Source organism: Pseudomonas trutticola BRTCR10 (assembly GCF_056155105.1).
Genome location: NZ_CM149552.1, coordinates 592,687 through 823,372 on the forward strand (window position 1 = coordinate 592,687; position 230,686 = coordinate 823,372).

Here is a 230,686-nt window from a genome sequence, read left to right on the forward strand (position 1 = left end):
GACCGGCAACGGCGTGTCGCTGAACACCTCGCTCAACCGTCGTGGAGAACCGATGATCTGCTCGCCGACTGACGCGCTGAACATGTTTTTCGGCTCCGATCTGGAATACTTGATCATGGAAGATATTCTGGTCGTAAAAGAGGGTGTGAAAGGATACGGACTTGACTGAAACACTGATCAGCGTCGTGATTCCCGCTTACAACTATGCGCGGACCCTGCCTCGTGCAGTGGAGTCGGTATTGGCGCAGCTGGATGATGCGACGACGGATCTGTTAGTCATCGACGATGGGTCGACGGACGAAACGCCTGAAGTAGTAGAGAAACTTCTGCTCAAGCATGGCGGGCGTTTTCGTGCGTTGCGCAAAAGCAATGGCGGGCTGTCTTCAGTGCGAAATCGGGGGCTTGAAGAGACGACCGGGCAATACCTGGTTTTCCTTGATTCCGATGACGAAATGGCCCCCGGCGCTTTGGCTGCGCTGTCGCAACACATTGCCTGCAACCCTCAAAGCCTGATGGTCATCGGTGCCCACTGGTCAGTGTTCGCAGACGGCAGGCGCAGCTTGCAGGCAGCCAAACCGTTGCCTTCGACTCCCCGTCAGCGTTTGCAGGGTTACCTGCTGGACAAGACCGTATCGATTTCCAATGGTGCGTGCGCGATGCATCGCGCTGTATTCGCTCCGGGTAATTACCCGGAGCATCTGCGCAACGTCGAGGACCTGCCAGTGTTTGCCCAGGTGCTGGCGCGTTTCCCTTGCACCGTTCTCGATCAGCCTATGGCATTGATCTACAAGCATGCCGACAGCATGCGTCATGATCTGCGCCAAAGTCTTGCTGCTGGCACGGAGCAGGTGGTCAGCGAAGTGTTTTCAAGTCGGCGCATGCCGGCAGAAATGCAGGATTTACGTCAGGCATTTCTGGCACAGCGCTGCCTGTCGCTGTTTCGCGATTGCTATTCACATGGTGAATACGCGTTGGCCAAGGGCTTCTATTTTCAGGCGTTGCGTGCCGACTGGCGCACGGTTTCGCGCTGGTCCTACACTCGCAAGGCTTTGCGGTTGTTGTTTCGGTAAGCGGTTCGCGAACACATGTGCGTACCACGTAACGAGTGTCATTGAGGTGGCTGGGTGAAAGGTACGGGCGTTAAAGTGGCAACTCGGGTCTCCAGAATCATCGATGAATACCCGGTATGGCTGGCGTTTCTGGGCAGTGTGCTGCTGTCGCTGATTGCGGTCATGGGCACCGCGACAGTCGGGCGAGATGCCGCGCTGTACATCGATATTGCGCAACAAGTTACCGAGCACGGTCCCAATGTGGCTTGGGCAACTTTCGACTGGCCGTGGTTTTCCTTTCTGCTCGCCGGCACGCATCTGATCCTGCATTTACCATTGGAACTGAGCGCCTATCTCTGGTGTGGCCTCTTCTTCGCCGGCACCAGTGCATTGATGGTGGACTGCGTACGTCAGCGTTCTGCGCACGTCACCCGCTGGGCTTGTCTGGTGGTGCTGGCAATGCCAGCGGTCAATGCCTTTCGAAATGACATCATCCGTGAATGCGGTTTCTGGTTTTTCTGCGCGCTGGCGCTGTGGTTTGCATTGCGCTGGCAAACCCGTGGCGGCTGGCTACGCGCGGCGTTCATTCATCTGGCGATTATCGGAGCAGCCTTTTTCCGCCTGGAGGCGTTGCTGCTGTTGCCGGCGTTGGCGCTGTGGCAGTTGCCAAACCTCTGGTCGTCCACACGACGCCTGCAATTCTTTCAGTTTTCGCTATTACCGATTCTGGGCCTGTTGGGTATATGTGTGTCGGGCGCGCTCCTGTCGGCCCGCCTGATGCTTTATCTGGACATGATTGCGCCGCACAGTGTCTTGTCTTCGTTTCAGATGCTGTGTGATCAGTTTGCCAACTCGCTCATTAACAAGTACTCCCAGGACGAAGCCGGCCGAATCATTTTCTTTGGCATCCTGGCGACCATGACTATCAGTTTCGTCAAGTTGATGGGACCTTTCGCCGTTCCGTTCATCCTGCGCCGCAACTGGGGAGTGCTAGGCACCTACTGGCGTGACTACCGCCCCTTCGCCTGGACGGCGCTGTTGTACCTGGTGGTGCTGGTGCTGTTTTTCATCAAGCAACAGTTCATGAACACTCGCTACCTGAGCTTTCTCAATCTGTTGTTTGTGCCGGTGCTGGCACTGGGACTGGCCGCTTTTGTTCGCGAGTTCCCGCGTTGGGGCAAGTGGCTGGTTATCGTGGGGTTGCTGGTGATGCTGTCGAACGTCATCTCCACCGGGGCCGGCAAAACCCACTATGTCGAGGCCGGGCGCTGGATGTCCTCCCATGTCGAGCCGGATGCGTCGACATACTTCGCAGATGGGCGGATCAGCTACTACGCCGGTCGCGGCTACGTGTTGCCCGTTCTGACCCAGGAAGAGGCGATGTCCACCGCCCATGCCGGCGACTATCGCTATTTTGTGATTGAGGCGAAGGGGGACGAGCCCTGGCTGAAGGAATGGCTGGAGGCGCACAAGTTGCGCATCCTCGAGCATTTCGCCAACCGCAAAGGTGCAACGCTGCTGGTCATCGGCCGCTAAGGCTCAACCCAGCAGCGGACGCAGGCGCGAGATCAGTGGCGCTTGCCGGTTGCTTGGCAGGGCCTGGCGGTAGCCTTCGATGAAGGTGTCGCCAGCGTCTTCGCCCAGCAACCATTGGCGGTCTTCTTTATACCGCAGCAAATGGGCGAAGTTGCGCAGGCGTTTGCTGTCGCTGAGTGCGCGTCTCTGGCAGCGCAGGTCGGCGATGTCGATCAGGCCCAGTTGGTGATCGGGTGTGAGTACGACATTGCCGAAGTGCAGCGAGCGAAAATACACGCCTTTTTCATGCAATTGAGCGAAATATCCGCCCAATTGGAACCTCAACGCATCATTCCCTTCACTGCTGCCTTGCAACTGGCGCACCGTATCGCCCGCCAGCGGGCTGTAATAAACGCCATCGCGCTCGATACTCGGAATGCGATACACCGCAATGACGGTCGGACAGAGAATGCCGCGCTGCTCCAGTGCCCGGGTGTTGTCGGCAAAGCGCTGCGCATAGGGATAGAACAGTGCCGAACTGAGCAGCCGCTTGCGACGGAACAGCTTGAGCATGCGTCCATCGGCCAATCTGAGCACCTTGTCGCCGGAACCGTCGGCTTCCAATACGTGTGCACCTTCGCGCAGTGCCTCGTAAGTGCTGTGGTCAATCGATTGCATGTCTGGCTCCCCATCATTAGCGGGGTATCTTAACCGACTTGGTCAAAGGCTGGCTTGCAGTCATGTTTATCGGGGGAAAAACGCGTGTGATATCATCCCCGCCTCACTGAATTGTGCGGATCACCATGAGCAGTCCTGAACCGAAAGCCCAGTCAACGCTGGCGATCTACTTCCGCCTTTTGGCTTACGTGCGGCCTTACGCCGGTCTCTTCCTTCTCAGCATCGTCGGGTTTCTGATCTTCGCATCGACTCAGCCGATGCTCGCTTACATCCTCAAGTACTTTGTCGATGGCCTGGCCAATCCTGAGGCCAGCCTGTTTCCGGGCAACCCGTACCTGGGCAAATTGCAATTGCTCGAAACCGTGCCGCTGATGATCGTGTTCATTGCGCTGTTGCAGGGCGTGGGCTCGTATCTAGGCAACTTCTTCCTGGCTCGGGTTTCCCTGGGCCTGGTGCATGACCTGCGGGTGGTGCTGTTCAACAAGTTGCTGGAGCTGCCCAACCGGTTCTTTGACAAGAACAACTCCGGGCATCTGATTTCCCGAATCACCTTCAACGTGACGATGGTCACCGGCGCTGCGACGGACGCGATCAAAGTGGTCATCCGTGAAGGCATGACCGTGATTTTCCTGTTCTGCACCCTGTTGTGGATGAACTGGAAACTCACGCTGGTGATGGTGGCCATCCTGCCGGTCATCGGCATCATGGTGAACAGCACCAGCAAGAAATTCCGCAAGCAAAGCAAAAAGATCCAGGTGTCGATGGGCAACGTCACGCACGTCGCCTCCGAGACGATCCATGGTTACCGCGTGGTGCGCAGTTTCGGCGGCGAAGTCTATGAAAAGGACCGCTTTCGCGATGCCAGCCAGAGCAACACCGACAAGCAGCTGACGATGACCAAGACCGGCGCGGTCTACACGCCGATGCTGCAACTGGTGACGTACAGCGCCATGGCCGTGGTCATGTTCCTTGTGCTGTACCTTCGCGGTGATGCATCGCCGGGCGATCTGGTGGCCTACATCACCATGGCCGGTCTGTTGCCGAAGCCTATTCGCCAACTCTCCGAAGTCAGCTCGACCATTCAGAAAGGTGTGGCCGGTGCCGAGAGTATCTTCGAGCAGCTCGATGAGCCGGCCGAAGTGGATCAGGGTACGGTCGAGCGCGATCGCCTTGAAGGCCGACTGGAAGTGCGCAATCTCAGCTTCCAGTACCCGGACACCGACAAACAGGTACTCAACGACATCAGCTTCGTCGTGGAGCCTGGGCAAATGGTCGCTCTGGTCGGCCGTTCCGGCAGCGGCAAGTCCACTCTGGCCGGGTTGATTCCGCGCTTTTATCAGCATGAACACGGGCAGATTCTGCTCGATGGCGTGGAAGTGCAGGATTTCACCCTGCGCAGCCTGCGTCGCCAGATTGCGCTGGTGACCCAGGCGGTGACGTTGTTCAACGATACGGTGACCAACAACATCGCTTACGGCGATCTGGCCGGCGCGCCTTTCGAGGAAGTCAAACGCGCGGCCTCCGAGGCCTATGCCGATGAGTTCATCGTCAAGATGCCGCAGGGCTATGAAACCATGGTCGGTGAGAACGGAGTGCTGCTGTCCGGTGGCCAGCGTCAGCGCATTGCCATCGCCCGCGCCCTGCTCAAGGATGCACCGCTGCTGATTCTCGACGAGGCCACTTCTGCACTGGATACCGAGTCGGAGCGGCATATTCAGGCAGCGCTGGATCATGTGGTGCAGAACCGCACGACTCTGGTGATCGCGCACCGCTTGAGCACCATCGAGAAGGCCGATCTGATTCTGGTCATGGACGAAGGCCGGATTGTCGAGCGTGGCACCCACGCACAACTGCTGGAGCAGAACGGCTATTACTCGCGCCTGCATGCCAAAGAGTTCGAAGAGGGTGACGAGCCGCAGCCGGCCCACGTGACCAACGTATGCTGAGGGTGTTTCGCAGCTTTCGTGAACGTGGCTGGAGCGAAATTGACCGGGATGCCTACGCTCAAGCCTGGCTGCGTTTCGGTGGCAGCTTTGCGACGCATCCCGAGGTGGTCGAGCGACTGTCGACATTCGTCGGGATCGAACTGCGCTACCTGGGCTGGATCGTTGGCGGTGAGGTGGTTGCCGCCATTCCCTGCTGGGGGCGGCATGTGGCCTTGTCCAAGGAAGTCCTCAAGCGTGAAGGCAAGCGTGGCTTGCTCGACATGGGCAATGCGGAAATCATCCTGCCGATCGCGCCGGATGTCGTCGTGCCGGTCCGCCAGCGCATGGCGTATGTCTCCCAGATCAATGCCGAGCAGATCAGCACCCTGAAAACCCAACCGGAGGGCCTGGCCCTGGCCCGGTTGCCGGAAGAGTATTCGAAGAAGTTTCGCTACAACCAGCGTCGCGAACAGCGTCTGCTGGAAGAGGCGGGTGGCTCGCTGGTGCCGATGTCGGAGTTTTCTCCGGCAGAGCAAGCGCAGGCATATGGCGATCTGTTCGAGCGTCGCTGGGGCTTCGAAGTGCCTGGCAAGGCCGGGCTCGTCGAAGTCTTCACCTTGTTGCGCGAATTCATGACCGGTTCGGTGGCCATGCTTGAATCGGCGCCGGTGGCGATTCAGGTTCTGTACCGTGTCGAGGCGCCGCAATGGGTGTCGCTGGAGTACATCAACGGTGGCGTCGACCCGCAGAGTCGCGAATTCAGCCCCGGCAGCGTACTGAGCTTCGTCAACACCCAGCAGGCCTGGGCTGATGCGCAAGCACTGGGCAAGCCGCTGCGTTATTCATTCGGTCGTGCCGACCGTGAGTACAAGGATCGCTGGTGCCACACGGTGCCGGTCTACAAGGTCTGAACCCATGAGTGCTCGCAAGCAACAGCTTCTCAAGGCCCATCGACGCAGCAAGCGTCTGTTCCTCGTCGCCTTTCTGGTGGCGCTGTTGCTGGTCGGTGTATTGATCGCCTGGTGGCTGGTGCCGCTGTTGCTGGTGCTTGCCTGGGTTGCCCACGAAGCGTGGTTTGCCGATCATTTGTTTTACCGCCCCGGCGACGATTATCAATACCGGTTTCCCGCGAATACTGCGCGTCAGGCCGTTAGCCTGGATGGCGGTGTGGTGCGCCTGAGCGAGCCATTGGCCCCGGGTGAAACGCTGATTCTCGAGCTTGAAGTGAAGGCCGGTTGGCTGGGGCGCTGGCTCGATCCGTATGTTCAGGTCGGCAATGATCGCCAGGATTTTGAACGTGGGGTCAAAGGGCGGCGTTTTCTCAACCTTTCAGGACAAGCGACGGCGCTGGGCCAGGGTTCGCTGTCGCTGCGCGGCCACCATTGCACGCCGGGTGCCACGGGCGCGCTGTGGGTCATGGCCAACCCTGACTACGCTCGCCAGCGCGTCATGGTCATCGCGCCGCATGCCGATGATGCCGAGCTTGCGGCATTCGGCCTTTACAGTCGCAGCGAAGACGTCAGCATCGTCACCCTTACCCAAGGCGAGATCGAGGCTGAAGACTTCCAGCGACTGGGCCTTGATCAAGCCGCTGCCGCACGCTTGAAAGGCCGCTTGCGCAGCTGGGACAGTCTGGTGATTCCGCTGTGGGGCGGTGTGCCCGCAGAACGTTGCGTACAACTGGGTTACTACTGTCTGCAATTGCCTGCAATGGCCGCCGAGCCAGGCAAGGCGTTTGGCTCTCGCGAGTCGCAGGAAAACGATGTGCGCAGCGTGCGCCGACACAACCCGCTGATCTTGCCCGGTGACCTTGACGGGCAACCGACCTGGCAGAATCTGGTCGGCGACCTGGTGGCCCTGCTGGAGCACTATCGTCCGCAAGTGCTGGTGACACCGCATCCCGAACTGGACCCGCACAGTGACCACGTCGCCGCCACTCAGGCGCTGCTTGAGGCCGTTGGCCGCAGCAACTGGAAGCCGACGACCCTGCTGATGTACGCCAATCATCTGCATGACAACGACCGTTGGCCGATGGGGCCGGCAGGTGCCGGTATCGCACTGCCGCCGGCCATCGAGGCATTGCCAGCCGATCGCTTGTGGAGCCCGCTGCTGTCAGCCGACGTGCAACTGGACAAGGCCATGGCACTGGCCATGGAGCATGATTTGCAGGGTGGGCAAGTGTTCAAGCGGCAATTGCGTCGCTGGATCCAGCACGGACTGGCGGGGCGCCGCTGGCCTGTCACGGGCAGTAACGAATTTTTCCGCAAGGCGGTCCGGCGCCACGAATTGTTCTGGGTGCGCGACCTTTCAGATTGAGGCGGACGGCGCTTTACCCTGTGTTAATATCGCGCCCCTGTTCATTTTGTATGTGGGTTGCTCCATGAAGTTGTCCATGCCGCGTTTCGATCAAGCCCCGGTCTTGGTAGTCGGCGATGTCATGCTCGACCGCTACTGGCATGGCGGAACCTCACGGATTTCCCCTGAGGCACCGGTGCCGGTCGTTAAGGTCGAGCAAATCGAAGACCGTCCGGGCGGCGCCGCGAACGTTGCCTTGAACATTGCCGCGCTGGGTGCGCCGGCGTCCCTGGTCGGTGTGACCGGTGATGACGAAGCCGCCGACAGCCTGAGCAACAGTCTCAAAGGCGCGGGCGTTCGGGCCCTGTTCCAGCGCATCGCGCACCAGCCAACCATCGTCAAGCTGCGGGTCATGAGCCGGCACCAGCAACTGCTGCGTATCGACTTTGAAGAACCGTTTGCCACTGACGCCCTGGCCCTCGGCTCGCAGGTCGACGACCTGCTCGAAGGCATCAAGGTCCTGGTGTTGTCCGACTACGGCAAAGGCGCGCTGAAAAACCATCAGGCGCTGATCCAGGCGGCCCGGGCAAAAAACATTCCGGTGCTGGCCGATCCGAAAGGCAAGGATTTCTCGATCTACCGTGGCGCCAGCCTGATCACCCCGAACCTCAGTGAGTTCGAAGCCATCGTCGGCGGTTGCGCCGATGAACACGAACTGGTGAGCAAGGGCGCAACCCTGATGCACGATCTCGAACTCGGTGCGCTGCTGGTCACTCGAGGCGAACACGGTATGACCCTGCTGCGTCCGGATCATCCGGCACTGCACCTGCCGGCCCGTGCCCGTGAAGTGTTCGATGTCACCGGCGCCGGTGACACGGTGATTTCGACCCTGGCCGCTGCCATTGCCGCCGGCGAAGAGCTTCCGCACGCTGTGGCACTGGCCAATCTGGCCGCCGGCATCGTCGTCGGCAAGCTCGGTACCGCTGCCATCAGCGCCCCGGAACTGCGTCGCGCCATTCAGCGCGAAGAAGGCTCCGAGCGCGGTGTGCTGGGCCTCGAGCAGTTGCTGCTGGCGGTGGCCGATGCCCGCGCGCACAACGAGAAGATCGTCTTCACCAATGGCTGTTTCGACATCCTGCATGCCGGCCACGTGACTTATCTGGAGCAGGCGCGAGCCCAGGGCGATCGTCTGATCGTCGCGGTCAACGACGATGCGTCCGTCAGCCGACTGAAAGGGCCGGGGCGCCCGATCAACAGTGTTGACCGGCGTATGGCGGTTCTGGCCGGGCTCGGGGCTGTGGACTGGGTCATCAGCTTCCCTGAAGGCACACCGGAAAACCTGCTGCGTGAGGTCAAGCCGGACGTGTTGGTCAAGGGCGGCGATTACGGGATCGACCAAGTGGTGGGTGCCGATATCGTGTCGGCTTATGGCGGCACCGTGAAAGTGCTGGGACTGGTGGAAAACAGCTCGACAACAGCGATTGTCGAAAAAATCCGCAGTCGTTGAGCAGATGAATCTTTACCGTTGTGTACTGCGTGTGAACGGATTTTGCCTTGGGGATCTAACCGTTTCCGTTGATGTTGGCAGGTTTGAATCCGATGCGCTTGCCTGCCTATGTCGCGTGGTCAATTAACTTATGAAAGTCATGCTCCTGGTGATGGACGAGCAGCGGGTCATTCTTGACCGGCTCTACGACATCGTGCAGCAGAACTGTGATGAATGTGTCATCTACCGTCTGAGCAAACAGCAACAGATGAACCTCGGGCCGTTTCTGGCCTCGGTCGATTACCAGATGTTCGACCGCGTGGTGATCTTCTCCCGGGTCAAGCGCCTGGCCCCGCAACTGCGGGTGCTCAAGTGCATTCCCGGGCTGATCTTTCTCGAACACGACGCCTACCAGAACTACATGCCTGCCAGTAAGTATCGGGGCGTGTATTCGCGGCTCTACAGCCGTCTGCCGAGCTGCCGCGCACTGGTATCCGGCGCGGTGGTCGCGCGCAAAATGCTCGCTGAAGGCATTGATACAGTGTTCGTCTCCAAGGGTTACGACGAGCAGATGCTGCGCAACATCGGCACTGAGCGGGACATTCCCGTCGGTTTTCTCGGCAGCCTGAAAAGCACCGAATATGCCGAACGCAAAGCACTGCTCGAATCGCTGTCGAAGCGAACCGGGATGCTGGTGACGCGCACGAAGTCGGGCTCGGAGTATCTCGAAACGCTCAATCGCATCAGGATCTTTGTCAGCGCCGATATCGGCATGAACGAGTTCATGATCAAGAATTTCGAAGCCATGGCCTGCGGTTGTGTGCTGCTGGCCTGGAGCCAGGGCGAAGAAGACCAGTTGCTCGGTTTCGAAGACATGCACAACACCGTGTTCTACCGCAGCGAAGACGAAGCGGTGGAAAAGATCAAACTGTTGCAAGGCAACCCTGAGCTGGCGGATCGCATCGCCAGCAATGGTCAGGCCTTTGCACAGAGCCGTTATTCCTTCGCGCGGGTTGGCCAGTCCCTCGCGGCTGAAATCCAGCGCGAGATGCGCCCATGGCAGCCGCCGTCGGCATTTACGCGGTTCTGGGTGAAGCTGCGTCACGGGATGAAGGTGCCGGTCTGAATGATGGACGAACACATGGCGCTGGATGCGCTGCCCGGTGGTGACCAGTCGGTGTTGGGCGCTTTGCCCGAGGCGTTGCGCGAGTGCCTGAGTCGCGCAGCGCGGGTCATCCTGATTGCCAACAACCCGGCCATCACGGCAGCGGACGTTCAGACGCTGAACATAGGCGTCGATGACGTCGTCGTCAGCTTCAATACCTGCATCAAGGCAGCGCTGCTCAACGCGCAAAGCGCCAATGTCTTTGTGCACGGCTATAACGCCCCGGACCATTACTTTTTCGGCCTGCCTTACGGGCCGGACGTACAGCGACTGATCAATCAGGCGAGTGAACGGTGTTTCACCCTGTTGGTCGGTTGCGCGGCACCGATGTGCCCGTTACCGCGGGTGGCGATGTACTGGGATCGCATCCCGTTGCCGCCACTGTGGAACTATCCGGTCGACCGGCCGGGAGGCAAGCGTTACGTTGGCCCCACAACCGGTTTCAACACGCTGGTGTTGCTCGACTGGTTGCGCGGTCAACCCGGTTACACCTATCAACTGATGACTCTGGGTTTTTCCAACGAAGCCGGCAAGCTGTGGGGTGGTCACGCCTGGGATTACGAGCGCGACTGGCTGCAGAAGTCGGACGTCATCGTAGTGCCCCTGCAACCCCGTCGCTGGTGGCAAAAGCTGTTCCGCCAGAAATAAGCGATAGCCTGTCGCCGGCCGGCCCGAACTACTTTCAAAAGGTGCTGTTGAGTGTTGAAAATTGCCGTGGCCTTTTTCGGGATTCCGAGAAACTCGCCGATTTGCTACCCCTCCATCGAGCAGAACGTCCTGGCACAGTTGCCTGCGGGCAGCGACGTAAAGTGTTTTTATCACCTGTACAAAATCGATGAAGTGCAGAACTCGCGCTCCGGCGAAAAAGGCGAGCTGGCGGCAGACAACTATCAGCCGTTCGAATCGATGACCGGGACGCTGACTTCAACCGAAGGCGTGCTGGAGCGCTGGGATTTCGAGCAGGTCAAGGCACAAGGCGACACGTGGGCCGATGACTTCGCGTCGCTGCGCAACCTGATCTATCAGCTCAACTCGCTGCACACCGTGACCACGATGATCGAGGCCTTCGATCCGGATTACGTGGTGTTCGTGCGACCGGACAACTTCTTCCACAACCCGCTGCCTGCTTATGTGTTCAATCATCCAGAAGCCCGACGGCACAACGCCTACATTCCGGACTGGCAGTGGTGGGGCGGGTTGAATGACCGCTTTGCCATTTGTGGGCGCGACACTTACGTCGCCTACGGCAAGCGGATCGAGCGCATCTTCGAATTCTGCAAGGCGACGGGGCGAAAGCTGCACTCCGAGCGTTTGCTCAAGTACGCATTGCAGCGGGTCGATGCCAAGGTTTGCACATTGAAAACCCAAGCATCACGGGTACGCATTACCGGCGCATTTGCCGAAGAGTCGTTCTCGCCCAAGCGTGGCATGGGCAAGCGCGAAAACCGCTACTTCCATTTCTTCGCGACCTTGCGCACATGGATCGATAGCAAGCGCTAACCGGCTATTTGCTCGCGCGTTTCTTGCCGATGCCAACCAGACGCAGCGCCTTCAGACTCAGTTGCTTGAGGCCTGTGCGAGGGGGCTTTGCGGGTTGCAGGCCTTGCTGCACGACCCAGTCCTTCCAGCGAATTCGTTCATCGCGTACGACCCAGCCCTCTTGAGTTGCGAAGCTCTCTGCGAGGTAAAGTCCGCGGGTGCCGGCCGGCAGGAGTTTGTCGCGCTTGAGGGTATAGAGTTCGGCCAGTGGTGCACCGTCCTTGAGCGGCATCAGATAGAGGTCGGGGCGCTTGCGGTCGAGCCGTGCCACCAGTTGATCACCTTCCAGGCGCTCATCGACATGGAACAGGCTCAGGGATTTGGCTTCCTTGGGCACGTCCAGACGCAAGTCATAGATCAATTGCAGCGACGCGGTCGGCAAATGCACATAGGCGCGCGGCCGTTCCAGCAATTGCAGGTTGGCGCAACGAATCGGGCGCGCCGAGCCGGACAACGGCGTCAGCCGAAACGGCAAGGCCTCGCGGTAATGCAGCGCGGAGGAGTAGGGCGCCGGCAGCCACGTGTCGTTGAAACGTCCGCCGAGCCAGCCTTCCGGGGTTTCCAGCAAACACTCTTCGGCAATTTCCTGGATGGCCGTGTGCAGCGGAATATTCAGTTCGTGGGCCGGTACGTAACCGGAAATCAGTTTCAGCACCACGTCGCCGCGATCCTGCCGGCGCTGGCGTACCAGCACCCAATAATCGCGATTCTGCCAATGCAGGGTCAGGCGCACCGAGACCCCGAGATTCGCCAGCTCCAGCGAAAAGCGCTCGGCATCCGCCACGCTCACCGGTTTGCGTCGCTGCAAGGTCTGCGCGAAGTTCAGCGGCATGCCGACGCTCTGATAGGTCAGGCCTTCGGGGGTGGCTTCGACGAACAGCGGCAGGGTCTTGAAGTTGCTCGGGTTCTTCCTGATGAGCGTGCGCGGCATATCGGCTCCTGCTTAAGGCCGCGGGGCGGCGTCAGTGACCACGAAGGACCTGGGCAACGGTCGCAACGTTATGGGCGAGGTGCAGCGGATTGATCGTCCCGACAATAGCACTGGCTACGCCGGGCTGGGCAAACAGCAATTCGAAGCTGGCACGCACCGGGTCCACACCTGGGCTCAGGCAAACGTGACCGCTGGCCAGGGCCTTTTTCACCAGAATGGCTTTGCCATGGGCAGCAGCATAGTCAATGACTGCCTTCTCGCTCTGTTCGTTCAGATTGTAGGTGACCATCGCGCAGTCGCCCTGCTCCAGTGCCTTCAGGCCACCTTCGACGGTTTTGCCGGAGAAACCGAAGCCGCGAATCTTGCCCTCTGCCTTGAGCGCCGCGAGTGTGGCGTACACCTCTTCGTGCTCGAGGATCGCCATGTCATTGCCGTCGGAGTGCACCAGCACCAGATCGATAAAATCGGTTTCAAGACGTTGCAGGCTGCGCTCCACCGACAGGCGCGTGTGGGCCGCGCTGAAGTCGTGACGTGACTCACCGTTGGCAAACTCTTCGCCGACCTTGCTGACAATCACCCAGTCCTGTCGCTGGCCCCGCAGTAGCGGGCCGAGGCGTTCTTCGCTGCGGCCATAAGCCGGCGCGGTGTCGATCAGGTTGATGCCCAGACCCTGCGCTTGCCGCAGCAGCATGCGCGCCGCCTCATCGTCGGGGATCTGAAAACCGTTGGGGTATTTCACCCCTTGATCACGGCCGAGTTTGACCGTGCCCAGGCCCAGTGGCGAAACCGTCAGGCCGGTGCTGCCCAGCGGGCGATGCAAGTCATGCAGGGTAGCGATACTCATGGCAGCAGTTGCTCCCAGGCTGGCACGCCCAGCGGTGGTTTTGCCAGGGGCGGCAAAGGTTCGGTGGCTTGCGGCTGGATGCCGTCGCGCTGCAGAGAGGCGATCACCCGATCAGCAAAATCCGGAGCCAGCGCCAGTTTGGTCGGCCAGCCGACCAGCAAGCGTCCCTCTTCAGCGAGGAAGGCATTGTCCGGGCGCGTCAGGCCGGTTTGCAGCGGCTCGGCACGGTCGACGCGCAAGGTCGCCCATTGCGTGGTGCTGAGGTCGATCCACGGCAGCAACTGCGCGATTTCTTTCTGCGCGGTGGCGATCTGTTCGGCGGGCTCGCGGTTTACACCTTCGCTCTCGGCGATGTCGCCGCCCATGTACCAAACCCATTGGCCATCCGCCGCCGGGTGCGTGGTCACGGTGATACGCGGCTTGGTGCCGCCGCCCAGGCAGTGTGCGTACAGCGGTTTCAGGCCCGGGCCTTTGGCGATGATCATGTGCAGTGGCCGGCGTTGCATGGCCGGATGGCTCAGGCCCAGAGCGGTGAGCAGATCAGCGGTGCCGGCGCCGGCGCTGAGGACGATGCGCTGCGCACGGATCTCGCGACCGTCGACTTTCAAGCCGACCAGCACACCCGCTTCCAGCAACGGCTCGATGGTTTGCCCGGCCAGCAAGCCGTCGCCGGCCAGATCGGCCAGGCGTTGAATCAGGCTCGGCACATCGACCACCAGTTCGGCGAGGCGATAGACCTTGCCCTTGAAACGTTTGTCCTGCAGTGCCGGCGGCAATTGATCGCCCTTGACCTGATCGACACGGCCACGCACGGCTTTGCTGGCGAAGAAACTGGTGAGGTTGCCGGCCAGAGTGCCCGGCGACCACAGGTAATGCGCTTCGGAGAGAAGGCGCACGCCGGACAGGTCCAGTTCACCGTCGCCGGCCAGCGCTTCACGCCAGCGGCGTGGCATGTCGGCAATGGCTTCCGAGGCGCCGGTCAGCGCACCGTGCAGCGCGTATTTGGCGCCACCGTGGATGATGCCCTGGGATTTCACACTCTGCCCGCCGCCGAGGCTGGCGCTTTCCACCAGCACGGTCGAAAAACCCTGACGGCGCAGGCGCGCGTTCAGCCAGAGGCCGGCGACACCAGCGCCGACAATCAGAACGTCGGTGGAAATAACGGATGGCATGCAGCGACCTCGGGGCTTAGAGAAGCTGCAAGTTTCAAGCTTCAAGCTTCAAGCTGCAACCCGGAGCTGGAAAATCAGCTCTGCTTGCAGCTCGGAGCTTGATGCTTGTCGCTGCTTTAATGGCCGGCGGTTTTCGAGAACAACTGGATGACGACGACACCCAGGACAATCAGCGCCATCCCGAGCATCGCCGGGATATCCAGTTTCTGCCCATAGATAAACAGCGCCGCCACGCTGACCATGACGATGCCCATGCCGGCCCATACCGCGTAGGCCACGCCCACCGGCACGGTACGCACCACCAGCGTCAGCATCCAGAAGGCGATGCCGTAGCCGACGATCACTAGAATCAGCGGCAGCGGCGTACTGATGCCCTTGACCGCTTTCATCGAAACGGTGGCTATCACTTCGGCGCAAATGGCAATGGCCAGATAGACGTAGGCGTTCATGTGTAAACCCTCATAGGAAACGTTGCTTGCTGAGGCGGCATTCTAGAGATTCACCAGATGCGGTAAAGTCATTACCTATCTGTTTACAAGATGGGTTGGTGACGCAACATGCACTGGAATCTCGATCAGCTACGCGTATTTATCGATGTCGCCGAACAGCGCTCGTTCTCCGCCGTGGCGCGCAAGCAACGCAAGGCGCAGTCAGCGATCAGCAGCGCCATCGCCCTGCTCGAAGATGATCTGGGCGTCAGTCTCTTCGAGCGTAGCAGCGGTCGCCAGCCGTGCCTCACCGAAGCGGGAGAGGCGTTGCTGGAAGAGGCCCGCGAAGTCTTGCGTCAATGCGAACGCCTCAACGGCCGTGCCATGGCGATGATGCGCGGGCAGGAAGCGCAGTTGCGCGTGGCGCAGGATGAGGCGATGCCCTATCAGGCGCTGGTGGAAAGTTTCGGTGCGCTGGCCGAGCAATTTCCCAGCCTGGAAGTGCAACTGACCAGCGCCGCCCAAGGCGAGGTCGCACGCAAACTGGTGGAGCGCCGCGCCGATCTCGGGCTGTTGTTCTATCACGACGAAATCCCCGAAGCGCTGGAGCGGCGGGTGCTTGGCAGTGTGGAAATGGTCACGGTCTGCGGCATCAATCATCCGTTGGCGACGCAATCCTGGGTCACTTGCCAGCAACTGGCGCAACACCGGCAGTTGTTGATGTCGACGCAAACCAGTGTCTATCCCGGCAACGAACCGGCCAGCCCGCAGGTATGGCGTGCCGACAGTTTTTACGTGATGGCCGAATGGCTGGTGCGTGACCTTGGCTGGGCCTGGTTGCCGCGCCATGTGGTGCAGTACTCGGCGTATCAGGGATTGATGGTCGAACTCGACAGCGAATGGACCCCGCCGGCGCTCGTGGTCGAGTTGGTCTGGCGACGCGACGAGCCACTTGGTCCGGCCGCGTGCTGGCTGGCTGAACGTTTTGCCGTGCACTTGCAGGCGATCGACGGCAAAAGTCGATAAACTCCGCCGCCATGAATAGAACTCTCTACACCGCGCTGTTTTACCTGGGGCTGCCATTGGTGGCGATTCGGCTGTGGCTGCGCTCGCGCAAGGCACCGGCGTATGCCGAGCGGATTGGCGAGCGTTTCTCCTACGGGATGCCGACGCTGCAACCCGGCGGCATCTGGGTACACGCGGTGTCGGTGGGCGAAAGTATCGCCGCCGCGCCGATGATCCGCGCCTTGCTGCAACGTTATCCGACCCTTGCGATCACCGTGACCTGCATGACCCCGACGGGTTCGGAGCGCATTCATGCACTGTTCGCCGATGAGCCGCGCATCCAGCATTGCTATCTGCCGTATGACTTGCCGTGCGCGGCGGCGCGGTTTCTCGATCGTGCTCAACCGAAACTCGCGGTGATCATGGAAACCGAATTGTGGCCCAACCACATTCACCAATGCGCCAAACGCGGGATTCCCGTGGCGCTGGCCAACGGACGCCTGTCCGAGCGCTCGGCTCGCGGTTATGCGCGCTTCAGCAAACTGACCGCGCCGATGCTCGCCGAGATGAGCTTTTTCGCCGTGCAGACCGAGGCCGAAGCTCAGCGCTTCCGTAATCTGGGCGCGCGACCCGAGACAGTCGAGGTCACCGGCTCGATCAAATTTGATCTGACCATCGACCCGCAGCTGCTGCAACGAGCCGCTGAGTTGCGTGGCCAATGGCAGGCGCTGGAACGTCCGGTGTGGATCGCCGCCAGCACTCACGAAGGCGAGGATGAAGTGGTGCTGGACGCCCATCGTCGCTTGCTCGCCAACTATCCGAATGCGCTGCTGATTCTGGTGCCGCGTCATCCGGAGCGTTTCAACTCGGTGTTCGAACTGTGCCAGCGCGAAGGCTTTGCCACGGTGCGTCGCTCCAGCGGCGCCAATGTCGATGCGCACACTTCAGTGCTGCTCGGCGACACCATGGGCGAGTTGCTGTTTCTCTATGCACTGGCGGACAGCGCGTTTGTCGGCGGCAGCTTGGTGGCGAATGGTGGGCACAACCTGCTGGAGCCCGCCGCGCTGGCGAAACCGGTGTTGAGTGGCCCGCACCTGTTCAACTTCCTCGATATCGCCGCGCAATTGCGTGAGGCTGGCGCGTTGGCCGAGGTGGATGATGCCGAAGGGCTGGCGGTGGAAGTGCAGCGCCTGTTCGAACTGCCGCGTGATGCGCAGCGCATGGCCGAAGCCGGGCTTGCGGTGATGCGCCGCAACCAGGGTGCGTTGCAGCGTTTGCTGGATGGCTTGGGCAGGTTGATCAAATAGCTCGTTCACCAAACCATTGTGGTGAGGGGATTTATCCCCGACCGGCTGCGGAGCAGTCGTAGAGCCGGTAATCGGGGTCTTCCTGAATCAATACGGTGAATGGGTTCAGGGCTGCTGCGCAGCCCATCGGGGATAAATCCCCTCGCCACAGTCCGCCGCTATTACAGGAAAAGGCAGCAATCTTTTGCTTTTAAGGCCGGGCCTTGAGCTGTGCTTCCGCTGCCTTGGCCAGATCCGGTGGCAGGAAGTCCTTGTCCGGGTTGTAGTCGGCCTTCAGATACCGCGTCAGATCCTGCAAGTCCCCCGGGTTCAACGTCCCCGCCGCCTGCTTCAAGCGCAGGTTGTCGAGGATGTAGTCGTAGCGGGTGTTGTTGTAGTTGCGCACCGAGGTGTACAGCTGACGCTGGGCATCGAGCACGTCGACGATGTTGCGCGTACCGACCTGATAACCGATTTCCGTGGCTTCCACTGCGCTCTGGTTGGAGATGATCGACTGACGGCGTGCCTGCACCTGCTCAACGTCGGTGTTGACCGCGCGATGCAGATTGCGGGTGTTTTCGACGATCTGCCGACGCAGGGATTCGCGCTGCTGTTCGCTCTGATTCAGTTGTTCATACGACTGGCGCACTTGCGAACTGGTCAACCCGCCACTGTAGATCGGGATGTTCAGTTGCAGGCCCAGCGTGCTCTGTTCGACGTTGCCTCGGTATGGCGTGCCAAAAGCATTCGGGTTGGCGAAACCGAGGGCGTCGTTGTCGCCTTTTTCGTATTTGGCCACGGCGTCGAGGGTCGGCAGGTGGCCGGCCTTACGCTGCTTCAGGGTCTGTTCGGCCGAGCTGACGGCGAAGTTGCTGGCGAGCAGATTGAGGTTCTGTTTCGCCGCCGTATCGACCCACGCCTTGGCGTCGTTCGGCGCCGGCGGCAGGATCGGCAGCGTGTGGACGATGCCCTGAATCGAGTTGTACTGACGGTTGGTCAGGGTGATCAGTGCTTCGAACGCATCATCGACCTGACGCTGGGCGACGATCCGGTTGGCCCGCGCGGTGTCGTAACTGGCTTGCGATTGCAGCACGTCGGTCTTGTCCGACAGGCCGACATCGAAGCGCTCGTTGGACTGATCGAGCTGGCGCTTGAACGCCGCTTCTTCGGCCTTGGTCGAGGCCAGATTGTCCTGACTGCGCAGCACGTTGAAATAGCTTTCGGCCGATTGCAGGATCAGGTTCTGTTCGGTGGCCGACAGTTGCAGCGCGGCCTGTTCGTTGACGTCCTTGGCCGCTTGGTACTGGAACCAGCGATCGGCGCGGAACAGCGGTTGGGCGAGTGTCGCCTGATAGGAATGCGCGCTGCGGTTGGCAATGGCCGAAGGCTGGTCGATCGAGGTGCGTACGTCGGCGACTTCAGCGCCGCCGGACAGATTCGGCAGCAATCCGGCGCGGGCCTGCGGCACTACTTCCTTCTGTGCGCCGTACTGGGCGCGGGCAGCGGCCAGATCGGCGTTGTTGTCGACCGCTTCCTGATAGACGCTGACCAGATCGGTTTTGCTCGACAAGGGCGCTTCTGCTGCCCAGGCCATTGCGTTGGACGCACAAGACACGGCAAGAGCCAGTGAAAGTTTGCGCAGCATGAGGCGATCCCTAGCAAGAAATATTACGAAAATAATGTGAGCGCCAAGGCTACGGCGCGGCCCCGGTAGCGTCAAGGCGCGCATGGCACAGCGAGTGTAGTTGCGCAATCGTGCGGCAACAATCCTGCAAGTCCCGCCAATTGCGCCATTCATCATGGTGTTTGCTGCGGTGTTGGCGTTCTTTGCCGGTTGTGTCTAGACTGGCCGGGTTCTTGTCGGGGTGCCTTGCTATGAGGCTGAGATCGAATAATTTCGGATCCCGTTGAACCTGATCAGGTTAGCGCCTGCGTAGGGAACAAGATTTCTCGTCACCCGGCGAGTCCTCTTGTGCTTCGTCCGGGAAATTGTTCGACAATCGAACGCTCGACGACGATGCACAGCACCGGTCCTGGTGCGTCCGTGCCTTTCAGGTTCTGCTCCGACAATCCACTGCCTGGATGCTGTCTGGAGAGCCCGTGATGACTACAAAATCTAAAAACGCGATCAACCTGAGTGACTCGGCCAAGGTCGACGAGCAATCGGTCAAGCCGTTCACCCGTTCGCAAAAAATCTACGTTCAGGGCTCCCGTCCCGACATCCGAGTGCCAATGCGCGAAATCACCCTCGATGTGACCCCGACCGACTTCGGTGGCGAAATCAACGCGCCAGTCACCGTCTACGACACCTCCGGCCCGTACACCGATCCGAACGTGGTGATCGATGTGCGTAAAGGTCTCGGCGATGTGCGTTCGGCATGGATCGACGACCGTGGCGACACCGAGCGTCTGCCAGGTCTGAGCTCGAACTTCGGCCAGGAACGCCTCGCCGACCCAGAGCTGACCAAACTGCGCTTCGCCCACGTCAACAACCCGCGCCGCGCCAAGGCCGGGGCCAACGTCAGCCAGATGCACTACGCACGTAAAGGCATCATCACCGCCGAGATGGAATACGTCGCCATCCGCGAAAACATGAAGCTGCAAGAAGCCCGCGCCGCAGGTCTGTTGCAGCAGCAACACGCCGGCCACAGCTTCGGTGCCAGCATCCCGAAAGAAATCACCGCCGAATTCGTCCGCGAAGAAATCGCCCGTGGCCGTGCAATCATTCCGGCCAACATCAACCACGTCGAACTGGAACCGATGATCATCGGCCGTAACTTCCTGGTGAAGATCAACGGCAACATCGGTAACAGCGCCCTGGGTTCGTCCATCGAAGAAGAAGTGGCGAAACTGACCTGGGGCATTCGCTGGGGTTCGGATACCGTGATGGACTTGTCCACCGGCAAACACATCCACGAAACCCGCGAGTGGATCATCCGCAACTCGCCAGTGCCGATCGGCACCGTACCGATCTATCAGGCGCTGGAAAAGGTCAACGGCGTGGCTGAAGACCTGACCTGGGAGCTGTTCCGCGACACGCTGATCGAACAGGCGGAGCAGGGCGTCGACTACTTCACCATTCACGCCGGCGTACTGCTGCGCTACGTGCCGCTGACCGCCAAACGCGTGACCGGCATCGTGTCCCGTGGCGGTTCGATCATGGCCAAGTGGTGCCTGGCGCATCACAAAGAAAACTTCCTCTACACCCACTTCGACGAAATCTGCGAAATCATGAAGGCCTACGACGTCAGCTTCTCGCTGGGCGATGGCTTGCGTCCGGGCTCGATTGCCGACGCCAACGATGAAGCGCAATTCGGCGAACTGGAAACCCTCGGCGAGCTGACCAAGATCGCCTGGAAACACGACGTGCAGTGCATGATCGAAGGCCCGGGCCACGTGCCGATGCAGTTGATCAAAGAGAACATGGACAAGCAGCTGGAGTGCTGCGACGAGGCGCCGTTCTACACCCTCGGCCCGCTGACCACGGACATCGCGCCGGGCTACGACCACATCACCTCGGGTATCGGTGCGGCGATGATCGGCTGGTTCGGTTGCGCGATGCTCTGCTACGTGACGCCGAAAGAGCACTTGGGCCTGCCGAACAAGGATGACGTGAAGACCGGGATCATCACCTACAAGATCGCCGCGCACGCCGCCGACCTTGCGAAGGGCCACCCGGGCGCGCAGATTCGCGACAACGCCTTGAGCAAGGCGCGGTTCGAATTCCGTTGGGAAGACCAGTTCAACCTCGGTCTGGACCCGGACACCGCCCGTTCGTATCACGATGAAACACTGCCGAAGGACTCGGCGAAGGTCGCGCACTTCTGTTCGATGTGCGGGCCGAAATTCTGCTCGATGAAGATCACCCAGGAAGTCCGCGAATACGCGGCCAACCAGCGGATCGACGCGGTCGACGTGGACGTCGCCCAGGGCCTGGCGGAACAGGCCGAGCGGTTCAAGAAGGAAGGCAGTCAGCTGTACAAGAAGGTTTGATCTGACCTGAGTCCGGCGGCGCTCGCGCCGCCGTCATCGCGGGCAAGCCCGCTCCCACAGTGTTTTGCGTTGCCCACAAGATTTGTGTTCAGCGAGGATTCTGTGGGAGCGGGCTTGCCCGCGATGGCGATCAAAAAAACAACAAATGTCCCTCTGAGATAACACCCTTGAGCATTCAACCCAGCACTTATTCCCCAGAGCTCGCCGTGCCCGCCGACAAGCGTGTATTCGGCGGTCGCGATCTGTTTTCCCTGTGGTTTTCCCTCGGCATCGGCTTGATGGTCTTGCAGACCGGTGCGCTACTGGCGCCAGGTCTGGGACTGTCCGGTTCGTTGTTCGCGATTTTCCTCGGCACGCTGGTCGGCGTTTTGCTGTTGGCCGCCGTCGGCGTGATTGGCAGCGACACCGGCCTTTCGTCGATGGCCGCGCTGAAACTCAGCCTCGGCCGCAAAGGCGCGAGCCTGCCGGCGCTGCTCAATCTGCTGCAACTGATCGGTTGGGGCTCCTTCGAAATCATCGTTATGCGCGACGCCGCCAGCCTGCTGGGCACCCGCGCTTTCGGCGAGCACTCGCTGTGGGCTTACCCGCTGCTGTGGACCTTGTTTTTCGGCACGCTGGCGACCTTGCTTGCAGTCAGCGGGCCGCTGACATTCGTCCGGCAGATCCTGCGCAGGTGGGGGATCTGGCTGCTGCTCGGCGCGTGCATCTGGCTGACCTGGAACCTGTTCGCCAAGGCTGATCTGGCAGCGTTGTGGGCGCAGGCCGGTGACGGTTCACTGCCGTTCGCCGTGGGCTTCGACATTGCTATCGCGATGCCGTTGTCGTGGCTGCCGCTGATCGCCGATTACTCGCGTTTCGGCAAGCGCGCGAAAAACGTTTTCGGTGGCACTGCGATTGGCTTCTTTATCGGCAATTTCTGGCTGATGAGCCTCGGCGTTGCCTACACCTTGGCGTTCGCACCGAGCGGTGAAGTCAACGCGCTGCTGTTGGCCCTGGCTGGCGCCGGGCTGGGCATTCCGCTGTTGTTGATTCTGCTCGATGAGTCGGAAAACGCCTTCGCCGACATTCACTCGGCGGCGGTGTCCAGCGGGATTCTGTTGCGCTTGAAAGTCGAGCATCTGGCCTTGGCCATCGGCGTGATCTGCACGCTGATCGCCTTGCTGGCGCCATTGGCGCAGTACCAGAATTTTCTGCTGCTGATCGGTTCGGTGTTTGCGCCGCTGTTTGGCGTGGTGCTGGTGGATCACTTCATTCTGCGCAAGCGCAGTGCTCAGGTCGCGTCAGCCGCATTGCGCTGGCCAGCGCTGTTGGCGTGGTTGGGTGGCGTGAGCACCTACCACTTGCTGGCGAATCTGTATCCGGATGTCGGCGCAACCCTGCCGGCGCTGGTGCTGGCAGGGCTGTTGCAGTTCGTGCTGGGCCGGGCCTTCAGTTACGGCCGGGAAACAGCTCGGGCTTGAGGATGCCGTTCAGACGCGGATAAGGAATCTTCAGTTCGACGTGGCCCAGCGCGTAAGGCGCGATGGTGGTCACGTCGTACTTGAGGATCACGCCGCCATAGGTCAGCGCCACGTTCTGGGTTTTCACGAACGGCCAGTTCTTGACGAACTCCGCTTCCTGATCGAGCTTGGTGCTGATCAACCAGCTGTTGTGCGCTACTTGCGCAGCCTTCCAGAACGCGTCTTCCTGACCCGGCAGCAGCATGTCCGACAGGTTCAGCACCTTGTGCTGCTGGCGCGAATAGTTGATGAAACCGCGCCCTGGGGTGCCATGTGCGCCGCCGGTGTCGAGGTAGCTCGACAACTCGATGATCACCAAGCCGTCATGCTGCTCACGTACTTTCGCTTGCAGGTAGCTGCTGTTGCGCGGGCCGGCATTGGCCAGGAACTGCTCGCGATAGGCCGCCAGGGTCGGCGCCACCGGCGCGTTTTTCTCGGTGCGGGTCATTTGCAGCAGACGTTTTTCGATGATCCCGTCGAGTGCCGGTTCTGCCGGGAAACGCAGAGTGTCGATATTCACCAGTGGGCAGTCAGGGTTGGAGCAGCCGGGTTTCAGCTGTTCCGACGCATCGCGGGTGGTCTCCAGCGGTGTGCGGTAATTGGGCTGGAACAGGCTGGCGCAGGCACCCAGAGTCAGGGCGATGGCGGCCACGGAGGCAATTTTGAAAAGCGACATGGGCGTCCTTTCGAAAGCAGGGGAAGGCAAAAAGATATCCGCTTCGACTCTCGCAGAAGCAGTCAGTTCGCCACTAAGCTAATTAGAGTGGGTTTCGCCTCCACCGTCCATCCCGCTGACGGTAAAGGGGCTGCATCAAACGGTGCGGGCGCGTTAGGATGGCGCGAAGTCGAGGTTGCCGGTGACACGTTGCAGTAACAAAAAGGCACCTCGTAATGGATTCGCAGTAAAGAGGATGCTTCATGACTGATTTTGCCAACGCCATTCCGACCACCGTCGATGTGGTAAAGCGCGAGCGCTGCTACGAGGGCTTCTACAAGCTCGACCGTTTGCACCTGCGCCATGAGTTGTTTGCTGGCGGCATGAGTCGGGAGATCAATCGCGAAGTGTTCGTGCGTCATGATGCCGTGTGCATGCTGCCCTACGATCCGCAGCGCGACGAAGTGGTGCTGATCGAGCAGTTTCGTGTGGGTGCCATGGGCAAGACTGACAACCCATGGCTGGTCGAGCTGGTCGCCGGTCTGATCGACAAGGAAGAAGTGCCGGAAGAAGTTGCTCACCGCGAAGCGCAGGAGGAAGCTGGGCTGGACATCAAGGCCCTGTGGCCGATGACCAAATATTTCCCGTCGCCGGGCGGCAGCAACGAGTTCGTGCATTTGTATCTGGGGCGTTGCAGCACCGACGGCGTTGGCGGCCTGCATGGGCTGGAGGAAGAGGCAGAAGATATCCGCGTCACGGTCTGGGCCTTCGAAGATGCCTTGCAGGCCGTACGCGACGGACGCATTGCCAACGCGGCGAGCATCATCGCCTTGCAATGGCTGGCGCTGAACCGCGCCGAAGTGAGGGGGTTATGGTCGTAAACAAGCTGCGCGATCGTTATCGGGTTGACCTCGCTGGGCTGCAAGCCGCCTGCGAGGCCAACTACGCGCGCCTGATGCGACTGGTGCCGGACATGCGCAACGAGCCCGAAGCGCGGCGCATTGCCGTGACTCAGGGTGAGCAAATGCTCGGCGTGCTGGCCCTCGAAGTCCTGCAGACCTGTCCGTACACCACCACCTTGCAAGTGCGCCAGGAACACAGCCTGCCGTGGCTGCCGGTGCCGCAACTGGAAGTTCAGGTCTATCACGACGCACGCATGGCCGAAGTGGTCAGCGCCGAACATGCACGACGCTTTCGCGGCATCTATCCTTACCCGAACGCCGCGATGCATCAGCCCGATGAAAAAGCTCAGCTCAATCTGTTCCTGGGGGAATGGCTGAGTCATTGCCTGGCGTTGGGGCACGAGTACGAAGTCGTACGCTAGTTGTGAACTGCGTCCGGTTCGGCGGTTTCCCCTTTCACTCGTCCCCCAGCATAATTGCGCCATTCAACCGAATCCGTGCCTTTGCCCTGGGAGAACGCCTTGCCGAGCGTATCCACGTTGACCACCGCCGCCCCGGCGTTGCTGGTGCAGTTGTCCGACAGCCATCTGTTCGCTGAAGCGGACGGCACGCTGTTGGGCATGAACACCCGCGAGAGCCTGCAAAAGGTCATTGAGCTGGTGCTGGGGCAGCAGCCCCAGATCGATTTGATTCTGGCTACTGGCGATATTTCCCAGGACGGCACGCTGGAGTCGTATCAGCAGTTTCGTGAAATGAGCGCGCAGATCGATGCTCCGGCGCGCTGGATTCCCGGCAATCACGACGAACCGCAAATCATGGCGGTGGCGGCGGTGCAGAGCGCGCTGCTGGAGTCGGTGGTCGATATCGGCAACTGGCGGGTGACTCTTCTGGATTCGGCTGTCCCCGGCTCGGTGCCAGGGTATTTGCAGGACGATCAACTGCAACTGCTGGCCCGCTCGTTGAGCGAAGCGCCGGAGCGTCATCATCTGGTGTGCTTCCACCATCATCCGGTGTCGATCGATTGCGCGTGGATGGAACCGATCGGCTTGCGCAATCCTGAGGCGTTTTTCGAGGTGCTGGATCGTTTTCCACAGGCGAGGGCGGTGTTGTGGGGGCATGTGCATCAGGAAATTGATCGCGAGCGCAATGGCGTGCGCCTGATGGCCTCGCCGTCGACCTGCATTCAGTTCGAACCGGGCAGTGAAGACTTCAAGGTCGGTGAGCAGGCGCCGGGTTATCGCTGGTTGCGGCTGCTGCCGGATGGTCGCCTCGAAACGGGAGTTGAGCGCGTCACCGATTTCGAATTCACCATCGATTACGGCTCCAACGGCTACTGAATACCGAGTCGCGGCCTTCGCGGGCAGGCTCGCTCCCACATTGGAACGCGAACACCCGTGGGAGCGAGCCTGCTCGCGAAGGCGTCCTTACAAACACCCACGAATTCCCTGACTCCCTGTAAACTCCGCTATCTTTCGCCGACACCCAGGGAGCTCAAATGTCCGGTTCGATTCTCTATATCCACGGCTTCAACAGCGCACCGGCCTCGAAAAAGGCCTGTCAACTGGTCGAGGTGATGAAACGACTGGGTTTGAGCGATCAACTGCGTGTCCCGGCCCTGCATCACCATCCGCGTGAAGCCATCGGTCAGTTGGAGCAAGCGATTGCCGAACTGGGCAGCCCGTTGCTGGTGGGAAGCTCACTCGGCGGCTACTATGCGACTCACCTGGCCGAGCGCCATGGCCTGAAAGCCTTGTTGGTCAACCCGGCCGTCAGTCCGCACCGGATGTTCGACGGCTATCTGGGCACGCAGAAAAACCTGTATACCGATGAAACCTGGGAATTGACCCATGACCATGTGACGGCGCTGGCCGAACTGGAAGTGCCGGCACCCCAGGATGCACAGCGTTATCAGGTCTGGTTGCAGACCGGCGATGAAACACTGGACTATCGCCTCGCCCAGCAGTATTACCGGGCCTGTGCCTTGCGCATTCAGGCCGGCGGCGACCATGGTTACCAGGGATTTACCGGGCAGTTGCCGGCGTTGTTGAGTTTTGCCGGCATTGGCGCCGATTTGTATCAGGCAATCGATTTCACCGCACTGTGAAGTCTTGCCCCTATTTCATGAATGACTGACGACGAGACCCTATGGCCACTCCCAGCGCTAGCTCTTATAACGCCGACGCCATCGAAGTCCTCTCGGGCCTCGACCCGGTGCGCAAACGCCCCGGCATGTACACCGACACCAGTCGGCCGAACCACCTTGCCCAGGAAGTCATCGACAACAGCGTCGACGAAGCCCTGGCCGGCCACGCCAAATCGGTACAGGTCATCCTGCACGCCGACCACTCGCTGGAAGTCAGCGACGACGGCCGTGGCATGCCGGTCGACATCCACCCGGAAGAGGGCGTGTCGGGCGTCGAGCTGATCCTTACCAAGCTGCATGCGGGCGGCAAGTTCTCCAACAAGAATTACCAGTTCTCCGGCGGTCTGCACGGCGTGGGTATTTCTGTGGTCAACGCCTTGTCGACCGAAGTCCGGGTGCGCGTCAAGCGTGACGGCAACGAATACCAGATGACCTTCAACGACGGTTTCAAAGCCTCCGAGCTGGAAATCGTCGGTACGGTCGGCAAGCGCAACACCGGCACCAGCGTGTACTTTGCGCCGGATCCGAAATACTTCGATTCACCAAAATTCTCCATCAGCCGCCTCAAGCACGTACTCAAGGCCAAGGCCGTTCTGTGCCCGGGATTGTTGGTCAGCTTCGAAGACAAAGGCACCGGTGAGAAAGTCGAATGGCATTACGAAGACGGCCTGCGCTCGTATCTGGTCGACGCCGTCAGCGAATTCGAGCGCCTGCCGAACGAACCGTTCTGCGGTGCCTTCGCCGGTAACAAGGAAGCGGTCGACTGGGCGCTGCTGTGGCTGCCGGAAGGTGGCGATGCGGTGCAGGAAAGCTACGTCAACCTGATCCCGACGGCGCAGGGCGGTACCCACGTCAACGGTTTGCGTCAGGGCTTGCTCGACGCGATGCGCGAATTCTGCGAATTCCGCAGCCTGCTGCCGCGCGGCGTGAAGCTGGCGCCGGAAGACGTCTGGGAGCGCATCGCTTTCGTCCTGTCGATGAAAATGCAGGAGCCGCAATTCTCCGGCCAGACCAAAGAGCGTCTGTCGTCCCGTGAAGCGGCGGCGTTCGTTTCCGGTGTCGTGAAAGATGCGTTCAGCCTGTGGCTCAACGCCAACCCGGAAACCGGTCTGGCGCTGGCCGAACTGGCGATCAACAATGCCGGTCGCCGCCTCAAGGCGAGCAAGAAAGTCGAGCGTAAACGCGTCACTCAGGGCCCTGCACTCCCGGGCAAGCTGGCTGACTGCGCCGGGCAGGACCCGATGCGTTCCGAACTGTTCCTGGTCGAAGGTGATTCCGCCGGCGGTTCCGCCAAACAAGCGCGGGACAAGGAATTCCAGGCGATCCTGCCGTTGCGCGGCAAGATCCTCAACACTTGGGAAGTCGACGGCAGCGAAGTGCTCGCCAGTCAGGAAGTGCACAACATCGCCGTGGCCATCGGTGTCGATCCGGGCGCCGCAGACATGAGCCAGTTGCGCTACGGCAAGATCTGCATCCTCGCCGACGCCGACTCCGACGGTCTGCACATCGCGACCTTGCTGTGCGCGTTGTTCGTCCAGCATTTCCGCCCGCTGGTGGATGCCGGTCACGTTTACGTCGCGATGCCGCCTCTGTACCGCATCGACCTCGGCAAAGAAATTTACTACGCCCTCGACGAAGCTGAGCGCGACGGCATTCTTGACCGTCTGGTAGCCGAGAAGAAGCGCGGCAAACCGCAGGTCACCCGATTCAAGGGTCTGGGTGAGATGAACCCGCCGCAGTTGCGCGAAACCACCATGGACCCGAACACTCGGCGTCTGGTGCAATTGACGCTGGGCGAAGACTTTGCCGAAACCTCGGAAATGATGGACATGCTGCTGGCGAAGAAACGCGCCGGTGACCGCAAGACCTGGCTCGAATCCAAGGGCAACCTCGCCGAGGTGCTGGCCTGATGCGATTTGGCTGGGCCCTGGCAGGTGCGTTACTGCTGAGTGCGATGACCGTTTCGGCCGAGCCGTTACAGGAATTGCGCCTGCTCTCCGAGCACCCGGTCGACGGTATGCGCGGTGGCAACCTGTCGGGGCTGGCCTTGTGCGGCAATGAGTTGTGGACGGTGTCCGACCGCGATGATGAGCAGATCTACCGGCTTAAAACCGCAGATCAAGTCTGGCTGGCGGAAACCGTGCACATCGATGTGCCAAAGGTGCCTGACAGCGGCTTGCCCTGGGGTTTGAGTTCGCGCACCTGGGCGGCCTCGTTCGTTCGTGGCGGCGATCTTGATTTCGAAGGCATCACCTGCGACAACGCCGGCAATCGCTACATTGTCAGCGAGGCCCACGCAGCGGTACTGCAAGTGCCGCCCCAAGGCCCGGCGTCGTGGCTGAAGATTTCGCCGATGCTGGTGAAAGAGGCTCGGGCCAGCGGCATGTTGCTGCACTTCAACGCACTATTCGAAGGTCTGGCAATCAACCCGGCGGGCGATCAGTTGTGGCTGGCCGCCGAGCGTGAGCGCCGTGGTCTGCTGAAGATCAAGCGGCAGCAAACGGTCTGGGATTGCGAGGGCGCCTGCGTGCTGCTCAGCGAAGGCGGGGTCGAGATGCAGCCGCCGCAGTTTCCCAAGGCCCGTGCCGTCACCCGCGACTTCGCTGATCTGTCGCTGTTCAACGGCAAGCTGTTTACCCTCGAGCGCAATGCGTTCCAGATTTGTCGTCGCGATGCGGTAACCGCCAAGGTCGAGCTGTGCTGGTCGTATGCCGAAGATGCCTTGCAGCCACAGCGCCAGTACTCACAGGCCTACGGTCTGGCGGAAGCGCTGGTGGTGGATGCCCAGGGCGCGTGGATCGGCATCGACAACAACGACGGTGCCCGCAACGACGGCGAAAAACGCCCGATCGTCTGGCGCTTTGCCGCGCCTGACGGCGGTTGGAGCGCCAAGCCGTGAGCCAGCAACCGCCGGGCAAACGCGCCGGTCGGGTGCTGATGATTCTGGCGTGGTGTGCTGCACTTTTTCTGGCCACACGGTTTTTCGGCCAGTGGGAACAACGCCAGCAGAATCCGAACGTCGTCGTGAGTTCGGAGCAGGGCGAAGGCTTTATTGAAGTGAAGCTGGCGAGCAATGCCCAAGGGCATTTTGTCGCCAGCGGCCAGATCAACGGTGAGCCGGTGGAGTTCATGCTCGACACCGGCGCGACCGATGTGGCGATCCCGGCGGATCTGGCCAAGCGTTTGAAGCTGGAAGAAGGTTTCGGTGTGACCCTGAGCACGGCCAATGGCCTGAGCCAGGGCTATCGGACAAAAATTGCCCGCCTGCAACTGGGCGACATCGTGCTGCGGGATGTTCGCGCACTGGTGGCGCCGGGGCTGCATGGCGATCAGGTGCTGCTCGGTATGAGCGCCCTGAACAAACTTGAATTTACTCAGCGCGGTGGCACCATGCTGCTGCGCCAGACAACGAACCGATGAGGCCTGCATGAGCAACCCCCTTGATCTCAGCCTGGACGGTGTAGAACGCCGATCGTTGGCCGACTTCACCGAAAGTGCCTACCTCAACTACTCCATGTACGTGATCATGGACCGTGCTCTGCCGCATATCGGCGACGGCCTGAAACCGGTACAGCGGCGTATCGTCTACGCCATGAGCGAACTGGGGCTGGACGCCGATTCCAAGCACAAGAAATCGGCGCGTACCGTCGGTGACGTGCTCGGCAAGTTCCACCCGCACGGCGATTCGGCGTGCTACGAAGCGATGGTGCTGATGGCCCAGCCGTTCAGCTATCGCTACACGCTGGTCGATGGCCAGGGTAACTGGGGTGCGCCGGACGATCCGAAGTCCTTCGCCGCCATGCGTTACACCGAAGCGCGCCTGTCGCGTTATTCCGAAGTGCTGCTCAGCGAACTGGGTCAGGGCACGGCCGACTGGGGCCCGAACTTCGACGGCACCCTGCAGGAGCCGCTGGTTCTGCCGGCGCGCTTGCCGAACATTCTGCTCAACGGCACCACCGGCATCGCCGTGGGCATGGCCACCGACGTGCCGCCGCACAACCTGCGCGAAGTCGCCACCGCTTGCGTACGCTTGCTCGATGAGCCGAAAGCCACGGTCGAACAGCTCTGCGAACACATTCAGGGCCCGGATTATCCGACCGAAGCGGAAATCATCACCCCGCGCGCCGACCTGTTGAAAATGTATGAAACCGGCAAGGGCTCGGTGCGTATGCGCGCCGTTTACCACGTCGAGGACGGCGACATCATCGTCACCGCGCTGCCGCATCAGGTCTCCGGTGCCAAGGTGCTGGAGCAGATCGCCGCACTGATGCAGGCGAAACCGTCGAAAGCGCCGCAGATCGCCGACCTGCGCGACGAATCCGACCACGAAAACCCGTGCCGTATCGTGATCATTCCGGTCAACAGCCGCGTCGACCACGAAGCGCTGATGCAGCACCTGTTCGCCAGCACCGAGCTGGAGTCGACCTACCGGGTCAACGTCAACATCATCGGTCTGGACGGCAAGCCGCAGCTGAAAAACCTGCGGGCGTTGCTGGTCGAATGGCTGGAATTCCGCGTACTGACCGTGCGTCGCCGCCTGCAATTCCGCCTCGACAAGGTCGAGCGTCGCCTGCACCTGTTGGACGGTTTGTTGATCGCCTACCTCAACCTGGATGAAGTGATCCATATCATCCGCACCGAGGAGCACCCGAAAGCCAAGCTGATCGAGCGTTTCGCCCTCAGCGAGATCCAGGCCGACTACATCCTCGACACCCGTCTGCGTCAGTTGGCACGACTGGAAGAGATGAAGCTGCGTGACGAGCAGGACGAACTGCTCAAGGAACAAGCCAAGCTGCAAGCGCTGCTGGGCAGCGAAGCCAAGCTGAAGAAGCTGGTGCGTACCGAACTGATCAAAGACGCCGAAACCTATGGCGATGACCGTCGCTCGCCAATCGTCGAGCGCGCCGAAGCCAAGGCGCTGACCGAACACGATCTGCTGCCGAACGAAAAAGTCACCGTCGTATTGTCCGAGAAAGGCTGGATTCGCTCAGCCAAGGGCCACGATATCGACGCCACTGGTCTGTCGTACAAGGCCGGCGACGGCTTCAAGACCTCGGCGGCGGGGCGCTCCAACCAGTTTGCCGTGTTCATCGACTCCACCGGTCGCAGCTATTCGGTCGCCGCGCACACCTTGCCGTCGGCGCGGGGCCAGGGCGAGCCGCTGACCGGCCGTCTGACGCCGCCACCGGGTGCGACCTTCGAATGCGTGCTGATGCCGGAGGATGATGCGTTGTACGTGATCGCCTCCGACGCCGGTTACGGTTTCGTGGTCAAAGGCGAAGATCTGCAAGCCAAGAACAAGGCCGGTAAAGCCCTGTTGAGTCTGCCGAACAATGCCAAAGTGATCGCACCGCGTCCGGTGGCTGATCGTGAGCAGAACTGGCTGGCCTCGGTCACGACCGAAGGTCGCCTGCTGATCTTCAAAATCAGCGATCTGCCACAATTAGGGAAGGGCAAGGGCAACAAGATCATCGGTATTTCCGGTGAGCGTGTGGCCAGTCGCGAAGAATATGTCACGGACATCGCCGTGCTTCCGGAAGGCGCAACACTGGTGCTGCAGGCCGGAAAACGGACCCTGTCGCTGAAGGCCGACGACCTCGAACACTATAAAGGTGAGCGTGGACGTCGCGGGAATAAACTCCCTCGTGGCTTCCAGCGGGTCGATGCGCTGCTCGTCGAAAACCTCAATTAGGCGTCCTAGAGCGCCGTATCTACGATTTAACGCGTAGATCGGCGCTTTGGCGCTGGAGTCGGAACGCATATTCACGGATGATATGGCCTTTCCAAGCGCCGGCGTGGCCGAGCGTTCTTCATATTTATTGAGTATTTTCACTGTGGTCAGCCTTGTGGCGGCCACCTGGACGGGATGATGACTGCTCTGCGCCCCCTTATTTTCCTGCTCGCCGGCGTTTTGGGCCTGGCGGGTTGCAGCGTTCACCAGCCGGTGTCGCTGTATCAACTGGACAGCGGAAGTCCGGTTCAGCCTGCGCAAAGCGCAGGCATGGCTGTTTTGTTGGGCCCGGTGGTCGTAGCCGATTACCTGCAACGTGAGACATTGCTGCAACGTCAGCCGGACGGCAGTCTGCAAGCGGCGACCGATGGTCGTTGGGCGGGCAGCCTTTCGTCGGATATCGATCAGTTGTTGATGCGTCAGGTGGCGGGTCATCTGGATAGCCAGCGTGTGGTACTGGCGCCAGCGACAACCGGGTTTACTCCGGATGTGCAGGTCTTGCTGACCATCACACGTCTGGACTCCGGTCAGAAACAACCGGCGATTCTCGATGCGCAATGGCGCCTGATCGACCGTCGCGGCAAGGTGCGCGATAACCGCATCGTCCATCTGCAGGAGCTGCACGCCGGAAGCACGGCTTCGCAGGTTCAGGCGCAAGGGATCCTGTTGCAGCGTCTGGCTGAGCAACTGTCAGTGGCGCTCAAGCCACTGGCCAATCAGCCACCTGTGGCCGAGGCTCCGCGTAAAGCGGCACCGAAACCGGCAGCGCCGGCGGCAGAAGCCGAGAAGCAGCCGAAGATTCCGATGGCATCACCGATTCGTACGGATATGGAAGTGTTCCGCTTCTGACGCTGGATCGAGTCAGAACAGAGCCCGCCTTGTGCGGGCTTTGTTGTGTCTGGTGGCTGGAGATCTTTGTGTTCAGTGCTGGCCTCATCGCGGGCAAGCCCGCTCCCACAGGTTATCGGGCGTTGCACGGGGCTTGTGAACACCGCTACTCCTGTGGGAGCGGGCTTGCCCGCGAAGGGGCCAGTGAAGGCAACAAAAAAGCCCGCAGACAATCACTCGTCTGCGGGCTTCGATGTTTCAGGCTTGAGGCTTAAGCCCGGCGCTCATGCATCCGCGCCAGTTGCCGCTCAAGCATCGATGGATAAGGCTCCATCAACCGCTCTACGCAGCAAGCGCCCTCAGGGCTGGCAATCGGGCGGATCCGCGCACGCTGGCGAATCAGTGTGTCATCACTGATCTTGCGCTCGACCAGCAGCAGATTGCGGCTGTGTTGCGACAGGGCCAGTGCATCCTGGGCCGAATCGGTGAGCAGCAGATCAATCTGACTAAGACCGAACAGCTCATCACCCAGGGTCAGGCCCAGCTGCAATTGCAGGGTAATACCGCTGTCCGCCACTTCAATCTGCAACTGATGGCCCAGCGCCCGCAACAACTCGCCGCAGCAGATGGCGTTGGTCAGGTAATCGTCACCGCAATCTTCGGTGTGGAACAGCATCAGCGTGCTGCCGTCGTTCAGGGTTTCGATTTCACCCTGATACAGCGAAGCGGCTTGATCGAGGCAGTCGCGATAGCGTTCCTGCAATTCGTCCAGTCGCGCTTTAGGCAAACGGCGCAGCTGCTCTTGCGAACCCAGTTGCACCGCCAGCACGGCCGTGTGTTGCGGCACGCTTGGCGTCGCTTTGCGAATCACCGGGTGCGCGGTTTGAGCAAGCGATTCGTCACGCAGATCGGCGAACGCGTCATCGTCCTCATCGTCTTCGACGGTGCTGACCACATGGCGAGGCGCGGGTTTTTGCGCAGCCAGCGGGCGAGTCTCGTCGAAGCTCGGATCACGCAGGTTGCGCACTTCGAACTCAGGCTCGTCGTCCTCGTCTACGAACTCGGGTTCCGGTTCAGGCGCAGGTTCCGGCGCGTAGTTGGCGTGCAACTGACGAGCCAGATCGCCGATTTCATCCTGACGGTCGATGCCCGGCGTGTGCTCGTCGATTCGGCGCAGCCAGACGCGCAACTGCAGCAACGGCGTCGACAGGTAACGGCCCATACGCAGGCTCAAGGCTAGCGACAGCGCCAACAGAATCGCACTCAAAATGCCCATGCTTTGCAGGCTGATGGTCATCGGCTGCTGGAATTGATCCATGTCGAGGCTGATGCGCAGTTGCCCGGCCGTCACGTCCTGGAAAGTGATCTTGCTCTCGTACATGCCTTCGGCTTCGCCCAAAAGGCTGTGCTTGGGGCGCTGACCGGATTCGGCGAGGATGCGGTTGTCCACGCTATAGATCGCCGCGTGGGCCACCAGTTTGTTCTTGGTCAGGTTATTGAGCAGCACGTTGAGGCTGAGGATGTCGTTGGACACCAACAGCTCCGTGGCGGAAGTGGCGGTCTGCGTGGTCAGGCTTTCGCCCAGCGCATCGGCCTGCTCGTGCATGGCCTGCTTGAATTGCAAACCCATCACGCCGGCATAGATCACCAGGGCCAGAGCGACCAGGATCACGTTATGGCTGGCAATGCGCAATGCAATCGGTACACGGCGATGGCGCAGTGCACGGAAGATCAGCAGGAAGAAGTTATCGGTTTTAACTGGCGTGGGCCGGTTCACTGAGCTCGGCTCTTTTGTCCGTGAAGTTGACGCGCAGTATAGCGACAGGCCCTAGACCGGCAAAGCGCTCGCGGTGCCCGATGGTCACTGAAAGTGAGTAGAATGCGGTTTTTTTCCAGTTGCGGGGGTGCGCGTTGCGCGAAATCGTCCTGATTAACATCACGGGAGTCGACCGTCCGGGTCTGACGGCGGCCATTACCGGTGTTCTGGCACAGGGTGGCGTGAACATTCTCGACATCGGTCAGGCGGTGATCCACGACATGCTGTCGTTCGGCATCCTGGTGGAAATTCCCGATTCCGAGCAGGGTAAATCCGTGCTCAAGGACATCCTGTTCAAGGGCTACGAGCTCGATCAGCAGGTGCGTTTCACCCCGGTGTCTGAAGAGGATTACCAGCAATGGGTGGGCAATCAGGGCAAAAAGCGCCACATCGTTACCCTGCTGACCCGCAAAGTGACCGCCGGCCAACTGCAGGCTGTCAGCTCGATCACTGCCAAATATGGCTTGAACATCGATCACATCGACCGTCTGTCGGGTCGCATGCCATTGGACACCCCGGCCGACAAGGGCAAGGGCTGCATCGAGTTCTCCGTGCGTGGTGAAGCGGCGGATCCGCAGGCGCTGCGCGCTGAATTCCTCAGCGTCGCTCAAGAGCTGAACGTCGATATCGCCTTCCAGGAAGATTCGCTGTTCCGTCGCAACCGTCGTCTGGCGGTGTTCGACATGGACTCGACGCTCATCGAAGCAGAAGTCATCGATGAACTGGCCAAGGCCGCCGGCGTCGGCGAGCAGGTTTCGGCGATCACCGAGCGGGCGATGGCCGGCGAGCTGGATTTTCGTGCCAGTTTCAAGGAGCGTCTGGCATTGCTCAAAGGCCTCGACGTCAGCGTGCTGGACTCGATCGGCGCGTCGCTGCGGCTGACCGAGGGTGCTGAAACCCTGTTCGCCGAACTCAAGCGTCTGGGCTACAAGACTGCAATCCTGTCCGGCGGCTTCACCTATTTCGCCAAACAGTTGCAAGCCAAACTCGGCATCGACTATGTGTTCGCCAACGAACTGGAAGTGGTCGACGGCAAGTGCACTGGCGTGGCGATCGAGCCGATTGTCGACGCGCAGCGCAAGGCAGACCTGCTGAAGGAGCTGGCGCACAAGGAAGGTTTGCGTCTGGAGCAGACCATCGCGGTCGGCGACGGCGCGAATGACCTGCCGATGCTGGCGATTGCCGGATTGGGTGTGGCGTTCCGTGCCAAGCCGCTGGTCAAGCAGTCGGCGAAGCAGGCGATCTCGACGTTGGGTCTTGATGGCGTGTTGTATCTGCTGGGTTTCCGCGATCGCGACGGGCAGCTCTAAGATCTCTGCTGTCTGAGCGGGCCTCATCGCGGGCAAGCCACGCTCCCACAGGTGTTGGGTTACTCACAAAATTGTGATCACCTCAAAACCTGTGGGAGCGTGGCTTGCCCGCGATTGCCGCGCCGCCAATCCCAAGCTGTGCGTTTACAGTGATTTCCACAACGAATCAAAATCCTCCTCGCTCCCGCCATTCTGCGCGGCCTCCAGCGAGCGATAAGCAAACTGATTGAAACTGTGCGTACTCGCCACCCGTCGATCCAGCCCGGCGCGGTGCTCCTCGCCGTGGGTGTTGATCAGCACTTTATTGCCTTCCTGAAACGGCAGTCGTGGTGCCAGCAAGGTTGCCGGTAAATCGATTGCGCTGATTTCCGGCAGCAGTAATCCGCGTAAATAGTGACTGTGGTCGTCTCGCGAACGCACCTGTTGCAAGCCGCACGGTTGTGCATGGGGCGCCACCAGCTCGATGCCCATTTGCGTCCCGCTACCACGCACTTGCCTGATCCAGCGAATCACCGCGATGCTCCAGCCCAGACTCGCACTGTCCTGAATCCCGAGCATTTCACCTGCCTGCAATTCGGCGGGCACCTCTTTCGGCCAGCCAAGGCAATAACCCCCGGGGCTGTGATTGATCACAGGCAACGCATAGGTCGGATAGTGCGGCGTGTTGTCGGTGCTGTTTTCGTCCTCGACCAGATGGTCGTACTGAATTTCCTCATAAGGCAGGAACTCATCAGCCTGGCTTTGCGGAGCGGCATCGAAGGCCTGACTCCAGCTGTCTTTCTCTCCCTTGGCCACGGCGCTGCTGAAGTTGGCCGCACGGGCCCCGGGATGCTTGAGCAATTCGCTGAACGTGCGTTCGCCGCCGAGGTAGAAGTGCAGGGCGCTCATGCCCACGCACACGGTCAAAGTGCCCTGACCCATGGTGCGTTGAAAGCTGCGCTCGGCGGTCTGGCCCCAGGTTGCGTGCAAGTGTTGCAGGGTATCGAAGCTGAGGCCTGTCGGGATCGGTAGTGGCGTCGAGGTGTCCTGACGCAGCAGATGCGCTTCGATGGCATTCACCAACGGCTGCGGATCGAAACCGAGCAGCCCGGGCTTTTGCTCACTACGAAACATCGAGCGGTAGCGCGGGCCGACGTCGATGTCGGCACTGATCGCAAACAAGCCATCGTCCGGACTGCCGGGGCGCAGCTTGAGCAAGGCGCTCCACGGCTCCAACACTTCCGCGAGCCGGGCGATCTGGTTTTGGCGCAGTTGGTTGCAACGGGCGCTGCCCAATAACAGGGTGGCGATGTAAGTCTGTTCGAGGCTCAGCTCCGTGGTCAGGCTGGCGAGGTCGTCATGCACGCGGCGCTGATGCAACTGCAATTCACAGGCGAGGCGATACAGCTGATGCAGCTCGAACCACAGGTGTTCCGGCGGCGAACTGTACAACTGCGTGGCGCGCACCAGTTGACCCTTGAGTGCATGCGCCGCCCGTTGCAGGGCCAGGCTGATCAGCGCCGCGCGATCCTTGCTGTACTTGGGCGCGATGCGCAAAAGGATCTGTTTGTAGCCGATGGACAGCTGACTTTGCAGCGTCTGACACAGGTTGCTGATCTTGCGCGAGCGCTCATCAAGCATGATTGCCTGATGCAGGAAGTGCCGCTCCAGGTGCTGGCAGACGAAATACACCTCGGGGCGCAGCAGCTCCAGCAGTTGCAGGCGATTGTCGCTGGGGGTCAGCAATTGATTGAGCTCGCCCAGTCCTTGATACAACTGGCGGGCGGTTTCGCCGATATTGGCCTTGGGCAGGCCGGCGATCCAGCGCTTGAGGTCGCGCGGTGTGGCGTCGCAAAACGACAGGCGCGATTGCGTCGGAGTGGGTGCGCTTAGCAGCGGTGGGGAAATGGTCTGGCTCATGCCAAAAACCATAGCAGCAAATGCTGCAACCTGTGGGAGCCGAAGCGGCTCCCACAGCAAGGCATCAGGCTTTTGGCAGTGCCAGGCCTTGGCCCATTTGTACTGGCGAACCAGCAGCCAACTCCTCGGCCCACTTCACTTGATCCGGGCCGAACAACACGATCGCGGTCGAGCCCAGCTTGAAGCGGCCCAGCTCAGCACCTTTTTCCAGATGGATCGGCGCACGGGCGGCTTCGTCGTAGCGGAAGGTTTTCAGTTCACGCTTCGGCGGGGTGACCAGACCGGCCCACACGGTTTCGATCGAAGCAACGATCATCGCGCCCACCAGCACAACAGCCATCGGGCCGCGCTCGGTGTCGAAGATGCACGCTACGCGCTCATTGCGGGCGAACAGTTCCGGCACGTTTTCGGCGGTGGTCTGGTTGACCGAGAAGATCCGGCCCGGGATGTAGACCATTTCGCGCAGGGTGCCGGCCAGCGGCATGTGCACGCGGTGGTAGTCCTTCGGCGACAGGTAAATAGTCGCGAAGTCGCCACCCATGAACGGCGCCGCATTGGCCGCGTCACCGCCGAGCAGTTCCAGCACGCTGAAGCTGTGGCCCTTGGCCTGGAACACGCGACCGTGTTCGATCGGGCCGAGTTGGCTGACCGCACCGTCGGCCGGGCTGAGAATCGCGCCCGGGGTCTGGTCCAGTGGGCGCGCGCCGTCTTTCAGGGCACGGGTGAAGAAGGCGTTGAAGTGCTCGTAAGCGGTCAGGTCTTCAACCAGCGCTTGCGACATGTCCACCTGATAACGCTTGGCGAACCATTGAGTGAAGGCATTCTTGAACCAGCGCACGCGGCACTCGGCGACGCAGCCGGCCAGGCGCGACAGCAGGTGATGAGGCAGCAGGTACTGACTGAGGATAAACAGACGCTCTTTCATTAGTTGTCCTTAAAAACCTTAAATCTCGACAGGCGTGTCAGGGTGGTTGCCCCATTCGCCCCAGGAACCGGCGTAGCCCTTGACCCGCGGATAACCGAGGGACTTGGCCACCAGATAAGTGAAGCCCGACCGGTGATGGGTCTGGCAGTGGGTAATGATTTCTTTGTCCTTGGTGATCCCGAGGTCTTCGAGGATCTGCGGCATGTCCGTGCGAATGCGCAGGTGACGTGCCTTGTCCATGCCCGCCGTCCATTCGAAGTTGACCGCGCCGGGAATGTGCCCGGCCTTGGCTGCGAGCACTTTCTCACCGGAGTATTCCAGCGGCCCGCGTGCATCCCAGATCGCCAGATCGGCGGCGCCGAGACGGCTTTGCAGGTATTCGCGGGTGGCGGTCGGCTCTTCGTGCAGCGTCAACGGCACCGGGCCGCCGACAGTCGGCGGGACCTGGATCGACATCGGCGAACCTTCCGCCAGCCACGCCGGCAGACCGCCATCGACATAGTGGTACTTGTCGTGACCGATCACGTCGAGCAGCCAGATGAAGCGCCCGGCCCAGCCGCCGCCTTCGTCGTCATAGACCACGTAGACCGCGTCTTTGCGATGGCCCAGTTCACCGAACAACGCTTCCAGATCGGCTTTCGCCGGCAGCAGCCCCGGCGCCGGCGGCTGGCCGAGCTGGGTGCGTTTCGGGTCGACAAACCGTGCACCGGGCAGGTGACCTTCGGCATAGCGGGCGGGGCTGGTCAGGTCCACCAGAATCAGTTCGCTGGACTCGAGCCGAGGGAGCAGGTCGCTCGGTTCGATAACGAGCGGCAAGCCAGAGAAGTCAGACATGTGAGGTCTCCAGAGCACAAAGGGGAGGATTGTAGCGCAGCCTCATCGGCCACGGCTGCTAAAGCTGTGCAAGGCCTTTTCGATGCACTGCGCGGTTTTGCCGAAGGCTTGTACGCTGATGTCGGCGAACGGCCCGCCGCCCTGATCGGCAACGACGATCATGATCACCCGGCCATTATTGAGCAATGAGCGCAGGAACAGGTGCTCGCCACGGAACAGCGTGCGCAGGCCTGCCGGCAATAACGCGGAGAATTGTGCGTTGTTCTCGGGATTGATCCGCACCTGCGCCTGTTGGGTCAGCAGTCGTTGCAGGACTTTGCTTTGGCTGACGACAAAATTCAGCGCCCCGGCTTCCTTCGGCAGACCGAACGTCTGATGCACACGCAGATTCGATTGCGTGCGATCGGCCATCAGGATCATCACCCGGCGCATGCCGCTGGCAACCAAGGCATCGCGGGCGGCGACGGTCAGGCTCATGGAATTGGTAAAGCGGCTCGGCTCGGCGAGCAGTTCGGCGCACTGTTTACGCCACTGGGTCAGATCTTCGGCATTCGGCGCTGGCGCGGGCAACATGCCGGCAGGCAAACGATGGGTGCCCCACGGCCACAACAGCGAAACCGCCGGGTGCCACAAATCGGGCATTGCGTGCTGACGCGCACTGTTGGCGGCTTGCTGGTGCAGCTGTTGCTGCACCTCGTCCATTGAAATCTGCAGATAAAGGCTGGTCAGGTACTGCCAGCGCTCGCTGTGCGGACTGTCCCAGGCCTGCTGTGCCGACAGCGCCAGACCGTTGGCCAACAGAACGGTGTTGGCCGGCTGATTGAGCCAGCGACGCAAGGTCGGGTCATCGTCGAGGCGGTTTTGCTGGCGCAGCGGATGTTCGCTGTCGCGGGCGATGCGCAACACTTTGACCAGTTCGCGCTGTTCGCTGAGCAGCAATTTGTAGCCCTGCTGCACCCAGATCGGCAGATGCCAGACTTGCACCAGCGCTTCAGCGATTTTCAGCAGACGCACACCGAACAATTGCTTCTCGACAGTCCGCGCCGATTCGCCCTTGTGGATAACCCGCAGCTCCCACTCTTCAAGTAGCTGTGGATAGGTCAGCGCCAATGGCCACAGCGGCGACAGAAACAGCAAACTACCCCAATGAATGTCCTGCCACAGCCGCGCGAGGCGACTGGCGAAAAACCCGTTCGCTTGCTGCGAAGCGTGCTGGCTGATCATTTGCAGTTGGCGCAGGGCCTTGGGGATCTGCATCTGCGGTTCGGCCGGCAGGCGCGCGAGCAACTCTTCAGTGCGGGCGAGGCCGAGACGATTGATCGCAACTTCCAGATTTTCCGCCGGCGTGCCCATGTTGCCGTGGGTGTGACGATTCGCCTCACGGATGATGCTCAAGGCCAGCGCCGGGCTGTCCTGCATCAGGTCGGCGATGTCGCGTATCGAGCTGCGATTATCACGGATCGCCCGGCAGACTTTGTCGTGAGCCTCTTGCGGCACGGGCAGACGGACGCTGTCGAGCAGCTTGACCCAGCCGTCGACGGTGGTCGGTTTTGCGTGTGGGACGTTCGTTTCATTAGCCATGTCTGGACGAGATCTTCACTGACTGTAGACGCGCCCGGCATGGGCTAAATTGGCTTTTCGCCTGAACTGGCTATAGTCTGGCGCAGTTTTGCCGATAAGTAGAAGAAGAGATTTTTTAACTTCCGAATATGACCTTGAACCCGACTTAAATAAGTACTTTCTACCTATGGCTAAAATTATCGGCATCATCGTCGTATTCGCGAGCGTGCTCGGCGGATACGTGCTCTCCCACGGCAAGATTGCCGCCCTGATCCAGCCTTTCGAGGTGATGATCATCGGTGGTGCGGCACTGGGTGCATTCCTCCAGGCCAACCCCGGTTACATGACGATGCACGTGCTCAAGAAATCCCTGAGCATGTTCAGTTCGCGCTTCAGCCACACTTTCTATCTGGAAGTGCTCGGCCTGATCTACGAGATCCTCAACAAGAGCCGCCGCGAAGGCATGATGGCCATCGAAGGCGACATCGAAGATGCCGCTGCGAGCCCGATCTTCGCCAAGTACCCGGCGGTACTGAAAGACGAACGCATGACCGCGTTCATCTGCGATTACCTGCGCATCATGTCCTCCGGCAACATGGCTCCGCACGAGCTGGAAGGCCTGTTCGACATGGAGCTGTATAGCCTGAAGGAAGACCTCGAGCACCCATCCCACGCGGTGAACGGCATTGCCGACGCCATGCCGGGTTTCGGTATCGTCGCGGCGGTACTGGGTATCGTGGTGACCATGGCCTCGCTGGGTGAAGGCGATCAGAAGTCCATTGGTCTGCACGTGGGTGCGGCACTCGTGGGTACCTTCTTCGGTATTCTCGCGGCCTACGGTTTCTTCGGTCCGTTGGCGCACTCGTTGGCTCACGATGCCAAGGAAGAACTGAACGTCTACGAGGCCATCAAGGCTTCGCTGGTGGCTTCGGCTTCCGGCATGCCGCCGTCGCTGGCGGTCGAGTTCGGTCGCAAGGTTCTGTACCCGGCGCACCGTCCAAGCTTCGCCGAGCTGGAACAAGCGGTTCGCGGTCGCTAAGTCATGGAAAATAATCAGCCGATTATCATCAAGCGCGTCAAGCGCATAGCCGGCGGGCATCACGGCGGGGCGTGGAAAATCGCCTTCGCCGACTTCGCCACGGCGATGATGGCGTTCTTCCTGGTGTTGTGGCTGCTGTCCACCGCTACGCCTGAGCAGAAGATCGCCATCGCCGGCTATTTCAAAGACCCGGTCGGCTTCTCCGAAAGCGGCACGCCGTACATCATCGATCTGGGCGGTACGCCGACGCTGGCGCCGGAAAACACCCTCAACCCCGAGGTTAAATCCCAGCCGCAACCGGACAAGGTCACGGTCGACACCGAACAGGTTGAAGGCATGGCCGAGCAGGTTGAGAAAGAACGTCTGGAACTGCTCCTGCAAGAACTGCAGAACAAGGTCGACGAGAATCCGCAGCTGCAGAAATTCAAGGACCAGATCCTTTTCGAGATCACGCCGAACGGCTTGCGCATCCAGATCATGGACGCCGAGAACCGGCCGATGTTCGACTCGGGTTCTGCACGCCTGAAACCGTACTTCGAAGACATTCTGCTGGCCATGGCCGACACCATCAAAGCGGTGCCGAACAAGATCAGCATCAGCGGCCACACCGACGCCAAGCCGTACACCGGCACCGGCGATTTCGGTAACTGGGAACTGTCGGCCAACCGCGCCAACGCCGCCCGCCGTGCGCTGGTTGCGGGTAGCTATCCGGATGCGCAAGTGGCGCGGGTGGTCGGTTACGCCTCGTCGGCATTGTTCGACAAGGAAAACCCGTTCAACCCGGTCAACCGCCGCATCGACATCGTGGTGCTGACCAAAAAGGCCCAAGCCGCGATCGAAGGTTCGCAAGGTGCCGATCCGGCGAAACCGGCCGATGAGAGTCAGAACGGCGCCGCTCCGGCAACGCCGGTCGACCCGAACGCGCTACCGGCGGATCAGCAACCGGTACCGGCACACGAGTTGCGCGAACGGCTCAACCTGTTCGACGACGCCGCGCCGAAACCGGCCGAACCGGGCAGTGCGGCCCCCGCGCCGAAGCAGTAATCCATAAAAAGCCACGGTGACCGTGGCTTTTTTGTGCCTGCCTGCGTCGCATTGACCAGTCGCAGTTTTCGCAATCACGGAAGATCAGTTATGGAAAGACTCAAAGCCTATTTTCAGCGGCACGGCAACGCTCCCTTCAAATTCGGCGAGGGTCGGGTCAGTGGCTACATCTCGGCCACGCTCGGGCTGCTGAGCCTGCTGGCGGTATTCTGCTTCCTGTTTCCCGAATGGCTGACCACGGCCGAACTGCGCAAGGTCTACGACGAGCAATTCGCCCGTACCACGCTGTTGCTCGGGCTGGTGCTGTCGTTCAGCCTCGGCACCCTGAACATCCTGCTCAACAAGCGTAAACGCCTGGGCATCACCGGACTGGTCGCGTCAGGCCTGGCGGTGTTTCTCGGCGGCACCAATGTGCAGGTCAGCGAGATCGGGCAGACCCCTTACTCGCTCGGTCTGGACTGGTTTGTGCTGGCGCTGCTGATCTCGGCGCTCGTGTTTATTCCGCTGGAAAAGCTTTACTCAAAAGACCCCGAGCAGAACATCCTGCGCCCGCACTGGCGTACCGACCTGACCTACTTTTTCGTCAGCCACATGCTGGTGCAGTTCATCCTGATTTTCATCACCGCCTCGTCGAGCTACATCGCCGGTTGGGCGGTGTCGCCGGGCTTGCAGGCCAGCGTGCAAAGTCTGCCGCTGGTGGTGCAGTTCCTGCTCGCGATACTGGTGGCGGATCTTGGCCAGTACTGGCTGCATCGGCTCTACCATGTGGTGCCGTTTCTGTGGCGCCTCCACGCCGTGCATCACTCCAGCACGCACATGGACTGGCTTGCTGGCTCGCGTGTGCACTTCATCGAAATCCTTCTGACCCGCACCGGCGTGCTGGTGCCGCTGATGCTGCTGGGCTTCGCGCCGCAGGCGTTGAATGCCTACGTGATTCTGGTTGGCGTTCAAGCCGTACTGGCCCACGCCAACGTACGGATCAACGGCGGCTGGCTGAATTACCTGATCGTCCTGCCGCGTTACCACCATTGGCACCACGCCCGGCACAAGGACTACATCTACAAGAACTACGCGATCCATACACCGCTGGTGGACATGCTCTTCGGCACCTTCAAGCTGCCGCCGAAGGAATGGCCAGTGCGTTATGGCGTGTTTGGCAAAGAATTGCCGGGCGGGATTGTGCGTCAGCATCTGTATGCGTTTCGGAAGCCTGAGCCGAAGTAGGGCAGGTGGAGTTGGAGGAGCCGCGTTGATCGCGGCTTTTTCTTGGGGCTTTTGAATGGCTGCTTTTCGCGCGGGACCGTTCTTTTTCGCTGGCCTCAAGGCAGTTGGAAAGCACGGGTAGAGTGCTGGTTGTCATGTGTTGCTAAATGGATTTGAAGAAAGGGAGTGTCAGGCGTGAGTGTCGTAATTCCGGCGAATTTTATCGAGACGATTTATGTTTATCCCGACGAGGAGTACATCAAACCGTTCGGTAAGGCCTGGCTGCTTATGGAGTCCAGTACAAGGTGGATGTACGCCGTTCTTTTAGCGGCTTTTTTACTTGCGAATGTGTTCGGAAGGCGTGCATTTTCCGATCCCGGTGTTTATCTGGTGCTCGCCGGGGCTGCGATTATTTTATTCGTGACAGTGATCATCAAATCTGTGGAACGATCGGAGGCCAAGGCTCAGGCCGATGCAGTCCATCCTGACGACGACAATGTGCACGTGAGCTTTGATGCATCGAGTGTCACCATCGAAAAACAGTTGGGCGCAGAGCTCTATTGCAGCGTGATACCCCGCTCGGACATCAAGAAAATTTCCGGCTATGTTCAGAATGGCTGGTTCAGCGTGCGGGATCGCGGCGTTGTCATCGAGAGGAATGACGGCGCGCAATTTCGTTTTGTTTTTTCGCTGAAGAAGCCTCAGTGGAATGATTTTCTGCTTGGGTTTGAAGAGTCGCTGAAGCGGTTTGATTACTCGCTGGGGCCGCTGAGAAAATTTCAGGTGTGACCAGCAGATGTCTCAAGGCTTGATGCGAGGTCCTTGGCCAGATAAAACAATCGTCAGAACTTGAACATAAAAAAACCGCGAATCTCGCGGTTTTTTTACGCTTGAAGCTTGCTGGTCAGTAACCGTTTTCCGGCAGACTGGCGATGATCGAGCGATAGCTGTTCATCCGTTGCTGCTGCACGCGGCCATCTTCCAGAGCCTTGAGCAACGCACAACCCGGTTCACGGTCATGCTTGCAGTCGCGGAAGCGGCAGGTGCCGAGCAGGTCGTTGAACTCGATGAAGCCGGCTTCGACGTCGGCGCGGCTGACGTGGCCGAGGCCGAATTCACGGATGCCCGGGGAGTCGATCAACTCACCGCCGCCGGGGAAGTGGAACAGGCGTGCGGTGGTCGTGGTATGCGTGCCTTGGCCCGACAACTCGGACAACGGCCCGACGCGGGTTTCCACCTCAGGCAACAAGCTGTTGACCAGCGACGACTTGCCGACACCGGACTGACCGACGAACACGCTGATGCGCCCGTCGAGCTGCTGTTGCAGTTGTTCCATGCCGTTGCCGTGGTGCGCCGAGACTTCCAGCACCGGATAACCCAGCGTGCGGTAAACGGCCAGCAGGGCGTTGAGCGCCGGGGCGTTCTGCTCGTCGATCAGGTCGAATTTGTTCAGCAGCAGCAACGGGCGGATGCCGGCGTGTTCGGCGGCTACGAGGTAGCGGTCGATCAGGTTGGCATGCGGCTCGGGCAGTGGGGCGAAAACGATGACGATCATGTCGACGTTGGCCGCGACCGGCTTGAGCTGGCCTCGGCTGTCCGGGCGGCACAGCTCGGTGCTGCGCGGCAGTTGCGCGACGATAACGCCGATGCCCTGGTTGCCGGCACGCCAGACCACCTGGTCACCGGTTACCAGTGCGGGCAGGTTGGCACGCAAGTGGCAACGGAACACTTGGCCGGCGAGTTCGCCGTCCTTGGCCTCGACCTCGACCTGCACACCGAAGTGGGCAATCACCAGGCCGTGCTGTTCCGGGCCGAGGTCGCCGCCCTCCAGGGCTTCGACAGCCGAGGACTCGCGTTTGGCGGCGCGGGCAGCGCGCTCGCCCTGAATCTTTTCGATGCGCCAGTTTTGACGACGATTGAGTTGGCGTTTGGCCATGGGTGTTCCGTCTGAAGAATGCAGCGATTAGGTAAAACGGCCGCGAGTTTAGCACGCCCGGGCACCGGCCTAGGCTAAACTGCGCAGCATTGCCTAGGAGCCGAAATATGCAAAACCCGCAGAATCTGATCTGGATCGACCTGGAAATGACCGGTCTGGATCCGGATAACGACGTCATCATCGAAATGGCCACTATCGTCACCGACAGTGACCTCAATACCTTGGCCGAAGGCCCGGTGATCGCCATCCACCACAGCGATGAAGTCCTCGCGCGCATGGACGAGTGGAATACCCGCACCCACGGCAACTCTGGCCTCACTCAGCGCGTGCGTGACAGCCGCATCAGCATGGCCGAAGCCGAAGCGCAAACCATTGCCTTCCTGGAGAAGTGGGTGCCGAAGGGCAAGTCGCCGATCTGCGGCAATAGCATCTGCCAGGATCGCCGCTTCCTTTATACCCACATGAAAGCGCTGGAAAGCTACTTCCACTACCGCAACCTCGACGTCTCCACGCTCAAGGAACTGGCCGCCCGCTGGGCACCGGATGTGCGCGACAGCTTCAAGAAGGGCAGCACGCACCTGGCACTGGACGACATTCGTGAATCCATCGCCGAACTGCAGCACTACCGCAAGCACTTCATCAAGTTCTGATTGAGCGGTGTCTGCACTGACGTCTTCGCGAGCAAGCCCGCTCCCACAATTTGGAATGCGTTCCCCCTGTGGGAGCGGGCTTGCTCGCGAAGAGGGCGACAGAGTCCTCGGAAGATTCAAGTCAGAAATGCATCCCGGAGCGCGCCCCCTTCTGGTGCGGCGCTGAAATGGCTAGACTGCGCGCCTTCCTGCCTGGATCGCCATCATGCTGCTAATGCTCTACCTCGTTGCCATTACCGCCGAAGCCATGACCGGTGCCCTGTCCGCAGGCCGACGCGGCATGGACTGGTTTGGCGTGGTGCTGATCGCCTGTGTCACGGCGTTGGGCGGCGGGTCAGTGCGCGATGTGCTGCTCGGGCATTACCCGCTGACGTGGGTCAAGCATCCGGAGTACCTGGTGCTGACCACCGTCGCCGCGATGATTACTGTGTTTACCGCCCGCTGGATGCGTCATTTGCGTTCGCTGTTTCTGGTGCTGGATGCCGTCGGTCTGGTGGCGTTTACCCTGATCGGCTGCATGACGGCTCTGGAAATGGGCCACGGCATGCTGGTGGCTTCGGTCAGCGGTGTAATTACCGGGGTCTTCGGCGGCATCCTGCGCGATATATTCTGCAACGACATCCCGCTGATCTTCCGCCGTGAGCTCTACGCCAGCGTGTCGTTCGCGGCGGCGTGGTGCTACATGCTGTGCCTGTATCTCAATGTGCCGAGTGAACAGGCGATTTTGATCACACTGTTCGGCGGCTTTCTATTGCGTCTGCTGGCGATCCGGTTTCATTGGGAGATGCCCAAGTTCGTCTATAACGACGCGCCTTGACGCTCGGCATGTTGTTTCAGCGCCCACTCGACATGCTCGCGCACCAGCTCTGACGGATAGTCACGGCGTGCCTTCAAGGCTTCCAGCACCGGAATGCTCGACGGCGCATTACCGAGTCCCACTGCCAGATTGCGCAGCCAGCGCTCGTAACCGGCGCGGCGCAGCGGCGAGCCTTCGGTGCTGCTGAGAAACTTGTCTTCATCCCACATGAACAGTTCGGCCAGTTCGGCATTGTCGAGATTGTGCCGTGGCTTGAAATCGCTTTCCCCGGAAGGCTTGGCAAAGCGGTTCCACGGGCAGACGATCTGACAGTCATCACAGCCGAATACGCGGTTGCCGATCAACGGGCGCAGGTCTTCGGGGATGGCGTTTTTCAGTTCGATGGTCAGGTAGGAAATGCAACGCCGCGCGTCCAGCACGTACGGACCGACAAAGGCGTTGGTCGGGCAGATATCGAGGCACGCGGTGCAGCGGCCGCAATGTTCGCTGCTGTGCGGCTCATCCACCGGCAGCGGCAGATCGACGAACAGTTCGCTTAAAAAGAAATAACTGCCGGCCTTGCGGTTCAACACCAGGGTGTTCTTGCCGATCCAGCCCAGCCCAGCCTGTTCGGCGATGGCTTTTTCCAGCACCGGGGCGCTGTCGACAAACGCGCGAAAACCGAACGGTCCGATCTCGGATTGAATCTTGTCGGCCAATTGTTGAACACGTTTACGGATCAATTTGTGGTAATCGCGGCCCAAGGCATAACGCGACACGTAGGCTTTGTCCGGTTGCGCCAGGCGTTTGGCCATTTCGGTATCGCCCGGCAGGTAGTCCATGCGCAGCGAAACCACGCGTAAAGTGCCCGGAACCAGTTCGTCGGGATGCGAGCGTTTGCTGCCGTGGGCGCCCATGTAGTCCATTTCGCCGTGGTAGCCGGCCGCGAGCCAGCGCTCCAGATGCTGCTCATGTTCGGCCAGATCGAGGCCGCTGATGCCGACTTGCTGAAAGCCCAGCTCGCGGCCCCAATCCTTGATCGATTGGGCGAGGGCGGGCAGGTCTGTGGTGATGGCGGACATGAGGCGAGAGAAACCGGAGCTGAGGTGCGTATAATTCTGCCAGACATCGGAGCCCGAAGACGCATGCCGCACACGAAAGATGAATTACCCGACGCGCTGTACCGCGCCGCACAGGTGCGCGAACTCGATGCGCGGCTGATCGCTGCCGGTACGCCGGGCTTCGAATTGATGCAGCGCGCCGCCCATGCGACATGGCGAGCGCTGGTTCGGCAATGGCCTTCTGCGACTGAACTGAGCGTGTTGGCCGGGCATGGCAACAACGCAGGTGACGGTTATCTGGTCGCTGCGCTGGCGCGGCGGGCAGGCTGTACGGTTCGGGTGCTGGCGGTCGGTGACCCGCAGCGCTTGCAGGGTGATGCCGCATTGGCCCATGCCGAGGCGTTGGCTGAAGGCGTCACCGTGCAGGACTGGACTGCGCAAAGCGAGTTGCGCGGTGTCATCGTCGATGCCTTGCTCGGCACCGGCCTTGGCGGTGACGTGCGCGAGCCTTATGCCAGTGCGATCAAAGCGATCAATGCCAGCGGCTTGCCGGTGATCGCGGTGGATATTCCTTCCGGGCTCTGCGCCGATACCGGACATGTACTCGGTGACGCAGTCCGCGCCGACCTCACTGTCACCTTCATTGGTTTGAAAATCGGCCTGTTTACCGGTGACGCAGCGGATCACATCGGCGGGCTAGTGTTTAACGATTTGCAGGCCTCGGCCGAAACCTGTCGTGACATTCCTGTCAGCGCCGTACGCCTTAACGCGGCTAATCTTCCGCGATTGGCTGCACGTGCACCGGCAGCGCACAAAGGCCGATTCGGCCACGTGCTGCTGATCGGCGGCGATCACGGTTTCGGCGGGGCGATTCTGCTCAGCACCGAAAGCGCCCTGCGCAGCGGCGCCGGCATGGTTTCGCTGGCCACTCGCCCGGAACACGTGCCGGCAGCCTTGAGCCGCGTGCCGGAAGCCATGGCGCTTGGCGCTTCATCGGCCAACCAGTTAATGGGCTTGCTGGACAAGGTTTCAGTCTTGGTTATAGGGCCAGGTCTGGGGCAAGCGAGTTGGGGGCGGGCGCTGTTATCGGCTGCGGCCAACGCGCCGTTGCCGCAAGTGTGGGACGCTGATGCGTTGAATTTGCTGGCGACCGGCTTCGTCAGCCTGCCCAAGGATTGCGTGATCACTCCGCATCCGGGCGAGGCTGCACGTTTGCTGGGGATCAGTACCGCACAAGTGCAGGCCGATCGTCCTGCGGCGGCATTGGCGTTGAGCAAGAAATATACAGCGGTGGTGGTGTTGAAGGGGGCCGGCAGTCTGATTGCGCATCCCGATGGACGTCTGGCGCTGTGTCATCAGGGCCATCCGGCCATGGCCACCGCCGGTCTCGGCGATGTGCTGGCGGGTTTGGTCGGCGCACTGCTGGCGCAAGGCATGTACGGTTTCGATGCCGCCTGCCTGGCGGTTTGGCTGCACGCCAATGCCGGTATGCAACAAGGGAAATTCGGCCGTGGGCTGGCGGCCAGTGATCTGATTCCAGCCATTCGTCAGTTGTTGGAGGAGCATGCACCGTGTCTGAAGTAACCCTGTACCTGGCCGATGAACAGGCCATGAGCGACTTTGGCGCACGGATCGCCCGCGTGACCCAGGGCCATGGCCTGATTTTTCTGGAAGGCAATCTGGGGATGGGCAAGACCACGCTGTCCCGGGGCATCATCCGTGGGTTGGGGCATGTCGGTGCGGTAAAAAGTCCGACCTTCACGTTGGTCGAGCCCTACGAGATCGGCGACATCCGCGCCTTCCACTTCGACCTGTATCGCCTGGTCGATCCGGAGGAACTGGAGTTTCTCGGCATCCGTGACTATTTCGAAGACGACGCCCTGTGCCTGATCGAGTGGCCCGATAAAGGTGCAGGCTTTTTGCCAAAGCCTGACCTGACCATTACCATTAGCCCGCAAGACAGCGGGCGTTCGCTGAAAATTTTGTCCCAGGGGTCGCGCGGCGAGGCCTGGTGTGCCGCTTTGGCATTGGAATCCAATTAAATGATGGGGTTAGGTATGCGCTTTCGCGCGTTGGTGGCTGCCGCTGGACTGATATTGATGGCAGTAACCGTCAACGCTGTGGCCGATACGAAGGTCAACAGCGTGCGCCTGTGGCGCGCACCGGACAACACGCGGCTGGTCTTCGACCTCAGCGGCCCGGTGCAGCACAGCGTCTTCACCCTGACTGCACCGGATCGGCTGGTGATCGACATCAACGGCGCCACCTTGGGCGCACCGTTGAATGTGCAGACCGCGAACACGCCGATTACCGCGATGCGCTCTGCCCAGCGCACGCCGACTGACCTGCGGGTAGTCATCGACCTGAAGAAAGCCGTCACCCCGAAAAGCTTCTCGCTGGCGCCTAACGCGCAGTATGGCAACCGTCTGGTGGTCGATCTGTTCGACAACGCGGCCGATGCGGCACCAGCGCCTGTGCCTGCTCCAACGCCGTCAGTGGCGACCATGCCTGCGGTACCAGTCACACCTTCCGAACCGGCAATCAAGTTGCCGCCGGCCCCGCCTGGCAAACGCGACATTATTGTGGTGATCGACGCCGGGCACGGTGGTGAAGACCCGGGTGCGTCCGGCTCACGCGGCCAGCGTGAGAAAGACGTGGTGTTGCAGATCGCGCGCGAATTGCAGCGTCAGGTCAACGGCATGAAAGGTTTCCGCGCCGAACTGACGCGTACTGGCGACTATTTCATCCCGTTGCGCGGCCGTACCGAGATCGCCCGCAAGAAGGGCGCCGACCTGTTCGTCTCGATTCACGCCGACGCCGCGCCGTCTGCGGCTGCCTTCGGTGCTTCGGTATTTGCCCTGTCTGATCGCGGCGCCACGTCGGAGACCGCCCGTTGGCTGGCCGACAGCGAAAACCGCTCCGACTTGATCGGCGGCGCCGGCAACGTCAGCCTCGACGACAAGGATCGTATGCTCGCCGGCGTATTGCTCGACCTGTCGATGACCGCCTCGCTGACCTCCAGTCTCAACGTCGGTCAGAAAGTCCTGACCAACATCGGTCGTGTGACACCGCTGCACAAGCAGCGCGTGGAACAGGCCGGGTTCATGGTGTTGAAGTCGCCGGACATCCCGTCGATCCTCGTCGAAACCGGGTTTATCTCCAACGCCAACGAAGCCAACAAGCTCTCGGCATCGAGCCACCAGCAGGCGCTGGCACGTTCGATCAGCAGTGGCGTGCGCCAGTTCTTCCAGCAGAACCCGCCACCGGGCACCTACATTGCCTGGCTGCGTGATTCCGGCAAGATCGCCCAAGGCCCGCGTGATCATCGTGTCGGCCCGGGTGAGACCCTGGCGATGATTGGTGTGCGCTATCAGGTGTCGCCGGCGACGCTGCGCAGCGCGAATAACCTGAAAAGCGATGAGCTGAAAGTCGGTCAGCACCTGACCATTCCTGGCACCGAACTGGCGTCCAAAGAATGAATCAGGTGTTAAACGCAGCCCGCATCGAACTGCTCAGCCCACGGCTGGCGAACCAGATCGCCGCCGGTGAAGTAGTTGAACGCCCGGCATCGGTGATCAAGGAACTGCTGGAAAACAGCCTCGATTCTGGTGCCAAGCGCATTGATGTCGATGTCGAGCAGGGTGGCGTCAAGCTACTGCGCGTTCGCGATGACGGCAGCGGCATTTCGGCTGATGACCTGCCGCTGGCATTGGCCCGTCACGCCACCAGCAAGATCCGCAATCTGGAAGATCTGGAACAGGTGATGAGCCTGGGCTTTCGTGGTGAGGCATTGGCGTCGATCAGTTCCGTGGCGCGTCTGACCCTGACTTCGCGCACTCGCGACGCCGATCAGGCCTGGCAGGTCGAAACCGAAGGTCGCGACATGGCACCCCGTGTTCAGCCGGCGGCGCATCCGGTCGGCACTTCGGTGGAAGTCCGCGACCTGTTCTTCAACACCCCGGCGCGGCGTAAATTCCTCAAGACCGAAAAAACCGAATTCGATCACCTGCAAGAAGTGATCAAACGTCTGGCGCTGGCGCGTTTCGACGTGGCTTTTCACCTGCGTCATAACGGCAAGACCATCCTCAGCCTGCACGAGGCCCACGATGATGCGGCCCGCGCGCGGCGTGTGGCGGCGATCTGCGGTTCGGGTTTCCTTGAGCAGGCGCTGCCGATCGAGATCGAACGCAACGGTCTGCACCTGTGGGGCTGGGTCGGTTTGCCGACCTTCAACCGTAGCCAGGCGGATTTGCAGTATTTCTTTGTCAACGGCCGTGCGGTGCGCGACAAACTGGTCGCCCACGCGGTGCGTCAGGCTTACCGCGACGTGCTGTTCAACGGTCGACATCCGACGTTTGCGTTGTTTTTCGAGGTCGATCCGGCGGCGGTAGACGTCAACGTGCACCCGACCAAGCACGAAGTACGTTTTCGTGACGGGCGCATGGTGCACGACTTCCTCTACGGCACGCTGCACCGGGCATTGGGTGATGTGCGTCCGGAAGACCAGCTCGCCGGTTCCGTGACCACCGCCATCGTCCGTCCGACCGGCCTTGATGCCGGCGAATTCGGACCGCAAGGCGAAATGCGTCTGGCGGCCAATGCGTTGCTGGAGCAGCCGCAGGCGCAACCGGCATTCAACACCTCGTCAGGTGGCAGCGCTGGTGGCGCTTATCAGTATCAATACACGCCGCGTCCGCAATCCGCCGTGCCACCGGCCGCCGAGGCCCAAGCGGCGTATCGCGAGTTTTTCGCACCGCTGCCCGAGGCCAATGCCAACGCATTGCCGGCCGGTCAGGAAGACATCCCGCCGCTTGGTTACGCACTGGCGCAGCTCAAGGGCATCTACATTCTGTCGGAGAACGCCCAGGGTCTGGTGCTGGTGGACATGCACGCCGCTCACGAGCGGATCATGTACGAACGCCTGAAGATCGCCATGGCCAGCGAAGGCCTGAGCGGCCAGCCGTTGCTGGTGCCGGAATCGTTGGCGGTCAGTCAGCGCGAGGCTGATTGCGCCGAAGAACACGCGGCGTGGTTCCAGCGTCTGGGCTTCGAACTGCAGCGTCTGGGCCCGGAAACACTGGCGATCCGCCAAATTCCCGCACTGCTCAAGCAGGCCGAGGCCAACCGCCTGGTCGGTGACGTGCTGTCGGATTTGATGGAGTACGGCACCAGCGACCGGATTCAGGCACACCTGAACGAACTGCTCGGCACCATGGCCTGCCACGGCGCAATCCGCGCCAACCGGCGCCTGGCCCTGCCGGAAATGAACGGCCTGCTGCGTGACATGGAAAACACCGAGCGCAGCGGTCAATGCAACCATGGCCGACCGACCTGGACCCAATTGGGCCTGGACGATCTGGACAAACTGTTCCTGCGCGGTCGTTGATGAGCCAGCTTCCTCCAGCGATTTTCCTGATGGGCCCGACCGCTGCGGGCAAGACCGATTTGGCCATCGAGCTGACCAAGGTACTGCCGTGCGAGCTGATCAGCGTCGATTCGGCGCTGGTCTATCGCGGCATGGACATCGGCACGGCCAAGCCTTCCAAAGAGCTGCTGGCCGAATATCCGCACCGTTTGATCGATATTCTTGATCCGGCCGAGGCGTACTCGGCGGCGGATTTTCGTCGCGATGCCCTGCAAGCGATGGCCGAAATCACCGCACGCGGAAAAATTCCGCTGCTGGTGGGCGGCACGATGCTCTATTACAAGGCACTGGTCGACGGTTTGGCAGATATGCCAGCGGCCGATGCGGCCATCCGTGCGCAGATCGAAGAAGAGGCTGCACGCCTTGGCTGGCAAGCTCTGCATGATCAATTGGCGATCATCGATCCAGTGTCGGCGGCGCGGATTCACCCCAACGATCCGCAGCGCTTGAGTCGTGCGCTGGAAGTTTATCGGGTCAGCGGTCAGAGCATGACCGCGCTGCGCCAGCAACAATCTGCGCAAAGTACTGAAGCAGCCGCTTCGGGACTGCAACAATTGCCCTATACTGTCGCGAACTTGGCCATTGCCCCGGCAAATCGCCAGGTATTGCACGAGCGCATTAAACAAAGATTCACAAATATGTTGGAACAGGGGTTCATCGACGAGGTCGTAGCCCTGCGTAAAAGAAGTGACCTGCATTCGGGGTTGCCGTCTATACGTGCAGTAGGGTACCGCCAAGTCTGGGATTACCTGGATGGCAAGCTGACGTTGTCCGAAATGCAGGAGCGCGGAGTCATTGCCACGCGCCAATTGGCCAAACGCCAGTTCACCTGGCTGCGCAGCTGGGAAGATTTACACTGGCTGGACAGTCTTGATTGCGACAATCTGCCACGCGCCTTGAAATACCTTGGGACCATCTCCATATTGAGCTGAGTCCTTGCAATTGCCGTCTATCCTTGGGGGTGTGACGGCCAAAGCCATCTGAATTACCTATTTTTTATTATTGAATCCTTAAAGGAGTGCGGCACATGTCAAAAGGGCATTCGCTACAAGACCCTTACTTGAATACTTTACGTAAAGAGAAAGTTGGGGTTTCCATCTACTTGGTCAACGGTATCAAGCTGCAAGGTACGATCGAGTCGTTCGACCAGTTCGTGATCCTGCTGAAAAACACCGTCAGCCAAATGGTTTACAAACACGCTATCTCGACAGTAGTGCCGGTTCGTCCAATTCGTCTGCCTAGCGCAACCGAAAACGAACAGGGCGACGCTGATCCAGCTCCGGGTAACGCCTGATAGGAGTCTCCTTTGTTCTTTGAGCGCCACGGTGGTGGTGAGCGAGTCATACTCGTTCACTTGGATGGACAGGACCCTGAGGCGCGCGAAGATCCGCAGGAGTTTCAGGAATTGGCTAATTCGGCGGGCGCCGAGACCGTTGCGTTTTTTAACGTGCCGCGTCATCGGCCAACCGCCAAATTCCTGATTGGTAGCGGCAAGGTCGAGGAATTGCGCGACCTGGTACATGCCGAAGAAGCCGATCTGGTGATCTTCAATCACACCCTCACGCCCAGTCAGGAACGTAACCTCGAACGTGTATTCGAGTGTCGCGTGATCGACCGCACCGGTCTGATTCTCGATATTTTCGCCCAACGCGCGCGTACCCATGAAGGCAAGCTCCAGGTCGAACTGGCCCAGCTTGACCACATGAGCACCCGGCTGGTTCGTGGCTGGACCCACCTTGAGCGTCAGGGTGGTGGTATCGGCATGCGTGGTCCGGGTGAAACCCAGCTGGAAACCGACCGCCGTCTGCTGCGGGTTCGCCTGCGGCAGATCAAAGGGCGGCTGGAAAAAGTGCGCAGTCAGCGCGAACAGTCGCGTCGCGGCCGTTCCCGTGCGGATATTCCTACTGTTTCCCTGGTGGGCTATACCAACGCCGGCAAATCCACACTCTTCAATAACGTGACGAAATCCGACGTGTACGCGGCCGACCAATTGTTCGCCACGCTGGATCCGACCCTGCGCCGTCTGGAACTGGACGACCTGGGGCCGATTGTCCTGGCCGACACGGTGGGGTTCATTCGCCACCTGCCGCACAAGCTGGTCGAGGCATTTCGGTCTACGCTCGAAGAGTCGAGCAACTCCGACCTCTTGTTGCACGTGATCGATGCGGCCGAACCGGATCGGATGTTGCAGATCGAGCAGGTGATGGTGGTGCTGGGCGAGATTGGGGCCCAGGACTTGCCGATACTTGAGGTATACAACAAACTCGATTTGCTTGAAGGCGTTGAGCCACAAATCCAGCGCGACGAAAACGGCAGGCCGCAACGGGTCTGGTTGTCGGCGCGTGATGGCAGTGGTCTGGAATTGCTTGAGCAAGCCATTGCCGAGTTGTTGGGCAGTGACCTGTTTGTCGGTACCTTACGGTTGCCTCAGCGTTTTGCGCGTCTGCGCGCACAGTTCTTCGAATTGGGCGCGGTGCAGAAAGAAGAATACGACGAAGAAGGTGTCAGCTTGCTGGCCGTTCGATTGCCGCGCTCGGAGCTCAATCGACTGGTCAGTCGTGAAGGCGTTGTGCCGACGGAGTTCATCGAACAACACACTTTGCAATAAAAGCCTGAAAAAGCGGTTGTGCCGCAACGGCAGGCATTCTGTAGCATTGGTCGGCGCGCCGTGGGTGCGTCTTTGCTTTATCAGATGGAGAGCGCTATGGCTTGGAATGAGCCGGGTGGCAACTCGAACAATCAGGATCCTTGGGGTGGCAAGCGCCGCAATAACGGCGACCGCAAGGGGCCACCGGATCTCGACGAGGCCTTCCGAAAGCTGCAGGAAAGCCTGAACGGGTTGTTCGGTGGTGGTAAGAAACGCGGTGGTGATGACGGCGGCGGTTCGGGCAGGAGTGGTGGCGGCTTCGGCGGTCTGCTCGGCATCGGCCTTGTTGTGCTGGCGGCTGTCTGGCTGTACAGCGCGGTCTACGTGGTGGACGAGCAGGAGCAAGCCGTGGTGCTGCGCTTCGGCAAGTACTACGAAACCGTCGGCCCCGGCCTGAACATCTACTTCCCGCCGATCGATAAAAAGTACATGGAAAACGTCACGCGTGAGCGTGCCTATACCAAACAGGGCCAGATGCTGACCGAAGACGAGAACATCGTCGAAGTCCCGCTGACCGTGCAGTACAAGATCAGCAACCTGCAGGACTTCGTGCTGAACGTCGATCAGCCGGAAATCAGCCTCCAGCATGCGACCGACAGCGCCCTGCGCCACGTGGTGGGTTCGACCGCCATGGATCAGGTGCTGACCGAAGGTCGTGAGTTGATGGCCAGCGAAATCAAGGAGCGTCTGCAACGTTTCCTCGATACCTATCGCACCGGTATCACCGTCACCCAGGTCAACGTACAGAGCGCAGCAGCACCGCGTGAAGTGCAGGAAGCCTTCGATGACGTGATCCGCGCCCGTGAAGACGAACAGCGTTCGCGCAACCAGGCTGAAACCTATGCCAACGGCGTTGTGCCGGAAGCCCGTGGTCAGGCCCAGCGTATCCTCGAGGATGCCAATGGTTACCGCGACGAAACGGTCTCGCGTGCCAAGGGTGAGGCCGATCGCTTCACCAAACTGGTCGCCGAGTATCGCAAGGCGCCTGAAGTCACCCGCCAGCGTCTGTACCTGGACACCATGCAGGAAGTCTTCAGCAACACCAGCAAGGTACTCGTGACCGGCAACAAGAACGGCCAGAGCAACCTGCTTTACCTGCCATTGGACAAAATGATCCAGAACAGTTCGGGCAGCAATGCAGCGGTCACTGGTTCTGCCGCCGCCAGCAATAACACGGACGTCACGCCGCATGTCACTGACGTGCCGCAGTCGCGTACAAGGGAGACCCGCTGATGAGCAATAAATCGCTGATCGCCCTGATCGTTGGCGTTGTCGTGGTACTGGTGGGCTGGAACTGCTTCTACATCGTCGCTCAGACCGAGCGTGCGGTGCTGCTGCAATTCGGTCGTGTGGTGCAGGCGGATGTTCAGCCGGGCCTGCATGTGAAAGTGCCTTACGTTAACCAGGTGCGTAAATTCGACGCACGTCTGATGACGCTGGATGCACCGACACAGCGCTTCCTGACCCTGGAAAAGAAAGCCGTCATGGTTGATGCCTACGCCAAGTGGCGGGTGAAAGATGCCGAGCGCTTCTACACCGCAACTTCCGGCCTCAAGCAAATTGCTGACGAGCGTCTGTCCCGTCGTCTGGAATCCGGCCTGCGTGACCAGTTCGGCAAGCGCACCCTGCACGAAGTCGTGTCGGGTGAGCGTGATGCGCTGATGGCTGATATCACCGCTTCGCTGAACAAGATGGCGGAAAAAGAGCTGGGTATCGAAGTCGTCGATGTCCGGGTCAAGGCCATCGATCTGCCGAAAGAAGTAAACCGCAGCGTGTTCGAACGTATGAGCACCGAGCGTGAGCGTGAAGCTCGCGAACACCGCGCCAAGGGTAACGAGCTGGCTGAAGGCATCCGTGCCGACGCTGATCGTCAACGCCGCGTACTGCTGGCTGAAGCCTATCGTGAGTCCGAAGAGATTCGCGGTGACGGTGATGCCCAGGCCGCTGCGATCTACTCCAAGGCCTACGGTCAGGATCAAGAGTTCTACGGTTTCTACCGTAGTCTGCGCGCCTACCGTGAAAGCTTCGCGAACAAATCCGACGTCCTGGTCCTCGACCCAAGCAGCGACTTCTTCCGTTATCTGGAAAAGTCCAAGCCTTGACACGCCGTTGACCTGAATCATTCCGCCCGGCGGCTAAAACCTCGGGCGGGGTGATCCTTTGGGAAAACGTGTGTATGATGCGGCAGCCGGGAAATTCCCGGCTTTTTTGCGTCTGCACGTTTGATTGCTGTTTTTGCTGCAGAACATCGGGTTGAATGACTCGACAGTTTTTCGAGGAAAGTGATGGGCGAAGCCGGTATCAGGCCTTTCGCTGCGTCGTTCATGCGCGTGCGTTTTGAACGGACCGATCATTTTCTGCTTCACTCAAGGCTCGCCCTCGTGCTGGCCGCCCGGATCAAAGGGGAATGGCGTAATGGCAACGGTAGACCGCTGGCTGCTGCCAGATGGCATCGAAGAAGTACTGCCACCAGAAGCGGCGCGCATTGAAGTTGCGCGTCGTCAGGTGTTGGATCTGTTCCAGAGCTGGGGTTACGAGTTTGTCGTGACTCCCCATATCGAGTACCTGGAATCCCTGCTGACCGGCGCGGGCCAGGACCTGGATCTGCGTACCTTCAAGGTCATCGACCCGCAGTCGGGCCGGCAGATGGGTTTCCGCGCTGACATCACGCCGCAAGTGGCGCGCATCGATGCGCACACCCTGCGTCGTGAAGGCCCGAGCCGTCTGTGCTACGCCGGCAGCGTGCTGCATGCCCAACCGCGTGCACTGTCGTCCTCGCGCAGCCCGATCCAGTTGGGCGCCGAGTTGTACGGCGATGCCAGCCCGAGCAGCGACGTTGAAGTCATCAGTCTGATGTTGGCCATGCTGCAACTGGCCGATGTGCCGGATGTGCACATGGACCTTGGTCATGTCGGCATTTACCGTGGTCTGGCGCGCGCCGCCGGCCTGTCCGGTGAAGTCGAGCAGCAGTTGTTCGATGCATTGCAACGCAAGGCCATCGACGAGGTCATTACCTTGACCGAAGGCTTGCCGGCCGATCTGTCCGGCATGCTGCGAGCGCTGGTTGATCTGTGTGGCGGTCGTGAAGTGCTGGCTGCAGCCCGCGAGCGTCTGGCCAATGCACCGGCGCCGGTGCTCGCGGCACTGGAAGATTTGCTGGCAATCGCCGAGCGTCTGTCGGCGCGCTTCCCGGAGTTGCCGCTGTACTTTGATCTGGGCGAGCTGCGCGGTTACCACTACCACACCGGTGTGGTGTTCGCGGTGTTCGTGCCGGGCGTTGGCCAGTCCATCGCTCAGGGCGGTCGCTACGACGACATCGGCGCCGATTTCGGTCGCGCCCGTCCGGCGACTGGCTTTTCTACCGATTTGAAAACCCTGGTGACCCTGGGGCGTGCTGACATCGAGTTACCGTCTGGCGGTATCTGGATGCCTGACAGTACGGATGCGGCACTCTGGCAGCAGGTTTGCCAGTTGCGCAGTGAGGGTCAGCGTGTCGTTCAGGCTTTGCCTGGACAACCTTTGGCCGCCGCCCGTGATGCGGACTGCGACCGGCAATTGATTCAGCAGAACGGGCTTTGGCAAGTATCGCCACTGGCTTCTTGAGTTTTCCTGCCGGCCATCGCCGGCACCAAGTTTGCGCGAATGAGGACAAGTGTTATGGGTAAGAATGTCGTAGTCCTGGGCACCCAATGGGGTGATGAGGGCAAAGGCAAGATCGTTGATCTGCTGACCGAACATGCTGCCGCCGTAGTGCGCTACCAAGGTGGCCACAACGCTGGCCACACGCTGGTGATCGACGGCGAAAAAACCGTCCTGCACCTGATCCCGTCGGGCGTGCTGCGCGAAGGCGTGCAGTGCCTGATCGGCAACGGCGTGGTGGTTGCACCTGACGCCCTGCTGCGCGAGATCACCAAGCTGGAAGAGAAAGGTGTACCGGTGCGCGAGCGTCTGCGTATCAGCCCGTCCTGCCCGCTGATCCTGTCCTTCCACGTGGCGCTGGACCAGGCCCGTGAAAAGGCCCGTGGCGAGCTGAAGATCGGTACTACCGGTCGCGGCATCGGCCCGGCATACGAAGACAAGGTTGCACGTCGTGGCCTGCGTGTTGGCGATCTGCTGAACATGCCGCGCTTCGAAGACAAGCTGCGTGAACTGGTGGATTACCACAACTTCATGCTGGTCGGTTACTACAAAGAGCCGGCCATCGAGTTCGAGAAAACCCTGGCCGAGTGCAAGGAATACGCTGAGCTGCTCAAGCCGCTGATGCTGGACGTGACGGCCGAGCTGCACGACCTGCGTCGCGCCGGCAAAGACATCATGTTCGAAGGCGCCCAAGGTTCGTTGCTCGACATCGACCACGGTACCTACCCGTACGTGACCAGCTCCAACACCACCGCTGGTGGCGTGGCGACCGGTTCGGGCGTTGGCCCGATGTTCCTCGACTACATCCTGGGCATCACCAAGGCTTACACCACTCGCGTCGGTTCGGGTCCATTCCCGACTGAGCTGTTTGACGAAGTCGGTGCGCACCTGGCCAAACAAGGTCACGAGTTCGGCGCTACCACCGGCCGTGCCCGTCGTTGCGGCTGGTTTGACGCCGTTATCCTGCGTCGCGCTATCGATGTGAACAGCATCTCGGGCATCTGCCTGACCAAGCTGGACGTACTCGACGGCCTGGAAACCATCAACATCTGCACCGGCTACAAAGATGCACAAGGCAACGCCGTTGCGCCGACCGACGCTGACAGCTACGTAGGCCTGCAGCCTGTGTACGAAGAAGTACCGGGCTGGACCGAATCGACCGTGGGCGCCAAAACCCTGGAAGAGCTGCCGGCCAACGCCCGTGCCTACATCAAACGCGTTGAAGAGTTGATCGGCGCGCCGATCGACATTATTTCGACGGGCCCGGACCGCAACGAAACCATCGTTCTGCGTCATCCGTTCGCTTGATAAGTCGTTGATGTAAAAACACAAAGGCCCCTTGATCGGGGCCTTTGTCGTTTATGCCTGTTGGACGGCATGACCTTTGCTGTGAATCTCCCTACAAGAGTGCCATCAAATTAATGGCGTCAGAAGTAGAGGTATTCACAGTGTCGGCCGTTCTCTCACTGTTACAAAGCCGTTTGTTGCGGCCCGTGTTCGTTACCCTTGGTATCGCCCTTTTGGTGCAGGTGTTGGTGGCAGTCGCCCTGACACGGAGCACCGTCACGGCGCTGGAAGCTGATCTGGCCGTGCGCCTCGGTGCTGACAGCCAGAAGCTTTCCGGCGAACTGGAGCAGGCCGGGCGTGAAGTCACGTCGAGCCTCGATAACCTGTCCACCAGCACCCGTCAGCGTCTGACGGCTGGTTTGTCCTCGCGTCTGAAGGACGAACAGGCGCAACTGCGTACGACACTCGAAAAGGATCTGAAGGATTCGGCCAATGACATGGCCCAATTACTCGCCTCGGTCGCACCTCGCGCCATGTGGGACAGCGACGTACCGACCTTGTCCGAATTTGCCCGGCGTGCCCAGCGCAATCCCAATGTGCTGTTCGTAGTCTATGACGACGCCACGGGGCAACACCTGACCCGTTATCTCAATCGCGAAAACCCGATCAACAAGGCCTTGCTCGAAAAGGGCCAGGGCGAGCGTGCGCTGGATAAAGTGCTGGACGCGGCGAAGAACGATCCGTCGGTTTACTACCTCGAAGCGTCGATCAACCCGAACGGCGTAGAAATTGGCAAGGTGCTGATGGGGGTTTCCACCGCTTCGGTCGAGACCGATCTGGCGGCGCTCGACAAGCGCTTTTCGGCGCTGATTGCCAGCAGCGATCAGTTGGTCGGCGACAGCCTCAAGGGCGCCGCCGCTGACAGTGCCGCAGCAATGCAGGCGCGTCTGCAGTCGGCGCAGTCCACTGCCGCCGAAATGAAAGCCAACACGGCGAGTACCGTTCAGGACGCTGCCGCAACCCTGCGCTGGCGGATCGGTTTGGGCCTGGCACTGGTCGGCTGTGGCGTGCTGTTGCTGCTGGCGGTGGTACTCGGGCATCGGGTGGTCAATCGTCTGAAGATGCTCAACGCGGCAATGGACGATCTGGCGGCGGGTGAGGGCGATCTGACCAAGCGTGTGCAGATCAACAGCAAGGACGAGATCGGCGACATGGCCTCGGCGGTCAATCGCTTTGTGGATAAGTTGCAGCCGATCGTGCGCGAGGCGGGCGATGTCGCCCAGCGTACCGGCGTGGAAATCGGCGCGATGACCCTGCGCAATGCCGGCGCCGATGCGGCGGCGGGGATGCAGCGTGATGAAGTGGCGGAAAGCTTGCGTGCGTTGTCGCAAATGGCCGACGAAGCGCAATCGGAGAGCCACGCGATGCAGGCGGCGTTGAAGCAGGTTGTGGATATTCGCCAGGCCATTGACGAAAACACCCGCACGTCGGCCAAAGTTGGCAGTTTGATCGAGGCGTTGGCGGGGCAAGTCGATACCGGGGCTAAGGTCATTGAGCGGCTGGCGCAGCAGAGTGAGCAGATTGAAGTGGTGTTGACGGTGATTCACGGGATCGCCGAACAAACGAATTTGTTGGCATTGAACGCAGCCATTGAAGCGGCGCGGGCGGGCGAGACCGGACGTGGTTTCGCCGTGGTCGCGGACGAGGTTCGGGCGTTGGCGAGCAAGACGCAAAGTTCGACTGGCGATATTCAGGCGCACATCGTCGCGTTGCAGCAGGGCGCGCGTGAGGCAGTGGAGGCTATCGGTCAGGCCGGACGTCAGGCCAGCGAAGGTTTGCTGGTGCTACGCGACAGTGCGCGGCTGCAGCAGTCGGTACAGGCTTCGGTCGAGCAGGTGCATGCGGCGATTGGCTTGGCAACACAGGCCGCTGCGCATCAGGCGCAGGGGGCGCAGGCAGTGCGTGGGCGGGTCGAGACGATCCATGCTCAGGCCGAGAAAGCGGCTCAGGCGGTGGTGGAAACCACGGCCAGTGGCAAGGTGCTGGATGGTCTGGCGGCGCAGCTCAAGGCGAGTCTGGGGCAGTTCAGGGCTTGAGGTTGTCTGGGCGGCCCTCTTCGCGAGCAGGCTCGCTCCCGCACTAGATCGCATTCCTCTGATGGGACTCGGTCAAAATGTGGGAGCGAGCCTGCTCGCGAAAGCGCTGTCAGCGGCTCAGATACATCCGGGTCGTCAGTAAATAAACCGGTAGCCCGGATACCAAAATCAACAACGCCGCATAAGGCGCCGCTGCTGCGAATTCGACATTCGCGGTATGCGCCCAGACCTCGGTCGCCAGGGTGTTGAGCCCGGTCGGACTCAGCAGCAAAGTCGCGGTCAGTTCCTTCATCGCATCCAGAAACACCAGCGCAAACGCCGCGCCCAAGGCCGGGAAGATGATCGGCAGCGTCACCCGGCAAAATGCCGTGAATGATGAAGCGCCCAGCGTACGCGCCGCTTCTTCCAGCTGCGGTGCAGCCTTGTTCAGCGCGGTACGAATCGGCGCTTGAGCCAGTGGCAGAAACAGCAGCGCATAAGCGATCAGCAGCAGCCCGGATGTCTGATACAGCGCCGGCACGTAGTGCAGGGCGAAATAAACCAGCGTCAGCGCAATCACCAGGCCCGGCAGTGCATGCAGCAGATACGGCAGGCGCTCGGCCCAGATCGCCAGTTGGCCTTTGTATCGCACCACCAGCAATCCGACCGGCACCGCCAGTACCAGGCACAACGCCGCGCCACCCAGCGAGAGTGCCAGCGACGACAGCAGTGCTTCGGTAATCGCCGCGACCGGGAAGGCTGCCGAAGATCCCACCGCAAGCCAGTACGCCAGCATCCCCAGCGGAATCCCGCTGCCGACAATCGCCAGCATCAGGCAATACAACTGACCGACAGCGGCCCACCGTCCCAGTCGAACCTGCTCGGCCTGGCGCGCCGCACCTTGCCCGGTGCGCACATGCCGGCCTTTGCCGCGTACGCGCAATTCGAGCCATAGCAGCACCAGACATAGCGCCAGCAACACCGCAGACAGCATCGCCGCGTTGGCGTTACTGAATTCCAGTTCGAACTGCTGATAGATCGCGGTAGTGAAAGTTTGCAGGCCGATGATCGACAGTGCGCCGAACTCCACCAGCATGTGCAGGGCAATCAGCAGCGAGCCGGCCAGCAACGACGGCCAGAGCAGCGGCAGGGTGACGCGGAAAAACACGCCCCAGCGGTTTTGGCCCAGCGTGCGGGCGGATTCTTCAAGGGAGGGATCAAGATTGCGCAGGGTCGCTGCAACCGGCAAAAAGATCAGCGGATATTTCGACAGGCTCATCACCAGAATCGCTCCGCCGAGTCCTTCGAACTGCGCGCTCAAGGAGACCCAGGTGAAGCTGCTGACGAACGCCGGCACCGCGAACGGCAGACACAGGATCACACCCCACAGGCGTCGCCCGGGCAAATTACTGCGCTCCAGCAACCACGCCAGCGACAGGCCGATCACACCGCAGGTCAGCGTCACGCCCACCATCAGTGCCAAGGTGTTGCGCAGCAGGCCGAACACATATGGGCGCCACAGCAAGTGCAGCGCCTCGGCCCAGCCCGCCTGCCAGGCTTTCAGGCCAACGTAGGCCAGCGGCAACAGGCTCAGCACCACCAGTAACAGTACCGGCAGCACCAGCCAGATCGACGGGCGCTTGCGCCGTGGCACGTAACCCCCGCGCGCGGCGGGGGCGGATAACGATGCGGTCATCAGTTCAAGCCAACTTCACGTTCCAGATCCAGCGCTTCTTCAGCATTGCCCAGATCGGCAGGAGTGACGTTCGGCGCTTCCAGTTCGCTGAACGGCTTGAGGCCGCGATCAGATTCCATACCTTTGTGCAGCGGATATTCGGCGGTGGTCTGGGTGATCACGCGCTGGCCTTCTTCGCTGGCCATGTAGGCAAGAAATTGCTGGGCTTCTTTTGGATGTTTGCTGGATTTCAGCACGGCTGCGCTGGATACGGTGATCAAGCCGCCGACGTCACCGCCGGTGAAGTAATGCAGCTTCGAATCAAGTTTGCCTTTCTCACGCTGCAGGGCGAACCAGTAGTAGTTGTTCACCAGAACGGTGGCGACTTCGCCGTTTTCCACGGCTTTGAGCGCAACCATGTTGTTGCTGTAGGTCTTGCCGAATGCGCGCAGGCCGGTCAGCCATTCTTCGGCGGCATCACGACCGTGCAGCTTGATGATCGCCACGGCCTGTTCCTGGAACGCGCCGCTGGTGGGTACGAAGCCGACTTTGCCCTGCCACTTCGGATCGGAGAATTCCATTACCGATTTCGGCAGGTCTTTTTCATCGACCAGTTTCGGGTTGTAAGCGACCACTCGAACCCGCGCGGTGACGCCGATCCAAGTGCCATTGCCGGCAACATATGTCTTTGGCAGAACCGCCAGAGTGGCGTCATCGGTCTTGGCCAGCAGGCCGAGTTCGCCGAGATTGTTCAGTGGTGGCGATTCTTCGGTGTAGATCACGTCGGCAGGAGAGCGGTCGCCTTCTTCGATGACCTGGCTGGCGAGTTGATTGCTGCTGCCTTTGCGCACATTGACGTGAATGCCGGTCTTGGCTTCGAAGGCTTTGGCGATCGCGTCGCCGACTTCCTTGTGCTGGCCGTTGTAGAGAGTCAGGGAAACCGCATCGGCAGCCTGGGTGAGGGGAGTGGCGAGCGCCAGGCCGAGGAGGGTGAAGGTCAGGCTTCGGCGCAGGGTATTTCGAAACGTCATTCGCAGGGTTCCTCACTGTCGCATTGCAAAAACTTGCAACAATGATAAACGATATTGTTTCTCAAGTGCGCCTTGCGATGGAAGGGCGAGTTTGCTAGATGGCTGGAAAAACCATTGTGGCGAGGGAGCTTGCTCCCGCTCGGCTGCGAAGCAGTCGTTAGATTTGTGAGTGAGGATTAATTGAATGAAAGCGAGGGTCGCTTCGCACCCCAGCGGGAGCAAGCTCCCTCGTCACAGGGGATTGTGGTGGGTTTTTCTGAGAGCCAGAAACGCAAAAACCCGCTTTCGCGGGTTTTTGGGAAACTCAACGTCGTAACCTTGAGTTTGAATTGGTGCCCAGAAGAAGACTCGAACTTCCACGACCGTAAGGTCACCAGCACCTGAAGCTGGCGTGTCTACCAATTTCACCATCTGGGCAATCATCGCTAGCGTTGCCGCTGTTGATGTGGCGCACTATACGGAGCGCTTTTTGATCTGTAAACCCCTGATTTAATTTTAATAAATCGGTTTTAACAAAAGCGTTCCTTAGAATGCAAAAAACCCGCTTTCGCGGGTTTTTGTGTGAGTCTTGAAACTGATCTAGTCTCAAACTCGAAATTGGTGCCCAGAAGAAGACTCGAACTTCCACGACCGTAAGGTCACCAGCACCTGAAGCTGGCGTGTCTACCAATTTCACCATCTGGGCAGTATCGGCAGCGCTTGTGCGTCGTCGATGGCGCGCACTATACGGAGCGCCTTTTTAACTGTAAACCCCTGCTGTGATATTTTTTGATTTTTTTTACCAGCGGTGTTCAAAACGCCTGCAAAGCGTCGATACAGGCCTTTAGATGGGCCTTATAGAGTCGGAAATTTCCCGTTTGATGGCGCCTATGCCAAACTAACCCGCATATAGACAAGGTGAAAACTCTCTAATGGCCGATTGGCAGTCCCTCGATCCCGAGGCCGCTCGTGAAGCGGAAAAATATGAAAACCCTATTCCTAGCCGCGAACTGATCCTGGCGCATCTCGCCGATCGGGGTTCGCCTGCTGCCCGCGAGCAACTGGTCGAAGAGTTTGGTCTGACCACAGAAGACCAGATCGAAGCCCTGCGCCGCCGCCTGCGCGCCATGGAGCGCGACGCTCAACTGATCTACACCCGCCGTGGCACTTACGCGCCGGTAGACAAGCTCGACCTGATCCTCGGCCGCATCAGTGGTCACCGGGACGGTTTCGGTTTCCTGGTGCCGGACGACGGCAGCGATGACCTGTTCATGAGCCCGGCGCAAATGCGTCTGGTGTTCGATGGTGACCGTGCGTTGGCGCGTGTTTCCGGTCTTGACCGTCGCGGTCGCCGCGAAGGCGTGATCGTAGAGGTGGTGTCGCGTGCTCACGAAACCATCGTCGGTCGCTACTTTGAAGAAGGCGGCATCGGCTTCGTCGTCGCCGACAACCCGAAAATCCAGCAAGAAGTGCTGGTCACTCCGGGCCGCAATGCCAACGCCCAGATCGGTCAGTTCGTCGAGGTGAAGATCACCCACTGGCCGACACCGCGCTTCCAGCCGCAAGGCGACGTGGTCGAAGTGGTCGGCAACTACATGGCGCCGGGCATGGAAATCGATGTCGCGCTGCGTACCTATGATATTCCGCACGTCTGGCCTGAAGCCGTTTTGAAAGAAGCGGCCAAGCTCAAGCCTGAAGTCGAAGAAAAAGACAAAGAGAAGCGCGTCGACCTGCGTCATCTGCCGTTCGTCACCATTGACGGCGAAGATGCCCGCGACTTCGACGATGCGGTTTACTGCGAAGCCAAACCGGGCAAGCTGCGCCTGTTCTCCGGCGGCTGGAAGTTGTACGTGGCGATTGCCGACGTTTCCAGCTACGTCAAGATCGGTTCGGCGCTGGACAACGAGGCGCAAGTGCGCGGCAACTCGGTGTATTTCCCCGAGCGCGTGGTGCCGATGCTGCCTGAGCAATTGTCCAACGGCCTGTGCTCGCTGAACCCGCACGTTGATCGTCTGGCCATGGTTTGCGAGATGACCATCTCCAAGTCCGGCGAAATGACCGACTACTGCTTCTACGAAGCGGTGATCCATTCCCACGCTCGTCTGACCTACAACAAAGTCAGTACGATGCTGGAAACGCCGAAAATCACCGAGGCGCGTCAGCTTCGCGGTGAGTACAACGACGTTCTGCCGCACCTCAAACAGCTTTATGCGCTGTACAAGGTTCTGCTGGCGGCTCGTCACGTACGTGGCGCGATCGATTTCGAAACGCAGGAAACCCGAATCATCTTCGGTACCGAGCGCAAGATTGCCGAAATTCGTCCGACCACCCGTAATGACGCACACAAGCTGATTGAGGAGTGCATGCTGGCGGCCAACGTGGCCACCGCCGAATTCCTCAAGAAGCACGAAATTCCTGCGTTGTACCGCGTCCACGATGGTCCGCCACCGGAGCGTCTGGAAAAACTGCGTGCGTTCCTCGGCGAACTCGGTCTGTCCCTGCACAAAGGCAAGGACGGCCCGTCGCCGAAGGACTATCAGGCACTGCTGGCAAGCATCAAGGATCGTCCGGATTTCCATCTGATCCAGACCGTGATGCTGCGCTCGCTGAGTCAAGCGGTGTACAGCGCTGACAATCAGGGCCACTTCGGCCTGAATTATGAAGCCTACACTCACTTCACCTCGCCGATCCGTCGTTACCCGGACCTGCTCACGCACCGCGCGATCCGCAGCGTGATCCATTCGAAACAGGACACCCCGCACGTTCGCCGTGCCGGTGCGATGACCATTCCGAAGGCGCGTATCTATCCGTACGACGAAGCGGCCCTTGAGCAACTCGGCGAGCAATGCTCGATGAGCGAGCGCCGTGCCGACGAAGCGACCCGCGACGTGGTGAACTGGCTCAAGTGCGAGTTCATGAAGGATCGCGTGGGCGAGTCGTTCCCGGGCGTGATCACTGCGGTGACCGGTTTTGGTCTGTTCGTCGAGCTGACCGATATCTACGTCGAAGGTCTGGTGCATGTCACCGCGCTGCCGGGCGACTACTACCACTTCGATCCTGTGCATCACCGCCTGGCGGGCGAGCGCACCGGTCGCAGCTTCCGTCTCGGCGATACCGTTGAAGTTCGCGTCATGCGCGTTGACCTTGACGAGCGCAAGATCGACTTCGAGATGGCGGAAAAAACCATCAGTGCGCCGATCGGCCGTAAAAAGCGTGGCGCTGAAACTGCTGCTCCAGCGACCAAGGCTGTGGAAGAAAAGGCCCCGGCCAAAACTTCCAGTCGTCGTCCAGCCAAAGAGAAGGCCGTCGAGGCCTATCGCCCAAGCGATGCCGTGGCGAAAAACGCCGAGCTGCGTAAAAGCCGTGAAATGAAGAAAGCACTGCTTTCCGATGCCAAAAGCGGTGGTAAAGCGGCGTCTGCGGGAAAGACCGGACGGTCGGCGCCTGAAAAGGCCGCCGGCGGCAAGCCAGCCAAACCGAGCAAACACCGTAAAGGCCCGCCAAAAGCGGGTTCTGCTCCAGCCAAAAGTGGCGGGGCGCGTAAACCGAAGGCGAAGTCATGAGTCAGTTGGAAAAAATCTACGGCGTTCACGCGGTAGAAGCGTTGCTGCGTCACCATCCGAAGCGCGTCAAGCAGATCTGGCTGGCCGAAAGCCGCAATGATCCGCGCGTGCAGACCCTGATCGAACTGGCCAACGAGAATCGTGTCCAGGTCGGTCAGGCCGAGCGCCGCGAAATGGACGCTTGGGTTGAAGGCGTGCACCAGGGCGTGGTTGCGGACGTCAGTCCGAGCCAGGTCTGGGGTGAGGCAATGCTCGACGAACTGCTCGATCGCACTGAAGGCGCACCGTTGTTGCTGGTGCTCGACGGCGTGACCGATCCGCACAACCTCGGTGCCTGCCTGCGTTCGGCGGATGCTGCCGGTGCGCTGGCAGTGATCGTGCCGAAAGACAAGTCGGCCACGCTGACACCTGTGGTGCGTAAAGTGGCTTGCGGCGCGGCGGAAGTGATTCCGCTGGTTGCCGTGACCAACCTGGCGCGCACCCTGGAAAAGCTTCAGCAGCGCGGTTTGTGGATTGTCGGCACGGCGGGTGAGGCCGAGGTCAGCATTTATGACCAGGACCTGACCGGCCCGACCATTCTGATCATGGGCGCCGAGGGCAAAGGCATGCGTCGCCTGACCCGCGAGCACTGCGACTATCTGGTGAATCTGCCGATGGCGGGTAGCGTCAGCAGTCTTAACGTGTCCGTGGCGACCGGTGTGTGCCTGTTTGAAGCGCAGCGTCAGCGTGGCGCCAAAGCCAAGGCCTCCGCCAAGAAATAAAGCTGCATGCAATCAACTGTGGGAGCGGGCTTGCCCGCGAAAGCGTAGTGTCAGTCGACAATTATGTTGCCTGATGTATCGCATTCGCGAGCAAGCCCGCTCCCACATTGGTTTGTGGTGAAGGCAGGATTGGTGATTGTTCAAATAATCACCAATTGCCTTGCACCTCTCCTGTCCCTTCTCTACAATTGCGCCCCTTGCTGTGACGGCAGGCACGCATGTGCCCCGCGCCGGCAAGTCCATAAGTGTCATTCACTCCTTGTCTGACCGTTTTTGAGCGGCAGGCTACAACCCGTAAGGAGCATTCATGCGTCATTACGAAATCATCTTTTTGGTCCACCCGGATCAAAGCGAGCAAGTCGGCGGCATGGTTGAGCGTTACACCAAGCTGATCGAAGAAGACGGCGGCAAAATCCACCGTCTGGAAGATTGGGGCCGTCGTCAACTGGCCTACGCAATCAACAATGTTCACAAGGCTCACTACGTGATGCTGAACGTTGAGTGCACTGGCAAGGCCCTGGCCGAGCTGGAAGACAACTTCCGCTACAACGATGCAGTGATCCGTAACCTGGTCATCCGTCGCGAAGAAGCCGTTACCGGCCAATCCGAGATGCTCAAGGCTGAAGAAAACCGCAGTGAGCGCCGTGAGCGTCGCGACCGTCCTGAGCACGAAGGCGCCGAAGGCACCGATAGTGATGACAGCGACAACAGCGATAACGCTGACGAGTAATCCACGGACCTTATTAAGGAGCCTATCAAATGGCACGTTTCTTCCGTCGTCGTAAATTCTGCCGCTTCACCGCTGAAGACGTGAAAGAGATCGATTACAAAGATCTCAACACTCTGAAAGCCTACGTATCCGAGACCGGCAAAATCGTTCCAAGCCGCATCACCGGTACCAAAGCTCGTTATCAGCGTCAGCTGGCCACCGCTATCAAGCGCGCCCGCTTCCTGGCCCTGCTGGCCTACACCGACAGCCACGGCCGCTGAGACCGGGCAGTCGACAAGTAGCAAAGGATTGAATGCATGCGTGCCTTAGCTGAGTTCATCATGCGAGGCCGTATGCAGGCCACTCTCGTGGTGGCCGGATGTGCAACATTGCCGTTGTTGTATTGGTTGGGCGCTGCCGCCGGGAGTCTTGTACTGCTGCGGCGCGGATTGACGGACGCCCTCGGCGTTCTGTCCCTGGGACTGCTGCCGGCATTGATCTGGTGGCTGTATGCCGATGACCCACGAGCACTTCTGGTGCTGCTGGGGTCTTCGGGACTTGCGTTGGTTTTGCGCGCAAGTGAATCCTGGGTCCGCACGCTGCTGGTCAGCGTAGTGATTGGAGTGGTGTTTTCAGTGGTGCTCGGGGCAGCGTTTGCGGCCCAGATCGAGATGCTCGCGCAGGCCTTGATAAAGGTCATGCCAGCGCTTCTCGGTGAAACCTACAAGCAATTGTCGGTCGATGAGCAAGCGCGTTTCGCGTCCCTGATTGCGCCAGTCCTGACCGGACTGATTGCGGCGTTGTTGCAGATCGTCAGCGTGCTGAGCCTGATTGTCGGGCGGCATTGGCAGGCGTTGTTGTACAACCCGGGTGGTTTTGGTCGCGAGTTTCGCGCCATCCGGATCCCGCTGGGGCCGGCGATGTTGCTGCTGGCGTTGATGCTTCTGGGCCCGAATCTCGGTGCACAGATGGCCATGTTGACGCCGTTGTGCAGTGTACCGCTGGTGTTCGCCGGTCTGGCCCTGATTCACGGGCTGGTCGGGCAGAAGCGACTGGCCGGTTTCTGGCTGGTGGGGTTGTACGTCACGCTGCTGTTGTTCATGCAGCTGATCTATCCGTTGCTCGTGGTTCTGGCCATTGTCGACAGCCTGATTGATTTTCGCGGTCGTCACGTGTCGAAAGACACCGACAGCGCGAACGGTGAAGGTTAAAAGTTAAGAGGATTTCCACATGCAACTGATCCTTCTGGAAAAAATCGCCAACCTGGGCAACCTGGGCGACAAAGTAAACGTTAAGGCCGGTTACGGCCGTAACTACCTGCTGCCTTTCGGCAAAGCTACCGCTGCAACCGCTGCCAACCTGGCTGCGTTTGAAGAGCGTCGTGCCGAGCTGGAAAAAGCTGCCGCAGACCGTAAAGCATCGGCTGAAAGCCGTGCTGCCCAACTGGCCGAGCTGGAAGTGACCATCACTGCCACCGCTGGCGACGAAGGCAAGCTGTTCGGTTCGATCGGTACTCACGACATCGCTGACGCACTGACCGCCTCCGGCGTTGAAGTTGCGAAAAGCGAAGTTCGTCTGCCGAACGGCACCATCCGCAACGTGGGTGAATTCGACGTGGCTGTGCACCTGCACGCCGAAGTTGAAGCCACCGTACGCGTTGTCGTGGTAGCAGCTTAAGCAACACCTGATCGGCTGGCGGCTTGTCCGTCAGACGGTTAACATCGGGCACGATCCTGTTTACAGGTCGTGCCCTTTGTCTTTCTGAATTCCCTGTTTTTCCAAACAAACACAAGTGGCCATGAACGATATCTCCGCTCCCGAGCAATACGATCTGCAAACCGCTGCCCTGAAGGTGCCGCCGCATTCCATCGAGGCCGAACAGGCTGTTCTCGGTGGTCTGATGCTGGACAACAACGCCTGGGAACGCGTGCTCGATCAAGTCTCCGACGGCGATTTCTATCGACATGACCACCGTCTGATTTTCCGTGCGATCGCCAAACTGGCCGATCAGAACATGCCGATCGACGTCGTGACCCTGTCCGAGCAACTGGACAAGGAAGGTCAGACCTCGCAAGTCGGCGGCCTCGGTTATCTTGGCGAGCTGGCGAAAAACACGCCGTCCGTCGCCAACATCAAGGCCTATGCGCAAATCGTCCGCGAGCGGGCAACCTTGCGCCAACTGATCGGCATCAGCACTGAAATCGCCGACAGCGCCTTCAATCCTGAAGGTCGCACCGCCGCCGAGATTCTCGACGAAGCCGAACGGCAGATCTTCCAGATCGCCGAAGCGCGGCCGAAGACCGGTGGCCCGGTCGGTGTGAACGATTTGCTGACCAAGGCCATCGACCGCATCGACACCCTGTTCAACACCGACAACGCCATCACCGGCCTGTCCACCGGTTACACCGACCTCGACGAGAAGACCAGCGGCCTGCAACCGTCCGACTTGATCATCGTCGCCGGCCGTCCGTCGATGGGTAAAACCACCTTCGCGATGAACCTGGTGGAAAACGCCGTGTTGCGCAGCGAAAAAGCGGTGCTGGTGTACTCGCTCGAGATGCCAGGCGAATCGCTGATCATGCGTATGCTTTCGTCCCTCGGCCGCATCGACCAGACCAAGGTGCGTTCCGGTCAGCTAGAAGACGATGATTGGCCGCGCCTGACTTCGGCGGTCAACCTGCTCAACGACCGCAAGCTGTTCATCGATGACACCGCCGGTATCAGCCCGTCGGAAATGCGTGCACGGACCCGGCGTCTGGTGCGTGAGCACGGCGATGTCGGCCTGATCATGATCGACTACCTGCAACTGATGCAGATTCCGGGCTCCAGCGGTGACAACCGGACCAACGAGATTTCCGAGATCTCGCGATCCCTGAAAGCGCTGGCCAAGGAATTCAACTGCCCGGTGGTGGCGTTGTCGCAGCTCAACCGCTCGCTGGAACAACGTCCCAACAAACGTCCGGTGAACTCCGACCTCCGGGAATCCGGAGCGATCGAGCAGGACGCCGACGTGATCATGTTCGTGTACCGGGACGAGGTGTATCACCCGGAGACTGAGCACAAAGGCATCGCCGAAATCATCATCGGCAAGCAGCGGAACGGCCCGATCGGTTTTATCCGTCTGGCGTTCATCGGTAAGTACACCCGTTTCGAGAACCTTGCGCCGGGCAGCTACAACTTCGACGACGACGAATAATGGCTGGCCGGTATCAACCGGCCAGCCGTCCTCACCCCGCGTGTCATTCAGTTCCGCCGGCTGCCTCCTCGCCGGTGTGGCGCGCGGAATGCTCGTTCAGTTCCTGTCGGGACAACGTGACGATCAGCGCCTCTTCCACTTTCGCCAGCGATGTTTGCAGCGCCTTCGATTGCGCGTCGTAATCGGCGAATGCCAGCGTCCCGGCGGCGTGCGCGTCATCGAGGGTCGCCTGGCGATCCTGAAACGTTTGTTGCTGCACTTCAAATTGCACCCGGTACTTGTGAGTGACAAATTCCTGCCAGAACTGCCTCGACACCAGGGCGTCGAATGCTTCAGGTGAATTGTCCAGTGCGATGACTTTGTCGTACGCCGCATCCAGTTGCGCCTTGGACACCTCGACTAAATTATCGAAACCCATTCGCTCAGGCTGTCCCGGCAGTTGGAGTCGGTCTTTCAAGCGGTGGCGATAGAAAAGCCGGATCTCGACTTCCTCACGGACGTGAGGCGCTACCTGCGCTGCGGCTCCCTGGGGCCTCGACTCGAGGATCCTGGCCTCACGCTGGGCAATGTCCGCCGAGGCGATTTTGTCGACCTCATGCAAACGGAACAACGCTTTGGAAAGTGCAGACAGTTGCGGGCCTTGAGCATGATCTCGAGCTTGGCTGCGCGCATCGTGCACCATCGTCAGGATTTCCAGATTGGTAAACGTGAATGCCGCCCGATCACAACAGGCGGCGTCGCCCGCCCGGTCAAATACCTCTTTGCGCAGGCGTTCGGAATCCGCATTGTTTTCGGTGATGCTGTCGATCAGCTTCCAGACCCGTCGTTGAAGGTCGTGGTGACCGGTCGGAATGTCCAGCAAGCGTTCAAGCGTATCGAACAGACCCTCCGCGCGCGGCTGCTCATGCAGTGTTCGCCACTGGCTTCTTCTGGCTGTTACCTCATCTGTCGTCAGGCCCGATGTCCAGCGTGACATCGGATCATCTGTCGCTGGGCGTACGACGGGGGCATGGCCTCGTGCCGTGTCGATCAGGTTGCGCAGCCCTCTCAGCGGCATCTCGGCCGCTAACAGGCGCTCGTCGTATTGGAACAGCCGGGTTTGGGTTTCGGCGGACAGCGGATTGTTCCTGATGTCAGTCACGTTGTTGATGCGCACCGTATGGGCCATTCGATCGTCTGGCGGGGCGATGACCGCATCCGGAATGTCTGTGATTCGGTTGTTGCTCAGATTGAACGTATCCAGTAATGGCTGATCGGCTATTCCGCTCGGGAAGGTGTCGATCCCGGTGTTGGCCAGATTAACCGAGCGAATGTCGGTCATCTGGCTGAAGTCCGGCGGGATGCCCAGTCGCGGATTTTCGTGCAGCCACAGGGCTCGCAGTGTTGTGCGCTCGGACAGCACGCGGGCGGTGTCGGCGGTCAGGGAAATCTGATTGTTCTGCAGGAAAAGTCGGGTCATCCCGCTCATTTCGCCAACGGCCGGCGGCAGTTCGCGCAGCTCATTTTGTGACAGGTCCAGCCAGCGCACATGGCGGAATCGGGTCAGAAAGCCTTCCGGCGAAGTGCTCAGCGCCATATTGCTCAATCGCAGAGAACCGACATGACTGAAATCGACGTCAATGTCCGGCAAGGTGGGCAGAATCAGGCCACTGAGATCCAGTTCCAGCCCGATGGGCGTGCGGTCATTGGCCAGTCTCTGCGGTGTTTCTCGGCGCCAGCACTTGATAATCCGCTCACTGGCCTTGACCCGGTCCGAGCGGGTCAGTGCGTTGGCCTCCAATTGGAACGCCCGAACGTAACCCCCGCGATTGCCTCCTCCAGAAAATACCCAGGCGTCGAGCTGGGTTTTCAGCACGCCAAACTCCTGTTCGAGGCTGTTGAGTTTCGTCGCCACGGTCCCGCGTTCAAGACCCCAGATGAACTCCCGGCATTCCTTGATGCTTTTGCTCGGAAAGAGCCGTCGGTATCGCTGCGCTCTTGAGTTTTCACTATCAAATGCCGAGGGCTGGGCGGTATCCCACAACTCAGGATGAGCCGCGTTCAGACGTCGCCAGAAACCGTCGAATTTTCTCCAGTACGCTGAGGGAAAGGCATTGCCTTCAAGCAAGGTACCGGCGTTGATCCGAGCGACCAATGGCAATTGCTCAACGGGCGGATCAAGGAGTGCATGCGGTACCTCACGCAGGCGGTTGTTGCGTAGATCCAGGTTGGTCAGCGCGGTCTTGTCCTGCAAGCCGGTAGGCCACTGACTGATTCCCGTATGGCTCAGGCTCAGGGAGGTCAGGCCAGACATGGCGCTGAAGTCAGGCGTCAGTTTGAGCGCCGGGTTATCGGCAAGATTGACCGTTTCCAATTGACTCAACGCGCTGAGTGTTGCTGCACTTTCCTCGTCCAGTTCAATACGGTTCGTGTTCAAGTCGAGGTGCTTGAGTTTGTTCATCTCGTTAATTTTTCCGGGCAATTTTCCAATCCCGGAGTGAGTGATGGACAAGTGCTCCAGATGGGCGAAGTTGGACAGGAACACGTCGGCCGCATCCGACCAGACAATGCTTTTCAGGGTCAGTGAACTAACGTGGCTGAAATCCGCGTTCAGATTCGGGAGTGGTCCGCCCTCCAGGAAAAACAACAGTGAATGCCGGGTAGTGCGTAGCCAGCACGCCTTGATTGACCTCGCGATTCGTTGCACCGACTTTTTTGTTGAGTCATCAGCTGTGGCGCTGCTGTTGTGACTACGAACGTATTCCTCCAGTTGCGTCTCCAGCCGCTCAAGTTCCTGCACGCGTGCGGCCAGCCCGGTTCGCGCGGCGTCGTCCATTTCCAGGACGAAGTCCTTGACCGCTTGCGCATCCTTGTCGGGATGCAGGCGTTGCACCATGACGATGTCGGCGGTGTCGCCGTCCAGTCTGAACGCGCCGCTGCCAGTGTGGGGCGCGAGCTCCGGGTGTGCAGCGGCGACGCGTCGCCAAAACCCTTCCAGCGTTCTCCAGTAACCCGGCGCAAACGCATTGTCTTCAAGCAGCGTGACGCCGTTGATCCGTGCGCGTGCCTGCAACTGATCGGCCGGTGGGTTGAGGATCGTTTCCGGTACTTCACTCAGACGATTCTGGCGCAGATCGACGAGTTCCAGCCCTGTCTGTTGTTCCAGGCCCGTCGGCCACTGGTCGATGCGGGTATTGCTCAGATTGACGACCTTCAACGCTGCCATGGCGCTGAAGTCCGGTGTCTGTCCAAGGGGATTGCCGGACAGGTCGATTCGCTCAAGCCGGGAGAGGGTGCTCAAATTGGTGGCAGCGGGGGCATCCAGCTGAATACGGTTGGAACTCAGGTCCAGCGCCTTCAGGGTTTTCAAGGTGGCGACAGCGTCGGGCAGCTTTTCCAGGGGGGTACGGGTGACGGTCAGGTGCTCCAGCCCCGAAAAACTGCTGAGAAACGTGTCGGCGGTGTCTGACCAGGTAATCTTGTCCAGCTCGAGCGTCCGGACATGGCCGAAGTCCGCTTTGAGCGGCGGCAACGTGGTTCCGTCCGGGGCAGGTAGCAGTTTCAGCGTTGTCCCGGTCTGCTGGCGCCAACAGCGTTTAATCTCCACAACGGCGAGCTCTATCCAGGCTTTGCTGGCGGCCGGCACCGGCGATTGCGTGTGGGTGCGAGACCAGGCCGTCAATTCTTTCTTGAGGGTCTTGTAGTCGGTTTCGCGACGTACCAGACCGCCCGGGACATCGTCCCCCAACGATTGGATAAAGGTCGTGACTTGCTCTTCGCTAAACGACGGGTACAGCTTGCGCGCGCGCGCCGCCGGGCTGTTCAAGCGATTGAGTGCGCTGGTGAAACGCTCCATCAGTGGGCGGTGCGGAGTTTGCCCGGCGCGGTGCATGCCGCCTGCACCCGGGAGATTGACCCCGAGCCAGCCGTCCAGCGGATCGAACACAATGGCTTCCGAGCGGCCCGGGCGTGTCGCGACATATTGGTTGTCGGTGCTGGCGGCGATGGCATCGTCGGCCCGGACAATGCGCATCACCGGCGTCAGGGCCGTGGTGGCTTCAGGATCGTGCAAGGCTTGATAGGCGACCTTTTCAATCACCGCGTAGAGTTTGCCGTCAAACCGGTGCAGGCCATCGTTGCCGGGCTCGACGCCGGTAAAGTCCAGTTCTGTGCGAAAAGCCTGCAAGCGACTGTCGCTCAGCGCAAAAGTGACGGGCGAGTCGTCCAGCTCATACCACAGTTTGCTCTGCGGATCGCGAACCAGCACCGGCCCCGAAGGTTGCAGTTCGCTGCTCAGTCTGGCGCGGTGCTGGCCGGTGTGCGGATCCACTCCGACCGGGACGACGCCAACCTCCGTCACCTCGACATAGCGGCGTCCCTTGAGCGTAATGAAACCATCGGCGTCGGCCAGCGGAAGCGGCGTTGTTGTCGTGATCCGGTAATGTTCCAGTGGTCGCGGCGCAGGTGCGGAGACGATGACGGTGGAGGGAGTCTGGCTGATAGTGACCGGCGCCGGGGTGATGATGTCCAGGTCGGCGTGGGCGGGTGTGCTGACCGCAGGTGTCGGGTGGCGCGGCCTTGTCACGGTCGGAGTATCGAAGTCCAGGTGCGGCAGGATGTCCGGTCGCGGCAGGCGTGGACTGTCTGTCTGCACGGGACGTGTGTGCACCTCGACACTGACGGTGTTTCGAGTGGGTGGTTTTACAGGCATGAAAGTTTCGTCCTTGAATAGTGTTGCGTCAGTTTCCGTAAGGGAATTGCTGAGCAGTTTTCGGCGTCATTGCCGAGTTAAAACGGGATATGACCGGTTACCGGCCGGCACTGCTGTGCCGGTCGGTGCAATTGTTCAGTTCGCGAGATCAAAGATTTTTTGCGCGGTCCTGCCATCGATGGTTTCGCGCCAAATGCGCACGTGAGGTCTGCCGGCCTGTTCATCCAGACGCTGCGATGTCACGCCGGATCGGCTTTGCGCGAGGGTTTTCAGATGGCCACCCTTGACCTTGAAGTTCAGCGCCGGGCTGTCCTGCTTTTCATAATGAAAGTGGACATGCCATAGGGGATCACCGGTTTGCCTGTCATTCACCGAGTAGATACTGAGAAATTCCTTTTGCTGGCCTTTGCCTCGCTCGACCCGATCGTGGGTCTGCTTGACGCTCAGGTGACCGTGGCTGATCAGATACGCCACCCGGTCGGTACTCAGAACGGTTTTGTCCTTATAGAGGCGTACGCGAATGTCTTCGCCCTCGCTGCGCAAGCGCTGACTGCTTTGGCGCAGGCGCTGGATCAGCGGCTCTAAATCGGTGGCGAGCGGGTTGGGCGACTGTTCGATCTGCACGCGCAAGTCATCGAGTTCTTCCGCCTTGGCACCCAGTGCATCGAGTATGTTGCCTGCGCTTTCCTTCGCTCTCTCGTCCTGGCGGGCACTGGCCAGTTGTGCCTCGACGGCTGCAAGGCTGTCGTCGGCTTCTGCCATCAGGGCGCCCAGGGTCTTGTCTTGCGTTGCGACGATCCTTTGCCATTCGCCTTCCTTGCGTTCATAGGTTTGCAACGTCTGAGTCGGGTTGTCGCTGCTCATCACATCAATCACTTCATCGCCCGCCGGGGTTCGCCGAGGCTGGCCGATACAGATCTTGAAGTTGCCATGATGGCGGGCGCGGAATACTCGCTTGGGCGGTGGCGTTACCCCGGTACGCTCCTGGGCCGGGATGAAGTCGAAGTCGATGGGCTGGTCGTGGATCGGTAGCGCCATGGTTCTTTCCAGATCATGGTGGTAGCGCGCCAGGCGTTCTTCCAGGGCATTTTCGAAGGCTCGTATCGCCTGGGTGATTTCGTTTCTCGAGTTCACATGCGCTGGATCAGGCGGCAGGGAAAAACGTTCGTAAGAAGCGCGGATGGCCGCGCACTGGTCCAGCAACATGCTCAGTACGGCGATTCGGGCGTCGTCGGGCATGCGCTCGATGGCTTGAAAAGCGGTGGTCGCTTCCGAGAACGCGATCGCCAGTTGCGCCGGAACAAAATCTGCACCCATCGGCACTTCCGTCAGCAGACGGCTGCGCGCATCAACCCAGCGTGCGGTCACCGCGTGAATATCAGTGGGGTCGAAACCCACTTCGGTCAATTCACTCTGTGACGAGGGCGAGCTTTTGAGGACGTCACTTGCGATTTTCTGGCGTTTTTCCATCAGCGTCAGTTTGTTCGCCAGATAGGTCGCGGCCGTGCGATAGGCCTCGAGAATATCCACGGGCGTGCGCAGTTCCTGCATGTGCCGCGCATCCCTGACGAACATCAGGCGGGTGTAGGCAGCGATTTGCGCTATCTGCCTTTCGATCAACTCCTTTTTGTAGACGGTGCTGGTTTTGACCATGGCCAACGCCTCGCGCTGGTTCAGGTAAAAACTGGCGGAGTCATCCAGTAGAAGCATCAATCGGCGAATCTGTACTTCCATCGCAATCGCTGCGCCTCTTTCGCCCTCTTTGCCTTTTGCCTCGCGCCACTCGGTTTCCAGTTGCCTGGAATCCACTACCGCCTGATTGATCGCCTCCGTGTCGTTTTTCAGGCGCAGCTCCAGACTGGCCACTGCCGTTGCCGCGATGCTGCTTTTTCTGGCCCTCGGCATGCCGCTTATGCCACCGACCAGAATGCCCACCCAGCCTTCCACCGCATCGTGGACAATCGGCTCCGAGCGGCCCGGGCGTGTCGCGACGTAAAGGTTCTGATCGTCACGGGCGACAGCATCCTCTGCCCGGACAATGCGCTTGACCGGTGTCTGCGGCGAGGAAAAATCCTCATCATGGAGAATCTGATACGCGTGCTTGTCGATCACCACGTACAGTTTTCCCTGATGGCGATACAGCTTGTCAGGGCCGGGCTCGACGCCGGTGAAATCCAGGTCAGTGCGAAAACCCAGCAGGCGACCGACCGGCAACGGGTAGGTGACGGGCGCAAAATCAGCCAGCGGGCGCCACAGCTGACTGCCGAGGTCGTAGGACAGCATCGGACCAGAAGGCTGCAATTCGCTCGGCAGTTTTGCCTGGTACTGGCCTGTTTCCGGCTCGGTCACGATATGCACGACGCCGCCCTCCGGCACATTGCCGTAACGCCGTCCCCTGAAAGTCCTGAATCCCTCGGCGTCAGCTTGCGGAAGCTGGGCCTCGGCGCTGATCCAGTAACGCCTGAGCGGTTGTTGCGATGCCGGATTGACCACTTCAGGGGTGGATAAAGGCTGACTGATGCTTACGGTTGGCGCTGGAGTGATTGCCTCCAGGTCAGCGTCGGCCAGCGTGCTGTCCGATCGTTGAGTGGTACGCACAGCGCGTGCGGTGGGGGAGTCAATCGGGCGCCGTACAGGGCCGGTTGGCTGTTCGCCAGGGCGCGTATGGACATCTACGCGGGCGACGCCTTTTGCGGGTGGTTTCGGTGACATGTCTTCATCCTTGAAGAGGGGGGGGGCTGGTTTTTGTAACGGTCTCAGGGCGCCAGTTCGAAGATTTTCTGTGCCGTTCGACCATCGAGGGTTTCCCGCCAGATCGCCACATTCGGCCGCCCGGCCTGCTCATCCCGACGTTGCGAGTTACTGCCCGTCGCGCTTTGTGCAAGGGTCTTGAGGTGGCCGCCCTTGACCATGAAATCCAGCGCGGCGCTGTTGCGTTTTTCGTAATGAAAATGCGCCTGCCACAACGGCTCGCCCGTATGCCTGTCGTTCAGCGAATAGATATCGATGAAGTGTTTGTACTTGCCCCTGCCTTGCTCGAGCCGTACCTGGATTTTGCTCACGCTCAGGTGATCCTGGCTGATCAGATACGCCACCCGGTCGGCGCTCAGAAAGGACTTGTCCTTGTACAAGCGGATCCGGATGTCTTCGCCCTCGCGGCGCAAGCGCTCACTGTCTTGCCGCAGGCGCTGAACGAGCACGGCGATGTCGTTTTTCGCCGGGTTCGGCGCGCGTTCGATCTGTCGACCGAGGTCGTCTAGCGCTTCGGCGGCATCACCCAGTTGCTCGACGATGTTGGTGGCGTTGCGTTTTGCCCGCTCATCCTTGCGGGCGGTATTGAGGTGCGTCTCGGTCTGTTCCAGATGCACGCCGGCCTGGGTGATCAGGGTCGACAGATTTCTTTCTTGCGTGGCCACCAATCGCTGCCATTCCCCTTCGCGGCGCTCGTAGGTTTGCATGACCTTTGCCGGGTTGTGCGGATCCATGACATCGATCAACTCTTCGCCCAAGGCGTTGCGGCGTGTCTGTCCGACCCGGATCTTGTAGACACCGTGGTGTTTGCTGCGAAACATTCTTTTGGCTTGCGGTGCCGGTTGGTTTTTGCGTTGTGCAGGAATGAAGTCGAAATCGATCGACTGATCCTGTGATGGCAGCGACGTGGTTCTTTCAAGGTCGCGGTGGTCGACAGCGATGCGGTTTTCGAGGGTGTTTTCAAAGGCCTGAATGGCGTCGATGATTTCCTGCCGCGAGCTGGCATGCGCCGGCCCAGGTGGCAGTTCGAGGTCTTCGTACGAGGCTCTGATCGCCGCGCACTGGTCGACCAGGTTGCTCAGCACCGCGATGCGTGCCGCCACCGGGATACTGTCGATGTCACGAAAGGCAAACGTTGTTTCGGTAAAAGCGTAAGCAAGGTGGATCGGTTTGAAGTTGTTGTCGGTAATCGGCACATCGGTGAGCAAGCGGCTTTTGGCATCGACCCAGAACGCCTTGGTCTCATGGATTTCTGTCGGGTAGAACCCGATGTCGATCAGTTCGCTTTCCGACGCACGCGTTCGCTTGAGTATGTCGAGGGCAATCTGCTGGCGCTTTTCCAGCAGGGCCAGTTTGCTTTTCAGGTAATTGACCGTCGAGCGATAGGCCTCGAAAGGATCATTGTAGAAAGAGATGTCCAGCCGTTTGCGCGAATCACCGGCACTCATGAGCCGTGTATAGGCTTCAATGCGTTTTTTCTGAATGTTGTGCAGGTCGCTGGCGTAGAGGGCGCTGCCTTTGAGGGGTTGCAGGGTATCCCGTTCATTGATGTAGAAGTTGGCGGCCTTCTCCAACGCTGCCAGTTGTCGATGAAGCTGTACTTCGAGCTGGACGAGTGCGCCTTTCTCGAGTTCTGTGCCTTTCACCACACGCCAGGCAGCGTCCAGATCGTCAATACGCGTTGCGCCCTGATGGATCAACTCGGTCTGGGTCTGCAACTCGAGTATCAGATCAGCTGCGGTAAGACGTTGCACCTTGTCGGGTTTCGAGCGGCGCATCCCGCCTGCACCGGCAATGACGATGCCCCGCCAGCCGTGTTGTTCATCGAACACGATCGGCTCGGACCTTCCCGGGCGTGTGGCGACAAAGCGGTTGTCGCCGTCTGCGGCGACCGCATCATCGGGGCGCACGATACGCATCACCGAAATCTGCGCGGTGGAGGCCTCGGGATCATGCAGAACCTGATAGGCGCGGCGTTCAATCACCGCGTAGCGTTTGCTGTCGAAGCTGTGCAACCCATGGCTGTCGGGCTCGACATCGGTGAAGTCCAGATCCGTGAGAAAACCTTGCAGACGTGCCTCGGTCAACGGATACAACATCTCGGCGGCAGGCTCCACTGACGGGTGCCAGAGTTTGCCGTCGGCGGCCCTCACCAGCACGGGCCCGGAAGGGCTCAGCTCGCTCGCCAGCCGGGCGCGATACGGGCCGTTTTCCGCAATTGCCGCGACTTGTACGGTGCCGCCGGGAACATCGACGTACTGGCGACCTTTGTAGGTTCGCAAGCCCTGCTCATTGGCTGGCGGAAGATGCGCATCGGTGCTGATCCGGTAATGCGTCAGCGGCATTGGCCCGGATACGGCTGCGGGCAGCGGCGCGGGTGTTGGCTGGATGGTGATGGCGGGCACTGGCTGGATTGCATCAAGGTCGACGGCGGCCGGTGTTCTGCCCGGGCGCACGACACGCGGTGCCGCTATCGCCGTCGCGGGGCTGGAATCGACAGGCGTTGTTATATCGCGCCTTGGCGCAGACCCGCCTGCCGGTTCGCCGGGGCGAGCGTGGATCTCTACGGTGACAGTGCCTCTAGTGGGCGGTTTGGGTGACATTTCTTCATCCTTGAAGGGTTGTCGTAGTGGACGCGATGCCCCGGAGGGCAACGGTGTATCGGGTTCGACTGGCGCGGGTCGCGGTGCGGCAATGTGCGCGGTCGGGCGGTTTTTGGGCCAATGGAACGAGCCCGGAGAGAAACCGACCACTGCCGTCGGAATTGGTCAAATTTTGTGCTATATTCCGCGCCCGCGATTTTTCATCTCAACACCGGTCGTCCGACATGCAAGCAGCCAAGCCGTTATTTGACTATCCAAAATATTGGGCCGAATGTTTCGGGCCAGCGCCGTTCCTGCCGATGAGCAGGGAGGAGATGGATCAGCTTGGCTGGGATTCCTGCGACATCATCATTGTTACGGGAGATGCCTACGTCGATCACCCGTCGTTCGGCATGGCGATCATTGGCCGGCTGCTGGAGTCGCAAGGCTTCCGCGTCGGGATCATCGCGCAGCCGAACTGGCAGTCCAAAGACGACTTCATGAAGCTCGGTGAGCCGAACCTGTTTTTCGGCGTCGCGGCCGGCAACATGGACTCGATGATCAACCGCTACACCGCCGACAAGAAAATCCGCTCCGACGACGCCTACACCCCGGGCGGCATGGCCGGCAAGCGTCCGGACCGCGCGAGCCTGGTTTACAGCCAGCGCTGCAAGGAAGCCTACAAGCACGTGCCGATCGTGCTCGGTGGCATCGAAGCCTCCCTACGCCGCATCGCCCACTACGACTACTGGCAGGATCGCGTGCGTAACTCGATCCTGATCGATGCCAGCGCCGATATCCTGCTGTACGGCAACGCCGAACGCGCGATTGTCGAAGTCGCCCAGCGTCTGTCCTACGGGCACAAGATAGAAGACATCACCGATGTGCGCGGCACCGCGTTCATTCGCCGCGATACGCCGAAAGACTGGTACGAAGTCGATTCCACGCGCATCGACCGTCCGGGCAAGGTCGACAAGATCATCAACCCGTACGTGAATACCCAAGACACTCAGGCCTGCGCCATCGAGCAGGAAAAGGGTCCGGTCGAAGATCCGCAGGAAGCCAAGGTCGTGCAGATCCTGGCCAGCCCGCGCATGACCCGCGACAAGACCGTGATTCGTCTGCCATCGGTAGAAAAGGTCCGTGGCGATGCCGTTCTTTATGCTCACGCCAACCGCGTGCTGCACCTGGAAACCAACCCGGGCAACGCCCGTGCGCTGGTGCAGAAGCATGGCGAAGTCGACGTCTGGTTCAACCCGCCGCCGATTCCGATGACCACTGAAGAAATGGACTACGTGTTCGGCATGCCTTACGCGCGTGTTCCGCACCCGGCGTACGGCAAGGAGAAGATCCCGGCCTACGACATGATCCGTTTCTCGGTGAACATCATGCGTGGCTGCTTCGGCGGCTGCACTTTCTGCTCGATCACCGAGCACGAAGGCCGGATCATCCAGAACCGTTCCGAAGAGTCGATCATTCGCGAAATCGAAGAGATCCGCGACAAGGTGCCGGGCTTCACCGGCGTCATTTCCGACCTCGGCGGCCCGACCGCGAACATGTACCGCATCGCCTGCAAGACGCCGGAAATCGAATCCGCGTGCCGCAAGCCTTCGTGCGTGTTCCCGGGCATCTGCCCGAACCTGAACACCGACCACTCGTCGCTGATTCAGCTGTACCGCAGCGCCCGTGCGTTGCCGGGTGTGAAAAAGATTCTGATTGCCTCCGGCCTGCGTTACGACCTCGCGGTCGAGTCGCCGGAGTACGTCAAGGAGCTGGTGACCCACCACGTCGGCGGTTACCTGAAGATCGCCCCGGAACACACCGAGGAAGGTCCGCTCAACCAGATGATGAAACCGGGCATCGGCAGCTATGACAAGTTCAAGCGCATGTTCGAGAAGTACACCAAGGAAGCGGGCAAAGAGCAGTACCTGATTCCGTACTTCATCGCCGCCCACCCGGGCACCACCGACGAAGACATGATGAACCTGGCCCTGTGGCTCAAGGGCAACGGTTTCCGCGCCGACCAGGTGCAGGCGTTCTACCCGTCGCCGATGGCCACCGCCACCGCGATGTACCACTCGGGCAAGAACCCGCTGCGCAAGGTCACCTACAAGAGCGACGGCGTGACCATCGTCAAGAGCGAAGAGCAGCGTCGTCTGCACAAGGCGTTCTTGCGTTATCACGACCCGAAAGGCTGGCCGATGTTGCGTGAAGCGCTGCAACGCATGGGCCGTAGCGACCTGATCGGTCCGGGCAAGGATCAGCTGATCCCGCTGCATCAGCCGGCCACCGACAGCTACCAGAGCGCCCGTCGTAAAAACTCGACGCCGGCCGGCAGCCATAAAGTCGCGAAGGAAGGCAAAGAGAAGACCACCAAGATCCTCACTCAGCACACCGGTTTGCCGCCGCGTGCCAGTGATGGCGGTAATCCTTGGGACAAGCGTGAACAGGCCAAGGCTGCGGCATTTGCCCGCAACCAGCAGGCCGCCAAGGAGCGTAAAGACGCGGCCAAGGGCAAAGGGCCGAAGCCGGCTCGCAAGCCGGTCGTACCGCGCTAAACAGAACGCCAACCTTCGGGTTGGCGTTTTGCATTTCAGGTCTCCCGAAATGTGTTGTTACCACTGGCCTCATCGCTGGCAAGCCAGCTCCCACAGGGATCTTTAGTGGCCACGGTTCTGTGGGCGACAGAGAAATCTGTGGGAGCTGGCTTGCCAGCGATGGCGTCAGGTCAGACACCCCATAAACACCTGCTCGCCACATTTAGGCGCAAACTCGCCAAACCATTTCCCCGCATCGCCCGATTTTGGTGCTGTACTCCCCAAAGCATTCCAGGAAAGCGCCCAAGCCACTGCATGGCATAAGTCTTGCGCGCTTTCGAATACGCTTAGGCTCGCAGGAGGCACGCCGTGTCGATTCATGTCGCATTGCATCACGTCACGCATTACCGCTACGACCGCGCTGTCGAACTCGGCCCGCAGATCGTCCGCCTGCGCCCGGCCGCCCACAGCCGCACGCGGATTCTCTCGTATGCGCTGAAAGTCTCGCCCGAGCAGCATTTCATCAACTGGCAGCAAGACCCGCAGGGCAATTACCTCGCCCGGCTGGTATTCCCCGAAAAAACCGATGAGCTACGGATCGAAGTCGATCTGCTGGCCGAGATGGCGGTGTTCAACCCGTTCGACTTCTTCCTCGAACCCTACGCCGAGAAAATCCCGTTCACCTACGCTACCGATGAGCGCAAAGAGCTGGCGCCATACCTCGAAACATTGCCGCTGACGCCAAAGTTCCAGGCCTATCTGGACGGCATCGACCGCACGCCATTGCCTGCGGTGGATTTTCTGGTCGCGCTCAATCAGCGTCTGAGCGAAGACATCAATTATCTGATCCGCATGGAGCCGGGCGTACAAACCCCGGAACACACCCTCGAACACGCCTCCGGCTCCTGCCGCGATTCGGCATGGCTGCTGGTGCAACTGCTGCGCAATCTCGGGCTGGCGGCGCGATTTGTCTCCGGTTACCTGATCCAGCTGACGGCGGACGTGAAAAGCCTCGACGGCCCGTCCGGCACCGAGGTGGACTTCACCGACCTGCACGCCTGGTGCGAGGTGTATCTGCCGGGCGCAGGCTGGATCGGCCTTGATGCCACTTCCGGGTTATTTGCCGGTGAAGGACATATTCCGCTGGCCTGTAGTCCCGATCCGTCCTCGGCAGCGCCGATCAGCGGGATGGTCGAGCCCTGCGAGACACAGTTCAGCCACGAAATGTCGGTTGAACGGATCTGGGAAGCGCCGCGTGTCACCAAGCCCTATACCGACGAGCAATGGCTGGCGATTCAAGCCCTGGGCCGGCAGATCGACGCTGACCTGCTGGACGGCGACGTGCGCCTGACCATGGGCGGCGAGCCGACCTTTGTGTCAATCGATGACCCGGATGGCGCCGAGTGGAACACGGCAGCCTTGGGCGAGGACAAGCGCCGCCTCTCCGCCGAACTGTTCCAGCGCATGCGCAAGCATTACGCCCCCAAAGGTCTGGTGCATTTTGGCCAGGGCAAGTGGTATCCGGGCGAGCAACTGCCGCGCTGGTCGCTCAATTGCTATTGGCGCCGCGATGGCGTGCCGATCTGGCAAAACGCCGCGTTGATTGCCGACGAACAGCAAGATTACGGCGCTGATGGTGAGTTGGCCGGACGCTTTCTGAGGAGCGTCGCCGAACGCCTGAAAATTCCCACGCGTTTTGTCTTCCCTGCCTACGAGGACAATTTTTATTACCTCTGGCGCGAGGGCGCATTGCCCGGCAACGTCAGCGCCGAAGATTCGCGTCTGGAAGAGCCGCTGGAGCGTGCGCGGCTGCGCAAGGTCTTCAGTCAGGGCCTCGATAAGGTCATCGGCCAAGTGCTACCGCTGGCACGCACCGCCAAGGGCGATCAATGGCAGAGCGGGCGCTGGTATCTGCGCGACGAGCATTGCCGCTTGGTGCCTGGGGATTCACCGCTGGGCTACCGTTTGCCGTTGGGCTCGCAGCCTTGGGTAAAAGCGGCCGAGTATCCGTTTATTCATGCTCAGGACCCGAATCAGGACTTCCCGGCGCTGCCGGATACCGCACAGCTCAACAGTCATGGCGAAACGGCAACGGCGGACGAGCGTGCGCCGCAGATCGACGAGTCCGCCGATTGGCTGACCCGCACCGCGTTCTGCGCCGAGGCCCGCGAAGGGCGCTTGTACCTGTTCATGCCGCCGCTGGAGCGAGTCGAGGATTATCTGGAGTTGGTCGCGGCCATCGAGGCCACCGCCGAAGAATTGCATTGCCCGGTGCTGCTGGAAGGCTACGAGCCGCCGAGTGATGGGCGTCTGAGTAATTTTCGCATCACCCCGGATCCGGGCGTGATCGAGGTCAACGTGCAGCCGTCGGCGACCTGGGATGAGTTGGTCGAGCGCACCGAGTTTCTCTATGAAGAGGCGCGGCAGACGCGCCTGACCACTGAAAAATTCATGATCGACGGTCGCCATACCGGTACGGGCGGCGGTAACCACTTCGTCCTCGGTGGCGCGACGCCGGGGGACTCGCCGTTTTTGCGCCGTCCCGATCTGCTGCGCAGCCTGATCAGCTATTGGCATAACCATCCGTCGTTGTCGTATCTGTTTTCCGGGTTGTTCATTGGCCCGACATCCCAGGCGCCAAGAGTCGACGAGGCGCGTAACGACGCGTTGTATGAACTGGAAATCGCTTTCGCGCAGATGCCCGAGCCAGGTGAGGAATGTGCACCGTGGCTGGTGGATCGCCTGCTGCGCAACTTGCTGATCGACGTCACTGGCAACACGCACCGCGCCGAGTTCTGCATCGACAAACTCTATTCGCCGGACGGCGCTACGGGGCGTCTCGGGCTGCTGGAATTGCGCGCCTTTGAAATGCCACCCCATGCGCGCATGAGCCTGGCTCAGCAATTGTTGCTGCGGGCGCTGGTTGCACGCTTCTGGCGCGAGCCGTATGCGCCGCCGAAACTGGCGCGGTGGGGCACTGAGTTGCACGACCGCTTCATGCTGCCGCACTTTATCGAGCAGGATTTCGCCGACGTGATCGTCGAGCTCAATAGCGCTGGCTATCCGCTGCGGGCGGAATGGTTTGCGGCGCATCTGGAGTTTCGTTTTCCCAAGGTCGGCGATTACGCCGTCAACGGTATCGAACTGGAGCTGCGTCAGGCGCTGGAGCCGTGGCATGTGCTGGGGGAGGAGGGTGCGACGGGCGGCACGGTGCGTTACGTCGATTCATCGCTGGAGCGCTTGCAGGTCAAGCTCAAGGGCTTGCCGCCGCAGCGCTATCTGCTGACGTGCAATGGCGTTGCGGTGCCGCTGCATCCGACCGGGCGTGTTGGCGAGTTCGTGGCAGGCGTGCGTTATCGCGCCTGGCAACCGGCCAACTGCTTGCAACCGACGATTGCGGTACATGCACCGTTGGTGTTCGACTTGCTCGACACCTGGATGGGCCGTTCTCTGGGTGGTTGCCAATACCACGTCGCCCATCCGGGCGGGCGCAATTACGAGACGCTGCCGGTAAACGCCAACGAAGCGGAGAGCCGGCGCATGGCGCGGTTTTTCCGGATCGGACACACGCCTGGGAAACTTCCTGTACCTGATCTGAACATCTCCGACGAGCTACCGATGACTCTCGATTTACGACGTTTCTGAATCGCACGCGACACGCGGATTTTTCGTATATCCGCGCGTCATGTGCCTGCGTTAGTCTGACCGTTCCTTGCTGTCTGCCGAGCTTTCCATGCCTGACCTGCTAGACCGCTACCCGCTGACGGCGGGCACTTATCACGAACTGCTTGATAGCAGTGGTGCGGTGCGTCCGCATTGGCAACGGCTGTTCGATCAATTGCAGCGCAGCACACCCGCTCAACTGGTGCAGCGTCAGGCGTTGCTGGCGCGGCAGATTCAGGAAAACGGCGTCACGTACAACGTCTATGCCGACCCCAAAGGTGCAGATCGCCCGTGGGAGCTGGATCTGCTGCCCCATGTGATTGCGGCGGATGAGTGGCAGCAACTGTCGGCCGGGATTGCCCAGCGGGCGCGGTTGCTCAATGCCGTGCTGGCCGATCTGTACGGGCCGCAACGCTTGATCAGCGAAGGCCTGCTGCCGGCGGAACTGGTCTTCGGGCACAACAATTTTCTCTGGCCCTGTCAGGGCATCGCGCCGCCGGAAGGAGCGTTTCTGCATCTATACGCGGTCGATTTGGCGCGCACGCCGGACGGGCGCTGGTGGGTCACCGCAGATCGCACGCAAGCGCCGTCGGGCGCGGGCTATGCGCTGGAAAACCGCACCATCGTCTCCCGCGCCTTCCCCGAGTTGTACCGTGATCTGAAGGTGCAGCATCTGGCGGGGTTCTTTCGCACCTTGCAGGAAACCCTGGTCCGGCAGGCACCCTGCGACGATGACGCGCCGCTGGTGGTATTGCTCACGCCGGGACGATTCAACGAAAGCTATTTCGAACATCTTTATCTGGCGCGCCAGCTCGGCTATCCGCTGGTAGAGGGCGGCGACCTCACGGTGCGCGATGCCACGGTGTACCTGAAAACCCTCAGCGGCCTGCGCCGGGTACACGCAATCATGCGCCGGCTCGATGACGACTTCTGCGATCCGCTGGAGTTGCGCACGGACTCTGCGCTGGGCGTTCCCGGCTTGCTTGAGGCGGTACGCCAGGGTCGGGTGCTGGTCGCCAACGCGCTCGGCAGCGGTGTGCTCGAGTCGCCGGGTTTGCTCGGCTTTCTGCCCAGGATCAACCAATTCCTCTTCGGCGAAGAACTTATCCTGCCGTCCATTGCGACCTGGTGGTGTGGCGAGGCGCCAGTATTGGCCCAGGCGCTGGAAAAACTGCCTGAGCTGTTGATCAAACCGGCGTTTCCCTCACAAAGTTTCGCACCGGTATTTGGCCGTGATCTGAGTGAAAAACAGCGCCAGTCCCTCGCCGAGCGCATGCAGGCGCGACCTTATGCATATGTAGCGCAAGAACTGGCCCAGCTGTCGCAGGCGCCGATCTGGCAGGCCGAGGACGGACAGCTGCAACCCCGGGCGATCGGCATGCGCATGTATGCGGTAGCCAGCCATGACGGTTATCGAGTGCTGCCCGGTGGTTTGACCCGCGTGGCTGCCGAGGCGGATGCCGAAGTGGTGTCGATGCAGCGCGGCGGCGCGAGCAAGGACACGTGGGTGCTGGGTGATCGACCGCCCAGTGGCGAGCAATGGAAAACCCAACGCAATGTCGGCGTGCACGATCTGGTGCGCCGCGATCCCTATTTGCCATCGCGAGTGGTGGAAAACCTGTTCTGGTTCGGGCGTTATTGCGAGCGTTGCGATGACAGTGCGCGACTGCTGCGGATCATGCTCGCACGCTATGTCGATGGCGACGATCCGCAAGCCTTGCAGGCGGCTGTCGAACTGGGCGAGCGCCTGATGCTGCTGCCGGAGGAGGGCGAGTTGCCGGAGCGATTGCTGGCGGCGTTGCTGGGCGAGGACTGGTCATTCAGCCTGCGCTCCAACCTGCAACGCTTGCAGTGGGCGGCCTCGCAGGTGCGCGGCAAGCTCTCGCGGGAGAACTGGCAGGCGTTGGTCGAATTGCAGCGCGAAGCGATGGAGCTGGACACCGACGAGCCGGACTTCGGCGAACTGCTGGATTTTCTCAACCGTCTGGTGATGTCGCTGGCGGCGCTATCGGGTTTCGCGCTCGACGACATGACCCGCGACGAAGGCTGGCGCTTCCTGATGATCGGTCGGCGCATCGAGCGCCTGCAGTTTCTCAGCAGCAGTCTGGCGGCGTTCCTGCGCGGGGCCGGGGCGTTTGATCAGGCAGGTCTTGAATGGCTGCTGGAGTTGGGCAACAGCAGCATCACCTACCGTTCCCGTTATCTGGCTGTGGCTCAATTAATTCCGGTGCTCGACCTGTTGCTGCTCGATGAACAGAACCCGCATGCGGTGCTGTTCCAGTTGAAACTGGTGACCCGCACCTTGAAGCGCTTGAACGATGATTTCGGTGTGCCACGGGAAGCCGGATTACCGCAACTGGTCGAGCGTCTGGCGCGATTTGATCTGGCCTGTCTGGAGAATCCGTTGTTCGGCGCTTCCAGCGTTCGTGCGGCGCTTGATGGCCTGGCGGATCTGCTTCAAGAGATTGCTGATGCCAGCGGACAGGTGTCGGATCGCCTGGCCCTGCGCCATTTCGCCCACGTCGATGATGTCAGCCAGCGTACGGTGTCCGTCTGATGAACGCGCATTACCAGATCTTTCACGACACCTGTTATCACTACGACAGCCCGGTTTCCCTGGCGCAGCAATTGGCGCACCTGTGGCCGCGCGAGTGCAGCTGGCAGCGCTGCACCGAGCAGCAATTGCTGATCAGCCCGGAGCCGACGGCTCGGCGTGATGAGCTGGATGTGTTCGGCAATCCGCTGACCCGGCTGGCGTTCGAGCGACCGCATGATGAGTTGCAGGTCAATGCTCGCCTTACCGTCGAAGTGCTGGCGCGGCCGGCGCTGGATTTCACTCAGTCGCCAGCGTGGGAGCTGACGCGCAATGCGCTGACCTACAGCAGCCAGCCGTTTTCTGCCGAGCTGCTTGAGGCGTGCCGCTACCGTTTTCAGTCGCCGTACGTGCATTTGAAGCGCAGCTTCGTCGAGTTTTCACAGAGTTGTTTTCCACCGGGCCAGCCCTTGATGCTGGGCGTGCAGGCGTTGATGCAGAAGATCTTCAGCGAATTCACTTTTGATGCCGAAGCGACCCAGGTGGCAACGCCACTTGTGGAAGTGCTGGAGCGGCGCCGTGGTGTCTGTCAGGACTTCGCCCACCTGATGCTGGCCTGTGTGCGTTCGCGAGGGTTGGCGGCGCGTTACATCAGCGGATATTTGCTCACGCAGCCACCACCGGGACAGCCACGGTTGATTGGTGCCGATGCGTCGCATGCGTGGGTTTCGGTGTTTTGCCCGGTACTGGGCTGGGTGGATTTTGATCCGACCAATAACGTGCGGCCTGCGCTGGAGCACATCACATTGGCGTGGGGGCGGGATTTTTCCGATGTTTCGCCGTTGCGTGGGGTGATACTCGGTGGCGGCAGCCACGATCCCGAGGTCCGCGTTACCGTGATGCCATTGAATGAGTGATAACGAATTCTGTGGGAGCGGGCTTGCCCGCGATGACGGAGTGTCTGTGACGACTTTGTTGGATGTGCCGCAGTCATCGCGGGCAAGCCCGCTCCCACAGGGTTTCGTATCGAATTCTGAGGAGTGAAGGCTGTGAGGGCCGGCAGTCGAGCCGCCAGCCCCGTCACAAATCCGCTGGGTCTGATTCGATGATCAAACCCGGTGGGGCTCAGGCGTCAGGCGCCTGATCTTTCGGTGTTTCGGTTGCATCAACATCATCTTCTGTTGCCACTTCACCCTCAGGGTTCAGTGCTGCTTCTTCAGCGGTTTGTTTCTTGCGCTGAAGCTTTTCCTCTTTCTTCTGCTCCTTTGCCAGGTCTCGTTGACGTTTGGCGAAGGAATAATTGGGTTTGGCCATGGGCGATCCTCTAGGTCGAAGGTGAGGTTGAGCGGCGCGTATTCTGCCCTGTATCGGTGCCCGACGGTTAGCCGGGTTTCTGATCGACCCACTTGGGTGTGACGGTCGGTTGCCAGTTATCCAGAGACTCGAGCAGTGTTTGCGGCGATTCGCTCACTTGCAGCATGTCACGGTGTGGCGCGCGAACGAAGCCTTCGCCGACGATATGGTCAAGAAAAGCAGTGAGTTTGCTGTAGAAACCGTTCACTTCCAGCAAGCCCAGCGGCTTGCCGTGGTAGCCGAGTTGGCCCCAGGTCCAGACTTCGAACAGTTCTTCCAGCGTGCCAAGGCCGCCCGGCAGAGCGATAAAGGCGTCACTGAGTTCGGCCATGCGTGCCTTGCGGGCGTGCATGCCGTCGACGACTTCCAGACGCGTCAGGCTTTTGTGGCCGATTTCCTTGTCCATCAGACTCTGCGGAATGATGCCGATCACTTCACCGCCAGCGGCCAGCGCGGCGTCGGCGACAATCCCCATCAAACCGACAGCGCCACCGCCGTAGACCAGCGTCAGCTTGCGCTCGGCGAGGGCCTTGCCAAGGGCAACAGCAGCTTCGGTATAAGCCGGAACAGTGCCAGCGTTGGCACCACAAAATACACACACGGATTTCAGAGACATGCCTTTCTCCTGGGTCAATCCGTCACAGGGTACTGGCTGGCACGCCTTGATCCAAGGTCTAGACTTCGCGTTCCGGCGATTCAAAGGTACCGCTGGCGCCACAGGCGTAGGCGGCAAGCAAACTGCACAACAGACCGTTAAAGAACATGACAGGCACTCCGTCTCAGTAGATGCGCCGATCATAGGGCTGGCCGGAGAATCTGGCCGTTAGATTGTGTCGATGAGTGTCATAGCCTGAAAGTTGTATACAATTTTTGACTCAAGTCATAGGAACTTGCGAAGATTTCAGGCAGTCTTTCAACCATTCGTGATTTTGTTAACCCTGCCTTGGAGATTCACCATGTTTTCCAAAGTTGTTGCGGTATCCCTGCTGGCGCTGGCCAGCAGCCAATTGATGGCTGCCGAGTGCAAAACCACCGTTGACTCCACCGATCAGATGTCCTTCAACACCAAGGAAATCGTGATCGACAAGAGCTGCAAGACTTTCACCGTCGAGCTGACCCACTCCGGCAGCCTGCCGAAGAACGTCATGGGGCATAACCTGGTTGTCAGCAAAACCGCCGACATGCAGCCGATCGCTACCGATGGCCTGGCTGCCGGTATCGACAAAAACTACCTGAAAGACGGCGATGAGCGCGTTCTGGCGCACACCAAAATCATCGGCGCAGGCGAGAAAGATTCGCTGACCATCGACGTTTCGAAACTGGCAGCGGGTACCGACTACGGCTTCTTCTGCTCGTTCCCGGGCCACATCTCGATGATGAAAGGCACCATTACTGTCAAGTAAACAGGTCTTTCGCGTCATCGTTCTTCGCGGGCAAGCCCGCTCCCACAGGTTGGGTGCCAGTCACACATTTTGTGAACAACCAGGACACTGTGGGAGCGGGCTTGCCCGCGAAGGGGCCATTAGCATCGACAGATGTTCAGGCCAAAGAAAAGCCCGCTGAGGATCACTCCTCAGCGGGCTTTTTTCATTCCTCACCAATCAAGGCGCAAACGGCATGACGCGCTTGTGATGGGTCTTGTTGTACGTGTTGACGATGATGTCGAACGCTTCCTGACGCACCGCCTCGCCATGCAGGAACGCATCGATTTCGGCATAGGTGACGCCGTGCGACGCTTCGTCTGGTTTGCCCGGCGACAGGTCTTCCAGATCCGCCGTCGGGACTTTCTCCACCAGCGATTCCGGTGCACCAAAGCTGCGTGCAATCGCGCGCACCTGGTTTTTCACCAGACCGCTGAGCGGGGCCAGGTCGCAAGCGCCATCACCGAATTTGGTGAAGAACCCCATGACCGCTTCCGCCGCATGATCGGTGCCGATCACCAATCCGTTCGCCGCGCCGGCGATGGTGTATTGGGCGACCATACGCATGCGCGCTTTGGTGTTGCCGAGCACGAAGTCCACCGACACCGCGTGCTTGCCTTCAAACGCTGCCACTTCACTGGCCAGCGATTTCACCGCCGGGCCGATGTTGACGGTGTGGCGTTCGTCCGGGGCGATGAAATCCACCGAGGCCTGGGCATCGTGTTCGTCGAACTGGGTTTCATACGGCAGACGCACGGCGATGAATTTGTAGCTGTTGTCACCGGTCTGGTCGCGCAGTTCGCGCATCGCGCGCTGAGCCAGCAGGCCGGCGGTCAGCGAGTCGACACCGCCGCTGATGCCCAGCACCAGCGTCTTGAGCCCGGAATTGACCAGGCAATCCTGAATAAAGGTAATGCGCCGGGCGACTTCGGCCTGCAGGGCCTTGTAGTCGGCGAACGGCGGTTGCACCTTGAGCTGTTCAGCAATCTCACGCTGTACGGCTTGCATGAATTCACTCCTTGCTAGATAGACTGGAATCGGCAGGAACCTGGAAAACGTGTCGCAAATAGGCAACGAAATTCGGGTCTTTGCAGTGGGTCTTGCCTGGCTCGTCGGAGATCTTCGCCACCGGTTGGCCGTTGCAGGCGGTCATTTTAAGCACGATGCTCATCGGTTCGACACCCGGAATGTCGCAGGTGAGGTTGGTGCCGATGCCGAAGCTCACGTTGATCCGACCGTGCAGCGCGCGGAAGATTTCCAGCGACCTGGGTAGCGTCAGGCTGTCGGAGAACACCAGGGTCTTGCTCATCGGGTCGATGCCGAGCTTGTGGTAGTGGGCGATGCATTTTTCGCCCCAGGCCACAGGGTCCCCGGAGTCGTGGCGCAGGCCATCGAAAAGCTTGGCGAAAAACAGGTCGAAGTCGCCGAGGAAAGCATCCGTGGTGATGCAATCGGTGAGGGCGATCCCGAGCAGACCCCGGTACTCACGCACCCAGCAATCGAGCGCGGCGATCTGGCTGTCGATCAATCGCGGGCCGAGTTGCTGGTGGGCCATGATCCATTCATGGGCCATGGTGCCCAGCGGTTTCATGTCCAGTTCGCGGGACAGGTGCACATTGCTGGTGCCGACGAAACGCCCGGGGAAATCGTGCTTGAGCACGTTCACCACTTCTTCCTGCACACGGTAGGAAAAACGGCGGCGGGTACCGAAATCGGCGACCTGCAATTGCGCCAGTTCGTCGGCCGAGGCGTTGGCGGTCAGCCAGTCGAACTTGCGATAGAGCTGTTCACGGGCCTGTTCCAGCACCGTTTCGCGGTAGCGATAGCGGTTGCGCACTTCGCTGACAATCGCCAGCAGCGGCACTTCGTAGAGGATCACATGCAGCCACGGCCCACGCAGGCGGATGAACAGTTCGCCGTTCTCGATGCCGGTGTGCAGATAGCGCAGGTTGAAGCGGAACAGGCCGAGGAAGCGCAGGAAATCCGGTTTGAGGAAGCTGATGCGCTCCAGAAAACTCAGTTGATCGGCGCTCAGGCTCAGCTCGGCCAGACGCTCGATCTGATAGCGGATCTCGGCCAGATACGGGCGCAGATCCTCGCTGTTACGGCAACGAAACTCCCATTCGACTTCGACGTTGGGGTAGTTGTGCAGCACCGCCTGCATCATCGTCAGCTTGTAGAAGTCGGTGTCGAGCAGGTTCTGCACGATGCGATCGGCAAACACACTCTCGCTCATAAACGGGTCTCCGGGTGCGCCGCGCGTTGGCGCGGTATCAATCAATGGCGCTAGTGGCGCATATCAGCGGTGGGAATTGCCAGCGATTTCTGTTCTGGGTCAGGTCAATTGTGGTGAGGGGATTTATCCCCGACCGGCTGCAAAGCAGTCGTCGCTCTTGAGATTTTGGGGCCGCTGCGCGACCCATCGGGGATAAATCCCCTCGCCACAGGGGGCGGGTTTCAGCCCGGAGCGTCGATCTGTTCGAGCATCCACCTCACAAAATCGCGCACCTTCGGCACTTCCGCCGAGTGTTCCGGGTACGCCAGGTAGTAGGCGTCGCTGCTGGGCATTGCATGCTGCCAGGGAATGACCAGTTTGCCGTCGGCCAACTCTTCTTCCACCAGAAACCGTGGCAACAACGCCACGCCGCAGCCGACCTGCGCGGCGCGGATGCACATATAAAAGGTTTCGAAGCGCGGTCCGTGGTAGCTGTGTTCGGTCTGATAACCCTGACTGTCGAACCAGTCATGCCAGGCCTGTGGCCGCGAGGCATTCTGCAGTAACACCAGATCGGTGAGTTGCGTCGGGTCAGTAAACGGTTGATCGGGCAGGCTGCCGGGGGCGCAGACCGGTACCAGCTCTTCACCGAACAGCTTCAGGCATTCGGTGCCGGGCCGTGAGCCCTGACCAAAATAGAATGCCAGATCGCTGCGGCCTTGCAGCAGATCATCCGCTTCCTGTTCGTTGCACAAATCCAGATGAATCGAGGGATGGCGCAGACGCCAGCCCTTCAGACGCGGCACCAGCCAGCGGGCGCCGAAGGTCGATGGTGTGGAGACGCGCAGGACTTCGGTCTCGCCGCCGTAGGAACGCAGGTAATGCGTCGACATTTCCACTTGCGTGAGGATTTTTCGTACTTCGACCAGATACAAATCCCCGGCCGGGGTCATCTGCAAACGCCGACGCACGCGGCGGAACAACAAGTGCTGCAACAATTCCTCAAGCTGCGCGACCTGTTTGCTCACGGCGCTCTGGGTCAGGTTCAGTTCCTCGGCGGCCCGGGTGAAGCTCAGGTGCCGGGTCACGGCCTCAAAGCACTGCAACGCAGTAATCGACGGCAGGTGGCGTTTGTTCAGCATGACGGATCCTTTTCTTGTCTTTCTATGCGCAGCATGAATAAACGGAATGATATCTCGCGTAAAGGTCGTTTGTTGCCTCGCCGTACTGACGCTACAACTAAAGGCCTGCCCGGTCGTGCAACAGCGGCCGCACACATTCAGTTTTTTGCTTGAGGAGTGACCCATGGTTGCCGCATTGCTTGATCGTCTTGGTGTGAACCCGGCCCTGTACCAGAACGGCAAAGTGCCGGTGCATTCGCCCATCGACGGCAGCCGCATCGCCGCCGTGAACTGGGAAGGCCCGGCGGAAGTCGAGCAGCACATCAGTCGCGCAGATCATGCGTTCGAAGCCTGGCGCAAAGTCCCGGCCCCGCGTCGCGGTGAATTGGTGCGCCAATTTGGTGAGGTGTTGCGCGAATACAAGAACGATCTCGGTGAGCTGGTTTCCTGGGAAGCAGGCAAGATCACCCAGGAAGGCCTGGGCGAAGTTCAGGAGATGATCGACATCTGCGACTTCGCTGTCGGCCTGTCCCGCCAGTTGTACGGTTTGACCATCGCGTCCGAGCGCCCGGGCCACCATATGCGTGAAACCTGGCATCCGCTGGGCGTAGTTGGTGTGATCAGTGCGTTCAACTTCCCGGTCGCGGTGTGGGCGTGGAACACCACCCTGGCGCTGGTCTGCGGCAACCCGGTGGTATGGAAACCGTCGGAGAAAACCCCGCTGACGGCATTAGCCTGTCAGGCCCTGTTTGACCGTGTGGTGAAGAATTTCAGCGATGCTCCGGCGAATCTCTGCCAGGTGATCATTGGTGGTCGCGATGCCGGCGAAGCGCTGGTTGATGACCCGCGTGTGGCGCTGATCAGCGCCACCGGTAGCACGCGCATGGGCCGCGAAGTGGCGCCGAAAGTCGCTGCACGTTTTGCCCGCAGCATTCTCGAACTGGGCGGCAACAACGCGATGATCCTCGGCCCAAGCGCCGATCTGGACATGGCGGTACGCGCCATTCTGTTCAGCGCAGTCGGCACCGCCGGTCAGCGCTGCACCACGCTGCGCCGCCTGATCGCCCATGAGTCGGTGAAAGAAGAAATCGTCACCCGTCTGAAAGCCGCCTACGCGAAAGTGCGCATCGGCCATCCGCTGGAAGGCAATCTGGTTGGCCCACTGATCGACAAACACAGTTTCGAAAACATGCAGGACGCACTGGAGCAAGCGTTGAGCGAAGGCGGCCGGGTGTTCGGCGGCAAGCGCCAACTGGAAGATCAGTTCCCGAATGCCTATTACGTGTCGCCAGCCATCGTTGAAATGCCGGAACAGAGCGATGTGGTCTGCAGCGAAACCTTCGCGCCGATTCTCTACGTGGTCGGTTACAGCGATTTCCAGGAAGCGCTGCGTTTGAACAATGCTGTACCGCAAGGCCTGTCGTCGTGCATCTTCACCACTGACGTGCGTGAGGCGGAGCAATTCATGTCGGCGGTCGGCAGCGATTGCGGCATCGCCAACGTCAACATCGGCCCGAGCGGCGCCGAGATTGGCGGCGCCTTTGGTGGCGAGAAAGAGACCGGTGGTGGTCGTGAGTCGGGCTCGGATGCGTGGCGCGCATATATGCGTCGCCAGACCAATACCGTGAACTATTCGCTGGAGTTGCCGCTGGCGCAGGGCATCACCTTCGACTGAGTCTTTCCGGTCAGGTCGATCGTTCCCACGCTCTGCGTGGGAATGCCTCACCGGACGCTCCGCGTTCGCTTTTGGGACGCAGAGCGTCCCTGACTGCATTCCCACGCAGAGCGTGGGAACGATCATTTTGCTGTGTTTGGCAGGTTTCTGTTGGAGTCTGGCAATGCCGTTACGCGAAGAATGTCTGTGGGAAAAACTCACGCCGCAAAGGCCGGATAACACCGCGCTCAGGGGCGAAGTCAAAGTCGATGTCTGCGTGATCGGCGCCGGGTTCACCGGATTGTCGGCGGCGCTGCATCTGTTGGAACAAGGCAAGACCGTTTGCGTGCTGGAAGCCCATCGGGCCGGTCACGGCGGTTCCGGACGCAACGTCGGGCTGGTCAACGCCGGCATGTGGATCCCGCCGGACGAGATCGAGGCCGGGTTTGGCGAGGCGGTCGGCAGTCAGCTCAACCGCATGTTGGGTGCGGCACCGGCGCTGGTGTTCAGCCTTGTGGATAAGTACAACATCGATTGCCAGTTGCGCCGCGAAGGCACCTTGCACATGGCGCACAACGCCAAGGGTGAGGCGGATTTGCGCAGTCGCGAACAGCAATGGAAACGTCGAGGCGCACCGGTTGAGCTGCTGACCGGCAAGGCGTGCGAGCAAGCGACCGGCACGCAAAAAATTGCCGCCGCGTTGCTCGACCGACGCGCCGGCACGCTCAATCCGATGGCCTATGTCACCGGGCTGGCCAACGCCGTGAAGGGGCTCGGTGGGCAGATGTTTGATCATTCGCCGGTTACTCGTCTTGAGCGCATCGGCCCGCAATGGTCGGTGCAGACCGAGCACGGTTCGGTACTGGCCGAGCAGGTGGTCATCGCCTCCAACGCCTACACCGAAGGCGACTGGACCGAACTCAAGCGCAACTTCTTTCCCGGTTATTACTATCAGGTCGCCTCGGTGCCGCTGAGTGAAGACGCCGCGCAAGAGATTCTCCCGGGCGGGCAGGGCTCGTGGGACACCCGCCAGGTCTTGAGCAGCATTCGCCGCGACAAGGAAGGGCGGCTGCTGCTCGGCAGTCTCGGCAACGGCAACCAGAAACCGACCTGGTTTCTCAAGGCCTGGGCCGACCGCGTTCAGCAGCATTATTTCCCCAATCTGAAACCGGTGGAGTGGGAGTGCACCTGGACCGGGCGCATTGCCTTCACCCCTGATCACCTCATGCGCTTGTTCGAACCGGCGCCGGGACTGGTGGCTGTCACCGGCTACAACGGTCGCGGGGTGACCACCGGCACCGTGGTCGGCAAGGCTTTCGCTGATTACCTGTGTCACGGCAATCCGCAAGCCCTGCCGATTCCCTTTGCACCAATGCAGCCTCTGGCGGGCGTGGGCTTGCGCAGTTGCCTGTATGAGGCCGGGTTCTCGCTGTATCACGCAGGCCAGTGCCTGCGCATCGTGATTTGAGTGTTGAAATATGTTGCCGGAAGCGGCGCTTTTCGATGTAGCGACTAGCCTGTAATGGTGCGGGTTGTAGCAGTCCCGCACCAGCAGTGTGCAGTTCGGTGACGCGGGCTGTTACAGGCTGGTTGCACGTCGTTTGGCGCCGCGGTTGCAATGATGGCGCATGCGGGTTGCGCCTGAAAAAATAAATGGTTTCACCTTCCGCGGTTTAGACGGTTGCACGCCCAATGAAAATGGGAACGAAACAGTCGAAATAACAAGAAAGCAGCGACTTTTTGAAGAATAAAAAACCGATGGCACGGCGCTTGCTCAGAGCATTCAGTGAAGTGAAGTCGCAGTGCCAACTAAAAAAAACCTTGGAGCACCACCTCATGTCCCAGACGTTTTACAAGAAAGGCTTTCTGGCCCTCGCAGTGGCTACTGCGTTGGGTGTTTCTGCGTTTGCTCAAGCTGATGTGAAAATCGGTGTAGCGGGTCCAATGACTGGCGCCAACGCGGCATTTGGCGAGCAGTACATGAAGGGTGCACAGGCAGCGGCGGATGCGGTCAACGCGGCAGGCGGCGTCAACGGTGAAAAAATCGTTCTGGTCAAGGGCGATGACGCCTGCGAGCCGAAACAAGCGGTGACGGTCGCCAAGGACCTGGTCAACCAGAAGGTTGCCGGCGTGGTCGGGCACTTCTGCTCCTCTTCCACCATTCCAGCCTCGGAAATCTACGACGAAGCCGGTGTCATCGCGATCACCCCGGGTTCCACCAACCCGCAAGTGACCGAGCGCGGCCTCAGCGCCATGTTCCGTATGTGCGGGCGTGATGACCAGCAAGGCATCGTTGCCGGCGACTACATCGTCGACGTGCTCAAGGGCAAGAAAGTCGCGGTGCTGCACGACAAGGACACCTACGGCCAAGGCTTGGCCGACGCCACCAAGGCTCAGTTGGAAAAACGCGGCGTGAAGCCGGTGCTGTATGAAGGCCTGACCCGTGGCGAGAAAGACTTCAGCGCCGTAGTCACAAAAATCCGCGCGGCTGGTGCCGACGTCGTCTACTTCGGCGGCCTGCACCCGGAAGCCGGTCCACTGGTTAAACAGCTGCGCACCGAAGGCCTGAAAGACGTGAAATTCATGTCTGACGACGGCATCGTGACCGACGAACTGGTGACCACCGCTGGCGGCCCGCAATACGTCGACGGCGTGCTGATGACCTTCGGCGCCGACCCGCGCCTGCTGCCAGACAGCAAGACCGTTGTGGATGCATTCCGCAAGGCCGGCACCGAACCTGAAGGCTACACCCTGTACGCCTACGCCTCGGTACAGACCCTGGCTGCCGCCTTCAACGGCGCCAAGTCCAACAGTGGCGAGAAAGCCGCCGAGTGGCTGAAAACCAACCCGGTGAAAACCGTCATGGGCGAGAAGGCCTGGGACAAGAAGGGCGACCTGAAAGTCTCCGACTACGTGGTTTACCAGTGGGACAAGGACGGCAAATACCATCAGCTGGAAAAACAGAAGTAAGGGCTGACGCGATCAGTTCAACCCACAAGGCCCTGTGGGAGCGGGCTTGCCCGCGATGACGGCCTGACAGTCGACACCTTTGTTGAATGTTCTACCGCTATCGCTGGCAAGCCAGCTCCCACAGGAGATCGGTGGGGCTGAACTCTTCGCGCTCTGACATTGCTCCGACGTACATCTGTATTTTTCCTAGAAGAACCGCACACCCACAGGTGTGCAGGTTCTCATTGCGTGAGATTGCGTTATGGATGGTATTTTCCTGCAGCAACTGGTCAACGGCCTGACCCTCGGGTCGGTCTATGGCCTGATCGCCATCGGCTACACAATGGTCTACGGCATCATCGGCATGATCAACTTCGCCCACGGCGAGGTTTACATGATTTCTGCTTACCTGGCGGCAATCAGTCTGGCTCTGCTGGCTTACTTCGGTATTGAATCCTTCCCGCTCCTGATGCTCGGCACACTGGTCTTCACCATCGTCGTTACCGGGGTGTATGGCTGGGTCATCGAACGCATCGCTTACAAACCGCTGCGCAACTCCACCCGACTGGCACCGCTGATCAGCGCCATCGGTATCTCTCTGATCCTGCAAAACTATGCCCAGATCAGCCAGGGCGCCCGTCAACAAGGTGTTCCGACGCTGCTCACTGGCGCCTGGCGCATCGATATCGGCACCGGCTTCGTGCAGCTCACCTACACCAAGATTTTCATTCTGGTGGCCGCCTTCGTCGGCATGGGCCTGCTGACCTATGTCATCAAGTACACCAAGCTCGGCCGCATGTGCCGCGCCACTCAGCAAGACCGCAAGATGGCCTCGATTCTGGGGATCAACACCGACCGGGTGATTTCCTATGTGTTCATCATCGGTGCAGCCATGGCGGCGCTGGCCGGCGTACTGATCACCATGAACTACGGCACGTTCGACTTCTACGCCGGTTTCGTCATCGGCATCAAAGCCTTCACTGCCGCGGTACTCGGCGGGATCGGTTCGCTGCCGGGCGCGATGCTGGGCGGGATCATTCTCGGGATATCCGAGTCGCTGTTCTCCGGTCTGGTCAACTCCGACTACAAAGACGTGTTCAGCTTCTCGCTGCTCGTACTTGTTCTGGTCTTCCGGCCGCAGGGCCTGTTGGGCCGTCCTCTTGTGTCGAAGGTGTAAGCGATGTCTTCAACCACTCAAAAAAACATCGATATCAAAAAAAGCCTGGTTGAGGCGATTCTTGCCGGCCTCATTGCCCTGATCGTGTTCGGCCCGATTGTCGGCGTCGTGCTCGAGGGCTACAGCTTCAATCTTGAGCCGACCCGCGTCGCGTGGATTATCGGCATTGTCATGATTGGCCGGTTTGCCCTCAGCCTGTTTCTGCAGACGCCCAAGGGCCTGAAGATTCTCGACGGATTCGAGAGCACCGGTTCCGGTGTGCATGTGTTGCCGTCCGATCACAAATCAAGCCTGCGCTGGATCATCCCGCTGCTGATTGTGCTGGCAGTGATCGTGCCGTTCGTCTCCAACTCCTATCTGCTAGGCGTGGTCATCCTCGGGTTGATCTACGTGTTGCTGGGGCTGGGGCTGAATATCGTGGTGGGCCTGGCCGGTTTGCTCGACCTCGGTTACGTGGCGTTCTATGCCATCGGCGCCTACGGTCTGGCGCTCGGTTATCAGTATCTCGGTCTGGGGTTCTGGACGGTGCTGCCACTGGCGGCGATCACCGCAGGTCTGGCCGGTTGCATCCTCGGTTTCCCGGTGCTGCGCCTGCACGGTGACTATCTGGCGATCGTGACTCTTGGCTTCGGTGAAATCATCCGTCTGATACTCAACAACTGGCTGTCGCTGACCGGCGGCCCGAACGGCATGCCGGCGCCGCTGCCGACATTTTTCGGTCTGGAGTTCGGCAAGCGGGCGAAAGATGGCGGGGTGCCGTTTCACGAGTTCTTCGGCATCGCCTACAACCCGGACGTGAAGTACTACTTCATCTACGCGGTGTTGTTCCTGGTGGTATTGGCCGTGCTGTACATCAAGCATCGTCTGGTAAAAATGCCGGTCGGCCGCGCCTGGGAAGCCTTGCGTGAAGATGAAATCGCCTGCCGCTCGATGGGCCTCAACCACGTGCTGGTCAAGCTCTCGGCGTTCACCATCGGTGCGTCGACCGCAGGTCTGGCCGGGGTGTTTTTCGCCACTTACCAAGGCTTCGTCAACCCGACCTCGTTTACCTTCTTCGAATCGGCACTGATTCTGGCCATCGTCGTGCTCGGCGGCATGGGCTCGACCATCGGCGTGGTGATCGCCGCATTCGTGCTGACCGTCGCGCCGGAACTGTTGCGCGGCTTCGCTGAATACCGCGTGCTGCTGTTCGGCATCCTGATGGTGTTGATGATGATCTGGCGACCACGTGGGCTGATCCGCATCAGCCGCACCGGGGTCACTCCACGCAAAGGTGCCATTCACTATGAGAGGACTGCGCCATGAGTGAAGTCGTACTCTCTGTTGAAAAACTGATGATGCATTTCGGCGGCATCAAGGCCCTGAGTGACGTCAGCCTGAAGGTCAAACGCAACTCGATCTTTGCCCTGATCGGCCCGAACGGCGCCGGCAAGACCACGGTGTTCAACTGCCTGACCGGTTTCTACAAGGCCTCCGGCGGCAAGATCGAACTCAACGTGCGTGGTCAGCAAACCAACGTGATCAAGTTGCTCGGCGAGTCGTTCAAACCAACCGACTTCGTCTCGCCGAAATCCTTCCTCAGCCGTCTGTATTACAAGATGTTCGGTGGCACCCATCTGGTGAACCGCGCAGGCCTGGCGCGGACTTTCCAGAACATTCGCCTGTTCAAGGAAATGTCGGTGCTGGAAAACCTGCTGGTGGCCCAGCACATGTGGGTCAACCGCAACATGCTCGCCGGCATCCTCAACACCAAGGGCTACCGCAAGGCCGAGAGCGACGCGCTGGATTGCGCGTTCTACTGGCTGGAAGTGGTCGATCTGGTGGACTGCGCCAACCGTCTCGCCGGTGAACTGTCCTACGGCCAGCAACGCCGTCTGGAGATCGCCCGCGCCATGTGCACGCGCCCGCAGATCATCTGCCTCGACGAACCGGCTGCCGGCCTCAACCCTCAGGAAACCGAAGCGCTGAGCGCGATGATCCGGCTGCTGCGCGACGAGCACGATCTGACCGTGGTGCTGATCGAACACGACATGGGCATGGTAATGAGCATTTCCGACCACATCGTGGTGCTGGACCACGGCATCGTCATCGCCGAAGGCGGGCCTGAAGCCATTCGCAACGACCCGAAAGTGATTGCCGCTTACCTGGGCGCCGACGAAGAGGAGCTGGTATGAGCCAACCGATCCTCGAACTCAAAGACCTGGACGTGTTCTACGGGCCGATCCAGGCGCTCAAAGGCGTATCACTGCAGATCAACGAAGGGGAAACCGTCAGCCTGATCGGCTCCAACGGTGCGGGTAAATCGACGTTGCTGATGTCGATCTTCGGCCAGCCACGGGCGGCGGGCGGGCAGATCCTTTATCAAGGCGTCGACATTACCCACAAGTCATCGCACTACATCGCCTCCAACGGTATTGCGCAGTCGCCGGAAGGGCGGCGGGTGTTCCCTGACATGACCGTCGAGGAAAACCTGCTGATGGGCACCATTCCGATTGGCGACAAGTACGCCAAGGAAGACATGCAGCGCATGTTCGAGCTGTTTCCACGGCTGGAAGAGCGCCGCACGCAACGGGCGATGACCATGTCCGGTGGTGAGCAGCAAATGCTCGCCATTGCCCGTGCGTTGATGAGCCGGCCGAAGTTGTTGCTGCTCGATGAACCGAGCCTGGGTCTGGCGCCGATCGTGGTGAAGCAGATCTTCGCGACCCTGCGCGAACTGGCGAAAACCGGCATGACCATTTTCCTCGTCGAGCAGAATGCCAACCATGCGTTGAAGTTGTCTGACCGGGCGTATGTGATGGTCAACGGCGAGATTCGCCTGTCCGGTACCGGCAAGGAATTGCTGGTGAACGAGGAGGTGCGTAACGCCTATCTTGGCGGCCACTGAGTTATCCCCAGCTACACACCGCCCCGGCGACGCAAGTCCCGGGGCTTTTTCATGCCCGGAAACCCACCATAACTCCTGTGGGAGCTGGCTTGCCAGCGATAGCGGTTTCCCCCTAAACAATGATGTTGGCAGTGACTCCCTCATCGCTGGCAAGCCAGCTCCCACAGTTAAAAGTGCGACCTTCGCCAAAATTGTGGAAAACAAATTCCGCTACCTGCCAAAGCGCGACATATAGACGCTGCAAATGGCTGTTTTTCCACAGTTTTGAGTTGTCCCCGTTTGCTGTGGAGCTGGCTGTGAATAACGTGGGAGTAGCTGGCTGAAAGCCTTGTCTGGCGTGGCCTGTAGCGTTGTGATTGTTTTTTGATCAGGTGATTTGGCAGGAGCGTCAGGCGTGGTTGTCAACCTTTTTATGGTGGGCACAGAGCAGGCGATTCGCTGTGTGCTGACCTGTGGATAAGTCTGTGATTAAACTCTGGAAAGACTGCGCTAGGCAGCGTAATTGCTGGCCTCGCGCAATCACTGCTGTGACCGTTCGGTCGTGCAAAATGCCCTGTCCCGCACATCTGTTACTTCAGGGTCAAGCAAAAAACTTTCTATTCACGCCGCAAAGCCTTGTGTGGCGCGGCTTTGCGCGTTTCCACTTGCCCCCGGAAACTGTGGAAGGGCTTGTGGATAACGTGCGCGCATATGGCTGCAGGCCACGGTGGCTGTGCCGTTGGTACGGTTGGTTGTTTTTTGTACAGCGTGTGGGTGTTGCCCGTGAATGCGGGGCCGGGCATGCTGGCTGCTGATTTTCTATTCCAAGGGCTGCCCCGGTGGCCGAAGCAAGGAGAACACGATGTCCAACACCCTGTTTATCACCGGCGCAACGTCCGGTTTTGGTGAAGCCTGCGCCCGCCGTTTCGCCGAGGCTGGCTGGAAACTGGTGCTGACCGGCCGTCGTGAAGAACGCCTGACCGCGCTGTGTGCTGAATTGTCGAAGCAGACCGAAGTGCACGGTCTGGTGCTTGATGTGCGTGATCGCCAGGCGATGGAAGCGGCGATCGCCAACCTGCCGCCGTCGTTCGCCAAACTGCGTGGCCTGATCAACAACGCAGGTCTGGCCCTGGGCGTGGACCCGGCGCCGAAATGCGATCTGGATGATTGGGACACCATGGTCGACACCAACGTCAAAGGCCTGATGTACGCCACTCGTCTGCTGCTGCCGCGCCTGATCGCCCATGGCCGTGGCGCCGGCATCGTCAACCTTGGCTCCATCGCCGGTAACTATCCGTATCCGGGCAGCCACGTCTATGGCGCGACCAAGGCATTCGTTAAACAGTTCTCGCTGAACCTGCGTTGCGACTTGCAGGGGACGGGTGTGCGGGTCAGCAACATCGAGCCGGGGCTATGCGAGAGCGAGTTCTCGCTGGTGCGCTTCGCGGGCGATCAGGAGCGCTACAACGCCACCTACGCCGGTGCCGAGCCGATCCAGCCGCAGGACATCGCCGAGACGATTTTCTGGGTGATGAATGCGCCTGCGCACATCAACATCAACAGCTTGGAGTTGATGCCGGTGAGCCAGACCTGGGCCGGTTTTGCGATCGAGCGTAACAAGGCTTAACACCGCGTTATGGCCATCGCTGGCAAGCCAGCTCCCACAAGTACCGAATCGTTCACAAGATTTGTGGACGCCGATAAACCTGTGGGAGCTGCGGTGCGACGATTCGACTTGCCAGCGATGAGGCCAGAACAGGCAATAAATCCCGATAAGGTAAACTCCCCTCGCAACAACCCAACCGCACCCTGCGGTTTTCAAGGTTTTTCGAGGAGTCAAAGTGAGTAACCGAGGTGAGCAGTCGCTGCTCAAACAATCGACCATCCTGATGTTCGCGGTGTCGATCGCCGGGATCGTCACCGGTTTTGTATCGGGTTCCCAATCCATCCTGTTCGATGGTTTTTTTTCGCTGATCGCCACGTTCATCAAAGTCCTGATGCTGATCACCGCCAGGTTGATCGCCAAGGAAAGCAATCACCGCTTCCAGTTCGGCTTCTGGCATCTGGAACCGATGGTGCTGCTGATCGAAGGCAGTTTCCTGCTGTTGATCGCCATCTATGCGTTTCTCAACGGTGTGTTCGGCATCATCAATGGCGGGCGCGAGATCGAGTTGGGTCTGGTGATCATCTATGCCGCAGTGTTTACCGTGGTTGAGTTTGGCTACTTCTTCTACGTGCGCCGGCGCAATCGCAAGCTCAAATCCACACTGATTCAGTTCGACAACATCAGTTGGCTGGTGGACGCGATGCTGTCGGTCGGCCTGTTGATCAGTTTTCTCGCGGCGCTGTTGCTCAAGTCCCAGGGCTATGGCGAGTGGGCAAGGTTTGTCGACCCGCTGATCCTGATCGTGCTGGCTCTGACCATGCTGCCACCGGCGTTCAAGATTCTCGGCCCGGCGTTGCGCGACGTGTTGGGTATCGCGCCGGACACGCTGGATGACCAGGTGCGTCAGGTGATGGAGGCGGCGAAAGTCGAGCATGGTTTCGATGATTACGTGTCCTACGTGCAGAAGCACGGGCGGGCGCGGTTTATCGAGATTCATGTGGTGCTGCCGGCGGACTATGCGCTGAGCAGTGTCGGCCAGCTGGATGTGTTGCGCGAGGATATTTCGGCGAAACTTGGCAAACCGGATGCGGCGCGCTGGTTGACCATCAGCTTCACGGGCGACAAGAAGTGGGTTGCTTGATGTAACCCGGTTCTCTGCTGAGAACACAGTTTGTGGCGAGGGGATTTATTCCCGATCGGCCCCGCTTTCTTCAGGGCCGCTTCGCGCGCCATCGGGGATAAATCCCCTCGCCACAATAGATCCCTTCATCACAGCAGATCTCATTTGCATGAGATCAGCGTAGGTATTCGGTAAGACCGCTGTAGCAAGTCGCAAGGTGATACGGCGTCGTCGACGGCATGTCCTTGCGGCTGACTTCACCCTGCTCATCGCGGCATTCATGCCAACCCCCGGCATGCAGGAAGCGTTGCTGTAGCGCCTGCAATTGGCGCAACACCGTGGCTTCGCTGTCGGGGCGCAACGTCAGGGCGCGCAGGTATTCAGCCTGAGCCCAGATCCGTTGAGTCGAATCTTTCGGGCGGCCGTCCAGTTCCAGATCAAGCATCGCCCGCACCGCGCCGGACGGCTGTTCGACGCCAAATTGCTCGGTAAACGCGAACGCCTTGTCCAGCGCTGCATGCAGTTTCGAGCCGCGCAGCAATGGCGACGATTCGAGCAGAAAATACCATTCGAACTGATGCCCCGGCTCGTACCAGTTATCCACAGCCCCCAGCGGTTTCTCCATCAACACGCCCTGTTGCGGGTCAACGAAGTGCTTGTGCATGGCTGTGCATAACTCGATCAGCAGCTGCTGCGTGGGAGCATCTTCGCGCACGGAAAGGGTGGCAAGAAACGCTTCGGCCAGGTGCATCAGCGGATTTTGCAGAGGGCCGGTTTGCAGGGTGATCCAGTCCCGCTCAAGGCAGGCTTCGTACAATCCATCGCCCGTGGCAAAACGTCGGCCAATGACTTCCAGCGCGGCGTTCAGCGTCGATTCCACCAGCGGCTCACGGGACTTTTCCCAATAATGCGCGCAGGCGAACAGGATGAAGGCGTGGGTGTACAGATCCTTGCGCTGATCGAGCGGTTTGCCCTGTGCATCGATGCTGTAGAACCAGCCACCGTGCTCGGCGTCATGAAAGTGCCGTTGCAAGGAACGGAACAGCGCCGCCGCGCGTACTTCGGCATTATCCACAACCCCGATCAGGCTGGAAAACAGATACAACTGCCGTGCGCAGGCCATCGCCCGATAGCGTTGCGGTGGCAGCGGTTGGTGGGCGGCGTCCAGCGCTTCGTAAGGCAGGGCCATGTCGGCATTCCATCCCGGGCCTTGCCACAGCGGCACGATCACGTTCACAAAGTGCTGTTGCACATCGCTGAACAGGGCGGTCAATTCAGGCAGGGAGGCGGAGCGGGAAGCATGGGGCATTGGCGGACGTCGTCACGGCTGGGGCGATTGCGCGACATGGTAGCAGAGAGACCGACATTAGAGGCCCGGTGTCTGATCGGCCGTCATCGCTGGCAAGCCAGCTCCCACAGGGATCATTGGTGTTCACACAATTGTGGGCTCACCCAATAATCTGTGGGAGCTGGCTTGCCAGCGATGAGGCCGGTACAGGCGACAGCGATCAGCCGGCCAGCAACCAGGCACCGGTCACAGCCGAGGCAGCTCCTGCGAGGCGCACCAACGGTGCAGCCGCCTGAGGCAGGAAACGCACCACGGCGTAACCCGCCGCATGCAGTGCAGCCGTTGCAGCCACAAAACCAGCGGCATACGCCCATGGGCTGGTCATCTCCGGCAATTCCAGGCCATGTGCCACGCCATGGAACAGCGCAAACACCGCCGTCGCCGCCACCGCCATCACCAGCGGCGGACGCACCGCCAGCGCCACGGCCAGGCCCAGCGCCAGTACCGACGCGGCAATCCCGCTTTCCAGTGCCGGCAATTCCAGCCCTTCAAAACCGAGCATGCCGCCGATCAGCATGGTGCCGACAAACGTGCACGGCAGCGCCCAGCGTGCTGCGCCTTGTTGCTGCGCCGCCCACAGACCGACAGCAACCATCGCCAGCAAATGGTCGAGGCCACCGATCGGATGGCTGATGCCGGCGATCAAACCGCTGTCGCCATGCCCAGGGTGAGCAAAGGCCAGTGCCGGGGTCAGCAGCAGCGCGACGGCGCCGAGAATACGATTGAGTGTCATGGATAAGCTTCCTTGTTGAAAAATGAATCAGGCTGCGGTCAGCAAACCCTGGCGTTCGATGAAGGCAATGATGGCTTCCAGGCCCTGGCCGGTTTTCTGGTTGCTGAACACGAACGGCTTGCCGTTGCGCATGCGCTTGGTGTCGCTGTCCATCATTTCCAGCGAGGCACCCACCAGCGGCGCGAGGTCGATCTTGTTGATCACCAACAGGTCCGACTTGCAGATTCCGGGCCCACCCTTGCGTGGCAGCTTGTCGCCGGCCGAAACGTCGATCACGTAGATGGTCAGGTCGGACAGTTCCGGGCTGAAGGTCGCCGAGAGGTTGTCGCCGCCCGACTCCACCAGAATCAGGTCCAGACCGGGAAAGCGGCGGTTCAGTTGATCGACCGCTTCCAGGTTGATCGAGGCGTCTTCACGGATGGCCGTGTGCGGGCAACCGCCGGTTTCCACACCGATGATGCGCTCCGGTGCCAGCGCTTCGTTACGCACCAGAAAGTCGGCATCTTCACGGGTGTAGATATCGTTGGTGACTACGGCGAGGTTGTAGCGCTCGCGCAGCGCCAGGCACAGGGCCAGGGTCAACGCGGTTTTGCCGGAACCGACCGGGCCGCCGATGCCGACGCGCAGAGGTTGTGTATTCATGGTTGTTTCTCCTAAGAGCGGAACAGGCGGCTGTACTGGCGCTCATGGGCCATGCACGCCAATGACAGACCGAACGCGGCACTGCCGATGTGTTCGGGATTGATTCGGGTGGCATCCTGCTGCGCCTGTTGCAGCAGCGGCAGCAGTTCGCTGGTCAGGCGCTGGGCGGCTTGCTGGCCCAGCGGCAGGGTTTTCATCAGCACGGCGAGCTGGTTTTCCAGCCAGCTCCACAGCCACGCAGCAAGCGCGTCTTGCGGGCTGATGCCCCAGGCGCGCGCGGCCAGCGCCCAGCACAGGGCCAGATGCGGTTCGGTGCACTGCGCGAGAAAGTCACGGGCCGGCCTGTCGAGTTCGGGCAAGCCGTTGAGCAACTGCTGCAACGAATAACCCATCTGCCGGCTCTCCAAGTGCAACTCGCGAGTCTCGCGGCTGGCGCGGTGACTTTCGCAGAGGATCAGCAGCTCGGCCCATTGCTCGTCCGCCGCTGCTTGGCAATGCGCGAGCAACAGCGGCGCTTCAAAGCGCGACAGATTCAGCAACAACTGATCGCTGATCCAGCGGCGGGCGCTGTCCGGGTTGTTCACCCGGCCGTTATCCACCGCCATTTCCAGGCCTTGCGAATAGCTGTAGCCGCCAATCGGCAATTGCGGACTGGCCAGGCGCAGCAGCGCCCAGGCTGGGTTCATAAACGAACGCCGAACTGGTGCAGTTTCGGCGCGTAGTTGAAGTCCTCGTCGCCGTGTCGCGAATGGTGATGGCCGCCACCGTAGGCACCGTGTTCCGGCTGGAACGGCGCTTCAATCGCTTCTACTTGCGCGCCAAGCTGTTCGAGCATGGCCTTGAGCACGTAGTCGTCGAGCAAACGCAGCCAGCCATCGCCGACTTGCAGGGCGACATGGCGGTTACCGAGGTGATAGGCGGCGCGGGTCAGTTCGAAGGCGTTGGCGCAGGTGACGTGCAGCAATTGTTCGGGCCGGGCGCTGACGCGGACGATACGGCCGTCTTCGGCCTGTAGGCATTCGCCGTCATACAACGGTGGCTGACCGCGCTCCAAAAACAACCCGACGTCTTCGTTTTCGGCACTGAAACAGCGCAAACGGCTTTTGCTCCGGGCTTCGAAGGTCAGGTGCAACTCGGCGGCCCAGACGGGTTGAGGGTCGATTCTGCGATGAATCACCAGCATGGGGAAAGCTTCCAGCAGTGGACAATACTCAGGCTAGAGCAAGGGGCTTGCCAATCGGACGAGATGTAGGAAATCCCTGTCGGAGCGTAGTGGATGTTTCAAGATGTTGCGGGATTCTGAGAGGTTTTGGTGCATGAAGTTTTTTACATGCACCAAATAGAGGCCGAGACGCTGCGCCTTTGTAGGAGTGAGCCTGCTCGCGATAGCGCTCTATCAGTCAGCAAATATTTGACTGAGAGAGCGCTATCGCGAGCAGGCTCACTCCTACAGGGGATTTGTGGTGTTGCGGGAAGAGGGGGCGCTACTCGGTACTGCCCAGCCCTTGCCAGTGCTTGAGCCCGATAAAGATAAAGCGCAGTTGCTGGGTAATCTTCGCCTGCGGCGTCAGATGTTCAGGCAACGCTTCGGCGGGCGGATCGATGATGTCCGGCAAAGTGGCAAACACCGATTTGACGATCAGGTCAGCTATCACGCTCAGCCCGGCAGCATCCAGATGCTGCAGCTTGGGCATCAACGTCAGATCCGCCGCGAGGTCGGCGCTGATGTTCTCGCGCAAACGGCCAATGGCCTGACGCACCGGCAGCGAGCCGCCATATTGCTCGCGAGCGAGAAACAGGAACTGCGAACGGTTGGCGTTGACCACATCAAGAAAAATCCGCACCGACGCATCGATAATGCCGCCCATGACGAATTCGTTATGGCGCACCAGGCGAATGGTTTCGCGGAAGGTCTGACCGACTTCTCTGACCAGCACCAGACCGAGTTCATCCATATCGGCAAAATGTCGGTAGAAACCGGTGGGCACGATGCCGGCGGTCTTGGTCACTTCGCGCAGGCTCAGGCTGCCGAAACCTCGGCCGCTTTCCATCAAATGGCGGGCAGCGTCCATCAGGGCGGTGCGGGTCTGTTGTTTCTGTTCGGCGCGGGGCAGCATCGCAGGTGTGTTCTTCGGCAAGACAAGCGCCGCACTCTAGCAAATCGGCTTAATCGGCGTCGAACGGCAGCGGGGAGATGCAGTGGGGACAGGGCGACTTCTTATTGGCTGCGGCTGAAAAGGCAAAAGCCCAATCCGGGGATTGGGCTTTTTTTCAGGGCCGCCATGGGCTTAGCTCACAGCGCTGTTGCGTTCGATCACACGGTCACCACCACCTTCGGCGAGCTGACCTTGAGGCGTCTTGTCGTAACCGTCTTCGACCAGGCCTTTCTCTTTCAAACGATCGTTACCACCTTCGGCAACCGATTGACCTTGTGGAGTCTTGTCATAGCCGTCTTCAACCAGGCCTTTTTCTTCCAGGCGGTTGCGACCGTTCTCGGCAAGTTGACCTTGTGGGGTCTTGTCGTAGCCATCTTCAGCCAAGGTCTGACCTTGTGGGGTGCGGTCATAGCCGTCTTCGGCGAGGGTCTGGCTGAACACCGAGTGGCTGTCCTTGACTTGCGGCGTGGCTTGATCGGCAGCAGGAAGAGCAAAAGCAGTGCTGGCTAGCATCGACAGGGTAAGGCTGAGCAGTAATTGGCGTTTCATGATGGGTTGCTCCTTGGGAGGGCGATAAAGTGGGTACGAGGGCAATGCTACTCTCGATAAGTCGATATAAAAGTTCATAAACGCAATGGTAATAATCAACAGAATTGATTGTTCTGCGGGAAGGCTCTAGCTCGGGCCTTTCAGAGGAGGGCTTTTGCACCGCTGTGGGTATTTTCGACCCACTTATGCCTCGTAAAAGTGCGGGACGCGGTAACGCTGTTCGACCGATTGGTCAGATTTCGCGCGGCTTTTCGCGCCTTAATCTGTCTTTTGATTAAACCTGCGGGCCTTTTGCCAGTCACAGGTTTCATAGGGGCCGCTTTGGCCCGCCGTTTCAGCTGTGCGCCGGGTTTTCGGCGTGCGGTCGTGATCAGGAGTTTTGTGCATGACGCGCACTGGAAAAATCTTCAGCTGGACCTTCGCCACCCTTGTATTGCTTTTGGCCGTGCTGGTGTTGGTCATCGTGTTCTTCGACTGGAACCGGATCAAACCGCCGCTCAACGCCAAAGTCTCGGAAGAGCTGCACCGACCGTTTGCCATCAACGGCAACCTCGCGGTGATCTGGCAGCGCGAGCCGGATGAGGGCGGCTGGCGTGCCTGGGTGCCGTGGCCGCATGTGGTCGCCGAGGATTTGAGCCTGGGCAATCCGGACTGGTCGAAAAAGCCGCAGATGGTCACGCTCAAGCGCGTCGAACTGCGCATTTCGCCGCTGGCGCTGTTGGCGCAACGGGTAGTGATTCCGCGGATCGATCTGACCGAACCCAACGCCGAGTTGCAGCGTCTGGCCGATGGCCGCGCGAACTGGACGTTCAAGTTCGACCCCAAGGATCCGAATGCCGAACCGTCAAACTGGGTCGTCGATATTGGCGCGATCAAGTTCGACAAAGGTCACGTCACGCTTGATGACCAGATCCTCAAGACCAATCTGGATGTGCTGATCGATCCGCTTGGCAAGCCGATTCCATTCAGCGAAATCGTCGGTGACAAAGCAGCGAAAACCGCGCAGGAAAAGGGTGCTGCACCGCAGGACTATGCCTTCGCGGTGAAAGTAAAAGGTCAGTATCACGGTCAGAATCTCACTGGCCAAGGCAAGCTCGGCGGGCTGCTTGCCTTGCAGGACGCGAGCAAACCTTTCCCGCTACAGGCGCAGGCGAAGATCGGCGACACCAGCATCGAACTGGCCGGCACCCTGACTGATCCACTCAACCTCGGCGCCCTCGACCTGCGTCTGAAACTGGCCGGCGCCAGCCTCGGCAATCTCTATCCGTTGACCGGCGTGACCTTGCCGGACACGCCGCCGTATGCCACCGACGGCCACTTGATCGCCAAACTGCACGACGCTGGCGGCGCGAATTTCACCTATGAAAAATTCAACGGCAAGATCGGCGGCAGCGATATCCATGGCGACCTCAATTATGTCGCCAGTCAGCCACGGCCCAAACTCAGCGGGGCGCTGCTGTCCAATCAACTGCTGTTCGCCGACCTCGCGCCGCTGATTGGCGCCGACTCCAACGACAAGCAAAAGGCCCGCGGCGGCGAGAGCAAGCAACCGGCGGATAAAGTGCTGCCAGTGGAGGAGTTCAAGACCGACCGCTGGCGCGCAATGGACGCCGACGTCGAATTCACCGGCAAGCGCATCGTTCACAGTGAAAAGCTGCCCTTCACTGACCTCTATACCCACCTGAAACTCAATGATGGCGAGCTCAGCCTCGAACCGCTGCGCTTCGGCGTGGCCGGTGGCAATCTCGATGCGCAGATCCGCCTCAACGGTCGTACCGAGCCACTGGAAGGCCGCGCCAAACTGACCGCGCGCGGGTTCAAGCTCAAGCAGCTGTTCCCGACCTTCGAACCGATGAAAACCAGTTTCGGTGAGCTGAATGGCGACGCCGATATTACTGGTCGCGGTAATTCGGTGGCGAAGCTGCTGGGCGGGGCCAACGGCAATCTGAAGATGCTGATCAATGATGGCGCGATCAGCCGTGAACTGATGGAACTGGCCGGACTTAACGTAGGCAACTATGTGGTCGGCAAGATCTTTGGCGACAAGGAAGTGAGGATCAACTGTGCGGCGGCTGACTTCGACATCAAGACCGGGCTAGCGACTACGCGGCTTTTTGTCTTCGATACCGAGAACGCGATCATCTACATCGATGGCACGGCGAACATGGCCACCGAGCAACTCGATCTGACGGTGACGCCGGAATCCAAGGGATGGCGTTTGATCTCCTTGCGCTCGCCGTTGTACGTGCGTGGCAAGTTCATCAAACCGGATGCGGGGGTCAAGGCTGTGCCGTTGTTGCTGCGTGGGGCCGGGATGGTCGCGCTGGGGGTGATTGCGGCACCCGCGGCAGGATTGCTGGCGCTGGTCGCGCCGAGTGGTGGCGAACCGAATCAATGTGCGCCGTTGCTGGAACAGATGAAGGCGGGCAAGGCACCAGTGACCGTCAAGCCAACCAAGTAATTCTTCAGCCTGGTAAATCTTCAGCGCCTGTCATGGCGCCATCGCGGGCAAGCCCGCTCCCACGGGTACAGCGCAATCCTGTGGGAGCGGGCTTGCCCGCGATGGCGATGTCGAAGGTTTACAGGTCTTTCAGGATGTCGGCCATGTCATCGGCATGCTCTTCTTCCTGCGCGAGGATGTCTTCGAAGATGCGCCGGGTGGTCGGGTCCTTTTCGCCGATGTACTGAATGATCTCGCGGTAGCTGTCGATGGCAATCCGCTCGGCCACCAGGTCTTCGTAGACCATTTCCTTCAAGCTGTTCCCGGCGACATATTGCGCGTGGGACAGCTTCGACAGCAGGTCAGGGTTGAACTCCGGCTCGCCGCCCAATTGCACGATGCGCTCGGCCAGACGGTCGGCGTGTTGTGATTCCTGGATAGCATGTTCGAGAAACTCGTCGGCGGCCGTGCTGGCTTTCAGACCGCTGGCCATGAAGTAGTGACGTTTGTAGCGCAAGACGCAGACCAGTTCAGTGGCCAGCGATTCATTGAGCAGGCGCAGCACCTCTTCACGGTTGGCGCTGTAGCTTTCCGTCACCGCGCCGTTTTCCACGTGTTGCCGTGCGCGCTCGCGCAGGGTTTGAACATCAGACAAATGCAGGTCGCTCATTTCAGTCTCCTGGAGGCTAATCCGATTGGCGTCACGTTCTACGGACGTAATCGCCTACCCAGGTTGTGAGTCATGCGCGCGGCAAAAAGTTTTATGCAATTTGTTGCGGTCTCGGCGTCAGCCCTGACAAAACCGCCTCCTCCTGCAGCCACGCAAAAAAAGCGCGTACCGGCGGATGCCGCTCCCGCCCCGGCACACACAACGCGCTATAGCCCGCGCCATCGACCTGAACATCACCTTTGTAAGGCACCAGCAAACCACTGGCGACGCTCTCCGACAGCAGAATATTGCTCGCCAACACCAGCCCCTGCCCGGCAATCGCCGCTTGCAGCGCGTAGTGTTCCTCATCGTATTCACGAACCGCCGGATGCTGGTGCAGCCAGTTCTCGCCGGACTTCGCGCACCAGGCTTCCCAGCCATGGGCGTACAGCTTCGAGTTGTGCCAGCGCACGCTGATCAGCGTCGGCGTGCGCCGAGCGGCCAGCGCTACTTGCTCCGGCGAGCCGTAAACGCCGAAGGATTCGTCGAACAGGCACAAGCCATACAGGTTCGGATAATCGTCGAGGCTATAGCGCAGCACCAGATCGACGCTGGCGTCCTGATGCAGATCGATGACTTCGCAGTGCGTATCCAGACGCACATTGATGGCCGGGTGTTTCGCATAAAAGCGGCCGAGGCGCGGCACCAGCCACAGCGCGGCGAACGCGGCGGTGGTCGACAGCGTCAGGCTGCTGGCGCTGCGTTGCGGGCGCAGGGTGTCGACGCTTTGCGCCACTTCGAGAAAGGCGCCGTGCAGGCTGCGAAACAGGCGTTCGCCACCTTCGGTCAGGCGCACCTGACGCGGCATACGTTCGAACAGAGCGACGCCGAGCCAGTCCTCCAACGCTCGGATCTGATGGGAAATCGCTGTCGGCGTCACCGCCAGTTCTTCGGCGGCAGCCTTGAAGCTCAGCAGACGCGAGGCGGATTCGAACGCGCGCAGGGCGGTCAGCGGTAACGAGGCGAACATTGAACACTCCATGGATGAAATGGATTCATCCAGACTGATTTTTGCTCATTTGAGACGTATGCAAGTGCGCTGCAATCTGCAGCCACACAGCAACCAAAGTCTAGTCCCAAGGAGTTTCAGATGAGCAAGATTCTTGTGATCCATGCCAGTCCTCGCGGGGAACGTTCGCACTCGCGACGTCTGGCGGAAGGTTTTCTCGGTGCCTGGCAATTGCGTCATCCGCAGTCGCAGGTGACCCGACGCGAAGTCGGCCGCGCGCTGATTTCAGCGGTCAACGAAGCCTTCGTTGCGGCGGCGTTTTATCCACAGCCTGAGGCGCGGCCGCTGTCGATGCAGGCCGATCTGGCGCTGAGTGATCAACTGGTCGGCGAATTGCTCGATCACGACCTGCTGCTGATTTCCACGCCGATGTACAACTTCAGCGTGCCCAGTGGCCTCAAGGCCTGGGTCGATCAGATCGTGCGGCTGGGCCTGACCTTCGATCACACGCTGGACAACGGTGTCGCTCAGTACACGCCGCTGTTGCAGGGCAAGAAAGCCTTGATCGTCACCAGTCGTGGCGGTTTCGGTTTCGGCCCGGGCGGCGAGCTGGAGGCGCTCAACCATGCCGATCCATGGTTGCGCACCGCACTGGGTTTCGTCGGCATCAACGACGTCAGCGTAGTCGCCGCCGAGGGTGAAGAGTCTGCCGAGCGCACCTTCGCGGTGTCGGTGGCCGAGGCCGAGCAGCGCTTGCTCGACCTGGCCCGGGAGTTCTAGGTGGCCTGGTTGTTCCTGCTGATCGCGGCGGGGTTTGAGGTGACTTTTGCGATGGGCATGAAGTACGCCGAAGGCTTCACTCGGCTGTGGCCTTCGTTGATCACGCTGATCGCGGCGGTCGGCGGTATCGGGTTCCTGACCCTGGCCATGCGTGATTTGCCAGTGAGCATCGCCTATCCGATCTGGACCGCCATCGGTTCGTTGGGCACGGTGTTTCTCGGCTTTGTCCTGCTCGGCGAGAGCCTGACGCTGGTCAAACTGCTGTCGGTCGGCCTGATTGTGGCGGGAGTGGTGGGGCTGAAGTAGGCTGCTCATCGAGTTGTCATCATCAGCACGGATGCTTGGCGGGCGTTTTGCACGCCTTGCAGCCACTCACTGATCACAAGGATGTCCGCCCATGTCGACGCGTTATCCACTGGTGCTGGTGCCGGGCATGCTCGGGTTTATCCGGCTGATCATTTATCCGTACTGGTACGGGATCATCAAGGCGTTGCGCCGTGGTGGGGCGACGGTGATTGCCGTGCAGGTCTCGCCGCTGAATTCGACCGAGGTGCGCGGCGAGCAATTGCTGGCGCGGATCGATGAAATCCTGCGCGAAACCGGCGCCGCGAAGGTCAATCTGTTTGGTCACAGTCAGGGTTCTCTCACTGCCCGTTACGCCGCCGCGAAACGCCCTGATCTAGTGGCCTCGGTGACTTCGGTGGCCGGGCCCAACCATGGTTCGGAACTGGCCGACTATCTGCAGAAACACTATCCGGCGGGCACCGCCAAGGGGCGCATCCTTGAAGCGCTGTTGCGCTTGGTCGGCTGGCTGATGGCTTTGCTGGAAACCGGATATCGCGGGCCGAAACTGCCGGTGGATATCCACGCTTCGCACCAGTCGCTGACCACCGAGGGCGTGGCGCTGTTCAATCAGCGTTATCCACAGGGCTTGCCGCAAACGTGGGGCGGGCACGGGCCGGAGGAGGTCAACGGCGTGCGTTATTACTCATGGTCGGGGACGTTGCAGCCGGGCAAAACTGATCGTGGCGGCAACTTGTTTGACGGGACCAATCGCAGCTGTCGTTTGTTCGCGAAAACCTTTGTGCGGGAAACGGGGCAGTGTGACGGGATGGTCGGGCGTTACAGCTCGCATCTGGGCACGGTGATTGGCGATGACTATCCGCTGGATCATTTCGACATCATCAATCAGTCGCTGGGATTGGTCGGCAAGGGCGCCGATCCGGTGCGGCTGTTTGTCGAGCATGCGGCGCGGCTCAAGGCTGCCGGGCTGTAAATGGCTTTTGTGGTGAGGGGATTTATCCCCGATGGGGCGCGCAGCGGCCCCAAACAAGCGGGGCTGCTACGCAACCCATCGGGGATAAATCCCCTCACCACAGGGCCTGATCAGGCAACGCTGAGTTTTCGTCCCAACACGGTGGTCCAGCGCTCGGAAAGAATCACCCCGCCCAAGGTCAGCAAGCCACCGACCAAGTGATACATCGCCAGTTCTTCTTTAAGCACCACCGCCGCAATCAGCGCCGTGATCAACGGCAGCAGGTTAAAGAACAGCGTCGTGCGGCTCGGCCCCAGACGCTGCACAGCCTGCATCCACGCCAGCGGTGCGACCATCGAAGCCAACAGGCACGCGTACAGCACCAGCGGAATGTTCTGCAGCGTCAGTCCGGTTTTCGGTGAAGTGGCGTACAGCGGAAACAACACCACAATCGCCACCAGCACCTGCAAATACAGCAACACCAGAGGTGGCAGACGCAGCTGCCATTTTTTCAGCAAGGTGCTGTAGATCGCGTAGGCCAGGGTCGCGATCAGCATCATCGCGTCACCCATATTTACCCCGTGCTGCAACAACGCACTGAGACTGCCGGACGACACCACCACCAGCACGCCGGCAAACGACAGCACCGCGCCAAACAACGCGCCCGCTGTCAGGCGCTGACCGAGGCTGATGATCGCCATGGCCAGCGACATCAACGGCATCAGCGAGAGGATGATGCCCATGTTGGTCGCAGTGGTCAGGGTCGCAGCGAAGTAGGCGAGGCTTTGATACACCGCCATGCCGAGTACGCCGAGGATGAAAATCTTGCCAAGGTTCGGGCGAATCTGCGGCCAGTGCGCGATAACCGCTTTAAGCATGAAGGGCGTGAATAGCAGGCCGGCGAGCAGCCAGCGGTAGAAACCGATCTCGGCCGGGAAAATCGCCCCGACCGCGAGTTTGTTGATCACGGTATTGCCGGCCCAGATAAAGATCGCCAGCAGAGGAAACGCGTATTGCATGAGTTTGAAACCAGTACGTTGATGAAGCGTGATTATCCCTTGTCTGGATGCAGGCCTATACTTCGAACCGGACAACCTGCCTCTGAAACCGGACAGCATGAACAGTAAACACATCGATCTGCTGGATTTCAGCGAACTGCCGTCGACGGTGTATTTCCGTTACGCCGATTTCAACGCCCACGAATTCGCCGCGCCGCATCGCCATCCGTGGGGCACGCTGGAGTATGCGGCCCACGGCGTGTTGCACATGGATGTCGACGGCAGTCGCTTCATGTCGCCGCCGCAATACGCGGTGTGGGTGCCGCCGCAGGTCGAGCACAGTTTCTATAGCCATCAACCGGTCAACTATCGGGCGGTGTGTCTTGATCCCAAGGTCTGCGCCGAGTTGCCCCAGCGTGCCTGCACCCTGGCGATCAGCGACATCCTCAAGGCAATTCTCAAGGACTTCGCCGCCCGTGACGTGAAGATTCCCGAACTCGATGCCGACCAGCGTCTGGCCCAGGTGTTGGTCGATCAACTGCAACAGGCCCGCGTGCATGAGTGCTATCTGCCCTATGCGAGCAGCCCCGGTCTGCTGACGATCCTCGAAACCTTGCAGGCCGAGCCTGGCAACAATCAGCCGCTGGCGCACTGGGCGATGCAGGTGCATGTCAGCGAGCGCACGCTGGCACGGCAATTCGTGCGTGAACTGGGGATGAGTTTTGGCGAGTGGCGCCAGCGTCTGCGTTATCTCGCCGCGATCGAAGCGCTGGAAACCTCCCGCAGCGTGCAGGAAATCGCTTTCGACCTGGGCTACAGCAGTGGCTCGGCGTTTATCGCCATGTTTGCCCGTCAGGCCGGATGCACGCCGGAGCAGTACCGCCGCAGCCACCTCGAAGGCAGGAAGATGTAACAGGATTTGGCTACACTCCTGCAGAGGCCGCCTCCATCGATGCGGCGACAAGGAGAAAACTCCATGAAGATGTTGCGTGTCCCTTTGTTGATGATTGGTTTGCTCCTGTGTTCCCAGGGTTTCGCCGCCACGGCGCAACAGAACAAGATGACCACCTGCAATGCTGATGCGACCGCCAAGAGCCTCAAGGGCGATGAGCGCAAAACCTTCATGAGCACCTGCCTGAAAGCGGCGCCAGCGGCCAACGACGCCAAGGTCCTGACCCCACAGCAGGAAAAGATGAAAACCTGTAACGCCGACGCGAAAACCAAAGCGCTGACCGGCGATGCGCGCAAGACGTTCATGAGTGATTGCCTGAAGAAAAAATAATCACTCTGGTCCTGTGGCGTCTGGGCTGGCCCCATCGCGGGCAAGCCCGCTCCCACAGGGTTTCGGTTGGGCCACAAAATTTTGTGTACGACCCTTAACCTGTGGGAGCTGGCTTGCCAGCGATGGGGCCCGTGGGGTTGGCCCGCATATTTCTAGTGCTCACCCCGGATCGCTGGCAGACTGCCAATCCTTTTACGCCGTTCGTTTTGAGGCTGTATGCCAACGTTTTCTGAGCGTCATGTAGTGTTCTGGGTCAGTTGCATCATCATTTTCGGCGGTTTGCTGCTGGTGCTGCCGCTGCGCTTGTTGCCCAGTCTGTTGGCCGGGTTGCTGGTGTTCGAGCTGGTCAACATGCTCACCCCACAACTGCAACGCCTGATCGAAGGGCGTCGCGCGCGTTGGCTGGCGGTAGCGTTGCTGGGCACGCTGGTGGTCAGCGTGCTGGCGCTGATCTTTGCCGGGGCGATCAGTTTCCTTCTGCACGAGGCGGAAAATCCCGGGGCTTCGCTCGACAAATTCATGGGCGTGGTCGATCGCGCACGCGGTCAGTTGCCGCCGTTCATTGATGCCTATCTGCCGGCCAGCGCCGCCGAATTTCGCGTCGCGATTGGCGAATGGGCGAGCAAGCACCTGGCCGACCTGCAACTGGTGGGCAAGGACGCGGCGCACATGTTCGTAACGTTGCTGATCGGTATGGTGCTCGGCGCGATCATCGCGTTGCAGCGGGTGCCGGACGTCACCAAGCGTAAACCGCTGGCCGCTGCGCTGTTCGACCGTCTGCACCTGCTGGTGCAAGCATTTCGCAATATTGTTTTCGCGCAAATCAAGATCTCCCTGCTCAATACCGTTTTCACCGGGATCTTCCTCGCGGTGATCCTGCCGATGTTCGGCATCAAGCTGCCGCTGACCAAGACCCTGATCGTGCTGACCTTCCTGCTGGGTCTGTTGCCGGTGATCGGCAACCTGATGTCGAACACGCTGATCACCATCGTCGGCCTGTCGCTGTCGATCTGGGTGGCGCTTGCCGCACTGGGCTATCTGATTTTTATCCACAAGCTCGAATACTTCCTCAACGCCCGCATTGTCGGCGGGCAGATCAGTGCCAAGTCGTGGGAGTTGCTGCTGGCGATGCTGGTGTTCGAGGCCGCGTTCGGCCTGCCGGGGGTGGTGGCGGGACCGATTTATTACGCGTATCTGAAGAGTGAGTTGAAGCTGGGCGGGATGGTTTGAACCGGTAGAGCTGTGTTGCCTGAACTGATGCTATCGCTGGCAAGCCAGCTCCCACAGGTTATGCGCCGCTTTTGAGTGCAGTATCAATTCTGTGGGAGCTGGCTTGCCAGCGATAGGCGCAACGCGGTCTCGGATCAGTTCATGGAGCCGTAGCGTTTCATCGCTTCAATCGCCAAGCCGCTGCCGATGCTGCCAAAGATGTTCCCTTCAACATGCCGCGCATTCGGCAGCATCGCCGAAACGCTGTTGCGCAGCGCCGGAATCCCGCTCGAACCGCCGGTGAAGAACACCGTATCGACCTGTTCCACCGCCACGCCGGCATCGTTCAGCAACTGCGTGACGCTGCCGCGCACTCGCTCCAGCAGCGCATCGATGGCCGATTCAAACAGCGCCCGAGTCAGTTCCACGCTCAACCCGGCCTCGATCCGGTCCAGCGGCACATGACGGCTGTCGGTGTGGGTCAGCTGGATCTTGGTTTCTTCGACTTCCATCGCCAGCCAGTGCCCGGCGCGCTGTTCGATCAACTTGAACAGGCGATCAATGCCGCCAGTGTCCTCGATGTCGTAGCGCATGCTGCCCAGCGCCAGGCTGGATTTCTGCGAGTACACCGAGTTGATGGTGTGCCAGGTCGCCAGGTTCATGTGGTGGCTGGTCGGCATGTAGGCGCCGCTCTTCATGCGGCTGCCGTAGCCGAACAGTGGCATCAGGCCTTGCAGGCTCAGTTGTTTATCGAAGTCGGTCCCGCCGATGTGCACGCCGCCGGTGGCGAGGATGTCGTCGTGACGGTTATCGAGACCACGACGCTCGGGCGACAGGCGCACCAGCGAAAAGTCGGACGTACCACCGCCGATGTCGACGATCAGTACCAGCTCTTCCTTTTCGATGGTCGACTCGTAGTCGAAGGCCGCCGCAATCGGTTCGTACTGGAACGACACCTCTTTGAAACCGATCTTCTTCGCCACATCGACCAAGGTTTCTTCGGCTTCCTGGTCAGCCAGCGGATCGTCATCGACGAAGAACACCGGGCGGCCGAGCACTACTTGTTCGAATTCCCGACCGGCGGCCGTTTCGGCGCGGCTCTTCAACTGGCCGATAAACAGGCCGAGCAAGTCCTTGAACGGCATCGCCGTGCCGAGCACGCTGGTGTCGTGCTTGATCAGCTTGGAACCGAGCAGGCTCTTCAACGAGCGCATCAGGCGGCCTTCGTAGCCTTCCAGGTACTCGTGCAGCGCCAGACGACCGTATACCGGGCGGCGTTCCTCGATGTTGAAGAAGACCACCGACGGCAGAGTGATCTTGTCGTCTTCCAGCGCGATCATCGTTTCCATGCCGGGGCGCAGCCAGCCGACGGTGGAGTTGGACGTGCCGAAGTCGATGCCGCAGGCACGGGCTGGAGAGGCGTCTTTCATGTCTTTCGGTTCCGGTCAAAAAAACGGCCGCGCAGTGTATGTCAGTGCGCGGCAGAATCGAAGGCCGGTCATCAGCTATTTCGCGACTAGACTGGGTTGAAAGTCCAGGCTTTGCCCCAAACTTGCTGGCATGGGCCGGCAGAACCACCGGCGGTCGCAAGAACCGCCTTCCACTGCCGATAAACTTCTGCTGCGCCACCCGGTCACAAACTTGAGATCGGTCAACCTGGCACGCGCGAATCGGCGCATGCTGGCATCGGCGCGAAATCGATAACGGATGGTGATTCCTTCAATGGACTTCAAAGACTATTACAAGATACTCGGCGTGGAGCCGACGGCTGACGATAAGGCGATCAAGGCGGCCTATCGCAAGCTGGCGCGCAAATACCACCCCGATGTCAGCAAGGAAAAAGACGCCGAGGCCAAGTTCAAGGATGCCTCGGAGGCCTATGAAGCGCTGAAAAGCGCCGACAAACGCGCCGAATACGACGAACTGCGCCGCTACGGCCAGCACGGTCAGCCGTTCCAGGGCCCACCGGGCTGGCAGAGCCGTGGCGGTTTTGGCGGCGGCGGTGGCGACACCGGTGACTTCTCGGACTTCTTCAGTTCGATCTTCGGCAATCGCGGCCCCGGTTTCGGTGGCGGTGAAGGTCGGCAACAACGCAGTACAGGGCGCCGAGGGCAAGACGTGGAAATGGAACTGCCAATCTTCCTCGAGGAGACGCTGTCGAACGAGTCGAAGAAGGTCACCTTCCAGGTGCCGCAATACAACGCCAACGGCCAGCACGTCAGCAACACCAGCAAGAGCCTGAACGTGAAGATCCCGGCGGGCGTGACCGACGGCGAGCGCATTCGCCTCAAGGGCCAGGGCGCACCGGGCGTCGGTGGCGGGGCGAATGGCGATCTGTACCTGACCATCCGTTTCGCGCCACACCCGAAATTTGATGTCGAAGGCGAGAACCTGATCATCACGCTGCCGCTGGCACCGTGGGAGCTGGCGCTGGGCGCTGAAGTGGCCGTACCGACCCTGACCGGCAAGATCAACCTCAAGGTCCCGGCCGGCAGCCAGAATGGCCAGCGTATGCGCGCCAAGGGCCATGGCCTGAAAAACAAGGCCGGCGAGCGCGGTTATCTGTTCGTGCAGCTCAAGGCCGTGATGCCGAAAGCGTCCGACGATGAGGTCAAGGCGCTGTGGCAGGAACTGGCGAAGAAAGCCGCCTTCAATCCGCGAGAGAACTTCTGAATCCGACGACGGAGTAGCCCATCATGAGCAGCCCCCTGATCGTTCAACTGGACATGGCAGAATTCTGTGAGGCGGCCGATTTGTCGGACGTCTACGTGATCGAAATCGTCGAACACGGCATCCTCGAACCTCAGGGCAAGCAGCCCCGGGAATGGCGTTTCACCGATTACGAACTGGCCCTGGCCAAACGCGCCGCCAAGCTGCGGCGCGATCTGGACCTGGAGTGGGAAGGCGTCGCTCTCGCGCTGGATCTGCTCGAAGAGGTGCGCGAACTGCGTGCCGAGAACCGCATGTTGCGCCAGCGTCTGGGGCGGTTGGTGGGCGAGTAGGTTGTCTGAAGGTTTTGTGGGGCTGATCTGGCCTCATCGCTGGCAAGCCAGCTCCCACAAGTCCTGCGTCGAGTTTAAATCCCTGTTTCAACTCAGAACCCTGTGGGAGCTGGCATGCCAGCGATGAACGAAAACGCGGTGTAACTGACAGATAAGCAAAAGGCCCCGAAGGGCCTTTTTTGTTGTCAGAACAAAAAGTACCGCTGCGCCATCGGCAGCACATCTGCCGGCTCACACCAGAGCAACACGCCGTCTGCCTTGACCTGATAAGTCTGCGGATCAACATCAATGTTCGGCAGATAGTCGTTGTGGATCAGGTCGGTTTTCTGCACCTCGCGGCAACCTTTGACCACGGCGATTTTTTTCTTCAGCCCCAGAGTTTGCGGCAATCCGGCTGCCTGCGCCGCCTGACTGATAAACGTCAGGCTGGTGGCATGCAGTGAACCTCCATAGCTGGCGAACATCGGCCGGTAGTGCACCGGTTGCGGCGTAGGAATCGAGGCGTTGGCGTCGCCCATCAGGCTTGCCGCAATGGCGCCGCCCTTGAGAATCAACGTCGGTTTGACGCCGAAGAACGCTGGACGCCAGAGCACCAGATCCGCCCACTTACCCACTTCGATCGAACCGACTTCATGGCTGATGCCGTGGGTGATGGCTGGGTTGATCGTGTATTTGGCGATGTAGCGTTTGGCGCGGAAGTTGTCGTTGCCTTCGCCGTCCTGTGGCAGCGGGCCGCGCTGCTTTTTCATCTTGTCGGCGGTCTGCCAGGTGCGCGTGATGACTTCGCCGACGCGGCCCATGGCCTGGCTGTCGGAGCTGATCATCGAGAAGGCGCCGAGGTCGTGGAGGATGTCTTCGGCGGCAATCGTTTCGCGGCGGATGCGGCTTTCGGCGAACGCGACGTCTTCGGCAATGCTCGGGTCGAGGTGGTGGCAGACCATCAGCATGTCGAGGTGTTCGTCAATGGTGTTGCGAGTGAACGGTCGGGTCGGGTTGGTCGAGCTTGGCAATACGTTGGGGAAACCGCAGGCCTTGATGATGTCCGGCGCATGACCGCCGCCGGCCCCTTCGGTGTGATAGGTGTGGATGGTGCGGCCCTTGAACGCGCCGAGGGTGGTCTCGACAAAACCGGATTCGTTGAGGGTGTCAGTGTGGATCGCCACCTGCACGTCGTACTGGTCGGCGACGCTCAGGCAGTTGTCGATGCTCGCCGGGGTGGTGCCCCAGTCTTCGTGCAGCTTGAGGCCGATGGCGCCGGCCTTGACCTGTTCGATCAACGGCTCCGGCAGACTGGCGTTGCCCTTGCCGGTGAGGCCGATGTTCATCGGGAAGGCATCGGCGGCCTGCAGCATGCGCGCCAGGTGCCATGGGCCGGAAGTGCACGTCGTTGCGTTGGTACCGGTGGCAGGCCCGGTGCCGCCGCCGATCATGGTGGTGACGCCGCTCATCAGCGCTTCTTCGATCTGCTGCGGGCAAATGAAGTGGATGTGCGTGTCGATGCCGCCGGCGGTGAGGATCATGCCTTCACCGGCGATCACTTCGGTGCCGGCGCCAATGGCGATGGTCACGTTCGGCTGCACGTCCGGGTTACCGGCCTTGCCGATCGCGGCGATGCGCCCGTCCTTGAGACCGACGTCGGCTTTGACGATGCCCCAGTGGTCGATGATCAAAGCGTTGGTGATCAGCGTGTCGACGACTTCGGCGGCCAGCAACTGGCTTTGGCCCTGACCGTCGCGGATCACTTTGCCGCCGCCGAATTTCACTTCTTCACCGTAGGTGGTGAAGTCTTTTTCAACTTCGATCCACAGTTCGGTGTCGGCCAGGCGCACCTTGTCGCCGACGGTGGGGCCGAACATGTCGGCGTAGGCCTGTCTGGAGATTTTCATGTGTCTGCCTTAGTTGATCGTTCCCACGCTCTGCGTGGGAATGCCGCCATGGACGCTCTGCGTCCGCCGTTATGTGACGCGGAGCGTCACGGGATGCATTCCCACGCGGAGCGTGGGAACGATCAGTTAGTCGAGATCACCCATAACCCGCCCGGCAAAGCCGAACACCCGCCGATGCCCGGCGTAATCGACCAACTCAACCTCGCGGCTCTGCCCCGGTTCAAAGCGCACCGCCGTGCCCGCCGGAATGTTCAGGCGCATGCCGCGACTGGCCGCGCGATCAAAGGTCAGCGCGTCGTTGGTTTCGAAAAAGTGAAAGTGCGAGCCGACCTGGATCGGCCGGTCGCCGCTGTTGGCGACTTTCAGGCTGACGGTGCGGCGGCCGACATTGAGCTCGATGTCGCCGGGCTGGATCTGATACTCGCCAGGAATCATCACTGGGCTCCTTGCAGAATCTTGTAATAGAGGGCGGTCGCTCGATACGTGCCATTCGGGTCGCAGGCGTAATCGGGGATTTCCCCGGCGCGGGTGTAACCCAGGGCCTTGTAGAAATCTTCAGCCGGCGAACCCGCTTCTGTGTCGAGGTAGAGCATGCCGCGCTTGTGCTTAGGGGCTTCCTTCTCCAGCGCCTGCATCAGTTGCTGACCGAGACCGCGACGCCGGGCGTGTTCACGCACCAGCAGTTTTTGCACCTCGGCGCGATTGAGGCCGTTGGCCTTCTGGCACAGGCCCAGTTGCACACTGGCCAGCACCTGCTCGTCCTTGACCACCACCCAGAGCAACACGCTGCCCTTGTTCACTTGTTGTTGAACGTCATCGAAATAGGCGCGGGCCTGAGCGGCATCGAGGTCGGCCATGAAGCCGACGCTGGCGCCATAACCCACGGCATCCAGCAGCAGGTCAATCAGGCCCTGACGATAGTGCGCAAAACTTTCCGCATTGACGCGTCGCAGTTGGGCAGGGTTCATCGGTGTCACTCCTTGTTGGTATCGGGCGGCTCCGCGCCAGGGTTGAGGGTCAGTTGCATGAAGGTCAGGTCGAGCCAGCGGCCGAACTTGGTGCCGACTTGCGGCATCAGCCCGGTGGTGACGAATCCGGCGCGTTCATGCAGACGAATCGAGGCGGCGTTACCGCTTTCGATGGCGGCGACCATCACGTGTTTGCCGCCGCGTTTCGCGCGGTCGATCAATGCCGTCATCAGCTTGGGCCCCAGGCCATTGCCGCGCTGGTCACTGCGTACGTAGACCGAGTGTTCGACGGTGTGGCGGAAACCGTCGAATGGTCGCCAGTCACCGTAGGAAGCGTAGCCGAGCACGCTGTTGTCGCTGTCGACGATCACCAGGATTGGATAGGCCTGCGCCTGGCGGGCACTGAACCACGCCTGACGATTGCCGAGGTCGACGGCCGACTCGTTCCAGATCGCCGTGGTGTTGAGCACGGCGTCGTTATAGATGTCGCGGATCGCCGGCAGGTCGGCATGTAAAGCATCGCGAATGCTGTAAGTCATGGCGCGGCCTCAGACGATCGGTTGGTGGACGGTGACCAGTTTGGTGCCGTCGGGGAACGTCGCTTCGACCTGGATCTCCGGGATCATTTCCGGGATGCCTTCCATCACTTGCTCACGGCTGAGCAGGGTGGTGCCGTAGTGCATCAGCTCGGCCACGGTCTGGCCGTCACGGGCGCCTTCGAGCAAGGCTGCGGAGATGTAGGCCATGGCTTCCGGGTAGTTGAGCTTCACACCACGGGCCAAACGCCGCTCGGCGACGAGGCCGGCGGTGAAGATCAACAGCTTGTCTTTTTCGCGTGGGGTCAGGTCCATCGTTTGAAATCCATATGGGCAGATTTGTGTGGTTGTTGCGGTGAGCGCGGTGCCAGTTGGAACCACCCCTCACCCTAGCCCTCTCCCGGAGGGAGAGGGGACTGATCGCGGTTGATTGTGTTAGCCGGTCCAGTCAGCAAAGTTGTTTGAGATAACAAAATTCTTTTCATTCGACTCGGTCAGGCTCCCTCTCCCTCCGGGAGAGGGCGGGGGGTGAGGGTCGCTTTCAGGTGCTCCAAATTCTCGGTGACACCGCCTCGCGAGCCAGCAGCACCGGGCGTAGCAATCGCCATAAATCGATGAGCCAGCCACGAGCCAACAGCGCTTCACTGGCCAGGCATCGGGCGACCAGCAAACCCGGCAACTGGGTCAGATCCCCGCGTACTTGGTGATTCAGCGAGCGACAGCGCTCTAGCAGCTCGGCATCGATTTCCCCGGTAACCAGCAGCGTCGCGAACACCGGGTTGCCATCCAGGCCAATCGGCGAATCAAGCAAACCGTCGTCGCCGACAATGCGCTGACGTTCATGCCAGAGCAATCGACCGTCGCGACGAATATCCAGATGCGCTTGAAAATGCCCGAGGTCGAAGCGCTCGCCACTGGCCGGGCGACCCAGCGCCACCACGTCCCAGTAGAACAGCCGGGCGTCACCTTCCAGGTCAATCGAGGTGGTCAGTTCGGCCTGAGCGGCGCTGTAGACGATGGTCTCTTGCGGCAACCATTCCAGTGTCGCCCCGGCCGCTACCCGCAAGTCGAGCTTCTGATAAGCGGGTCCCCCGGCGCGATACCACTTGGCTGCGCCGGGGCTGGTGATCTGCGCCCAGGCGTTGTGTTCTACGCGGGCGCTGATATCCAGTCGGTCACCGCCGGCAATCCCGCCCGGTGGGTGGACGATGATGTGTTGGCAGACTTCGGGGCCTTCGGCGTACAGATGCTTTTGCACCCGCAGCGGGCCGAGGTGCCGACGCATGACCGGGCGCGTGCAGTGGTCGAAACGGGCGTAGGCCAGTTCCAGCTCGGCGTGCCAGCTCGGGGTAAACAGGGCAGGTGAAACAGTCGAATTCATGGTTTGTAATTATCGTTAGGAAGCTACAGATTAGTTCGTTGTACTAGATCGTTACCAGCCCGCGCACACCTTCGGCTTCCATATTTTCACCGCGCCCCTGCTGCACGATCTCACCCCGGGACATCACCAGGTATTGATCGGCCAGCTCAGCGGCGAAATCGTAGAACTGCTCGACCAGCAGAATCGCCATGTCGCCGCGCGCCGCGAGCTTCTTGATCACCGCGCCGATTTCCTTGATCACCGAGGGTTGAATGCCTTCGGTGGGTTCGTCGAGGATCAGCAAACGCGGACGGCTGGCCAGTGCGCGGCCAATCGCCAATTGCTGTTGTTGCCCACCGGACAGGTCGCCGCCGCGACGCTGCTTCATTTGTAGCAGCACCGGGAACAATTCGTAGATGAAACCTGGCACCTCTTTCGCTTCGCTGCCGGGAAAGCGTGATAAACCCATCAGCAGATTTTCTTCCACGGTCAGCCGACCGAAGATTTCCCGGCCTTGTGGCACATAGGCGATCCCGGCGTGCACACGCTGGTGCGGCTTGAAAGTGGTGATCGGTTTGCCCTCCCAATTCACCACACCTTCCTTGGCCGGCAACAGCCCCATCAGGCATTTGAGCAGGGTGGTCTTGCCGACGCCGTTACGGCCGAGCAGGCAAGTGACTTCGCCGACTTTCACGTCGAAAGAGAGGCCACGGAGGATGTGGCTACCGCCGTAGTACTGATGCAGCTTGTCGACTTGCAGCATTCTCAAATTCCTTCTGTTGCACACAGAACCCTGTGGGAGCTGGCTTGCCAGCGATAGCGGTGGATCAGTCGGCATCAATGCTGGATGTGTCGACCTCATCGCTGGCAAGCCAGCTCCCACAGTTTTGATAAGTGTTTGCAGTTCAGCGGCCGAGGTAGACCTCGATCACGCGCTCGTTTTCCTGCACCTGCTCAAGCGAGCCTTCGGCCAGTACGCTGCCCTGGTGCAACACGGTGACGTGGTCGGCAATCGAGCCGACAAAGCCCATGTCGTGTTCCACCACCATCAACGAATGTTTGCCGGCCAGCGACTTGAACAGCTCGGCGGTGAATTCGGTTTCGGCGTCGGTCATGCCGGCCACCGGTTCGTCGAGCAGCAACAGTTGTGGGTCCTGCATGAGCAACATGCCGATTTCCAGAAACTGCTTTTGGCCGTGGGACAACAGGCCCGCCGGGCGGTTGACCGAGGTGGCCAGGCGAATCGTCTCCAGCACTTCGCTGATGCGATCCTTCTGCTCGCCGCTCAGGCGAGCACGCAAACTGGCCCACACCGATTTGTCAGTCTTCTGCGCCAGTTCGAGGTTTTCAAACACGCTCAAGGCCTCGAACACGGTGGGTTTCTGAAACTTGCGACCGATGCCGGCTTGGGCGATCTGCACTTCGCTCATCTGCGTCAGGTCCAGCGTTTCGCCGAACCACGCCTTGCCGTGGCTGGGGCGAGTCTTGCCGGTGATCACGTCCATCAGCGTGGTTTTACCCGCGCCGTTGGGGCCGATGATGCAGCGCAATTCGCCGACGCCGATGTACAGGTTGAGATTGTTCAACGCGCGGAAACCGTCAAAGCTGACGCTGATGTCTTCCAGGGTCAGGATCGTGCCGTGGCGGGTGTCGAGCCCCGGGCCGGCGCTTTGGCCGAGGCCGATGGAGTCGCGGCTGGTGCCGGCATCCTTGTTCGGTTCGACGGGGAAAAAGGCGGGTTCCAGCATGAATTCGGCGCTCGCTGTCACTCTCATTGCTCACCTCGTTTCTTCAGCAGGCCAATCACGCCTTTGGGCAGGTACAGCGTCACGACGATGAACAGCGCGCCGAGGAAGAACAGCCAGTATTCGGGGAAGGCCACGGTGAACCAGCTCTTCATGCCGTTGACCACGCCGGCCCCGAGCAGGGGACCGATCAAGGTGCCGCGACCGCCGAGGGCGACCCAGACTGCCGCTTCGATGGAGTTGGTCGGTGACATTTCACTCGGGTTGATGATCCCGACCTGCGGCACGTACAGCGCCCCGGCCAAGCCGCACAGGACGGCGCTCAACACCCAGACGAACAGCTTGAAACCGCGCGGATCGTAGCCGCAGAACATCAAGCGGTTTTCCGCATCGCGCAGCGCGGTCAGCACCCGACCGAACTTGCTCTGCGCCAGACGCCAGCCGATGAACAGACTGGCCACCAGCAGCAATACCGTGGCGAGAAACAGCACCGCACGGGTCCCCGGTTCGGTGATGCCGAAACCAAGAATCGTGCGGAAATTGGTGAAGCCGTTGTTGCCGCCAAATCCGGTTTCGTTGCGGAAAAACAGGAGCATGCCGGCGAAGGTCAGGGCCTGGGTCATGATCGAGAAATACACGCCCTTGATCCGCGAGCGGAAGGCGAAAAAGCCAAACACCAGTGCGAGCAATCCCGGCGCCAGCACCACCAGACACATGGCCCAGACGAAGCTGCTGGTGCCGGTCCAGTACCACGGCAGCTTAGTCCACGACAGGAAGGTCATGAACGCCGGCAAACCATCACCGGCGGCCTGACGCATCAGGTACATGCCCATCGCATAACCGCCGAGCGCGAAGAACAACCCGTGGCCCAGGGACAGCAAACCGGCGTAACCCCAGACCAGATCCAGCGCCAGAGCGACGATGGCGTAGCAAAGAATCTTGCCGACCAGTGTCAGGGTGTAGGCCGAAATATGCAGGGCACTTTCTGCCGGTAGCAAGGACAACAACGGCAGGGCGATCAGCAGGGCAATAATCACCGCGCCGACCGCGATCGTGACTTTTGGCCCGGCCTTTTGCGTGGCCGTGACTAACAGAGGCTGGTTCATCAGTCGATCACCCGTCCTTTCAGTGCGAAGAGGCCTTGCGGACGTTTCTGGATAAACAGAATGATCAGCGCGAGGATCAGGATCTTGCCGAGCACCGCACCGATCTGCGGTTCAAGAATCTTGTTGGCGATACCGAGGCCGAACGCGGCGAGCACGCTGCCGGCCAGTTGACCGACCCCGCCCAGCACCACCACCAGAAACGAGTCGATGATGTAGCTCTGGCCCAGATCCGGGCCGACGTTGCCGATCTGGCTCAGCGCCACGCCGCCGAGGCCGGCGATACCTGAACCGAGACCGAAAGCGAGCATGTCGACACGCCCGGTGGGTACGCCGCAGCAGGCGGCCATGTTGCGGTTCTGGGTGACGGCACGAACGTTGAGGCCCAAGCGGGTCTTGTTCAGCAGCAACCAGGTCAGCACCACCACAAACAAGGCGAAGGCGATGATGACGATGCGGTTGTACGGCAGCACCAGGTTCGGCAACACCTGAATCCCGCCGGACAGCCACGCCGGGTTCGCCACTTCAACGTTCTGCGCGCCGAACAACAAGCGCACCAATTGAATCAGCATCAGGCTGATGCCCCACGTCGCGAGCAGGGTTTCCAGTGGTCGGCCGTAGAGGTGACGAATCACCGTGCGCTCCAGCGCCATGCCGATGGCTGCCGTGACGAAAAATGCCACCGGCAAGGCGAGCAGCGGATAGAACTCGATGGCCTGCGGTGCATAACGCTGGAACATCAGCTGCACGACGTAGGTCGAGTAGGCGCCGAGCATCAGCATCTCACCGTGGGCCATGTTGATCACCCCAAGCAAGCCAAAGGTGATGGCCAGACCGAGCGCCGCGAGCAGCAGAATCGAACCGAGCGACATGCCGCTGAAGGCTTGGCCGAGGATCTCGCCGATCAACAGTTTGCGTTTGACCTGGGCGAGGCTGGTTTCGGCGGCAGTGCGCACGTTGGCGTCGGTTTCGACGCCGGGTTCGAGCAAGCCTTCGAGGCGCGTACGTGCCAGTGGATCGCCGGTTTCGCCGAGCAGACGCACGGCGGCGAGGCGCACGGTCGGGTCGCTGTCGACCAATTGCAGATTGGCCAGCGCCAAACTCAGGGCGGCGTGAACGCTCTCGTCTTTTTCGCCAGCCAGTTGCTGGTCAAGGAATTTCAGCTGCGCGGGTTTCGCGCTTTTCTGCAATTGCTGCGCGGCAGTCAGACGGATTTTGGCGTCGGCGGCGAGCAATTGGTGGCTGGCCATGGCAGTGTCGATCAGACCCCGCAGGCGATTGTTCAGGCGCAGGGTTTTCGCTTGGCCGTCGACAGTCAGTTCGCCTTGTTGCAGGGCGTTGATCAGTTCGATACGGGCCGGGTCGGGCTGCGCGGCCCAGGCTTCGAGCAGTTTGGCCTGTTGCACGGGATTGGCCGCGACGAAGTCTTCGGCATCACTGGCGTGGGCGGCCATCGGCAACAAGAGTGCGATGGCGAGAAAAAAGCGGTAGATGGCAGTGGGCATAAAGAGTCGCCTTGCTTGGATTTTGTGGGAGCTGGCTTGCCAGCGATGCAGGCGACTCGGTGTACCTGTTGGACCGAGGTGAGGCCATCGCTGGCAAGCCAGCTCCCACAGGATCGGTGTCAGGCTCAAGCCCTTTGCTCAGGCCTGACAGCCAATGGCTCAGTTGCTCTTCACCGCATAATCCGGCTTCTTGTCATTGCCATCGATGAAAGGGCTCCACGGCTGAGCACGGATCGGCCCTTCGGTCTGCCACACCACGTTGAACTGACCGTCGCTCTGAATCTCGCCGATCATCACCGGTTTGTGCAGGTGGTGATTGGTCTTGTCCATGGTCAGGGTGTAGCCGGACGGCGCGGCAAAGGTCTGCCCGGCGAGTGCTTCGCGAACCTTGTCGACGTCAGTGGATTTGGCTTTCTCTACCGCTTGCGCCCACATGTGGATGCCGACATACGTGGCTTCCATCGGGTCGTTGGTCACCGCTTTGTCAGCGCCCGGCAGGTTGTGTTTCTTCGCGTAGGCTTTCCAGTCAGCGACGAATTTCTTGTTCTGCGGGTTCTCCACCGACTCGAAGTAGTTCCACGCCGCGAGGTTGCCCACCAACGGTTTGGTGTCGATGCCGCGCAGTTCTTCTTCGCCGACCGAGAACGCCACGACCGGTACGTCGGTAGCTTTCAGACCCTGGTTGGCCAGCTCTTTATAGAACGGCACGTTGGAGTCGCCGTTGACCGTGGAGATAACGGCCGTCTTGCCGCCGGCCGAGAATTTTTTGATGTTGGCAACGATGGTTTGATAGTCGCTGTGACCGAACGGGGTGTAGACCTCTTCGATGTCCTTGTCGGCCACACCTTTGGAATGCAGGAACGAGCGCAGAATCTTGTTGGTGGTGCGCGGATAGACGTAGTCGGTGCCGAGCAGGAAGTAGCGCTTGGCGCTGCCGCCTTCTTCGCTCATCAGGTATTCAACCGCCGGGATCGCTTGCTGGTTCGGCGCGGCGCCGGTGTAGAAGACGTTCGGCGACATCTCTTCGCCTTCGTACTGCACCGGGTAGAACAGCAGACCATTGAGCTCTTCGAACACCGGCAGCACCGATTTACGCGACACCGAGGTCCAGCAGCCGAACACCACGGCGACCTTGTCCTGTGTCAGTAACTGCCGGCCCTTTTCGGCGAACAGCGGCCAGTTGGATGCAGGGTCAACCACCACCGGTTCGAGCATCTTGCCGTTCACACCGCCCTTGGCGTTGATCTCGTCGATGGTCATCAGCGCCATGTCTTTGAGCGACGTTTCGGAGATCGCCATGGTGCCGGACAACGAATGCAGAATCCCCACCTTGATGGTCTCGGCGGCCTGGACAGTCCAGGTCATGCCCATCGCGGCAATGGATGCCGTGAGTGTGAAAGCCTTGATCAAACTGCGACGCTTCATTGTGCGATCTCCATGAACGTTAAAGTTTTTTATGGTTGGCAGATGCGGACGACTGAAGGGTGTTTTGCAAGGGCTGTGCCCGGTCGGGGACGGGCAGGAAAACGTCGGTTTAGAGCGGTTGTGCGCGGTCGCGATGCACCATGAAGGAACGCGGAGGGAGCGTTGGTGCAGGCGGCCGCGCCAGATTGGGGCGCGATTTTACGCTCACTACAAATCAAATGTGGGAGCGAGCCTGCTCGCGAATAGATCGTGTCAGTCAACATCACTGGTGAATGACACACCGTATTCGCGAGCAGGCTCGCTCCCACATTTTTGATCTGTGTTGGTTCAGCGGCGGCGCATCAGACCGATGAAAAACAGACCGCCGATGGCCGCAGTGGCGACGCCGATGGGCAGGTCTTCGGGGGCGATCATCGTGCGGGCGGCGACGTCGACCCAGATCAGAAACACGCTGCCCAGCAACACGCACGCCGGCAGCAATCGCCGGTGTTCGGCACCCACCAGACGGCGCGCAATGTGCGGCACCATCAGCCCGACAAAACCGATCGAGCCACTGATCGACACCAGCACACCGGTCATCAGCGAGGCGATGACAAAGACCCGCAAGCGCACCGAGCGAGCATTCAGGCCGAGGGTGACGGCGGTCTGTTCGCCGGCCATCAGCGCGTTCAATGGGCGGGCCATGCCCAGCAGCAAGATCAACCCGAGCAGCACGCTCGCTGCCGGCACCGCCAGCAACTCCCAACGCGCCAGCCCGAGGCCGCCGAGCATCCAGAACATCACCGCTGAACTGGCGCGGTGGTCGCCCATGAACAGCAGCAGATTGGCAATCGCCATCATCACAAACGACACCGCCACGCCGCACAACAGCAGGCGGTCACTGTCGAGCCGGCCCTGCCGACTGGCAATCGCCAGCACCACCAGCATGCTCAGCAGGGCGCCGATGAATGCGGCAATCGGCAATGTCAGCAAGCCGATGATTTCACCGACATGCAGTACCACGATCACCGCGCCCAATGTCGCCCCTGATGTCACGCCAAGCAGATGAGGATCGGCCAGAGGATTGCGCGTCACCGCTTGCAACACCGCGCCGATCAGCGCCAGACCGGCGCCCACCAGCGCGCCGAGCAACATGCGCGGCACGCGGATCAGCCAGACGATGTGTTCCTGCCCGGCGCTCCAGTCGACCTCGCCAATGCCAAGCGTCTTGTGCAGCAAAATCCGCCACACCACGTCCACAGGCACCCGCGCGGGGCCGAAGCCGAGCGACACCACGCACGACACCAGCAACACGGCGCCGAGGGCGATCAGCAGCAGGGCGTAGCGACGGTTGATCATTCGCCGTGGAAACCTTTGGCCAGGGTTTCCACCGCCAGCACGTTGTCGATCCCCGGCGTGGCCTGCACATACGGAATGACGATGAAGCGCTGGTTCTTGATCGCGTCCACCGATTGCAGGGCTTTGTTGTTCAGCAGAAATTCGATCTTCTGCTCGGCAGTGATTTCGCTGTAGTCGACGATCACGATCACCTGCGGATTATGCTCGACCACGGTCTCCCAATTGACCCGCGTCCAGCTCGCTTCCACGTTGTCGAGAATATTGCGCCCGCCCGCCGCGTCGATCAGCGCCTGCGGCATGCCGAGGCGGCCGGAAGTCATGGCGCGGTCTTCGCCGCTGTCGTAGAGGAAAACCCGCGGTTTTTCGGCGGGCAGGTCTTTGCGCACGTCGGCGACTTGCGCCTGCATCCGGGCGATCAGCGCATTGGCGCGATCCTGCACGTCGAAGATTCTGCCGAGGTTGCGCAGATCGTTGTAAGTGTCTTCAAGCGATGCGGCCGGGCGCTTCATCACGAACGCGCAGGACTCGGTCAACTCATACACATTGATGCCCAGCGGTTGCAGGGTTTGCGGGGTGAGATCGCCGCCGACGCGCATGCCGTAATCCCAGCCGGCGAAGAAAAAATCGACGTTGGCATTGAGCAGGGTTTCCACCGACGGATATTTCGCCGCCAGCTCTGGCAAACCGTCGAGCAACGACTGCATGTCGGGCGTCACTGACTTCCAGCCACTGACGCCGCTGTAACCGGCCATGCGCGACTTCAGGCCGAGGGCGAGCATCATCTGGGTCATGTTGATGTCGTGGCTGACCGCGTGTTGCGGCGCTTGATTGAAGGTCACTTCGCGGTTGCAGCTCTGAATGGTCAGCGGGTACTTCGTGGCCTCGGCCAGCGCCTGGGCACTGCACAACAGAAGAGCGACGCAAAGCAGGGAACGCACAGTCATGGTCGGGTTATCCAGGTGATTCGCGGGTAGCCGTGAAGGGGGTGGGAGTCGATCAATGCCTCGACGCCGAAAACCTCGCGCAGCAGTTCGGTGGTGAGCACTTCTTGCGGCGTGCCGCTGGCGACGATGCGTCCGTGGTTGATCACATAGAGTCGGTCGCAGAAAGCGGCAGCGAGGTTCAGGTCGTGAATGCTGGCCAGCGTGCCGATTTGCAGACGTTTGACCAGTTGCAGCAGTTCCAGCTGATAACGCGGGTCGAGGTGGTTGGTCGGCTCGTCGAGGATCAGCAGTTGCGGTTGCTGGGTCAGGGCGCGGGCAAGAATCACCCGCTGTTTTTCACCGCCGGAAAGGGTGGCGAAGGCGTGGTCTTCGAAGCCTTCGAGGCCTACCGATTTGAGCGCCTGGGTGGCAAAGTTGCGGTCCTCGAGGGTTTCGCCATCGAACAGACCCTTGTGCGGCGTGCGGCCCATGGCGACGACTTCTTCGACGGTCAGGCCGAAGGCGTCGGGAAATTCTTGCAGGACCACGGCGATGCGTTGCGCGCACCAGCGCGAGGACTGCTTCCACACGTTGTGGTGATCGAGACTGACCTCACCGCTTTCCGGTTGGCTGAAGCGGTAGGCGCAGCGCAACAGGCTGGTCTTGCCGCTGCCGTTGGGACCGATCAGCCCGACGAACTCACCGGCAGCCACTTGCAAGGAGGCGTCACGCAGCTGGAACTGGTGATGGCAGTGGCCGTGGCCCAGCGGTGTCCAGGCGAGGTTGGTGAGGGTCAGTGAGGTCATTACTTTCCTGATTTCAGTAGCATTTGTGGCGAGGGGATTTATCCCCGATCGGCGTCGAAGCCGTCGTAAATCGATGAATACGGTCTTCTGATAAACCGTGACTACAGGTTTGGGACCGCTGCGCGGTCCATCGGGGATAAATCCCCTCGCCACAAGAGTGTTTCCGCTTTTAAAAGGTGTAATCAGCCGTGACAAAGAACGATCTCGGCTCACCGAGTATCCACTGCTGGCCCTCATTGTATTGGCTTTGTGCGTACTGGCGGTCAAACAGATTGTTCACCTGCAAGCCCAGCGTGGTGTTGCGCAAGGCTTTCCACGACAGGGTCGCATCGACCACGGTGTAACTCGGCAGCTCATTGCGGTTGGCCATGTCGGCGTAACGCGCATCGACATAACGCAGACCCGCGCCGGCTTTCAGGTCATCGCTGAGGTTTTTGTTCAGCCACAGATTGGCGGTACGACGTGGCACATCCACCGGACGGTTGCCGTTGTACGACAGGGTCTGACCATCAACCACCTCGGAAAAATCGTCATACCTGGCCTTCACGATCGCCGCGTTGGCTTGCAGTTGCCAGGCGTAGGGCAATTGCAGATCGAGGCTCGCTTCCAGGCCGTTGGATGACTGCTGGCCTACCTGTTGCTTGAGCGTCGGGTTGCCCGGGTCGTCCGTCAGCAGTTTCTTTTTGACGATGCGATAGGCCGCCAGCGTGAACTCGCCGCGCTGATCCCAGAACAACTGCTTGAGGCCGATCTCGGTCTGGCGGGCGGTCGACAAATCGTACTGCTGCTGATTCGGACTAAGGGAAATCAAGCCACCGATGCCATCGGTGCTGGTCGCCATCTGGCCGTAGAACGAAGTCTGCGGCGTCAACGCAAACACCAGGCCGGCCTTCCAGTTATTGCCGGTCAGGGTCCTGTCGCTCTGGCTACCATCGGTCAGGCCGTTGCGATCCACATGCACGTAATCGCGGCGCATACCGGTTACCAGCGACCAGCGCTCACTCAGCTGCGTGCGGTTTTCAGCGAACACCGACATTTGTCGGGTGGTGCTGTCGAACTGGTCGCGGTACGGATTGCTGCTCTCGAAATAACCCGATTGCGGGTGATGCAGATCCAGCGGCTGGCCGTTCGGCAACACGTCGTTGAATGGCGAGTTGCTGTTGAGCTGGAAACGGATACGGTTGTAATCGACACCGGTAACGGTCTGGCTGTCGAGGCCGAACAGTGAGTGTTTGAAGGTGAAGGTCTGGCGATCACCGACCTGCTCCTGCTTGTGGCCGATGCCGAAGTAACCGCTGCGGCTCAACTGTTGTGTGTCGGTATTGAAGTTGTAGTTCTCGGCGTTCTGCCAACGGCGCTGGGCCTTGAGGTAGTACAGCTCGTTGCTGGCGCTGACCGAGTCATTGATCTGCCATTCACTGGTCAGGCGCGTCCACTGATCGTTGTAGTGCTGCTTGTCGTCGCGCACGTTGTAGTTCTTGTCGCGCAGGCTGTCCTGCAACCGGCCGTTGATCAGCGGCGTGCCGAAATAGTTCTGCGGGCGCTGGTCGCCATAGTCATGGGCGAGGGTGAACGCCAGATCATCAGTGGCCTGCCAGCGCAGCGCGGCACTGATGAAGTCGCTGGAGGAATCGCCGCGATCGATCCAGCCGTTGCTGCGCAGACGATTGAGGTTGAGGCGGTAGCTCAGGGTGTCGGTCAGCGATCCGCCGCTGTCGAAGGCTTGCTGCTGGCGGTCGTATGAGCCGTAACCGACGCGCACATGGTTTTCGATCTCGCCCTCGAACGGCTTCTTCGGGATCACGTTGACCACCGCACCGGTCGCGCCTTCGCCGTACAGCACCGAGGCCGGGCCGCGCAGCACATCGACGCGCTCCACCGACCAGGTGTCGACCGGGAAGGTGACCGTGCCCATGCCGGTGTACATCCGGTTGCCGTCATACAACTGCATTACCGAACTCTGCCCGGTAAAACCGCGCGCCTGCAACGACGTGCCGCCATCGCCCGGCGTCCCGGTGCGACTGATGCCGGTGCTGCGCGATACGGCGTCCTGCACGCTTTGATCGCCACGGGCGCGGACTTGCTCGCCGCTGAGGCTTTCGACGCTGGCCGGGGTTTCCATGGCCGTCAGGTTCAGGCGCGAACCGGCGGTGGTCGGCGTGGTTAGACTGACAGCGTCCTCGTCAACTGCCGGCGCAGTGATGCTGCCGGTGGGCAGGGTCAGCGCTTGGCTATCGGCATGGGCACTGTTCATCACGAACAGGCAGAGGCTGGACAAGAGGTACTTGTTCATCGGGGCGGTGAATCACTTCTGCAAAAGAAAGCCCGCAGCTTTTGGCCGCGGGCAGAATGGCAAACAAGAGTTATACAGTAACACTAAGGGCTGCCGAATTATAAGCCTCGGCATTCTATAGAGCTGTCTAAAACGCGCATCTCGCCTGATTCATGATGAAGGTGAGGCAGATTCAGCTTGTCGACCAAATCGCGACAGCAACAGTCGATCCAGCAGCCACACCACCACCAGCGAAGCCCCCACCAGCGGAAAAATCACCGCCAGCGCCAGCATGATCACCACGCCGGTTTTCCACTTCGGCAAGTCATGCCGCAGCGGCGGCACGCCGAACTTGCCCTGTGGCCGGCGCTTCCACCAGATCACCACGCCGCTGACGGCGCTGAGCAGAATCATCAGGCAGATCAGCAGCACGACGATCTGGTTGAAGGTGCCGAACATCTTGCCTTCATGCAGCATCACGCCGATTTCCGTGGCGCGGGCCACCGTGCCGTACTGTTCGAAACGCACATCGGCGAGGACGTTGCCGGTGTATTGATCAACGTGGAGGGTCGCGTCGTTGCGCGGGTCATCGGCGAACACCGCGATGGTGAACACACCGGTGGCGGTGGTCGGCAAGGTGATGCTGTAACCCGGCTCGACCTTGCGCTGCATGGCGATGTTCTGCACGTCTTGCAGGCTGATGGTTGGCGCGGCAGGGCCGTGTTGCATGCCGCTGTGGGCCATGTGTTCGGCGTGGTCGCCGGACATCGGCATCGGCGTGTTTTCCATCGCCCATGGCACGGTCTGGCGCGTGGCGCTGTTGAGGCTGCGGGCTTCAACGTCGGAGGTCGGCACGTTGTCCCACATCGCTGCCGGGAACACGTTCCAGACCTGCGCGTATTGCTTGCCCCAGAAGCCGGTCCAGGTCATGCCGCTGAGTAGCATCACCAGCAGCAACGTCGCGCCCCAGAACCCGGTGACGGCGTGCAGATCACGCCACAACACGCGGCCGCGACTGTTCAGGCGCGGCCAGAGAATCCCCGCTGCCTGACCGCGTGGCCACCAGAGGAACAGTCCCGACACCACCAGCACCACGCCCCAGCCGGCGGCCATTTCGATCAATCGGTCACCGACGGTGCCGATCATCAATTCGCCATGGATGGCGCGGGCGATGGCTTGCAGATTCTGCTTGGCATCCTGCTCGCCGAGGATGTCGCCGTGGTACGGATCGACGAAGACATTCAGTTCGTGGCCGGCGTTGGTCACGACAAACTGCGCACTGCGTTCGGCGTTCACTGGCGGTAGATATTGCGTGACCTGGCCCTGTGGATAGGCGCTTTTTACCCGCTGCAGCAAGTCATCGGCGGGGACGGTGTGATGGCCGGCCGGGACGTTGAGCAGGCTGCTGTACATCAGTGAGTCGAGTTGAGGTTTGAACAGGTAAATGATGCCGGTCAGGGACAGCATCACCATGAAAGGCGCGACGAACAATCCGGCATAGAAATGCCAACGCCAGGCCAGGTTGTAGAAATTCGGTTTGGGCTTTTGCATCACGTTTGCTCCGCTTGGCTTGGATCTTCTAGTTGTTCATTCAGGTTGCTACACCGCATTCCCTGTGGGAGCGAGCCTGCTCGCGAAGGGGACGGCACATCCAACATTGATGTCGTCTGGCACGATGCCTTCGCGAGCAGGCTCGCTCCCACGTGGGTGGGTGTCAGAAACTCATGTCCACCTTGGTCCAGAGCGTGCGCCCCGGTTCATTAATCGCTTGCGGGTCATTGGCCGGGTAGCCGAAACCGGCGTTGCCCGCCAGGTTCAGGTGTTCGGCGTACGCCTTGCCGAACAGGTTGTCGACGCCGCTGCTGACCTTCCAGTTTTTGTTGATCCGGTAGGCACCGTTGAGCGAGAACACGCCGAAGCCGGAACTCTTGTCGTAATCCTTGCCGACCACGTTGCCCTTGTTCTGGTCGATGCGGTTTTGCGCAGCAACCACCCTCCACAGCGCGCCGGCGCTCCAGTTGTTTTCGGTATAGGTCAGGCCGAAACGTGCATCCAGCGGCGGCATCTGCGGCAGTGCCTTGCCGTCGCTGCTGTTCTTGCCCCAGGCGTAGGCCAGGGTCGCATCGGCTTTCCAGTTGTCGGTGAGGTTGTAAGCGGCACCGAGTTCACCGCCCATGATCCGCGCGTCGATGTTTTCCGCGCGCGAAGTGCTCATGCCCATCCTCGTCGGCGTGTAGTCGAACAGGATGTAGTCACGCACCACGCCGATGTAGCCCGAGGCCCAGGCTTCGAGGTCGGCGCTCTTGTAGTTCACGCCGAAGTCGAGTTGAGTGGTCTTTTCCGGTTTGATCGAATCGAAGGCATTGACCGAGCCCGCCGGGCCGGATTTCGGCGAGAACAGCTCCCAGTAATCCGGAAAGCGTTGCGCGTGACCGAGGCCGGCGTAGAGCGTGGTCGGGCTGTCGGCCAGGTCATGCTCGTAACGTACAAAGCCGCTTGGCAGGGTGTCGGCGCGGGTTTCATCGGCGGTGGGATTCGGCCGGGACATCATTCCGGAACCGCTGCTCTGCCGATAATCCTTGGCCGAGGCGCGATCAACCCGGGCGCCAGTGATCAGCCGATCACGGTCGGCGGCGTACCAGGTCATTTCGCTGAACACGCCGTAGTTATGAAAGTCGGCGTCCTTGGTGTAGGGCTGATCCTTGTAGGTATCGATGCCCATGCCGCTGCGCTGACGGTGTTCGTTGGTCTGCGCATCGAGACCGGTGATCAGCTGGATATCAGCCCAGCGCCAGGTGGCTTTGATCCGTGCGCCTAGGGTGCGACGGTCAACGTTGGACGCCATCGGCCCGGCCATCATCCCGGTGCCGGATGGTTTGCGCAGGGTGTAGTTGTCCATCACATGATCGGCGTAGTTGTAGTAGACCTGCGCCTCCAGCTTCTCCAGCACGTCGCTGATGTTGGATTTCTCAACGCGCAGACCGAGGCTTTCGCGCAGGAACTGCGAGCCGTCCATACCCCGCCCGGCATAGCGCGCCTCGCCGTCGCCCTTGCCGGCAGTCAGTTCGATCAGGGTGTCAGCGTCCGGCGTCCAGCCGAGCGCAACGTCGCCGTTCCACTTGTCGTAACGCGAGCCGACGATGTCGTTGTTACCGTCGCGATAGTCGTCGGAATGCGCGGTGTTGCCGATCACCCGCACGTAGCCCAATGGCCCGCCGGCAGCGGCGTCGACGACTTTGTCGAAGCGCCCGTGGGAGCCGGCCAGAATGCTCGCATTCACTCGGGTGCCGAGTTCGCCGAAGCTCTCCGGTTCTCGGTCAAACAGCACCGTGCCCGCCGAGGCGCCGGGACCGTAGAGTACGGTTTGCGGGCCTTTGATCACAGTGAGTTTGTCGTAGGTTTCCGGCGAGATGTACGAGGTCGGCGCGTCCATCCGGCCCGGGCAGGCGCCGAGCATCACGCCGCCGTTGGTGAGGATGTTCAGGCGTGAGCCGAACATGCCGCGCAACACTGGATCGCCGTTGGTGCCGCCATTGCGCACCAGGGCAAAGCCCGGGATGGTTTTCAGATAATCACCGCCATCGCTGGCCGGCACCGGTTGGCGCGGGTCCTTGGGGTTGGTGACGATGGTCAATGGCGAGCTCGGCGCGATGGCGGTGATCACCGTCGGGCTCAGCTCTTCCAAATGGCCGGTGTGCTCATCGGCCAGCACCAGCGGGGCCAGCAATACGCCGCAAAGGACGGCGGTAGCGTGCGAGAAACGAATCCGCGATTCGTTCAAGGCAAAGGACGCCTGGGCAGAGCCCGAGCGTGGAACAGCAAAAAACCTGGACATGACAATTTCCATCAAACAGTCGTAAACGACACGGCCGGCAGCCTGAAGCTGTCTTCTCAACCGTGTGCAATCAGAGGCGGGTGATTACGCTGCGATGGGCGGTGCGCGGCTGCGGGCGCCGGGGAAGAAGGTTTGCCGGGCGTGGCCCAGGCGTGGAGAGGGCGCTGTGAAGGTGTTGACGTGGGCGATGCTGAACGTGGCAAAAGTACCACCGCCGGTCAGCGCCGGACAGTTGAACAGCAGGCTGCAATAACCGCACTTTTCCCACATCGCGTGATGTGAGGTTTGCGGCGGACAGTGTTCGGCGACAGGTTTTGCAGCGTGCCCGGAGTGATCCATGCCGGGCATTTCCATCGACATGTCCATGCTCATTGGCATGGATGTCGAGGCGTGCTGATCCATCGGCATCGACTGAGAAATCAGTGGGCCGATGAAGATCATCAACATGGCGAACAGGGCGATCCAGCTGCCGCAGGTCAGGTGTTCAGCCTGACGGCGTGGCGCGGAGGGCCTGGCGCTCAACGGGCGCATGGGCGACGTCAACCGGATCGGTTATTGGGCGTGCGCGTGTTCCGGCATGTCTTGCGGCGGCTTCTTCTGCACGGCGACTTCGACGGTGACGTCACCGGCCTTTTCGAAATGCATCGTCAGGGGGAAGCGCTTGCCGTCGCTGAGCAGACTGCGATCGGTTGGGTTGAGCAGCATTACGTGATAAGCCATCGGCGCGAAGGTTACCTCGCCGCCGGCAGGGACTTCGACGCTCGGCACTTGCTGCATCTTCATCAGATCGCCCTGCATCACGTGCTCGTGCAGTTGCGCTTCAGGGGCGATTGGCGAATCAACGCTGAGCAGGCGATCAGCGGTTTTGCCGGCGTTGTGAATCACGAAATAGGCGGCAACCGTCGGCGCGTTGGGCGGCAGCTCTTGCGACCACGGATGAGCGATTTCCAGCTCGCCGGCCTTGTATTCGTGGGCATGGGCGAAGCACGCAGGCACCAGCAGCGCAGCGATGACGATCAGTTTGTTCAACATGGCAGTTCTCCAGAATGATTTGAAACGCAGGTCAATTGCGCGAACAAATCAAACCAGAGGGGAAGCGCGGGGGTTGAGACTTGGCCATTGCTGGCGCGGTGTGGGAGTTTGCAGTGAGGCGGGCGCCACGCTGCGATTGCTTTCATAGCGGGCGAAATACAGCTGCGGCGTATGCCCCGGCAGCGCCACCAATGGCGCCGAGCCCGAGCAGCACCAGCAATGCTGCATGTTGGAATGGCTATCGTTGGGCGGGGCTTGCTGATCGGTGGCGGCAATGTTGATCGCGACCATCTTCGTCCCGCTGCCGGTGCAGAAACTGCTCCAGAGCAATTGTTCGGCCGGTGAATTGGCCGCCTGCGCCATCGCTCCCGTCATCGGCATGGCGAGCATGTTGAACAGCACTGCAAAGCAGGCGATCCAGGCAAATGCTAACCGGTGTCGGTTCATGGGACAGATCCGTTGGGTGGGCGATCAGGCGCGGCTATTTAGCCTGATCAGGGCCGATAAGTAAAAAAGCGTCGTGCGGTTTGGTGTCGCAGCGCCTCTTGCAAGAGGTTGAGGAGTCTGCGCCCGAGTTCGATTTCGCCACTGTGAATGAGTGTAGCGGCTTCGATTCGCAATGCCTGGGCGAAATTCGGGTCGTTTTCTATTCGTTCACGAATGGTCTGCATGACGTCTCGGAATGCTAATCGGTTGAGTTGCCCATCGCCCGAGTCTTCGACTTCGCAACCCTTGATGTACTGGCCAAGATCGGCAGGTGTTTTGAGAAAGTCCTTGACGTCGAAACGGAGGAATTTTTCTGACATAGGATGTACACGCCCTAGGATTGGAAGACGGTGAGCGTAAGTGTGGACTCTGGATGCTGAAAGTCGGTGATTCGTTAAGTTGTTGTGGGCTGTGTCCTGCGTGGTTGTAGGATTAAAGGCATATGCAGGCAGAACAGACGTCATCGCGGGCAAGCCCGCTCCCACAGGTTGCGAGGCGTACACAAAATCTGGATACACCACCGATTACTGTGGGAGCGGGCTTGCCCGCGAAGGCGGACTTACGTTTTCGATGTTTCAGGGTTAACAAACAGTCGCGAGGGCGGCGAGGACTTCAGACGTTGATGCAAACTCCCGATCAACCGCCGGCAACCCCGGCCTCTTCAACACAATCACCGGCACCCCACGCTCGCGCGCCACTTCCAGCTTCGGCTCGGTCGCGGTGCTGCCGCTGTTCTTGCTGATCAGCACATCGATCTGCCGCCGCTCGAACAGCGCCCGTTCATCCTTGAGCAGAAACGGCCCGCGGGCGCCGATCACTTCGCAGCGCTCGTTGCCCGGATAAACATCCAGTGCGCGCAGGGTCCAGAACTGGTCAACAGGGATTTCGTCGAGGTGTTGCAGCGGCTCGCGACCGAGGGTGAACAATGGGCGGTGAAACGGTTTGAGTGCGGCGATCAGTTCGGCCCAATCGCTGACTTCGCGCCAGTCATCGCCCGGCTGCGGCTGCCACGCAGGACGACGCAAGGCCCAGCAGGGGATGCCAGTCAGTTGCGCGGCGGTGGCGGCGTTCAGACTGATTTGCGCGGCATAAGGATGAGTCGCATCGAGCAGCAGATCGATGCCTTCGTCACGAACGAATTGCGCCAGACCTTCGGCACCGCCATAGCCACCGACGCGCACCTGACAGCTCAAATCAGTCGGCACCCGGCCAACCCCGGCCAAACTGTAAATGTGTTCCGGCCCCAGCGTGCGAGCAATCGCCAGCGCTTCGGTCACACCGCCCAGCAGCAGAATCCGCTTCATTGAAAACCTCCAGCATGGCCGACAATCCCGCCCTGACGATCAATCGCAAACACCTCGACCTGCACCTGCGCCGGCACCACGCTGCGAGCGAAATTCAACGCATGGCGACAGACCTCATCGCCCAGCGCGATCCCCGCCGCACTGGCCATGGCCAATGCCTGCTGACTGGTGTTCGCCTCACAAATACCTTGCTGTAAAACCTCATCAGCACCAATCGCCGCCGCCCACTGCGCCAGTTGCGGCAGGTCGATGCTCGAATGTCTTGAGTGCAGATCCATATGCCCGGCCGCGAGTTTGCTGATCTTGCCGAAGCCCCCGCACAGACTGAGTTTATCCACAGGCACTTTGCGCAAATGCTTGAGCACCGCGCCGACAAAGTCACCCATCTCGATCAGGGCGATTTCCGGCAGGTCGTAGACCCTTCGCATGGTGTCTTCGCTGGCATTGCCGGTGCACGCGGCGATATGCAGGTAGCCGTTGGTCTTGGCGACATCAATGCCTTGATGGATCGACGCGATGTAAGCCGCGCAGGAAAATGGCCGGACGATGCCGCTGGTGCCGAGGATCGACAGGCCGCCGAGAATGCCCAGGCGCGGGTTCATGGTTTTCAGCGCCAGCGCTTCGCCGCCTTCGACGTTGACCGTGACGTCGAAGCCGCCGGTATAACCGGTTTCGGTGGCGAGCAGGCTCAGGTGATCACTGATCATTTTGCGCGGCACCGGATTAATCGCCGGTTCGCCGACGCCCAGCACCAGTCCGGGGCGGGTCACGGTGCCGACGCCAACACCGGCAATGAAACGGATTCCCGGTTCGTCTTTCAGCTGCACTCGCGAATAAAGCAGCGCGCCGTGGGTCACGTCCGGGTCGTCACCGGCATCCTTTATGGTCCCGGCTTCGGCGCCGTCAGCGGTCAGGCGACAGAACTCCAGACGCATCTGCACTTGCTTGCCCTTGGGCAACACAATCTGCACCGCGTCGGCCGAGATCCCGCCGAGCAACAGGCGAGCGGCGGCGAGGCTGGTGGCGGTGGCGCAACTGCCGGTGGTCAGGCCGCTGCGCAGCGGTGCGGGTTGTTCGGCGGTTTCGTCACGCATCGAGAGGTTTGACCAGATCGAGCAGAGTGATCGGCAGCGCCTGGCGCCAGGTGTCGAACTCGCCGAGCGGTTGCGCCTGGGCGACATGGATGCGTGTCAACTCGCCGCCGAAGCGTTCGCGCCAGTTCATCAGGGTGACTTCGCTTTGCAGGGTGACCGCGTTGGCGACCAGTCGGCCGCCGGGTTTGAGTTGTTCCCAGCAGGTCTCGAACACACCGTCGCGGGTCACGCCGCCACCAATGAATATCGCGTCCGGGCGCTCCAGTCCGGCGAGTGCCTGCGGTGCACGACCACGGATCAATTGCAGGCCGGGCACGCCCAGCGCATCGCGGTTGTATTCGATCAATTGCTGGCGGCCGTCATCGGCCTCGATAGCGAGTGTTCGGCAACTCGGATGCGCGCGCATCCACTCGATGCCGATCGAGCCGCTGCCGGCGCCGACGTCCCACAGCAGTTCGCCGGGCGTCGGGGCGAGCCGGGCGAGGGTGATGGCACGCACGTCGCGTTTGGTCAGTTGGCCGTCATGCCGGAAAGCCGAGTCGGGCAGCCCGGCCAAACGCGACAGGCGCGGCGTATCGGCATCGGCCAGACATTCGAGGGCGATGACATTCAGATCGGCAATCGGTGAGTCGTTCCAGTCATTGGCCGTGCCATCGACGCGGCGTTCGGCGCTACCACCCAGATGCTCCAGCACGCTCATCCGACTCGGACCGAAGCCACGCTCACGTAGCAATTGCGCGACCGCCGCCGGACTCTGTCCGTCATTGCTCAGCAACAACAGGCGCACGCCACTGAACAAATGCGCGTTGAGCGCTGCAGGCGGCCGGGCCACCAAGGACAGCATCACCACCTCTTGCAACGGCCAGCCGAGACGGGCGGCGGCCAGCGAACAGGACGACGGCGCCGGTAGGATCAGCATCTCGTCACTCGGTATCTGCCGCGCCAGGCTGGCGCCGACGCCGTAGAACATCGGGTCACCGCTGGCCAAGACGCACACCGCTTCGCCACGCTGTTCCAGCACGGGCGCCAGGGAGAAAGGACTTGGCCACAATTGCCGTTCACCGCGAATGCACACCGGCAACAGGTCCAGTTGGCGCTGGCCACCGACAATCCGCGAGGCGCCCATCAGGGCTCGCCGGGCATTTTTGCCCAAGCCCTTGAAGCCGTCTTCACCGATTCCCACAACCGTCAGCCAGGGTGTCATGCCGTTCCTCAATCGCGTGCTTAACCATTAATGGGCGACATGATAACGCGATGGCTGCGCACTGACTGCTATCGATTTTTACAGAACTAGCGGAAATCAAATGTTTAGGTTGTTTTTCTAAAGGCTATTTATTTGTTGTTAAGTTGTTGTTGAGTGGCGCGCAACTTTATTAACGGATGTGCGCGCAGTATTAATCGTCAAGTGCCGCCAGGCCAATGAATGTTAAGGAGTAACTTGTATATGAGCACCGTTCAACAACCGTTCAATTCACTCTCTGATGAAAGCAGTTCAACGGTAATGGGCAGTAATGTACTGTCTTTTTTTGCCGGGCTGACGCACGCGGATAAGCAGTTCATCAAGAACAGCATGCGCTGGGCGGAATACCGGGCTGACCAACGCTTTAACAGAAAGCGGTCTTCTGCAGACTGGTTCGAGTTTTACTCAGGCGTCATGTGGTCCGTCGGTTGGGGTCTGGAGCATGCCCCGGTCATTGTCGCAGCTCGTGATTTTTCCGGTGATGTGCTGGAGGTGTGGGCGAATTCATTGTCAACTCAATTAAGCAGGGAAAAGGTCAGCCGGATGAAAGAGACGTTTCAGCGGCTTGAGTACAATCCGGGAGCTATTGAGTTGTTTACCGACTGCACACGCAAGTGGGGCGACTTCCGTTTTTCCCCAGCGCAATACAATTTTCACAAGGAGTTGGAGATTGTGATCAGTAACGTTCGTTTGCTGAGTTCCGAATGGGTATCAACTCATCTGTTCTGGAATCTCCGGCACACGACGTCGCAACTTGATATTCAGTCCCGACGCTTTGTGATCACGCCGCGGCAGATGGATCGATATCGGGATTCATTGGCAGAATCATTGCGTGAAATGCGCATGAAGGAAATAGAACTTTCGGCTGGCGTCTGACTTGCTGAAAATATGGCCGTATTAGTGTTCTGTTTTCTGAAACTAATTGAATGAAATGCAAGTTGCCTGGGCGCTGGATGACGGTTACTTTGCAACTACGCCATGACGGCGTTCTAACTAACTCGAAGGAATCGTATTTATGAATGAAGTTACTGGTCACGTTCTTACCGCTGCGCAACGTATTGCGTTTATCAAGGAGAATAACGAAGTCATTGCGGCGCAATCCCAACCGGTACTGCAACCGCGTGTCGCCAGCTTCGGTGCCGTATTGCCAGTCGACAAGGATGAACTGAACGCCGCCATTATGGGTTCGGGTGTTGCGGGTTTTGACGCAAGCATGTCCAAGCGCAGCAAACGGATTGTCAAAAATACCTATATGTATGCGGACCTGAGCGCCCTGCTCAAATTTCCGAACGCCAATCAGAGAGAGCAGCGCTACGCCGAGTTCATGCGAATCATGCAGCTGGCCGGTTGGTTTCCGTTTAGCCAACCCTATAACCGCTACACAGCGTCTTCGCAGAAACTGACCATGGATAACCTGGCGCTGTCTTTGATCCATACAGCGGTGGGTGCGGCAGTCAATCAAGGTCAAGCCGCATTAAAAGTGCTATCGACTGTAGCGGACGCCACTCTGGAAGCTCTCAAGAACGAGCCGGAAGCATTGAAGCTGTTTGAGAAAAACTCGAAAAGAGCTGAAGGTGGCAACTTCTGCATGACCAGTTCGCTGGAGGATGCTGACGGTGAAATCACTATGGCAGTCGCCGCGGTGCAGTACTTCGCCAAGGCTCAGCCCACCAAGGTCCTGTTTGTTGAATGGTCCAGTTCCAGTGTCGAGATCTACAACGGCGCCACCACCATGACTATCGAAGAACAAGACTATCTGGATGTCGAGCCATTGATCATCAAAACACTCGCCGAACAGCGTAAAAAAGCACTGAGCATAGAGTTTGGCAAAGCAGCCTGAATTCAAATAAAGCCAGAGGCGTAAGCCTCTGGTTTTCAGGAGATGGAAAAAATGGACTTTAACTCTGGATATAAACCGTTCATATGTGCGGGCGCTGTTATTTTGGTGGCGAATGACTTGTCGGAATCGAATACCCGCGACATTCTTGATGCGTTGCTTTACGCACAAACCGCTGCCGCTAATAACGTTACGGACTTTTCCCAGGCAGCGTCATGGACCAACGCCCACAAAATCGCGATGAGGGTGACCGGTGCAATGCTGCTGGACGATCCCGATGCAAGTCTTCCTGCCCCGATGCACGACAGTTTCAGCTTGATCGAGTTGGTGCAAAAGGTTTTACGCAACTGGCCGCTTGGCACAGCTGCGTCGGTATTGGATTCAACAGGGCAGAGTCGGCTTGATCTGCGGTTTTCGACACCCGCGATTGAGACGCTTCAACAGCACGTTGTGCATCAGGGCAGATGGGTACGGTTTATGTTCAGCCTCATTTCCGCCGATTTGACCATCACGACGGTGATGATCGCTTTCGAGTTTGATGAGGTCATGGGCAATGTTCTTCAGCACCGATTCAACACAGAAAAAGTACTGGGTAACTTATCTGTAGACGGTTATAGGGCGCAGGCAGATCCGGAGGACTATGAGTTTTCTCGCGCAACAATCATTTCGTTGTTGGGCGAACTTCGCAATGAACACATTATCGCTTTGGCTTAAGGGATTGCTCGTCGCTCGAGCGTTTTCAACTCAACTGCTGCCCGGTCAGTCAGACGATCCGACGGCAGACTTTTCATGCCGTCGGACAAAGCAGGCATAATACCGCGCCTTTCCCACGCAACCGGTCAGCCCCTTGAACGAACGCCCGATGTCCACCGCCATACGCCCCTCGGCTTGCCCGGGGTTGCTGCGTATTGTCCAGGCATTGGACGGTGGCATCTGCCGGATCAAACTCAATGGCGGCTCAATCAGCGCCGACCAGGCAGATGCTGTGGCCAATGCCGCCGAGCAATTCGCGGGCGGGGCGATCGAGGCGACCAACCGCGCCAATCTGCAGATTCGCGGGATCGGCGAGCAAAGCAGTGCGCTGATCGACAGGCTGCTCGCCGCCGGGCTTGGGCCACGCAACGCAGCGGGCGACGACGTGCGCAACCTGATGCTCAGCCCGACCGCCGGGCTTGACCGGCAGATGCGCTTCGACACCCGCGCACTCGCCGAGCAGATTCTCGACACGCTGCAAAGCCACCCCCGTTTCCACGAGTTGAGCGCCAAGTTCGCTGTGCAACTGGATGGCGGTGAAGCACTGGCGATGCTCGAGCATCCGCATGATCTGTGGTTGTCGGCTTTCGAGCGCGACGGCGAAACGTTGCTCGCGTTCGGTCTGGCTGGGTGCCCGACGGATCGTGCGGTCGGCGCCGTGACCATGGAAAACGCACATGCGCTGGTGGTGGCGGTGCTGGAGTTGTTCCTGGATCTGGCTCGACCCGAGCAGACGCGGATGCGTCATTTGCTCGATGAGTTGCCGATGCTGGCGTTTCTTGAACAACTCAGGGCACGCCTGCCGATCAAGGCGAACAGCGGTTGGCAGCGCACCCCGGCAACAGGCGATCTGCATATCGGCGCTCACCAACAAAACGCGGACAACCTTGTTTACGTCGGCGCGGTGCCGCCCCTCGGTCGCCTCGACCCGATCATGCTGCGCGGTGCCGCTCGACTGGCCCGCCAGTTTGGCGACGGCAGCCTGCGCTTCACGCCGTGGCAGAGTCTGTTGCTGCCCAACGTAAAAGCGAGCGATGCCGCTCAATTGCTCGAAAGCCTCAAGAGCCTGAACTTGTTGACCGAGGCCGTTGAGCCCTTGTCGAGAATCATTGCCTGCACCGGCTCAAACGGCTGCGGCAAAGGTCTGGCCGACACCAAGCACGATGCCCGACGACTGGCGACGCTGTTGCCCCAGGCGCAGAGCGTGCACCTGTCCGGTTGCACGCGTTCATGCGCAGCCGCTCACTGTGCCCCGGCGACGTTGCTGGCCGTCAGTGCGGGTCATTACGACCTCTATTTTCGCGATGCAGCGCTGCCGGGTTTCGGCGCGTTGCACGCACGCAATCTTACTATTGAAGCGGCCGCGACCCTGCTCGCCGCCCGCTCCCGGAGCCCCCTTGATGCTTGATTACATCCGCGACGGTCAGGAGATCTATCGCAACTCCTTCGCGATCATTCGCAGCGAGGCCAATCTGGCGCGCATCCCGGCCGATCTGGAAAAACTCGCGGTGCGGGTGATCCACGCCTGCGGCATGGTCGAGGCCGTCGACGGTTTGCAGTTCTCTGAAGGTGCGGGCAAGGCCGGGCGCGATGCGCTGGCCGCCGGTGCGCCGATCCTCTGTGATGCGCGCATGGTGTCCGAAGGCGTGACTCGCGCGCGTTTGCCGGCGAATAACGAAGTGATCTGTACTTTGCGCGACGAAAGCGTGCCTGAGCTGGCCCGCGAGTTGGGCAACACCCGCTCTGCTGCCGCACTGGAACTGTGGCGCCCGCATCTGGCAGGCAGCGTGGTGGTGATCGGCAATGCGCCGACCGCGCTGTTCTATCTGTTGGAAATGCTCGACGCCGGCGCGCCGAAACCGGCGCTGATCCTCGGCTTCCCCGTGGGCTTCGTCGGTGCCGCCGAATCGAAAGCAGCGCTGGCCGCTGACAGTCGCGGCGTGCCGTTCGTAATCATGCAAGGTCGGCTCGGCGGCAGCGCCATGGCCGCCGCTGCGGTCAACGCCCTCGCCACGGAGATCGAATGATGCAGGCAAAAGGACGTTTGATTGGCCTGGGCGTCGGCCCCGGTGATCCGGAGCTGATTACCGTCAAGGCTCTGCGCCTGCTGCGCGAATCGCCGGTGGTGGCGTACTTCGTCGCCAAGGGTAAAAAGGGCAACGCTTTCGGCATCATCGAAGCACACCTGCAAGACGCGCAAAATCTGCTGCCGCTGGTGTATCCGGTGACCACTGAAGTCCTGCCGGCACCGCTGTCCTATGAGCAGGTCATCAGCGATTTCTACGACGAAGCCGCCGAGACCGTGGCCGCGCATCTGGATGCCGGTCGTGACGTGGCAGTGATCTGTGAGGGTGATCCGTTCTTCTACGGTTCCTACATGTATCTGCATGATCGGCTGGCCAGCCGCTACGAAGCGCAAGTGGTGCCGGGTGTGTGCTCGATGCTCGGTGGCGCTTCGGTGCTGGGTGCGCCGCTGGTGTATCGCAATCAGAGTCTGTCGGTGCTCTCCGGCGTGTTGCCCCATGAAGATCTCAAGCGACGCCTGGCCGATGCCGACGCAGCGGTGATCATGAAATTGGGGCGCAATTTCCCCAAGGTGCGTCAGGTGCTGGAAGAACTCGGTCTGGCCGAGCGCGCGCTGTACGTCGAGCGCGCGACCATGGCCAATCAGAAGATCGTGCCGATGGATCAGGTCGAGCCGATGTCGTCGCCGTACTTCTCGCTGATCATTGTGCCCGGCGAACGGTGGCAAGGCTGATGACTGCATCCACCCCCGCCATCGTCATACTCGGCCAAGGCAGCCTGGCCACGGCCCGCCGGATTCAGCAGGTGTACCCGGCCGCGCAGATCCACGGCCTCGCCGGACGGGTTGAAGGCGCCGACTGCATCTATCAGGAATTCGGCGCGACCCTGCGTGAGCTGTATCAGCAGGACACGCCGATCATTGCCCTGTGCGCTGCCGGGATTGTCATTCGGACACTGGCGCCACTGCTGCTGGAAAAAGGCGCCGAACCAGCGGTGCTGGCCGTCGCCGAAGACGGCAGCGCTGTGGTGCCACTGCTCGGAGGCCTCGGTGGCGTGAATGTCATGGCGCGGGAAATCGCGGCCGGGCTGCACGTCGCCGCAGCGATCACCACCAGTGGCGAATTGCGTTTTGGCACCTGCCTGCTCAACCCGCCGAGCGGTTATGCGCTGGCCGATCTGGAGCTGGGCAAGCGCTTTGTTTCCGACCTGCTGGCCGGGCACAGCGTGCGCATCGAAGGTGCGGCGCCGTGGCTGGAGCAAGCGCAATTGCCGGAAGATCCGCAGGCGCAGCGCTCGATTCATGTTGGCAGCGCCGAGCGTGCAGCGAGTGCCAATGAGTTGCTGATTTACCCGCGCAGTGTCGCGGTGGCGGTGAGCAGCGCAGTGGCGGACCTGCCGAATGCCGTTCGCTCAGCGTTGCAGCAGGCGAAAGTCGCGATGCAGGCTTTGGCCTGTCTGGTGGCGGCCGATACTGAAATGGCTGCGGCGAATCTGCGCGAAGCAGCGCTTGAACTGGGTGTGCCGTTACGCTTTGTCGCGGCACAGGATGGCATCGAGGCACTGGCGCTTGCTGCCGTGCCGGAGGCGCAAGTCGTCACGGCGAACGCCATGGCAATCGCGATCACCGAACAGCCCTTGGACGTCGAGAAAGTCGGCCGCCCACGCGGTCGTCTGGCCGTGATTGGCCTCGGCCCCGGCGCGGCTGAATTGATGGTGCCAGCGGTGAAAGCCGAACTGGCCCGCGCCACCGATGTGCTCGGCTACGAAACCTACGTGCGCATGGCCGGTCCGTTCCGCGACGATCAAGTGCAGCACTGCACCGACAACCGCGAAGAAATGCAGCGCGCCCGCCACGCCTTCAGATTGGCCGCTCAGGGTCGTTCGGTGATTGTCGTATCGTCCGGTGACCCGGGCGTGTTCGCCATGGCGGCGGCGGTGCTCGAAGCGTTGCACGAGTCGGATGATCCGGCCTGGCACAGCGTCGATCTGGAAATCCTCCCGGGCGTCTCGGCCTCGCTGGCCACCGCCGCGCAGGCCGGCGCACCGCTGGGTCACGACTTCTGCGTGATGTCGCTGTCGGACAACCTCAAGCCGTGGTCGATCATCGAAAAGCGTCTGGATCTGGCCGCCGAGGCGGATCTGGCGCTGGCGTTCTACAACCCGATCTCCCGCGCCCGTCCATGGCAGCTGGGTCGGGCGCTGGAAATCGTCGCGCAGCACCGCACGCCTGAAACGCCGGTGGTGCTGGGGCGTGACATTGGCCGGCCGGGGCAAACCTTGCGGACCACGACATTGGGCGCGCTGACCCCGGATCAAGTGGACATGCGCACGATGGTGCTGATTGGTTCGTCCACCACCTGCACGTTTCCTCGGGCGACGGGTGGTGACTGGGTCTATACACCGCGTTGGTATGGTGAAAAGCCGAATACCTGATCGCACTTCTCTGCGGCACAGAAGTATTTGTAAGCAACTTCGATTGCGGTGAGATCTGGTCAAGACTTTTGGCTTTAATAATCACTGCAAACAACAAAGCCGCGAACCTCCGGGTTCGCGGCTTTGTGCGTTAATGCAACGGGCAATCTTTGAATGCAATTGTCGCCGGAGTATTCGGCGGAACAGTTTGAATGTCGTCTGATGTTTCGATGGTCATCACTTGAATCGCTTCGCGTTTGAATACGCGGCCCTTGCGCAATAACTTTCCGCCAAAGCGCATGGCTGCATATTCATTCAAGGACGGAAAGTGATGAGAAATTTTGAAAGTCAGACAGAGCACCCCGAGTTTATTTCGCCAGAAGAGTTTTCAGACGTATCCCGGGCAGTGAAGAAGTACGCCAGCTCGATGCAATACGATGCACTTATCCAGCACTACCAGTCATCGATTGAAACGGTCGAGCTGGATGAAAAGCTGTTGGCGGTGAAACTCTTTCAAGAGGTCATGACAGCAATACGCCGTAACCGCAAAACACCCGCGTCAGCATTGATTGATCGGATCAGTACGCGGGTGGAACACTATGTTTCGCGGCTGACCAATACGCTGACGCTGTTGTCCGGGGCCAGTTCACCGGTGCCGAATATCATGCATTTCGTCTGGGTAGGAGGCAGTGACGTCGGGGTCAATCAGCGCGACTACATGAACATCTGGCGCGAAGTGCTGAAGCCGCAGGATTACACCTTCAACCTCTGGTACGACAGTGACGCGCTGCTGGCCTTCGAGATGAACCGGGTCATTCTCGACAGCGCCAGGGTTCATGCGATGGAAACCGGGGGGGATCAAGTCACAAAACCCAGCATCCTGGCCCAAATGATCGAAGACCGCGCCCGCGTCCTCAAGCACCAGATGTTTGCGTATCTCAACCAGCCACAGTGGGCCGGGCGCGCGGACGAAGCGCGGATTGACCTGATGGTGCGCGCCTACGGCAAGGATCGCGCAACGCTCGAAGCCTTTCGCCAGAAGTGTCTGGACACGCACCTGAACATGGTCGGGCCGGACCTGCATTTGCGTGACGTTCGCCACGAATTTGCCGGGCACTTTTTGCAGGATGTCTACCAGCGGGAAGTCGCCATGCGCGGCAATTTCGCGGCGGCCAGTGATGTCGTGCGGTTGCAGGCCGAGTATCTGGAAGGTGGCCGTTACAGCGACATAGACTACTTGCCGCCGCTGGCCGAGAAGTTGGGCGGCGTCGATATAACAGATTTCCATCCAGACGAACGACTCTGGGTATTGAAACTGTTGCTGGATCACAACCAGGAGTTGATGCCAGGGCGGGACCCCCTTCGGTACAAGAACGAAACAGGCGCAATTCCCGCAGGTCATGAAGAGGCGTTAACCGCGTTTGCACGCAGTAAACCCGCTCTTCAGGACATTTTCGTTCCCCCGCCAGTCAGTCGGGTTCCCCAAGGCGCCATTCGATTGGGTACTGCGTTTAGCGATCCTTCAAGAGGGGAAATGAACGCTCATATGCTGGCGCATCCCGGCGCGGACATGACCCTGTCCATTATGGAAGTCATCCGGTTCAACTATGACTGCCTTTATGAGGTTGACCGCCGGATGGTTGCAACAGGGGCTGATTGGGGAAACGCTCGTCGCGTGGAGGACATCATTGTTGAGGTGCTGGAGGAGAGAAAGTCCCAGGGCATCACACTTTCCCACGCGGATATGCGCTACATGGGGCTCTTGGGTGCTGCAATTCACAAGTACTACTCGGACGGGATTCGCCCCGAAGCGCGCGGCACGATTGTATTGACCGGTCCGTCTGCGGCGAGTGCAGGCGTCGGCAAGTACACCGAAACACATCTATTGCTTGAGCAGTGGGCAGCCGTTCGCAAAGAACTCAAGTTGACTGAAGGCTTTAACTTATCCACAGAGGAAGAAAACATCACCGGCTGGACCGTGAATGATGAGCCCGAACAATGGCTGAAAAAAGAACAGGAAAAGTGGCAGTCCGGCAAGCTCAAATCCCGTTACGCCGGCAATCTCGCCGAGTTATTGAAAGGACAAACCCTGACCTTCAAACAAGGCTGGCCGGTAATCGAAGGCAAACCGGTGTTGTTGACGGCCGTGCTGCAACAACTGATGGACGACCTCGGCGAACCGTTCATCCGTGCGATGAAGGACAAGTTGAGCGGCGACATCACCTTCGATAAAGCGTTTTCCATCGGTTTCGACAGCCGTCAGCAAATTCTTGCGCAACCCGTCAGTGACCTCCCGGTTTCGCTGGGCGCCGAGTCCACCAGTAACCTCAACGAACTGTTCACTCGCGTTGCTCATGGCTCGCTCGGTGTCGAGCACCTGAGCCCGTTGTTGCGCGTCATGCTGGGGGGCGTGTTCGGCGCCACGACTCTGGATGCCGAAGGATTCGGCAAGGTGTGGCAGGAGGTGTCGAACATCGCCCGGGACACCACAGAGGCTGGCGTGTTCGCCCGTTACCACGCCATCGAAACCGCCCTGCATCAGCGGCAGGCGCCAGTACTTGAGAGCGGCGTTACGCGCCTTGCCCAACCTGACCCGCACACCGCGCAAGAGCTCAAGGTGCTCGCGTTGAACGAAGCGCTGACGCTGACCCAATGGCGCGAGCGTATCGGGCAGATAAACAGCACTGCACAGCGCGAATATCACACGCAAATCCTCCAGCGCGGCGGGCAGGTACGAGACGTGTTCTTCAAGGCCGGCGCGGTGTCCGCGCGGCAGGTGCCGCAGGATCTGCTGATGCGCACCGGTGGCGATCCGGGTCGTCGCTGCTATCCGTTGGCGTTGCTGATGGCCTCGGCATTGGGGCTGGGCGAGTCGGCCGAGCGTGCGCTGATCGGTCGGGTGGCCAATGCCGGCCTGTCGCCGGACGACCCTGATTCGCGGGCATTACTGCTGGCGCTGGATGAGTTGCACGAAGCCACCGCGACCGAGGTGGGTACACCGCAGGGCGTGCATGGCCTGGAGAGTATCGTGCAGACGCTGGAGGCGAAAACCGCGCCGGCGATGCTGCTGCTCAATACCGGTGATCATGCGCTGTTGTTGGCCAAGGTTTTACTCAGGGGTGAGGTTGTCTATCGTTTTTACGATCCCAACTTTGCGATCTTCGGCTTTGCCGGGGTACGCGAGCTGCAATTGGGCATGGAACGCTACTTGGGTGATGGTGACGGAGCGATAGCGCGTCTTTATGGCTTGGGTGAGCTCGACACGGCGCAGTTCAAGGTGACCGAGTTGAATGCGGCGAGGATTGCCGACAAGGTGCTGTCGTCGAACGTGAAGATCGGTCGTTTTCTGCAAAACGGCGTGATCACTGATGCTCAAGGCGCTTCGGTCTGGGAAAAACAGGCTGTCGGACGCACGCGCTCGCTGGGTGACAACTCGCGCATGGGCGCCAGCCTCGCGCAACTTGATGCCCGCTACTGGGCGCAGGCACTCGATGAGGCGACCACACGGTTGCGTAGCGAGTACAAGCTGGGGCGTGAATACCTGCCCTTGCTGGAGACAGTGGAAAAAGCCCCCGGGGCAGGGTATTCGCTGACCTTGGTCGACGCGCGCCAGCCGAAAAATACCTTCAAGGTCACCACCGTCGATGTGCGCTTCAGCAAGATCAAACAGCACCTGCAGCGCCTGGTAAAAACACTGGCTGGCAGGGACAGCGGCGCGAGCGAAGCCGACGGCGGCAGTCGCTTGAGTTTTGCCTTTGCGATCCAGACGCTGATCACGGAGATGCGCCATCGCGACTACTTGGCCGGCGACGCGCAAGTACCGGCGTTGTCGATCGCCCTGCAAGTGCAGGTCTACGTCAACTATGCCCAACTGGGCTATGGCGTATTGAGTGACACGGCGCAGATCATCGGTTTGGTGCGACAGGTGGCGGCGAGCGAGCAGGCACTGGCGCTGCGTCAGTCGTCTATGTCTGGACGACTGTTGGGGCGTGTGTCGACGGGGGTTGGGGTCGGATTTTCCCTGGTCAATATCGGTTTCGACATCTATGGACTGAGCGTCGCGCAAAACCAGGAGCAGCGTTCGCGATTCGCTACGCAACTGGCGTTTGATGTCGCGGCATTGGGGCTGGATATTTTCGCCCTGGCCGTCGGTGGAGCCGCAGGCGCTGCGGCAACGTTTCTGTCGGTGCCGTTGCTCGGTGTCGGCATTGGTGCGACGGCCATCGCCAGCAACCTCGGGCAGATCAGCGACAAGGCGCAGGCTGTGGGCGCGCATCTGCGCAAGATTCAGGACGCCTACGGGCAAGGCGCCTACACGCGCAAAGATGGTGTGCTGAGTTTCGAGCCGGAGGCTGTGATCACTCATCTCGATTTGCACGGCAATCAGATCCGCTTCGACAGTCAGAAGTTTTACCCAATGACTCGCGGTGGCCTGGAACTGCCGCAGATCGACCCGAGTCCGCAGCGGCTGGGTCAGGCGATCAATATCCGTGAGGCGCTGGAGTTGCCGCAGGTCATCGGCCTGATCCGCCCCTCGCCCGATGAGCTGCACACCGTGGTACTGCCCTGCACGCCGGGCTGTTATTACGCTTATGAGTATCAGGTTGGCACAGCCGGTTACCCGTATCAGCCCAGCGCCGGAGAGTTGGAGCGCGAACCGCTGACATCGAGTGAGATCAGCTCGCCGGATCTTTTATCGGTTGTTAACCCCGGCGCGTTGATCCAGCACTTGTTGAACCCGCGTATCGAAACCCAATACCCCCATTTGCGTAACAGCGCCGTGGACAAGCTGGAACTCGACAAACAGGGTAACCGACGTTTCTATTTCTTTGCCAATACGCCGATTCCGCACATTCTTTACAAGCTGACGCCGGTCTGCCAGCCGACGAAAATAGTCGTGACACTGGATGCCCTGGTTCGCCAGTTGGTGGTGCCGCAACTGCCACCGGAGTGGCACACATTCATCAGCTACGAAATCACTGCCCGCTCGACGGGAGTGTCTCAGCTCAGGCTGACCCCGGGATTGGTGACCGTTGCACTGAAAGTGGCAGAGCCCGGTCAATGGGCGGTCAACGCGCCGTGGGTCAAAGACACGCAGATTCACTTTGAGGGCGACTCCCTGCTGATCGACGGCATACGGCTGGATGGGCGCGTGGACTTTCTCAGTCTGGCCGGTGGCGAGCTGTTTCAGGTTGATCGCACAGGCAAGCGCTTGAGTCTGCTGTCCATCACGGTCGAGGACAACAGCGTGGCGCCGGGCGAGGGCGCCTTTGGGGTGACCCTTGAAGACCGTGGCAGTCTGCCGAAAGCCCTGGCGCGGATCCGTCAACTGGCCAAGGTGCAGCGATTGGCCGCGGCCTACCTTCCGCTGTACAAGTTCAAGGTGCCTTTCACGCCGGCAGCTCAACCGGTGTTCACCACGGCTTACTTCGACACCGCGAATGATCGGGTGCTGTATGCCCGGGATTTGCCGAAGGCGGTCAATGAAGGCCTTCTGCTCGGCGGCGTCAGCGGTCAACACGCCTGGTTCTACCATCCTGACCATCCCACCCTCTGGCGTGTCGACACCGTCACCGGCACGGTCAATCACCGCTATCGGCTGATGAACGCGGACGGCGGTTCAACGATCAGCGCTGTCGAGCAATTCGCTGACGGGCAACTGCGGGTGACGCAACACATCAGCAAAAGGACAACGTTCGGCGCCAACATGACCATGGATTATGTGATCGCCGCCCAGAGCCTGACACTCGTCGGCATCAACACTTGGGAAACCTGGCGCCATGATCGGCTGTTTGCCAATGACGAACAGGACTGGAGCCTGTGGATCGAGCGCTTGCAGCCAGAGCAAACCTTCGATGACGAAACGCCAGCCATGGCTGAGTCGATCAGCACCTGGAAACCCACTCCGTTTGTGAACGGGCGTGTGCATCTGTTTAGTGAGTTCCAGTATTCGGTGTGGATTCGTTTGCACGACAACGCGTTCTATCGCGATGACAGTGGTTCGCCCGAACGTGCCATGCTGATGTGGGATCAGGCCGATGCATCAAGCCAGCTGTTTTTCGACAAGCACCGGACAGCGCTGATTCGCAGTTACGGCGACCCGAACGACCCGGGCGGTTTTATCGATGACATTCTCGAGACGGATGTCGTTGAAGTCGCTTCGCTTGGCGGTCGGTACATCGCCACCCGAACGGACGGACGACTGTTCGAAGTCGACCGCGATGCCTCGCTGAAATTCGTCGGTGTCGGCCAGCGCTGGCTCGCCAGCCACCCGGACTGGCTGGCGGTACTTCCCGCGTTGATGAAAACCACGCAAGAGGCGCCGTTTCCGATCATCGGTTTGCGCAATGCATCTGGCAGTGGCGTTCTCGCGGCGTGGTGCGTCGGTGAGCGGCTTCTGTTGGCGGACATCGGCCACGGCAGGGAATTGTCGCTGCTGGGGCTGACCCCTGATCAACAGGCTGCCTGGCTGCTGGATGTTTCGGCGGGGCAACTCTACCGTCAGACGCTGGTCCGGATCGACGCATTGCATTCTGCGTTTGCCGGCGGGCAACTGCTGCGTCCCGAACGCTTGCCAGTGGCACAGAAGGTCTGGGCGCAATGGACGTTTGCCGAGGTGACGGCACACGGACAAGGCCTGCTCGGGTGCACTCGCGATGGGGTGAATCTGCAACTGCTGGATCAGCAGCCCGCGCTTGTCATCAGCGTGGAAAATCAGTGGTCGTATCTTCCGGGGCAAACGCCGACACAGTTGCAGGCACGTTTGAAAACACTGCTGCAGGGCCAAACCCACGCGCCGGTGCTGACCGTGGAAAACGCCGGAAATCGTTACAAATACTACGTGCCGCAACTGGATCGTCTGTTCGACGTCGCCGGGCGTGCGGATGGCCAATGGGCGGTGTTTCTGGGGACGCGCAACGCGTCGGTACCGATGCTCTTCGACCCGGTGGACGGGCTGATCTTCAGTCGTGGTGCGGCGCCTGATATCTGGCTTGGGAACAGCTATGCCCAGCGTGAAAAAGAGGTACTGACCCTGGAAATGAACGGCGTGGTCAGCGATGTCGTGGCGATGCTGCCCGATGGCGTCGACAAGTTGCTACTGACGTTCGGTGCGCAGGCATCGACCTATCGGATCTCGGACGAAGCCTGGCAGCGGCTGGACTGTATCGTGCTCGATCCCCGGCAGCCAGAGGGCGCTGAAGAGTCGGTCATCGGTACGCTGGTTCTGGACATGGCCGACTGCCGACATCTACTGGTGTCGCTGGTCGACGGGCACTTGCTGTTCAGCGATCCGGACAATGCGCACACGCTGATTGTGCGTGACGTCAAACCCGAAGACGGTGCATCGGGCGTGCCGGTGCAAATCAGCATTAACGTCGACGGTCAGTACGAGAGGTTACTGCTGGATCACTGGCTGAATGTTTTGGAACAGCGTCAGGGTAATAATGGGGAGGTCACAATTGCGGCGTTCTTTAATAACGACATCTGACATATAAAGGAGAATTAAAAGTGTAAGGTCGTGAGCAATAAGTTCACGGCCTTTTTTATTTTAAATGATGATGAAGTGTGTGCGGGTGCTCAGTATTTGTTGGGGTTCAAGTGGCCTGGGTGCCGGAGTGAAATATAAAGCTCCAAAAAGGCGAAGTTACCGGATTTTGCCGATGCGAGTTTTTCAAGTGCCGGAAAATAATTGAATCTTTTGCGGTTTGAATTCGCTGTTTTCAATCGTTAGCGTGTCCTCTTTGGTTAATCTGATGAGTTGGAAATTATGCGCAATGTTCAAGGCGTTAATGGTGAAGTCGAATTCGTAAAACTTTTCAAGCTGGCGGATCTTGAAACGGCGCTAGCCGCTCATAAAGGCAACAAAAGTTATGAGGCGATGTTGCGTTATTACTTCGCTTGCGTGGCCGCAACAGATTCGTCGCAACTACCTGAACCATTGGGATTGTTCCGTCAGACACTTGAACAAATGCTCGGCAAGGGGCGGGTCCGCCGCGATGGCGAACTCCCGGCGTCTTCGGCGGCAGGGCAAATCTACGACAAAGTGCAAGGGTTCGAATCACGTGTTCAATCGGGCATTGCGTTGCTGAAAACCCCGACGAGCGCCGTACCCAAAAACCTGCATTTTGCCTGGTTGGGTGGTGGCTTGGGCGCCATTCAGTGCGATTACCTCAATATCTGGAAACAGGTGCTGGCGGATCACGGTTACACGTTCAATCTCTGGTACGACAGTGATGCGCTGCTGGCGCATCAAACCAACAAGCTGATTGTCGAAGCCGCCAAGGCCGATGCCTTGGGTCAATTCGCAGGCCAGGATCTTACGCCAACAGAACTGGCTGACCATTACGAGGCACGGGCGATTGTTCTGAAGCAACAAATGTACGCCCACATCAATGCCGCCGTGGCAAACGGCGGCACCGCCGATGATGCGCGAATCGACTTGCTGGTTCGCGCCTATGGCCAGGATGCCGATGCGCTCGAAGCACTCCGTGAACGTAATCGCGGCAGCATGCAGGAAATGGCCAAGGCCGGCTTCAATTTGCGTGATCTGGACACGCGCGAAGTACCTTTGCAACTCCAGGATATCTACGAGCGTGAAATGCGCTTGCGCGGCAATCTTGCGGCGGCATCCGACGTCGTTCGTCTTGAAGCCCTGTATACCGAGAGTGGCAGTTATGCCGATGTGGATAACCTGCCACCCCTGGTGGAAAAAATGGGCGGTGTCGATGTTCAGGCAATGGGGACGAGTGAGCGCCTCGGCGTCTTGCAGTTGTTGCTGAATGAAAACCCTGGCTGGATGCCGGGGCGTAAAAGCTCCGAAGGTCACTTGATGCGCATTCCGGAAGAGCATTTGCCGGCGCTGCGGACATTCGCGAAAAGTTCTCCTGCACTGAGTCAGGTGTTTCAGGCACCGACCGATTTGCAGGCCCGCCCGTTCATGCTGCGTGCCGTATCCGAAGGCCAGAAGATCAATAACGCGTTCCTGATGGCTCACGCCGGCTCTGCCACGTTGCAAACGGTTATTCAACGTATCCGGTTCAACTACCAACTGATCGATGCCACGATGCTGCTGGCGACGCAGCGCGGTATCGCATTGACCGATGGTCAAACCAGGTGGAAGCTGGCCGAGTCTATTCTGGAGAAATTCTACGGTTCACTGGGCGCACTGCCGGATATTCAGGAGATTCCTGCAAGATTTCTGGCATTTTCCGCCGCAACTTACTTCAGTGATGGCATCCGTCCTGGCAGCGAGGGCACCATCTATCTGACCGGCCCCGGTGCGGTCATTGATGGCATGGCCGATTACGCCATGGTGCATTTCAGTGATTCGCAGGCCGCCATGATCAACGCAGAGTCGGCCATTGCCCGTTATGCCTCGGTCAACCGGTCCACCGAAGAGGAACTGGATCACTCCTGGAAAGACAACACGGAAAACGACGCGGACTGGCTGAAAATAGAGAAGGAAAGCTGGAGCGCCGGCGATTATACGACCCGCTACAACGGTGATCTCGGCGAACTGCTCAAGGGCTCGACCCTTGAGTTTGAACACGGCTGGCCGTTGATCGAAGGACGCGCGGTGTTGCTCACTGATGTCTTGCAGCGCCTGGTCGATGGACTTGGCGAACCCTTCATCAACGCGATGCGCGAAGGGCATAACGGTGCAATCACCTTTGAGCAACCGCTGCCGCTGAGCTTCGCCGATCGTCAGTCGATCAAGCAGCAACCTGCCAGTGCACGGCCTCCCGTGTTTCCAAACGATGCAAAATTCCAGACGCTGGGGCTGGACGAAGTGCTGGCCGGGCTGGGGCATGGAGAACTGGACGTTGTCCAGACGACTCCGCTGCAGCGTCTGGCACTGGGCGCGTTGTTGGGGATGGATTCACTGCATAACCAGAACTTCGCGACATTCAGCGGTGCTCTGGATAACCTCGCCAACGGTGTTCGCGACCTCGGCGCATCGAGTCGTTACGCGGCTATCGAGCGACATCTTTATCAACGCAAGGACTCTGCCTTTCTTCACGGTCTGGCCGCTGACGTCATCGACGCTTCAACGCCATCGACCAGTGCGCTGGAGCTGAAGAAGGGCGCGCTGACGAAGGCACATACCCTGCAACAGTGGGGCCGTTATGTGGCGCAGATCCAGCAGGTCGCCACCCTCGAGCATCGCTTGCAGATCGGTGAGCGGGTGGATCAGGTCTTTGCTCAGATGAATGCCAGCAGCGTCCAGCCGGTACCGCAGGATTTGATGCGCAACGGTCTCGGCGAGACCATCGGCGCGCGCTGCTACCCCTTGGCGTTGATGATGAGCGCCGCCCTGACCCAAGGCGAGACGGCGTCCCATCGTCTGCGCGAACGTTGTTATCTGGCCATTCTCGAGCCGCAGCAGAGTGATTCGATTGCCTTTGTAGAAGCGTTGGAAGAAATGCGAGGAACACCACTGGGCGAGGTCGGCACGTCCTTGAGTCGGGGTGATCTGGCGCAGATCACCACTGCGCTGGAAAACCACTCGACCAACCGTACGCTGATGCTCAACTCTGACAATCATTCGATGCTGGTGGCAAAAACGGTGGTGGACAAGGTCAGCACCTATCACTTTTATGACCCTAATTTCGGCGTCTTCGAGTTCACCGATCCCGTCATGTTCAAGACGGCGCTCGAGCATTTTCTGCTGAAGATGGGCATGGCGAAATACTATGCCGCGTACGGTGCCGATACCCGGCCGACCTTCGATCTGGTCGAACTGGACGGTGAACGAATAGCGGCCTTGCCGCTGTCGGCCGGGTATGAAGTGGCCAAAGTCCTGACAGCGGACCCGTTGCCGGGACAACCGGCACAAAAGCTGCGCCAGCGTTTGAATAGCGCACATGGGCGGTCGTTGGCCGACAATGCGCATCTGGGGCGAAGCCTGCTGGGGCTGGACAGCCATTGGTGGGGCCAGCAAATGGCTGAGGCGACGACGGCTCTGCAAGAGCTGCATCCTTCGGCAAGCACGCTGGTGCCGTTGTTCGACACCCTTGAGGTCACGCCCGAAGGCAAGTATCGACTGAGCCTGATTGATCCGTCGAAGCCTGAACACGTGGTTGAAGTGCTCAGCGAAGACCATCGACTGCTGCGGATCAAGACCTGGTTGTCCGAGCAGTTTTCCAATCTGGCGCGCAAACCGCAGCCGACGGCGGGCGTGATCGATCCGACCGAGGCCGGCAGCGTGCATACCCTTAATGCCGGTTTCACCATTCAAGCGTTGATGAACGCGTTGCGCAGCCGCGAAGGCGAGGGCCGCACGCTGACCACAGCCGTGCGCCTGCACGCTTACGTCAACTATGCACAGTTGGTGCATGGCAACGTGGTGGACGTAGTCGGACTGATTCGTCTGGTGCGCACGGCACTCAATGAAGAAAAGGTTATCGCTCGCACCGTGGCGCCGGTGGTCAGCGAAGCGCTGGGCCACGCCGCCAATGAGGGTGTCGGCGCTGTGCTGGGGCTGGCTAACGTCGGCTTTGATATCTATCAGTTGGCGACTGCCGAGGACGATGTCGAAAAGGCTCAGTTCGGCACTCAATTGGCTTTTGACTCGGCCAGCCTGGCATTGACAGGGGCGGGTGTGGGTGCGGCATTGACCGGAGCCTCGACGGCGGCGGCGGTTTTGGGCGGGGTCGGCGTGATCGTCGGCGGCCTTGCTGTCGGTGTCGCGGCACTCGCTCAGGGCTTTGCCGGCATTGCGCGTGATGCGCAGGCCGTCGGCAAATTCTTCGCTGACCTGGAGCACGCTTATCGCGGAGTCGGATACCGCTTCGATGCCACTCTTGGGGTCTGGACTGTGCAGCCTTCGCTGCTGGTCAAACGCATTGATCTGGGCAAGGGTAAATTGCACCTCGACAGCCCGAAGCTGTACCCGTTACGTGACCACTTCGGTGTACCGGACTACGACGTCGACTATGCCCGGGCGATTGATATCCGCCAGCAGTTGCACCTGCCGGGAGAGATCGCCTTTACGCCATCCGCCGGGCAGACCATCGTGCTGCCGTGCACACCGCAGACTTGCTACGGCTACGAGTACAAGGCGTTGCCGTTTGCCAACTGGCGCCACGACAGTGGATTCGATACGGCTCGGCGTCTGGAAAAAATTCAGGCGGACGGTACATGGCTGTTCCGGTTTTCGTTTTATTCGTTTCCTTCCGATTACATCGTGCAGCGACTGTTTGCCGATTATCGCGAGACCACCCTCGAAGTGCAGTTGGACGCGGTCGAACGCACGCTCGTGGTGCCGTCGCTGCCAAGTGCCTGGAAAGGCAAAGTCTCCTACAAAATTTCCAGCGCCGGGGCGTCCTGCACACTGGTGCTCAATCGCGGCGCCAACGTCGAGTTGCAGTCGCCGAGTCTGAAAAGTTGCCGCTGGGTGCTGGAGGCGGGCTGGGCCGGTGAAGCGGATATCCGCATCGAACGGGGTGATCTGTACATCGGCGATGTTCACGTGAAATTGTCCGGTCATGGGGCTCATGCCGTGCTGATCCGCACGGCCGGTCAGCAACTGTTTTACGTTGATCAGGTCAAGCGTCAGCTGGACATCCTCGAACAGAGTGCGCCCGCCGGGCTCGATGAGCAGGCGTTGCTCGAGCACTACAAAGCGTTGGCTGGCGAGCATCGTCTGCTGCTGCCCTACACACCGATTCATGACTGGCTGATCCCGTTCGAATCACCGCAGCAGCCCCGTCACGTCACAGCCTGGTATGACGCCCACGAAGAGCGCTTTCTGTACATCCGCACCGAGGACGCCGGGGACACCGAGGAGGCGCAACTGACGCTGGTCGCCGGTGGCTATGCGTACTTCTGCGTAACGGACAGCTACGACATCTGGCAGGTGGATGCACTCAGCGGCCTGCTCAAGTATCGATACCGTCTACTGCTCGCCGAAGGCGACAGCACGATTGGCAAGTTCCAGACCGATGCCCACGGCGTGATTCATTTTGTGCAAACCGTCAGCGATGTCGATGGCCCGCGCGAGTTGAGTTATCTGATCCATGACGGTCAGTTGCTGCTCAGTTCGGTGACTTACGATCTGCACCGTGAGCTGCAGTCCATCGCGTTTGCCAGTGATACGCTGGCCGACTGGTCATTGTTATTGGGCCAGTATCTGACCGCCCCTGTGTTACCCGAGAAGGAAGAGTTCACGGTTGTGGACTGGCAGCCGGCGGCCTATGTTTCGGTCAGTTGGGCATTCGCTACGGACAAGCGTGACCTGGTATGGATCCGCAGTGCAGATCGACTGCTGATCCATCCACAGCCGCTGGCTCGTCATGCTCGCGGTTGGAAAAATTCGATCAGGAACCTCAACGATCTGGTACTGATGCCGATGCCGGACGACGCTGATGTGTTCTTCGTTTACAACCGGATCGACCAGACCCTGTGCCGCCAGCAGCGAGCCGTTACGCAGGGCCAGGCGCAATGGTCCAACCGCTGGATCGAGCCCGAAGGGTTGACGCAGGTGGTGGCCGTCGACGGGGGGTATCTGGTAATCGACGATGCTGGACGCTTCTTCAATCTGACCGTCCAGGGCGATCTGCTCTTGGGCGGCCTCGGTGAACAATGGCTCAAGGATCGGTCGCAATGGTGGCTGGCGCTGGCGTCGGTCGCCAAGCGCTATCCAGTCGACAGTTTCGCCATTGTCGGGTTACGCAACGTCGCCGGTAACGGCAACCTCAACGCTTGGTTTGTGAATGACCGCCTACTGTTGTGTGACCTGGGGCGCGACCAGGAAGTGCGCCTGCTGGGCCTGACGCCGGATAACAAGGCCGGTTGGTTGTTCAATCTGTCCAGTGGCGAGATCTGGAGCCAGGAACTGATTGAGCCGCAGAACCTCGACCGTGCTTTCGGCAAGGGTTCGCAGCTGTTAGAGGCAGACGCACTGCCGACCCCGAGCCAGGAGTGGGCCGAGTGGCAGTTTGCTGAAGTGCGTGTTGATGGCTCCGGGTTATATGGCACAACACGCGAGGGCGTGTCGATGAAGCTGCGCTATCAGGCGCCGGAGGTGGTCTGTGCGGTCAATCGGCACTGGGTGATATCGCAGGACGGCTCTCTGGTTGCACGGTTGCAAGGGTTGTTGAGCGAGGTGGATCACGAAGATTTCGTTACCGTCGAATCCGCGCCTGACAGCCTGCAATGGTATGACGTGCAAAGCGCCAGGCTGCTGCACATCACCAGTAACACCCTGCCCACTGACTTCGCGTTGCTCGGCACGCAAAACCCGTCACAGAGCGAGGCGCCAACCAAGGTGTTGCTGCACCAGCCTCGGGACGGCACGGTGCAGGTTTACCCGGGTATGCACAGCCTCGGGAAGTTCGACTACCTGGAGCGCGATGCTCACGTGGTGACCGTGGCGGGGCAGAACAGGCTGGATGATCTGCTGCCGTTGATTCCCGATGACGTCAACACGATGGTGCTGCGGCTGGGACAGGGTAACGTCACCTGCAAGCTGTCGAAGGCCGCCTGGTTGCGGCTCGACTCGCTGATCATCGACTGCCGGCATGCGCTGGGTGAAGTGCCGGCGGTGCCGGGCAAGCTGATCTGGGATTTTGATTCGCCGGAAAAACTGCTGTTCGAGATCATCGGGGATCATCTGCTGATCGTTGACCCGGACAGTGAGCACAGCCTGATCTTCCGAGATGTCTGTGCCGCTGACGTGACGTTGCGTGGCGAGGTCTTCCTCGCGTTCAAAAAACAGCAATCCCATGCCATATCGACATGGGTGCAGCGCTTGCAGGCCGGCAACGTGCGCACGAAAAACGTGACGTTGCAGGCGCTGATGGCAGAGCCGGCGAGCGCCGGTTAAGTCAGGCCGACAGCAAAACGCCGCGAATGATAGCGTTCGCGGCGTTTTGCTGTGCGGTCATTACCCCGGCGTCAGCTCTCAGGGCACCAGATAGCCTTTGACCCCGGTGAAGATGATCTGCGCCGCCAGGGCGCAGACAAACAATCCCATCAGACGGCTGACAATCTGCAAGCCCTGATCACCGAGAATCCGCTCGATGCGGTTCGACAGATACAGCACCACGCCGACCGTGAAACTGGCCAGGGCAATACTCATGATCGCCGTGAGTTTGTCGTCCCAGTGCGGCTGGCTGACGCCCATCACCAGCAGCGCACCGATGGTGCCGGGGCCGACGGTCAGCGGAATGGTCAGCGGCACGATGGTCACGTCTTGCTGCACATTGTCGGTTTGCACCACTGACTTGCCTTGGGCCATGCCCAGCGCCGAAATGAACAGCACGCTGCCGGCGCCGATCCGGAAGGCATCCACTGTGATGCCGAACACATCGAAAATCACCCGCCCGAACAGATACAGCAGGACGCTGGAGACCAGGGTGGCGATGGCTACTTTCCAGGCCAGGCGTCGTTGCTCCTTGCGCGAATAACCCCGGGTCAGGCTGATGAAGCAGGACAACACGAAGAACGGGCTGTAGAGCACCAGCATCTTCAGGTAAACGCTGAATAACACGTGGAGCATTGGGCAAGCTCACTGGCGAGGGAAGTCGAGGGAGTCTATCAGGCGCCAAACAGTCTGTCGGCTCAGGACGGTAGTGGGGTGGCCCGGTTCTGCTGATCACGCTGGGCAACCCAGTGCTCGATCAATTCGCGCAACTGCGACAGCTCGACGGGTTTGGACATGTGCCCATCCATCCCCGCTTGTCGCGCGCGCTCCTTGTGCTCGGCGAGGATGTGCGCCGTCAGCGCGACGATCGGCGTGCGGATCCGTTGGTTGCTGACTTCCCACGCACGCAATTGCTGGGTCGCGGAGAAACCGTCCAATACCGGCATTTCACAATCCATCAACACCAGATCGTAACGCTGGGCTTTCATCGCTTGCAGCGCTTCTTCGCCGTTGCTGGCGGTATCCGGTTGCAGGTTGAGTTTGCCGAGCATGCCGCGAATCACTTTGGTGGAAATCGTATTGTCTTCGGCGACGAGGATGCGGAAGTCGCTGGGCACTTTCGCCGCTGTGGCCGGGGTGACCACTTGTGGCTGAAACACTACCTGACCTTTGTTGCGCTGGTTGAGTTCGTCCGCCAGGGTGGTCTTGAGGGTGTAGCCGGCCACCGGTTTGGCAAGGATGCGTTTGATTCCCGAATTGCGCGCAATGATCTTGCTCGGCGCGTTGCTGATGCCGGTGAGCATGATCAGCAGAATGTCGTGGTTCAGGCTCGGGTCTTCCTTGATCTTGGCCGCCAGTTGCATGCCGGTCATACCGGGCATGTTCTGATCGAGCAGGACCACATCAAAGTAATCGCGCAGGTGCGCCTTGGTACGCAGCAACGCCAGCGCTTCCTTGCCCGATGGCACGGCGCTGACGTTGAGGCCCCAGGCGCTGCATTGCTGCACGAGGACTTTGCGGCAGGTGTCGTTGTCGTCGACCACCAGCACCCGTGCGCCTTGCAGCGGACTGTCGAGATCGGACGTTGGATGTTCGAGGCGGTCAGGGTCCAGCGGCAGGGTCAGCCACAGGGTGCTGCCCTGATTGGTGCCGCTCTTGATGCCGAATTCACCTTGCATCAAACGGATCAGTTGCCGCGCGATCACCAGCCCCAGATTGCCGCCCAGTCGATTGGCCGAGAGAAAGTGCTTGCTGTGCAGTTCGGCGTGCATCAGCGCGTCGCGCTCTTCTTGTTCCATCGGTGCGCCACTGTCCTGCACGGCGATGCGCAGGCGCGGTTTGCTGCTGCGCTCGTCGAGGGCGACCACAATCAGCACCTCGCCTTCTTCGGTTTTCTTCAGGGCGTTTTCCAACAGGCTCAGCAGGGTCTGGCGCAGACGCGTCGGGTCGCCGCTGATCACCCGTGGCACTTGCGGCTGAATGAAGCTGATCAGCTCGACATTCTGTTGTTCGGCCTTGGCGCGGTAGATGCTCAGGCAATCGTCGATCAAGGCGTTGAGGTCGAACTGCACGTCGTCGAGTTCGATCTGCCCGGATTCGAGCTTGGAGATGTCGAGGATCTCGTTGATCAGGGTCAGCAGTTCGTTGCCGGCGCTGTGGATGGTTTGCACGTAGTCACGTTGCTTGACCGACAGCGGCGTACCGAGCAGCAGTTCGGTCATGCCCAGCACACCGTTCATCGGGGTGCGGATCTCATGGCTGATCTTGGCGAGGAATTCAGCCTTGGCGTTGATCTCGGCATTGCTGGCGGCGAGGTCGCGGCTGATGCTGAAACGGCTTTCGGTGATGCTGCGCTGACGCTCGCCCAGCGCAATGCTCATCAGCAGGCCACTGACGCAGATGAATGCCATCAAGGTCATGATCAAGCCTTGCGGTGCGACCAGCGTCAGCCCCAGCAGCGCCGGAAGAATGATCAGCGTACCGATGTTGAACACCACCATCGCGACCACGAACAGGCGTGCCGGGCGGTAGCCTTTCTGCCAGTGATAGGAGGCGACCAGCAACATGCTCAGGCCGGCCAGCGCCACCAGCGCGTAAGTGATGATGTTCAGCGGCAGGGTGTTGACGAACAACAGCAGCAAGCTACAGGTCACGATGAACAGGATGTCGCCCAGCAGCAGTTTGTTCAGCGGGTGCGGGCCGAGTGGAGCGAAGAAGCGCAAGGCGAACATCAACCCGGCCGGGGCGGTCAGCAGCAAGGCCAGATAAGCGCCCGGGGTCTGGATCGCGTGCCAGTTCGGCAGCCACGGGCCGGCGAGGTTGAGCAACAACAACAGACTGAGGCCCAGCAGGCCTTCGCACACCGCCAGCCACAGGCTGCTGCGCGAACGGGAATAGGCGTAACGCACCAGATTATGCAGCAGCAGCATGCCGAGACAGCCGAACAGCAAACCGAAGATCAGCGTCTGATTATGATTGGCCGCGCTCATCACCGCCGATTGCAGGGTGATGTGCGGGCGCAACTGATGGTCGGAAACCATCCGCAGATAAACGTCGAGGGGTTTGTCGCTTTGCGGCAGCGGCAGCATGAAGTCGCTGCTCGGCAACGGCCGTTCGGCCTGGGGCTGGTCGGTGCCGGTGTTGCGTTGCTCGATCAGCTGGTCGCCGTCGAGTACGTACAGATTGAGGTGTGACAGGTCGGGGGCGAAGACGCGCAGCACTTGTTCGTGCTTGCCCGGCGCCAGCCGGAAGCGCAGCCACAAGGCGCCATCGGGCTCGGCCGCGGTGAGGCGGTCAAGGTCGATGGGGCTGAATTGATTGGTGTAGCGAGCGGAACGGATGTCGCTTAATTGCAGATTGCCCTGATCATCAAGCAATACCGACCAGCCACTGCCTTGCGCGGCCTGGGCCGGAAGCATGCAGAGCAAGGTCAGCAGCGTGACGGTGAAGCTTATGGCAATCCTGAGCCAGCGCACGGCGAAATCCCTTCGTAGGTTGATGCCAGAATATAACGATGCGCGACGGCGGAACAGCCCGGCGAGGAAGGGCATCCTTCGCCGGACTTGGTGTGCAGCTTATTCCTGGGTTTCGCCACGTTCACGGGCAATGGCGCGGTAGCCAATGTCCTTGCGATAGAAGCAGCCTTCCCAGTCGATGGCCGCTGCCAGCTTGTACGCCTGCTGTTGCGCGTCGCTGACGCTGGCGCCCATGGCAGTGGCGCAAAGCACGCGGCCACCGGCGGTGACAACCTGACCGTCCTTCAGCGCAGTACCGGCGTGGAAGACTTTGCCTTCCAGCTTCGCCGCTGCGTCCAGACCGTTGATCGCCGCGCCTTTGGCGTAGTCGCCCGGGTAACCGCCAGCGGCCAGCACGATGCCGACGCTTGGACGCGGATCCCACTGCGCTTCAACCTTGTCCAACGCCTGCGCCAGTGCAGCTTCAACCAGCAGCACCAGGCTCGATTGCAGGCGCAGCATCACCGGTTGGGTTTCCGGGTCACCGAAACGGCAGTTGAACTCGATGACTTTCGGGTTACCGGCCTTGTCGATCATCAGACCTGCGTAGAGGAAGCCGGTGTAGACGTTGCCTTCTTCAGCCATGCCGCGCACGGTCGGCCAGATCACCAGATCCATCACGCGTTTGTGCACGTCGGCGGTGACCACCGGGGCAGGGGAGTAAGCGCCCATGCCGCCAGTGTTCGGGCCGCTGTCGCCGTCGCCAACACGTTTGTGGTCCTGGCTGGTGGCCATCGGCAGAACGTTTTTGCCGTCGACCATGACGATGAATGAAGCTTCTTCACCGTCGAGGAACTCTTCGATCACCACACGCGAACCGGCGTCACCGAAAGCGTTGCCGGCGAGCATGTCGCGTACCGCGTCTTCGGCTTCAGTCAGGGTCATGGCGACGATCACGCCTTTACCGGCAGCCAGGCCGTCGGCCTTGATCACGATCGGCGCGCCTTTTTCACGCAGATAAGCCAGGGCCGGCTCGATCTCGGTGAAGTTCTGGTAGTCGGCGGTCGGGATCTTGTGGCGTGCGAGGAAGTCTTTGGTGAAGGCTTTCGAGCCTTCCAGCTGCGCAGCACCGGCGGTCGGGCCGAAGCAGTCCAGGCCACGGGAGCGAAACAGATCAACGACGCCAGCGACCAGCGGCACTTCCGGGCCGACGATGGTCAGGGAAACGTTTTTCTCGGCGAAGTCTGCGAGCTGCTCGAGGGCCAGCACGTCGATGGCGACGTTCTCGCACTTGGCTTCAATCGCAGTACCGGCGTTGCCCGGCGCGACAAAAACCTTTTGCACGCGCGGATCCTGAGCCACTTTCCAGGCCAGGGCGTGTTCACGGCCACCGCTGCCAATGATCAAAACATTCATTTCAAAAACCTCGGATGACGCTAATTCTGTTTTTAGAGCCTAAAGCGCTTCACGCTGTAGGAGGTCGCAATGAAGGCGGTAGATGCAAGGCGGAGTCGACCTTGATGAGCGGAGTTGCCTTTTGGCAATGAGCATCATCGAGGTCGGCTCCAACGCAGCAGCTGCCGGCTTCAGTGCGGCCGTCGACTGGTTAGTGACGGAAGTGGCGCATGCCGGTGAATACCATGGCAATGCCGGCCTCATCAGCAGCAGCAATCACTTCAGCATCACGCATCGAGCCGCCCGGCTGGATCACCGCAGTGATACCCACCTTGGCTGCGTTGTCGAGGCCGTCGCGGAACGGGAAGAACGCATCCGACGCCATCACCGAACCGGCAACTTGCAGGCCGGCGTGCTCAGCCTTGATCGCGGCGATACGCGCCGAGTTTACGCGGCTCATCTGGCCGGCGCCGACACCGATGGTCTGACGGTTTTTGGCGTAGACGATGGCGTTGGATTTAACGTACTTGGCGACTTTCCAGGCGAAGATCAGGTCGTTGATTTCCTGTTCGGTCGGTGCACGCTTGGTCACGACTTTCAGGTCTTCGCTGCCGATCATGCCGATGTCACGGCTCTGCACCAGCAGGCCACCGTTGACACGCTTGTAGTCCCAGGCCGCTGCGCGGTCAGCCGACCACTCGCCGCAGGCCAGCAGGCGTACGTTGGCTTTGGCCGCGACAATGGCGCGAGCTTCTTCGCTGACGCTCGGGGCGATGATCACTTCAACGAACTGACGCTCGACGATCGCCTTGGCGGTCTCGGCATCCAGTTCACGGTTGAAGGCGATGATGCCGCCGAATGCCGACTCGGTGTCGGTGGCGTAAGCCAGTTCGTAGGCCTGACGAATGCCGCCTTCAGCGTCCGGGCTCACGGCCACGCCGCACGGGTTGGCGTGCTTGACGATCACGCAGGCCGGTTTGACGAAGCTCTTCACGCATTCCAGCGCGGCGTCGGTGTCGGCCACGTTGTTGTACGACAGTTCTTTGCCTTGCAGCTGGGTCGCGGTGGCGATACCGACTTCGGCAGGCTTGGCCTCAACATAGAACGCCGCGCTCTGGTGCGGGTTCTCGCCGTAACGCATTTCCTGCGCCTTGATGAACTGGCTGTTGAAGGTGCGCGGGAATTCGCTGCGGCCTTCGGTGCTGAGTGTCTCGGCAGTCTGGTTCACGGTGCCCATGTAGTTGGCGATCATGCCGTCGTAGGCGGCAGTGTGTTCGAACGCCTTGAGCATCAGGTCGAAACGCTGAGCGTAGGTCAGGCCACCGGCCTTGAGGTTTTCCAGAACGTTGGCGTAATCGCTGGCATTCACCACGATGGCCACGTCTTTATGGTTTTTCGCCGCCGAACGGACCATGGTCGGGCCGCCGATGTCGATATTCTCGATGGCGGTCGGCAGGTCGCAGCCTGGCTTGTTGATGGTGGCTTCGAACGGGTACAGGTTGACCGCCACCAGATCGATCGGCTTGATGCCGTGTTCGTTCATGATTGCGTCGTCGATACCGCGACGACCGAGGATCCCGCCGTGGATTTTCGGGTGCAGGGTTTTCACCCGGCCGTCCATCATTTCCGCGAAGCCGGTGTAGTCCGCGACTTCCACTGCGGCAACGCCGTTGTCGCGCAGCAGCTTGAACGTTCCGCCGGTGGAGAGGATCTCGACGCCCAGAGCTTCAAGCTCCTTGGCGAATTCGAGGATCCCGGTCTTGTCGGAAACGCTGATCAAGGCGCGGCGGATCGGCAGGCGGGTAGTCTGGTCGGTCATCTCAATTTCCATCAAAAGCAAAGGAAGTCAGCAAAAAAGGCGACCGGTTTTACGCGGGCGCCTTTCTGGTTTGATTGAATGCTTACAGCAGATCGTACTGCTTGAGTTTCTTGCGCAGCGTGCCGCGGTTGAGTCCCAGCAGTTCACTGGCCTTGGTCTGGTTGCCCTTGACGTAGTTCATCACGCTTTCGAGCAGGGGAGCCTCGACTTCGGAGAGCACCAGGTTGTACACGTCCGTGACGGACGCGCCCTCAAGGTGGGCGAAATAATTGTGCAGCGCCTTCTCGACACTCCCGCGAAGGGTCTGGCCTTCTTCGCTCGGGGTGTTGAGGTGCTGTTTCAAATTCACGTTGTCGCTCACGGGTGTTGTTCCACTCACTAAAGTCTCGGTCATCATCGTCATGCGGCCACCCCTTCATCGTCCCCTGTCAGGCTCTTGTAATGCTCGGCGAAGAACTCCCGAACATTGGCGCATTGTGTTTCCGTACCATCCAAACGATTGAAACGGGCGCGAAACTCCCTGGCGCCCGGCAAGGTTGCGAGATACCAGCCCACATGCTTTCGAGCAATGCGCACGCCCATCACGTCCCCATAAAAAGCGTGAAGTGCGGCCAGATGCTCTAGCAGAATGCGTTCCACCTCGATCAGCTCCGGTGCCGGCAATTTCTCGCCGGTACGCAGGAAGTGATCGATCTCGCGAAAAATCCATGGCCGCCCTTGGGCGGCTCGGCCTATCAACAGGCCATCGGCACCGGTCGCGTCGAGCACGTAGCGGGCCTTCTCCGGCGAATCGATATCGCCATTGGCAAACACCGGCATCGACACGGCCTGCTTGATCGCGGCAATCGTGTCGTACTCGGCTTCACCGGTATACAGATCGGCGCGCGTGCGGCCATGCACTGCCAGCGCGGTGATCCCGGCCTGTTCGGCGATCTTCGCCACGGTCAGGCCGTTCTTGTTGTCGCGATCCCAGCCCGTGCGGATCTTCAGGGTGACCGGCACATCAACCGCAGCCACCACGGCCTGCAGGATCTCGGTCACCAGTGCTTCATCCTTCAACAACGCGGAGCCGGCAGCCTTGTTGCAGACCTTTTTGGCCGGGCAACCCATGTTGATATCAATAATCTGTGCGCCCAGTTCGACGTTGGCCCGGGCCGCATCCGCCAGCATCTGCGCGTCGCCACCGGCAATCTGTACCGAGCGTGGCTCGGGATCGCCTTCGTGGATCATGCGCATGCGCGACTTGCGGGTATTCCACAGGCTCATGTCACTGGTGACCATTTCCGAGACTACAAGCCCTGCGCCCAGACGCTTGCACAGCTGACGAAAGGGCTGATCGGTGACGCCCGCCATCGGGGCGAGAATCAAGCCGTTCTGCAATGTATATGGGCCGATGCGTACCGCCGACATAGGACTTCCCTGAAGTGGGGCCGGATCATGAGAGTTCGAAAAAGGGTTGGCATGATACCCGCTCTCGATGACTGGATAAAGGCTGAATTGAACAAAATCTGAACAGTTATTCTGTTATCGCCAGCGGTTTGGTTGCGCCACGCGAAGTCAGAAAATTGCCGTCAATTGAAAAGCGTGAAGCGATTCACTCGGGCGAGTGAAAACTGAGGCTGTAATTCACCGCTTTCTGGCCTGGATCAAGAATATCCAGCGCGATGTGAATCGGTGTCTGCGGCGGCATCTCCGCCAGACCTTCGAGATCGCCACTGAGGTATTCGCCGGGTTTGAAGCGACGACTGGCGATCAAGTGGCCGTTGAGGTCGGCGAAGCGTAGTTCCAGCAGTGGAAACGGTTGCGAGAACGTTGCGCGGTTATAGATGATCGCATCGACCACCAGCGCGCCGCTGAACTCCGGATGACTGCGCACCACCAGATTGCTGCTCTTGATTCTGGCGATGTCGACCTTGGACGGCACCGTGCAACCGATCTGCGGGCAGGCTTGCTGGAACCATGGGCGGTACTGATCCTGTCGCGCCAGTTCATCGAAATGGTAGGCAATGTACTGAGCCGCCAGGCCGAACGCTGCAATCAGCACCAATAACAGCCAGAGCAGGCGGCGGCCCCACGGCGAACGGCGTTTTTGCCAGTCCAGTTGCAGCGGATCGTCGGTCAGGTCTTGCAGGACTTCGGCGCGCACGCCGGGTTCTGCGCGCTCGCGTTTTTTGCGTGGCGGTTCGATCGAAGGCAGGTCGTCGTCGACTTCGTCGCTGGCCGACAGGTGTTCGCGACGGGCATTCGGATCGATCGGATCGTGCAGGCGCAGTTGCGGAATGGCTGGCTCGTCATCCAGATCCACCGGTTCCAGCGACAGCGAAGGTTCGGTGCGCGTACTTTTTGCCGGCTCGGGTTCAACGATCTCGGGTTCGGCTTCTGGCTCGGCCTCGGGCAGATGCTCATCGTCGCGTGCGCTGAACAGACTGTCGCGCCACTCGGTTTCATCGGCTTCGGCGCTGTCACGGCGGGCGCTCAAGGCGTCTTCACGTGGGCGACCGAATTCGGTGGTCGGCTGAATTTCCCGTTGTTCGAGCCGGGCGAGTTCTTCGTCCAGATCGAGGCTGTCGAGATCCAGCTCCGAGGCGCTCCACTGCTTTTGACTGATGGCGCGCGGCGCGGGTGGCTCTACGACAGTGGGCGATTCCACCACCGGCGGCGGTGCAACCGGCGTCGGCTCGACAATTGAGGGGGCGACCGGCGTCACCGCGTCCTTGCCGGCGTGTTGCTCAAGCAGCTGTTTGGCGGCGTTGAACACTTGCAGGCAGGAGCCGCAACGAACCACCCCGCGGGCCACGCTCAATTGAGCATGGCTGACGCGGAAACTGGTTTGGCAATGCGGGCACTGGGTGACGAAACTGTCGGTCATGCGGCGATCCGGATTATGCAGTCGGCCATTCTAGCGCCGACGGCCGGTGATGCGCACCCAGCCATCGCGATTGGCGATCGGGTCGAGATCGAAGTCCTGGGCGTACGCGGCCGCGACTTCTTCACCTTGTTCGGCGAGGATGCCCGACAGGGCCAGGCGTCCACCGGACTTGACCAGGCTGGTCAATTGCGGCGCCAGTGAAACCAGCGGGCCGGCCAGAATGTTGGCGACCAGCACATCGGCCTGAACCTGCGGCAGATCTTCCGGCAGGTACAGCGGGAACAGCTCGTCGGCGATGTTGTTGCGCCCGGCGTTGTCACGCGAGGCTTCCAGCGCCTGCACGTCGATGTCGGTGCCAACGGCTTCCTTGGCGCCGAGCAGCAGGGCGGCAATCGCCAGAATCCCCGAGCCGCAACCGAAGTCGAGCACGTTGCAGCCTTTCAGGTCCTGACCGTCGAGCCATTCCAGGCACAGCGCTGTGGTCGGATGAGTGCCGGTGCCGAACGCCAGACCCGGATCCAGCAGCAGGTTGACCGCGTCGGGCTCAGGCGCGGCGTGCCAGCTCGGCACGATCCAGAGACGCTGGCCGAAACGCATCGGCTGAAAGCCGTCCATCCAACTGCGTTCCCAGTCCTGGTCTTCGATGACTTCGCTGTGATGCTCGGGCAGCGGGCTGCCGGTCAGCAGTTCCAGATGGGCCAGGACCGGCGCAGGCTCGGTACCGCCCTCGAACAGCGCCAGCAGGTGCGTGTGCTTCCACAGCGGGGTGGTATTGAGTTCCGGCTCGAAGATCGGCTGGTCTTCGGCGTCCATGAAGGTCACGGATACGGCGCCGACTTCAAGCAGCGCGTCTTCGTAGGTCTCGGCCTGTTGCGGAGTGATGGCGAGACGGACTTGTAACCAGGGCATTGTGGAACCTCGAAGACGCTGAAAAATGGACCTTTACAGGGGCGGCAAGCTTACTTGAGGTGCGCAGACCACGCCAGCCGGGCTTTGCGCGCGCTCCATCCCTCGGTAGGCCAGATGGCAAGAACCTGCACCGAGTAGCGCCGGGACCAGCAGATTGAGGACGGGCACCAGTGCGATGAGGAAGATTAGCAGGCCGAAGAAAATCATGGCGCCTCGTTGTTGTCGGACGGCTTGCAGTTGTTCGCTGCCACTGGCGATGCCGGAGAGTGCGGGGGCGGTGAGGAAGCGTACGTTCAGATAGGCCAGCAGTACGATCAGCAATGCACCGTTGATGACGGGAACCAACAGACACACAATAGGGCCGATCCCCAGGCCCAGCCACGGGGCGACGTAGTAGCGTGCGCCGCTGAGCAGCTTCGCAGAGCCGCGAGTCTGCTGAGTCAGGTGTGGGTATTGCTGCAGGGCACGTTGGCGCAGGCTGCCCATCAACACCCAGCGCAAGGCCAGGCGGATGCTCAGCACAATCAGGCTGAGATACAACAAGACAATCACGGCCAGTGTCAGCAGGGCGGCATAGATCAACAGCATGCCAAGGACGCCGGCGCCGCTGGCGACCCCGGTAAAACCGCCCCCGGCCCCTACACCGCCAAGTCCCAGGCCGCCACCGGTGGGGATAAAACCCAGCACCGCGCCGCCACCGACGATGAACAAGGAGAGGTAGCCTGAAGCGATGCTGATCAATTCAAAGTGGTTGTAGAAGAGCCAGCTCCACAGGCCGAAGGCCAGCAGGCACAGGAGGCTAGAGCGCATCACAATGCCGGGGCGCAGGCTGGAGCGTAACGCCAGGGCCAGGCAGGTCATGGCTTCGCCGAAGGCGCTGCCGATCGATTGGCAACGGGTTTTCAATGTCATGTTTTGCGTCCTTGCAGAATGAGAAAAGGCCGCAGTACGCGGCCTTTTCGGGTGTTACACAGGGCTGATCAGTGTTCGCTGGCCAGCTTGTGTTCCAGATAGTGGATGTTGACTCCGCCTTTGCAGAAGCCTTCATCACGAACCAGATCACGGTGCAGCGGGATGTTGGTCTTGATCCCGTCAACCACGATTTCGTCCAGAGCATTGCGCATGCGGGCCATGGCTTCGTCGCGGGTAGCGCCGTAAGTGATCAGCTTGCCGATCAGCGAGTCGTAGTTCGGCGGAACCGCATAACCGCTGTACAGGTGCGAATCGACGCGAACGCCGTTGCCGCCTGGGGCGTGGAAATGCTTGACCGTACCCGGGCTCGGCATGAAGGTTTTCGGGTCTTCGGCGTTGATCCGGCATTCCAGCGAGTGACCGCGGATAACCACGTCATCCTGCGTGAACGACAGCTTGTTGCCAGCGGCGATGCTGAGCATCTCCTTGACGATGTCGATACCGGTGACCATTTCCGAAACCGGGTGCTCCACCTGAACACGGGTGTTCATTTCGATGAAGTAGAAACGGCCGTTCTCGTACAGGAACTCGAAAGTGCCGGCGCCACGGTAGCCGATGTCGATGCACGCCTTGACGCAGCGAGCCAGAACTTCCTGGCGAGCTTTCTCGTCGATGCCCGGTGCCGGTGCTTCTTCGAGAACCTTCTGGTGACGACGTTGCAGCGAGCAATCGCGGTCGCCCAGATGGATGGCGTGGCCCTGGCCGTCGGACAGCACTTGCACTTCGACGTGGCGCGGGTTGGTCAGGAATTTTTCCAGATAGACCATCGGGTTGCCGAACGCCGCGCCAGCTTCGGAGCGGGTCAGTTTCGCCGAGGCGATCAGGTCTTCTTCCTTGTGCACCACACGCATGCCGCGACCACCACCGCCGCCAGCGGCTTTGATGATCACCGGGTAGCCGACTTCACGACCGATGCGCAGCGCCGTTTCTTCGTCTTCCGGCAGCGGGCCGTCAGAACCTGGAACGGTTGGCACGCCGGCTTCGATCATCGCGTGCTTGGCCGATACCTTGTCGCCCATCAGGCGAATGGTGTCGGCTTTCGGGCCGATGAAGGCGAAGCCGGAGTTCTCGACCTGCTCGGCAAAGTCGGCGTTTTCCGCGAGGAAACCGTAGCCTGGGTGAATGGCGGTAGCGCCAGTCACTTCAGCCGCCGCAATGATTGCCGGGATGTGCAGGTAAGAGTGCGCGGCAGAAGCCGGGCCGATGCAGACGGATTCGTCTGCCAGACCCAGGTGCATCAGCTCTTTGTCGGCCTTGGAGTAAACGGCGACGGTCTTGATGCCCATCTCTTTGCAGGCACGCAGAATCCGCAGGGCGATCTCACCGCGGTTAGCGATCAGAACTTTTTCCAACTTCGCAGTCATCAAAGGCTCTCCGCAGTTCAAACGATGGTGAACAGCGGTTGGTCGTACTCAACCGGCTGGCCGTCTTCGACGAGGATGGACTCGATCACACCGCTGGTTTCAGCTTCGATGTGGTTCATCATCTTCATGGCTTCGACGATGCACAGAGTGTCGCCTTTCTTCACGGTCTGGCCGACTTCAACGAAGGACGGCGAGGTTGGCGAAGATTTACGGTAGAAAGTGCCGACCATCGGCGAACGGGCAACAGTGCCGTTCAGCGCTGGAGCAGCAGCGGCAGCCGGGGCTGCAGCAGCGACCGGAGCAGCAGCGGCGGCAGGTGCAGCGGCCGGTGCTTGCATCGGAGCCGGCGCGTAGTACTGCTGAGCCGGCGTCTTGCTGTGACGGCTGATGCGTACGGACTCTTCGCCTTCCTTGATCTCGAGCTCGTCGATGCCGGACTCTTCCAGCAATTCGATCAGTTTCTTAACTTTACGGATATCCATGAATCATCAACTCCCAAGGGTCGGTCAGGGGCGTTTAACGCTTGTAGTTCAAGCCGTTGCCTGTGTTTCAAGCTGTTCTAGTGCAGCCTCCAGGGCCAGTCGGTAACCGCTGGCGCCAAGGCCGCAGATCACTCCCACCGCTACATCGGAGAAGTAAGAGTGATGGCGGAAAGGTTCGCGTTTGTGCACGTTGGACAAATGCACTTCGATGAATGGGATGCTCACTCCCAGCAACGCGTCACGTAATGCAACACTTGTATGTGTAAATGCGGCTGGATTGATCAGGATGAAATCCACTCCCTCGCCGCGTGCGGCGTGGATGCGGTCGATCAATTCGTACTCGGCATTGCTTTGCAGATACAGCAGATGATGGCCGGCTTCACGGGCGCGGCGCTCCAGATCCTGATTGATCTGCGCCAGGGTCGTCGACCCATAGGTGCCCGGTTCGCGGGTGCCAAGCAGGTTCAGGTTGGGGCCGTGCAGCACCAGTAGGGTTGCCATCTGCGTAGTCCTTGTGATGAATGAGCAGTCGTCAGAACCCGGCGACTATGCCGCAAAGACTTTGTGACTGTCCAGTTCTATGCAATAGCCAGCACGATAGCCGATGTTTGCGCAAAATATGTGACCGTGTGATTTGATTCGGTCATTTGTGGTGTACGGACCGACGCCTTCGCGGGCAAGCCCGCTCCCACAGGGTTATGTATTTCAATGTGGGAGTGAGCCTGCTCGCGATAGCGATTTTCAGACGCGGAACGCCTGGACGGCGGTATGAAGCTGGCCGCCTAGCACCAGCAGGTTCTCGCCCTGTTCGCGCCCACGGCCGATACGCAGCAAGTTATCCCCACCCAACTGATGAATCCGCTCGCTGTGATCACGAATCTCGCTGACCGCGCCACTTTGCTGGGCGGTGATATCGGCAATGCGGATCGCCGTGTCGGAAATGGTCTGGATCGCACCGACGATTTTATCCAGCGCCCCGTCAGCCGCTTGCGCCTGATTGGCGGTGGCTTCGGCGTGTTCGACCTGCGCGCGCATACCTTCAACCGATTGCCGGGCGGCGCTTTGCAGGCCGGCAATCAGGGTTTGAATCTCCGCCGTCGCCCCGGCCGTACGCTGCGCCAGCGAGCGCACTTCCTCGGCCACCACGGCAAAACCGCGACCCATTTCCCCGGCCCGTGCCGCTTCAATCGCGGCGTTGAGTGCCAGCAGATTGGTCTGGTCGGCAATCGAGCGGATCACCGTCAAGACGCCGCCAATGGTCGCCGACTCCTCGGCCAGATGTTCGATCATCTGCGCATTGCCTTGCACCTCACCGACCAGGGCGTGCAGGCCGGTCAGGCTCTGGCCGATGACGGTTTGGCCGTGTTCGACGGCCAACCCGGCATGACGGCTGGCATCGGCAGCCTGACGCGCATCGCCGGCGACTTGCTGAATGGTTGCCTCCAGTTCGCCGAGGGAATCGCGAATCAAAGCGGTATCGCCAGCCTGATGCTCGGCGCCGCTGTGCAAGTCGTTGCTCAATTCGGCAAGGGTCCGGCTGCTGCCCGCCACTTGCTCGGCATTGCCACGAATGGTCGCGACCAGATCCACCAGATAGGCACGCAAGCGGTTCAGCGAGGCTTCGATGTCGTGCAATTCGCGGTTGGTCTTGCCCAGATGAATGTCGCGACTGAAATCGCCTTCGGCCCAGGTCGACAGTGCCGGCGCCAGATTGGTCAGGGTGCGCGAGAGCCGGCGCTGCAAGGTATCGATCAGCAACGCGATCAGCAGAATGAGGCCGATCATCACGCCCTGCATCAGTCGCACTTCTGATTGAATCTGCCCATGTTGCGCACGCACTACCGGTTCCAGGCCGGCGATGGCCTGCTGTACGGCGGCGATTTTCTGATGGGTGGCGGCGCTGAGGTCGGCGCGTTTCTGGATCTGATCGCGAGTGCGTGCAAGTTCGGCGGGGTAGCGGCCAAGCAGGCTGTTGAGTTCACGTTTGAGGCCCACGCCGGCATCTTCGGCAACGGCTTTTTTGGTGCTTTCGATTCCCATCATGGCGGCGAAATCATCGCTGCTCGATTCAGTGCTGGTGACCACTCCGAGCAAGGGCAGGGCATCGATCACTTGCGCCTGCGCGCGGATATTACTGACCTCGCGCTCAACGTCGGCGGCCAGTTCACTGCGTCCGCTGCTGACCAGTTTGTCCCGCGCCAGCGACAGTTTGCCCAAGTGCTGCGAAGCGGCGAGCAGTGGCGTCAGGTACGTCGCGTTGCCATTGGCATAGGTGCTGAGCTGCTCGAGGCTTGCACTCAATTCGCGCTCGGCCTGCAACAGCAAGGCTTGCGGATCACCGGCCAGTTTGCCGGCGGCGAGCAAGTCGGTTTTGCTGAATTCTTCAAGGCCGGTCAGGCTCGGGCGCAGGCTGTCGGCGAGCGCTGGCGGCAGTTCAGCGAGTTCTTTCTGCAAGCCGTCGATGGCCTGGGTGGCGCTGCTCAGGCGTAGGGCGTCGCCATTGGCGAGGTAGTCCTCGACGTTGCGCGCCACCTCGTTCTGAAACCGCTGCGACAGCCCCAGATAACGCTCCATCAGCAGATATGGGAGTTCCAGGGCTTTTTGTGACCACCACAGCGTGGCGCCAAGTGCGAGGCACACGGCGACCAGCAGCAGCGTATTGAGATTGGTGAGCAACTTCAGGCGCATGACGGCTACCAACGGCAGAAATGGTAAGCGTCTGAATTTATTGCGGTTCTGTTACAGGGTTATGACCGAATCGGTGGATTCCGATGAAAAAGTGGCACTTTGCTTTGAGTCCCGCGCGGTCTGCACCCGATTGCGCCCTTCACCCTTGGCGCGGTACAGCGCCTCGTCGGCCTGGCTGGCCATCATCAGGCTGTCAGAGTCGTCGCGCATTTCCACCACGCCAGCGCTGAAGGTGCACCACAAGTCCTGTGGCTGTGCCGGGTAATGGATTTCAGCGAAGCGCTGGCGGATCTCGTCGAGCACTTTGTGCGCCGCCTCGATATCGGTGTCGGGCATGACGATGGCGAACTCTTCGCCGCCGTAACGACCTATGAAATCGGTCTTGCGCAAACGTTGCTTGAGGAACAGCGCCAGGCTCTTGATCACGCGGTCGCCCATCGGGTGGCCGTGGCTGTCGTTGACCCGTTTGAAGTGGTCGATGTCGAGCATGGCAAAGCTCAGCGGCTTGTTTTCGCGGCGGGCGCGGAACGAGCAGTCTTCAAGCAATTGCAGGATATGCGTGTGGTTGTACAACCCCGTGAGGCTGTCGCGGACCATGCGCGCCTTGAGATTGCGCGCGCGGGCGGCGCGGTTGCGCACCGTCGTGATCAGATGCCGTGGCTTGATCGGTTTGGTCAGGAAATCGTCGCCGCCCTCGCTCATGGCGTCGAGCTGCTTGTCCAGATCGTCCTCGGCCGACAGGTAAATGATCGGCACGCTGACGTAGCGGTCGTTGTGGCGGATGACTTTGGCCAGTTCGGTACCGGTGCAGGCCGGCATGTACATGTCGAGGATGATCAGGTCCGGCTGGAAATCCGCCAGCTCCGCCATCGCCTGAATCGGTTCGATCAGCGTGCGGGTGACGATCCCGGCACTGTTGAGCAGGCGCTCGGTGTGCAAGGCCTGCGCACGCGAATCGTCGATGATCAGCACTTTATAGGGTTCGTACTGGGCGACGCAGGTGAGGACTTCGATCTTTTCCAGCAGGCTCGACGCTTCGAGGGTGCCGGTGAGGAATTCCTGACCACCGGCGCGTACAGCGGCGAGGCGTGTCGGCGTGTCGGTTTCGTGCAGGCTGAAAAACAGCAGCGGCAGCGGTTCGTCCAGACCTACCTGGGCTTCGGCGGCCAGTTTCAGGCCGATGCCGGGGCCGCTGAAGTCGACGTCCATGACGATCGCCGCTGGCAAGCGTTCGACCATCGAGGAGCGAAATGCCGCGACGCTGTCCAGCGCCTGCGCGGTCAAACCGAAAAACTCCAGTTGTTTGGCCAGGCGCTCGGCACGGTCGTGATCCTGCAACATCACGTAGATCGGCTTGCGCAATGGCGGCAGGAACGTCTGGTCGAGTTGATCGCCATGGCGCAGGCCGGTGCGCGACAGGCGCTGCATCAAGCGATTGAGGTCAGTGATCAGGCCGCTGCTCAGGCGTCCGCGATTGGCGTCCACCGCTTCCAGCGACTGACTGATATGGCGCGCGAGCTGGGTATGCTCGGGCTGTTCGAAACGCTCGGCAAAACGCAACAGGCGCAAGTTGGCCTCGCTCAGTTCGGCGAGGTCGACGGTGGACCATTCACTGCGTTGCAGGCGCTGCCATATCTCAAGAATCTGACGTGCCTGATGAATTACCCGCTGGGCAAAGTGGTGCTTGAGACGCTCACGGCTGGGGTCTTCTGGCTCGGTCATATCCTGACTACTAGTTAGGGTGCATGCTGAGATCGACTGGTGGCTCTATGCTAGCACCTCTTTTCCCTTAGACGAGTGTCGCACGTCAATAATCTGCAATGCGTCACTATTCAGTTTCTGACCGAGTGGTTTTGTTTTTGACCTCTTCGTCGGTCAAGTCCCCGTACGCATTGGGGATGGCAGCGAGCAGGCCGGCAATTCGTTGAATTTCTGCGCCGCTGACATCATCGTGGTGAATGCGCTTTTCGAGGGTTATCAATGCGCTGCGAAGGAGTCATAGGGGAGGTGGCATCAGGGATTCCCTTAGATCTGACAGATGCACCAGCGACCTGCGCGATTTGCTGCTTATCTTTAAGCGCGGGTGCCCGGCCTTGGCACGTTGTTGTATGGTTGTGGTCGAACCGATGAACTCAAGTGATTGAAAGGATATCGCCATGCTGGACTGGAAAAACCGCGCGGGCAGCGCGCCTGAACGTGCCGCCGAGCCCAAGTCGGCCACCCGCAGCTATGTCGGTGGGCTGCTGTTCAGCCGCGCGCTGGCCACGCTCATCGGTATTTATCTGCTGGTGACCATTGGCCTGGGCTGGTACTGGAGCCAGGAGCCGGCGCTGTTTCCGGTGGCGCAAAACGCCCAGGCGGCCGCTGAAAAAGAAGGCAAGCAAATGGTAGTCGGTTACACCACGGTCGAAACCTTGAAGACCGTCGCCGGCACATTGCTCGACAAGCCGGGCGGCTACATCTCCAACGACCGCTTCCCGCCGGGCCTGTGGATGGACAACACGCCGAGCTGGGAATACGGCGTGCTGGTGCAGGTGCGTGACCTGACCCGCGCACTGCGCAAGGATTTCGCCCGTTCGCAATCGCAGTCGGCGGAAGATGCCGATCTGGCCAAGGCCGAACCGCGCTTCAACTTCGACAACAAGAGCTGGATCCTGCCGTCCAGCGAGTCGGAATATCAGGAAGGCATCAATTCCCTGAGCCGCTATCAGGCTCGTCTGTCTGATCCAACCCAGAAAAACGCGCTGTTCTATGCGCGCGCCGACAACCTCAACAACTGGCTGGGCGACGTCGGTACCCGTCTCGGTTCGCTGTCGCAACGTCTCTCGGCCAGCGTCGGTCGCGTCAAACTCAACACCGCGCTGAAAACCGAAGTCCCGGCAGTCGGCGAAGTGCCGCAGGTTGATGAAGAAGTCGTCGAGACCCCGTGGATGCAGATCGACAACGTGTTCTACGAAGCACGCGGTCAGGCCTGGGCACTGTCGCACTTGCTGCGTGCCATCGAAGTCGACTTCGCCGATGTGCTGGCGAAGAAGAACGCCACGGTCAGCGTGCGTCAGATCATCCGTGAACTCGAAGCTTCGCAAGAGCCGGTCTGGAGCCCGATGATCCTCAATGGCAGCGGCTTCGGTGTGCTGGCCAACCACTCGCTGGTCATGGCCAACTATATTTCCCGAGCCAACGCCGCAGTGATCGATCTGCGCCAACTGCTCAATCAGGGCTGAGCCATGGTCGATAGCGCCAAAGAGGCGGCCCACCGCGCCGCCTCCGATGCCGAACAGATCGCCTGGGTCGACGAGCAGGACAACCTGCTCGGCGCCTTGGTACGGGCCGATTTGCGCGAGCGCGGGCTGATCGGCCGTGGGACCTACATCATGCTGTTCAATTCCGCCGGTGAGCTGTGCGTGCACCGGCGCACCTTGAGCAAGGCGATTTATCCGGGGTACTGGGACGTGGCGGCGGGCGGCATGGTCCAGGCGAACGAGACTTACGCCGAATCGGCAGCCCGTGAGCTGGAAGAAGAGCTGGGTGTGAGTGGTGTAGCGCTCACCGCCCACGACCATTTCTACTTCGAGGACACCGGCAATCGCCTGTGGTGCTCGGCATTTTCCGCAGTCTGGGACGGTCCGTTGAAACTGCAGCCGGAAGAAGTCCTGGAAGCGCGCTTCATTCCGGTCGAACAAGTGCTGCTGGAAATCAAGCAAAAGCCTTACTGCCCGGACTCTCTGGCAGCGTTGAAGCGCTATCTCAAGGCTCAGCAAAGCGACGTCGCAAAGAACACATAAATTGGCGCCGATTGGCACTTAGCATTTAGGTTTTTTGCCGTTACACTGCGCGACCTTTTCAAGCTGCACCGGCCTGCTTTTATTGAAGAACCGGTGCAGTAGCGCTGCCCCTGCCTGAGTGGGGCTTCGCGGTCGATGACCTTGCCCAAGGTCGCGATCAGTCTTTGTCCTCCCAAGAGGATTGCCGGTGGCCAAAAAAGCCGCATCCTTCGCCGCCTTAGGTGGCCTGGTATTTTCCACCGACGCAGGTCGTCATTGCCCGGAATGCAGTAAACCGGTGGACGCCTGTATCTGCAAACAAACCGTGATCCCCGCCGGCGACGGCATTGCCCGCGTGCGTCGCGAGAGCAAGGGCCGTGGCGGCAAGACGGTGACCACCATCACCGGTGTGTCACTGGCCGAAGACGCGCTCAAAGAGTTGGCGACAACGTTGAAGAAACGTTGCGGCACCGGCGGCGCGTTGAAAGACGGGATCATCGAAATCCAGGGCGATCATGTCGAGCTACTCTTGGCAGAACTGATCAAGCACGGTTTCAAAGCGAAGAAGTCCGGCGGCTAGCAGCCTCTGTGAAAACCACCTGCGGCTTGATCCGGCTCTGAATATCTTCGGCTCCGGCGTCGTCTCCATGGTTTTCACAGAGCCTGTTCATGACCGGTTTCTAAACTCCACGCAGTCAGCGCGGTCTACCACCGCGCTGACGAACCGTCATTTTCATTCTTTAGACTGCGCCGGCCTGAACGTCAGGCGACGCACTATGACTTCTTTATAGGGGACTTCGATGTCCGTACGACGCACACGCAAAGACGATGGCAGCCAATGGACAGTTGCGGACAGCCGCAGTGTTTACGGGATTCGCCATTGGGGGGCCGGGTATTTCGCGATCAATGACGCCGGTCGCGTCGAAGTTCGTCCGAACGGCCCGAGCAGCTCGCCTATCGACCTGTTCGAGCAAGTCGACCAACTGCGCAAAAGCGGTTTGTCGTTGCCGTTGCTGGTTCGTTTCCCTGACATCCTGCAAGACCGTGTTCGCCAGTTGACCGGTGCATTCGATTCGAACATCGAGCGTCTTGAATACCAGAGCAAGTACACCGCGCTGTACCCGATCAAGGTCAACCAGCAAGAAGCGGTGATCGAGAACATCATCGCTACCCAGGACGTTTCCATCGGTCTGGAAGCCGGCTCCAAGCCTGAGTTGCTGGCCGTACTGGCACTGGCACCGAAGGGCGGCACCATCGTCTGCAACGGTTACAAGGACCGCGAGTTCATCCGTCTGGCGCTGATGGGCCAGAAGCTCGGCCACAACGTGTTCATCGTGATCGAGAAAGAATCCGAAGTCGGTCTGGTGATCGAAGAAGCCGCCTCGTTGAAGGTCAAACCGCAGGTTGGTCTGCGCGTACGTCTGTCGTCGCTGGCGTCGTCGAAATGGGCGGACACCGGTGGCGAGAAATCCAAGTTCGGTCTGTCGGCGGCGCAGTTGCTGTCGGTAGTCGAGCGCTTCCGCGCTGCCGGTCTGGATCAGGGCATTCGCCTGCTGCACTTCCACATGGGTTCGCAAATCGCCAACCTGGCTGACTATCAGCACGGCTTCAAGGAAGCGATCCGCTACTACGGCGAGCTGCGCAACCTTGGTCTGCCGGTTGATCACATCGACGTCGGTGGCGGTCTGGGCGTCGACTACGACGGCACCCACTCGCGCAACGCCAGCTCGATCAACTACGACATGGACGATTACGCCGGTGTCGTGGTCGGCATGCTCAAGGAATTCTGCGACGCGCAGAGCCTGCCGCATCCGCACATTTTCTCCGAAAGCGGCCGCTCACTGACCGCCCACCACGCGATGCTGGTGGTGCAGGTGACTGACGTCGAGAAACACAACGACGAAATCCCGCTGATCGAAAACAAGGAAAACCTGCCGGAAACCGTGCAGTGGCTGGTCGACCTGCTGGGTCCGACCGACATTGAAATGGTCACCGAAACCTACTGGCGCGCCACCCACTACATGAGCGATGTGGCCGCACAGTACGCCGACGGCAAACTGACCCTGGCCGAGAAAGCCCTGGCCGAGCAGTGCTACTTCGCCGTGTGCCGTCGCCTGCACAACTCGTTGAAGGCGCGTCAGCGTTCGCACCGTCAGGTGCTCGACGAGCTCAACGACAAACTGGCCGACAAGTACATCTGCAACTTCTCGGTATTCCAGAGCCTGCCGGACACCTGGGCGATCGATCAGGTGCTGCCGATCATCCCCCTGCACCGTCTCGACGAAGAACCGCTGCGCCGCGCGGTGCTGCAGGATCTGACTTGCGACTCCGACGGCAAGATCAACCAGTACGTCGACGAGCAGAGCATCGAGACCAGTCTGCCGGTGCACGGTCTGAACGAAGGCGAAGACTACCTGCTGGGCGTGTTCCTGGTCGGCGCCTATCAGGAAATCCTCGGCGACATGCACAACCTGTTCGGTGACACCGACTCGGTGAACATCTATCAGAACGCCGATGGCAGCGTGTACCACGCCGGCATCGAGACCCACGACACCATCGAAGACATGCTGCGTTACGTGCACTTGTCGCCGGAAGAACTGATGACTCACTACCGCGACAAATGCGCCAGTGCCCGCATCAGTGCCAGCGAGCGCACGCAATTTCTCGATGCCTTGCGTCTGGGCCTGACCCGCTCCTCCTACCTGTCTTCCTGAGGCCAGGTTGCTATCTTGCCGGGTTGTCTGAAATTTTCCCGAAAGCTGTGGAAAATTCGGATGACCCGGTGGGATATATCCCAAAATCTTCGCGAAATGCTTGGCTATCCCCGCCAGCAAAGTCATCCGGTCTGCTTTTCGCGTAGGTCATTTCCTAAGTTGTACTTCAGCTCTCTACTCGGCCATGGCTCTCGGCGAGAATCCCCGACCGCCCCTCCTGTAGAGATCCGCCTATGTTCGATCCAGTCTGCGAGTCGTCGTTTCGTCTCGATGTAGCGGGCCTGTCCGACCCTTTCGAAGTCTTGGCCTTTACCGGTAGCGAAGCCATCAGCGAACCCTTTGCGTTCGAAATCGATGTGTTGATCGACGATCCGCAATTGGATCTCGCCGGTCTGCTTTACCGTTTCGCGTATTTGTGTTTCGGACCGTCAGGGGAGGGCGTGCACGGGCAATTGCAGAGCCTTGTCCAGCATGAACACGGGCTCGGTTCGAGGTTGTGCCGGATTCGTCTGGGGCCGAAACTCGGTTGCCTCGATCTGCGCATCAGTCAACGCATCTTTAGTGGCCGTTCGGTGCCGCAGATCATCGAGCAAGTGCTCAGGGAGCATGGGATTGTCGGCGCTCAGCGACGCTTCGAGTTGCACGGCGACTACCCGGCCCGCACGTTCTGCACGCAATACCGTGAATCGGATCTGCAACTGTTGCAGCGTCTGTGTGCGCAGGCGCGGATTCACTATTTCTTCGAGCACGGGCGCGACCGGCATTGCCTGGTGTTCGGCGACGATCAGGCGCAGTTGCCATTGGCAGGCGCTGCGCTGTATCAGGACGTAGATGACGGCCATCGCGTCGCCCCCACCGTGCATCACTGGCAATTTGAAGAAATTTTGCAGGCGGATTCGCGGCAGGCGCAACGAGCCGAAGGGCGCAGCGATCTGACCACGTTGCGCAGCGGTCACTGGCTGCGATTGGTCGGCCATCCTTTCGCCGAGTGCAATCGTCAGTGGTTGTTGACCCGTATTGAACATTGCGCTGATCCGTCCCTCGATCTGCCTTATGCCAACCGGCTGTTTGCCGCTGCGCAGCTGTCGCCGGCGGCGGTTGCGGCAGCGTCACGGCTGCGCATGCATAGCCTGCAACGGGCCTGGGTGGTGACGGTCGACGAACCGCAGCCCGACCGTTTGCGGCCGGTGGCGGTGCAATTCGACTGGCTCTATCAGGGCGAGGGTGCGGCGCCAAGTCACTGTTGGCTGCCGCTCGCGCCGTCCTTGGCCGAGGCGCCGTTGGCGGCACTGGGTGATGGGGTCGAGGTGGTGGTGAGCTTCTTTGAAGGTGACCCGGATCAGCCGATGATCAGCGGCGTCTTGCAACCGCCGATGGCTGTCGCGCAGATCACCGATGATCCTCCGTTGCCGCTGCCGGACAAATTGGTGAGTGAAGGGTTGCAGCAGTTGCTGGCGTCTGGCGAACCGTTGTTGCTGTTGTGCCTGATCCCGGGCGGCGGCAGTTTCAGCCACTGCGCAGAGGCCGTGTGCAGTTGTCGGCTGATGGCTTCGCTTGAACAGAGCGGCGCAACATGAGCGGCGCGGCGCTTGAGCCTAAGGCGCAATGGCTGCTGCTCGACAGCCCGGATGCTGCGCGGGCGCTGACGGTGTTACGCCAGGCGTTTCCCGGAATACGGCGCTTCTGGCTGTTCGAGGGGACCGAATTCGAGCCGGTCAGCGAACATGGCCCGGTATTGGTCGACCTGTGCGACAGCTCCGCGTTGTCAGCATTGTGTCACAGCGATCCGGACACCTGGCGTGGGCTGTTGCTCAGCAGCGACGCGCCTGCGCAGGTGTTGCTGAGTCACTTGCAGCGCATGCTCACGGTCTCGTTCGGATTAAATCATCGGGCCTTGCTCAGCTACTACAACCGCCAGACCGCGAGCTATTTTTTCGACGCCTGCGATGCCGGCGAATTGAGCCGCTGGCTCGGGCCGATCCGCCAGTTGCGCTGGTTCGGCGGCACCTGGGCCGACCGTGCAATAGGCAGTCAGGGCTGGCAGCAGTTGCGCAATCCGGGGCTGGTGGTCGAACCCTTGAACATCGAAGAAAGCCTCACCCGGCGTCAACGCGAACATCTGCAAACGTGCCTGCTGGAACAGCACATCTGGCGGTGGTGCCAATCGCTGGGAACCGACTACATAACGATGGCCTCCCATGTTCAACAGGGGCTGGCGCTGGGCTTCAGCGACCGCACCGTGCTCGATGGCTGGTTGTGGCTACGCTTGCTGCATCCGCGTGCCGTATTGGTGCCGCCACCCGAGGGATTAACCCAGCAGGAGCGGCTTGAGCATGTGCGGCGCCAATGGCGCGATGGTCCGGTTTGACATGAGGTTTGGCGCCTATGAGAGCTTTTTTTCGGCAAAGGTTTAGCGCGTTGATCGGCGCTGTTGTGCTATTGGCGCTGAGCGCCTGTTCGCCGGTGAAACTGCTCAATGCCTTGACCCCGGACAGCACGTTCGAGAAAACCGCCGGCATTGCTTATGGCGACGATCCTCGGCAGAAACTCGATGTGTACGTGCCACGTCGGGCGCTGGCGGATGCGCCGGTGGTGGTGTTTTTCTACGGTGGCAGCTGGAACAGTGGTGCGCGCGAAGACTACGGCTTTGTCGGCGAGGCGCTGGCGTCTCGCGGCATCGTCGCGGTCGTGGCGGATTATCGGTTGTTTCCGCAGGTGCGTTATCCCCTGTTTCTTGAGGATGGCGCGCGAGCGGTGGCCTGGACCCGGGCGCACATTGGCGAGTTTTCCGGCAATCCGCAGCGCTTGTATCTGATGGGGCACAGTTCGGGTGGCTACAACGCGGCGATGCTGGCGCTCGATGGCAGCTTGCTCGGTGCGGTGGGCATGTCACCGAAGGATCTCAGCGGCTGGATCGGCCTGGCCGGGCCCTACGATTTTCTGCCAATCAAGAATCCCGAGGTGCGTCCGGTGTTTTTCTGGCCGGACTCACCGCCGCAATCGCAGCCAATCAATCATGTCAGTCGCGGCGCGCCACCCGCCCTGCTGATCGCGGCGAGCAAGGATGACCTGGTCAACCCGACACGCAACACCGGCGGTCTGGCGCGCAAACTGCGCGAAGCCGGGGTGCCGGTGCAGGATCTGTACTATTCGCGGCCCAGTCACATCACCTTGGTCGCAACGCTGTCGCGACCGTTGCGACGACTGGCGCCGGTGCTCGATCAAGTGGTCGGGTTCATCGAGCACACGCCGACTCAGTGAGCGCCGCCATTGAACCAGCCGTCGTTGCGCTTGAGCCACCAGGCCTGCGCACCGAGGGTCAGGCTGCGCAGCACCATGAACAGCAGAAATGTTATCCACAGACCATGATTGCCCAGACCTTGCAGCAGCCAGGCGAACGGCACGAGAAAAACCACGGTCATGAGCATGCCGTTGCGCATTTCCCGGGCACGGGTGGCGCCGATGAACAAGCCATCGAGCAAATAGCTCCAGACCGCAATCAATGGCAGCACGGCGAGGTACGGCAGATAAATGAACGCGGTGTCGCGCACGCTTTGGATATCGGTCTGCATTTCGATGAACAAGTGACCGCCCAGCAGAAACAACAGAGCAAAACCGAGGCTGGCGATCAACGACCAGCCTCCGGCAACCACCAGCGAGCGACGCAAGGCGAGGCGATCACGAGCGCCGATGGCGTGGCCGCACAATGCCTCGACCGCGTGGGCCAGACCGTCCAGCGCATGGGCCGTCAACAGCAAACCGTTGAGCAACAGGGCGTTGGCGGCGACTGTTGCGTCGCCGAGTCGCGCGCCTTGCACCGTGATCAGGAAAAATACCGATTGCAGCGCCAGGCTGCGAATGAAAATGTCGCGATTGACCGCCAGCAGTGGACGCCAGCTCTGCCACAGCTTGAGTGCGGCCCAGACGATGTGCCCGGGATAGGCGCGCAGCGCCTTGCGCGTCTGCAACAGGCCGAGCAGGGCACCGCACCACTCGGCAATCACCGAGGCCCGGGCCGAACCGACCACGCCCCAGTCCAGCCCGATGACGAACCACAGATTGAGGGCGATGTTGATCAGGTTGGTGGTCAGCAGAATCGCCAGCGGCGCCCGGGCGTTCTGGGTGCCGAGGAACCAGCCGACCAATGCATAACTGGCCAGCGCGGCAGGCAAACCGAACAGCCGGGTGTGAAAAAAGTCGCGAGTGAGTTGATCAAGCTCCGCCGATGGCTGCATGAAGTGCAACGCGACACCGCTCAGTGGTACGCCCAGGATGCCTAGGACCAGTGCCAGCCCCATCGCCAGCAACAACCCCTGCAAGAGGATCTGCCGCAACGCTGCACCGTCGCTGCGCCCGGCGGCCTGAGCCGCGAAGCCGGTAGTGCCCATGCGCAGAAAACCCATGGCCCAGGCGAGAAAGGTGTACAGGCTGGCGCCAACTGCCACCGCGCCGAGTTGATGGGCGTGCGGCAAATGGCCGATGACGGTGCTGTCGACCAGCGCCACCAGCGGCACGGAAATATTGGAGAGAATCATCGGCGCGGCAAGCGCCCAGACCTTGCGATGGGTCGTGCGGTCGCGCCAGTCGGCAATCAGGTTGGACATGCGGGCTCCTTGGGGGAGCGGGATTGTAGCGATTCAAGCGATCCAATGTGGGAGCGAGCCTGCTCGCGAAGGCGATATGTCCGTCGGCGTAGATCTCGGGGATGCCGGCCATTCGCGAGCAGGCTCGCTCCCACAGGGGGGCGGTGGTGTTAATGAATAATCCAGCTCAGCAACCACAACCCCAGCAGCAACCAGATAATCCCGGCAATGATCGACGCATTCATGAACGCGCGAATCGCCGACCACAACAGCATCAACCCGACGATCAGCGCGATGATGCTGATGATCGACGTGTCCATCCCCAGCGTCTTGGCCAGCCCGTCGACAAAGTTGCCACCGGCATTGCTCAGAATGTTGAACAGGCCACTGAGGCCATCAACGATAAAGCGGATGACCGAGCCGAGCGCCTGGCCGAGCCATTCGAAAAAGCTTTCTACCTGCATGTGTGCATCCTGATGAAAGAGCTGAGCCTTGGGCCACAACGCAGGTGGCCGAGTTCCCTGCATGATAGTGGGTTTACTCAATCTCTGTGGGAGTGAGCCTGATCGGGAAGGCGTTGTGTCAGTGACATCAATGGTTGATGACACAGCGCATTCGCGAGCAGGCTCGCTCCCACACTAGATCACCTGCGCTGCTTGCCTTTGGTGGACATCCCCCCGAAGCTATACGCCTTCAGGAGAGCCCGATGAACCTTGTTGAACTGACCGAACGCCTGCACGCCATTCGCGACCGCAATGACTGGCGGCAATTTCACAGCCCGAAAAACCTCGCCATGGCCGCCAGCGTCGAAATGTCTGAGCTGGTGGAGATCTTCCAATGGCTGACGGAAGACCAGTCGCGCCAGTTGCCGGCGGACAAACTCGCCCACGCCGGGCAGGAAGTCGGTGACATCGTCCTGTATCTGTTGCTGCTGTGCAGCGAGCTGGGGTTGGACATGAATGAAGTGGTGCGCAGCAAGCTCGCCGACAGCGAACGGCGGTTCAGCTGATGAGCGACCGGCATTTCGATCAATTGGCGACCCGTTTCGCCGAAAAAATCTACGGCGGTGCCAAAGGCGCGATTCGCCTCGCGGTGTTGCAGGCCGACCTCGCCGAAGCGCTGCCGGATCGTCCGTTGCGCGTACTCGATATCGGCGGAGGTCTGGGCCACATGTCGCTGTGGCTGGCCGAACGCGGGCATGACGTGACCTTTACCGAGCCGGCCGAGCCGATGCTCGAAGGCGCCCGCCAGCGCTTCGCCGAGGCGGGGCAGACCGCGACGTTCATTCAGGCGCCGTGGCAGGAACTGCTCGGGCAGCTCACCGAACCGTATGACCTGGTGATCTGCCATGCGGTGCTGGAATGGCTGGCCGAACCCCATGCGATCCTGCCGGTGTTGCACCAACTGACCAAGCCCGGTGGCTGGTTGTCGCTGGCGTTCTACAACCGCGATGCGCTGATTTATCGAAATCTGCTCAAGGGCCATTTCAAGAAGATGCGCAAGAACGACATGGCCGGCGAAAAGCAGAGCCTGACTCCGCAGCAACCTCTCGATCCTAGGGAACTGGCAACGCAACTCGACGGCCTGTGGCAGGTCGAAAGCCAGAGCGGGATACGGGTTTTCCACGACTACATGCCGGTGGAATTCCAGGCCCGCGCCGAACTCGTGGATTTACTCGAGATGGAGCTCGCTCACCGTCGTCACCCAGGCTTCGCCGGGCTTGGGCGTTACTTGCACTGGATCTGCCGGCCGATCTGATCGGAGCGCGAAATGAACGCACAGTTGGGGTTATTGCTGATCTGTCTGGGGTTGGCCGCGTGCCAGGGCAGCAACCCCTACGTCGCGCAGTCGCGGCCCCTGCCGCCAGCGCCACCGCAAGCGTCCAACACCTTTGATCGCAGCGCTTACCCGGCGCCACCGCGCGATTATGGGCGTTACCGCAGTTGGGCCTGGCTCAACGGGCAGTTGCCGCCGGGCACGGCCTGGGCGGATTCGGCGCAAGTGGCCGAAGCGGTGAGCAATGCGCTGGATCAACGCGGCTTGCGTCCTCTGCACGACAATCGCCCGGCAGACCTGTTCGTCACAGCCAACCTGCGTCTGGAAACCCGCTTGCGTCAGGTCCAGGACGATTACGGCTACGGTGGGTACGGCGGCTATGATCGTTACGGTCGCGGTTACGGCATGTACAACAGCGTGCCGATCGTGCGCACGTATCAAGAGCAGGTTGTGGTGGTGCGGGTCGACCTGTTCGACGCCGGCACCGGGCAACCGGTGTGGAGCGCCAGTGCCGAAACCGCGAACAAGGGCAGCCAGATCGATCGCACCGATGCAATTCGCGAGGCTGTCGAAAAGGCCATGTCGGCGTATCCTCCCAGTTAGCTTCCGGCAGTCGGGAAGCTCCTGCAGGTTCATGTCTTCAAGTGGAGAACAACCATGTTCCGCCGTCTCGCTTTACTGGCCATGGCCGCGCTGCTCAGTGCCTGCGCCGCCAACCAGGTCAACCATGACTTTGATGCCAGCCGCGACTTTGCCGCCTATCGCAGCTGGAGCTGGAAAGACCCCGCTCTGCAATATCGCCCCGACGATCCAAGGATCAAGAGCGACCTGACCGAACAGCGCATCCGCCAGGCCGTCAGCGATCAACTCGATCAGCGTGGCTTGCGCCCTGCCGCCGCGGGCACCAAAGCTGACTTGAGCGTGCAGACCTACCTGATCGTCGAGGATCGTCAGCAGCAAGTGACGACCAACTACGGCGGCGGTTGGGGTGGCCCGTGGAACGGCTACTGGGGCGCGCCGATGTACAACGAAACGCGCAACATCACCTACAAGGTCGCGACCATCCAGATCGACCTGCTCGACGGCAAGGACGGCAAACTGGTGTGGCGCGGCAGCGATGAGCAGATGCTGGCCAGCAAACCGAATCCGGAGGATCGCAGCAATGCCATTCGCGAGACAGTCGCCCGCATCCTCTCCAACTACCCACCGCGTTAACTGCCCTTGACATCAACTCGAACCCTGTGGGAGCGGGCTTGCTCGCGATGACGGCGGCACATCCAGTACTGATGTGTCTGACCCACCGTTATCGCGGGCAAGCCCGCTCCCACAGGTTCATTGGTTGACTAAAGTCAGCATTCCATTAGCAAGGGACTGGCTTGTTGCCAGCAGTCTTATCCAGCGCCGTCTACACTCAAATCCACCAATGGAGGTAGCGCTCGGCAGTGCGCCGGCAAAGGAGTGCGCGATGTCGCCTCGTTCGCAATTCAACGGCCCGGCCCGGCAGCGCGGGGCGATCGGTCTGATGGCGGCGCTGACCCTGGGCCTGGCCTTGGTGTGCATGGTCCTGGTGGTCGACAGCGGCCGTTTGTACATGGAGCAACGCCGTTTGCAGCGGGTGGTTGATGTTGCCGCGCTGGAGGCGGTATCGCGCGGTGGCGATTGCCTGTCAGGTGCCAGCGCCAACGCTTACGCCGCCGCCAGTGCGGCGCGCAACAGTTTTACCGTGGGCCAGGGGGCGACCCTTGTCGTGACCTGCGGTACCGTGCAAACCGGTGCCAACAACCTGCGCGCCTTCGCCGCCGATGCCAGCAAGAAAGAAGCCATCAGCGTGGTCGCCACCCGGGTCGTGCCCAGCAGTGTGGCTGCGGCGCTGTACGGGGTGTTTTCGCCGGGCAGCGTTTCGCCCACCACTCGCCTGGGCGCCACCGCCGTCGGCGCCTCCTCGATTCTGCCGCCGCAGGCGCAATTGACCATCGGCACCACGCTGGCCACCGTCGATGCGAGCAAGTCGGCGCTGCTCAACACGGTGTGGGGGGGCATGCTCGGTGGCAGCCTCAACCTCAGCATTGCTGGCTGGCAGGGGCTGCTGGACGCCAATATCAACCTGCTCAGTTACCTCAATCAACTGGCGCTCGATGTCAATGTCGATGCCGGCAACTACACCCAACTGTTGAGCAAGAACATCCAGATCGGCCAGCTGATCGACACCGCCATCACCGTGCTGACCAAGGGTGGCACCACCACCAGTGTCGCGGTCAACGGCCTGCTCGGGTTGAAGGCCGTGGTCGGCAGCACCGAAGTGGCGCTGGGCAAATTGCTGCAGTTGCAGACCGGTGCCACGTCTGCCGCGCTCAATGCCAATCTGCAAGTGTTCCAGCTGCTTGAGGCCGTCGTGCAGGTGGCCAACAGTCAGAACGCGCTGAGCGCGACGGTGCCGTTGAGCATTCCGGGGCTGGTCAATGGCTCGGTCAAAGTCAAAGTCATTCAGCCGCCGCAATTGTCGGCCGTGGGCAACCCGATGCTGGCCAAGGCCGACCCCATGGGTGCCAACCGGATTTACGTGAAAACCGCGCAGGTACGCACGTTGATCTCGCTGAACCTGCCGGTGCTGTCTGGCGTCGCCGGGCTGGCCAGCGCCATCGTCAGTACGCCGCTGGTGGGCGGATTGACGGACACACTGAACAACCTGTTGCACCTGAACATTGCCGGTACGCTGAACTCGTTGTTTTGCGCGCTCGGTGGCACCTGTCAGCGCACGGACCTGAAGATTCTGCCGACGTCGAGCATCGACATTCTCCTGGAAGCTTCGGCCGCCGACAGCCATGTCACCGATTACAACTGCTTGAGCGATGCGACCAAAAGCCTGACCACCCAGACCAACTCCTCACTGGTCAAACTCAAGGTCGGCAAGATCGACGCGACCAATGCGTTTTCATCCTCGGCAGACGTCACGGTGCAGCCGCTGGCGTTGATCGATGTCGGCGTCATCACCTGCACCATTCCACTGCTGGGCCTGGGCTCGGCCACTTGCGATCCCAACTCGCGCAAGCCGTTTTACGGTGGCGGTCTCGGCGTGATGGTGGACACCTCGGTTGCCAGTACCCAGAACATCCACACCTACAACCAGCCACCGGAAATCAAGCAACCGCCGCTGAACTACAGCTTCGGTACACAAGGCGTGGTCAATAGCCTGAAAGGCACGTTGAGCGGGGTTCAGGTGCAAGCCTACAAACCCACCGGTTCGAGCCTGCTGGGCGGTTTGCTCACCACCACTGCGGATGTCCTGGCTGGCGTCAACAACACGCTGGGCGTGGTCATCGACAACTTGCTCAGCCCGGTGCTTGACCCGATTCTCGACAGTTTGCTCGCCAACCTTGGCATCACTCTGAACAAGGTCGATGTCGGCGCCAACCTCAGTTGTCGACCGCCCGGCCAGCCGACCCTGGTGATTTAATCGTTGAGCGCGATCGGCAGCTCGATACAGAACTGAGCACCTTCGTCGCCATTGCGCACACTCAGGCGTCCGCCCATGTTGTCGATGATGCCGTAACTCACCGACAAGCCCAGACCGGTGCCGACGCCGACCGGTTTGGTGGTGAAGAACGGCTCGAAAATGCGCTCCAGCAGACGCGGATCAATGCCGCCGCCGTTGTCCTCGACCCACAACCGCACCACGTGCTCATCGCACTCGGCACGCACGGCGATCCACGGTTGGAAGTCGCGATCCGCCTCGCGCTTGCCGAGCAAGGCATCGCGCGCATTGACCATCAGATTGATCAGCACTTGTTCGAGTTGATCGACATAGCCGCGCACCTGAACCTGAAACTCCGCCTCGTTGACCCGCAGCTCGACACCTTTGCCACGCAGCCCTTCCGCTAACAGCGACAGCGTGCCTTCAATGGCATCGAGGGGGTTGAACGGATGCTGTTCGATTTCCGAGCGGCGGCCGAACACGCGCATGTGATCCACCACCCGTGCCGCCCGTTGCACTTGCGCGTCGATGCGATTGAGCTTGTCGGTCAAATAGTCGATCTGCACATCGCCGTTGCCCAGACGCTTGAGCACATTGACGATGGCCATGCGCATCACGTTCAGCGGCTGGTTGATTTCGTGGGCGAGACCGGTGGCCATTTCGCCGAGGGTGGCCATTTTTGCGCTTTGCGTCAGCTGCTGCTGGGAGCGCCGCACCTCGGTGTTGTCGCGTCCCACCGCTTGCACCTCGATCAGGCGACCTTGCTCATCAAACACTCCACGATCCGACCAGACCCACCACGCGTGCTCGCGACCGGGCAGGCGCAAATTGATTTCGGCGCTGCTCACCGGCTGTTCCGGGGTCAATTGCGCCAGGCGCTGGATGAAGGCTTCGCGCTGTTCGTCGGACATCCAGCCGCCCAGATTCACGCCGGGCAATTGCTCGGGCAGGCATTCCAGATACGTCGCCAAAGGCCGGTTGCCGAAGGTCAGCGTCAGGTCCGGGCGGTAGCGGCAAATCATCGCCGGCGAGTCTTCCACCAGAATCCGGTAACGCTCTTCGCTGGCCTTGACCTGTTCGGCGGCGAGGGTCGCTTCGGTGACGTCCAGCCACAGTCCCACCGCTTCTACAGGCAGGCCGAGATCGTCACGCAGCAGCTTGGCTTCGTCGAGCAGCCAGTGCGCATTGCCCTGACGGTCGAGCACGCGATAGCGCGTGCTCACCGAACCTTCGCGCAGCAACTGGCGTGTGCGTTCGAAATAGCGCGGGCGGTCTTCGGGGTGTACGTAATCCACCAACCGCCCGTTGTCGCAATCAGCGAGATTCCAGCCGAGCAACGGTTGCAGGCTGGCGCTGAAAAACGTCGGTTGCAGCGCGCCTTCGACATAGCGCTGCACATAGATCACGGCAGGGGCACTGGCGATCAGATTGTCCAGCCGCGCGTGGGCGGCGGCAGCCTGTTGCTGCTGATTCTTGATGTCGCTGATGTCGAGCATGAAGCCCACCAAGCGGCGCTCGGCACCGATGCCCAGCGAGCGACCCTGCAAGCGATACCACAATGGCAACGGCTGATCGCTGGATTGCAGGCGCACACATAATTCCAGTGGCGTGCCTTCGTCCTGCAAGGCTTGCAGATGGCTGCGCAGCTCATCGCGGTCGGCGGGATGCACCTCAGTGAACCAGTCCTGAATCGGTAGCCGTTCCGCTGACAAACCCAGGCTGGCGGCCAGCGCCGGGGCCAGTTGGACTTCGGCACTGTCGCTGCTGACCTCCCACCAACCGGTGCCGAGCAGCGCTTGCAGCACGTCAAGGCGTTCCAGTTGTTGGTGATGGCGATGCTCGCGCAGGCGCTCCAGTAACGGCGCGGCCACGGCAGCGGCCACCAACAGCCAGTCGTGATCGTTCAGATCCGGTGCCTGTTGCTGCGCGTTATAACTGGCGCAGAGCAACCACGCCGCGACGCCCTGCGCATCGCGGTAGGGCACGGCGAAACCTGCGTGCGGGCCGAACAGCGCGCTCAGGCGCGGTTGTTCGCTGGCCAGCAAACGTTGCGGCAAGGCGCCGTTGAGACTGTCGAGGCCAGTGCCCAGACGCTGCTGATCACGCCATATCTGCGGTGCCTGCAACGCGGCGTAATGCTGATGAACCTGCCAGCCCTGGCCTTGCTCATCGAGCAGTGCCACCGCCAGACAAGGGATGTGCAAATGCTGACTCAGGCGTTGCAACTGTTCGCCCAGTACCTCGGGCAAGCGGGCGAGGCTGCCCAGGCGCAACTGATCGCGAACCTGCGTGGCCAACAACTGGCATTGCTCGCGACTGCGGGTCTGCCGCCGTTCGCCGAGCAGGTCGCCGATGTCGAGCAATTGCAGCAACCAGCCGTCACCTTGCGCCTGCACCCAGCCGCGTAAATGCAGCGGCGGACCGGCGAGGCTGAAAAAATCCAGGTCGAGCAACTGGCCTTGCCAATCGGCGGGTCGGCCCTCCAGCGCGAGGCTGCTGTGTGGCAATACATACTCCAGCAACGGCGCGGGATGGCTGGTGGACATCCGCTGCGCGAGTACATGGCGCAGCGGCCCGCTCAGATGAAGGACCTGGCCATCGCCATCCAGATGCAGTTGCAGGCCGACGCTCGGCACCACAGGGTTGTCCAGCGGCTGGACCGGTTCAGGGTGTCGATTGAGCAGGCGACCGAACAGCTTGTCACCGGAACTCAAAATTGCAGGCTCGACGAGGCGCGTAGCGTCGCGGGCAGGCGCGGCACCGAACCAATACCCGGCAACACCAGAAACGGCAGTGCCTGATTCAATTTGCTGGTGGGATAGTTGATGGTCACGGTCAGTACGCCGCCGGTATAGGTGATGGTGCTGTCCGAGGCGGCGTTGAAGTTCAAGGCGCCGGGCAGCCATGCCAATTGCCGGGCCAGCTCGGTTCTGGCAGTGGCCGTGACGGCGGCGGGGTAATTGGCGGTGGCCGGATCAAGTGCCACGCTGCGGCGCACGGCTTCGGCCGTCGATTCATTGAACGACTGCATCAGCAACAGCGGCAGGCTGTAGCTGACCAGACCATAAAACACGGCAAAAAAAACGATGAACACCAAGGCGAATTCGATGGCGACAGCGCCTTTTTGCTTGCGGGGGAGGCCGGATTTCATGAGTGCGTCTACCCTGACAATCACTACGTAATATCAGCATAGAATCATTCGGCCAAAACGGACGTTTTTTACCGCATGCACAGCTTTGTCCTACTGATCTGGCTGACACTTTGCGCGGCGCAGGATGCCCGCCAGCGGCATATCGGCAACGGCCTGACTTTGGGGGTGGGCGGGTTGGCGCTGGGGTACTTGTTGATCACCGGTCACACCTGGCTCGGCGCCGACATGGCGCAAGCAGGCTGGGCAGTGCTGCTGGCCGTGGTGCTTTCTGTTCCTGGTTATATCCTGAAACGTTTTGGCGCCGGCGATGTGAAACTAATGACAGCCTTGGCGCTTGCGACGGACGGTACGCTGCTGCTCGGCGCGTTCATCGGTGCAGCGCTGTCCAGCGCCCTGTGGATCCTGCTGGTGCCAAAACTCTGGCTGCATATGAGTCAAGGGCTTAGAGAACGTCTTCGATATCTAGGGCCAGACAAGTCAAAAAAGCTGCCATTTGCACCGTTCGTGCTGATCGGAACAGTGCTGACTTTGCTTTGGATCCATTAGTCGCCGCATGCCACTACTGCTATGTACATAGTCGGAAAGTGCGTCTACTTTCAAATCAACGTTGTACAGCTTCGCGCTGTCAGTACAGGAACGGTCAGCCTTTGGCCTGGGCATGGAGTGGCAAGTGAACAAGCTTACGTCTGCGGTAAAGGTGCTGGTGGTCGACGATCAGCCGCTGATTGTCGAGGAACTCTGCGAATTCATCGAAAGCAGCGGCTACCGTTGCGTGCCTTGCGAATCGAGCAAGCAGGCGATCGAACAATTCGTCGAAGACCCCGCCATCGGCCTGGTCCTGTGTGACCTGCATATGCCGGACATGGACGGCATTCAACTGGTGCAGGAACTGCAACGGCTGGCGGGCAAGCATCGCGTGTTCGAAGCCATCATGCTCACCGGTCGCGCCGACAAACAGGACGTGATCAAGGCCTTGCGCGCCGGCATCGCCGACTACTACCAGAAACCGATTGATCTGGACGAACTGCTCGAAGGTCTGCAACGCCAGGAAGTGGCATTGCAGGAACGGCAGAAAACCCTGCAGTTGGGCCATCTGAATCAGAAGCTGCAATACCTCTCCGAGTCGATCGACGATCTCTACCAGGACCTCGACAAAGTTCGCCGTGGCCCCGCGCCTGCAAGTGACGACACGTCGGCTGAGCTGGAAGGCGTGGAGATACCGGCGATTTTCAATCAGTTGTCGCCACGTCAGCTCGACGTCGCAAGGTTGGTGGGCAAGGGCCAGACCAACTATCAGATCGCCTGTGAACTGGGCATTACCGAGAACACGGTAAAACTCTATGTCTCGCAAGTGCTGCGACTGACGCATATGCACAACCGCACCCAGTTGGCCCTGGCGTTGTCACCCGGCAACTCGGGACGGCAACGGGTGACCGCGCACTGACATCAACTGACCCCCGCACTCAACGGGGTCATACCCCGCGAACGCTGCTGACCTTGGGTTTGGGAAACAGATTGTCCAGGGTTTCCAGCAAGCGCACGTGATAGATCGGCTTACGGAACAGATCCAGCACCTGCAAGCGCAGCATGTCGCTGACGTCCTCCATGTCCGCGTGCCCGGAGGTGACGATCACCGGCAGATGCTGGCGCGAGGTGTGCTCACGCAGGCGCTTGATCAGCGACATGCCGCTTTCTTCCGGCATGCGCAGATCGGTGATCACCAAGGCGATATCGGGATGGCGGGTGAGGTGATGAAGGGCGAGTTTTACCGACGTCGCGGTGTGACAGGTGAAGCCTTCGCCCTCCAGCAACTCCGCAAGCTCCAGCAGTGCGTCCTCCTCATCGTCGACGAGGAGCAACTGCTGGCGTGGAGTGTGTGAGGAGTTCATAGGCAACACCTGCAAAGGACTGAGTGCTGACGGTAGAACCCAATGGCTGCATTGACAAGTTATCCGCCCGATCAGGGTGTTGGAGTCAGCGCAGTCTGGATAGCGGTCAGAATCGCGGTGACCTGCGTACCGATGCCGTTACCAAATGCGGCAATCACCAGCGCCACCAGACCGACCACCAGCGCGTACTCGATGGCGGAGGCGCCTTCGGTGTCTTTTGCCAGGCCTTTGAAGAACGCGATTTCGGATTTGATCTTTTGAACAATGAGGGAATACGACATGAGAATTCTCCTTGAGCACGCCAGGTGTTGCGCGTTCGCAACATGATTTCCCTGTGCCAGCATCAGCATTGTCGGCATTTCTCGAGCCTACAACTGTAAGAACGGATTAACCCTAAAGTAGTAGGGGGCCGATTCACGGCATAAAACGACATTTGGCGCTTCAGGCCTCTACTTTCGTTGGATATTTCCGCCTTCGTAATGGCGTTTTGTTCGGGCTGCGCTACCGTCAAATAGCGAAATAGTTACTTGTTCATAGCTGCCTGATTGCGAAGTTATCTCGTTGAACGTCACGGGTCACTGCAAGAGAGACAAAGCGCAGCGGGAAAGGGAGAGCCGTCATGAACAGTCGCGTCACTTTGGGTCTGGCCGGGTTGTTTCTGGTGGGCGCCATCATTGCCGGATATTGGGGGCTGACATTGAGCCGGCCATCAGTGGCCGAACCGGTCGCAGCACCTGCCGTGGTGCCGGTCGTAACGCCCGCCGCCAAGGCCGAACCTGTCGAAGATCCCACACGCCAACCCGTCGTTGTGCTGCTGCGGGACATCGCCCCTTTCGTGAAAATCACCGCGGCTGACGTTGCCGTGGAAAAACTGCGCACTGCACCCGCCGGTAGTCTGGGCAACGTCGATCAAGTGATCGGCCGCACGCCGTGGCGGCCCTTGAGTGCCGGCAGCTGGTTGAATGAAGAGAGCTTCGAGCCGGGCAGCCAACTGGCACGGATGATTCGCCCCGGTGAGCGCGCACTGGCCGTGGCGGTGGATGAGGTGATCAATGTCGGCGGGCAATTGGCGCCCGGCGATTACGTCGATGTGCTGCTGTTTCTGCGCAAGGACGAAAGCAATCCACAGGCCTCGGCGCAACTGGTGGTTCCGGCGGTGCGAGTGCTCGTGGTCGGCAGCCAGAGCGGCCTGACCAACGACGGCCAGCCAAGCAGCCCCGCGCGCAGTGACGACGAACGATTGAAACAGGAACAGCAACGCATGGCCGCACGCAGCGTGGTGCTGGCCGTGCCTGAGCCGTTGCTCAACCGCTTGATGCTGGCCTCCGGCGCCGGGGTGTTGCGCTTGGCAGTGCGCAGCGCCGATGAGCAACAACTGGCGAAATACTGGGCTGGCGAAAACGATGTCGCCACCCGTCTCGACACGCCGCGCCGCGACCTGCTCGAGTTCAGCCAGTTGTCTCTGGCAGCACCGCCAAAACCACTCGCGGTGGCCGGGCAACCGACGGCGCGCAAACCCACCGTGGAAGTCATTCGCGGTGCCGAAAACGCTCAACCCACTCCCTGATTCGAGCAAGGACGCCTTTACATGCGCACACGCTTTACGCCCCTGTTCAACGGCTTGTTCCGCGCCTCGCTGCTGAGCGTCGCCTCGATCGGCACGGCCGTTGCCGCCGCGAGCAACTGCGCCGCCCTCGGTCCGTTGCCGGCGACACTGGAAGTCGGCGAAGGCCTGCAACAGGCGTTGCAATCACCCGTGGCAATTACCCGGGTGGCGGTGGGCGATCCGAAAATCGCCGACGTGCGCGTGACCGGCGATCAGGGCATCCTGCTCACCGGCGTCGCGCCCGGCGCCACCACACTGATGATCTGGAGCGCGTGTGCCAGTGCCCCGCGCCAGAGCATGGTGTTCGTACAAGGCAAGGCGAGTGCGGCGATGAAGGCGGTCTCATTGCCGGCCTCCGACGACCCGAGTCTGCCCTCGCAAGTGCAGACCGACATTCGCTTCGTCGAAGTCAGCCGCACCAAACTCAAAGAGGCCGGCACCTCGATCTACGGCAAAGGCTCGAACAATTTCCTCTTCGGTGGACCGGGCACGGTGCCCAACACCGGGGTCACGCCGGGCGTCGTGCCGCTGAACAATATCGACCCGCGCATCGCGGTGCCGAGCATCCCGCTGGCCAACGACATGTTCAACATCGTCTGGGGCGGCGGCAGCAGTAAATTCCTCGGCATCGTCAACGCACTGGAAGGCAGCGGATTCGCCTACACCCTGGCGCGCCCGAGTCTGGTGGCGTTGAGCGGGCAGAGTGCAAGTTTCCTCGCCGGCGGTGAAATCCCGATCCCGGTGCCCAGCGCCAACAGCAACAGTTACTCCATCGAATACAAGGAATTCGGCATCCGCCTGACCTTGACGCCGACGGTGGTCAGCAGTGACCGCATCGCGCTGAAAGTGGCACCCGAAGTCAGCGAGCTGGATTACAACAACGGCGTGACCATCGGCGGCACCAAAGTGCCGGCCTTCACCATCCGCCGCACCGACACCAGCATCTCGCTGGCCGATGGCGAGAGCTTTGTCATCAGCGGTTTGATCAGCACGCAAAACGCTTCACAGGTGAACAAGTTTCCCGGCTTGGGCGACATACCGGTGCTCGGCGCTTTTTTCCGTAACTCCTCGATCAACCGAGAGGAGCGCGAGCTGCTGATGATCGTCACCCCGCATCTGGTTCAACCGCTGGCCGTCAACGCACCGTTGCCTTCGTTGCCGGGTGAAAAACTGCGCAACTACGACCCGAACTGGTATCGCCTGTACTTCCTCGAAAACGGCAACTTCGATAAACGCAGCGGGTTATCGCAATGAGCCAGAGCCTCAGTCAGACCTTCCTCGCCATCACCCGCAACGACACCGATCTTGAGTGGTTGCAAGGTGCGCTGGCGCCGCTTGGGCAAGTGGTCAGCGCCGGGGGCGGCAGCCTTGACGAGTTGCTGGCGCTGGTCGACGTGACCTTCGCCAGCCTGGTCTTCGTCGGGCTCGATCGCGATCATCTGGTGGCCCAGAGCGCCTTGATCGAAGGCGTGCTCGAAGCCAAACCGATGCTCGCCATCGTCGCCCTCGGTGACGGCATGGACAATCAGTTGGTGCTCAACGCGATGCGTGCCGGGGCGCGGGATTTTGTCGCCTACGGTTCACGCTCCAGCGAAGTCGCCGGGCTGGTGCGGCGCCTGAGCAAACGCCTGCCAGCCGTGACGCCGAACGCCCAGCTCGGTGGCTTGACCGTGCTCTACGGCGTGCAAAGCAACGCCGACGGCGCGCTGCTCGCCAACCACATGGCGCTGGTGGTGCAGAAGAGCGGCCAGCAAACCCTGTTGCTCGATCTGGGTTTGCCGCGCGGCGACAGCCTGGCCTTGCTCGGGCTTGAGAGTTCGTTCCATTTTGGCGATGCGCTGCGCCACTTGCGGCGGCTCGATGCGACCCTGATCGACAGCGCCTTCACCAGTGCCGAGGCCGGCCTGCGCATTCTCGCCTACGCGCCTGGCGACGAACCGCTGGAGCGCACCAGCGCCGCCGAGTTGTACATGTTGCTCAGTGCCCTGCGCCAACACTTCCAGCACATCGTCGTCAACCTCACCGGCCAGCCCGACAGTGAGGCGTTGCGCACTTTTGTTAGCCATTGCGACAAGCTGTTGTGGTACACCGACCAGAACGTGCTCGACTGTCGGCGCAACCTCGCCGTGCTCAATCTGTGGCGTGAAAAAGGCATGAAACTCGACCACGGCCGGCTGCTGGTGGATCGCTACCTGCGCAACGTTGCGCCGGACTCCGAGACCCTCGGCAAGACCTTCGGCCTGGAGGTGATTGCGGTACTCGCGTTCAGCCCGGAGATCCGTCTCAACGCAAAAAACCAAGGCGTGACCCTCTTCGAACTGGCCCCGCGTGAGGCCATCAGCCAAAGCCTGCGCACCCTTGGCGAACGCCTGGCGAAACGTTCCGAAGGCCTGGCCAAACCCAAGGCCAACTGGTTCAACCGCTTGCGAGGCACCTCATGAACGGCGAACAACTGTTCGGCGGGCCGCAGCGCCATGCCTCCGGCAACACCGATCACGATGGCCTGAAACTGGTGCTGCACCGCTACATCATCGACGCCATCGAAGAGTCCGGGAAAAACCTGCTGGAGGGCTCGCGGCAGGTGCTGTCGCAATTTGTCATCGACAAGGTCGCCGAATACATCGCGCGCCTGCACCTGGCGATTTCTCGTTATGAAATGGAGCGTCTGGCCGAAGAAATCGTCGATGAGCTGACCGGTTTCGGCCCGTTGGAAGTGCTGCTGCGCGACAACGCGGTGACCGAGATTCTGGTCAACGGCCCGCACCGGGTGTTCATCGAACGCGATGGCGTGCTGCATATGAGCGACTTGCGCTTTATCGATGCGCATCACGTCGAGCGGGTCATGCAACGCATTCTCGCGCCGCTGGGGCGGCGTCTCGACGAGTCGTCGCCGATGGTCGATGCGCGCCTGCCCGATGGCAGCCGGGTCAACGCGATCATCCCGCCGATTGCCCTCGACGGACCGTGTCTGTCGATCCGGAAATTTCGCAAAGACATGCTCAAGAGCACCGACCTGATGGCGATGCAAACCATCGATCAGGCGATCTATGACTTCATCGAAGAGGCTGTGGGCAAGCGCTGCAACATCCTCATCAGCGGCGGCACTGGCACCGGCAAAACCACGTTGCTGAACATCCTCAGCCAGTTGATCAATCCTCACGAACGGCTTGTGACCATCGAAGACGTCGCCGAATTGCAGCTCGGCCATCCCCACGTCGTGCGTCTGGAAACCCGCCCGCCGAACGCCGAAGGCCACGGCGAGGTGAAGGCCAGCGACCTGATTCGCAACGCCCTGCGCATGCGCCCCGACCGGATCATCCTCGGCGAGATTCGCGGCGTCGAAGTGGTCGACGTACTCACCGCGATGAACACCGGCCACGACGGCTCGATGAGCACCGTGCACGCCAACAATGCCCAGGATGCCTTGCTGCGTCTGGAAACCCTGGTCGGCCTGACCGGGCGCACCATCGCCGAACGCACCTTGCGCCAGATGATCTGCGCCGCGCTGGATGTGGTGATTCAACTGACGCGCATGCCCGACGGGCGCCGCTGCGTCAGCGAAGTGGTGGAGGTGGTCGGCGTGCGTGACGACGTCTACGTCACCAACACCCTGTTTCGCCTTGATCGGCGCACTGGCTTCGGCTTCCTCCGCGAGGCGGTCAATCCGGCGGGCGACAAGTTGCGCCGCGAACCGGCGCTCGCGCATTGAGGGCTACGGCATGCTCAAACCGCTGTTGCTGATCGTGATTTGTCTGGCCTTGCTCGGGCTGTCGCTGCGGATGTTTTACACCGGCTGGCGTCAGGGCGGTGCCGAGCGGGTGCTTGATCGGCTTAATCAGGGACAACCCCAACTGACCGCGGATTCGCCACGCTGGGCCGGTCTTGAACGCGCCTTTTTGCGCGCCGGACTGGGCCGGCCGACCGAGCGCATCGGTGTCTGGCTGCTGCTCTGGGGTTTCGCGGTGCTCATCGGTTTTGCCTTGGCGGGGTGGATCGGTCTGCTGGTGCTGCTCGTGCTGCCACCGCTGGCGTTGCGCGTGTATGTCAGTTGGCGCTACCAGCGCCGGTTGCGGCGCATGATCGAACAACTGCCGCAATTGCTCGATCACACCGTGCGCAGTTTGAAGTCCGGGCGCACCCTCGCCGATGCGGTGCTGGGTGGCATCGAGGCCAGCGAATATCCGCTCAAAGACGCCATGGGCCGGGTCCAGCGTAACGTGCAGTTGGGCGTGAGCCTGCCGGACGCCGCGTCGGATCTGGCCGAGCTGTACGAGCGTGATGAGTTTCGCCTGTTTGCCCTCGGTCTCAAGGTCAATCATCGCTACGGCGGCAACGCCAGCGAGTTGCTGGAAAACCTCATCAAGATGATCCGCGAGCGTGATCAGGCCTCCCGCCAATTACGCGCCATGACCGGTGAAACCCGCCTCACGGCCTGGGTGCTGGGTTTGTTGCCGATCATCATGGCCGGGTACTTCCTGATGGCCAATCCGATTTATCTGGTCGCCATGTGGCACGACCCGTCCGGGCAGCGAATGCTGGCCACGGCGTTCGGCATGCAGGTGATCGGCAGTCTTCTACTCTGGCGGATGCTGCGCAGCCTATGACCACGCCCCTGATGATCAGTGCCGTGCTGTTGCTCGGCGCCGCGCTGTTGCTGCTGGTCAGCCTGTTGGAACAGCGCCGCCGCACCCGGCAAGTCAGCCGTCGACTGGAGGGCGACCTGCTGCGGGAAAACCGTTTCGGCAATCTGCTGCAAGTGCTCGGCGACAGCAAGGTCGGCCAGCGCAGCGTCCAACTCGACAATGAAACCCAAGCCCTGCTCAACCGTCTGGGCTGGCGCAGCGCACGCCAGCGTTCGTTGTTCGCTGCCTGCCAGATCGGCTCACCGTTATTGCTGCTGGCGCTGACGGTGTTGCTGCAATCGGTGTTTTTCCCCGCCGTGGAAAAGCAGTGGATCGCGCCGTTGTTCGCCCTCGGCGTCGGCTATCTGTTGCCCAAGCGACTGCTGGTGATTGCGGTCGCCCGACGGCAGAAACAACTGGCGACCGAGATCGGCACATTCATTCCGCTGCTGCGCATCCTCTTCGAATCCGGCATGGCCGTGGAGCAGGCATTACGTGTCCTCAGCCATGAGGGTCAGGCCTTGCTGCCGGTGCTGACTCAGGAGCTGCGTCTGGTGCTGGCGCGTGTCGACTCGGGTCTTGAACTGGGCGAAGAACTGAACAAGGCCACGCAATTGCTGGCGGTGGATGAGTTCACCGACACCTGCGTGATCCTCCAGCAACTGCTGCATCAGGGCGGCGGCGCGATGAAGTCGCTGCTGTCGCTCAAGCAATTGCTCGATGACCGACGCCTGACGCGTCTGCAGGAATACATCTCGAAGATGTCCGCGAAAATGTCCGTCGTGATGATGCTGTTTCTCTTCCCGGCGTTATTGATTGTCCTCGCCGGCCCGGGCTTCACTGCCCTGGCGAAAGCGTTGGGTGCATGAAGGAGTGGTGATGAAAGCAATGATTGCAGGCATGTGTTTGTTGATGCTCGGTGGCTGCGCCAATACCGGGCAGAATCCGTGGGAGGCGCTGACCAACAGCGCCAGTTGCGGCAAGTTGAGTTCCGATCAGCAACTGTCGCTGAACCTGGCCGATGACATGGCCAATGACGGCAAGCTGCACGCCAGCCTGGCCAACCTGCAAAGCCTGCCGGACAACCTCGCCGATGTGCGTTTGCGCAAGGCCAAGGTCTATCGCCTGCTCGGGCGCAGCGAGGCCGAACCGTTGTATCGCAGCCTGCTCGGCACCTGCCTCGCTGCCGAGGCCGAGCATGGTCTGGGCCAACTCGCCGCAGCGAAATCCGACTACGGCCAGGCGCAAGCGCACCTGCAACGTGCGGCACGGTTGGCGCCGACCGACGAAAAAATCCGCAACGACCTCGGCGTGGTTTACCTCAACCAGTTGCGCATCGAAGACGCACGTTTCGAATTCCTCACCGCCATGGAGCTCAAGCAGAGCGATCAACTGGCGGCGCTGAATCTGGTCACGCTGTTGCTCTATCAGGACGACTGGACCCGCGCCGCCGAACTGGTCAGCCGTCTCGGTCTGAGCCCGGCGCAATTCAGTGAGGCCCAGAGCCGCGCGGAAAAACTCAAGTCGCCGAGTCGCGCCACCGTCGCTGTCACGGCGATGCTCAAGTCAGGAGAACTGTGATGAAAACCGCGATGTTTTGTCTGGGCTTGTTGGCACTGCCGCTGACCAGCTACGCCATCGACGCCGGCCCGGCCTCGGCCCAGCAACAGGAAACCGAAGGCTGGCTGCAACTGCAGGGCCGCAACAAAGTCGCCTCGCCGAAAGTGCAAACGGCCACGCCGACCGAGCGTGAACTGACCATGCAGCGTTGGCTGAAAAGCTATCAGCACGAGATCCCGCAGTTTTTCGATCAGGAGCAGGGCGGCAAGGTCGACAGTGGCTCGGGGGGCGGGGGCTGACAGTTTTTCAGCAGGTTTACCGCGTCATCGTTCATCGCTGGCAAGCCAGCTCCCACAGGATTTGCATCAGTCTTGGGTTTGCACATGAACCTGGAGAGCCAGTTGCCACAGGATTTGCATCAGTCTTGAATTTGCACACGACCCCTGTGGGAGCGGGCTTGCCCGCGATGAGGCCCGCCCAGTCACCCCATCATCAGTTGTTTAAATATGTGTGGATTTACAGGAACTGTCCCACAAGGTTTTCAGGTTGGCTGTCGGACGTGCGCTCACTAGTCTTGGGCGGTCGCTGACCTCTCAGCGATCGGGTGTGGAAACCTGAATTCTAAGTAGATGCATTGCATCAGCACCGTAATCGTTGCCGACGTCTTCGTTCGTCTGCAAACTGCGTCGCGGCGGCTGTGCGTGGGCAGACTTCGGTCTGGCCGGTTGCCTACTTATCGGTTTTCCACCCCGCGTACAGCTGCCACCTTTTTATCGTGTGGAAACGATCGGGAGGTGGCTCCAACAGCCAAGTAGGAGCTTTTTCATGGACAAACTGATTCCCGACCCACCCCTCGAAACCACCACCCCGCTCGAAGACATCCTGCGCGCCGAGGACCAGGCCAGAAACCGCGAAGCCATCAAACGCGCCCTCGATTTCTACCCCTGCCCCAATCCCGTCAAACCCCGCCAACCCAGCACGATGTTCCTCGTCAACCCGAGTGTCGACACCGAAAGCCTGCTCGCCCACGCTTGCGAATCGCTGGCCAGTGCCAGCGCGGCGACCAGCAACTTCGCCAATGAACTGAGCGGCACGCAGCGCAGCACGGTGTTGGGCATCCAGCAGGTTGTCATGCTCGCCGAACTGGCGGTGAACCGCGCGCTGGACCGGGTGGATCCGCAGACCTGATCCGCATTTTTACCGCGTTATCGTTCATCGCTGGCGAGCCAGTTCCCACAAGGTCATGTGCTGATTCAAGACTGATGCAAAACCTGTGGGAGCTGACTTGCCAGCGATGAGGCCCTTTCAGCCATCCCAATACTTGTTGCCTGTCCGTTCTGCGTCGGAGCCGCCGCAGTGGGCTATCGAAAAATTGACGCCATCGCGTTGACATTTTAATGGTGTCGAAATGATGGCTCGTGTAGATTGCGCCGCGCCCGGATCAGATGAACTGGTGGGCCGGTAGGGATGCCAAAGTGAATGCGTGAACCCTGCTGAAACCGTATTTGCTGTTTTGGAAGGGAATCTCGCGTGAACACTTCTTGCCTGCGCCGCTCGTTATTGGCGCTTTCCGTTGCTGCTGCCACTTTCAACGCCACGACTGCGTTGGCCGCCACGCTCAATTACGATCTGAGTGGCGGGCCATTGGTCAGCGTCAGGAAAACGTATGACTTCCTCAATCTCGTCGGCTCGATAAACGTTGTGGAGACTTCGCCGTCGGCCATGACCAGCGCCGCGCAGTTTTCCGGATCGCGGGTCAATGTCGAGATGACCAACAAGGCTGCGATCGCCATTGATGGTGCCACCCACGGTGTCGGGATCGATATAAAGTCAGCGGGTATTTCCTGGGTCGGACTCGGTTCGAACCTCATTCAGGAGGGCTCGATCACCGTCAATGGTCTGGCCGACAGTGGTGATTCGACCGGTATCGCGCTAAAGGACATGCCGATCACGCGTCACCTGCTCAACAGAGGCACTATCACCGTCACCGGCAATAACGCCACAGGGATTTCGCTGATCGGCACGACCATCGGCGACGGTGTGAACAATGACCTCGGTGGCAACATCATCGTCAGTGGTAACAATGCCCGTGGCATTTACATGGAAAACACCCGGCAATCAGCGTCGATCTACAACGTCAAGACGATCAAGGCCACCGGCAATGGCGCAGAAGGGCTGTCATTGAACGGCGCAGCGTTTGTGCCGAGGGCGAGTGACAGTACCGACAGCATTTTCAACATGGGCACCATTTCCGGCGAAAGCATTGGCATCCATGTGAGCAATCAGCCGGCCGCGCAAGGCTCGTTCAATATCACCCTCGGCGGGGGACTGGTCGAAGGCCGAACGGCTGCCATCCAGGTGGACGATGGGCGCAGTTATTTGTACTGGTGGGGCGGCGACATCAAAGGCAATTTGCTCGGCCTGTCCGGGATGGCGGTCGATGGCGAAGTCGACTTCGATGGGTCGCTGATCAAGTCCGGTTACGTGGCCATTCAAAAGGCCACGTTGAATCTGGTGCAGCCTCACACCACGATCATCGGCAATCTGGACATGGAAGACGCCGAATCGAATATCGCGATGTCGGTCGGCAATGACACCGATATCAACCGGCCGATTCTGACGGTCAGCGGCACCACCGACATCGCACCGGGCGGACACCTGCAGTTGCAGGCGCGCTCCAGCGATTTCCGCACCGCCGCCGCCGGCAACCGATACACCTTGATCAGTTCGGGCAATCTCGTCGGTGGGGAAAACCTCGCCGTCGAGTCGACCTCCGCGCTGCTCTATGTAAAAAGCTATGGCGTCGAAGGCAACGACATCAAGGCATTGGTCAGCACCAAGTCGCAGGAAGTGGTGACGGAAAACACGCTTGATGCCGGTGGCAGCCACAACGCTGCAACGGCGGCAGGACATTTGACCAGCCTGATGTCACGCATCGACGAGCAGGATCCGGTGTTCCAGACCTTCGCCAATGCCAGCACCGATGCGCAACTGGCGCGTCTGTCCGAGTCCCTCAGCCCGGATGTCAGCCGAGGCGTGCTGCACGCCGCCACCAACAGCCAGACGCTGGTCTCCGGCGTGATCAACGAACGCTCCAGCCGCGCGCGCAATACCACCGGCTCGCCGGAAAAAGGCGTGTGGCTGCAAGCCCTGAGCAGCGATGCCAATCAGGACGAGCGCCGCGGTGTGTCGGGTTATGACGCCGACAGCCACGGGATTGCGGTGGGTGCCGATGGCCAGTTGAACGCAGACACGACGCTGGGCCTGGCTTACAGCTACCTCGATACCGACGTGAAATCCGACCTGGGCAGCAAGACCAAAGTCACCGGTCACGCGCTGACGGTCTACGGCAACTGGGTGCATGACAACTGGTTCGTCGACACCTCGTTGATGTACGGCTGGAACGACAACGAGTCCAAGCGCTACATCGCCGGCACCCGCGCCAAGGGTGATTACGACAGTGATGTGTTTGGCGTCAGTGCCCTGGCCGGTTACAGCCTGCGTCTGATGCCGGATGTCGTGCTGGAGCCGCAAGTCGGCGCACGTTACGCCAACGTGGGCATGGATGCGTATCGCGAGAAAGGCAGCGCCGCCTCGCTGAATGTCGGCAGCCAGCGTTACGAAGTCGGTGAGTTGGGCATGGGCGCGCGTCTGGCTGCTGCGTTTGCAGTCGGCGCAGGCAGTCTTGAGCCTGAAGCGAAACTGATGGCCTGGCACGACGTGATTGGCGACAAGGTGTCCACGCAGTCTTCGTTTGTACAGGGCGGCGATTCGTTCACCAGCCGCGGCACCACGCCAGTGCGTGACAGCTATGAACTGGGCCTGGGCGCGAACTACCGGATGGGCGCGTGGAGTGTCGGCGGTGCCTACAACTACGTGACGGCCAGCGGATTTGATTCCGATGGCTTTACGGCGAAGGTGCGTTACGCGTTCTGATCCATCAGATAACCGCGTGATCGTTCATCGCTGGCAAGCCAGCTCCCACATTTGGAATACGTTCCAACCTGTGGGAGCTGGCTTGCCAGCGATGGCGGTCTGTCAGCTCAACAGATTTATCTGACACCCCTACAGCTGATAACTGAAGCTGATGCTGTACCGCGTCCGCCGATTGAACGTGTCCAGCGCTTCATCCGACATCGCCTTCGCCGCTTCCAGCGCAATGTTGTAGTACTTGGCGTCGCCGAATCTCAAACCCACCGCCGCCGACGACAAGTTGTTGGCCTGCACCGGCAATTCATTGAACCAACTGCGCGAACGATCGAGCACCACGTACGGTTGCAGGATGCGCACCCAGTTGCCGTCGCGATTGAAACTGTAGTTGACCTCGTAAGCCACCCCCCAGCCCTTGTCGCCCGACGCCTGATCATCGGGATAACCGCGCCCGAAATTCTGCCCGCCGAACACTGCGCGTTCGCTGTCGGGGAGGGTGTCGTCGCTCCAGTACAACGCGGCCGACAGCACGCCTTGCCAGTTGTCGAAGAACTTGTCGCTCTGCACGCCGGACAGGCGCACCCGGAAGAAGTCGAGGTCGATGGCGTTGTTGTTGGTCTTCGCGCCCATGCTGTCCAGGCCCTGGTACACGCCACCGCTTAGAATCCGCAATTGCCGGGCATCGGCCTTGCGCCAATCGCTCTCGAAAGCGAGGGCGCGGATGTCGGTGCGTTCTTCGACGCTCAGCGGGTAACCGATGACGTTGTAGCGAGTCTTGTCATTGACCGCGTACAGCCGCGATCCGGCGGTCAGCAGTTCGTTGGAAGCCGCGATCAGGGGGATGGTGAAGCCGATCGAATAACGGTCGTTCTCCCGATGCGGTTTGAGTTGCAGGCCATTGTCGAGCAGCACATTGGTGCCGGGGTCGGCACGGTAGCGGGAGGCGGAAAGGGCCAGTTGCGTACCTTCGCTATCGAGGAACTGGCTGTAGTCGAGGCGGTAGTAATGTTCTTTATCGTCACCCGGCGGAAACAGACCGCTGAGGCTCAATTGCTCGCCCATGGACGTCTGCGAATTGCTGCTCACGCCGAGTAAAGCTTGCGTGCCGTTGCGGTTGTCTTCAGTGGTGCTCAGCGTGCTGGTGAACGGTTTGCGGCTGGCTTGCGCGACCAGCGTTGTGGCGCCATCGGTGGTGCCCGGCGGCGGTACTTGTGCCTGGATCGTCACGCCGGGGATGCGCGTCATCAACGTGGTATAGCGCTCGAACGTCTTGCGGGTCAGCGGCCGCTCGGCCTGGATTTTCGCCGCCAGTTTGTCGAGCAGGCCTTTGACCCTGCCGACATCACCCTGCATCTGCACATCCCGCACGTAACCTTCGACCAGTACGACGCGGGCGACGCCGTCGTCGAAGTTCTGTTGCGGTAAAAAGGCGTAGGACAGCAGGTAGCCGTCCTGCTGATAGCGCCGGGTGATGTTGCGCGTCGCTTCGATCAGCTCGGCGAGGCTGGTTTCGTGGCCGATCAGTGGTTTGTAATTGTCGGCCAACTCGTTCAGCGGATAGATCGTGCCGCCCTCGATCTGCACGGTTTTGAGATTGACCTTGGTGCTCATCATCAACGGTTGCGCGGCAGTTGCGCCGGGGTCTGGCACCTGCAACGGCGCGGCAGCCGGGCGATAGGCGTCGGCCGGCAAATTCGGCACGGGCAGATTACGGATGGTTTCGTTGCTGTTGAGAAAGCTGGGGAGGGTGTCGGCGAGGGCGGCGGAACTGAGACTGAGGCACAGCAGGGATGCCATAACGCGCATAGGACACTCCATGGTCAGATCACAGCACAGGGCTGGGTTCTCCTAAGAAAAAAGCGGAAGACTCGTGGGAATCTTCCGCCCTCAACCAAGCGTAGGCGCTGTATGTGAGGCCGTCGAATCGGCCAGGTGCAATTTAGCGTTTGTTGCCTCCCAGGGCGCCGGTCAGGCCACCGAGTACTCCGCCCAGACCGCCCGTGGTGCCGCCGCCGGTTGCGGTTCCGGTGCCGCCGTTGACCAGGCCGCCAACCGCTGCAACGGTACCACCGACGTTGTTGACCAGACCTCCGACGGCTGTGGTGACCGGGTTGTTGGTGGCGGCAATCGCGCCACCCAGATTGCTGACCGCACCGCCGACTTGACCTGTGAGCGCGGCGACTGGCGAGCCGAGACCAGTAGCGGCGCCGACTTGCTGGGTCACGTTGGTGACGGCGCTGGTGACCGGATTCAGACCTGCACCGACGGTGGCGCCGACAGTGGCCAGTGGCGAAGTCGTTGCAGTAATCGGTGAGCCCGAACCGCCGAGCACGGTGTTCAGCGAAGCGACGGTGTTACCCAGTCCGCCTGCGGCAACGCCACCGGCACTGACCACGCCGTTGGTATTACCAGCGTTCAAGCCTGTGCCGACGTTAACCACGGCGCCGCCCACGGTTTGCAACAGACCCGTGCCGCCGAGGCCGCCACCCAGTCCACCGCCGATACCGCCACCAGTTCCTGAGCCGGTGCCGTTGGACACCAACCCACCCGCCTTGCCAACCGCTGTGCCGACGTTGCTCACGGCGCCGCCGAGGGTGTTGGTCACGGCGTTGCCATTGCCAGCAGCGGTGACCTTGCCGCCCAAACCGTTCACGGTGCCGCCGACTTGCGAAATCACGCCTTTGAGCGGATCACCGAGGCCGGTGGTAGCGCCGAGTTTGCCGGTGGTGCTTTCAACCATGGCGATCACCGGAACCAGACTGGCGCCGACTTTATTGGTCAATTGGCTGGTGGGACCAGTGGTCAAGGTGGTGTCGAGGGTATCGCCGAGCATGGTGACTTTCTCGCCAACGCCGTCGAGCAATGGTGCCACTTTGGTGACCACGCCGCCGACCACGGGAACGCTGCCGGTGGCGGTTGCCAGTTTGCCGCTGAGGTCGGACACGCCGTTGCCGACATCGGTAACAACTCCGCCGACCGAGGCCACGGTGGTGGTCAGACCTTTAGGGTCGGTGGACAGTTTGCCGACGCCATTGGCAATGCCATCGCCCAGCGTGGTGACGACGTTGCCGGTGGTGTTCGCCGCGCTCTGCACTACGCCACCGACTACAGGCACGGTGCTCAAGGAGTCGCCAATCTGACCGACGCCATCGCCGACGCCGCTGACGGTTTTGCCCACATCCTGCACCAGGGTGGTGGTTACCAGTGACGGGGTAGTTGGATTGGTCGGGTTGGTTGGATCAGTCGGGTTCGTTGGATTGGTTGGATCCGTCGGATTGGTCGGATTAGTCGGGTTGGTTGGATTGGTGCCTCCCGTTCCGCCCGTACCGCCAGTGCCTGCAGTGCCGTCTGTGCCACCGGTACCGCCAGTGCCACCGGTCCCACCCGTTCCAGCGGTGCCGCCGCCGGTCCCATCAGTGGCACCCGTGCCGCCGGAGCCATCGGTTCCTGCGCTGCTGGCGGGAGAAGAACTCCCGGAACTGCTTTTATGGCCGCCACCGCCACTGCTGCAACCGGTGAGGCCGAGGGAGAGAATCAATGCCAGAGCGATTGCTGATTTGCACCACACGTCTTGAGTTTTCATGATCGAGATTCCTTGCACCTGTTACAACGTTCGTTGTCTTCGATGGCTCCCCGGTCTATCGCCGGTGATGCCTCCGTCCGTTGTGTCAATCTCAGTCCAAGGGCAGGTTCCAGGCCATTCTCAAGTTGGTATTAACGCCTTTATATATAGGGTGATGCGCAGCGCCTAAGGACTAATACCCAAGATATAGACGCGCAAAAAAAAGCCTTGAGAATCAAGGCCAGGTGTTTGTCGAAGAGGTGGTCAAGGTGCGGAAAAACTTAAGTGATATATACACAATTTACAGGTCGGCCCCTATTTCCCGGGCGCTGAAAACCTTGTGGTGACAGGGCGCTTTTGTGGTGAGGGGATAAATCCCCTCACCACAGAGATTCCTTCACACAAATTCTGTTTTCATCACCCACTTCTGGATTCAGGCAATCGGCTGCCAATTGCCCACCATATGCTCCAGATCCCCCGCACCCACCAGCCGCAACTCGCCACTGGATCCCGCTTCGCTGGCCAGCAACGTCACCTCACTCGGCAATCGCACCGGTTTGCGAAAGTGCACCGCGATCTCCAGATTGGCCTTGGGTAAATGATCCGCCAGCGCCGCGAGTGTGCGGGCCTTGTTCCACAAGCCGTGGGCGATGGCCGTGGGAAAGCCGAACAACTTTGCGCTCGCCGCGCTCAGGTGGATCGGGTTGTAGTCTCCCGACACCTTGGCGTATTGCCGGCCAATGTCTGCCGGCGCCTTCCAATGGGCCACTTCCGTCAGCGCTTGCGATGGCTGCCAATGCTGTTCGATGGCTTCACCATCAAGTTTTACCCCGCGACAGAGCATCTGACTTTCGGCTTCCCACAACGGCCCGAGCTGATCATCCATTGTGGTCAGCAGATCGAACGTCGCGCCCTTGGGATGCGCTTGCAGATTATTCACGCGCACGCTGACTTGCGCGCGACTGATCGCGCCCATCGGCCGCAGCACGCGAATGCGGTTGCTCAAATGAATCAGGCCCAGCAGCGGAAACGGAAAGTCCTTCGCCGTGAGCAACTGCATCTGCAAGGCAAACGCGAGGATGTGTGGATAAGTCGGCGGCAGCAGACCGTCGTCGGTAAAACCGCAGACCTTGCGATAGTCCGCCAGGCGTTTGCCATCGATGTCGACCCAGCAGCGCAAGCCGCTGTCGGGCAGTTGCGTGCCAGTGATCTTGCGTCGCGTCGCCGCCCGCGCATACAGCCCGGTCAGGCTTGGTTCGCGGTCCAGAGTGTGCCATTCGATGCTCATGCCTAAGCCCCCAGAACACTTTGTCCACAGACCCGCAGCGCCTGCCCGGTGAACGCGCCGGTGCCCGGTTGCGCCAGCCAAGCCACCGCCTCGGCGACGTCTTGCGGCAAGCCGCCCTGGCCCAGCGAACTCATGCGTCGTCCGGCCTCACGCAGGCCGAAAGGAATGTGCGCGGTCATCTGCGTTTCGATGAATCCCGGCGCCACGGCGTTGATGCTGATGCCGCGTTCCAGCAGTGTCGGCGCCCACGCCTGGGCCAGGCCGATCAAGCCTGCCTTGCTCGCGGCGTAGTTGGTCTGCCCGCGATTACCGGCGATACCGCTGATCGAGGCGAGCAGGATCACCCGCGCGTTGTCTTTCAGCGTGCCGCTGTCGAGCAGGGCTTTGGTCAGCACTTGCGGCGCATTGAGGTTGACCGCCAGCACCGCGTCCCAGAATTCCGGGGTCATGTTGGCCAAGGTCTTGTCGCGAGTGATCCCGGCGTTGTGCACCAGAATGTCGAGGCCGTCCGGCAGTTGTTCGATCAGTTGCGTGGCAGCGTCCTCGGCGCAGATGTCGAGGGTGATGCTGCGCCCGCCGAGGCGTGCGGCGAGGGCTTCAAGATCGGTCTTGGCCGGCGGCACGTCGAGCAGGATGACCTCGGCGC

At 60.4% G+C, this 230,686-nt stretch carries 188 protein-coding genes, 2 tRNA genes and 1 riboswitch (2 of these 191 running past the window's edge); of the genes, 105 read left to right on the forward strand and 85 right to left on the reverse strand.

What is annotated here, in order from left to right; translation table 11 throughout:
• The 3 genes in view from ACVVH8_RS02565 to ACVVH8_RS02575 are tightly spaced (at most 54 nt apart) and all read left to right on the forward strand, a layout consistent with a single transcriptional unit that may run on beyond the window.
• Positions 1-169 carry the 3' end of a carbamoyltransferase family protein gene (locus ACVVH8_RS02565; protein ID WP_103304619.1) on the forward strand. It extends 1,586 nt beyond the left edge of the window, so only the last 169 of its 1,755 coding nucleotides appear in the window; its start codon lies off the left edge, out of view; its stop codon occupies positions 167-169.
• Complete coding sequence (locus ACVVH8_RS02570; protein ID WP_213027344.1) at positions 162-1,070, forward strand: glycosyltransferase family 2 protein; 909 nt, start codon at positions 162-164, stop codon at positions 1,068-1,070. Before ACVVH8_RS02565 ends, ACVVH8_RS02570 begins: the two co-directional genes overlap by 8 nt.
• Before the next feature lie 54 nt (positions 1,071-1,124).
• Positions 1,125-2,585, forward strand: coding sequence for a hypothetical protein (locus ACVVH8_RS02575; RefSeq protein ID WP_475228336.1), 1,461 nt, complete (start codon positions 1,125-1,127; stop codon positions 2,583-2,585).
• Between the two features lie 3 nt (positions 2,586-2,588).
• Here ACVVH8_RS02575 and ACVVH8_RS02580 read toward each other — a convergent pair whose 3' ends face one another.
• A complete protein-coding gene (locus ACVVH8_RS02580; protein ID WP_103304622.1) occupies positions 2,589-3,242 on the reverse strand; it encodes a protein kinase family protein in 654 nt (217 codons plus the stop codon).
• 125 nt (positions 3,243-3,367) lie between these two features.
• Between ACVVH8_RS02580 and msbA the strand changes: the two genes are divergently transcribed.
• The 7 genes from msbA (at position 3,368) to ACVVH8_RS02615 (ending at position 11,613) form a co-directional block, all read left to right on the forward strand.
• Entirely contained in the window at positions 3,368-5,188 is a 1,821-nt protein-coding gene (gene msbA, locus ACVVH8_RS02585; RefSeq protein ID WP_103304623.1) for a lipid A export permease/ATP-binding protein MsbA, read from the forward strand.
• Positions 5,182-6,078 carry a GNAT family N-acetyltransferase gene (locus ACVVH8_RS02590; RefSeq protein ID WP_103304624.1) on the forward strand — a complete coding sequence of 299 codons (897 nt, stop codon included), beginning with the start codon at positions 5,182-5,184 and terminating at the stop codon, positions 6,076-6,078. Before msbA ends, ACVVH8_RS02590 begins: the two co-directional genes overlap by 7 nt.
• A gap of 4 nt (positions 6,079-6,082) precedes the next feature.
• Positions 6,083-7,483 carry a PIG-L deacetylase family protein gene (locus ACVVH8_RS02595; protein WP_475228338.1) on the forward strand — a complete coding sequence of 467 codons (1,401 nt, stop codon included), beginning with the start codon at positions 6,083-6,085 and terminating at the stop codon, positions 7,481-7,483.
• A gap of 64 nt (positions 7,484-7,547) precedes the next feature.
• The gene (gene hldE / locus ACVVH8_RS02600) at positions 7,548-8,969 is read left to right on the forward strand and encodes a bifunctional D-glycero-beta-D-manno-heptose-7-phosphate kinase/D-glycero-beta-D-manno-heptose 1-phosphate adenylyltransferase HldE (protein ID WP_103304713.1); all 1,422 of its coding nucleotides are present in this window, start codon (positions 7,548-7,550) and stop codon (positions 8,967-8,969) included.
• Between the two features lie 130 nt (positions 8,970-9,099).
• Positions 9,100-10,074 (forward strand): glycosyltransferase family protein, encoded by a 975-nt coding sequence (locus ACVVH8_RS02605; RefSeq protein ID WP_213027347.1) that lies wholly within the window; start codon positions 9,100-9,102, stop codon positions 10,072-10,074.
• Positions 10,075-10,761 (forward strand): hypothetical protein, encoded by a 687-nt coding sequence (locus tag ACVVH8_RS02610; RefSeq protein WP_475228341.1) that lies wholly within the window; start codon positions 10,075-10,077, stop codon positions 10,759-10,761.
• A 51-nt stretch (positions 10,762-10,812) separates the two neighbouring features.
• Positions 10,813-11,613 (forward strand): hypothetical protein, encoded by an 801-nt coding sequence (locus ACVVH8_RS02615; protein WP_475228344.1) that lies wholly within the window; start codon positions 10,813-10,815, stop codon positions 11,611-11,613.
• A gap of 4 nt (positions 11,614-11,617) precedes the next feature.
• On the opposite strand, the gene ACVVH8_RS02620 is transcribed toward ACVVH8_RS02615, so the two are convergent.
• The 4 genes from ACVVH8_RS02620 to ACVVH8_RS02635 all read right to left on the reverse strand — a co-directional run bounded on the left by ACVVH8_RS02620 (position 11,618) and on the right by ACVVH8_RS02635 (position 15,048).
• Complete coding sequence (locus tag ACVVH8_RS02620; protein ID WP_103304629.1) at positions 11,618-12,583, reverse strand: metal ABC transporter ATPase; 966 nt, start codon at positions 12,581-12,583, stop codon at positions 11,618-11,620.
• A gap of 31 nt (positions 12,584-12,614) precedes the next feature.
• The gene (locus tag ACVVH8_RS02625) at positions 12,615-13,427 is read right to left on the reverse strand and encodes an aldo/keto reductase (protein WP_213027350.1); all 813 of its coding nucleotides are present in this window, start codon (positions 13,425-13,427) and stop codon (positions 12,615-12,617) included.
• On the reverse strand, positions 13,424-14,599 hold the full coding sequence (locus ACVVH8_RS02630) for an NAD(P)/FAD-dependent oxidoreductase (protein ID WP_475228347.1): 1,176 nt from the start codon (positions 14,597-14,599) through the stop codon (positions 13,424-13,426). Before ACVVH8_RS02630 ends, ACVVH8_RS02625 begins: the two co-directional genes overlap by 4 nt.
• Positions 14,600-14,715: 116 nt before the next feature.
• A complete protein-coding gene (locus ACVVH8_RS02635) occupies positions 14,716-15,048 on the reverse strand; it encodes a DMT family transporter (RefSeq protein WP_103304632.1) in 333 nt (110 codons plus the stop codon).
• Between the two features lie 108 nt (positions 15,049-15,156).
• Here ACVVH8_RS02635 and ACVVH8_RS02640 point away from each other — a divergent pair, with 108 nt between their 5' ends.
• Together ACVVH8_RS02640 and waaA are read left to right on the forward strand one after the other, a co-directional pair.
• A complete protein-coding gene (locus tag ACVVH8_RS02640) occupies positions 15,157-16,053 on the forward strand; it encodes a LysR family transcriptional regulator (RefSeq protein WP_475228349.1) in 897 nt (298 codons plus the stop codon).
• An 11-nt stretch (positions 16,054-16,064) separates the two neighbouring features.
• A complete protein-coding gene (gene waaA / locus ACVVH8_RS02645) occupies positions 16,065-17,339 on the forward strand; it encodes a lipid IV(A) 3-deoxy-D-manno-octulosonic acid transferase (protein ID WP_475228351.1) in 1,275 nt (424 codons plus the stop codon).
• 190 nt (positions 17,340-17,529) lie between these two features.
• Here waaA and ACVVH8_RS02650 read toward each other — a convergent pair whose 3' ends face one another.
• Positions 17,530-18,963, reverse strand: coding sequence for a TolC family outer membrane protein (locus ACVVH8_RS02650; protein ID WP_213027354.1), 1,434 nt, complete (start codon positions 18,961-18,963; stop codon positions 17,530-17,532).
• A 206-nt stretch (positions 18,964-19,169) separates the two neighbouring features.
• A riboswitch (TPP riboswitch) is annotated at positions 19,170-19,275 on the forward strand.
• Positions 19,276-19,421: 146 nt separating this feature from the next.
• On the opposite strand from ACVVH8_RS02650, the gene thiC reads away from it, so the two are divergent.
• Entirely contained in the window at positions 19,422-21,311 is a 1,890-nt protein-coding gene (gene thiC, locus ACVVH8_RS02655) for a phosphomethylpyrimidine synthase ThiC (RefSeq protein ID WP_103304636.1), read from the forward strand.
• A 167-nt stretch (positions 21,312-21,478) separates the two neighbouring features.
• The gene (cytX, locus tag ACVVH8_RS02660) at positions 21,479-22,771 is read left to right on the forward strand and encodes a putative hydroxymethylpyrimidine transporter CytX (RefSeq protein WP_475228354.1); all 1,293 of its coding nucleotides are present in this window, start codon (positions 21,479-21,481) and stop codon (positions 22,769-22,771) included.
• On the opposite strand, the gene ACVVH8_RS02665 is transcribed toward cytX, so the two are convergent.
• A complete protein-coding gene (locus ACVVH8_RS02665) occupies positions 22,740-23,486 on the reverse strand; it encodes an RsiV family protein (protein WP_103304638.1) in 747 nt (248 codons plus the stop codon). The genes cytX and ACVVH8_RS02665 overlap by 32 nt on opposite strands.
• Before the next feature lie 242 nt (positions 23,487-23,728).
• On the opposite strand from ACVVH8_RS02665, the gene ACVVH8_RS02670 reads away from it, so the two are divergent.
• The 9 genes from ACVVH8_RS02670 to ACVVH8_RS02710 all read left to right on the forward strand — a co-directional run bounded on the left by ACVVH8_RS02670 (position 23,729) and on the right by ACVVH8_RS02710 (position 33,090).
• Positions 23,729-24,346, forward strand: a complete 618-nt coding sequence (locus ACVVH8_RS02670) for an NUDIX domain-containing protein (protein WP_103304639.1) — start codon at positions 23,729-23,731, stop codon at positions 24,344-24,346.
• Positions 24,337-24,789 carry a DUF1249 domain-containing protein gene (locus tag ACVVH8_RS02675; protein WP_064117171.1) on the forward strand — a complete coding sequence of 151 codons (453 nt, stop codon included), beginning with the start codon at positions 24,337-24,339 and terminating at the stop codon, positions 24,787-24,789. Before ACVVH8_RS02670 ends, ACVVH8_RS02675 begins: the two co-directional genes overlap by 10 nt.
• A 99-nt stretch (positions 24,790-24,888) precedes the next feature.
• Entirely contained in the window at positions 24,889-25,704 is an 816-nt protein-coding gene (gene cpdA, locus ACVVH8_RS02680) for a 3',5'-cyclic-AMP phosphodiesterase (protein ID WP_475228356.1), read from the forward strand.
• A 158-nt stretch (positions 25,705-25,862) separates the two neighbouring features.
• A complete protein-coding gene (locus ACVVH8_RS02685) occupies positions 25,863-26,471 on the forward strand; it encodes a YqiA/YcfP family alpha/beta fold hydrolase (RefSeq protein WP_213027357.1) in 609 nt (202 codons plus the stop codon).
• Positions 26,472-26,512: 41 nt separating this feature from the next.
• On the forward strand, positions 26,513-28,420 hold the full coding sequence (parE, locus tag ACVVH8_RS02690) for a DNA topoisomerase IV subunit B (protein ID WP_103304642.1): 1,908 nt from the start codon (positions 26,513-26,515) through the stop codon (positions 28,418-28,420).
• Positions 28,420-29,409, forward strand: coding sequence for an esterase-like activity of phytase family protein (locus ACVVH8_RS02695; RefSeq protein WP_103304643.1), 990 nt, complete (start codon positions 28,420-28,422; stop codon positions 29,407-29,409). The genes parE and ACVVH8_RS02695 overlap by 1 nt, the downstream gene beginning before the upstream one ends.
• Positions 29,406-29,930, forward strand: coding sequence for a retropepsin-like aspartic protease family protein (locus tag ACVVH8_RS02700; protein WP_103304644.1), 525 nt, complete (start codon positions 29,406-29,408; stop codon positions 29,928-29,930). Before ACVVH8_RS02695 ends, ACVVH8_RS02700 begins: the two co-directional genes overlap by 4 nt.
• 7 nt (positions 29,931-29,937) lie before the next feature.
• Positions 29,938-32,202 carry a DNA topoisomerase IV subunit A gene (gene parC / locus ACVVH8_RS02705; protein WP_475228359.1) on the forward strand — a complete coding sequence of 755 codons (2,265 nt, stop codon included), beginning with the start codon at positions 29,938-29,940 and terminating at the stop codon, positions 32,200-32,202.
• Positions 32,203-32,379: 177 nt separating this feature from the next.
• Positions 32,380-33,090: a PqiC family protein gene (locus ACVVH8_RS02710; protein WP_103304646.1), complete on the forward strand. Its 711-nt coding sequence runs from the start codon at positions 32,380-32,382 to the stop codon at positions 33,088-33,090.
• A 250-nt stretch (positions 33,091-33,340) separates the two neighbouring features.
• On the opposite strand, the gene ACVVH8_RS02715 is transcribed toward ACVVH8_RS02710, so the two are convergent.
• Positions 33,341-34,846, reverse strand: coding sequence for an AhpA/YtjB family protein (locus ACVVH8_RS02715; protein ID WP_103304647.1), 1,506 nt, complete (start codon positions 34,844-34,846; stop codon positions 33,341-33,343).
• A 134-nt stretch (positions 34,847-34,980) separates the two neighbouring features.
• Between ACVVH8_RS02715 and serB the strand changes: the two genes are divergently transcribed.
• On the forward strand, positions 34,981-36,195 hold the full coding sequence (gene serB / locus ACVVH8_RS02720) for a phosphoserine phosphatase SerB (RefSeq protein ID WP_103304648.1): 1,215 nt from the start codon (positions 34,981-34,983) through the stop codon (positions 36,193-36,195).
• Between the two features lie 144 nt (positions 36,196-36,339).
• Here the strand turns inward: serB and ACVVH8_RS02725 are convergent, their stop codons facing one another.
• The 4 genes from ACVVH8_RS02725 to ACVVH8_RS02740 form a co-directional block, all read right to left on the reverse strand.
• A complete protein-coding gene (locus ACVVH8_RS02725; RefSeq protein ID WP_475228362.1) occupies positions 36,340-38,094 on the reverse strand; it encodes a molecular chaperone in 1,755 nt (584 codons plus the stop codon).
• 64 nt (positions 38,095-38,158) lie between these two features.
• A complete protein-coding gene (gene asd, locus ACVVH8_RS02730) occupies positions 38,159-39,019 on the reverse strand; it encodes an archaetidylserine decarboxylase (RefSeq protein WP_064388600.1) in 861 nt (286 codons plus the stop codon).
• Between the two features lie 18 nt (positions 39,020-39,037).
• Positions 39,038-39,853, reverse strand: a complete 816-nt coding sequence (gene rhdA / locus ACVVH8_RS02735; protein WP_475228365.1) for a thiosulfate sulfurtransferase — start codon at positions 39,851-39,853, stop codon at positions 39,038-39,040.
• 42 nt (positions 39,854-39,895) lie between these two features.
• Positions 39,896-41,434: an HDOD domain-containing protein gene (locus tag ACVVH8_RS02740; protein ID WP_475228368.1), complete on the reverse strand. Its 1,539-nt coding sequence runs from the start codon at positions 41,432-41,434 to the stop codon at positions 39,896-39,898.
• 166 nt (positions 41,435-41,600) lie between these two features.
• Here ACVVH8_RS02740 and motA point away from each other — a divergent pair, with 166 nt between their 5' ends.
• From motA to ACVVH8_RS02760, 4 genes are all read left to right on the forward strand, one after another.
• Entirely contained in the window at positions 41,601-42,452 is an 852-nt protein-coding gene (gene motA, locus ACVVH8_RS02745; protein ID WP_007952169.1) for a flagellar motor stator protein MotA, read from the forward strand.
• Between the two features lie 3 nt (positions 42,453-42,455).
• Positions 42,456-43,496 (forward strand): flagellar motor protein MotB, encoded by a 1,041-nt coding sequence (gene motB / locus ACVVH8_RS02750; RefSeq protein WP_103304652.1) that lies wholly within the window; start codon positions 42,456-42,458, stop codon positions 43,494-43,496.
• A gap of 90 nt (positions 43,497-43,586) precedes the next feature.
• On the forward strand, positions 43,587-44,720 hold the full coding sequence (locus ACVVH8_RS02755) for a sterol desaturase family protein (RefSeq protein WP_103304653.1): 1,134 nt from the start codon (positions 43,587-43,589) through the stop codon (positions 44,718-44,720).
• Positions 44,721-44,894: 174 nt separating this feature from the next.
• The gene (locus ACVVH8_RS02760) at positions 44,895-45,488 is read left to right on the forward strand and encodes a hypothetical protein (protein WP_475228371.1); all 594 of its coding nucleotides are present in this window, start codon (positions 44,895-44,897) and stop codon (positions 45,486-45,488) included.
• Between the two features lie 115 nt (positions 45,489-45,603).
• On the opposite strand, the gene rsgA is transcribed toward ACVVH8_RS02760, so the two are convergent.
• A complete protein-coding gene (gene rsgA / locus ACVVH8_RS02765; protein ID WP_103304655.1) occupies positions 45,604-46,635 on the reverse strand; it encodes a small ribosomal subunit biogenesis GTPase RsgA in 1,032 nt (343 codons plus the stop codon).
• A 107-nt stretch (positions 46,636-46,742) separates the two neighbouring features.
• Between rsgA and orn the strand changes: the two genes are divergently transcribed.
• Positions 46,743-47,285, forward strand: a complete 543-nt coding sequence (orn, locus tag ACVVH8_RS02770) for an oligoribonuclease (RefSeq protein ID WP_401303418.1) — start codon at positions 46,743-46,745, stop codon at positions 47,283-47,285.
• Positions 47,286-47,487: 202 nt separating this feature from the next.
• Positions 47,488-48,102 carry a trimeric intracellular cation channel family protein gene (locus tag ACVVH8_RS02775; RefSeq protein ID WP_213028731.1) on the forward strand — a complete coding sequence of 205 codons (615 nt, stop codon included), beginning with the start codon at positions 47,488-47,490 and terminating at the stop codon, positions 48,100-48,102.
• On the opposite strand, the gene queG is transcribed toward ACVVH8_RS02775, so the two are convergent.
• Positions 48,084-49,163, reverse strand: a complete 1,080-nt coding sequence (gene queG, locus ACVVH8_RS02780; RefSeq protein ID WP_475228373.1) for a tRNA epoxyqueuosine(34) reductase QueG — start codon at positions 49,161-49,163, stop codon at positions 48,084-48,086. The genes ACVVH8_RS02775 and queG overlap by 19 nt on opposite strands.
• 63 nt (positions 49,164-49,226) lie before the next feature.
• Here queG and ACVVH8_RS02785 point away from each other — a divergent pair, with 63 nt between their 5' ends.
• From ACVVH8_RS02785 to ACVVH8_RS02840, 12 genes are all read left to right on the forward strand, one after another.
• Positions 49,227-50,726 (forward strand): NAD(P)H-hydrate dehydratase, encoded by a 1,500-nt coding sequence (locus tag ACVVH8_RS02785; protein WP_475228376.1) that lies wholly within the window; start codon positions 49,227-49,229, stop codon positions 50,724-50,726.
• Positions 50,714-51,184 carry a tRNA (adenosine(37)-N6)-threonylcarbamoyltransferase complex ATPase subunit type 1 TsaE gene (gene tsaE / locus ACVVH8_RS02790; RefSeq protein WP_016985707.1) on the forward strand — a complete coding sequence of 157 codons (471 nt, stop codon included), beginning with the start codon at positions 50,714-50,716 and terminating at the stop codon, positions 51,182-51,184. The genes ACVVH8_RS02785 and tsaE overlap by 13 nt, the downstream gene beginning before the upstream one ends.
• 57 nt (positions 51,185-51,241) lie before the next feature.
• Positions 51,242-52,621: an N-acetylmuramoyl-L-alanine amidase gene (locus ACVVH8_RS02795; protein ID WP_371919316.1), complete on the forward strand. Its 1,380-nt coding sequence runs from the start codon at positions 51,242-51,244 to the stop codon at positions 52,619-52,621.
• A gap of 5 nt (positions 52,622-52,626) precedes the next feature.
• Entirely contained in the window at positions 52,627-54,528 is a 1,902-nt protein-coding gene (gene mutL, locus ACVVH8_RS02800; protein WP_475231114.1) for a DNA mismatch repair endonuclease MutL, read from the forward strand.
• Positions 54,528-55,499 (forward strand): tRNA (adenosine(37)-N6)-dimethylallyltransferase MiaA, encoded by a 972-nt coding sequence (gene miaA, locus ACVVH8_RS02805; protein ID WP_103304662.1) that lies wholly within the window; start codon positions 54,528-54,530, stop codon positions 55,497-55,499. Before mutL ends, miaA begins: the two co-directional genes overlap by 1 nt.
• A gap of 95 nt (positions 55,500-55,594) precedes the next feature.
• Positions 55,595-55,861 carry an RNA chaperone Hfq gene (gene hfq / locus ACVVH8_RS02810; RefSeq protein ID WP_095109354.1) on the forward strand — a complete coding sequence of 89 codons (267 nt, stop codon included), beginning with the start codon at positions 55,595-55,597 and terminating at the stop codon, positions 55,859-55,861.
• A gap of 12 nt (positions 55,862-55,873) precedes the next feature.
• On the forward strand, positions 55,874-57,175 hold the full coding sequence (gene hflX / locus ACVVH8_RS02815; RefSeq protein ID WP_103304663.1) for a ribosome rescue GTPase HflX: 1,302 nt from the start codon (positions 55,874-55,876) through the stop codon (positions 57,173-57,175).
• Between the two features lie 96 nt (positions 57,176-57,271).
• Positions 57,272-58,447, forward strand: coding sequence for an FtsH protease activity modulator HflK (gene hflK, locus ACVVH8_RS02820; protein WP_103304664.1), 1,176 nt, complete (start codon positions 57,272-57,274; stop codon positions 58,445-58,447).
• Positions 58,447-59,316 carry a protease modulator HflC gene (gene hflC / locus ACVVH8_RS02825; protein ID WP_007950723.1) on the forward strand — a complete coding sequence of 290 codons (870 nt, stop codon included), beginning with the start codon at positions 58,447-58,449 and terminating at the stop codon, positions 59,314-59,316. Before hflK ends, hflC begins: the two co-directional genes overlap by 1 nt.
• A 313-nt stretch (positions 59,317-59,629) precedes the next feature.
• Positions 59,630-60,817, forward strand: a complete 1,188-nt coding sequence (locus tag ACVVH8_RS02830) for an ATP phosphoribosyltransferase regulatory subunit (RefSeq protein WP_103304665.1) — start codon at positions 59,630-59,632, stop codon at positions 60,815-60,817.
• A gap of 54 nt (positions 60,818-60,871) precedes the next feature.
• Complete coding sequence (locus ACVVH8_RS02835; RefSeq protein ID WP_085711159.1) at positions 60,872-62,161, forward strand: adenylosuccinate synthase; 1,290 nt, start codon at positions 60,872-60,874, stop codon at positions 62,159-62,161.
• Positions 62,162-62,301: 140 nt separating this feature from the next.
• Complete coding sequence (locus ACVVH8_RS02840; protein WP_475228378.1) at positions 62,302-64,236, forward strand: methyl-accepting chemotaxis protein; 1,935 nt, start codon at positions 62,302-62,304, stop codon at positions 64,234-64,236.
• A gap of 109 nt (positions 64,237-64,345) precedes the next feature.
• Here ACVVH8_RS02840 and ACVVH8_RS02845 read toward each other — a convergent pair whose 3' ends face one another.
• The 4 genes from ACVVH8_RS02845 to ACVVH8_RS02860 form a co-directional block, all read right to left on the reverse strand.
• Positions 64,346-65,911 carry an ABC transporter permease subunit gene (locus ACVVH8_RS02845; protein WP_315446772.1) on the reverse strand — a complete coding sequence of 522 codons (1,566 nt, stop codon included), beginning with the start codon at positions 65,909-65,911 and terminating at the stop codon, positions 64,346-64,348.
• Positions 65,911-66,921: an extracellular solute-binding protein gene (locus tag ACVVH8_RS02850; RefSeq protein ID WP_103304667.1), complete on the reverse strand. Its 1,011-nt coding sequence runs from the start codon at positions 66,919-66,921 to the stop codon at positions 65,911-65,913. Before ACVVH8_RS02850 ends, ACVVH8_RS02845 begins: the two co-directional genes overlap by 1 nt.
• Before the next feature lie 330 nt (positions 66,922-67,251).
• A tRNA-Leu gene (locus tag ACVVH8_RS02855) sits at positions 67,252-67,338 on the reverse strand.
• Between the two features lie 181 nt (positions 67,339-67,519).
• Positions 67,520-67,606, reverse strand: a tRNA-Leu gene (locus ACVVH8_RS02860).
• 226 nt (positions 67,607-67,832) lie between these two features.
• On the opposite strand from ACVVH8_RS02860, the gene rnr reads away from it, so the two are divergent.
• The 7 genes from rnr to dnaB all read left to right on the forward strand — a co-directional run bounded on the left by rnr (position 67,833) and on the right by dnaB (position 75,129).
• Positions 67,833-70,463: a ribonuclease R gene (gene rnr / locus ACVVH8_RS02865; protein ID WP_475228380.1), complete on the forward strand. Its 2,631-nt coding sequence runs from the start codon at positions 67,833-67,835 to the stop codon at positions 70,461-70,463.
• Positions 70,460-71,224, forward strand: a complete 765-nt coding sequence (rlmB, locus tag ACVVH8_RS02870; protein ID WP_103304669.1) for a 23S rRNA (guanosine(2251)-2'-O)-methyltransferase RlmB — start codon at positions 70,460-70,462, stop codon at positions 71,222-71,224. The genes rnr and rlmB overlap by 4 nt, the downstream gene beginning before the upstream one ends.
• Before the next feature lie 307 nt (positions 71,225-71,531).
• On the forward strand, positions 71,532-71,954 hold the full coding sequence (rpsF, locus tag ACVVH8_RS02875) for a 30S ribosomal protein S6 (RefSeq protein WP_103304671.1): 423 nt from the start codon (positions 71,532-71,534) through the stop codon (positions 71,952-71,954).
• A gap of 29 nt (positions 71,955-71,983) precedes the next feature.
• Positions 71,984-72,214: a 30S ribosomal protein S18 gene (gene rpsR, locus ACVVH8_RS02880; protein WP_002551829.1), complete on the forward strand. Its 231-nt coding sequence runs from the start codon at positions 71,984-71,986 to the stop codon at positions 72,212-72,214.
• Positions 72,215-72,250: 36 nt separating this feature from the next.
• Complete coding sequence (locus ACVVH8_RS02885) at positions 72,251-73,144, forward strand: hypothetical protein (protein WP_007915845.1); 894 nt, start codon at positions 72,251-72,253, stop codon at positions 73,142-73,144.
• Between the two features lie 19 nt (positions 73,145-73,163).
• Positions 73,164-73,610, forward strand: a complete 447-nt coding sequence (gene rplI / locus ACVVH8_RS02890) for a 50S ribosomal protein L9 (RefSeq protein WP_003186385.1) — start codon at positions 73,164-73,166, stop codon at positions 73,608-73,610.
• Positions 73,611-73,731: 121 nt separating this feature from the next.
• Positions 73,732-75,129 (forward strand): replicative DNA helicase, encoded by a 1,398-nt coding sequence (gene dnaB, locus ACVVH8_RS02895; protein ID WP_007915846.1) that lies wholly within the window; start codon positions 73,732-73,734, stop codon positions 75,127-75,129.
• A 43-nt stretch (positions 75,130-75,172) separates the two neighbouring features.
• Here the strand turns inward: dnaB and ACVVH8_RS02900 are convergent, their stop codons facing one another.
• From ACVVH8_RS02900 to ACVVH8_RS02910, 3 genes are all read right to left on the reverse strand, one after another.
• Positions 75,173-79,819 carry an NEL-type E3 ubiquitin ligase domain-containing protein gene (locus ACVVH8_RS02900; protein WP_475228383.1) on the reverse strand — a complete coding sequence of 1,549 codons (4,647 nt, stop codon included), beginning with the start codon at positions 79,817-79,819 and terminating at the stop codon, positions 75,173-75,175.
• A gap of 135 nt (positions 79,820-79,954) precedes the next feature.
• On the reverse strand, positions 79,955-82,531 hold the full coding sequence (locus tag ACVVH8_RS02905; protein ID WP_475228385.1) for a hypothetical protein: 2,577 nt from the start codon (positions 82,529-82,531) through the stop codon (positions 79,955-79,957).
• 44 nt (positions 82,532-82,575) lie between these two features.
• Positions 82,576-85,173 (reverse strand): hypothetical protein, encoded by a 2,598-nt coding sequence (locus ACVVH8_RS02910; protein WP_475228387.1) that lies wholly within the window; start codon positions 85,171-85,173, stop codon positions 82,576-82,578.
• 224 nt (positions 85,174-85,397) lie between these two features.
• On the opposite strand from ACVVH8_RS02910, the gene ACVVH8_RS02915 reads away from it, so the two are divergent.
• The 4 genes from ACVVH8_RS02915 (at position 85,398) to ACVVH8_RS02930 (ending at position 94,802) form a co-directional block, all read left to right on the forward strand.
• Complete coding sequence (locus ACVVH8_RS02915) at positions 85,398-87,710, forward strand: YgiQ family radical SAM protein (protein WP_103304675.1); 2,313 nt, start codon at positions 85,398-85,400, stop codon at positions 87,708-87,710.
• Between the two features lie 348 nt (positions 87,711-88,058).
• The gene (locus tag ACVVH8_RS02920) at positions 88,059-91,334 is read left to right on the forward strand and encodes a transglutaminase family protein (RefSeq protein ID WP_475228390.1); all 3,276 of its coding nucleotides are present in this window, start codon (positions 88,059-88,061) and stop codon (positions 91,332-91,334) included.
• 88 nt (positions 91,335-91,422) lie between these two features.
• The gene (locus ACVVH8_RS02925; protein ID WP_475228392.1) at positions 91,423-93,909 is read left to right on the forward strand and encodes a circularly permuted type 2 ATP-grasp protein; all 2,487 of its coding nucleotides are present in this window, start codon (positions 91,423-91,425) and stop codon (positions 93,907-93,909) included.
• Entirely contained in the window at positions 93,909-94,802 is an 894-nt protein-coding gene (locus ACVVH8_RS02930; RefSeq protein WP_475228395.1) for a transglutaminase family protein, read from the forward strand. The genes ACVVH8_RS02925 and ACVVH8_RS02930 overlap by 1 nt, the downstream gene beginning before the upstream one ends.
• Before the next feature lie 208 nt (positions 94,803-95,010).
• On the opposite strand, the gene ACVVH8_RS02935 is transcribed toward ACVVH8_RS02930, so the two are convergent.
• Together ACVVH8_RS02935 and ACVVH8_RS02940 are read right to left on the reverse strand one after the other, a co-directional pair.
• Positions 95,011-95,199, reverse strand: coding sequence for a hypothetical protein (locus tag ACVVH8_RS02935; RefSeq protein ID WP_095121840.1), 189 nt, complete (start codon positions 95,197-95,199; stop codon positions 95,011-95,013).
• A gap of 67 nt (positions 95,200-95,266) precedes the next feature.
• Entirely contained in the window at positions 95,267-95,854 is a 588-nt protein-coding gene (locus tag ACVVH8_RS02940) for an LOG family protein (RefSeq protein WP_103304679.1), read from the reverse strand.
• Between the two features lie 340 nt (positions 95,855-96,194).
• Between ACVVH8_RS02940 and azu the strand changes: the two genes are divergently transcribed.
• Entirely contained in the window at positions 96,195-96,641 is a 447-nt protein-coding gene (azu, locus tag ACVVH8_RS02945; protein WP_166218060.1) for an azurin, read from the forward strand.
• 198 nt (positions 96,642-96,839) lie between these two features.
• Here the strand turns inward: azu and nadE are convergent, their stop codons facing one another.
• The 3 genes from nadE to ACVVH8_RS02960 all read right to left on the reverse strand — a co-directional run bounded on the left by nadE (position 96,840) and on the right by ACVVH8_RS02960 (position 100,016).
• The gene (gene nadE, locus ACVVH8_RS02950; protein ID WP_475228397.1) at positions 96,840-97,667 is read right to left on the reverse strand and encodes an ammonia-dependent NAD(+) synthetase; all 828 of its coding nucleotides are present in this window, start codon (positions 97,665-97,667) and stop codon (positions 96,840-96,842) included.
• Between the two features lie 4 nt (positions 97,668-97,671).
• Entirely contained in the window at positions 97,672-98,895 is a 1,224-nt protein-coding gene (gene pncB / locus ACVVH8_RS02955; protein WP_103304683.1) for a nicotinate phosphoribosyltransferase, read from the reverse strand.
• A 221-nt stretch (positions 98,896-99,116) separates the two neighbouring features.
• A complete protein-coding gene (locus ACVVH8_RS02960) occupies positions 99,117-100,016 on the reverse strand; it encodes a LysR family transcriptional regulator (protein ID WP_213027389.1) in 900 nt (299 codons plus the stop codon).
• A gap of 163 nt (positions 100,017-100,179) precedes the next feature.
• On the opposite strand from ACVVH8_RS02960, the gene amaB reads away from it, so the two are divergent.
• The 9 genes from amaB to ACVVH8_RS03005 all read left to right on the forward strand — a co-directional run bounded on the left by amaB (position 100,180) and on the right by ACVVH8_RS03005 (position 111,388).
• Entirely contained in the window at positions 100,180-101,670 is a 1,491-nt protein-coding gene (gene amaB / locus ACVVH8_RS02965; RefSeq protein WP_103304685.1) for an L-piperidine-6-carboxylate dehydrogenase, read from the forward strand.
• 163 nt (positions 101,671-101,833) lie between these two features.
• Positions 101,834-103,117: an L-pipecolate oxidase gene (amaA, locus tag ACVVH8_RS02970; RefSeq protein ID WP_103304686.1), complete on the forward strand. Its 1,284-nt coding sequence runs from the start codon at positions 101,834-101,836 to the stop codon at positions 103,115-103,117.
• A 368-nt stretch (positions 103,118-103,485) separates the two neighbouring features.
• Positions 103,486-104,619: an ABC transporter substrate-binding protein gene (locus tag ACVVH8_RS02975; RefSeq protein WP_103304687.1), complete on the forward strand. Its 1,134-nt coding sequence runs from the start codon at positions 103,486-103,488 to the stop codon at positions 104,617-104,619.
• Positions 104,620-104,860: 241 nt separating this feature from the next.
• Positions 104,861-105,775, forward strand: a complete 915-nt coding sequence (locus ACVVH8_RS02980) for an ABC transporter permease subunit (RefSeq protein ID WP_103304688.1) — start codon at positions 104,861-104,863, stop codon at positions 105,773-105,775.
• A gap of 3 nt (positions 105,776-105,778) precedes the next feature.
• Positions 105,779-107,080 carry a high-affinity branched-chain amino acid ABC transporter permease LivM gene (gene livM / locus ACVVH8_RS02985; protein ID WP_475228399.1) on the forward strand — a complete coding sequence of 434 codons (1,302 nt, stop codon included), beginning with the start codon at positions 105,779-105,781 and terminating at the stop codon, positions 107,078-107,080.
• Positions 107,077-107,949 (forward strand): ABC transporter ATP-binding protein, encoded by an 873-nt coding sequence (locus tag ACVVH8_RS02990; protein WP_213027390.1) that lies wholly within the window; start codon positions 107,077-107,079, stop codon positions 107,947-107,949. The genes livM and ACVVH8_RS02990 overlap by 4 nt, the downstream gene beginning before the upstream one ends.
• A complete protein-coding gene (locus ACVVH8_RS02995) occupies positions 107,946-108,662 on the forward strand; it encodes an ABC transporter ATP-binding protein (RefSeq protein WP_103304691.1) in 717 nt (238 codons plus the stop codon). Before ACVVH8_RS02990 ends, ACVVH8_RS02995 begins: the two co-directional genes overlap by 4 nt.
• Positions 108,663-109,503: 841 nt before the next feature.
• Complete coding sequence (locus ACVVH8_RS03000; RefSeq protein WP_123448417.1) at positions 109,504-110,268, forward strand: SDR family oxidoreductase; 765 nt, start codon at positions 109,504-109,506, stop codon at positions 110,266-110,268.
• Between the two features lie 214 nt (positions 110,269-110,482).
• Positions 110,483-111,388, forward strand: a complete 906-nt coding sequence (locus ACVVH8_RS03005) for a cation diffusion facilitator family transporter (RefSeq protein WP_475228402.1) — start codon at positions 110,483-110,485, stop codon at positions 111,386-111,388.
• Positions 111,389-111,542: 154 nt separating this feature from the next.
• Here the strand turns inward: ACVVH8_RS03005 and ACVVH8_RS03010 are convergent, their stop codons facing one another.
• The 7 genes from ACVVH8_RS03010 to ACVVH8_RS03040 form a co-directional block, all read right to left on the reverse strand.
• Positions 111,543-112,676 (reverse strand): AGE family epimerase/isomerase, encoded by a 1,134-nt coding sequence (locus ACVVH8_RS03010; protein WP_475228404.1) that lies wholly within the window; start codon positions 112,674-112,676, stop codon positions 111,543-111,545.
• 199 nt (positions 112,677-112,875) lie between these two features.
• Positions 112,876-113,448, reverse strand: a complete 573-nt coding sequence (locus ACVVH8_RS03015) for a HupE/UreJ family protein (protein WP_103304694.1) — start codon at positions 113,446-113,448, stop codon at positions 112,876-112,878.
• A gap of 27 nt (positions 113,449-113,475) precedes the next feature.
• Positions 113,476-114,090 carry an urease accessory protein UreG gene (gene ureG / locus ACVVH8_RS03020; protein WP_053116815.1) on the reverse strand — a complete coding sequence of 205 codons (615 nt, stop codon included), beginning with the start codon at positions 114,088-114,090 and terminating at the stop codon, positions 113,476-113,478.
• A gap of 11 nt (positions 114,091-114,101) precedes the next feature.
• The gene (locus tag ACVVH8_RS03025; RefSeq protein WP_475228407.1) at positions 114,102-114,776 is read right to left on the reverse strand and encodes an urease accessory protein UreF; all 675 of its coding nucleotides are present in this window, start codon (positions 114,774-114,776) and stop codon (positions 114,102-114,104) included.
• Entirely contained in the window at positions 114,773-115,273 is a 501-nt protein-coding gene (ureE, locus tag ACVVH8_RS03030; RefSeq protein WP_213027396.1) for an urease accessory protein UreE, read from the reverse strand. The genes ACVVH8_RS03025 and ureE overlap by 4 nt, the downstream gene beginning before the upstream one ends.
• A 301-nt stretch (positions 115,274-115,574) precedes the next feature.
• On the reverse strand, positions 115,575-116,207 hold the full coding sequence (locus ACVVH8_RS03035) for a TetR family transcriptional regulator (RefSeq protein WP_475231116.1): 633 nt from the start codon (positions 116,205-116,207) through the stop codon (positions 115,575-115,577).
• Between the two features lie 171 nt (positions 116,208-116,378).
• Positions 116,379-116,795: a hypothetical protein gene (locus ACVVH8_RS03040; protein WP_103304699.1), complete on the reverse strand. Its 417-nt coding sequence runs from the start codon at positions 116,793-116,795 to the stop codon at positions 116,379-116,381.
• Between the two features lie 385 nt (positions 116,796-117,180).
• Between ACVVH8_RS03040 and ACVVH8_RS03045 the strand changes: the two genes are divergently transcribed.
• Positions 117,181-119,256 carry an AsmA family protein gene (locus tag ACVVH8_RS03045; protein ID WP_475228410.1) on the forward strand — a complete coding sequence of 692 codons (2,076 nt, stop codon included), beginning with the start codon at positions 117,181-117,183 and terminating at the stop codon, positions 119,254-119,256.
• Between the two features lie 118 nt (positions 119,257-119,374).
• On the opposite strand, the gene ACVVH8_RS03050 is transcribed toward ACVVH8_RS03045, so the two are convergent.
• Both ACVVH8_RS03050 and ACVVH8_RS03055 read right to left on the reverse strand, forming a co-directional pair.
• Positions 119,375-119,905 (reverse strand): ferritin-like domain-containing protein, encoded by a 531-nt coding sequence (locus ACVVH8_RS03050; RefSeq protein ID WP_103304701.1) that lies wholly within the window; start codon positions 119,903-119,905, stop codon positions 119,375-119,377.
• 91 nt (positions 119,906-119,996) lie between these two features.
• Complete coding sequence (locus tag ACVVH8_RS03055; RefSeq protein WP_177431409.1) at positions 119,997-120,926, reverse strand: LysR substrate-binding domain-containing protein; 930 nt, start codon at positions 120,924-120,926, stop codon at positions 119,997-119,999.
• A 108-nt stretch (positions 120,927-121,034) separates the two neighbouring features.
• On the opposite strand from ACVVH8_RS03055, the gene ACVVH8_RS03060 reads away from it, so the two are divergent.
• The 3 genes from ACVVH8_RS03060 (at position 121,035) to ACVVH8_RS03070 (ending at position 122,949) form a co-directional block, all read left to right on the forward strand.
• The gene (locus ACVVH8_RS03060; RefSeq protein ID WP_475228414.1) at positions 121,035-121,673 is read left to right on the forward strand and encodes an FMN-dependent NADH-azoreductase; all 639 of its coding nucleotides are present in this window, start codon (positions 121,035-121,037) and stop codon (positions 121,671-121,673) included.
• Complete coding sequence (locus tag ACVVH8_RS03065) at positions 121,674-121,979, forward strand: DMT family transporter (protein WP_315446346.1); 306 nt, start codon at positions 121,674-121,676, stop codon at positions 121,977-121,979.
• A gap of 91 nt (positions 121,980-122,070) precedes the next feature.
• Positions 122,071-122,949: an alpha/beta fold hydrolase gene (locus tag ACVVH8_RS03070; protein ID WP_475228416.1), complete on the forward strand. Its 879-nt coding sequence runs from the start codon at positions 122,071-122,073 to the stop codon at positions 122,947-122,949.
• A 110-nt stretch (positions 122,950-123,059) separates the two neighbouring features.
• Here ACVVH8_RS03070 and ACVVH8_RS03075 read toward each other — a convergent pair whose 3' ends face one another.
• Positions 123,060-123,947: a DMT family transporter gene (locus tag ACVVH8_RS03075; RefSeq protein ID WP_475228419.1), complete on the reverse strand. Its 888-nt coding sequence runs from the start codon at positions 123,945-123,947 to the stop codon at positions 123,060-123,062.
• Positions 123,948-124,044: 97 nt separating this feature from the next.
• Between ACVVH8_RS03075 and ACVVH8_RS03080 the strand changes: the two genes are divergently transcribed.
• From ACVVH8_RS03080 to ACVVH8_RS03090, 3 genes are all read left to right on the forward strand, one after another.
• Positions 124,045-124,839, forward strand: coding sequence for an AraC family transcriptional regulator (locus ACVVH8_RS03080; protein WP_103304716.1), 795 nt, complete (start codon positions 124,045-124,047; stop codon positions 124,837-124,839).
• 63 nt (positions 124,840-124,902) lie between these two features.
• Entirely contained in the window at positions 124,903-125,208 is a 306-nt protein-coding gene (locus ACVVH8_RS03085) for a PsiF family protein (protein WP_003221193.1), read from the forward strand.
• Positions 125,209-125,424: 216 nt separating this feature from the next.
• On the forward strand, positions 125,425-126,438 hold the full coding sequence (locus ACVVH8_RS03090) for an AI-2E family transporter (protein ID WP_103304706.1): 1,014 nt from the start codon (positions 125,425-125,427) through the stop codon (positions 126,436-126,438).
• A gap of 134 nt (positions 126,439-126,572) precedes the next feature.
• Here the strand turns inward: ACVVH8_RS03090 and ACVVH8_RS03095 are convergent, their stop codons facing one another.
• Positions 126,573-127,847 carry an Hsp70 family protein gene (locus ACVVH8_RS03095; RefSeq protein WP_475228421.1) on the reverse strand — a complete coding sequence of 425 codons (1,275 nt, stop codon included), beginning with the start codon at positions 127,845-127,847 and terminating at the stop codon, positions 126,573-126,575.
• 292 nt (positions 127,848-128,139) lie between these two features.
• Between ACVVH8_RS03095 and ACVVH8_RS03100 the strand changes: the two genes are divergently transcribed.
• On the forward strand, positions 128,140-129,090 hold the full coding sequence (locus tag ACVVH8_RS03100) for a DnaJ C-terminal domain-containing protein (protein ID WP_315446348.1): 951 nt from the start codon (positions 128,140-128,142) through the stop codon (positions 129,088-129,090).
• Between the two features lie 23 nt (positions 129,091-129,113).
• On the forward strand, positions 129,114-129,419 hold the full coding sequence (locus ACVVH8_RS03105; protein ID WP_315446349.1) for a chaperone modulator CbpM: 306 nt from the start codon (positions 129,114-129,116) through the stop codon (positions 129,417-129,419).
• A gap of 185 nt (positions 129,420-129,604) precedes the next feature.
• On the opposite strand, the gene ureC is transcribed toward ACVVH8_RS03105, so the two are convergent.
• The 24 genes from ureC to cbiE all read right to left on the reverse strand — a co-directional run bounded on the left by ureC (position 129,605) and on the right by cbiE (position 154,241).
• Positions 129,605-131,305, reverse strand: a complete 1,701-nt coding sequence (gene ureC, locus ACVVH8_RS03110) for an urease subunit alpha (RefSeq protein ID WP_475228425.1) — start codon at positions 131,303-131,305, stop codon at positions 129,605-129,607.
• A 126-nt stretch (positions 131,306-131,431) separates the two neighbouring features.
• Entirely contained in the window at positions 131,432-131,740 is a 309-nt protein-coding gene (locus ACVVH8_RS03115) for an urease subunit beta (protein ID WP_475228427.1), read from the reverse strand.
• Positions 131,740-132,273: an N-acetyltransferase family protein gene (locus ACVVH8_RS03120; protein WP_475228429.1), complete on the reverse strand. Its 534-nt coding sequence runs from the start codon at positions 132,271-132,273 to the stop codon at positions 131,740-131,742. Before ACVVH8_RS03120 ends, ACVVH8_RS03115 begins: the two co-directional genes overlap by 1 nt.
• Before the next feature lie 5 nt (positions 132,274-132,278).
• Positions 132,279-132,812 (reverse strand): GNAT family N-acetyltransferase, encoded by a 534-nt coding sequence (locus ACVVH8_RS03125; protein WP_103304712.1) that lies wholly within the window; start codon positions 132,810-132,812, stop codon positions 132,279-132,281.
• 9 nt (positions 132,813-132,821) lie between these two features.
• A complete protein-coding gene (ureA, locus tag ACVVH8_RS03130; RefSeq protein WP_003221215.1) occupies positions 132,822-133,124 on the reverse strand; it encodes an urease subunit gamma in 303 nt (100 codons plus the stop codon).
• Positions 133,125-133,350: 226 nt separating this feature from the next.
• Positions 133,351-134,190, reverse strand: coding sequence for an urease accessory protein UreD (locus ACVVH8_RS03135; RefSeq protein WP_475228432.1), 840 nt, complete (start codon positions 134,188-134,190; stop codon positions 133,351-133,353).
• A 43-nt stretch (positions 134,191-134,233) separates the two neighbouring features.
• A complete protein-coding gene (gene urtE / locus ACVVH8_RS03140) occupies positions 134,234-134,932 on the reverse strand; it encodes an urea ABC transporter ATP-binding subunit UrtE (protein ID WP_122599494.1) in 699 nt (232 codons plus the stop codon).
• 142 nt (positions 134,933-135,074) lie between these two features.
• Positions 135,075-135,944, reverse strand: coding sequence for an urea ABC transporter ATP-binding protein UrtD (gene urtD / locus ACVVH8_RS03145; protein ID WP_475228435.1), 870 nt, complete (start codon positions 135,942-135,944; stop codon positions 135,075-135,077).
• A complete protein-coding gene (urtC, locus tag ACVVH8_RS03150) occupies positions 135,941-137,020 on the reverse strand; it encodes an urea ABC transporter permease subunit UrtC (RefSeq protein WP_475228437.1) in 1,080 nt (359 codons plus the stop codon). The genes urtD and urtC overlap by 4 nt, the downstream gene beginning before the upstream one ends.
• Positions 137,020-138,522 carry an urea ABC transporter permease subunit UrtB gene (urtB, locus tag ACVVH8_RS03155; protein ID WP_475228440.1) on the reverse strand — a complete coding sequence of 501 codons (1,503 nt, stop codon included), beginning with the start codon at positions 138,520-138,522 and terminating at the stop codon, positions 137,020-137,022. The genes urtC and urtB overlap by 1 nt, the downstream gene beginning before the upstream one ends.
• 159 nt (positions 138,523-138,681) lie before the next feature.
• Positions 138,682-139,947: an urea ABC transporter substrate-binding protein gene (urtA, locus tag ACVVH8_RS03160; protein WP_103306105.1), complete on the reverse strand. Its 1,266-nt coding sequence runs from the start codon at positions 139,945-139,947 to the stop codon at positions 138,682-138,684.
• A gap of 327 nt (positions 139,948-140,274) precedes the next feature.
• Positions 140,275-141,285: a FecCD family ABC transporter permease gene (locus ACVVH8_RS03165; RefSeq protein WP_103306106.1), complete on the reverse strand. Its 1,011-nt coding sequence runs from the start codon at positions 141,283-141,285 to the stop codon at positions 140,275-140,277.
• A complete protein-coding gene (locus tag ACVVH8_RS03170) occupies positions 141,282-142,229 on the reverse strand; it encodes an ABC transporter substrate-binding protein (protein WP_475228442.1) in 948 nt (315 codons plus the stop codon). Before ACVVH8_RS03170 ends, ACVVH8_RS03165 begins: the two co-directional genes overlap by 4 nt.
• Entirely contained in the window at positions 142,226-143,014 is a 789-nt protein-coding gene (locus tag ACVVH8_RS03175) for an ABC transporter ATP-binding protein (protein WP_315446359.1), read from the reverse strand. The genes ACVVH8_RS03170 and ACVVH8_RS03175 overlap by 4 nt, the downstream gene beginning before the upstream one ends.
• A gap of 169 nt (positions 143,015-143,183) precedes the next feature.
• Positions 143,184-145,307, reverse strand: coding sequence for a TonB-dependent receptor (locus tag ACVVH8_RS03180; RefSeq protein WP_475228445.1), 2,124 nt, complete (start codon positions 145,305-145,307; stop codon positions 143,184-143,186).
• A 150-nt stretch (positions 145,308-145,457) separates the two neighbouring features.
• Positions 145,458-146,837, reverse strand: a complete 1,380-nt coding sequence (locus ACVVH8_RS03185; protein ID WP_475228447.1) for a PepSY-associated TM helix domain-containing protein — start codon at positions 146,835-146,837, stop codon at positions 145,458-145,460.
• 163 nt (positions 146,838-147,000) lie between these two features.
• A complete protein-coding gene (locus ACVVH8_RS03190) occupies positions 147,001-149,121 on the reverse strand; it encodes a TonB-dependent copper receptor (protein WP_475228450.1) in 2,121 nt (706 codons plus the stop codon).
• A gap of 84 nt (positions 149,122-149,205) precedes the next feature.
• Positions 149,206-149,652 carry a DUF2946 domain-containing protein gene (locus tag ACVVH8_RS03195; protein ID WP_213027417.1) on the reverse strand — a complete coding sequence of 149 codons (447 nt, stop codon included), beginning with the start codon at positions 149,650-149,652 and terminating at the stop codon, positions 149,206-149,208.
• Between the two features lie 21 nt (positions 149,653-149,673).
• Positions 149,674-150,153 (reverse strand): copper chaperone PCu(A)C, encoded by a 480-nt coding sequence (locus ACVVH8_RS03200; RefSeq protein WP_475228452.1) that lies wholly within the window; start codon positions 150,151-150,153, stop codon positions 149,674-149,676.
• A gap of 48 nt (positions 150,154-150,201) precedes the next feature.
• Positions 150,202-150,600 carry a DUF2946 domain-containing protein gene (locus tag ACVVH8_RS03205; RefSeq protein WP_475228455.1) on the reverse strand — a complete coding sequence of 133 codons (399 nt, stop codon included), beginning with the start codon at positions 150,598-150,600 and terminating at the stop codon, positions 150,202-150,204.
• 47 nt (positions 150,601-150,647) lie between these two features.
• A complete protein-coding gene (locus ACVVH8_RS03210) occupies positions 150,648-150,959 on the reverse strand; it encodes a hypothetical protein (RefSeq protein WP_103306115.1) in 312 nt (103 codons plus the stop codon).
• Positions 150,960-151,220: 261 nt separating this feature from the next.
• Positions 151,221-151,943 carry a cobalt-precorrin-6A reductase gene (locus ACVVH8_RS03215; RefSeq protein ID WP_401300283.1) on the reverse strand — a complete coding sequence of 241 codons (723 nt, stop codon included), beginning with the start codon at positions 151,941-151,943 and terminating at the stop codon, positions 151,221-151,223.
• Positions 151,940-153,037 carry a cobalt-precorrin-5B (C(1))-methyltransferase gene (locus ACVVH8_RS03220; protein ID WP_475228458.1) on the reverse strand — a complete coding sequence of 366 codons (1,098 nt, stop codon included), beginning with the start codon at positions 153,035-153,037 and terminating at the stop codon, positions 151,940-151,942. Before ACVVH8_RS03220 ends, ACVVH8_RS03215 begins: the two co-directional genes overlap by 4 nt.
• On the reverse strand, positions 153,030-154,241 hold the full coding sequence (cbiE, locus tag ACVVH8_RS03225) for a precorrin-6y C5,15-methyltransferase (decarboxylating) subunit CbiE (protein WP_475228460.1): 1,212 nt from the start codon (positions 154,239-154,241) through the stop codon (positions 153,030-153,032). Before cbiE ends, ACVVH8_RS03220 begins: the two co-directional genes overlap by 8 nt.
• Positions 154,242-154,481: 240 nt before the next feature.
• Between cbiE and ACVVH8_RS03230 the strand changes: the two genes are divergently transcribed.
• The 9 genes from ACVVH8_RS03230 to ACVVH8_RS03270 all read left to right on the forward strand — a co-directional run bounded on the left by ACVVH8_RS03230 (position 154,482) and on the right by ACVVH8_RS03270 (position 176,131).
• On the forward strand, positions 154,482-155,153 hold the full coding sequence (locus tag ACVVH8_RS03230) for a hypothetical protein (RefSeq protein ID WP_475228462.1): 672 nt from the start codon (positions 154,482-154,484) through the stop codon (positions 155,151-155,153).
• A 139-nt stretch (positions 155,154-155,292) separates the two neighbouring features.
• Complete coding sequence (locus tag ACVVH8_RS03235; RefSeq protein WP_213027425.1) at positions 155,293-156,117, forward strand: hypothetical protein; 825 nt, start codon at positions 155,293-155,295, stop codon at positions 156,115-156,117.
• 51 nt (positions 156,118-156,168) lie between these two features.
• A complete protein-coding gene (locus ACVVH8_RS03240) occupies positions 156,169-156,828 on the forward strand; it encodes a hypothetical protein (RefSeq protein ID WP_475228465.1) in 660 nt (219 codons plus the stop codon).
• Between the two features lie 148 nt (positions 156,829-156,976).
• Entirely contained in the window at positions 156,977-158,275 is a 1,299-nt protein-coding gene (gene cobG, locus ACVVH8_RS03245) for a precorrin-3B synthase (RefSeq protein ID WP_475228467.1), read from the forward strand.
• A complete protein-coding gene (locus ACVVH8_RS03250) occupies positions 158,268-158,894 on the forward strand; it encodes a precorrin-8X methylmutase (protein WP_213027428.1) in 627 nt (208 codons plus the stop codon). Before cobG ends, ACVVH8_RS03250 begins: the two co-directional genes overlap by 8 nt.
• Positions 158,891-159,625, forward strand: a complete 735-nt coding sequence (locus tag ACVVH8_RS03255; RefSeq protein ID WP_475228468.1) for a precorrin-2 C(20)-methyltransferase — start codon at positions 158,891-158,893, stop codon at positions 159,623-159,625. Before ACVVH8_RS03250 ends, ACVVH8_RS03255 begins: the two co-directional genes overlap by 4 nt.
• Complete coding sequence (gene cobJ, locus ACVVH8_RS03260) at positions 159,625-161,325, forward strand: precorrin-3B C(17)-methyltransferase (protein ID WP_213027429.1); 1,701 nt, start codon at positions 159,625-159,627, stop codon at positions 161,323-161,325. The genes ACVVH8_RS03255 and cobJ overlap by 1 nt, the downstream gene beginning before the upstream one ends.
• A 310-nt stretch (positions 161,326-161,635) precedes the next feature.
• Positions 161,636-168,793 (forward strand): TcdA/TcdB pore-forming domain-containing protein, encoded by a 7,158-nt coding sequence (locus ACVVH8_RS03265; protein WP_475228471.1) that lies wholly within the window; start codon positions 161,636-161,638, stop codon positions 168,791-168,793.
• A 279-nt stretch (positions 168,794-169,072) separates the two neighbouring features.
• A complete protein-coding gene (locus ACVVH8_RS03270; protein ID WP_475228473.1) occupies positions 169,073-176,131 on the forward strand; it encodes a TcdA/TcdB pore-forming domain-containing protein in 7,059 nt (2,352 codons plus the stop codon).
• Positions 176,132-176,209: 78 nt separating this feature from the next.
• Here the strand turns inward: ACVVH8_RS03270 and ACVVH8_RS03275 are convergent, their stop codons facing one another.
• From ACVVH8_RS03275 to gcbA, 14 genes are all read right to left on the reverse strand, one after another.
• Positions 176,210-176,806: a MarC family protein gene (locus tag ACVVH8_RS03275; protein WP_064593220.1), complete on the reverse strand. Its 597-nt coding sequence runs from the start codon at positions 176,804-176,806 to the stop codon at positions 176,210-176,212.
• A 62-nt stretch (positions 176,807-176,868) separates the two neighbouring features.
• Positions 176,869-179,646 carry a hybrid sensor histidine kinase/response regulator gene (locus tag ACVVH8_RS03280; protein ID WP_475228476.1) on the reverse strand — a complete coding sequence of 926 codons (2,778 nt, stop codon included), beginning with the start codon at positions 179,644-179,646 and terminating at the stop codon, positions 176,869-176,871.
• A gap of 99 nt (positions 179,647-179,745) precedes the next feature.
• Positions 179,746-181,041 (reverse strand): phosphoribosylamine--glycine ligase, encoded by a 1,296-nt coding sequence (purD, locus tag ACVVH8_RS03285; RefSeq protein WP_475228478.1) that lies wholly within the window; start codon positions 181,039-181,041, stop codon positions 179,746-179,748.
• 190 nt (positions 181,042-181,231) lie between these two features.
• On the reverse strand, positions 181,232-182,839 hold the full coding sequence (gene purH, locus ACVVH8_RS03290; protein ID WP_475228480.1) for a bifunctional phosphoribosylaminoimidazolecarboxamide formyltransferase/IMP cyclohydrolase: 1,608 nt from the start codon (positions 182,837-182,839) through the stop codon (positions 181,232-181,234).
• An 82-nt stretch (positions 182,840-182,921) separates the two neighbouring features.
• Positions 182,922-183,242, reverse strand: a complete 321-nt coding sequence (gene fis, locus ACVVH8_RS03295) for a DNA-binding transcriptional regulator Fis (RefSeq protein ID WP_002555375.1) — start codon at positions 183,240-183,242, stop codon at positions 182,922-182,924.
• A complete protein-coding gene (gene dusB / locus ACVVH8_RS03300) occupies positions 183,239-184,249 on the reverse strand; it encodes a tRNA dihydrouridine synthase DusB (protein ID WP_103306130.1) in 1,011 nt (336 codons plus the stop codon). Before dusB ends, fis begins: the two co-directional genes overlap by 4 nt.
• A 184-nt stretch (positions 184,250-184,433) precedes the next feature.
• Positions 184,434-185,708, reverse strand: coding sequence for a DUF3426 domain-containing protein (locus ACVVH8_RS03305; protein ID WP_475228483.1), 1,275 nt, complete (start codon positions 185,706-185,708; stop codon positions 184,434-184,436).
• 30 nt (positions 185,709-185,738) lie between these two features.
• Positions 185,739-186,617 carry a 50S ribosomal protein L11 methyltransferase gene (gene prmA / locus ACVVH8_RS03310; RefSeq protein WP_103306132.1) on the reverse strand — a complete coding sequence of 293 codons (879 nt, stop codon included), beginning with the start codon at positions 186,615-186,617 and terminating at the stop codon, positions 185,739-185,741.
• 33 nt (positions 186,618-186,650) lie between these two features.
• Positions 186,651-187,529 (reverse strand): EI24 domain-containing protein, encoded by an 879-nt coding sequence (locus tag ACVVH8_RS03315; RefSeq protein ID WP_475228484.1) that lies wholly within the window; start codon positions 187,527-187,529, stop codon positions 186,651-186,653.
• Between the two features lie 68 nt (positions 187,530-187,597).
• The gene (gene accC, locus ACVVH8_RS03320; RefSeq protein WP_103306134.1) at positions 187,598-188,953 is read right to left on the reverse strand and encodes an acetyl-CoA carboxylase biotin carboxylase subunit; all 1,356 of its coding nucleotides are present in this window, start codon (positions 188,951-188,953) and stop codon (positions 187,598-187,600) included.
• 17 nt (positions 188,954-188,970) lie between these two features.
• Positions 188,971-189,435 carry an acetyl-CoA carboxylase biotin carboxyl carrier protein gene (accB, locus tag ACVVH8_RS03325; protein WP_103306135.1) on the reverse strand — a complete coding sequence of 155 codons (465 nt, stop codon included), beginning with the start codon at positions 189,433-189,435 and terminating at the stop codon, positions 188,971-188,973.
• Positions 189,436-189,483: 48 nt separating this feature from the next.
• Complete coding sequence (aroQ, locus tag ACVVH8_RS03330) at positions 189,484-189,936, reverse strand: type II 3-dehydroquinate dehydratase (RefSeq protein ID WP_093430249.1); 453 nt, start codon at positions 189,934-189,936, stop codon at positions 189,484-189,486.
• A 240-nt stretch (positions 189,937-190,176) separates the two neighbouring features.
• On the reverse strand, positions 190,177-192,123 hold the full coding sequence (locus tag ACVVH8_RS03335; protein WP_475228487.1) for a methyl-accepting chemotaxis protein: 1,947 nt from the start codon (positions 192,121-192,123) through the stop codon (positions 190,177-190,179).
• Positions 192,124-192,174: 51 nt separating this feature from the next.
• A complete protein-coding gene (gene gcbA / locus ACVVH8_RS03340) occupies positions 192,175-193,845 on the reverse strand; it encodes a diguanylate cyclase GcbA (protein WP_103306137.1) in 1,671 nt (556 codons plus the stop codon).
• Between the two features lie 434 nt (positions 193,846-194,279).
• Between gcbA and ACVVH8_RS03345 the strand changes: the two genes are divergently transcribed.
• The 7 genes from ACVVH8_RS03345 (at position 194,280) to ACVVH8_RS03375 (ending at position 201,862) form a co-directional block, all read left to right on the forward strand.
• Positions 194,280-195,347 (forward strand): DUF2333 family protein, encoded by a 1,068-nt coding sequence (locus tag ACVVH8_RS03345; protein WP_103306138.1) that lies wholly within the window; start codon positions 194,280-194,282, stop codon positions 195,345-195,347.
• A gap of 3 nt (positions 195,348-195,350) precedes the next feature.
• Positions 195,351-195,908, forward strand: coding sequence for an NUDIX hydrolase (locus ACVVH8_RS03350; protein WP_475228489.1), 558 nt, complete (start codon positions 195,351-195,353; stop codon positions 195,906-195,908).
• A 187-nt stretch (positions 195,909-196,095) separates the two neighbouring features.
• Positions 196,096-196,467, forward strand: coding sequence for a translation initiation factor Sui1 (locus ACVVH8_RS03355; protein WP_475228492.1), 372 nt, complete (start codon positions 196,096-196,098; stop codon positions 196,465-196,467).
• A 220-nt stretch (positions 196,468-196,687) separates the two neighbouring features.
• Positions 196,688-198,601: an arginine decarboxylase gene (gene speA, locus ACVVH8_RS03360; RefSeq protein ID WP_093430253.1), complete on the forward strand. Its 1,914-nt coding sequence runs from the start codon at positions 196,688-196,690 to the stop codon at positions 198,599-198,601.
• 233 nt (positions 198,602-198,834) lie between these two features.
• Positions 198,835-200,178 (forward strand): type VI secretion system Vgr family protein, encoded by a 1,344-nt coding sequence (locus tag ACVVH8_RS03365; protein ID WP_213027437.1) that lies wholly within the window; start codon positions 198,835-198,837, stop codon positions 200,176-200,178.
• Positions 200,175-200,969: a DUF4123 domain-containing protein gene (locus tag ACVVH8_RS03370; RefSeq protein ID WP_475228494.1), complete on the forward strand. Its 795-nt coding sequence runs from the start codon at positions 200,175-200,177 to the stop codon at positions 200,967-200,969. Before ACVVH8_RS03365 ends, ACVVH8_RS03370 begins: the two co-directional genes overlap by 4 nt.
• 17 nt (positions 200,970-200,986) lie before the next feature.
• Positions 200,987-201,862, forward strand: a complete 876-nt coding sequence (locus ACVVH8_RS03375; RefSeq protein ID WP_213027439.1) for an alpha/beta hydrolase — start codon at positions 200,987-200,989, stop codon at positions 201,860-201,862.
• Here ACVVH8_RS03375 and ACVVH8_RS03380 read toward each other — a convergent pair.
• Entirely contained in the window at positions 201,856-203,205 is a 1,350-nt protein-coding gene (locus ACVVH8_RS03380; RefSeq protein WP_475228496.1) for an MATE family efflux transporter, read from the reverse strand. The genes ACVVH8_RS03375 and ACVVH8_RS03380 overlap by 7 nt on opposite strands.
• A 149-nt stretch (positions 203,206-203,354) precedes the next feature.
• A complete protein-coding gene (locus tag ACVVH8_RS03385) occupies positions 203,355-203,648 on the reverse strand; it encodes a hypothetical protein (protein WP_007914623.1) in 294 nt (97 codons plus the stop codon).
• A gap of 242 nt (positions 203,649-203,890) precedes the next feature.
• Between ACVVH8_RS03385 and ACVVH8_RS03390 the strand changes: the two genes are divergently transcribed.
• The 5 genes from ACVVH8_RS03390 to ACVVH8_RS03410 all read left to right on the forward strand — a co-directional run bounded on the left by ACVVH8_RS03390 (position 203,891) and on the right by ACVVH8_RS03410 (position 208,414).
• Positions 203,891-204,193, forward strand: coding sequence for a MazG-like family protein (locus ACVVH8_RS03390; RefSeq protein ID WP_007951009.1), 303 nt, complete (start codon positions 203,891-203,893; stop codon positions 204,191-204,193).
• The gene (locus tag ACVVH8_RS03395) at positions 204,193-204,942 is read left to right on the forward strand and encodes a methyltransferase (RefSeq protein ID WP_213027441.1); all 750 of its coding nucleotides are present in this window, start codon (positions 204,193-204,195) and stop codon (positions 204,940-204,942) included. Before ACVVH8_RS03390 ends, ACVVH8_RS03395 begins: the two co-directional genes overlap by 1 nt.
• A gap of 12 nt (positions 204,943-204,954) precedes the next feature.
• The gene (locus ACVVH8_RS03400) at positions 204,955-205,563 is read left to right on the forward strand and encodes a DUF4136 domain-containing protein (protein WP_475228500.1); all 609 of its coding nucleotides are present in this window, start codon (positions 204,955-204,957) and stop codon (positions 205,561-205,563) included.
• A gap of 54 nt (positions 205,564-205,617) precedes the next feature.
• Positions 205,618-206,175, forward strand: a complete 558-nt coding sequence (locus tag ACVVH8_RS03405; RefSeq protein WP_475228502.1) for a DUF4136 domain-containing protein — start codon at positions 205,618-205,620, stop codon at positions 206,173-206,175.
• Between the two features lie 250 nt (positions 206,176-206,425).
• Positions 206,426-208,414 carry a pilus assembly protein TadG-related protein gene (locus tag ACVVH8_RS03410; RefSeq protein WP_475228505.1) on the forward strand — a complete coding sequence of 663 codons (1,989 nt, stop codon included), beginning with the start codon at positions 206,426-206,428 and terminating at the stop codon, positions 208,412-208,414.
• Here the strand turns inward: ACVVH8_RS03410 and ACVVH8_RS03415 are convergent.
• Both ACVVH8_RS03415 and ACVVH8_RS03420 read right to left on the reverse strand, forming a co-directional pair.
• Entirely contained in the window at positions 208,411-211,146 is a 2,736-nt protein-coding gene (locus ACVVH8_RS03415; protein ID WP_475228507.1) for a PAS domain-containing sensor histidine kinase, read from the reverse strand. The two genes, ACVVH8_RS03410 and ACVVH8_RS03415, sit on opposite strands and share 4 nt — an antisense overlap.
• The gene (locus ACVVH8_RS03420; RefSeq protein ID WP_401300697.1) at positions 211,143-211,583 is read right to left on the reverse strand and encodes a TadE/TadG family type IV pilus assembly protein; all 441 of its coding nucleotides are present in this window, start codon (positions 211,581-211,583) and stop codon (positions 211,143-211,145) included. Before ACVVH8_RS03420 ends, ACVVH8_RS03415 begins: the two co-directional genes overlap by 4 nt.
• Positions 211,584-211,658: 75 nt before the next feature.
• Between ACVVH8_RS03420 and ACVVH8_RS03425 the strand changes: the two genes are divergently transcribed.
• Together ACVVH8_RS03425 and ACVVH8_RS03430 are read left to right on the forward strand one after the other, a co-directional pair.
• The gene (locus ACVVH8_RS03425) at positions 211,659-212,129 is read left to right on the forward strand and encodes a prepilin peptidase (protein WP_475228510.1); all 471 of its coding nucleotides are present in this window, start codon (positions 211,659-211,661) and stop codon (positions 212,127-212,129) included.
• 124 nt (positions 212,130-212,253) lie between these two features.
• Complete coding sequence (locus tag ACVVH8_RS03430; protein ID WP_315446390.1) at positions 212,254-213,027, forward strand: response regulator; 774 nt, start codon at positions 212,254-212,256, stop codon at positions 213,025-213,027.
• A gap of 28 nt (positions 213,028-213,055) precedes the next feature.
• Here the strand turns inward: ACVVH8_RS03430 and ACVVH8_RS03435 are convergent, their stop codons facing one another.
• Complete coding sequence (locus ACVVH8_RS03435) at positions 213,056-213,472, reverse strand: response regulator (protein WP_103306298.1); 417 nt, start codon at positions 213,470-213,472, stop codon at positions 213,056-213,058.
• Positions 213,473-213,543: 71 nt separating this feature from the next.
• Positions 213,544-213,753: a Flp family type IVb pilin gene (locus ACVVH8_RS03440; protein ID WP_038360610.1), complete on the reverse strand. Its 210-nt coding sequence runs from the start codon at positions 213,751-213,753 to the stop codon at positions 213,544-213,546.
• A 338-nt stretch (positions 213,754-214,091) separates the two neighbouring features.
• Between ACVVH8_RS03440 and cpaB the strand changes: the two genes are divergently transcribed.
• From cpaB to ACVVH8_RS03490, 10 genes are all read left to right on the forward strand, one after another.
• Complete coding sequence (gene cpaB / locus ACVVH8_RS03445; RefSeq protein WP_475228512.1) at positions 214,092-215,039, forward strand: Flp pilus assembly protein CpaB; 948 nt, start codon at positions 214,092-214,094, stop codon at positions 215,037-215,039.
• Positions 215,040-215,060: 21 nt separating this feature from the next.
• Complete coding sequence (locus ACVVH8_RS03450) at positions 215,061-216,332, forward strand: type II and III secretion system protein family protein (protein WP_475228515.1); 1,272 nt, start codon at positions 215,061-215,063, stop codon at positions 216,330-216,332.
• The gene (locus ACVVH8_RS03455) at positions 216,329-217,519 is read left to right on the forward strand and encodes a CpaE/TadZ family protein (RefSeq protein WP_103306294.1); all 1,191 of its coding nucleotides are present in this window, start codon (positions 216,329-216,331) and stop codon (positions 217,517-217,519) included. The genes ACVVH8_RS03450 and ACVVH8_RS03455 overlap by 4 nt, the downstream gene beginning before the upstream one ends.
• Positions 217,516-218,787: a TadA family conjugal transfer-associated ATPase gene (locus tag ACVVH8_RS03460; protein ID WP_401300710.1), complete on the forward strand. Its 1,272-nt coding sequence runs from the start codon at positions 217,516-217,518 to the stop codon at positions 218,785-218,787. Before ACVVH8_RS03455 ends, ACVVH8_RS03460 begins: the two co-directional genes overlap by 4 nt.
• A 10-nt stretch (positions 218,788-218,797) precedes the next feature.
• On the forward strand, positions 218,798-219,682 hold the full coding sequence (locus ACVVH8_RS03465) for a type II secretion system F family protein (protein ID WP_103306292.1): 885 nt from the start codon (positions 218,798-218,800) through the stop codon (positions 219,680-219,682).
• On the forward strand, positions 219,679-220,569 hold the full coding sequence (locus tag ACVVH8_RS03470) for a type II secretion system F family protein (protein WP_475228517.1): 891 nt from the start codon (positions 219,679-219,681) through the stop codon (positions 220,567-220,569). The genes ACVVH8_RS03465 and ACVVH8_RS03470 overlap by 4 nt, the downstream gene beginning before the upstream one ends.
• Positions 220,570-220,579: 10 nt before the next feature.
• Positions 220,580-221,281 (forward strand): tetratricopeptide repeat protein, encoded by a 702-nt coding sequence (locus ACVVH8_RS03475; protein WP_401300714.1) that lies wholly within the window; start codon positions 220,580-220,582, stop codon positions 221,279-221,281.
• A complete protein-coding gene (locus ACVVH8_RS03480) occupies positions 221,281-221,559 on the forward strand; it encodes a DUF3613 domain-containing protein (protein WP_401300716.1) in 279 nt (92 codons plus the stop codon). Before ACVVH8_RS03475 ends, ACVVH8_RS03480 begins: the two co-directional genes overlap by 1 nt.
• 526 nt (positions 221,560-222,085) lie before the next feature.
• Entirely contained in the window at positions 222,086-222,448 is a 363-nt protein-coding gene (locus tag ACVVH8_RS03485) for a DUF6124 family protein (protein WP_475228520.1), read from the forward strand.
• A 342-nt stretch (positions 222,449-222,790) separates the two neighbouring features.
• The gene (locus ACVVH8_RS03490; RefSeq protein WP_475228522.1) at positions 222,791-225,196 is read left to right on the forward strand and encodes an autotransporter family protein; all 2,406 of its coding nucleotides are present in this window, start codon (positions 222,791-222,793) and stop codon (positions 225,194-225,196) included.
• A 129-nt stretch (positions 225,197-225,325) separates the two neighbouring features.
• Here the strand turns inward: ACVVH8_RS03490 and ACVVH8_RS03495 are convergent, their stop codons facing one another.
• The 4 genes from ACVVH8_RS03495 to ACVVH8_RS03510 all read right to left on the reverse strand — a co-directional run.
• Positions 225,326-226,996 carry a ShlB/FhaC/HecB family hemolysin secretion/activation protein gene (locus tag ACVVH8_RS03495; RefSeq protein WP_475228525.1) on the reverse strand — a complete coding sequence of 557 codons (1,671 nt, stop codon included), beginning with the start codon at positions 226,994-226,996 and terminating at the stop codon, positions 225,326-225,328.
• A gap of 133 nt (positions 226,997-227,129) precedes the next feature.
• Positions 227,130-228,773 (reverse strand): collagen-like triple helix repeat-containing protein, encoded by a 1,644-nt coding sequence (locus tag ACVVH8_RS03500; RefSeq protein ID WP_475228527.1) that lies wholly within the window; start codon positions 228,771-228,773, stop codon positions 227,130-227,132.
• Positions 228,774-229,185: 412 nt separating this feature from the next.
• Complete coding sequence (locus ACVVH8_RS03505) at positions 229,186-230,040, reverse strand: MaoC family dehydratase (RefSeq protein ID WP_475228529.1); 855 nt, start codon at positions 230,038-230,040, stop codon at positions 229,186-229,188.
• Positions 230,041-230,042: 2 nt separating this feature from the next.
• Positions 230,043-230,686, reverse strand: the 3' end of a protein-coding gene (locus ACVVH8_RS03510) for a 3-oxoacyl-ACP reductase (RefSeq protein ID WP_103306282.1). It continues 709 nt past the right edge of the window; 644 of the gene's 1,353 nt are visible here — the last part of the coding sequence; the start codon falls outside the window, past its right edge — the gene reads right to left on this strand; the stop codon is at positions 230,043-230,045.

What these genes read in the sequence shown, in the direction of transcription:
- ACVVH8_RS02580 (WP_103304622.1), bottom strand. Translation starts at nt 3,242, where the DNA reads ATGCAATCGATTGACCACAGCACTTACGAGGCACTGCGCGAAGGTGCA.
- msbA (WP_103304623.1), top strand. Translation starts at nt 3,368, where the DNA reads ATGAGCAGTCCTGAACCGAAAGCCCAGTCAACGCTGGCGATCTACTTC.
- ACVVH8_RS02590 (WP_103304624.1), top strand. Translation starts at nt 5,182, where the DNA reads ATGCTGAGGGTGTTTCGCAGCTTTCGTGAACGTGGCTGGAGCGAAATT.
- ACVVH8_RS02595 (WP_475228338.1), top strand. Translation starts at nt 6,083, where the DNA reads ATGAGTGCTCGCAAGCAACAGCTTCTCAAGGCCCATCGACGCAGCAAG.
- hldE (WP_103304713.1), top strand. Translation starts at nt 7,548, where the DNA reads ATGAAGTTGTCCATGCCGCGTTTCGATCAAGCCCCGGTCTTGGTAGTC.
- ACVVH8_RS02605 (WP_213027347.1), top strand. Translation starts at nt 9,100, where the DNA reads ATGAAAGTCATGCTCCTGGTGATGGACGAGCAGCGGGTCATTCTTGAC.
- ACVVH8_RS02610 (WP_475228341.1), top strand. Translation starts at nt 10,075, where the DNA reads ATGATGGACGAACACATGGCGCTGGATGCGCTGCCCGGTGGTGACCAG.
- ACVVH8_RS02620 (WP_103304629.1), bottom strand. Translation starts at nt 12,583, where the DNA reads ATGCCGCGCACGCTCATCAGGAAGAACCCGAGCAACTTCAAGACCCTG.
- ACVVH8_RS02625 (WP_213027350.1), bottom strand. Translation starts at nt 13,427, where the DNA reads ATGAGTATCGCTACCCTGCATGACTTGCATCGCCCGCTGGGCAGCACC.
- ACVVH8_RS02630 (WP_475228347.1), bottom strand. Translation starts at nt 14,599, where the DNA reads ATGCCATCCGTTATTTCCACCGACGTTCTGATTGTCGGCGCTGGTGTC.
- ACVVH8_RS02635 (WP_103304632.1), bottom strand. Translation starts at nt 15,048, where the DNA reads ATGAACGCCTACGTCTATCTGGCCATTGCCATTTGCGCCGAAGTGATA.
- ACVVH8_RS02640 (WP_475228349.1), top strand. Translation starts at nt 15,157, where the DNA reads ATGCACTGGAATCTCGATCAGCTACGCGTATTTATCGATGTCGCCGAA.
- waaA (WP_475228351.1), top strand. Translation starts at nt 16,065, where the DNA reads ATGAATAGAACTCTCTACACCGCGCTGTTTTACCTGGGGCTGCCATTG.
- ACVVH8_RS02650 (WP_213027354.1), bottom strand. Translation starts at nt 18,963, where the DNA reads ATGCTGCGCAAACTTTCACTGGCTCTTGCCGTGTCTTGTGCGTCCAAC.
- thiC (WP_103304636.1), top strand. Translation starts at nt 19,422, where the DNA reads ATGACTACAAAATCTAAAAACGCGATCAACCTGAGTGACTCGGCCAAG.
- ACVVH8_RS02665 (WP_103304638.1), bottom strand. Translation starts at nt 23,486, where the DNA reads ATGTCGCTTTTCAAAATTGCCTCCGTGGCCGCCATCGCCCTGACTCTG.
- ACVVH8_RS02670 (WP_103304639.1), top strand. Translation starts at nt 23,729, where the DNA reads ATGACTGATTTTGCCAACGCCATTCCGACCACCGTCGATGTGGTAAAG.
- ACVVH8_RS02675 (WP_064117171.1), top strand. Translation starts at nt 24,337, where the DNA reads ATGGTCGTAAACAAGCTGCGCGATCGTTATCGGGTTGACCTCGCTGGG.
- ACVVH8_RS02685 (WP_213027357.1), top strand. Translation starts at nt 25,863, where the DNA reads ATGTCCGGTTCGATTCTCTATATCCACGGCTTCAACAGCGCACCGGCC.
- parE (WP_103304642.1), top strand. Translation starts at nt 26,513, where the DNA reads ATGGCCACTCCCAGCGCTAGCTCTTATAACGCCGACGCCATCGAAGTC.
- ACVVH8_RS02695 (WP_103304643.1), top strand. Translation starts at nt 28,420, where the DNA reads ATGCGATTTGGCTGGGCCCTGGCAGGTGCGTTACTGCTGAGTGCGATG.
- parC (WP_475228359.1), top strand. Translation starts at nt 29,938, where the DNA reads ATGAGCAACCCCCTTGATCTCAGCCTGGACGGTGTAGAACGCCGATCG.
- ACVVH8_RS02710 (WP_103304646.1), top strand. Translation starts at nt 32,380, where the DNA reads ATGACTGCTCTGCGCCCCCTTATTTTCCTGCTCGCCGGCGTTTTGGGC.
- ACVVH8_RS02725 (WP_475228362.1), bottom strand. Translation starts at nt 38,094, where the DNA reads ATGAGCCAGACCATTTCCCCACCGCTGCTAAGCGCACCCACTCCGACG.
- asd (WP_064388600.1), bottom strand. Translation starts at nt 39,019, where the DNA reads ATGAAAGAGCGTCTGTTTATCCTCAGTCAGTACCTGCTGCCTCATCAC.
- rhdA (WP_475228365.1), bottom strand. Translation starts at nt 39,853, where the DNA reads ATGTCTGACTTCTCTGGCTTGCCGCTCGTTATCGAACCGAGCGACCTG.
- ACVVH8_RS02740 (WP_475228368.1), bottom strand. Translation starts at nt 41,434, where the DNA reads ATGGCTAATGAAACGAACGTCCCACACGCAAAACCGACCACCGTCGAC.
- motA (WP_007952169.1), top strand. Translation starts at nt 41,601, where the DNA reads ATGGCTAAAATTATCGGCATCATCGTCGTATTCGCGAGCGTGCTCGGC.
- motB (WP_103304652.1), top strand. Translation starts at nt 42,456, where the DNA reads ATGGAAAATAATCAGCCGATTATCATCAAGCGCGTCAAGCGCATAGCC.
- ACVVH8_RS02755 (WP_103304653.1), top strand. Translation starts at nt 43,587, where the DNA reads ATGGAAAGACTCAAAGCCTATTTTCAGCGGCACGGCAACGCTCCCTTC.
- rsgA (WP_103304655.1), bottom strand. Translation starts at nt 46,635, where the DNA reads ATGGCCAAACGCCAACTCAATCGTCGTCAAAACTGGCGCATCGAAAAG.
- orn (WP_401303418.1), top strand. Translation starts at nt 46,743, where the DNA reads ATGCAAAACCCGCAGAATCTGATCTGGATCGACCTGGAAATGACCGGT.
- queG (WP_475228373.1), bottom strand. Translation starts at nt 49,163, where the DNA reads ATGTCCGCCATCACCACAGACCTGCCCGCCCTCGCCCAATCGATCAAG.
- ACVVH8_RS02785 (WP_475228376.1), top strand. Translation starts at nt 49,227, where the DNA reads ATGCCGCACACGAAAGATGAATTACCCGACGCGCTGTACCGCGCCGCA.
- ACVVH8_RS02795 (WP_371919316.1), top strand. Translation starts at nt 51,242, where the DNA reads ATGGCAGTAACCGTCAACGCTGTGGCCGATACGAAGGTCAACAGCGTG.
- miaA (WP_103304662.1), top strand. Translation starts at nt 54,528, where the DNA reads ATGAGCCAGCTTCCTCCAGCGATTTTCCTGATGGGCCCGACCGCTGCG.
- hfq (WP_095109354.1), top strand. Translation starts at nt 55,595, where the DNA reads ATGTCAAAAGGGCATTCGCTACAAGACCCTTACTTGAATACTTTACGT.
- hflK (WP_103304664.1), top strand. Translation starts at nt 57,272, where the DNA reads ATGGCTTGGAATGAGCCGGGTGGCAACTCGAACAATCAGGATCCTTGG.
- hflC (WP_007950723.1), top strand. Translation starts at nt 58,447, where the DNA reads ATGAGCAATAAATCGCTGATCGCCCTGATCGTTGGCGTTGTCGTGGTA.
- ACVVH8_RS02830 (WP_103304665.1), top strand. Translation starts at nt 59,630, where the DNA reads ATGGCAACGGTAGACCGCTGGCTGCTGCCAGATGGCATCGAAGAAGTA.
- ACVVH8_RS02835 (WP_085711159.1), top strand. Translation starts at nt 60,872, where the DNA reads ATGGGTAAGAATGTCGTAGTCCTGGGCACCCAATGGGGTGATGAGGGC.
- ACVVH8_RS02845 (WP_315446772.1), bottom strand. Translation starts at nt 65,911, where the DNA reads ATGACCGCATCGTTATCCGCCCCCGCCGCGCGCGGGGGTTACGTGCCA.
- ACVVH8_RS02850 (WP_103304667.1), bottom strand. Translation starts at nt 66,921, where the DNA reads ATGACGTTTCGAAATACCCTGCGCCGAAGCCTGACCTTCACCCTCCTC.
- rnr (WP_475228380.1), top strand. Translation starts at nt 67,833, where the DNA reads ATGGCCGATTGGCAGTCCCTCGATCCCGAGGCCGCTCGTGAAGCGGAA.
- rlmB (WP_103304669.1), top strand. Translation starts at nt 70,460, where the DNA reads ATGAGTCAGTTGGAAAAAATCTACGGCGTTCACGCGGTAGAAGCGTTG.
- rpsF (WP_103304671.1), top strand. Translation starts at nt 71,532, where the DNA reads ATGCGTCATTACGAAATCATCTTTTTGGTCCACCCGGATCAAAGCGAG.
- rpsR (WP_002551829.1), top strand. Translation starts at nt 71,984, where the DNA reads ATGGCACGTTTCTTCCGTCGTCGTAAATTCTGCCGCTTCACCGCTGAA.
- ACVVH8_RS02885 (WP_007915845.1), top strand. Translation starts at nt 72,251, where the DNA reads ATGCGTGCCTTAGCTGAGTTCATCATGCGAGGCCGTATGCAGGCCACT.
- rplI (WP_003186385.1), top strand. Translation starts at nt 73,164, where the DNA reads ATGCAACTGATCCTTCTGGAAAAAATCGCCAACCTGGGCAACCTGGGC.
- dnaB (WP_007915846.1), top strand. Translation starts at nt 73,732, where the DNA reads ATGAACGATATCTCCGCTCCCGAGCAATACGATCTGCAAACCGCTGCC.
- ACVVH8_RS02900 (WP_475228383.1), bottom strand. Translation starts at nt 79,819, where the DNA reads ATGCCTGTAAAACCACCCACTCGAAACACCGTCAGTGTCGAGGTGCAC.
- ACVVH8_RS02905 (WP_475228385.1), bottom strand. Translation starts at nt 82,531, where the DNA reads ATGTCACCGAAACCACCCGCAAAAGGCGTCGCCCGCGTAGATGTCCAT.
- ACVVH8_RS02910 (WP_475228387.1), bottom strand. Translation starts at nt 85,173, where the DNA reads ATGTCACCCAAACCGCCCACTAGAGGCACTGTCACCGTAGAGATCCAC.
- ACVVH8_RS02915 (WP_103304675.1), top strand. Translation starts at nt 85,398, where the DNA reads ATGCAAGCAGCCAAGCCGTTATTTGACTATCCAAAATATTGGGCCGAA.
- ACVVH8_RS02925 (WP_475228392.1), top strand. Translation starts at nt 91,423, where the DNA reads ATGCCTGACCTGCTAGACCGCTACCCGCTGACGGCGGGCACTTATCAC.
- ACVVH8_RS02930 (WP_475228395.1), top strand. Translation starts at nt 93,909, where the DNA reads ATGAACGCGCATTACCAGATCTTTCACGACACCTGTTATCACTACGAC.
- ACVVH8_RS02935 (WP_095121840.1), bottom strand. Translation starts at nt 95,199, where the DNA reads ATGGCCAAACCCAATTATTCCTTCGCCAAACGTCAACGAGACCTGGCA.
- ACVVH8_RS02940 (WP_103304679.1), bottom strand. Translation starts at nt 95,854, where the DNA reads ATGTCTCTGAAATCCGTGTGTGTATTTTGTGGTGCCAACGCTGGCACT.
- azu (WP_166218060.1), top strand. Translation starts at nt 96,195, where the DNA reads ATGTTTTCCAAAGTTGTTGCGGTATCCCTGCTGGCGCTGGCCAGCAGC.
- nadE (WP_475228397.1), bottom strand. Translation starts at nt 97,667, where the DNA reads ATGCAAGCCGTACAGCGTGAGATTGCTGAACAGCTCAAGGTGCAACCG.
- pncB (WP_103304683.1), bottom strand. Translation starts at nt 98,895, where the DNA reads ATGAGCGAGAGTGTGTTTGCCGATCGCATCGTGCAGAACCTGCTCGAC.
- ACVVH8_RS02960 (WP_213027389.1), bottom strand. Translation starts at nt 100,016, where the DNA reads ATGCTGAACAAACGCCACCTGCCGTCGATTACTGCGTTGCAGTGCTTT.
- amaB (WP_103304685.1), top strand. Translation starts at nt 100,180, where the DNA reads ATGGTTGCCGCATTGCTTGATCGTCTTGGTGTGAACCCGGCCCTGTAC.
- amaA (WP_103304686.1), top strand. Translation starts at nt 101,834, where the DNA reads ATGCCGTTACGCGAAGAATGTCTGTGGGAAAAACTCACGCCGCAAAGG.
- ACVVH8_RS02975 (WP_103304687.1), top strand. Translation starts at nt 103,486, where the DNA reads ATGTCCCAGACGTTTTACAAGAAAGGCTTTCTGGCCCTCGCAGTGGCT.
- ACVVH8_RS02980 (WP_103304688.1), top strand. Translation starts at nt 104,861, where the DNA reads ATGGATGGTATTTTCCTGCAGCAACTGGTCAACGGCCTGACCCTCGGG.
- livM (WP_475228399.1), top strand. Translation starts at nt 105,779, where the DNA reads ATGTCTTCAACCACTCAAAAAAACATCGATATCAAAAAAAGCCTGGTT.
- ACVVH8_RS02990 (WP_213027390.1), top strand. Translation starts at nt 107,077, where the DNA reads ATGAGTGAAGTCGTACTCTCTGTTGAAAAACTGATGATGCATTTCGGC.
- ACVVH8_RS02995 (WP_103304691.1), top strand. Translation starts at nt 107,946, where the DNA reads ATGAGCCAACCGATCCTCGAACTCAAAGACCTGGACGTGTTCTACGGG.
- ACVVH8_RS03000 (WP_123448417.1), top strand. Translation starts at nt 109,504, where the DNA reads ATGTCCAACACCCTGTTTATCACCGGCGCAACGTCCGGTTTTGGTGAA.
- ACVVH8_RS03010 (WP_475228404.1), bottom strand. Translation starts at nt 112,676, where the DNA reads ATGCCCCATGCTTCCCGCTCCGCCTCCCTGCCTGAATTGACCGCCCTG.
- ACVVH8_RS03015 (WP_103304694.1), bottom strand. Translation starts at nt 113,448, where the DNA reads ATGACACTCAATCGTATTCTCGGCGCCGTCGCGCTGCTGCTGACCCCG.
- ureG (WP_053116815.1), bottom strand. Translation starts at nt 114,090, where the DNA reads ATGAATACACAACCTCTGCGCGTCGGCATCGGCGGCCCGGTCGGTTCC.
- ACVVH8_RS03025 (WP_475228407.1), bottom strand. Translation starts at nt 114,776, where the DNA reads ATGAACCCAGCCTGGGCGCTGCTGCGCCTGGCCAGTCCGCAATTGCCG.
- ureE (WP_213027396.1), bottom strand. Translation starts at nt 115,273, where the DNA reads ATGCTGGTGATTCATCGCAGAATCGACCCTCAACCCGTCTGGGCCGCC.
- ACVVH8_RS03035 (WP_475231116.1), bottom strand. Translation starts at nt 116,207, where the DNA reads ATGCTGCCCCGCGCCGAACAGAAACAACAGACCCGCACCGCCCTGATG.
- ACVVH8_RS03040 (WP_103304699.1), bottom strand. Translation starts at nt 116,795, where the DNA reads ATGAAACGCCAATTACTGCTCAGCCTTACCCTGTCGATGCTAGCCAGC.
- ACVVH8_RS03045 (WP_475228410.1), top strand. Translation starts at nt 117,181, where the DNA reads ATGACGCGCACTGGAAAAATCTTCAGCTGGACCTTCGCCACCCTTGTA.
- ACVVH8_RS03050 (WP_103304701.1), bottom strand. Translation starts at nt 119,905, where the DNA reads ATGAGCGACCTGCATTTGTCTGATGTTCAAACCCTGCGCGAGCGCGCA.
- ACVVH8_RS03055 (WP_177431409.1), bottom strand. Translation starts at nt 120,926, where the DNA reads ATGGAGTGTTCAATGTTCGCCTCGTTACCGCTGACCGCCCTGCGCGCG.
- ACVVH8_RS03060 (WP_475228414.1), top strand. Translation starts at nt 121,035, where the DNA reads ATGAGCAAGATTCTTGTGATCCATGCCAGTCCTCGCGGGGAACGTTCG.
- ACVVH8_RS03070 (WP_475228416.1), top strand. Translation starts at nt 122,071, where the DNA reads ATGTCGACGCGTTATCCACTGGTGCTGGTGCCGGGCATGCTCGGGTTT.
- ACVVH8_RS03075 (WP_475228419.1), bottom strand. Translation starts at nt 123,947, where the DNA reads ATGCAATACGCGTTTCCTCTGCTGGCGATCTTTATCTGGGCCGGCAAT.
- ACVVH8_RS03080 (WP_103304716.1), top strand. Translation starts at nt 124,045, where the DNA reads ATGAACAGTAAACACATCGATCTGCTGGATTTCAGCGAACTGCCGTCG.
- ACVVH8_RS03085 (WP_003221193.1), top strand. Translation starts at nt 124,903, where the DNA reads ATGAAGATGTTGCGTGTCCCTTTGTTGATGATTGGTTTGCTCCTGTGT.
- ACVVH8_RS03090 (WP_103304706.1), top strand. Translation starts at nt 125,425, where the DNA reads ATGCCAACGTTTTCTGAGCGTCATGTAGTGTTCTGGGTCAGTTGCATC.
- ACVVH8_RS03095 (WP_475228421.1), bottom strand. Translation starts at nt 127,847, where the DNA reads ATGAAAGACGCCTCTCCAGCCCGTGCCTGCGGCATCGACTTCGGCACG.
- ACVVH8_RS03100 (WP_315446348.1), top strand. Translation starts at nt 128,140, where the DNA reads ATGGACTTCAAAGACTATTACAAGATACTCGGCGTGGAGCCGACGGCT.
- ACVVH8_RS03105 (WP_315446349.1), top strand. Translation starts at nt 129,114, where the DNA reads ATGAGCAGCCCCCTGATCGTTCAACTGGACATGGCAGAATTCTGTGAG.
- ureC (WP_475228425.1), bottom strand. Translation starts at nt 131,305, where the DNA reads ATGAAAATCTCCAGACAGGCCTACGCCGACATGTTCGGCCCCACCGTC.
- ACVVH8_RS03115 (WP_475228427.1), bottom strand. Translation starts at nt 131,740, where the DNA reads ATGATTCCTGGCGAGTATCAGATCCAGCCCGGCGACATCGAGCTCAAT.
- ACVVH8_RS03120 (WP_475228429.1), bottom strand. Translation starts at nt 132,273, where the DNA reads ATGAACCCTGCCCAACTGCGACGCGTCAATGCGGAAAGTTTTGCGCAC.
- ACVVH8_RS03125 (WP_103304712.1), bottom strand. Translation starts at nt 132,812, where the DNA reads ATGACTTACAGCATTCGCGATGCTTTACATGCCGACCTGCCGGCGATC.
- ureA (WP_003221215.1), bottom strand. Translation starts at nt 133,124, where the DNA reads ATGGACCTGACCCCACGCGAAAAAGACAAGCTGTTGATCTTCACCGCC.
- ACVVH8_RS03135 (WP_475228432.1), bottom strand. Translation starts at nt 134,190, where the DNA reads ATGAATTCGACTGTTTCACCTGCCCTGTTTACCCCGAGCTGGCACGCC.
- urtE (WP_122599494.1), bottom strand. Translation starts at nt 134,932, where the DNA reads ATGCTGCAAGTCGACAAGCTGCATCAGTACTACGGCGGTAGCCACATC.
- urtD (WP_475228435.1), bottom strand. Translation starts at nt 135,944, where the DNA reads ATGAGAGTGACAGCGAGCGCCGAATTCATGCTGGAACCCGCCTTTTTC.
- urtC (WP_475228437.1), bottom strand. Translation starts at nt 137,020, where the DNA reads ATGAACCAGCCTCTGTTAGTCACGGCCACGCAAAAGGCCGGGCCAAAA.
- urtB (WP_475228440.1), bottom strand. Translation starts at nt 138,522, where the DNA reads ATGCCCACTGCCATCTACCGCTTTTTTCTCGCCATCGCACTCTTGTTG.
- urtA (WP_103306105.1), bottom strand. Translation starts at nt 139,947, where the DNA reads ATGAAGCGTCGCAGTTTGATCAAGGCTTTCACACTCACGGCATCCATT.
- ACVVH8_RS03165 (WP_103306106.1), bottom strand. Translation starts at nt 141,285, where the DNA reads ATGATCAACCGTCGCTACGCCCTGCTGCTGATCGCCCTCGGCGCCGTG.
- ACVVH8_RS03170 (WP_475228442.1), bottom strand. Translation starts at nt 142,229, where the DNA reads ATGACTGTGCGTTCCCTGCTTTGCGTCGCTCTTCTGTTGTGCAGTGCC.
- ACVVH8_RS03175 (WP_315446359.1), bottom strand. Translation starts at nt 143,014, where the DNA reads ATGACCTCACTGACCCTCACCAACCTCGCCTGGACACCGCTGGGCCAC.
- ACVVH8_RS03180 (WP_475228445.1), bottom strand. Translation starts at nt 145,307, where the DNA reads ATGAACAAGTACCTCTTGTCCAGCCTCTGCCTGTTCGTGATGAACAGT.
- ACVVH8_RS03185 (WP_475228447.1), bottom strand. Translation starts at nt 146,837, where the DNA reads ATGCAAAAGCCCAAACCGAATTTCTACAACCTGGCCTGGCGTTGGCAT.
- ACVVH8_RS03190 (WP_475228450.1), bottom strand. Translation starts at nt 149,121, where the DNA reads ATGTCCAGGTTTTTTGCTGTTCCACGCTCGGGCTCTGCCCAGGCGTCC.
- ACVVH8_RS03195 (WP_213027417.1), bottom strand. Translation starts at nt 149,652, where the DNA reads ATGCGCCCGTTGAGCGCCAGGCCCTCCGCGCCACGCCGTCAGGCTGAA.
- ACVVH8_RS03200 (WP_475228452.1), bottom strand. Translation starts at nt 150,153, where the DNA reads ATGTTGAACAAACTGATCGTCATCGCTGCGCTGCTGGTGCCTGCGTGC.
- ACVVH8_RS03205 (WP_475228455.1), bottom strand. Translation starts at nt 150,600, where the DNA reads ATGAACCGACACCGGTTAGCATTTGCCTGGATCGCCTGCTTTGCAGTG.
- ACVVH8_RS03210 (WP_103306115.1), bottom strand. Translation starts at nt 150,959, where the DNA reads ATGTCAGAAAAATTCCTCCGTTTCGACGTCAAGGACTTTCTCAAAACA.
- ACVVH8_RS03215 (WP_401300283.1), bottom strand. Translation starts at nt 151,943, where the DNA reads ATGAAGCGGATTCTGCTGCTGGGCGGTGTGACCGAAGCGCTGGCGATT.
- ACVVH8_RS03220 (WP_475228458.1), bottom strand. Translation starts at nt 153,037, where the DNA reads ATGCGTGACGAAACCGCCGAACAACCCGCACCGCTGCGCAGCGGCCTG.
- cbiE (WP_475228460.1), bottom strand. Translation starts at nt 154,241, where the DNA reads ATGACACCCTGGCTGACGGTTGTGGGAATCGGTGAAGACGGCTTCAAG.
- ACVVH8_RS03230 (WP_475228462.1), top strand. Translation starts at nt 154,482, where the DNA reads ATGAGCACCGTTCAACAACCGTTCAATTCACTCTCTGATGAAAGCAGT.
- ACVVH8_RS03235 (WP_213027425.1), top strand. Translation starts at nt 155,293, where the DNA reads ATGAATGAAGTTACTGGTCACGTTCTTACCGCTGCGCAACGTATTGCG.
- ACVVH8_RS03240 (WP_475228465.1), top strand. Translation starts at nt 156,169, where the DNA reads ATGGACTTTAACTCTGGATATAAACCGTTCATATGTGCGGGCGCTGTT.
- cobG (WP_475228467.1), top strand. Translation starts at nt 156,977, where the DNA reads ATGTCCACCGCCATACGCCCCTCGGCTTGCCCGGGGTTGCTGCGTATT.
- ACVVH8_RS03250 (WP_213027428.1), top strand. Translation starts at nt 158,268, where the DNA reads ATGCTTGATTACATCCGCGACGGTCAGGAGATCTATCGCAACTCCTTC.
- ACVVH8_RS03255 (WP_475228468.1), top strand. Translation starts at nt 158,891, where the DNA reads ATGATGCAGGCAAAAGGACGTTTGATTGGCCTGGGCGTCGGCCCCGGT.
- cobJ (WP_213027429.1), top strand. Translation starts at nt 159,625, where the DNA reads ATGACTGCATCCACCCCCGCCATCGTCATACTCGGCCAAGGCAGCCTG.
- ACVVH8_RS03265 (WP_475228471.1), top strand. Translation starts at nt 161,636, where the DNA reads ATGAGAAATTTTGAAAGTCAGACAGAGCACCCCGAGTTTATTTCGCCA.
- ACVVH8_RS03270 (WP_475228473.1), top strand. Translation starts at nt 169,073, where the DNA reads ATGCGCAATGTTCAAGGCGTTAATGGTGAAGTCGAATTCGTAAAACTT.
- ACVVH8_RS03275 (WP_064593220.1), bottom strand. Translation starts at nt 176,806, where the DNA reads ATGCTCCACGTGTTATTCAGCGTTTACCTGAAGATGCTGGTGCTCTAC.
- purD (WP_475228478.1), bottom strand. Translation starts at nt 181,041, where the DNA reads ATGAATGTTTTGATCATTGGCAGCGGTGGCCGTGAACACGCCCTGGCC.
- purH (WP_475228480.1), bottom strand. Translation starts at nt 182,839, where the DNA reads ATGACCGACCAGACTACCCGCCTGCCGATCCGCCGCGCCTTGATCAGC.
- fis (WP_002555375.1), bottom strand. Translation starts at nt 183,242, where the DNA reads ATGACGATGATGACCGAGACTTTAGTGAGTGGAACAACACCCGTGAGC.
- dusB (WP_103306130.1), bottom strand. Translation starts at nt 184,249, where the DNA reads ATGTCGGCGGTACGCATCGGCCCATATACATTGCAGAACGGCTTGATT.
- ACVVH8_RS03305 (WP_475228483.1), bottom strand. Translation starts at nt 185,708, where the DNA reads ATGACCGACAGTTTCGTCACCCAGTGCCCGCATTGCCAAACCAGTTTC.
- prmA (WP_103306132.1), bottom strand. Translation starts at nt 186,617, where the DNA reads ATGCCCTGGTTACAAGTCCGTCTCGCCATCACTCCGCAACAGGCCGAG.
- ACVVH8_RS03315 (WP_475228484.1), bottom strand. Translation starts at nt 187,529, where the DNA reads ATGACATTGAAAACCCGTTGCCAATCGATCGGCAGCGCCTTCGGCGAA.
- accC (WP_103306134.1), bottom strand. Translation starts at nt 188,953, where the DNA reads ATGACTGCGAAGTTGGAAAAAGTTCTGATCGCTAACCGCGGTGAGATC.
- accB (WP_103306135.1), bottom strand. Translation starts at nt 189,435, where the DNA reads ATGGATATCCGTAAAGTTAAGAAACTGATCGAATTGCTGGAAGAGTCC.
- aroQ (WP_093430249.1), bottom strand. Translation starts at nt 189,936, where the DNA reads ATGGCAACCCTACTGGTGCTGCACGGCCCCAACCTGAACCTGCTTGGC.
- ACVVH8_RS03335 (WP_475228487.1), bottom strand. Translation starts at nt 192,123, where the DNA reads ATGCGCCTGAAGTTGCTCACCAATCTCAATACGCTGCTGCTGGTCGCC.
- gcbA (WP_103306137.1), bottom strand. Translation starts at nt 193,845, where the DNA reads ATGACCGAGCCAGAAGACCCCAGCCGTGAGCGTCTCAAGCACCACTTT.
- ACVVH8_RS03345 (WP_103306138.1), top strand. Translation starts at nt 194,280, where the DNA reads ATGCTGGACTGGAAAAACCGCGCGGGCAGCGCGCCTGAACGTGCCGCC.
- ACVVH8_RS03350 (WP_475228489.1), top strand. Translation starts at nt 195,351, where the DNA reads ATGGTCGATAGCGCCAAAGAGGCGGCCCACCGCGCCGCCTCCGATGCC.
- speA (WP_093430253.1), top strand. Translation starts at nt 196,688, where the DNA reads ATGTCCGTACGACGCACACGCAAAGACGATGGCAGCCAATGGACAGTT.
- ACVVH8_RS03365 (WP_213027437.1), top strand. Translation starts at nt 198,835, where the DNA reads ATGTTCGATCCAGTCTGCGAGTCGTCGTTTCGTCTCGATGTAGCGGGC.
- ACVVH8_RS03370 (WP_475228494.1), top strand. Translation starts at nt 200,175, where the DNA reads ATGAGCGGCGCGGCGCTTGAGCCTAAGGCGCAATGGCTGCTGCTCGAC.
- ACVVH8_RS03375 (WP_213027439.1), top strand. Translation starts at nt 200,987, where the DNA reads ATGAGAGCTTTTTTTCGGCAAAGGTTTAGCGCGTTGATCGGCGCTGTT.
- ACVVH8_RS03380 (WP_475228496.1), bottom strand. Translation starts at nt 203,205, where the DNA reads ATGTCCAACCTGATTGCCGACTGGCGCGACCGCACGACCCATCGCAAG.
- ACVVH8_RS03385 (WP_007914623.1), bottom strand. Translation starts at nt 203,648, where the DNA reads ATGCAGGTAGAAAGCTTTTTCGAATGGCTCGGCCAGGCGCTCGGCTCG.
- ACVVH8_RS03390 (WP_007951009.1), top strand. Translation starts at nt 203,891, where the DNA reads ATGAACCTTGTTGAACTGACCGAACGCCTGCACGCCATTCGCGACCGC.
- ACVVH8_RS03395 (WP_213027441.1), top strand. Translation starts at nt 204,193, where the DNA reads ATGAGCGACCGGCATTTCGATCAATTGGCGACCCGTTTCGCCGAAAAA.
- ACVVH8_RS03400 (WP_475228500.1), top strand. Translation starts at nt 204,955, where the DNA reads ATGAACGCACAGTTGGGGTTATTGCTGATCTGTCTGGGGTTGGCCGCG.
- ACVVH8_RS03405 (WP_475228502.1), top strand. Translation starts at nt 205,618, where the DNA reads ATGTTCCGCCGTCTCGCTTTACTGGCCATGGCCGCGCTGCTCAGTGCC.
- ACVVH8_RS03410 (WP_475228505.1), top strand. Translation starts at nt 206,426, where the DNA reads ATGTCGCCTCGTTCGCAATTCAACGGCCCGGCCCGGCAGCGCGGGGCG.
- ACVVH8_RS03420 (WP_401300697.1), bottom strand. Translation starts at nt 211,583, where the DNA reads ATGAAATCCGGCCTCCCCCGCAAGCAAAAAGGCGCTGTCGCCATCGAA.
- ACVVH8_RS03425 (WP_475228510.1), top strand. Translation starts at nt 211,659, where the DNA reads ATGCACAGCTTTGTCCTACTGATCTGGCTGACACTTTGCGCGGCGCAG.
- ACVVH8_RS03435 (WP_103306298.1), bottom strand. Translation starts at nt 213,472, where the DNA reads ATGAACTCCTCACACACTCCACGCCAGCAGTTGCTCCTCGTCGACGAT.
- ACVVH8_RS03440 (WP_038360610.1), bottom strand. Translation starts at nt 213,753, where the DNA reads ATGTCGTATTCCCTCATTGTTCAAAAGATCAAATCCGAAATCGCGTTC.
- cpaB (WP_475228512.1), top strand. Translation starts at nt 214,092, where the DNA reads ATGAACAGTCGCGTCACTTTGGGTCTGGCCGGGTTGTTTCTGGTGGGC.
- ACVVH8_RS03450 (WP_475228515.1), top strand. Translation starts at nt 215,061, where the DNA reads ATGCGCACACGCTTTACGCCCCTGTTCAACGGCTTGTTCCGCGCCTCG.
- ACVVH8_RS03455 (WP_103306294.1), top strand. Translation starts at nt 216,329, where the DNA reads ATGAGCCAGAGCCTCAGTCAGACCTTCCTCGCCATCACCCGCAACGAC.
- ACVVH8_RS03460 (WP_401300710.1), top strand. Translation starts at nt 217,516, where the DNA reads ATGAACGGCGAACAACTGTTCGGCGGGCCGCAGCGCCATGCCTCCGGC.
- ACVVH8_RS03465 (WP_103306292.1), top strand. Translation starts at nt 218,798, where the DNA reads ATGCTCAAACCGCTGTTGCTGATCGTGATTTGTCTGGCCTTGCTCGGG.
- ACVVH8_RS03470 (WP_475228517.1), top strand. Translation starts at nt 219,679, where the DNA reads ATGACCACGCCCCTGATGATCAGTGCCGTGCTGTTGCTCGGCGCCGCG.
- ACVVH8_RS03475 (WP_401300714.1), top strand. Translation starts at nt 220,580, where the DNA reads ATGAAAGCAATGATTGCAGGCATGTGTTTGTTGATGCTCGGTGGCTGC.
- ACVVH8_RS03480 (WP_401300716.1), top strand. Translation starts at nt 221,281, where the DNA reads ATGAAAACCGCGATGTTTTGTCTGGGCTTGTTGGCACTGCCGCTGACC.
- ACVVH8_RS03485 (WP_475228520.1), top strand. Translation starts at nt 222,086, where the DNA reads ATGGACAAACTGATTCCCGACCCACCCCTCGAAACCACCACCCCGCTC.
- ACVVH8_RS03495 (WP_475228525.1), bottom strand. Translation starts at nt 226,996, where the DNA reads ATGCGCGTTATGGCATCCCTGCTGTGCCTCAGTCTCAGTTCCGCCGCC.
- ACVVH8_RS03500 (WP_475228527.1), bottom strand. Translation starts at nt 228,773, where the DNA reads ATGAAAACTCAAGACGTGTGGTGCAAATCAGCAATCGCTCTGGCATTG.
- ACVVH8_RS03505 (WP_475228529.1), bottom strand. Translation starts at nt 230,040, where the DNA reads ATGAGCATCGAATGGCACACTCTGGACCGCGAACCAAGCCTGACCGGG.